This is a genomic window from Methylibium sp. Pch-M (assembly GCF_004136295.1).
GTDB classification, from domain to species: domain Bacteria; phylum Pseudomonadota; class Gammaproteobacteria; order Burkholderiales; family Burkholderiaceae_C; genus Methylibium; species Methylibium petroleiphilum.
The window spans coordinates 3066744-3290419 of sequence record NZ_CP029606.1 but is presented as its reverse complement, the minus strand read 5'-3'; the positions used below and the strand labels follow the sequence as shown (position 1 = coordinate 3290419).

Sequence of the window (223676 nt, the reverse complement as noted above, 5' to 3'; positions counted from 1 at the left end):
TGGCGCACATGCTGGTTGTGGCCGCACTCGAGCTCGGCGACCCAGTGGCCTTCGTCGTCCCGATGAAAGCCGACGATGCGCTGGTCCATCGCTGGCCTGTGCAGGGCGTGCGCGTCGCGGTTCAGCAGGTCAGCGCCGCGGCCGCCGCGGCGGCGGACGCGAGGCAGGCGGCGGTGCGCACGTGGTTCCACCGCAACCACTCGCGCACATAGACCGGCCAGTAGGCCGCGGCCTCCGCCGATCCGCTGTCCAGCCGCGCGAGCCGCTCGTTGCGCGGCACGTTGCAGACGGCGGTGACGCCGAACGAGCCGATCACATAGCAGAGGCCGGCGGCCAGCAACAGCGCCGAGCGCGTGCTTCCCCACGGAAAGAAGCCGGCGAGGATGCAGATGGCGGCCAGCACCGTGGTGCCGATGAAGAGGCCCAGGAAGCCGGGGTTCAGCACGACCCGGTTGATGCGCTGCATGGCAGCCAGGCCGTGCTCCGCGGGCAACTCGGCCAGCGCCTTCATCACGAAGGCGGAGAACGCGAAGAACACGCCGCCGGTCAGGCCGGCGCCGAGGCACACCAGGAAGGGCAGCGTGGTCAGCATGAGGAGGGGCGCGGTCGGCGGTCGTCGGCCGGGGCCGGGATGGTCTTCGCCCGAACTCTACCGGGCCGCAGTGGCGCATGATGGCGCACCATGCCCCGTCGTCGCCGGCTCCTGCTGCTCGTTCCCGCGCTCGCCGTCGGCGCGTGCGCCGGCCTGTCCGGCCGCGATCCACCGCGGGTGTCGGTGGCCGGCCTCGAGGCGCTGCCCGGCGAAGGACTGGAACTGCGCTTCCTGGTCAAGCTGCGCGTGCAGAACCCGAACGATGCGCCGATCGACTACCGCGGTCTCTCGATGGAACTCGAGCTGATGGGCCAGCCCTTCGCCAGCGGCGTCAGCGACGCGGCCGGCAGCGTGCCGCGTTTCGGCGAGGCGGTGATCGGCGTGCCGGCCAGCGTCTCGGCGATCGCCGCGGTGCGCCAGATGCTCGGCCTGCCCTCGCGCGACGTGCGCAGCCTCGACTACCGCCTGCGCGGCAAGCTGGCCGGCGCGGTGGGGACGGCGCTGCGCTTCGAGTCGACAGGGCAGCTCGACATCGCGGCCTTCGGCAGCCCCGCGCCGGGCCGCTGAAGGGGGGCCGTCGGCTGTAGGCCCAGGCCCACACGCAGGGGCGCGGTCGGCTGATCGTCAGGCGGTGCCGGCGAGGCCACGATGGCGGCAACCTCAACAGGAGTTGCCGATGAGCCATCACGAAGTCCCCGAAGCCTACGGCGTGTTCAAGCCGGTCGGTCATGTGGTGATCTCCTTCCCCAGCGATGCCGACCTGCGCTTCGCACAGGCCGCGCTGGTCGAGGCCGGCTTCCACGGGCCCGACACGGTGCGGAGCTACACGCCGGCCGCGATGATCGAGCAGATCGATGGGCAACTGGCCGACGCCAGCCCGCTTGCCTCGCTCGGGCAGGAGCTCAACCTTGTGAAGGCGCACCGTGCGCTGGCCGAGCGGGGCTATCACTGGCTGGTGGTTCGCGCGCCCTCCGACGATCAGGCACGCCGCGTCGCCTCGGTGGCGCGGCGTTTCAACGCCGAGCGCGCGCAGAAGTACGGACGCCTGATCGTCGAGGAACTGATCGAGCACGGCGACGACCTGCCGCAGGTGGCCGAATCGCCGGCGCGCGGGCTCGATGCGCAGACGGTGAGCGGCCGCGAGCGCGATCGCTGACGGCGGCGTACGCGGGTTGCGCTGTCACCTGGGCGACACCCGGCAGCCCTCGATGACCTCCCGCGGCTGACAAGGCGCCGACGCAGGACGCAGCGCGGGCAAGTTGCCCGCTGCGGCATGCGTCGGAGCGGACGGGTCGGACATAGCATCGCAGCGGGTGCCGCGCGCTCTGTGTCTTCCGACGCCGCGCGGCGTTCGCCATTCCGTCCGTCAAGAACTCAGGAGACAACATGACTGCAGCAGGCCACCGTACGTTCGGCATCCTTCTCTCGCTCGCATTCGCGACCGGCGGCGCGCTGGCCGCGGGCAAGACGCTCTCGGTCACGGAGAAGGTCGACGTAGCCGCCACGCCGGCCAAGACCTTCGCCGCCATCAAGGACTTCGACGGCTGGCAGAACTGGCACCCGGCGATCGGCGGCACCGAGATCACCAAGGGCAAGGGCAACACCCAGGGCACGGTGCGCGTGCTGACCACCAAGGACGGCGCGAAGATCACCGAGGAGCTGCTGTCGTACAGCGCTTCGTCGATGACCTACAAGTACCGCATCACCGATTCGCCGCTGCCGGTGACCGGCTATGTCTCGACGCTGAAGGTCGCGAAGGCGAAGGGCGGCGCCACGGTGACCTGGTCGTCCACCTTCAAGGCCAAGGAAGGCGTCTCGGACGATGAGGCGAAGAAGGTGATTTCCGGCGTCTACCGTGCCGGACTCGACAACCTGCCGGCCGTCGTCAAGTAACAGGAAGACGGCTCAGGGCGGCGCGAGCAGGAAGCTGCCGGCGTCGTCCGCGCCCGTCTCGAGTGCCGGCCCGCTGTCGTCCTTCAAGGCCACGCCGGTGAGCTGGCGCGAGCGCGCCTCGCCCAGCAGCCAGGCCAGGCGCGCGGCGGCCTGCGGCAGGGGCAGGCCTTCGGGGCGCACGTTGGAGATGCAGTTGCGCTCGGCGTCGACCCGGCCCGCGCGCGGCGACCAGGTGACGTAGACGCCCATGCTGTCGGGCGAACTGAGCCCGGGCCGCTCGCCGATCAGCACCACCGCGAGCCGGGCGCCGAGCGCCTCGCCGATCGGGTCGCCGATGGCCACCCGCGCCTGCCGCACGATCGCCACCGGCGCCCAGCGCCAGTCGCGCGCCAGCACGCGCCTCAGCTCGGCGATGAAGGGCGCGGCGTGGCGCTCGATGGCCAGCGCCGACAGCCCGTCGGCCACCACCAGCGCGAGATCGGCCTGTTCGTCGGCCGTGCAGGCGGCCAGGCGCGCGGCGGAGGCCTCGTCGAGCCGCCGGCCCAGGTCGGGCCGCTGCAGGTAGACGTGACGGTCGGCGGCGGCGCTGTGCAGCGCCAGCGTCGGCAGGCCGAGCGCGCGCACCGCGGCGTCCACCGCCTCGTGGTCCAGCGGCCGGTGCACGGCGTCGCGCGCCTGCGCATGCGCGAGCTGGAAGTCGAGCTGCGGCGCGGTGGGCTGGCTGATGCCGCTGCGGCCCAGGCCGATGCGCGCCGGCGTGTGGCGGCGCAGCACGCTCCAGGGGTTGGCGATGACGGGGCCGTGGTCCATCAGCGCGGCGGCTCCAGCAGGCGGGCCAGGGCCGGCGGCATCGCCTCGACCAGGCGATCGGGCGCACCCGGCTGGGTGATGTGCATGGCTTCCAGCCAGCGCTCGAATTCCGGCGCCGGCCGCAGCCCCAGCACGCGGCGCGCATAGAGCGCGTCGTGGAAGGAGGTGGTCTGGTAGTTCAGCATCACGTCGTCCGAACCGGGAATGCCCATGATGAAGCTGCAGCCGGCCACGCCCAGTAGCGTGAGCAGCACGTCCATGTCGTTCTGGTCGGCCTCGGCGTGGTTGGTGTAGCAGATGTCGCAGCCCATCGGCAGGCCCAGCAGCTTGGCGCAGAAATGGTCTTCCAGGCCGGCGCGGATGATCTGCTTGCCGTCGTACAGGTACTCAGGGCCGATGAAGCCGACCACGCTGTTCACCAGCAGCGGCTCGAAGCGCCGCGCCACCGCGTAGGCCCGCGCCTCGATGGTCTGCTGGTCGCAGCCGTGGTGGGCCTGGGCCGACAGCGCGCTGCCCTGGCCGGTCTCGAAGTACATGACGTTGCGGCCGCGCTCGCCGTCGTCGGCGAACAGCGCGCCGCGCTGCAGCGACAGCGCCGCGTCGTGCGCCTCGGCGAGCACCGCCAGGTCGATGCCGAAGCTGCGGTTGGTGGCTTCCGTGCCGCCGATCGACTGGAACACCAGGTCCACCGGCGCACCGCGCTCGATGCACTGCAGCGTGTTGGTCACGTGGGTCAGCACGCAGCTCTGCGTAGGAATCTCGTAGCGCTGGATCACCGCGTCCAGCATCTGCAGCAGCCGCGTCACCTGGGCCACGTTGTCGGTGGCCGGGTTGATGCCGATCACCGCGTCGCCGCTGCCGTAGAGCAGGCCGTCGAGCGTGCTGGCGGCGATGCCCGCGGCGTCGTCGGTCGGGTGGTTGGGCTGCAGCCGCGTCGACAGCCGGCCGGGCAGGCCGATGGTGTCGCGAAAGCGCGTGCGCACGCGGCACTTGCGCGCCACGAGGATCAGGTCCTGGTTGCGCATGATCTTGCTGACCGCCGCGGTCATCTCGGGCGTCAGGCCCGGCGCCGCAGCGCGCAGCGTGTCGCCGTCCACCGCGTCGGACAGCAGCCAGTCGCGCAGGTCGCCCACCGTGAGGTGGGCGATCGGGGCAAAGGCGGCGTCGTCGTGGCTGTCGAGGATGAGGCGGGTGACCTCGTCGTCCTCGTAGGGCACCAGCGCGTCGTTCAGGAAGGTCTTGAGCGGCAGTGCCGCCAGCGCCATCTGTGCGGCGGCGCGCTCCTCGCTGCTGCGCGCCGCGACCCCGGCGAGTTCGTCCCCGGAGCGCGCGGGCGAAGCCCGGGCCATCAACGTGCGCAGGTCGTCGAAGCTGTAGCGCCGAGGGCCGATGGAGTGCGCGTAGGCCATGCGTCGATCATGCCGCAGCGAGCGCCGCCCGCTCGCGGCGCTTGTGGGTCAGCAGGAAATAGCCGTAGCCGACGACGCCCAGGCCCACGAACAGCAGCGCGACCAAGGGGTTGAAGTACACCATCGTGGCCAGGCACACCACGGCCGCCGCCAGCGCGAAGGCCGGGAAGAGCGGAAACATGGGCGCGCGGAAGGGCCGTGCCAGGTTCGGCTCGCTGCGGCGCAGCTTGAACAGGCTGGCCATGCTGACGATGTACATCACGATCGCGCCGAACACGCTCATCGTCACGATGTTGGCGGTGAGGGTCTGGCCGCCGAAGGAGATCAGCTCGTCGCTGAAGATCGCCAGGATGCCCACCACGCCGCCGGCCAGCACCGCGATGTGCGGCGTGTGGAAGCGCGGATGCACCTTGCCCAGCAGCTCGGGCAGGTAGCCGGCGCGCGACAGCGCGAAGATCTGCCGCGAGTAGCCGAGGATGATGCCGTGGAAGGAGGCGATCAGGCCGAACAGCCCCAGCCACACCAGCATGTGCAGCCAGCCGCTGGATTCGCCGACGATCGCCTTCATCGCCTGCGGCAGCGGGTCGTTGATGTTGGCCAGCTTGGTCCAGTCGCCCACGCCGCCGGCGAAGATCATCACGCCGGTGGCCAGCAGCAGCAGGGTGACGATGCCGCCGATGTAGGCGATGGGGATGGAGCGCTTTGGGTCCTTGGCCTCCTCGGCCGCCATGGCCACGCCCTCGATCGCCAGGAAGAACCAGATCGCGAACGGGATCGCGGCGAAGATGCCGCCGAGTGAGCCGAGGCTGAAGCTGTCCTCACCGGACCAGCCGCCCTTGACGAAGTTGGCCATCGAGAAGCCCGGCGCCACCACGCCCATGAAGACCAGCAGCTCGAAGATCGCGATCAGCGTCACCGCCAGCTCGAAGGTGGCCGCGATCTGCACGCCCAGGATGTTGAGCGTCATGAAGATCAGGTAGGCACCGACCGCGGCGGTCTTCGGGTCCAGGCCCGGGAACTGCACCGCGAGGTAGGAGCCGATCGCCAGCGAGATGGCCGGCGGCGCGAACACGAACTCGATCAGCGTGGCGTAGCCGGCGATGTAGCCGCCGGTCGGACCGAAGGCGCGGCGACCGTACTCGAACGGGCCGCCCGCGTGCGGGATCGAGGTGGTGAGCTCGGTGAAGCTGAAGATGAAGGTGGTGTACATCAGCGCGATGAAGCCCGCCGTCACCAGGAAGCCCAGCGTGCCGGCGCCGGCCCAGCCGTAGCTCCAGCCGAAATACTCGCCCGAGATCACCAGGCCGACCGCGATGCCCCACAGCTGCAGGGTCGAGAGGGACTTGTTCAGCCCCGGTCCCGTACTTGTACTCATGCGTAATCCCTCCGGATGATGTGAAAGTCCCCGCAGTTGGCGCGGTGTTTGCATCAGCGTAGACAGAGCGCAGAGGGAGCGTTAGCGGAAATCGGCAATGTTGAACGGCACCGCAAGCACGCAGGACGTGCCCGACCACGCCGCACGGCAGGACGCTCCGTGGTGCGCGCGCTCGCACCGCTCGACCGACGTCGACGAGCACGCCTCGCACCTGTCAGGTTGGCGACAGGCATACGACCAGCTCGGCAGCGGCGGCTTCGAGGGCCGGCTCGACGAGGCGGTGAGTGCGGGCGTGCAGCTGTTCCGCGAGCGCACCAGCCAGCGCCTGCGCCAGCGCTGCGAGGTCTGGCAGGGCGCGCTGTGGTGCGGCATCACCGTCGCCGACGACGGCTCGCGGCTGGACGGCCGCCTGGTCGGTGCCGACGGCGTGATGGTCAGCGGCGAGGACGGCGGCTTCGAGCTGGTGAGTCCGGCCGGACACGACATCGTCGGCTTCGTCGTCTCGCGCGAGGCGCTGCAGGCGCACGCGCCCGGGCTGGTGCTGCCGCGGGCCGGCGGTGCCGGCTGGTGGGCGGCCGACCCGGCACGGCGCCATGCGGCGCTGGTGCATGCCCGCGCCATCCTGGTGCTGGCCGGGGCCGGCGTGTCCTGCGACCTGCGCAGCGCGATGCTCGACGTGGTGGCCGGCCTGTTGGGCGCGCGCGGCCCCGAGCGGCGCGAGCGCGGCAACGCCAGCGCGCGGCGGCGCCTGGTGGTGCAGGCGCACGAGTTCGTCGAGCGCCGTCCCGACGCGCCGCCCAGCGTGCCCGAACTCTGCGCCGCGCTGCACGTGAGCCGCCGCACGCTGCAGTACGCCTTCGAGGACGAGGTGGGCGTGAACCCGCTCGCCTACCTGCGCAGCGTGCGCCTCAACGGCGTGCGCCGCATGCTGCGCGAGGCCGGCGAAGGCCTGACGGTGCAGGGCGCCGCCGCCCGCTGGGGCTTCTGGAACCAGAGCGCCTTCGCGGCCGACTACCGGCGCCAGTTCGGTGAGCGGGCGTCGCAGACGCTGGCGAGGGGGCTGCGGCGCGCGGGGTGAGTGGGGTGCGGCTCGCAGCGCGGGGCCTCCGTCGTTCGGCCGGCGCAGCGAGTCGATCGACGCAACGAGGGGAAGCTTCATGCCGGACGCCTGGGACGACATCGACGCACGGCACGCGGCCCGCAACGGCCGAGCCTTGCCCGGCAATTCCTCGACGCAGTACACGCAGACCTATCTGCAGGAACTCGAACGGGTCAAGACCCAAAGGAGCACTGCAGATCCGGCTCCGGTCGCCACGGGCTCCGAAGCGTACGGCGGCGGCGGCACCGACACATCGTCCGGGCCCTTGTCTCTCGGGCAGATGGCCTCCGGCGGTGCCTGGCTGTGCGCCGTCCTTGTCGTCGGCTATGGCTACCTCGGCATGAACCTGGGTCTCGCGCAACTGGCCGTGTATGGCGCCGTTGCCGCGGTGGCCGGTGCGCTGGCCGGCGCGGCGCTCCACATCACCATCCAGCTGCTCGCCATCGCGTTCAAGATCGCCGTGGGCGCGTTGGCGATCGGTGTCTGCCTGCACCTGCTGGGCGCGCTGGATCTTTTCCAGGTGCTGCGACAGTTGAGCCAGGCCCTGGCGGGAGCCTGAGCCAGGCCGCCGCGCCGCGCCGAACGCTAGAATCCGCGCCATACGCGGGTGTAGTTCAATGGTAGAACGGCAGCTTCCCAAGCTTCATACGAGGGTTCGATTCCCTTCACCCGCTCCACATTCCGAGGCCACCCTGGTGGCCTTTTTCGTGCCCGGAGCCGGTGATGGCTGATGACTGCCGCCGCGTGTTGCTGGTCGGCCCGCTGACCGGGGCGCCGGGGCCGGCGGCGCTGGCCGTCGCGGGCTGGGGCCGCTGCACGGTCGAGGCCTGCGCCTCGCCGGAGGAGGCGCGCGAGCGGCTGCGCGCCGCGGCCTGCGACGCGCTGCTGCTGAACCTTCCTGCGGCGGCCGACGTGCAGGCGCTGGCTGCCAGCGTGACGGCGCCGTGGTGGCAGGCCGACGCCGGCGATGCCGCCGTGCTGGTGGCCACCGAGCGGCCGACCGCCGCGCTGGCGCAGGCGCTGCTGGAGCGTGGCGTGCAGGCGCTGCTGCCGTCGGCCGACCTGGCCGCGGCCGAGCGGCTGCTGCCGGCGCTGCACCAGGCCGTGGTCCGCCAGCGCCTGGACCGGCTGGCGCGCCGTGCCTACGCCACCGACCTGGCCACCGGCCTGCCCAATCAGATGCAGCTGCTGGAGCACGTGAACCACCTGCTGGCGCTGCGCGAGCGCGAGCCCGCGCCGATGGCCCTGGTGGTGATCCACCTCGAAGGCCTGGCGACGGCTGCGACGCAGCTCGCGTCGGCGGCCGAGCTGGGCGCGCTGCGGCGCAAGCTGGCGGTGCGGCTGCGCGCCGCGCTGCGCGCCAGCGACGTGGTGGCCTCGGTCGGCGCCGACGCGTTCGCGGTGCTGCTGGCGTGGATCGACACACCGACCGCGGCCGACCGCGTGGCTGCCAAGCTGGTGCGTAGCCTGACGCGGCCGGTGCGCATCGGCACGCACGATCTCGCGGTGGCCGCGCGCGCCGGCATTGCGCGCTATCCCGAGCACGGCAAGGACGCCGGGAGCCTGTGGCGCCAGGCCAGCGCGGCGGCGGAAGGCGCCGCGCCGCTGGGCCGCGCCGGCTTCGCCAACCACATGGAGCGCGGCCCGGTCGAGGCGGCCAACGACGAGCGCGGGGACGACGGCCCGGCGCCGGGCCCGGCGGGATCAGGCGGCGCTCAGTAGAACAGCAGCCACAGCAGGCCGACGATCAGCAGCCACTTGCCGGCGTAGTAGACCTGCCGGTGGCTGGCCTTCAGGGCCTTGGCCTTCAGGCGCAGCTGGTAGGCGAACGCGAAGAAGCGGTTGATGGCGCCCACCGGTTCGTCGCCGGCCTCGTTCTGCGACGACGCGGCGGCCATCACGTGGGTCGCGAAGACGCGGTTGAACCAGCGCACCGGCGCGGTGTGCAGCGGGCGCTCCACGTCGCAGAACAGCACCACGCGCTGCTGCTGGGTTTCGTTGGCGGCGTGGTGGATGAAGGTCTCGTCGAACATCACCACTTCGCCGTCCTTCCAGTGGTAGCGCTGGCCGTCCACCTCGATGAAGCAGCCGGGGTCGTTGGGCGTGGTGAGGCCCAGGTGGTAGCGCAGCGAGCCGGCGTAGGGGTCGCGGTGCCGCACCAGCGTCGCGCCCGGCGGCAGCGACGCGAACATCGCCGCCTTGATGCTGGGGATGCTCTTCAGCAGCGCCACGGTCTGGGGGCACAGCGCGTTGGCGCTGCTCAGTTCCTTGCCGTACCAGGTGAGGTAGAAGCGCTTCCAGCCGGTACGGAAGAAGGAGTTGAAGCCGATGTCGTTGTAGCTCGCGGCGGCGCGGATCTGGCCCTCGTCGTTGAGCTTCAGCGCCTCGTCGCGGATGGTCTGCCAGTTCGCCTGCAGGGGCGCCAGTTCCGGAAACTGCTGCGGGTCGAGGTAGGCCTTGGCCGGCACGCGCGAGAACAGGTACATCAGCGCGTTCACCGGCGCCAGCAGGATGGTGAAGTCGAGCGCCCGCTTCAGCGGGAAGCGCACCTTGCCGCGGAAATGGATGAAGAACGCCGAGGCGAGGAAGACGACGAGCACCCAGTGACGCAGTTCCATGATGGCCGTGGCTCAGCAGGGGGTCATTTCTGGATGTCGCCCAGGCAGAGGTACTTGATCTCCACGTAGTCGTCGATGCCGTGGTGCGAGCCCTCGCGGCCCAGGCCCGACTGCTTGACGCCGCCGAACGGCACCTCGGCGGTCGAGATCAGGCCGGTGTTGATGCCGACCATGCCGTACTCCAGCGCCTCGCCGACGCGGAAGATGCGGCCCACGTCGCGGCTGTAGAAGTAGCTGGCCAGGCCAAACTCGGTGTCGTTGGCGAGCGCCACCACCTCGGCCTCGGTCTCGAAGCGGAACACCGGCGCCACCGGGCCGAAGGTCTCCTCGCGGGCGCAGAGCATCTCGCCCGTGGCCTGGGCCAGCACCGTGGGCGCGTAGAAGCGCTCGCCGATGCGCTGGCCGCCGGTCAGCAGCTTCGCACCCTTGGCCAGCGCGTCGGCCACGTGGGATTCCACCTTCGCCAGCGCCGCCTCGTCGATCAGCGGTCCCTGGGTCACGCCGGCCTCGAAGCCGTTGCCGACCTTGATGGCCTTCACCTTCGCCGCCAGCTTCTCGACGAAGGCGTCGTAGACGCCGGCCTGCACGTAGAGCCGGTTCGCGCACACGCAGGTCTGGCCGGCGTTGCGGTACTTGCTGATCATCGCGCCCTCGACGGCGCTGTCGAGGTCGGCGTCGTCGAAGACGATGAAGGGCGCGTTGCCGCCGAGCTCCAGGCTCAGCTTCTTGATGGTCGGCGCGCACTGCTTCATCAGGATGCGGCCGACCTCGGTGGAGCCGGTGAAGCTCAGGTGGCGCACGGTGTCGCTGGCGCACAGCACGTTGCCGATCTCGATGGAGCGCTCGGCGTCGGCCGTCAGCACGTTCAGCACGCCGGCCGGCATGCCGGCGCGTTGCGCCAGCTCGGCGACGGCCAGCGCCGACAGCGGCGTCTGCTCGGCCGGCTTGATGACCACCGGGCAGCCGGCGGCCAGCGCCGGCGCGACCTTGCGGGTGATCATCGCGATCGGGAAGTTCCACGGCGTGATGGCCGCGCACACGCCCATCGCCTGCTTCAGCACCAGGTAGCGCTTGTTGTTGTCGGTGGTCGGCACCGTCTCGCCGTAGACGCGTTTGGCTTCCTCGGCGAACCACTCGATGAAACTGGCGCCGTAGCCCACCTCGCCCTTGGCCTCGGCCAGCGGCTTGCCCTGCTCGGCGGTCATGATGCGGGCCAGGTCGTCGGCGTGCTGCAGCAGCAGCTGGTACCACTTCATCAGCACCGAAGCGCGTTCCTTGGCGGTCTTGGCGCGCCAGGCCGGCCAGGCGCGCGTGGCGGCGGCGAGGGCGGCCTCGGCATCGGGTGCACCCAGGTTGGCCACCTGCGCCAGGGCCTGGCCGGTGGCCGGGTCGGTGACGGCGAAGCGTTCGCCGCGGTCGACCCATGCGCCATCGATCAGCGCGGCGGTCTTCAGCAGGGTGGGGTCGGCCAGCGTGGCCAGCGGCGAATTCTTCATGTCCATGCGGTGTCTCCGGAACCGGTTTTCGATGATACGCGCCGACCCTGTTCCACGCAGGCCGTCAGGGCTGCAAACCTATAATGAAAAAGTTTGCTGAATCAAGCACTTGCGCCAGCATTCGCGCGTTGCGGACCGCCGCCGCGCACCGCCCGCCGACCCGACCGAGCCCCGCATGAAAGCCTCCGAGATCCGTTCTGCCTTCCTGAAGTTCTTCGAGTCCAAGGGTCACCAGATCGTGGCCTCGAGCCCGGTGGTGCCCGGCGACGACCCGACGCTGCTGTTCACCAATGCGGGGATGAACCAGTTCAAGGACGTGTTCCTCGGCTTCGACAAGCGCCCGTACTCGCGCGCCACCACGGCGCAGAAGTGCATCCGCGCCGGCGGCAAGCACAACGACCTCGAGAACGTGGGCTACACCGCGCGCCACCACACCTTCTTCGAGATGCTGGGCAACTTCAGCTTCGGCGACTACTTCAAGCAGGACGCGATTGCCTACGCCTGGGAGCTGCTGACCGAGGTCTTCAAGCTGCCGAAGGACAAGCTCTGGGTCACCGTCTACGCCGAGGACGACGAGGCCTACGAGATCTGGAACCGGCAGGTCGGCGTGCCGGCCGAGCGCATCGTGCGGATCGGCGACAACAAGGGCGCGCGCTACGCCTCCGACAACTTCTGGATGATGGGCGACACGGGGCCCTGTGGCCCGTGCACCGAGATCTTCTACGACCACGGCCCGGAGATCCCCGGCGGCCCGCCCGGCTCGCCGAACGAGGACGGCGACCGCTACATCGAGATCTGGAACAACGTGTTCATGCAGTTCAACCGCGACGAGGCGGGCGTGATGCACAAGCTGCCCAAGCCGAGCGTGGACACCGGCATGGGTCTGGAGCGCATCACCGCGGTGCTGCAGCACGTGCACAGCAACTACGAGATCGACCTGTTCGTCGCGCTGCTGGCGGCGGCCAAGCGGGCGGTGGACGCGGCCGGTGCGGGCGACAGCGACAAGGACTCGCCTTCGCTGAAGGTCATCGCCGACCACATCCGCGCGTGCTCGTTCACCATCGTCGACGGCGTGATCCCCGGCAACGAGGGCCGCGGCTACGTGCTGCGCCGCATCGCCCGCCGCGGCATCCGCCACGGCTACAAGCTCGGCGCCCGCAAGCCCTTCTTCCACACGCTGGTGGCCGAGCTGGTGCGCCAGATGGGCGAGGCCTACCCGGAGCTGGCGCGCGCCGAGGCGCGCGTGACCGAGGTGCTGAAGCAGGAGGAGGAGCGCTTCTTCCAGACCATCGCCAACGGCATGGAGATCCTGGAATCGGCCCTGGCCGGCAGCGCGAAGACCCTCGACGGTGAAACCGCCTTCAAGCTGCACGACACCTACGGCTTCCCGCTCGACCTGACCGCCGATGTCTGCCGCGAACGCGGCGTGACGGTCGATCAGGCCGGCTTCGACGCCGCGATGAAGCGCCAGCGCGAGCAGGCGCGCGCGGCCGGCAAGTTCAAGATGGCCGCCGGCCTCGAGTACGCCGGTGCGGCCACCACCTTCCACGGCTACGAACACCTGGTGCACGAGGGCGCGAAGGTCACCGCGGTCTACGTCGACGGTTCGGCGGTGCCGAGCGCGAAGGCCGGTGACGACGCGGTGATCGTGCTCGACCACACGCCCTTCTATGCCGAGAGCGGCGGCCAGGTCGGCGACGGCGGCGAGCTGCGCAACGGCACGAGCCGCGTGATCGTCGAGGACACGCAGAAGATCCAGGCCGACGTGTTCGGCCACCACGGCCGCGTGGTCGAGGGCGAAATCCGGGTCGGCGACGTCCTGAACGCGCGGGTCGACGGCGAGCAGCGCGCGAAGACCGTGCGCAACCACAGCGTGACGCACCTGATGCACAAGGCGCTGCGCGAGGTGCTGGGCGACCACGTGCAGCAGAAGGGCTCGCTGGTGAACGCCGACCGCACCCGCTTCGATTTCGCGCACAACGCGCCGGTGACGAGCACGCAGATGAAAGAGGTGGAGGCCAAGGTAAACGCCGAGATTCTTGCGAACGTTCCGACGCAAGCTCGTGTGCTTCCAATGGAAGAAGCTCAGAAGCTCGGCGCAGTGATGCTCTTCGGCGAGAAATATGGTGATGAGGTCCGCGTGCTGGACATTGGAAGCAGCCGTGAGCTTTGCGGCGGCACTCACGTGCAGCGCACCGGTGATATAGGACTGTTCAAGATCGTCTCTGAGACGGGGGTAGCCGCTGGCGTGCGCCGCGTTGAGGCAATTACTGGTGACAACTTGCTGACGTGGATGCAAGCGTTGCAGCTTGAGCATGGTGACGTCGCCGCAATGTTGGGGACTAGCTCGACTGGCCTCTACGAGCGTGCATATCAACTGCGCAAGTTGATTCCTTCGCTAGAGAAGGAGATCGTTGCACTCAAGAGCAAGATTGCCTCCTTACAGGGCGATGAATTGCTTGCTCAGGTGATCGACGTCAAAGGCATGAAAGTGCTGGCCGCAAGGATCGAGGGTGCCGACGCCAAGACCCTGCGTGAAACTCTGGACCAGCTGAAGAACAAGCTCAAGAGCGCGGCGATCGTGCTGGCCACGGTCGAGGGCGGCAAGGTGCAGATCGCGGCCGGCGTGACGGCCGACTCGACCGCACGGGTCAAGGCCGGCGAGCTGGTCAACTTCGTGGCCCAGCAGGTCGGCGGCAAGGGTGGCGGCAAGCCGGACCTCGCGATGGCCGGTGGCACCGAGCCGGCGGGTTTGGCGGCGGCGCTGGCCTCGGTGGCCGGCTGGGTCGGCGAGCGGGCCTGAGCCGCACGGAACTGGATCGCATGAAGCCGCTGCAGCGATGCACGGGCCCCCGCGGCGGGCGGGGGTGGCGGCTCGGGATCGGCGTGGTGCTGGTGGCCGTGCTGCAGTCGGCCGCGGCGCAATCGGCCGGGCCGGAGTTCGTGGCGCCGCCGGGCTCGGCGCGCACCGATGCGGTGGTGCAGGGACCGGTGGTCGATGCGCAGACCCTGGCGCAGGAAGCGGTGGAGCTCTACGGTCGCACCTGCGCCGTCGCCGGCGGCGATGCCGGTGCGCGGGTCGACTTGGCGCTGGCCGCCGGTCTGGCGCCGCTGCAGACCGATGACGCGCAGCGCAGCAGCCTGCTGGGCGGGGCGAGCGGGCAGGTCTATGCCGCACCCGACCGCGAGGCCCTGCTGCAACTGGCGCTCGCGGATGACGGCCGCTGCGTGGTGTGGGCCGAGCATGCCGACGGGCCCAGCGTGCGCGCCGGTTTCCTGCGGGTGATCGACGAGGTCCACGGCCCGGGCACGTCGCTGCAGCCGGTGCGCGAGCGCGTGGTGCAGATCACCGGCGGCTGGCGTCGACAGACCGGTTTCGACCTCGGCGACGAGCCGGCACGGCGGGCCTTCGACGCGATCACGCTGGTCGGCAACCGACCGGGCGTGCAACTGCTGCGGGCGGCGCCGGTCGATCGTTGACGGACGCTCAGGCCGCCCGCGCGGCAACCGGGGGTGACAGTTGCGCCAGCCCGCGCAGCACATCGCCGACGATCAGCACGGCCGGGCTGCCGAGGCCTTCGCGTGCCAGCGTGTCCAGCAGGCCGCCGAGCGTGGTGAGCGCGCTGCGCTGCCGCGCGGTGCTGGCGTGCTGCACGATGGCGAGCGGCGTGCCGGCCGGCAGCGCTTCGAGCAGGCCAGCCTGCAGACGCGCCGCCTGGCTCACGCCCATGTAGATCACCAGCGTGAGGCCCTGCGCGGCCGCGGCGCCGAGCACGCGCCAGTCCAGCGGGGTGGACTCGTCCTTGGCGTGGCCGGTCACGAGCATCACACCGTGGGCATGGTCGCGGTGCGTCAGCGGCGCGCCGATCGAGGTGGCCGCGGCGAGGCCGGCGGTGATGCCGTTGACCACCTCGACGTGCACGCCGTGCGCGCGCAGCGAGGCGGCTTCCTCGCCGCCGCGCCCGAAGATGAACGGGTCGCCGCCCTTGAGCCGCACCACGCGTTCGCCGGCCAGCGCCTCGCGCAGCATCAGTTGCTCGATGAAGGCCTGCGGCGTGCTGCGGCAGCCGCCGCGCTTGCCGACGTGGACGATGCGCGCCGAGCGGCGCGCGTAGCGCAGCACCGCGTCGCCGACCAGATCGTCGACCAGCAGCACCGTGGCAGCGCGGATCGCACGCACCGCCTTCAAGGTCAGCAGCTCCGGGTCGCCGGGGCCGGCGCCGACGAGCCAGACCGTCGGCACGGGAAGTTCAGGCCGAGCGCTCATGGGTTCTTTCCTCGTGTTGTCGCATCGCGGCGTGCGAGCGGACCAGCACCTCGACCTGCTCGACGAGCGGGCCGGGGACCGGCTTCTCGCCGCTGACCACCGCCTGGATGTAGACCGCCGTCGTCGCGGCATCGCTGCTGCGCGGCAGCAGCGGCAGCTCGGCCAGCACGCCCTCGACCGCGGCACGGCCGAGTTCAGGCCGCGGCGTGCCGGCGATGAAGACATCGAGCTTCGGCAGGCGGCGCGCGTCGGCCACGGGCTCGCCCTCCGTGCCGCGCATCAGCAGGGCGTGTGCGCCGGTGTGCTGCAGGAAGCGCGTGTGCGCGGCCGCGTACTCGGGATGCGTGTAGTTGACGACGCGCAGGCAGGCGCGGCCTCGCGGCGTCAGCAGCTTGGCCACGGTGTGTGCCGGGTTGCGCAGGCCCAGCACCCAGCGCAGTTCGAGCAGCGGCACCAGCGCCGGGCACAGCACCGCGGTGGGCACGAACACCGGCTCATGGCGTGCCCAGGCATCGTGCACACCGGCGGCGTCGCGCGCGATCGGCAGCCCCAGGCTCTCGAACAACTCGTAGGTGGTGACGCGCGCCGGATCGTGCAGCGGTCCGTGCACCAGCACCGGCACGCCTTCCTGCGCCAGCAGCAGTGCGAGCAGCGGTGTGAGGTTGGGCAGCTTGCGTGCGCCGTTGTAGGAGGGCAGCAGCACCGGCATGGCATCCGCCTCCAGCACCAGGCTGCGCTCGGCCGCACAGGCGGTGAAACCGGCCAGCTCCTCGGTGCTCTCGCCCTTGATGCGCATCGCGATCGCGAACGCGCCGCGCTCGGCCTCGCTCACTTCGCGGTCGAGCACCTGGTTCATCAGGTCGCGGGCCTGGGCCTCGGTCAGCGAACGTGCGCCTTCCTTGCCGCGGCCGATTTCCTTGAGGTAGTGCGCGATGCCCATCGTGATCCGTGTTCCGCAAGACTCAGGCCAAGCCGGCCGTCTGTGCCGTCGCAGGTGCAACGGCTTGCAAACGAAGGCTAGCCCACGCTCGTCGAATGCGCACTCCCCTGGTGTGCGTCAGGCGGCCTGCACCGAACCGCGAACGAGGGTGCGCAGGGCCGGAATGCAGGAGCCGCAGTTCGTGCCGCACTTCAGCAGGCCTTGCAGTTGATCGAGCCGAGCCTCCGGGGTTCCGCTGCAGCGCGTGAGGGCGTCCAGGATCTCGGGCTCGGTGACGTTGAAGCACGAGCACACCTGCCTGCCGCGCGCCACCACCGCCACCGGCGGCTGGGCGCCCGGCCGCAGCAGCGCGCGACCGTAGGCCTGCGCCGGCAGTTCGTCGGTCAGCAGCGCCTTGATCCAGGCCTCGGCGCGGATGTCGCCGCCGAGCACGAAGGCGTCGAGCCTCGCGTTGCCGCCGTCGCTGGCCACCAGCCGCATCGCACGGCGCTGGCCGCGCTTGGGGTCGGCATAGCGCAGCGCCTGCGGGCCCGCCACGCCGAGCAGGCTTTCGATCTGCGTCATCAACTCGTCGGTCGCCGGCTGCTCGGCCGCGGCGCGGAACAGCACGCCGACCACGCCGCGCGCGTGCGGCTCGCGCCCGAAGGGCACGCAGTGCGCGTAGGTGAACGAGGGCATCAGCTGGCGCAGCCTTTGCTGCGCCAGCAGGGCCTGGTCCTCGGGCAGCCAGGCGGCGGCGAGCAGTTGCCAGGGCATCTCGGCCTTCAGCAGCTTGACCGCCGCGTGCTTGAGCTCGGGCTGCTTCGACTGCGGACAGTAGGCGCTGGGCATCAGCGTGTTGATGCCGGCCAGCCGCACGCCCGACGGCGACAGGCCGGAGACGAATTCCTCGCCCCAGTGCATTGCCACGAAGGCCTGCGCCGGCGCGACCGATTCGCTGGCGCGCACCGGCAGCATCACCGAACCGCGGCGCGAGGTCACGTGCACCAGCGCGCCTTCCTCCCAGCCGCGACGCGCGAGCTCCTGCGGATGGATCTCGACGCCGGGCTCCGCGACATGGCCGAACAGCCGGCCCAGCGTGCCGGTGCGGCTCATGCCGTGCCAGTGGTCGCGCAGCCGGCCGGTGGTCAGCGAGACCGGGTAGCGCGCGTCGCGCGGCTCCGCCACCGGCCGGTAGGCCATCGCCGCGAAGCGGGCTCGGCCGTCGGGAGTGGCGAACACGCCGTCCTCGTAGAGCCGGGCGCGGCCTTCGGCCTGGCCTTGCGGGCAGGGCCACAGCTGCGGGCCCTGGTCGAGGCGGGCGTAGCTGAGGCCGGTGATGTCGAGGTCGCGTCCGCGCGTGCTCTCGCGGTGTTCGTTCCACACCGACTCGGGGCTGGCATACGGGAACAGCGAGCCGCCGTTCGCGGCGCGGCGCGGCAGCTTCGCTTCGAGTCGGCGTGCGAAGTCGACCGCGGCGGCCCAGTCGTGGCGTGTCTCGCCGGGCGCCGCGACGGCCGGGCGCACGCGGCTGATGCGGCGTTCGCTGTTGGTGACGGTGCCGTCCTTCTCGCCCCAGGTCGTGGCCGGCAGCAGCAGGTCGGCATAGGCCGCGGTGGCGGTGGTGGCGAAAGCTTCCTGCAGCACGACGAACTCGCAGCGTTCGAGGGCGCGGCGTACCGTCGTCTGGTCGGGCATCGACTGCGCGGGGTTGGTGCAGCTGATCCACAGCGCCTTGATCTCGCCGTCGGCGGCGGCCTGGAACATCTCCACCGCGCTCTTGCCCGGCACGGCCGGCACGTCGGGCACGCCCCACAGCGCGGCGACCTCGGCGCGGTGCTGCGGATTGGCGAGGTCGCGGTGCGCGCTCAGCAGATTGGCCAGGCCGCCGACCTCGCGGCCGCCCATCGCATTGGGCTGGCCGGTCAGCGAGAACGGTCCGGCGCCGGGCTTGCCGATCAGCCCGGTGGCGAGGTGCAGGTTGATCAGCGCGGCGTTCTTGTCGGTGCCGCTCGAACTCTGGTTCAGGCCCTGGCAGTACAGGCTCAGCGTCGGCGTGTTCTGACCGAACCAGCGCGCCGCCTGCACGATGTCGTCCTCCTTCAGCCCGCAGACCTGGGCCACGTGCTTGGGCGTGAACTCGCGCACCCGGTCGCGCAGCGCCTCGAAGCCGGTGGTGTGGGCGGCGATGTAGGCCGTGTCGGTCAGGCCCTCCCACATCAGCAGGTGCAGCAAGCCGTGGAACAGTGCCACGTCGGTGCCGGGCAGCAGCGGCAGGTGCAGGTCGGCGACCTCGGCGGTCTCGGTGCGGCGCGGGTCGGCGACGATCAGCTTCATCGCCGGGTTGGCGGCGCGTGCATCCTCGAGCCGGCGGAACAGGATGGGGTGGGCCCAGGCGGTGTTGCTGCCGGTGATGAAGATCGTGTTGGCGTGCTTCAGGTCGTCGTAGCAGGCCGGCGGAGCGTCGGCGCCGAGCGTGGCCTTGTAGCCGGCCACCGCGCTGCTCATGCACAGGCGTGAGTTGGTGTCGACGTTGTTGGTGCCGATCAGGCCCTTGGCGATCTTGTTGAAGACGTAGTAGTCCTCGGTCAGCAACTGGCCCGACAGGTAGAAGCCCACCGCGTCGGGACCGTGCTGCGCGATCACCCCCGCAAAGCGCTCGGCGGCCTCGTCGAGCGCGGCGTCCCAGCCCACCGGCTGGGCGGTCTGACCGCGCGCAGCACGCCGCAGCGGCTGCAGCAGGCGCGTCTGCTGCGTGATGGCCGCCGAGGCGGTGAGGTGCAGCGTGCTGCCCTTGGTGCACAGCCGCCCGAAGTTCGCCGGGTGCTCCGGATCGCCGCGCACGCCGGTGATCTGCGCGCCCTGCGACTCGATGATCACGCCGCAGCCGACACCGCAGTAAGGACAGGTCGATCGGGTCTCGCGCATGGGATCGGGCGTGCGGTCGTCAGTCGTCGTCTTCAGGCCGTCGCCTTGCTGCAGGGGCCCGCGACCGGGGCCACGGCGTCGAGCGCCTTGCTCGCCAGTTCCGCGGCATCGAGGAAGACCTCGCCACCCTCGACCTTGCAGGCGAAGGTCGGCGTGCAGCCCTCGTCGGGCGCCTTGGCGCAGCCGTCGGCCAGACCGATGGTCCAGTTGTGCAGCGGGCAGGCCACGCTCTCGCCGAACACGATGCCCTGGCTCAGCGGACCGCCCTTGTGCGGGCAGCGGTCGAGCAGTGCGAACACCTTGTCCTCGCTGTTGCGGAACACCGCCACGGCCACTGCGTTGGCGCGCAGCACGCGGCGCGCCCCCAGCACCGGGATGTCGTCGACACGGCAGATCGTCTTCCAGTCACTCATCATCAGTCTCCTTCGGGCTCAGGCGTTCAGCGCGTCGAACTGGCGCTTGTCGACCTCGGCCTTGTCGAACTCGAACCACGGATCGGGTTCGCCGTCGAGCGCGAACTGCAGTCGCTCCCACAGCGCCTTGCGGCCCTGGGCGTCGTCGAGGATCTTCTTCTTCACGTAGTCGAGCCCGACCCGGTTCACGTAGTGCACCGTGCGCTCGAGGTACCAGCCTTCCTCGCGGTAGAGCTGGCAGAAGGCGCCGGTGTACTCGAGCACCTCCTCCGGCGTCTTCAGCTTGACGAAGAAGTGCGCCACCTCGGTCTTGATGCCGCCGTTGCCAGCCACGTACATCTCCCAGCCGGAATCGACGCCGATGATGCCGACGTCCTTGATGCCGGCCTCGGCGCAGTTGCGCGGGCAGCCCGACACGGCGAACTTCACCTTGTGCGGCGCGTACATGCGCCACATCGCGCGCTCCAGGTCCTTGCCCATCTGCGTGCTGTCCTGGGTACCGAAGCGGCACCACTCGCTGCCCACGCAGGTCTTCACCGTGCGCAGCGCCTTGGCGTAGGCGTGGCCGCTGGGCATGCCGATGTCCTTCCAGACCGCGGGCAGGTCTTCCTTCTTCACGCCCAGCAGGTCGATGCGCTGGCCGCCGGTGACCTTGACGGTCGGGATCTTGTACTTGTCCACGGCGTCGGCAAGCCGGCGCAGCTCGGAGGCCGTGGTCTCGCCGCCCCACATGCGCGGGATCACCGAGTAGGTGCCGTCCTTCTGGATGTTGGCGTGGCTGCGCTCGTTGATGAAGCGCGACTGCGGATCGTCACGCGCCTCCTTCGGCCAGGTGCTGATCAGGTAGTAGTTGACGGCCGGCCGGCAGCTCGAGCAGCCGTTCGGGGTGCGCCAGTTCAGGGCCTTGTAGACGCCGTCGACCGTGAGCAGCTTGCTGCCGTCCGACGGCACGGTGCGGATCGCCTCGCGCACCTCGGCGTGGCTGTAGTCGGTGCAGCCGCACATCGCCTTCTTGGTGGGGGCGGCCGAGTAGTCGCCGCCGGCGGTGAACATCAGCAGCTGCTCGACCAGGCCGGTGCAGGAGCCGCAGCTCGCGCTGGCCTTGGTGTGCTTCTTCACCTCCTCGAGGGTGAACAGGCCCTTCTCCTTGATGGCCTTGCAGATCGTGCCCTTGGTGACGCCGTTGCAGCCGCAGACCTCGTCGCTGTCGGCCATCGCGGCGGCCTTGCTGTGGCCCTCGTGGCCGGTGTCGCCGATGTTGGACTCGCCGAACATCAGCTTGTCGCGGATGTCGGCGATGCTGCGGCCCTCGCGCAGCAGCTTGAAATACCAGGAGCCGTCGACGGTGTCGCCATACAGGCAGGCACCGACCAGCTTGTCGTCCTTGATGACGAGCTTCTTGTAGACGCCGCCGAAGGGATCGCTCATCACGATCTCCTCGGTGTCGCCGCCGCCCATGAACTCGCCGGCCGAGAACAGGTCGATGCCGGTGACCTTGAGCTTGGTGCTGGTCAGGCTGCCGGTGTAGCGGCCGATGCCGAACTGCGCCAGATGCGTCGCGCACACCTTGCCCTGCTCGAACAGCGGCGCGACCAGGCCGTAGGCGATGCCGCGGTGCGCGGCGCATTCGCCGACCGAGTAGATGCGCGGGTCGGTCACCGTCTGCAGGGTGTCGGTGACGACGATGCCGCGGTTGCAGTGCAGGCCGGCCTTTTCGGCGAGCTCGGTGTTGGGGCGGATGCCGGCGGCCATGACCACCAGGTCGGCGGGGATCTCCTTGCCGTCCTTGAAGCGCACGGCCATCACGCGGCCTTGCTTGTCGCCGATCAGTTGCTCGGTCTGCGCACCGATCAGGAACTTCAGGCCGCGGTCCTCCAGCGACTTCTGCAGCAGCCTGCCCGCCACGTCGTCGAGCTGGCGCTCCATCAGCCACGGCATGATGTGGACCACGGTGACCTGCATGCCGCGCAGCATCAGGCCGTTGGCAGCCTCCAGGCCCAGCAGGCCGCCGCCGATCACGACCGCGTGCTGGTACTTGGTGGCGGTCTCGATCATCGTGTTGGTGTCGGCGATGTCGCGGTAGGCGATCACGCCCTGCAGGTCCTTGCCCGGCACCGGCAGGATGAAGGGGTTGGAGCCGGTGGCGACCAGCAGGCGGTCGTATTCGGCCTCGGTGCCGTCGGACGCGCGCACGACGCGCTTCACGCGGTCGATCTCGGTGACCTTCTTGCCCAGGTGCAGCGTGATGCCGTGCTCGGCGTACCAGTCGAGCGGATTGAGGATGATCTCGTCGACCGTCTGCTCGCCCGCCAGCACCGGGCTCAGCAGGATGCGGTTGTAGTTCGGGTGCGGCTCGGCCCCGAACACGGTGATGTCGTAGAGATCGGGCGCGATCTTCAGCAGCTCTTCCAGGGTGCGGACGCCGGCCATGCCGTTGCCCACCATCACGAGTTTCATCTTCTTCATGCGCAGATCTCCTTCGACCACAGCTGAGGTTTAGCAATCGGGGTGCCAACGCGGCGGCGCGCGCGGCGTTCGGCGGCAGAATCGGCGCGCCCCGGCCGCGGCGCACTGCAGCGCGGGGGGAACCTGGATTGCGGCCTTTCATGAGCTTCGACGTCGACATCGGGCATGCCAGCCACAAGGGCCCGCGCGAGCGCAACGAGGACTTCGCCGCGGCGCTGCGGGCAGCGCCGCACGAGGCCGGCCGCGGCCTGATCGCGGCCATCGCCGACGGCGTGTCGGCCGGCGGCCACGGCCTGGTGGCGGCGCAGACCGCGGTGATCTCGCTCGTCAACGATTTCCACGCCGTGCCCGCGACCTGGGAGACCACCGTCGCGCTCGACCGTCTGCTGGGGGCGCACAACGCCTGGCTGGTCGACCACAACCGGCGCCGCAGCGGTGATGCGTCGGGCCTGACCACGCTGACCGCGGTGGTGCTGCGCGGCCACACCTGGACCGTGGCCCACGTCGGTGACACGCGGGCCTGGCTGTTGCGCGGCAGCGAATGCACGCAACTCACCCACGACCACGCCTTCGACCACCCGGACCTGCGCAGCCAGCTCACGCGTGCGATCGGACTCGACGACAGCCTGCGCATCGACTTCCACCAGGGCGAGCTGCAGATCGGCGACACGCTGCTGCTCAGCAGCGACGGTGTGCACCAGGTGCTCAAGCACGCCGCGATGCGCGAGCTGCTCGGCGCCGCCGAGACCGCGCAGCAGGCGAGCGAGCGGCTGGTCGAGGCGGCGCTCGCGGCGGGGGGCCGAGACAACGCCACTGCGCTGGTCGTCCGCGTGCGCGGCCTCGATGCCGGCAGCCTGGACGACGCCCTGCTGCTGGGACGCCAGTTGCCGATTCCGCCGCGCCTCAAGGTGGGCGACACGCTCGATGGCTACGTGATCACCGCGCTGGTGGCCAACACCGGCGTGCACCGGCTGGTGCAGGCGCGCGATGCGGCGACGCGCGAGCTGGTGGCGATCAAGACGCTGCACGAGTCGCGCGCCGGCGATCCCGAGGAGCGCGCGATGCTGGCCCACGAGGCCTGGCTGGGCCGCACGGTCACCGAGCGCGACGGCCAGGGCTTCGTGCGGGTGCGCGAGCCGCGCGATCCGAGCGCCTTCTATGCGGTGTTCGACTGGCATGGCGGCCGCACGCTCGAGCAGCTGCTGGAGGCCGGGCAGGCCTTCAGCGTGGAGGAGATCGTGCAGGGCACGCTGGCCGCGGCGCGCGCGCTGGGCCGGCTGCACCGTCAGCGCGTGGTGCATCGCGACGTCAAGCCGGCCAACCTGCACCTGGGCGACGACGGCCAGTGGCGCCTGCTCGACCTGGGCGTGGCGATCTCCGGTCGCGAGCCGCCGGCGGTGCGCAGCCTGCATGCCGGCACGCCCAGCTACATGAATCCCGAGCAGTGGGAAGCAGGGCATGCCGGCGCGGACGCGGCGAGCGATCTCTACGCGCTGGGCGTCACGCTCTACCGCTGGCTGAGCGGCCGGCTGCCGTACGGCGAGATCGAGCCGTTCCAGATCGCGCGCTACCGTCGCGACCCGGTCGCGCCCTCGCGGCTGCGGCCCGAGCTGCCGATCTGGCTGGACCACGTGGTGCTGAAGGCCGTGGCGCGCGAGCGCCAGCAGCGCTTCGAGACGGCCGAGGAGTTCGTGCTGGCGCTGGAGCGCGGCGCATCGCGCCCGCTCGCCGCACCGCCGGCGACGCCGCTCGTCGCCCGCGACCCGAGCGCGCTGTGGAAGATCGCCTTCGCGATCTCGCTGCTGTTCAACGTGCTGCTCGTGGTGTGGCTGCTGTTCCTGCCGCGCTGAAGCGGGGCAGGCGGCGTCGGGCCGGCGGCGGGTCATGTGGCGGCCCCGGGACTAGCGTTGCGCGGACCGGCCCGCGGCGCCGTAGTCGGTCGGTGCGGCCATCGGGCGCGCCCGCCCGCCCTTTTCGGCCCAGGTGCGGGTCCAGCGGATCTGCACCCGGCGCAGCATCACCAGCATCACGAGGGCCAGCACCGCGAAGGCGACGAAGCCCCACAGATAGGTGCCGGCCAGCTGCTTGGACTGCCCCATCGCATTGGGCAGGAAGCCGCCGCCGAGTGCGCCGACCTCGCCGATCATCGAACCGGCCACCGCGGTGGTCATCGGCCAGCGCAGCGGCACCAGCTGGAACAGTGCGCCGTTGCCGGCGCCGAGTGCCGCGAAGCACAGCATGAAGAGCAGCGTCGTGACCGCCACCGAGTTGCCGGCGAAGCCGCACATCACCAGCGTCACGATCACGATCACCAGCACGCCGCTGAGCGTGTTGATGCCGCCGATGCGGTCGGAGATGTAGCCGCCGAGCACGCGCACCGCCGAGCCCATCAGCGTGGCCAGCATGGTCAGCTGGCCGGCCTCGATCTTGGTGACGTGGAACTGGTCGTAGAAGTAGGTCGGCAGGAAGCTCGCCAGACCGATGAAGCCGCCGAAGGTGATGATGTAGATCAGGCTGAAGGCCCAGCCGTCCTTCTCGAACAGGCAGGCGACGTGCTCGCGCAGCGTCTGGTGCTCGCGGTCCGGCGGCTCCTTGGCGGCGAACCACATCACCAGCATCGGCAGCAGCATGGTGCAGGCCGCCAGGCCGTAGACGGTGGACCAGCCGAACTTGGCCGCCAGCGGCGGCGCGAACAGCACCGCGAGCACCGTGCCCGAGTTGCCGGCGCCGGCGATGCCCATCGCCAGCCCCTTGTGCTGCGGCGGGAACCAGCCCGAGCCCAGCGACAGCGCGACGCCGAAGCTCGCGCCGGCGATGCCGAGCAGCACGCCCATCGCGAGCACGCCGTCGTAGCTGTCCACGTAGCCGTAGCCGTAGCCCAGCGCGGCGACGATCAGGCCCATCTCGACCATCGCCGCGTTCTTGCGGCCGATGTACTGCGACAGCACGCCCAGCGGGAAGCGCATCAGCGCGCCGGCCAGGATCGGCACCGACACCATGAAGCCCTTCTGCGCGGCGGTGAGCTGGAAGCTCTCGCTGATGAAGGGCGCCATCGCGCCGTTCAGCACCCAGATCGCGAAGCAGAAGTCGAAGTAGAGGAAGGACGCGAGCAGCGTGGGCCAGTGGCCCGAGCGCACGAAGGTCTTGAAATCAGCCATGGCGTGACGTGCCTGCGCTCACGCGCGGCAGCGATGCGAGAAGAGGAGGTGGGGTGCCGCCGTGAAGGCGGCCGACGACGGCGAGCTCATGGTGCTTCTCCAGGGAGAACGGTCGCTCGGCCCCGGGGGGCGAGTGACGAAGGCACGAAGCTGGGCACGTCGGTGTGCACAGGACCGGGCGTGCGGAGCGCCGATCCGGGCGCGTCGCTGCGCCCGCGTTGTGCGGAGCAGCATTCGTGCCAGGGGGCGGCTGGCGGCACGCCGGCTGCTCCATACTGGCGCCCCCGGCAGGTCGCGCCCTGCGTCCGCTCCTCTGGAAAGGCCCCGTCGTCGCGTGACTTCCGTTCTCCTTGTGCTCGACCCCGATCACGGTGCGCCACCGCTGGCGGCCGATCTGCGTGCGGCCGGCATTCACGTGCTTGGTGCCTGCCCATGCGACAAGCTGGTGCAGGAGGCACTGCGGCAGGGACCCGATGTGCTGGTGGGGTGGTCTTCGCACCCGGGTGAGCCGTTGTTCCGTGCGCTGGACATCCTGCGCACGACCCAGGCCCTGCCAGTGCTCGTGTTCAGCGGCGACGCCGGCGTCGAGGTCATGGAGCGCGCCCTGCAGTGCGGCGTGCAGGGCTGGGTGGTGCAGGGCTACGCCGCAGCACGGCTGCGGCCGTTGTTGCAGCTCGTGCAGGCGCGCTTCCGCCACGAGCGAGGGTTGCGCGATGCGCTCGAGGACCTGGGGCACCGCTACGAGGAACGCAAGCTGGTCGACCGGGCCAAGGGCATCCTGATGCTGGCGCGCCAGGTCCCGGAAGACGAGGCCTTCAGGCTGCTGCGCCAGAGCGCGATGCAGCAGCAACTGCGCGTCGGTCAGGCAGCCCAGCTGCTCATCGATGCCGCGCAGGATGCTGCCGGGGTCAACCGCTCCGGCCAGCTGCGCATGCTGTCGCAACGACTGGTCAAGCTCTATGCACTGCAGCTGGCCTGCGATGCGACCGAGGCCGGCGCCGTGCGGACCCTGCAGTCGCAGGCGGTCGAGCGCCTGGAGGCCAACCTGGCCCAGCTGGGCCGCCTGCTGTCCAAGCCCACCTTCGGCGACCTGCTGGACGGCGTGCTGAGCGCCTGGAAACCGCTGGACGCGATGCTCGGCGAAGTGCCGCAGGCCGCGCGCCTGCTCAAGCTCGATGCGCTGGCCGAGGCACTGCTGCAGGCCGCCGAGACGCTGACCGCCGCCCTGGAGCAGGCCAGCGGCATGCCGCGCCTGCACGTGATCAACCTCGCGGGCCGGCAGCGCATGCTGAGCCAGCGGCTGGCCAAGGAGGTGCTGCTGGCCACGCTGCTGCCGGGGCCGATGGCCGCGCTGGCGCGCGAGGCGGCCGAGCGCACCGCGCTCGAGGCCGAGCAGGCGCTGGCCGCGTTGCAGGCCGCGCCGCTGTCGACCCCCGAGATCCGCGCGACGCTGGCCGCCGCGGCGCAGGCCTGGCCACGGATGCGCGCCGGCATCGACGCCGCCGGCACGCCGGCCGGTCGGCAGCAACTGGCTGACGCGAGCGACACGCTGCTCGAGCGCTTCGAGCAGCTCACCGGGCAGATCGAGCACAGCATGCAGACGCTGATCGGCTGACGCAGGCCCTAGGGGGTTCGACACCCTCAAGCTGGGGGGGCGCGCCTGCGGTGCAGGGCTATCATGGTTCGAGCACCATGAGCGTTCCCTTCGAGTCCTCCGCCACCGCGTCGGCCCTCACCGAGGCGCTTGAAAAGCTCGGTCTGCCCGTCTACACGAAGGACGCCGCGGGTCGCTACACACACCTCAACGCGGCGGCGGTCGCGGCGCTCGGCGTGCCCGCCGAGGCCTGCGGCCGGACCGACGCCGAACTGCTCACCGCGCCGACCGCCGGCGCGCTGCGCGCCGCCGACCAGGCCGCGCTGGCCCGGCCCGGCGCCAGCGTCAGCGAACACAGCCTCGAGTTCGGCGGCGAGCGGCGCGAGTTCCTCGGTGCGCGCGTGCCGCTCGATGGGGGAGCCCTGCTGGGCGTGTGGGTCGAGCGCAGCGAGCGCACCCGCCTGTCCGGCCAGCTGCAGCAGGCGCTGCACCAGCTCGAGGAGCAGCAGCGCGCCAACGAGGCGCTGCGCAGCGATGCCGAGAACCGCAACGCGTCGGGCGAGCCGGTGCGCAGCATCGGGCGGCGCGAGCAGTTCGATGACCAGTTGCGCCGTGAGATCGACCTGTCGCTGCGCGAGCACCGCGAGTTCGCCGTCGTCTATATCCATGTCGATGCGCCACCCGCCGGCAGCCCGCCCCATGACGACGCCGGTCGCGAGCGCGTCTTCGAGGCGATGGCCCGGCTGCTGCGCAGCAATACGCGCGCGATGGATGCCCCGTGCCGTCTCGAGGGCGAGCGCTTCGCGCTGCTGCTGTCCGGGATGGGCCTGGCGACGGCCCATGCCCGCATGGAGGGAATGCGCCGCCAGTGCGCAACGCAGCTCGTGCCCAAGGGCGGCGCGGCGCTGCGGTTCACGGTGTCGATGGGGCTCGCGAGCTTCCCGCACACCGCGCAGACGCAGGCCGGGCTGCTGCACGCCGCCGAGACTGCGCTGGCGCAGGCCGTGCAGCGTGGCGGCAACCACGTGGCGCTGGCCAGCATCGCCTTCGGCGGGGCCACGGTCGGCTGACCGCAGGGCGCGTGCTCAGCCCTGCAGGGCGCGCCAGAACATGGTGCCGGCGATGGCGTAGAGCAGCAGCGCGAAAACGCGACGCAACTGCTGCACGTCGAGCGCGTGTGCGGCGCGCGCGCCGAGCGGTGCCGTCATCACGCTGGCGGTCGACACCACCAGCAGCGCCGGCAGGTAGAGGAACCCGAGCGTGCCGGGTGGCAGCCCATGCAGGTTCCAGCCCGCGACGATGTAGCCGGCGGTGCCGGCCAGCGCGATCGGCACGCCCAGCGCGGCCGAGGTCGCCACGGCGTTGTGGATCGGCACGTTGCACCAGGTCATGAACGGCACCGACATGAAGGCGCCACCGGCACCGACCAGCGCCGACACGGCGCCGATCACGCCGCCGACGCCGAACAGTCCGGGCGCGGGTGGCAGCTGCCGGGCCGGCGTGGGCTTGCCGCCGCGCAGCATCTGCGTCGCCGAGAAGCCGACGAACAGCGCGAACAGTCCGGCCAGCAGCGACGAGGGCAGCGCCTTCGCGACCTGCGCTCCCAGCAGCGAGCCCAGCACGATCCCCGGTGCGAGGCGGCGCACGATGTCCCAGCGCACTGCGCCACGCGCATGATGGGCTCGCACCGAAGACAGCGAAGTGAAGCAGATCGTCGCGAGCGAGGTCGCGATCGCGACCTTCACGATCAGATCGGACGGAAAGCCTTTCAGCGTCAGCAGCAGCGTGATGAAGGGCACCAGCACCATGCCGCCGCCGACGCCCAGCAGGCCGGCCAGGAAGCCGGCGCCGGCGCCCAGCAGCAGCAGCTCGACGACCAGCGGCCAGGCGAGCAGCATCAGGCCGGCGGCAGCAGCGAGAGCACCGCGCGCCACTCGGCCGTCGTGACGGGCGTGATGGAGAGGCGGTTGCCCCGCTGCAGCACGCGCATCGTCGCGAGCGAGGGCGCCGCGCGCATCGCGGCCAGCGACAGCAGCGGCGTCTTGCGCACCAGCTTCACGTCCACGCCGAACCAGCGCGGTGCCTCGGGCTTCGAGGCCGGGTCGTGGTAGGGGCTCGCCGGGTCGAACTGGGTGGCGTCGGTGTGCGCGGCGGAAGCCACCTCGGCCAGCCCGGCGATGCCCGGCTGCGGGCACGACGAGTGATAGAACAGCACGCCGTCGCCGGGGCGGAAATCGTCTCGCATGAAGTTGCGCGCCTGGTAGTTGCGCACGCCGGTCCACGGCAGCGTGCGGCCCGGCGCGCGCGCCAGGTCGTCGATCGAGCACTCGTCGGGCTCGGACTTCATCAGCCAGTACGCCATGGCGGCAGCAGGTCGGGAAGGGCAACGGGGAAAGGTGTCCGCCGCGAACCGGGAGTCGCATTCCTGAACCCAGGGGAGTTCAGGTGGGCGAGGTCAACGAAGCTTCGGGTTCATCTGACGCGAGACGATCACTCCCGCTTCGCAATGTTCCAAGCCCGGGCTCATATGAGCATCGGTTCAAGGAAATATAAAACTCCCGCGAACGCGACGGACGAGATCAGTGTACGCCGCCGGCGCTGACGAACCGGCGTTTCAGAGCAATTGACCGTCGCGCCCGAGGGTCTCGTCGATGCGCCCGATCAGGGCCTCGATGTCGATGCCGTGTGCAGGGTCCGGCGCGGCCTGCCCGGCGATGCGCGCCGGTGTCGGCACCGCCAGCGGCCGCTCGGCCAGCTGGTAGGCGAGGTTGAGCGCGGCGAGCACCGCGATGCGTTCGCGCGCGCGCACCTTGCCGGCGTCGCGGATCGCGCACATCTCCTGGTCCACGTTGCCCACGGCCTCGAGCAGGGCCCGTTCGCCGCCGTCGGGGCAGCCGAGGATGTAGCTCTGGCCCATGATCGTGACTTCGAGCTGCTTCATTCGGCGGTCTTTCCGGTCTCCGGGCCGGCATCGGCGACCGGTTCGCTGGCCGGCAGGCGATCCAGCAGGGCCTCGACGCGCTGGCGGGCGGCGGCGAGGCGGGAGCGCAGCGAGTCGCGTTCGGCATTGACGCCGGCCAGCTGCTCCAGGGTCAGCGCGTGCGTGCGCTGCAGTTCCTGGTGCCGCAGCAGCAACCGCTCCACGCGTTCGGCCAGTTCTTCGATCGTCGCCATGCCTCTCCTCACTGCACGCGACGATTGTAGGGGGCGGCCCGGGCCGCGCTTACACTGCGGGCTGTTGGTGCTCGTGCCGGCGTTCACGCCGGCGCAGTTAAACGGGAAGCAGAGGAGGGGGACCCACCGGGTGCTCCTTCAGCCTGCGCTGCCCCCGCAACGGTCAGCGGACGAAGCCAGAACGCCTGCGTTCACGCTTCCGCTCTCGCGCACATGCCACTGGAGTCTCCGGCTCTGGGAAGGTCGCGAGGGTCGTTCCGCCAGCCCGGATACCGGCCAACGGGAGGCGTGCTGCGCAAGCGGCGCGTCATGAGGTGGGCGCCCGCGGGGAAGCTGGCGCGCACGATTTCATCGTTGGTCATTCCATGATTGCCACTCCCTTCGAGGCCACTGCGCCTCGCATTCCTGTTCGCCTCGGGGCGCTGCCGCATGCGCCGTTGTTGATGCTGTCGCTGCTGGGCTTCGCCAGCGGCATCGCGAGCGCGCAATCCGCGCCCGTCACCGAGGCGGGCAAGCTGCCTCCGGTGCTGGTCACGGCCAGCCGCTTCGTCGAGGACTCGGCGACGCTGCCGTACGGTGTCAGCGTGCTGACCGCCCAGGACATCGCCGACTCGGGCGTGTCCACGGTGAACGAGGCCGTGATGAAGCTGCTCGGCGTACCCGGTCGGCTCGACCTCTACGGCGGCGGCGACTACGCCCTCGACCTGCGCGGCTTCGGCACCACGTCCGACAACAACCAGGTCGTGATCCTCGACGGCATCCGCATCAACGAGGGCGACCTCGGCGGCACGCGGCTGGCCGGCATCCCGATCAATTCGGTCGAGCGCATCGAGGTGCTGCGCGGCAGCGGCACCGTGCTGTACGGTGAAGGCGCCACGGGCGGCGTGATCATCGTCACCACCAAGGCGGGTCGTGGAACAGCTCGCAGCAACCGGGCCAGCGTGTACGCGGCCGCCGGCAGCGATCGCCTGCGCGACCTGCGCGCCGACGCCACGCTCGAGGCCGGTGGCTTCTCGCTGGATGCGGCCGCCAACCGCCGGACGACCGACAACCACCGCGACAACTTCCGTTCGGAGACGGAGGGCGCATCGCTCACCGGCCAATGGCGCAACGACTGGCTGCGCGTCGGCCTGCGACATGCCTACGACGACCTCGACACCGGGCTGCCCGGCGCGCTGACGGCGGCGCAGTACGCCGCCGACCCGAGCCAGACCAACGCGCCGAACGACCACGCCGACATCCGCAACACGCGCAGTGGCGTGTTCGCCGAGGCCGATCTCGGCAGCGACTGGCAACTCGGCCTCGACGCCGGATGGCGCGACAAGGAGCTGCGCAGCCGCAATGGGGCCTTCGCGTACGACTACGACGTCGACGCGAAGAACTACTCGCTGCGGGTGCGCAACCGCACGCAGTTCGCCTCCGTCGTCAACGCGGTGGTGTTCGGCGTGGATCGCAACGAGTGGGAACGCACCGTGCTGGGCGCCTTCGGTTCGGTGGGCGAGCAGTCCTCGACCGGCTACTACCTGAAGGACGACCTCACGCTGGGCGGCGGCACCCGCCTGAGCGCCGGCGTGCGCACCGAGCGCATCGAGAAGGCGGTCAGCAGCACGGTCGACCGCGTCGACGACCGCCAGCGCGCCTGGGAGCTGGGCGTGCTGCAGCCGCTGTCCGAGAACAGCGCGGTCTACGGCCGGGTCGGCCGCAGCTTCCGCCTCGCCAACGTCGACGAGTTCAGCTTCACCAATCCGGCCGTGCCGCTGCGGCCGCAGACCTCGCGCGACACCGAACTGGGCGTGCGCTGGCGTGCCGCCGGCCGCAGTGCCGAACTGCGCGTCTACCGCAGCTCGCTGAAGAACGAGATCGGCTACGACCCGAACGGCGTCGGGCCGTTCGGACCGTTCGGCGCCAACGTCAACTTCGACCCGACGCGCCGCCAGGGCGTCGAGCTCGAGCTGGCGCAGGCGCTGACCGAGGCTCTGAACCTGCGCGTCAACGGCGCGCTGCGCCGGGCCCGTTTCACCGAAGGTGCCTACGACGGCCAGGACGTGCCGCTGACGCCCGAGCGCACGCTGTCGCTGCGGGCCGACTGGACGCCTGCGCCGGCGCACAAGCTCGATGCGATCGTGAACTACGTGTCCTCGCAGAGCCCGGACTTCGCCAACGTCTGCAGCATCCCGGGTCGCACCACCGCCGACCTGCGCTACGCCTACCGCTGGACGCAGGCGGAGTTCGCGCTCGGCGTGGTCAACTTGACGGACCGCAAGTACTACACCCAGGCCTTCGGGTGCACGGCCGGCGGCGAGACGACCTCGATCTACCCGGAGGCGGGTCGCACCGTCGCGGCATCGGTCAAGGTCAGCTTCTGACGGGAGGGGCATGGGCGAGCGGCGCAGTCATCCGAAGGGCAGCGGGACGGTCGAGTTGATCCTCGGCGGCCAGCGCAGCGGCAAGTCACGCTGCGCCGAGTCGCGCGCGGCCGACTGGCTGGCGCGGCCCGGCCGTTCGGCCGTGCTGCTGGCCACCGCGCTGGCGGGCGACGACGAGATGCGCTCGCGCATTGCCCGCCACCGACACGACCGCGCCGAGCGTGTGCCCGATCTCGCGACCGACGAGGTGCCGCGCGAGCTGGCCGCTGCCGTGAGGCGCCACGGCGAGCCGGATCGGATGGTGCTGGTCGATTGCCTGAGCCTGTGGCTCACCAACCTGCGCATGCCGATGCAGGGCGCGGCCGTGACCGACGCCGAACTCGACCGCCACGTCGCCGACCTGTGCGAGGCGCTGCGATCGGCGCACGGGCCGGTGGTGCTGGTGTCCAACGAGATCGGCCTCGGCCTGGCGCCACTGGGTGCCGAGGCGCGCCGCTTCGTCGACGACCTCGGTCGCCTGCACCAGGCGGTGGCGGCGCAGTGCGCTCGGGTCACGCTGTTGGTCGCCGGCATCGAGCTGCCGGTGAGGCGGGCGGATCCGTGAGCCTGTCTTCGATGCTGCGGTGCTGCGTCCTCTCTCTGCTGGGGGCGCTGGGCCTGCACGTCGCTGCGGCGGCGCCCATCGAGCTGCGCGACGACCGCGGCGTGACGCTGACGCTGGCGGTGCCGCCGCAGCGCATCGTCACGCTGCTGCCCTCGCTGACCGAGAGCGTGTGTGCGCTCGGCGGCTGCGCGCGGCTGGTCGGCACCGACCGCTTTTCCAACTGGCCGACCAGCGTGGGCACGCTGCCCAAGCTGGGCGGGCTGGAAGACGCGCAGATCGAGGCCATCGTCGCGCTGAAGCCCGACGTGGTGCTGCTCGCCCTCTCCGACCGCGTGATCGAGCGGCTGGAGGTGCTGGGCCTCAAGCTGGTGGTGCTGGAGGCGCGCGACCATGCCGGCGTGCAGCGCGCGCTGCACGCCGTGGCGCGGCTGCTCGGCACGCCCACCGCCGCCGGGCCCGTGTGGTCGACCATCGAGCAGCAGCTGGCCGCCGCCGCCGCGCGGGTGCCGGCCACGCTGCGCGGCCGGCGCGTCTATTTCGAGGTCGACGCCACGCCCTATGCCGCGGGCAGCGGCTCCTTCATCGGCGAGACGCTGCTGCGGCTCGGGCTCGGCAACATCGTGCCGCCGGCGCTGGGGCCGTTTCCACGCCTCAACCCGGAGTACGTGCTGCGTGCGCAGCCCGACATCGTGATGGCGCTGCAGCGCAACCTGGCCGAGATGCCCGGACGTCCGGGCTGGGCCGCGTTGCAGGCGCTGCAGCGGCGGCAGACCTGCGGCTTTCCGAGCGCTCCGTACGACGTGCTGGTGCGTCCCGGCCCGCGCATGGGAGAAGCGGCGTTGTTGCTGGCCGACTGCCTGGCCGCTTTGCCGGTGTCGGCCGCAAGTGCGAAGCCGGGCGCGGGGAGCCGATGACGCACGCCGAACTCGTCTCGCGTCGCCGCCATCTTGCGATCGGGCTGGCGGTGCTGAGCGCGCTGCTGTTCGTCGCCGGCCTGATGGCTGGCAGCGAGGGCTGGTCGGTCACGTCGCTGTGGGGCCCGGATGCCGGCCTGATCGTCGGCGAGATCCGCGCACCGCGCACGCTCGGTGCGTGGCTGGTCGGCGCGCTGCTTGGCCTGGCCGGTGCGGTGGCGCAGGGCCTGTTCCGCAATCCGCTGGCTGATCCCTACCTGCTCGGCTCGGCCTCCGGGGCCTCGCTGTGCGTGGTGCTGGTGCTGGCCGGCAGCGCGCTTGCCGGCCACGGCGTCAGCCTCGCGGCGGCCGACCTGCTGGCGCGCGCCGGCCTGGTGCTGGCCGCCTTCGCCGGTGCGCTGGGCGGGGTGCTGCTGACGCTGCTGCTGTCGCGAGGCGCCCAGCACACGGTGCGGCTGCTGTTGGCCGGCGTGGTGGTGGGCGTGGTGCTCGGCGCCTTCGGTGACCTGGCGACGATGGCGGCGCCCGAGGCCCTGCGCGGCAAGCAGGCCTTCATGCTCGGCAGCACCGGCTTCCTGGGCTGGACCAGCGTCGGCCTGCTGGGCGTCGGCCTGGCGCTGACGCTGCCGCTGGCGTGGCGGCTGGCGCGCGTGCTGGACGCGCTGACGCTCGGCGTCGACAGTGCCGTGAGCCTGGGCCTCGCGCTGCCGACGCTGCGCATGGTGCTGGTGACGGTGCTGGCGCTGGCGACCGGACTCGCAGTGTCGCAGGCCGGACTGGTGGCCTTCGTCGGGTTGGTGTCGCCGCACCTGGTGCGGCGATTCGTGCCGGCGACGCAAAGCTTCACGCTGGTCGCCAGCGCCGCCGCGGGCGGCTGCCTGCTGCTCGCGGCCGACGTGCTGGCACGCAGCCTGATCGCGCCGCAGGAGCTGCCGGTCGGCGTGCTGACCGCGGTGCTCGGCGGTGGCTACCTGCTGTGGCTGCTGCACCGCCGGGGGATGGCATGACCGCGCCGGTCGCGCCGCGCGAGGCGGGCGGGTCGGGCCCGACCCTGCGTGCCGACGGCCTGCAGGTCGCGCTGGGCGACCACCCGGTGCTGCACGACCTGTCGCTGAGCCTGGCGCCGGGCTGGACCGCCATCGTCGGGCCCAATGGGGCCGGCAAGTCCACGCTGCTGCGCACGCTGGCCGGGCTGCTGAAGCCGGCGCGCGGCAGCGTGTGGCTGCAGCAGCGGCGGCTGGCCGAATGGCCGGCACGCGAGCGCGCACGGCGCATCGCCTGGCTGGCGCAGCAGGGCGACACCAGCGGCGACCTCACGGTGCGTGAGACGGTGCAACTCGGCCGCCTGCCGCAGCTCGGCCTGTTCGCGCTGCCGGGCCCGGCCGACGAGGCCATCGTCGACGAGGCCATGGCCGCCACCGAATGCACGGCGTGGCAGCACGCGCGCCTGCACGAACTGTCGGGCGGCGAGCGCCAGCGCGTGCTGCTGGCGCGCGCGCTGGCGGTGCGCGCGCCGGTGCTGCTGCTCGACGAGCCGACCACCCACCTCGACCCGCCGCACCAGGTGGCGCTGGTCCGGCTGCTGCGCCGGCTGGCGCGCAGCCGCACGGTGGTCAGCGTGCTGCACGACCTGCCGCTGGCGCTGCAGGCCGACCGGCTGGTGGTGCTGCAGGCCGGGCGCCTGTGCGCAGAGGGCGCGCACGACGATCCGGCGCTGCACCGCGCGCTGGTCCACGTGTTCGACGGCGCGCTGTGCATCGAGCCGCTGCCGAGCCCCGGCGGCGTGCAGCGCTACATCACCGTGCCCCACCTGCCCGCCGACACGGCGCCCTGAGACGATGAACGGACGCACACGATCGACCGCGCGGGCCGTCATGGTGCTCGGCACCACCAGCGGGGCCGGCAAGAGCTGGCTGGCGACGGCGCTGTGCCGCTGGTATGCGCGCCAGGGCCTGAAGGTCGCGCCCTTCAAGGCGCAGAACATGAGCAACAACGCGCGTGTCGTGCCGGGGATCGGTGGCCGGCTCGGCGAGATCGGCAGCGCGCAGTACTTCCAGGCGCTGGCCGCCAGGGTGCAACCCGACGTGCGCATGAACCCGGTGCTGCTGAAGCCCGAGAACGACACCGGCAGCCAGGTCGTCGTGCTCGGCGAGGTGCGCGCCGACCTGGCGGCCGTGCCGTGGCGCGAGCGCAGCGAGCGGCTGTGGCCGTTCGCGCACGACGCTCTGCTGTCGCTGAGAGCCGAGAACGACGTGGTGGTGATCGAGGGCGCCGGCTCGCCGGCCGAGATCAACCTGCACGCCAGCGACTACGTCAACATGCGCACCGCGCAGGCGGCGCAGGCGGCCTGCCTGCTGGTGAGCGACATCGACCGCGGCGGCGCGTTCGCCCACCTCTACGGCACGCACCAGTTGCTGCCGGCCGCGGAGCGCGCGCTGCTGCGGGGCTATGTGCTGAACCGCTTCCGCGGCGACGCGCGGCTGCTCGAGCCGGGGCCGCAGCAGCTGCTGGCGCTGACCGGCGTGCCGACCCTCGCGGTGCTGCCGATGTGGCGCGGCCACGGATTGCCCGAGGAAGATGGCCTGCACGACGAGGGCCCTGGCTGGCAGCGCGGCGCCGGCGAGGCCGCGGCCAGCCTGCGCATCGCCGTCGTGGCCTACCCGCGCATCAGCAATCTCGACGAGTTCCAGCCGCTGCGCCAGCTGCGCGGCGTGCAGCTGCGCTGGGCGCGCAGCGCGGAGGAGCTGGCGGGCGCCGACTGGATCGTGCTGCCCGGCTCCAAGCACACCAGCGGCGACCTGGCCTGGCTGCGCGAGCAGCGCATCGACGCGGCGCTGGCCCGCCATGCCGCCGCGCGCCGCCCGGTGCTGGGGTTGTGCGGCGGCCTGCAGATGCTGGGCGAGGCGCTGGTCGACCCGCACGGCGTGGAGGGCGTGCACGGCGAGGGCAATGCGCCGGGCCTGGGCCTGCTGCCGCTGGTCACGGCCTTCGAGCCCGACAAGCTGCTGCGCCGCACCGAGGCCCGCTTCGACGGCGTGGGCGACGAATGGAGCATGCTGCGCGGCGTGCAGTTCGGCGGCTACGAGATCCGCCACGGCCGCAGCGTGCAGCACCCGGCGCTGCCGGCGGCGGCGGTGGCGCTGCGCAATGCCGAGGGCGAGGCCATCGGCTGGCAGCAGGGCAGCGTGCTGGGCCTCTACGCGCACGGCCTGTTCGAATCGACCGAGGTGCTGCGCGCGCTGTTCGGGGCGCGCGTGCGCGGCCTCGAGGCGGTGTTCGACGGGCTGGCCGAATTCATCGACCGGCATTTCGAGCCGGGCGCGCTGATGCAACTGCTGGCCGAGCCCGAACCCGGGAAGGACTGAGATGGACTGGACACCGCCCGCCGTCGCGCCCCGCGCTGACGCAGCGCTCACCGCTCGCCTGCGGCAGCGCATCGACCACCTGACCAAGCCGCTCGGCGCGCTGGGCCAGCTGGAGGCGCTGATGCTGCAGGCCGGCCTGCTGCAGGGCCGCGTGGACCCTCGGCTCGACGCGCCGCAGGCGCTGGTGTTCGCGGCCGACCACGGCCTCGCGGCGCGCGGCGTGTCGGCCTACCCGAGCGACGTGACCGCGCAGATGGTCGAGAACTTCCTCGCCGGCGGCGCCGCCATCAGCGTGCTGGCGCGCCTGCACGGCCTGCCGCTGACGGTGGTGGACGCCGGCGTGCGCGGCGCGCGGGCGGCGCGGCCGGGGCTGGTCGTGCGACCGGTCGCGCCGGGCGGCACCGCCGATGCGTCGCTGGGCCCGGCGATGAGCGCGGCACAGTGCGTGAAGGCGCTGGAGCTCGGCCGCGACGTCGTGCGTACGGTGCCGGGCAATGCGCTGGTGCTGGGCGAGATGGGCATCGGCAACACCTCGGCCGCGGCGCTGCTGACGGCGCGCTTCACCGGCGCGCCGCTGGCTGCCTGCGTGGGCCGCGGCACCGGTCTCGACGATGCGGGACTGGCCCGCAAGCTGGCGGTGCTGGATCAGGTGGCTCGGCGCCATGCGGGCGCCACTGCGCCGCTCGAAGCCCTGGCGGCTTTCGGCGGCTTCGAGATCGCCGCGCTGGCCGGCGCGATGCTGCAGGCCGCGCACGAGCGGCGGATGATCGTCGTCGACGGCTTCATCGTCACCGCCGCGCTGCTGGTCGCGCACGCGCTGCAGCCCGCGGTGCTGGGTGCCTGCGTGTTCGCGCACTGCTCCGACGAGGCCGGCCACGCCCTTGCGCTGGCGCACCTGGGCGCGCGGCCGTTGCTGGCGCTGGACCTGCGACTCGGCGAAGGCTCGGGCGCGGCGCTGGCCTGGCCGCTGGTGGTCGGTGCACTGGCGCTGCTCAATGGCATGGCGTCGTTCGACAGCGCCGGGGTCAGCGGGCGCGAGGGCTGAGGGGCTTGGCGGACCGACCCTGCCGCGATCCCATGAACCCCGCCAAGCACCTCGCCCACGAACTCCGCCTGCTGCTGCTGGCCCTGCAGTTCTTCACCCGCGTGCCCGTGACCGGCCGGCTCGCGGCGTGGATGGGCTGGGACGCGGCGTGGCTGAACCAGAGTGCGCGCTACTTCCCGCTGGTCGGTGCCTTCGTCGGTGCCATCGCGGCGCTGGTATTCGCCGCGGCGGCGATGCTGTGGCCGATGTCGGTGGCCGTGGGCCTGTCGATGGCCGCGACGATCCTGCTGACCGGCGCCTTCCACGAGGACGGCTTCGCCGACACCTGCGACGGCCTCGGCGGCAGTGCCGAGCGGGCCCGCGCGCTGGAGATCATGAAGGACTCGCGCATCGGTGCCTACGGCGCCATCGGCCTCGTCGTGATGCTGGGGCTGAAGGCGCTGGCGCTGATGTCGCTGCCGCTGGGCTGGGCGCTCGCGGCGCTGTGCGTCGCGCACACGCTGTCGCGTGCGGTCGCGGTGAGCCTGAACTGCTGGTTGCCGTATGCCGGGGACCCGGCGCATGCCAAGGCCAAGCCGCTGGCGCAGCAGGTGTCGGTGGGCAGCTGGGCGGTGGCCTGCGTGTGGCCGCTGGCGTTGATCGCAATGTTCGCCGCAGCACGTCACGGCAGCGATTCCTTCGCGCTGCCGTCACCGCAGGCCTGGGCGGCGGCGCTGGTCGCTGCCGCGGTGACAGGTCTGGCCTGCGCGCGCTGGTTCCGCCAGCGGCTGGGCGGCGTGACCGGCGACACGCTGGGGGCGTCGCAGCAGCTCAGCGAGCTGGCGGTCTATCTGGCGGTGCTGGCGATGCTGGGGCGATGAGCTTCGGTGCTGCGCGTCCGTCGCCGCTGATGCACGCCTGGCGCCACCCGGCGCCGAAGGGTGCCGCGGGCCGCTGCATCGGCGCCCGCACGGACTTGCCGGTCGATCGCCGCAAGGCCAAGCGGCTGGCGCACCGCATCCGCGCGATCGCGCGCCGCGAGGGCCTGCCGCGCGCGGTCGCGACCTCGCCGCTGGCACGCTGCCGCGACGTGGGTCGCTGGCTGCGGCGCTTCGGCTTCCGGCACGTGGTCGATGCGCGGTTGGCCGAACTGGACTTCGGCCGATGGGACGGGCGCCGCTGGGAGGCGATCGACGCAGCCGAGATCGAGGCCTGGTCGGCGGACCTTGTCGGCCATGCGCCGGGTGGCGGCGAGTCCGTGCGGGCGTTGCTGTCCAGGGTGCAGGCGGTCCACGCGCGGGCGCCCGCAGCGCTGCTGGTCACGCACGGTGGCTGGCTCTCCGCCGCCGTCTGGCTGGCGCTCGGCGAGGCGAACGCTCCGACGGCCGCCACGTGGCCAAAGGCGCCGGGCTACGGCCGGCGTGCGGGCCTGCAGCCTTTACAGACCCTGGCGCTCCACCGCTCCTCGGATCGGTGACATCGGCAGGTGCACCCGTCGCACGAGCAGGTCCGACGCGGGCGTACCGGCCGCCAGCCGCGCGAGCCAGTCGTCCGGGTCGAACTCGACCCCCAGCGGATTGGCGGCATAGACCGGCCCGCGCATGAAGGCGTTGGCGTCCTCCTTCGAGGCGAAGGCCTCCACCTGGAACTCCATCTGGTTGCCGTCGGGGTCGGCGTAGTACATCGACACCGTCACGCCGTGGTGGATGCACCAGTAGGGCGTGATGCCCAGCGACTTGAGCTGCGCGTAGTTCTGGAACAGGTCGTGCAGCGAGGCGTAGCCGTAGGCCACGTGATCGATGCCGATCAGGCCGCTCTTCTCGGTCCCGCCCTCGGGTTGCAGCAGCGCCAGGTTGGCGAACGCGAAGCGGTGGTGCTCGTCGTCGTAGGTCAGGAAGGCCAGCGCCGGGCTCTGCTGCTGGACCCGGGCGTCGAAGACGACCCGGTACCACGCCAGCATCTCCTCGAAGCGGCGGGTCCGGTAGAGGACGTGCGCTAGCTTGCCGGGGCGGGCGCGGGTCATGGCGATGAGCCTCCTTGCGGTCTCCGGCCAGGATGGTAGGACGGAATGGAGCCCGTCGCTCAGTCGAGTGCGACCACCCGATCGCCCGGGCCGGGCTCGCAGGCCGCTCCGATGGGCTGCCAGCCACGGCGAACGACGACCTGCCGTTCGTCGTGGCAGAGCTCGATGCGCTCGGCGTCCGGCAGCCGCCGGTGCACGAAGGCCTCGATCGATGCCGGCATGCTGATGTGGAACTGCAGCGCATAGCGGTCCTCGGTGGGATGATCGTCGAGGTGCACCCAGGGCACGAAATGCGCCGCGAACATCAGCAGCTGCGAGCCGACCTGCAGCGGCGCCGGCGCGTAGCCCTGTTCGGCCAGCCAGGCCTGCGCGCGTTCACGCGCGCCGCGCGCGTCGCCGACGTCGCTGCCGAGCGCGCCCCAGGCCGTGGCCAGCAGTTCCATCACCCACTGGTTGCAGTTCTGGTAGCGCAGGCCGTAGGGGTGCGCGTTGGCGCTGTAGCGCGCCGCCAGCAGGCGCAGCGCGAGCGCCTTGTCGAGCGCCGCGCGTTCCAGCGCCGCCGCCTCGGCCAGCGGCGGCAGCACGATGGAGACGTAGCCGGTCGCTGGATCGTCGGTGCCGAACAGGAAGCCGGCGAGCCCCTGGTCGTAGAGCCTGGGCCGCGATTCATCGCAGGCGTAGTAGAGCTGGCGCACCGACCAGGGCCCGTTCTCGCTGGCTTGCAGGCTGATGCCGGCATGCGAGTAACGCACGCCGAAGCGGCTCAGGTCCAGGCCCGACCGCGAGATCAGCGCCACCGTGCGGCCGGAGGCGTCGAGTTCCTGCCGCACCACGGCGGCGAAGCGCAGCAGCCGGTCCTGCTGCCGCGCGGTGAGCGAGGTGGGGCGGTCGCAGAAACGCGAGGCGTCGGACGGTGTCGCCAGTGCACCGCCGGCCGCCGCGCTGGCGCACAGGCCGGCAGCCAGCGCCAGCGCGCGCCGCCGGGCCGTCAAAGCGCCACGGCGTGCGGCGGCAGCTCGCGTTGCCAGTCGTCGCGCAACACCAGGAAGAAGGCCTCGCGCGTCGGCGCGAGCGCGAATTCCAGACCATAGGGGCGGTGGCGTGCGCTCAGCACGTCGCCGCGGCCCAGGCGGTGCTGCGCGAGCGTCTGGCGCGGCACGTCGAGGAAGAAGGCGCGCGCGTCGTCGCGCGGCACGGCCGCCTGCAGGGTCAGGCGCAGCAGGCCGGGGCGTTCGGGCAGTTCGGCGACCTCGAGGATGCGGTAGTCGCCCTCGGCCACTTCCTTGTCGCGCGAGGAGCTGTTGCTCGAGCCGTGCAGCGAGTCGGACACGCTGCCCGACGAGGCGGACCCGGCGCTCGAAGCCGACGAGGCGAAGCTTTCGGCGCGACCGGTGGTCGTGGCGGCGGCCAGGCACAGCAGGGCGAGGCAGGCGCGCAGGGTCGGCGTGAAGGTCATCGGGGGCTCCGGGTGAGGTGGGGCAGGCGCTGCGGCGAGGATAGCCTGCAGACGCGGCCGGTCAGGGCCGGGGGGTCTTGGGCCGGAAGTCGCACACGGCCGCGACTGCGCACTCCCAGCAGCGCGGCTTGCGCGCCTGGCACACGTAGCGGCCGTGCAGGATCAGCCAGTGGTGCGCGTCTTCCAGGTAGGCCGCGGGTACGCGCTGCAGCAGCTTCAGCTCCACCGCCAGCGGCGTCTTGCCCGGCGCGAGGCCGGTGCGGTTGCCGACGCGGAAGATGTGGGTATCGACCGCCAGCGTCGGCTCGCCGAAGGCCACGTTCAGCACCACGTTGGCGGTCTTGCGGCCGACGCCGGGCAGGGCCTCCAGCGCCTCGCGCGAGCGCGGCACGCGGCCGCCGTGCCGTTCGATCAGCAGGCGGCAGGTCTCCAGCAGGTGCTTGGCCTTGCTGCGGAACAGGCCGATGGTCTTGATGTGCTCGATCACGCCGTCGAGGCCGAGCGCCAGCATCTTCTGCGGCGACGGCGCCACCGCGAACAATCGCCGTGTCGCCTTGTTGACGCTCACGTCGGTGGCCTGGGCCGACAGCAGCACCGCGGCCAGCAGCTCGAACACCGAGCTGTAGACCAGCTCGCTCGCCGGCTGCGGGTTGGCCGCCTTCAGGGTGGCGAAGAAGGTCTCGACGTCGGCGGGCTTCATGGGCGCGGATTCTGGCAGGGCGCGGGGCGCGGTACGCCGCGGCCGGGGGCTCGATGCTCGGCCGAGCGCCGGGCCGCCCCAAGCCGGCCGAGACCCCCACGGGGGGTGGCTGCGGTAGGCCGCGGCCGGGGGCCCCAAATCCTCATCGCCGCGCGCGCGCGCGTGCCATCGCGGCTTCGATGACCGCGCGCTTGCGGGCGGTCTCGTCGGCGTCGCCGGGCTTCGTCTCGGTGTCCAGGTGGGCCAGCTTGTGCGCGGCCTTCGCGGCGAGCCGCTCGTCGTGCTCGCGCCGTGCCCGCTCGCGGCGCCGGGTGGTCGCGGTGTAGCGGGCGCGCGCCGCGTCGGCGTCGGCCGGCGACCAGGCGGCCCAGCCGGTGGTCTGCGTGGCGTCCTCGAGCGAGATGCAGTCCACCGGGCACACGGGGATGCACAGCTCGCAGCCGGTGCACTGCGATTCGATGACGGTGTGCATCTGCTTGGCCGCACCGACGATGCAGTCCACCGGGCAGGCCTTGATGCACAGCGTGCAGCCGATGCACCAGGTCTCGTCGATCACGGCGAGCCGGCGCGGGCCCTCGCTGCCGTTGGCAGGGTTGAGCGGCAGCGCCGCGCGGCCGGTCAGCGCCGCGAGCCGGACGATGCCCTCGGCGCCGCCCGGCGGGCACTGGTTGATGTCGGCGCGGCTGGCGGCCACGGCCTCGGCATAGCGCCGGCAGTCGGGCTCGCCGCAGCGGGTGCACTGCGTCTGCGGCAGGGCGGCGTCGATCGCCTCGGCCAGCGCCGCCTGCCGCGCGTCCAGCGCGCCGGCGGGGCGCTGGGGCGCGTTCACTTGTGGTGCTTCGCGATGAAGTCGCGGATCTCGGGGTAGGCGAAGTCGCGCCAGCGGCGGCCGGCGAAGATGCCGTAGTGGCCGGCGCCCTTGAGCTCGTAGTGGCGCTTGCGCGCCTTGGGGATGCCGGCGCACAGGTCCACCGCCGCGGCGGTCTGGCCGGCGCCCGAGATGTCGTCGAGCTCGCCTTCCACCGTCAGCAGCGCGGTGGTCTTGATGTCTTGCGGACGCACCAGTTCGCCCGCGACGCGCCAGGTGCCGTTCACCAGCGCGAAGTCCTGGAATACGGTCTTGATGGTCTCCAGGTAGTAGTCGGCCGGCATGTCGAGCACGGCGTTGTACTCGTCGTAGAACTCGCGGTGGGCGTCGGCGCTGTCGTCGTCGCCGCGCACCAGGTCCAGGAAGTAGTCGTAGTGGGCCGTCATGTGGCGGTCCGGGTTCATCGCGACGAAGCCGCTGTGCTGCAGGAAGCCCGGGTAGACCAGCCGGCCGGCGCCGGGGTAGTTGGGCGGCACGCGGTAGATCACGTTGTGCTCGAACCACTCGATGCTCTTGTTCATCGCCAGGTTGTTCACCGCGGTCGGCGACTTGCGGGCGTCGATCGGGCCGCCCATCATGGTCATGGTGCGCGGTGTCTTCTCGCCGGCGCTCGCCAGCAGCGACACCGCCGCCAGCACCGGCACCGTGGGCTGGCACACCGAGATCACGTTCACCGTCGGGCCGATGTGGCGGATGAACTCCTGCACGTAGTGCACGTAGTCGTCCAGGTGGAACAGGCCGGCCTCGGCCGGCACCATGCGGGCGTCGATCCAGTCGGTGATGTAGACCTTGTGGTCCTTCAGCAGCGTGCGCACGGTGTCGCGCAGCAGCGTGGAGTGGTGGCCCGACAGCGGCGCCACGACCAGCACGCTGGGCTGGTCGCGCATCCGGGTCAGCAGCCGGGCGTCGTCGGTGTAGCGCTTGAAGCGCAGCAGCTTGCAGAAAGGCTTCTCGATCGCCACGTTCTCCTGCACCACCACGTCGATGCCGTCGACCTGGATGCTGGTGATGCCGAACTGCGGCTTCTCGTACTCCTTGGTCAGCCGGTGGATCAGGTCGAAACCGGCCGACAGGCGCTGGGCCCCGGGGCCCTGGGCGAAGGGGGAGAGCGGGTGGCTGTAGAGCTTGGACGAGGCGCTGGCGAACTCTGAGAACGGGCTGAGCAGCGCGCGCTGGGTCTCGTAGAGCTGATAGAGCATGGAATTCCCCGGAGGCGGATCGTTCGGCCCGCGGATGCCACCGAGCGGTCGCCGTTCGGCAGGCCGCAACCGTGCACCGTTGGTGCGCTGCAGCAGTGTAGGAGGAAAGCGCCCGACCGGTGCATGGAGGCCAACCCGGAGCCCAGGGGGGCCGAACTGCACCAAAGCGTGACAGTTTTGCGGTCGTTTCGGGTGCAGGAGCCGCCGATGCCTAGCGCTCGCGTTGGCTCCAGCCCCGCTGCCCTCCTTCGCCGCCGCCGCCGCGGCGCTCACCGCCCCCGGCGCCGCGCTGCTCGTTCACCGATTCGCGCCCGCGTTGCTGCTGTTGTTGGACGGGCTGGCGTGGTTCGCGGGCCTGGGGCATCGGTTGCGGCGGGGGATTGGGCACCACCACCTGCGGACGGGGCAGGGCCTGCGGTGCGGGCACCGGCACCGGTCGCGGGATCGCCTGTGGAGAGGGAGTGACCTGTGGCAGCGAGAGCTGCGGTCGGGGCACGGGCTGCGTGGGCGCCGCCCCCCCCGCGTCGGGTCGCGGGATGCGCTGGCCGTGCGGGCCGCGCTCGGCGCTGCCAGGGCCGGCGTCGCTGCGGCGGCCGCGATCGTCTCGGTCGTCACCGCGCGGTGGGCCGGGTTCGCGCTGGGCCGAACGCGGGCGGTCGGCGGCGTCACGTCCGTCCTGCGTGGACCCGGTCCGTTCACCCGGCACGATCGCCGGCCGAGGTTGCGGGACCACCGGGGTCCGCTGCACATTCGGAGGGCCGGCTGCCGGGATACCGCGGCCCGGGACCGGCATCGTCGCCGTCGGTTCGCCCTCGTCACGGCGACGGTCCTGTCCCACCGGCGGAGGGCGTTGCGCCGAGCCGCCCGGGGCATGGGTCATCGGCGGCGCGTCGTCTCGCGTGCCGTGAAGAACCGGCGCGCGCCGGGGCTCCTGCGGGCGTTGCGCGCGGCCCGGCGTCGGCAGCAGCGCCGGCGGCAGGCCGCCGTTCGCCCCGCTGCCGGGCCGGGCCGCCGGCCCCGGTGCCGTGCCGGCGGGGCGGCCCGGCGGGTTCAGGCTGGCCGCGACCGGCTGCAGCTGGGCCATCTGGCCGGGCGTCAGGTCGAGGCGGTCGCGGCCGATCGGCCGGGCGTTGCGGAACTGCTCCTCGCTGACCATGGTGACCGCGTCCGGGCGCTGTGCATAGCGGTAGTTCGGCCGGTCGACCGGGGTGGGCCGCGTGGCGCGCCGGTCCCCGGGGCCGCGCGGCGGCGGGTTGACGACGTTGATGACGTTGATCTGCTGCACGTACCGCGGCGAGTAGCGGTAGGGCGGGTAGTACCACTCGCGCGGGCCGAGCGGGAACCAGCCGACCGGCGCGCCGCTGCCGAAGCCGATGCTCAGGCTGACATTGCCCGAATGGGCGCCGACGTAGCCCACCAGCGCCGGCGCATACACCGGTCGCGGCACGATGGGGCCGGGCACCCAGCCCCAGCTGCCGCCGATCAGCGCCCAGCGGCCGTAGTGGAAGGGCGCGAAGCCCCAGGGCGCGTCGTCGACCCAGGTCCAGCCCCAGGGCCGCACCCAGGCCCAGTGGCCGTAGCGGTAAGGCGCCCAGCCGTAGGGCAGGCCGCGCGGGTACCAGACGGCGCCGTAGTCCGGCGCGGTGGTCCAGTAGCCGTGCTCGTCGAGCGCCTCGATGCCGGTGGTCTCGGGCGAGACGTAGCGTGCGGAGGCCAGGCGGTCCTGGTCGCGGTCGCGTGCCTCGGCCCAGGCGTCGAATTCGTCGCGCTGGCCCATCGCACGCAGTTGCAACTCGCTCCCGCCGTTCTCGACCAGGCTTTCCTGGCCCGATTCCAGGTTGAAGGCGTTGTTCGGCGTCACCACGCGCAGCCGTCCGGACAGCGCACGCACGGTGTAGGCGCGGCGATCGGGGTCGTAGCCGACGCGGTAATCACCCGGGCCCTGCGCCTCGGCGCGCACGCCGTCGGCCGAGAGGCTGAAGCTGTCGCCGGTGGCCAGGCTGCGCACCCGGGCCCGCACGGTGCCCTGGGCCACGTCGATCGCGATGCCGTGGTCGTCGAGCTGCGAGAACACGGCCTGCGTGTTGCCGTCCAGGCGCACCGAACTGCTGCCGATGCGCACCTCGGCCTGGCTGCCGGGCGGCACCCACAGCGAGGTTTCGCTGGTGATGGGCTGGTTGAGCTTGGCTGGATCCCAGGCTGCGCCCGCCTCGGGCGAGCTGTCGACCGGCCCGCGCAGCGCGCTGATGCTGCCCACACGCGCGGGGGGATCGGCCGGATCGGTCTCGGCCAGCGTGGGTCCGGCCAACAGCAGGCCCGCGCACAGGCCGGCCATCAGGCGGCGGCTGAGGGCGATCAGGGTAGGGTCCATGCGCATCACGTAGTCACCTCGGGCCGCGGCGCGGCGTCTGCTGTCTAACGCATGAGACCGCGGATCGGTGCATCGGTTGCGCCGGTCGGCTTGAAAAGAATTGCAAACGAGCTTGCGCGGCGCACAAAAAAGCCGCGGCAGGCCGCGGCTTTCGGACAGGCAGCGCGCCGGAACGCGCTGCCGGAGCGGGTCGTCTCAGATCACCGCGGCAATCGCCTTGGCCACCGCGTCGAGGTTGTGCTGGTTCAGCGCCGCCACGCAGATGCGGCCCGAGTCGACGCCGTAGATGCCGAACTCGCTGCGCAGGCGCTGCATCTGCGCCGCGTTCAGCCCGGAGTAGCTGAACATGCCCTGCTGCGTGGTGATGTAGCTCAGGTCGCCCTTCACGCCGGCGGCCTGCAGCTTCTCGACCAGCGCCACGCGCATGGCCTTGATGCGCTGGCGCATGCCGGCCAGTTCTTCTTCCCACTGCGCGCGCAGCGCCGGGGTGGTGAGCACCGTCGCGACCACCGAGGCGCCGTGCGTCGGCGGGTTGGAGTAGTTGGTGCGGATCACGATCTTCAGCTGGCTCAGCACGCGCGAGGCCTCTTCCTTGCTCGCGCACACCACGCTCAGCGCGCCGACGCGCTCGCCGTACAGCGAGAAGCTCTTGCTGAAGCTGGTGGAGACGAAGAAGTCCAGGCCCGAGGCCAGGAACTGCTGCACCACCGCACCGTCCTCCGCGATGCCTTGGCCGAAGCCCTGGTAGGCCATGTCGAGGAAGGGCACCAGGCCGCGCGCCTTCACCGCGGCGATCACCTGCTCCCATTGCGCCGGGGAGAGGTCGTAGCCGGTCGGGTTGTGGCAGCAGGCGTGCAGCACGACGATCGTGCCGGTGGCGGCGCCGTTCAACGCGCCAAGCAGGCCGTCGATCGCGATGCCGCGCTTCGTGGCGTCGTAGTAGGGATAGGTGCCGACCGTGAAGCCGGCGTTGGTGAACAGCGCACGGTGGTTCTCCCAGCTCGGGTCGCTGATCAGCACCTGCGCGTTCGGGCTCAGGCGCTTCAGGAAGTCGGCGCCGACCTTCAGGCCGCCGGTGCCGCCGAGGCCCTGCACGGTGGCGATGCGACCGCTGGCGGTGGCGGCGTCGCCGAACACCAGGCCCTGCACCGCCTTGTCGTAGGCCGCGATGCCGTCGATCGGCAGGTAGCCGCGCGCCTTCGGCGCCTCGAGCATCTGGTGTTCGGCCGCGGCCACGCACTTCAGCAGCGGCAGCTTGCCGTTCTCGTCGTAGTACACGCCGACGCCGAGGTTGACCTTGGCCGGGTTCGGGTCGGCGTTGAACTGCTCGTTCAGGCCAAGGATCGGGTCGCGCGGAGCGAGCTCGACGGATGCAAACAGAGACATGGAGAGTTCCAGCGAAGTTGGAGGGACGGGGCCTTCCCAGGGTTAGTGCGGCCCTAGATCAATTTTAGGCGCTGCCTATTCGAGCCCGTCTGGAGCAGGTGATCCGGTCTGGCACAGAACCCGTGAACCCGCGCGAAAGTCGCTGCAAAACGCTCGGGATTTCCACCGAGCCAGATCGGGAGTGTCTCCCGTATCGCCTGCCTGCGCCTCGCTCCTAGCATGCGACGCCTCTCGTTCCAGAGCCCTGTACGCAGGCCGTCTTCCCTCCGTCGCCCCCGCCCGCATGAGCGTCCGATCCCGAGCCCGAAAGCACCGCCTGACGCCACTGAAGCGCGCGGTGCTTTCGTTGGCGACACTGGCCTCGCCGTTGTCGACGCTGGCCCAGCAGGCGCCCGCGGCCGCGGCCTCGGCGCCCGAAGCCGCCCCGTCCGATGCCGCCGTGCGGCTCAACCCCGTGCTGGTACCGGGCAAGCGCGCCACCGACGTCGGGCCGATGCCGGGCCTGGCGGTGACGAAGGACCAGATCCCGGCCAACCTCCAGAGCGCGACGAAGGAGCAGATCAAGGAATCGCGCGCGCTGAACATCGGCGACTACATGAACACCCAGCTGCAGGGGGTGAGCGTCAACGACTACGCCGGCAATCCCTTCCAGATGGACGTGAACTACCGCGGTTTCACGGCCAGCCCGCAGATCGGCACGCCGCAGGGCCTGTCGGTGTTCTTCGACGGCGTGCGGGTGAACGAGCCCTTCGGCGACGTGGTGAACTGGGACCTGATCCCGCTCAACGCGATCGAGCGCTTCGACCTGTTCCCGGGCTCGAACCCGCTGTTCGGGCTGAACACGCTGGGCGGGGCGATCTCGGTGCGCAGCAAGAACGGCTTCACGGCGCCCGGCGTCGAGGGTGAGCTGCTGGCCGGTTCCTGGGGCCGCCGGCAGGTCAAGCTGAGTGCCGGTGGCAATGACGACACGCTGGGCGGCTTCGTGGCCTACACCGGCTTTCGCGAGGACGGCTGGCGCGACAACTCGCCGTCGCGCGTGCACCAGCTGTTCGGCCGCGGCGACCTGCGGCTGGATCGCGGCTCGCTGTTCGCCAGCGCGCTGTTCGCGAGCAACGAGCTGATCGGCAACGGGCTGATCCCTCTGTCGCTGTACGAACAGCGCGCCGAGACCGTGTTCACCTCGCCCGACCGCTCCGACAACCGCGTGCTGCAGCTCGCGCTCGGGGGTCAGTTCGACGTCTCCGAGCGCTTCAACATCACCGGCCAGCTCTACACCCGCAAGAGCCGGCGCGGCGGCCTCAACGGCGACATCTACGAAGGCTTCGACGACATGATCGGCCTGCGCGGCGGCTACTTCGATCCGGACAATCCGGCAGCCGGCGTGCAGCCCCGCAACGGCGCCTACTACAACACGCCCGGCGTCATCACCGGCACGCCGATCGGTCTGCTGACGGACACCGCGCTGGACCAGCGCACGCACGGGGCCTCGCTGCAGTTCAACTGGAACCTGCCGACGCGCAGCGTGATGGTGGGCGCCTCGATCGACCGCAGCCGCTCGACCTACTCGATGTTCCAGCGGCTCGGCCTGATCGACGCCACGCACGGCGTCTATGCGGACCCGGCCGCGCTGCCGGCGTTCATCGCCGCGCAGATGGATATCCCGGGCAACAACTTCGAGGGCACGTCGACCACGAAGAGCCTCTACGCCAGCGACACCTGGACCCTGGCACCGCAGCTCACGCTCACCACCGCCGCGCGCTACAACCACACCACGGTCGACAACCAGCTGCTGACGCGCACCGTCGAAGGCCTGGTCGACCTGCACGAGCTGCCCGCCAACTACGACAACGCGCAGACGCTGACGGCCGAGAAGTTCAGCTACCGCTCCCTCAACCCCTCGGTCGGCCTGAACTGGCTGCCGGCACCGGGCCTCAACACCTTCGCCAACGTGAGCCGCGGCTCCCGCACGCCGTCGGTGGTGGAACTCGGCTGCGCCTTCGACGACACGCCCACGCCGGTCACGCTGCCCGGCGCGACGCCGAACGACCCGCCGGTGGTGATCGGCACCACCGCGCGCAGCCTGCTGGGGCCGGGCTGCAACCTGCCGACCACGCTGTCCGGCGACCCCTACCTGCCGCAGATCCGTTCCACCTCGTTCGAGCTCGGCGCGCGCGGTCTGCTGACGGCGAACTGGGAGTGGAACGCGAGCCTCTTCCGCACCGACCTGAAGGACGACATCTACTACGTCGGCGTGGGGCAGGGCCGCAGCTACTTCGACACCATCGGCAAGACGCGCCGCCAAGGCCTCGAGCTCGGACTGCAGGGCCGCGCCGGCGTGCTGGACGTGAAGGCCAGCTACTCCTACACGTCGGCGACCTTCGAGTCGCCGTTCTACATGACGAGCCCGCACAACAGCAGCGCGGACTTCGACCAGAACTCGCGCACCCAGGCCGACCTGGGCTACCGCGACTACCAGCTGCTGCCGTCGCCCGGCGCGTCGCTGAACGGCGGGCGCGGCACCTACCACCAGATCCTGGTGAAGCCCGGCGCCCGCATGCCGGGCATCCCGGCGCACGCCCTCAATTTCAACCTCGGCTGGCGCGTCACGCCGTCATGGAAGCTCGGCCTGGGCATGCAGCTGCGCTCGATGTCCTACGTGCGCGGCAACGAGAACAACCTGCACCGCCCCGGCGGCACGGACCAGGAGACCGGCCAGTACTACTGCCCGACCAATGCGCAGACGCGCGCCTGCGACCAGAGCGACGGCGGCTACATCCAGACCCCGACCCGGCCCGGGCGCACCTTCACGCAGAAGGGCACGGTGCCGGGCTTCGCGGTCTTCAACCTCGACACCAGCGTCGTCGTCACCAAGGGCTTCACCGTCGTCGCCCAGGTCACCAACCTGTTCGACCGCCGCTACGTCACGGCAGGCAACCTGGGCGTGAACCCGTTCTCGCCGTCGACCGTGGGCGCGATCGGCGTGAGCGGCTGGAACTACAACTCGGCCGAGTGGCAGCCATCGACCTTCGTCGGTCCGGGCGCGCCGCGCGGCATCTTCCTGGGGCTGTCCTATGCGCTCGGCGCGGATTGAGGCGGGCGCCGTGCGCGCCGTCCACGTGGTGCTCGACCTGCTTCGCGGCCGTCGCGGCGCGTCACGGGCCTGCGCATGCGTGTGCGCGGTGCTGGTGTCGGCCTGCGGCGGCGGCACCACCGGCGACACCGACGAACAGCCGCCCGCGGTGCGTGCCGAACTGGCCGGGGTCGTCAGCCCGGGTTTCGACCTGGATGCACAGATTCCCGAGCCCGGCAGCTCGCCGATCACCGGCCGCATCGTCGTCTCGGTCAAGGGCAGCCGCGGGATCATCCGCACCAGCGACAGCTTCGGCGCCGGCCCGGCCGACGAGCACCGCACCAGCCTGGCCGAGCTGGACGCGCCCTACATGCTGCGCTTCGCCCTGGTCGACGGCAGCTTCCTCGTGTCCGTCGCCACCGAGCCGGGGCGCGCCAACGTCACCGCGCTCACCACCCTGCTGGTCGCGCAGCTGCTCGGCGCCGACCCGGCCACGGCCTTCGACAGCTACAGCGCTTCGGCGACCGCCAATATCGCGCGCATCACCGATGCGCGGATCGCCGAGGCGCAGGCCGCGGTGACCGCCTACCTGCAGAACGTGCTGGGCATTCCGGTGCGGTCCGGCAGCGCGAGCTTCACGCAGGCCGCGTTCGCCGCCGCGGACGGCGACCCGATGTACGACACCATGGTGGCGCTCAACGCGAAGCTCGCCGCCGACGGCCTCACGCTGACCGACCTGTCGCAGACCGTGGCGGCGCAGGCGCGCCTGTGTCTCACCGAGTCGATCACGATCAGCCTCGGCGGCTCCACGAGCCGCTTCTGCACGGCGTCGAAGAGCGGCCTGCCGGAGACCGCCGACCCCACGGTGATGGCCTATGTGTTCACCGATCCGGGCGGTGCGACGCTGACGCTGCGCGTGCGCGGCAACGACCTGCTCACCGAACGCTACGTCACGGCCGAAGGCGTGGCCTACGACTGCAGCGCGGCGGGCTGCACCGGCCTCGTGCTCGGCACGCCGGCCGGCGACCTCAGCCGCCCGGCCACCTTCACCAACGGGCGGATCGGCGCCGCGACCTTGAACGGCAGCCTGACGCTGCCGGCGCCGGGCCCGGCGATCCCGGTGCTGCCGTGCGACAACAACCGCTACGCGCTGGTCTACCCTGACTTCAGCTTCGCGGCCGAGTGCGTCGACGCCAGCGACCCGTTCGGCATCGGAGGCATGTTCGGCGGCAATGCCGGCCTGCCACGGACCGGTTTCGGCTTCGGTGGCGCGCTGAGCGTGTACGTGGAGAACGGCGAGCTGCTCAGCATCACCGCCTTGCGGCCGTACACCGACCCGGGCACCGGCCAGCCGGTGGTCTTCAAGTGCGTGGGGGCCGAGTGCGCGGGTGCGGTCCTCGGCGAGCCGGAACTCAACTACGACTACGGACCCGAGCTGACGCTGCGCAGCCTGACGCTCAGCGGCGTGCAGCTGCGCGCGCTGAATGCCGACGGCACGCCGGCCACGCTGACCGAAGCGGCGACGCTGCAGGGTTCGTTCCTGACGATCGAGTACATCGACCCGGCGGAGTTTTCACCGCAACCCAACGACTGCCTGGGTACGACGGACCACTTCTTCGCCCAGGTCAGCTTCGGCGCCCAGGCGGTGACCGACATCTGTCCGGCGCCGGGCGGCAAGACCGCCACCGCCTATGCCGCAGGCGACCTGGACGTCGTCCTGTTCGGCTATGCGCCGGTGGGCGTGAATCCCCGGGTCGACCTGCAGATCCGCGGCGGCGTGGCCACGCGCATCGAAGTGAGCGGCGGGTCGTACAGCGGCGGCAACTTCCTGTGCGATGGCGATTGCAGCAACGTGGTGGTTGGTGCGCCCAACGGTGCCGGTGAACGGAGCGTGACGTTCAACGGTGCCGTCCTGCGCGAGATCGAACCCGCCGGCCTGCCCGGCACCCGAACGATGAGCCTGACCGGCAGCTTCGTCACGCCGCCGCCCTAGCACGCGGCGCGCGACGGTCTGCGCGCAGGAACGAACGACAGAGCAAGGAGCTTCCCGTGCAAGGCGGGAGGGTGGCATCCGCCGGAAGGGCCGGCGGATGCGGTGTTCCAACGGAGAGAGGAGACCGACATGAAGAAGAGAGTGCCGCTGCGGCGGCGAGGCATGGCCATGGTCATCGGCCTGGCGCTGGCCAGTGCGGGCGCGGCGCAGGCCGCGGGGTTCGAGACGCTGAGCGCGAGCGGTGCGAACGTGTTGAAGACCTGCAACCCGACGAACTCGAGCGGCGTGACGACCTGCAAGGTCACCAGCCTGCCGGGCGAGAGCGGCTTCGATCTGGTCGCGTCGCGCTCGGCGCCGATCATCATCAACGGCGTGAGCGTGGGCACCCAGCTCGAGAAGGTGTGGCGGCACTGCACCGACAAGAAGCTCTTCATCTTCGGCGTGCGCGTGCAGATGAACGCGAACCAGTGGGACGAGACGGGCGCCGCCTTCAACGTCAACGACGTGCTGCGCCAGGTGCGCACCGACAAGGGCGTCGAAGTCGCCTATTTCGCGGGCAGCCCGGCGGCGACCAAGCTGCTCAAGGCCGCCGGCCGCACCTTCGCGGGCCTGAACGAGTACGACACCGCGAAGCCGCCGCGCAACAACGCCTGGGTCGATTTCCGCATCGACGCTAACGCCGCCGAGGCGAGCGGCCCGAGCAGCCCGAACTCGCCGTGGCTGCTGACCAAGACGCGCGCTCCCGAAGGCTACAGCCTGCAGGACTTCGCCCTGCGCCTGCTGAACTCGGAGAACGAGGACGTCGACCAGAACAGCATCTACGCGCTGGGCTACCAACCGGTGTGCACCAGCGAAGCGTGCGCGCCCGAAGAAGAGGAAGAGGACGACGACTGACACGTCGCGGACCCTGATCAAACCCACAACAGGAGACCCTCATGAACCTTCGTTTCCACCTGACCGCCCTGACGGCGGTCGCCGCCGTGTTCGGCGTCGCCGTTCCCGCCCACGCTCAATGGGTGTCCTTGCCGACCTCCGGCACCATCCTGCAGACCGTCAACCCGAAGACGGTCGTCTCGCCGACGCCGGCGACCTGCACCAACACCGGCGTGGCGCCGACCGGCGACCAGTTGCCGGTCGAGCAGCAGTCGGCCTCGCTCGCCACCGGCAAGTTCACCGGCCTGCCGGGCAGCGCCGCGATGCCGGGCTATGCGTCGACCCCGGTCGCCGCGACCTCGTACACGCTGCAGACCGGCAGCCCGGCCAAGACCGTGGGCACGCTGTACGACCGCGTCTATTGCGCCGGTTCGGGCACGACCACCTGCAACGCCACCAAGGTGTACGTGTTCGCCACCCGCGCGATCCTGAACACCACGGTCGCCAACCCGCCGAACCTCACCTTCGAGATCAACGACTTCTTCCGTACCGTGCCGTCGACCGCCACCGTCGAGGCCGGGTACTACATGGGCACCAGCGGCACCAGCGTCGACACCGGGCTGTCGACCAAGTATGTCGAGTACGTGGGGCGCACCAACAGCGGTCTCAACCAGACCATCACGCGCGACAACACCAAGGTCGCGTTCCGCACCGACGTCAACGCCAGCGATCCGGAGCGTTGCGAGCCCTACTCGAAGAACAACCCGATCAGCGCCTGGGTCTACCACCGCGTGACCTGCCCGAACGGCGTGGAGACGGCGCCGGCCAACATCACCTTCAAGACGCGTGTGCGCGAGGGCGGCGAGGAGGGGCAGCCCATCATCAGCATCAGCACCAGCGGTTACGTCTGCAAGCCCTGAGGCCTGAAGGCGGGAGCGGGTGAGGGGAGCGAGGCCCTCGACGTTGACATGAGCAGGAACTCCCTCTGGTTCGACGAGCGGCCACGCCATCTGGGGTGGCTGCTCCTGCTTCTGCCGGTGCTGGCGGTGCTGCTGGTGGCCGTCGGCACCAATCTCTGGCGCGATCAGCCCTCGCGGGCGGCGGTGCCGGCGGTGGCCGTGCCGCAGCGGAGCCCGGCCGTAGCGATGCCGGTCGGGCTGCCGATGCCGCCCGGTGTTCGCGTCGACGAGCGGGGCACGGCCGTGCCGGCGAAGCCGTCGCTCATGACCTGCCCCTACCAGCAACTGGATCTCGTGCCGGCGAACGGCACGGTGCAGCGCGCCTGCGTGGCGACCACCCGCATGCTGCAGAGCGGCGACCTGCGCAGCTACGTGCTCGAACCGCAGGGCGTGTCCGACTGGACGTTGCGCATCGACAGCGGCGACGGACGGGTGATGGCGGCCAGCCTGTCGGCGCCCGGTCGCGGCGATTACCGCTGCGAGGAGGACACATGCGCCGGCTTCTCGATCGGCCCGCGCGACGCGCACGGCGGGCGCACGCTGGGGGTGAGCCGGGCCGTGCTCACGGCCGAGGACGGCGCGGCGATGCACCTGAGCGCCAGCCTCAAGGCGCCCGGTGACCAGCAGGATGCCGACCTGGCCTGCAACGAGCCCGGCGTCTCCATCGTCGAGCGCAGCGGCGCGGTGCTCACGCTGTGCCCTTCCGGCGGCGGTGGCGTGGTCCGCCTGGCGCACGAGCGCCGCCTCTACAGCCTGCGTGGCGCGGCCGGCGACACGCTGTTGGTCGGGGTGGACGCCGGCGGCGCGGTCGACTTCGTGCAGATCGGTGCCCTCGAGTGCCAGGGCTTGGCCTGCTCCGGCGTCACGACGCAGCCGGGCGATGACCCGTCCAGCGAGAGCGGCCGGCGGTTCAGTTTTTCCGGCACCACCGTGACCGACGGGCTGCGCGGTGGCGCCGCCGCGGTGCTGAGCGGCAGCGCGGTGCTGCCTCCGTTCTGACGCAGACGATGATCTACCTCCCTCGCTGGCTCGACGACGAGCTCCATGGCCGCGGCTGGGTGCTGGCCGCGGTGATGCTGTCGGCCCTGCTGTTCTCTGGCTGGCTGGTGTGGGAGCGTTGGAGCCAACCGGTGGGTGCCGTCCGTCCGGTCCGGGTGGAAACGGCGGCGCCGCAGCCGGCTCCGCTCGCGCTGCCGGTCGTGGCAGCCGACCCGGCGGCCGTGCCGGCGTCTGCGGCGCCCGCGGCGCTGCCGTCCTGCCCGCATCAGCACGTCGACATCACCGGCGCCGATGGCCAGCTGCAGCGCGGCTGTCTGTCGGCGACGCGCACGCGCCAGAGCGGCAGCGTGCGCAGCTACGGGGCGCAGGCCGAGGGCGTGTCGAACTGGCACCTGACGATCGACGCGGCCGGGGGGCAGGTGATTTCGGTGCGCCTCAGGCAGGGGGCGATCGGCACGTCGCCCGAGCGGCTCTACGTCTGTGACGGTGCGGCCTGCCAGGGCGCTTCGCTGGCCGTCCCCGATGCCCACGGCGCGCGCGCCCTGACCCTGGACGACACCCGGCTGCAGGCCCTGCCGCCCGGCCAGCGTTGGCGACGGCCCCTGCCCGGCGGGAAGCGCAGCCCGCCGGACCCCGCTGCCGGCGCTGCGGCGGGGGAGGCGCGCGCCGTGGTGAGCCTGAAGGCCGTCCTGAGCGCTCCGCCCGATCGCAACGATGCGTCGCTGGCGTGTGCCGGTCGTGGCGTGACGATCGTGAACGGACAGGGTGCCGTGATCGACTTCTGCGCCCTCGGCGGCGCCGGCTTCGAACTGCCCGACGACGGGCCGGTGCGCTATGTTTTCCGTGACCTGGAAGGCCGCGCGCTGGCGGTGGCCGTGGGCTCCGACGGCACGATCGATGGCGTGACGCTGGGCACCATGTCGTGCCGGGACACGCGCTGCGGTGGCGTGTCGATGAGTGTTCGCGGAGACACCGGCAACCCGGCGGCCGAACGGAGCTTCGCGTTCTCCGGCACCACGCTCTACGAGGCCGGCACCGGCCGGCCGGCCGCGACCTTGAATGGCGGCGTGACGATGCCATCCCAGGAGTGAACCGGGTGGCCGAATCGGGGAGGGCGCGGCTGGTGACCCGCGGGTGACCCCGGCATCCCGCTTGCGGTAGGCTGGCGGATTGGCCCGGCCCTGCTCGGGTCGCCGCAACCACCCCGCTCGAACCGGGGCCCACGATGCCTGAGCCTGCCCACGTCCTGCCCGACACCCCCGACGCCCCATCCGCGCTGCCCGAGGGCGAGTTCGTCTCGTTCCCCGATTCGCCGTTCCAGCTGTTCCAGCCCTATCCGCCGGCCGGCGACCAGCCGACCGCGATCGGGCAACTGGTGGACGGCATCAACGACGGCGAGGTGTTCCAGACGCTGCTGGGCGTGACCGGCTCGGGCAAGACCTTCACGATGGCCAACGTGATCGCGCGGTCGGGGCGGCCGGCGATCGTGTTCGCGCCGAACAAGACCCTGGCGGCCCAGCTCTACAGCGAGTTCCGCGATTTTTTCCCCAAGAACGCGGTCGAGTACTTCGTCAGCTACTACGACTACTACCAGCCCGAGGCCTATGTGCCGCAGCGCGACCTGTTCATCGAGAAGGACAGCGCGATCAACGAGCACATCGAGCAGATGCGGCTCTCGGCCACCAAGAGCCTGCTGGAGCGGCGCGACGTGATCATCGTCGCCACCGTGTCGGCCATCTACGGCATCGGCAAGCCCGAGGACTACACGCAGATGCGGCTGATCGTGCGCGCCGGCGGCAAGCTGGGCCAGCGCGACCTGATCGCGCAGCTGATCCGCATGCAGTACAAGCGCAACGAGACCGACTTCGCGCGCGGCACGTTCCGCGTGCGCGGCGACACGGTGGACATCTTCCCGGCCGAGCACTCGGAGCTGGCGATCCGCATCGAGCTGTTCGACGACGAGATCGAGGCGCTGTCGCTGTTCGATCCGCTCACCGGCCAGATCCGCCAGAAGGTGCCGCGCTTCGTGGTCTACCCCTCCAGCCACTACGTCACGCCGCGCGAGCAGGTGCTCGCGGCGATCGAGGGCATCAAGGAGGAGCTGCGCAACCGGCTCGCCGAGTTCGTGGCCGACGGCAAGCTGGTGGAGGCGCAGCGCATCGAGCAGCGCACCCGCTTCGACCTCGAGATGCTGCAGGAGATCGGCCACTGCAAGGGCATCGAGAACTACTCGCGCCACCTGGCGGGCTCGGCGCCGGGCGAGCCGCCGTCGACGCTGGTGGACTACCTGCCCAAGGACGCGCTGATGTTCCTGGACGAGTCGCACGTGCTGATCGGCCAGCTCGGCGGCATGTACAACGGCGACCGCGCGCGCAAGACCACGCTGGTCGAGTACGGCTTCCGGCTGCCGAGCGCGCTGGACAACCGGCCGCTGAAGTTCGAGGAATTCGAGACCAAGATGCGCCAGGTGGTGTTCGTCTCCGCCACGCCGGCCACCTACGAGCAGGAGCACGCCGGCAACGTGGTCGAACAGCTGGTGCGGCCCACCGGGCTGGTGGACCCGGTGGTCGAGGTGCGGCCGGCCACCCGCCAGGTCGACGACGTGCTGCAGGAGATCCGCGACCGCGTCGACGCGAACGAGCGCGTGCTGATCACCACGCTCACCAAGCGCATGGCCGAGCAGCTGACCGACTACCTGGCCGACAACGGCGTGAAGGTGCGCTACCTGCATTCCGACGTGGATACCGTGGAGCGGGTGGAGATCCTGCGCGACCTGCGGCTCGGCAGCTTCGACGTGCTGGTGGGCATCAACCTGCTGCGCGAGGGCCTGGACATCCCCGAGGTCTCGCTGGTGGCCATCCTCGACGCCGACAAGGAAGGCTTCCTGCGCTCCGAGCGCTCGCTGATCCAGACCATCGGCCGCGCGGCGCGCAATCTCAACGGCAAGGCCATCCTCTACGCCGACAAGATCACCGACTCGATGCGGCGCGCCATCGGCGAGACCGAGCGTCGGCGCGAGCGCCAGATCGCCTTCAATGCCGAGCATGGCATCACGCCGCGCAGCATCAACAAGCAGGTCAAGGACCTGATCGACGGCGTGTATTCCGAGAAGAGCCGTGGCGACGACCTGAAGGCCGCGCAGGCGGCGGCCGAGATCGAGTCGATGAGCGAGAAGGACCTCGGCAAGCGCATCAAGCTGCTCGAGAAGCAGATGCTGGAGCACGCCCGCGGCCTGGAGTTCGAGAAGGCGGCACGGGTGCGCGACCAGCTGGCGCTGCTGCGCGAGCAGGCCTTCGGTGGCGCCGGTCACGACAACGTGCTGCCGCTGGTGTCAGGCAAGAGCGGGTCTGCCCGCTGACGGGGCGCGTGCCGCGTCTCCGATAATCCGGGCGGGATGGTCAACGGGGTCGCTCGAGCCCCGCCCGTGCGGCCCGGCCGCGCTCTTGCAGGAGATTTGTCGTGGGCGATCCTCTGTCGCTGCTGAGATTCAGTGCGGCATCCGGGCACATCTGGCTCGACGAGCAGCGCATGCTGCTGCTGCACGCGCGCGCGCTGGCCGCGCTGCGCAAGGAACTGTTCGATTCGCTGGGCGTCGAGCGCGCCCGAGGCCTGCTGGTGCGCATGGGCTTCGCTTCCGGCCGTCACGACGGCGAACTGGCGGTCAAGCAGCGCGGCAGCGGCAAGAGCAACGAGGAGGCCTTCCTGCTCGGGCCGCAGCTGCACGCCCTGGAAGGTGCGGTCAGCGTCGAGAAGGTGGCGCTCGAGATGGACCTTGCCACCGGACACTTCTTCGGCGACTTCCTGTGGACCAACTCCTGGGAGGACGAGGCCAACATCGCCGATTTCGGCTTCGGCGAGGAGCCGGCCTGCTGGACGCAGATCGGCTATGCCTCGGGCTACACCAGCGCCTTCATGGGCCGGCTGGTGGTGTTCAAGGAAATGGAATGCCGCAGCCAGGGCGACAGCCGCTGCCGCATCATCGGCCAGCCGGCCGAGGCCTGGCGCGACGAGGCCTATCTCAGCTACTTCCGCCCGCAGGTGATCGGTCAGCAGCTGATCGACTACAGCATCGGCCTGGAGCAGCTGCGCGCGGTGCAGGCGCGGCGCCAGTACGACCGCAAGCTGATCGGCGTGTCGCCGGGCTTCCGCGCCGCCTTCGAGCTGCTGCGCAGCGCGGCCGACAGCGCGATCACCGTGCTGCTGCTCGGAGAGACGGGCGTGGGCAAGGAGATGTTCGCGCGCTGGCTGCACGAGAACGGCCCGCGCGCCGGCGGCCCATTCATCGCGGTGAACTGCGCTGCCATCCCCCACGAGCTGATCGAGGCCGAGCTGTTCGGCGTGGAGAAGGGCGCCTACACCGGGGCGCAGCTGGCGCGCGCCGGGCGCTTCGAGCGCGCCAGCGGCGGCACGCTGTTCCTCGACGAGGTGGGTGACCTGCCGCTGGCGGCCCAGGTGAAGCTGCTGCGCGCGCTGCAGACGGCCGAGGTGGAGCGGCTCGGCTCCGAGCACGCCACCAAGATCGACGTGCGCATCGTCGCGGCCACCAACGTCGACCTGCAGCAGGCCATGCAGGCCGGCCGCTTCCGCAGCGACCTGTTCTACCGGCTCAACACCTTTCCGATCACGATCCCGCCGCTGCGCGAGCGCACCACCGACATCCCGGCACTGATCGAGCGTTTCCTGGAGAAATACGGGGAGCTCTACAACAAGAAGCTGCGCGGCCTGACCGACAAGGCGATGCGCCAGGTGCTGAGCCACGCCTGGCCCGGCAACATCCGCGAGCTGGAGAACGTGATCGAGCGCGCCGTGCTGCTGGCGCCGGCCAACGGCCCGATCGAGGCCTGTCACCTGTTCGGTGAACCGGCGCTGCGCGCCAGCGAGGGCAGTCTGGATGCGAAGGGCCGCGTGACCGAGGTCCACCCCGACGCCCTCGGCCGCCTGTGCGACGAGGCCTTCGAGCACCACATCGACCTCGAGTCGCTGGAGCGCCGCATGATGCAGGCGGCGATGCAGCGCGCCAAGGGCAACCTGTCGCAGGCCGCGCGCCTGCTCGGCATCACCCGGCCGCAGCTGGCCTACCGGCTCAAGAAGGAAGGCCTGCCGACCGGCTGACCGCGCTCCGCCGGCCCGCGGCTCGAGCCGCCCCGTCGCCTCTCGGCGGCCGGGCGGCTTTTTCATGTGCGCCGGCACTTCACCAAATGATCAAGCTGCGCTGCAGCAACTGATCAGCTCCGTATCCGGGGCAACCCTGGGTTCGCGCCGGCGCTGGCGTCGAGGGCTTGTGAATCAAGCACTTAGCGCAATTGGCACGGCCGTTGCCCTTATCAGTCCGTCCAGGCGGTTCGCCAGGGCCGAAGTGATGGATTGAACAAATGAAGCTCGCGCTCCCCAAGACTGCCCGGTCGTCGTCGGGCTCGGCGGCCCGGATGACCGGCCAGCCCTGCTATGTGCGTGTCACCGGCACGCTGGACGAGCGCTTCGTGGAGTTCGAGTTCGCGATCGGCGACCCGGAACTGTCGGTCGAACTGGTGATGCAGTTCGAGCAGTTCCGCGAGTTCTGCGCGACGCACGAGGTCACCCACCTCAGCGCCGAGGAAGGCGCGCGGCTGGACTTCGAGCGCATGAAGTGGCGCTTCGGCGCCCCCGGCATCACCGACTGATCGAGATCGATCGCCAACCAGACAGCAGACAGAGCATCACAGGAGACAAGGCCGTGCAAGTCGACATCAAGACCACCGACATCCATCCGGTCCGCCAGACCTTCGCGCACGTGGCGCGCCGGCTGGGTGCGGACAAGCCCGCGTCGCGCTACCAGGAGGCGACGCTGGACATGCAGCCGACCACCAACTGGCACTACCGGCCGCTCTGGGACGCCGAGCACCACGTGTTCGACGTGCGGCGCTCCAGCATCGTGATGGCCGACTGGTACGCGTTCAAGGACCCGCGCCACTACTACTACGGCGTGTACACGATGGCGCGAGCCAAGCAGCAGGAGGGCGTGGACAAGCAGTTCGAGTTCGCCGAGAAGCGCAACCTGCTCGGCGCGCTCGACGACGCCACGCGCGACACGCTGTCCCGCGTGCTGGTGCCGCTGCGCCATTACGAATGGGGCGGCAACATGAACAACACCTACTGCTGCGCCTACGGCTACGGCACGGCGGTCACCCAGGCCTGCTCGTACGCGGCGATGGACCGGCTGGGCATCGCGCAGCAGCTCTCGCGCATCGGCCTGCTGCTCGACGGCAGCCAGGGCAGCTCGCTCGACGCCGGCAAGATCGCCTGGCTGTCGGACCCCGCCTGGCAGGGCGTGCGCCGCGTGATGGAGAACCTGTTCGTCACCAAGGACTGGTTCGAGCTGTTCGTGGCACAGAACCTGGTGTTCGACGGCCTGCTGTACCCGCTGGTCTTCCGCCACTACGTGGACGCGGCGAGCCCGCGCACCGGCAACGCGCTGGCGATGCTCACCGAGTTCATCAACGACTGGTACGCGGAGAGCGCGCGCTGGGTCGACGCCACCGTGAAGACGGCGGCCGAGGAGTCGCCGGCCAACGCTGCGCGTCTGGCGGAGTGGGTGGGCATGTGGCGCGACGAGGTGCTGCGCGCCCTCGCGCCGCTGGCCGCGCTGGCGCTCGGCGAGCAGGGCACCGCAGCGCTCGCCGACGTGCGCGCCGAGTTCGATGCCCGCGTCGCGCGCCTGCGCCTCGCGGCCTGATCGCCGCCCCGAACCGTCAACCCGAGGACACGCCATGAGCTCCAACGCTTCCCCCACCGCTCCCGCCGCCGGCGCTTCGCGGCAGCCCGTGTTCATCTCGCTGCAGACCAACGACATCTCTCGCGGCATCGTCGACGCGATCGTGGCCGACAACCCCGAGGCGTCCGTCTCGGAGTACCCGGCGATGGTCAAGATCGACGCGCCCGGGCGCCTGGTGATCCGCCGCGAGTCGGTCGAGGAGCGGCTCGGTCGGCGCTGGGACGTGCAGGAACTGCACCTCAGCCTGATCTCGCTGTCCGGAAACATCGACGAGACCGACGAAGAGTTCACCCTCCAGTGGGGCGCGCGCCGTTGAGCCGCCCGCGCCTCGAAACACCTTCCCTCAGCAGCAGGAGACCCGCATGAGCCAAACCGCCGCCAAGCCCGGCAAGCGACTGGGCATCAAGGAACGCTACGCGATGATGACGCGCGGCCTCGGGTGGGAGACCACCTACCAGGCCATGGACGACGTGTTCCCGTACGACAAGTTCGAGGGCATCAAGATCCACGACTGGGACAAGTGGGAAGACCCGTTCCGCCTGACGATGGACGCCTACTGGAAGTTCCAGGGCGAGAAGGAGAAGAAGCTCTACGCCATCATCGACGCGTTCCAGCAGAACCAGGGCCAGTTCAACATCAGCGACCCGCGCTACCTGAACACCCTGAAGCTGTTCCTGACCGGCGTGAGCCCGCTGGAGTACGCCGCACACCGCGGCTACGCGATGGCCGGCCGCTCGTTCCGCGGCGTCGGCGCGCGCGTGGCGGCGCAGATGCAGTCGATCGACGAGCTGCGCCACGCGCAGACGCAGATCCACACCATCAGCCACTTCAACAAGTACTTCGACGGCCTGCACGACCCGCAGTACATGCACGACCGCGTCTGGTACCTGTCGGTGCCGAAGTCCTACTTCGAGGACGCGATGACGGCCGGACCGTTCGAGTTCGTGACCGCGATCTCGTTCTCGTTCGAGTACGTGCTGACCAATCTGCTGTTCATGCCCTTCATGAGCGGCGCCGCCTTCAACGGTGACATGGCCACGGTGACCTTCGGCTTCTCGGCGCAGAGCGACGAGTCGCGCCACATGACGCTGGGCCTCGAGGTGGTGAAGTTCATGCTCGAGCAGGACCCGGACAACGTGCCGATCATCCAGAAGTGGGTCGACAAGTGGTTCTGGCGCGGCTACCGGCTGCTGACGCTGGTGTCGATGATGATGGACTACATGCTGCCCAAGCGCGTGATGAGCTGGAGCGAGGCGTGGGAGATGTACTTCGAGCAGAACGGCGGCGCGCTGTTCGAGGACCTGGCGCGCTACGGCATCCGGCTGCCCAAGTACCACGAGGTCGCCAAGGCGGAGAAGGGTCACCTCTCGCACATCGCCTGGGCCACCTTCAACAACTACGGCCATGCGGCCGACTTCAACTCCTGGGTGCCGCAGCCTGATGAACTGGACTGGCTGAGCCAGAAGTACCCGGACACCTTCGACGCCGTCTACCGCCCGCGCTTCGAGTGGCTGGCCGCGTACGAGAAGGAGCACGGCAAGATGTGGCGCAACGACACGCTGCCGCTGCTGTGCCAGACCTGCCAGGTGCCGGCGATCTTCACCGAGGTGAGCGATCCCACGCGCATCAGTCTGCGCGAAAGCAGCTACCACGGCATGAAGTACCACTTCTGCTCGGACGGCTGCAAGGACATCTTCGACGACGAGCCCGAGAAGTACGTGCAGGCATGGCTGCCGGTGCACCAGATCTACCAGGGCAACTGCTTCCCCGAGGGCGCCGACCCGACCGCGCCGGGCTTCAACCCGCTGGCCGAGGTGCTGAAGTACTACCACATGACCCCAGGCGCGGACAGCGGCGACTTCAACACCTCGCCCGACCGCCGCAACTGGGAGCGCTGGACCGGCGAGGACCTGACGCCGCCCGCCGCCAAGGCCGCCTGAACGGGGAGGACCGGAACCATGACCACCATCGCCCTCAAGCCCGGCTATTCGGGCCCGGTGCAGGACACCGAGGACAAGTTCCACGGCAACCGCCTGCTCTACGTCTGCTGGGACGAACACCTGCTGTTCTGTGCCCCGGTGGCGCTGCCGCTGCCGCCCTCCATGCCGTTCGGCGCGCTGCTCTCGCAGGTGCTGCCCGGCATCTACGGCAGCCACCCCGACTTCGCCCGCGTCGACTGGTCGAAGGCGGTCTGGACGCACGGCAGCGAAGCCTTCCGGCCCGACCCGGAGAAGTCGCTCGCCGACAACGGCCTGGTGCACAAGTCGGTGATCCGTTTCAGCACGCCGGGGTTGCACGGCATCCAGGGCTCGCGCAGCTGACCGCGGGGCCGACATGAGCTTCCAGATCACGATCGAGCCGCTGGGGCAGGCGGTCGCGGTGCGCGACGGGCAGACTGTGCTCGACGCCTGCCTGCGCGCCGGCGTCTGGCTGCCGCATGCCTGCGGCCACGGCGTGTGCGGCACCTGCAAGGTCCAGGTGCTCGAGGGCGAGTGCGAGCACAACCATTCGTCGAGCTTCGCGCTGATGGACTTCGAGCGCGACGAGGGCAAGATCCTCGCCTGCTGCGCGACGGCCAGCACCGACATCGTCGTCGAGGCCGACATCGACGAGGACCCCGACGCGCAGTTCCTGCCGCTGTAGGACTACCGCGCCGAGCTGGTGGAGGCGCGCATGCTCACGCCCACCATCCGTGGACTGTGGCTGAAGCCCGACCGGCCGGTGTCCTTCCAGGCCGGCCAGTACGTGATGCTGCAGGTGCCGGGCGTCGAGGGCGAGCGCGCGTTCTCGATCGCCAACAGCCCGGCCGAAGCGCTGATCGAGCTGCACATCCGCCGCGTGCCCGAGGGCCGTGCCACCGGCTGGCTGCATGACACGCTGCAGGTCGGCCAGACGCTGCACTTCACCGCGCCGAGCGGGCGCTTCTTCGTGCGCAAGTCGGCCGGCCTGCCGCTGATCTTCGTGGCCGGCGGCTCGGGGCTGTCGAGCCCCAAGTCGATGATCCTCGACCTGCTGGCCGAGGGCAGCACGCTGCCGATCACGCTGGTGCAGGGCGCCCGCAACGAAGGCGAGCTCTACTTCCGCGAGCTGTTCGAGCAGCTGGCGCAGCAGCATCCGAACTTCAGCTACGTGCCGGCGCTGTCGGACCTGCCGGCGGACTCGGGCTGGACGGGTGCTCGCGGCTATGCCCACGAGGCGCTGAAGGCGCGCTTCGACGGCGACTTCCGCGGCCACCAGGCCTACCTGTGCGGGCCGCCGCCGATGATCGAGGGCTGCATCGCCACGCTGATGCAGGGCCGCCTGTTCGAGCGCGACATCTACACCGAGAAGTTCTTCACCGCGGCCGACGCGGCGAACGCGGCGCCGCGCAGTCCGCTGTTCCGCAAGCTCTGAGCGGGGCGACGCGATGCGCTCAGCGGCCCTGCCATTCCCTGGAGAACGCCCGCACCACGTCGACGAAGGTGGCGAGGATGGGCGACGGGTCGTCGCGCCGGTGGATGCAGGCGAGCTCGATGTCCTTCAGGTAGCGGCAGTTGAGCGGCCGGTACACCACACCGGGCAGCTGCAGGCTCGCCGTCGATTCCGTCGCCACGCACAACCCGAAGCCGCCGGCCACCAGCGCCACGCAGGTCAGCACGTCCTCCACCGACTGCGCCACGTTCATGCGCACGCCCTCGCGATGGAAGGCGGCGGCCACCTGCTGGGCCAGGCCCGGCAGCGGCGAGTTGGGGTAGAGGATCAGCGGTTCGGCGTCCATGTCGCGCAGCGTGATCTCGCGCTGCTTGCACAGCCGGTGGCCCTTGTAGAGCCCGACCACCAGGCGCTCGCGCAGCACGGTCTCGACCACCAGATCGGGCTCGCGCGGGAACAGGCGGTTGAAGCCCACCGTGATGCGGCGGTCGCGCAGCGCCTCGATCTGCTGCGCCTTGCTCAGGTGGTGCAGCTCGATCTCGACCGTGGGCCGCTCGGCGTGGAAGCGCGCCAGCAGCCGCGGGATCACGTCGAGCACGCCGGAGCCGAAGATGCCCACGTCGATGCGGCCGATCATGCCCTTGCCGGCCAGCTGGGTGCGCTCCTTGGCGCGGCCGGCCAGCGTCAGCAGGTTGGGCACCTCGTCGAGCAGCACCTGGCCGGCCTCGGTCAGCTCCACGCCCTTGGGCGTGCGCACGAACAGCGCCGTGCCCAGTTCCTCCTCCAGCGCACGGATCTGCCGCGTCAGCGGTGGTTGCGCCATGTGCAGCCGCTCGGCGGCGCGGCGGAAGTTCCGTTCCTCGGCGAGCGCCAGGAATTCGCGCATCTGTCTCAGTTCCATCGGGACGCTCCGTGTCGGTCGGTCAATACTGAATTGGTATCGATTTTGAGAAAAGCAGTATTGGACAGTATCGGGTGCGAACCCTATCGTTTCAACCGTTCGGTCCAGATGCAGCGCGTGCAGAGACACGCGGCACCGACCGCACGGTCAGGAGACAAGGCATGAACGGCGCACCGCGGCGCGAACGGGTCTGAGGCAGGCCATGTCGCACTACGAGGTTCACATCGACAACACCGGCGAGGCCTACCGCTGCGCCGACACGCGCACGCTGCTCGAAGGCATGGAGGCGCTGGCGCGCCGTGGCATCCCGGTCGGCTGCCGCGGCGGCGGCTGCGGCGTCTGCAAGGTGCGCATCGAGACCGGCACCGTGCGCACCGAGAAGATGAGCCGCGCCCACGTCAGCGTCGCCGAGCAGGCCGAGGGCTACGTGCTGGCCTGCCGCGCCTACCCGCAGAGCGACCTGCGCCTGTGCGCCGTCGAGAAGATGGCGCGCTGCATCGAACGCAGCCATGCCCGTTCCTTCCTCGACGCTGCGCGCGCCGCGCAGCGCACGAGTTCCTGACCGCGAACCACCCCCACCCAGAGGAGACACACCATGGCCATGACTGGCGTACTGAGACCCGGACACGTGCAGCTGCGCGTGCTCGACATGAAGGCGGCGATCGAACACTACGGCAACGTGCTGGGACTGTGGGAGAGCGGCCGCGACGCCCAGGGCCGCGTCTACTTCAAGGCCTGGGACGAGCACGACCACCACAGCGTGGTGCTGCGCGAGGCCGATGAGGCCGGCATGGACTTCATGGGCTTCCGCGTCGATTCGCCGGCTACGCTGAAGAAGCTGGCCGCCGACGTGAAGGCCAGCGGCCTGGCGACCAATCTGCAGTGGATCGAGGCCGGCGAGATGCTCAAGACCGGCGAGCGCTTCCGCTTTACCGTGGCGACCGGCCATGTGATCGAGCTGTTCGCCGAGAAGGAGAAGGTCGGCAACGGCATGCCGCTGGAGAACCCGGAGATCTACCCGGACGGCCTCAAGGGCATGTCGCCGACGCGCTTCGATCACTGCCTGCTGTACGGCGACGACCTCGACGGCACCGTCAAGCTCTTCATCGACGTGCTGGGCTTCAGCCTCGCCGAGCAGGTGGTGGCCGGTCCGGACCGGCTGCAGATCGCGGCCTTCCTGACCTGCTCCAACAAGCCGCACGACGTCGCCTTCATCCGCCACCCGGAGAAGAACAAGTTCCACCACGCATCCTTCATCCTGGACAACTGGGGCGAGGTGCTGAAGGCGGCCGACATCATCACGCGCAAGCGCGTCTCGCTCGACATCGGCCCGACGCGCCACGGCATCACGCGCGGCGAAACCATCTACTTCTTCGACCCGAGCGGCAACCGCAACGAGGTGTTCTCCGGCGGCTACATCGCCTACCCGGACCGCCCGCCACTGACCTGGACCGACGACGAACTGGGCCGCGCGATCTTCTATCACGACCGCAAGCTCAACGAGGCCTTCCTGAGCGTCGTGACGTGACCCACCCCGTTGCGGCTGCGCCGCTCCCCCTCGAAGGGGGCGGCGCTGGCGGACCGGCGGAGCCGGATCCGCGGCGCCTGCTGGGGTGGGCCGTGGCGAACTGATCCATCGAGTGCGACCTGACCGACCGATTGACCGAGATGACATCTTCCACCGTTCCCTTGCGCAACCTCTCGTCCGATGCGGCGCACGCCGCGGTCGCGGCGGCGGTGGCGCATGCGCGCGACCTCGGCATCCGCGTCAACGCGGCAGCGGTCGACGCGAGCGGTGTGCTGCTGGCCTTCCTGCGCATGGACGGTGCCTTCCTGCATTCGGGCGGCATCGCGATCGACAAGGCCTACACCGCCGCGAGCTTCGGCTTCCCGACCGAGGGCTGGGGGCCGGTGCTCGAGGGTGACGCGTCGCTGAAGGCCGGCCTGCCGGCGGTGCCGCGCCTGGTGGTGTTCGGTGGCGGCGTGCCGGCCTACGAGGGCGCGCAGCGCGTCGGGGCGCTCGGCGTGTCGGGCGGCACGGCCGAGCAGGACGCAGCCTGTGCGCGGGCCGGGCTGGCGGCCATCGGGCTCGCCGCGCAGGCGTCATGAATTTCGCAGTGATCCAAGAGCAAGCATGAAACAGTTCCTGAACTTCATCGATGGCGAGTTCGTCGCCACCGACAAGACCTTCGCCAACCGTGCGCCGGTCGACAACCGCGTGCTGGGCCTGGTGCACGAGGCCGGCCGCACCGAGGTCGATGCCGCGGTGGCCGCGGCGCGCGCCGCGCTGAAGGGCGAGTGGGGTCGCATGCCCGTCGCCAAGCGCGTCGAGTTGCTGTATGCGGTGGCCGACGAGATCAACCGCCGCTTCGATGACTTCCTGGCGGCCGAGATCGCCGACACCGGCAAGCCGCTGAGCCTGGCCTCGCACATCGACATCCCGCGCGGCGCGGCCAACTTCAAGGTGTTCGCCGACATCATCAAGAACGTGCCCGCCGAGACCTTCGAGATGGCCACGCCCGATGGCGGCCAGGCGTTGAACTACGCGGTGCGCACGCCGGTCGGCGTGGTCGGTGTGGTGTGCCCGTGGAACCTGCCGCTGCTGCTGATGACCTGGAAGGTCGGCCCGGCGCTGGCCTGCGGCAACACCGTGGTGGTCAAGCCCTCCGAGGAGACGCCGGCCACCGCCACGCTGCTCGGCGAGGTGATGCAGAAGGTGGGCATGCCCAAGGGCGTCTACAACGTCGTGCACGGCTTCGGTCCGGACTCGGCCGGCGCCTTCCTCACGCAGCACCCGGACGTCGACGCGATCACCTTCACCGGCGAGACCCGCACCGGGGAGGCCATCATGGCCGCGGCCGCCAAGGGCGTGCGGCCGGTCAGCTTCGAGCTCGGCGGCAAGAACGCCGGCATCGTGTTCGCCGATGCCGACTTCGACAAGGCGGTGGCGGGCATCACCCGCAGCGCCTTCGAGAACTGTGGCCAGGTCTGCCTGGGCACCGAGCGCGTCTACGTGCAGCGGCCGATCTTCGAGAAGTTCGTGCAGGCGCTCAAGGCCAAGGCCGAGGCGCTGAAGATCGGCCCGTCGGAGGAGCCCGGCGTGGGCCTGGGTCCGCTGATCTCGGCCGAGCACCGCGACAAGGTGCTGAGCTACTACCGCAAGGCGGCGGAGCAGGGCGCCACCGTCGTCACCGGCGGCGGCGTGCCGAAGATGAGCGGTGCGCTGGCCGAAGGCCACTGGGTGCAGCCGACGATCTGGACCGGCCTGCCCGAGTCGGCCGCGGTGATCCGCGAGGAGATCTTCGGCCCGTGCTGCCACATCGCGCCGTTCGACACCGAGGAGGAGGCGATCGCGCTGGCCAACGCCACCGATTACGGCCTGGCCACCACGGTGTGGACGCAGAACCTCGGCACCGCGCACCGCGTGGCGCGGCAGGTCGAGGTCGGCATCTGCTGGATCAACAGCTGGTTCCTGCGCGACCTGCGCACCGCCTTCGGCGGCGCCAAGGCCTCGGGCATCGGCCGCGAGGGCGGCGTGCATTCGCTCGAGTTCTACACCGAACTGCGCAATGTGTGCGTGAAGCTGTGAGGACCGGACCATGAGCAGCGCGAATCCCGAGATCGGCAAGAAGGTCCGCACCGGCGGCTTCGACAGCAACGTGCACGACCAGGGCGCCTCGGCGCCCGGGCAGCCGCCGGTGCTGTTCGTCCACGGCTCCGGCCCCGGTGTCAGCGCGTGGGCCAACTGGCGCCTGGTGCTGCCGCGGTTGGCCACGCAGCGCCGCGTCGTCGCACCCGACATGCTGGGCTTCGGCTACACCGACCGGCCGCAGCCGGCCGACCAGTCGGGCGTCTACACGATGGACGCCTGGGTGCAGCAGGCCGTGGACCTGCTGGACGCGCTCGACATTGCGCAGGCCGACCTGGTGGGCAATTCCTTCGGCGGCGCACTGTCGCTCGCGCTGGCGATCCGCCATCCGCAACGGGTGCGCCGGCTGGTGCTGATGGGCAGCGTCGGCGTGCGCTTCCCGATCACGCCGGGGCTCGACGCCGTGTGGGGCTACACCCCGTCGTTCGAGAACATGCGCCGCATCATGGACGTGTTCGCATTCGACCGCGGCCTCGTCAACGACGAGCTCGCGAAGCTGCGCTACGAGGCCAGCATCCGCCCCGGCTTCCAGGAGTCGTTCGGGGCCATGTTCCCGGCGCCGCGCCAGCGCTGGGTCGACGCGCTTGCCAGCCCGGAGGCCGCGATCCGCGCGCTGCCGCACTCCACGCTGGTGATCCACGGCCGCGACGACCAGGTGATCCCGATGAGCACCTCGCTGACGCTCGCGCAGTGGATCCCCGACGCCCAGCTCCATCTGTTCGGCCGTTGCGGCCACTGGACGCAGATCGAGCACACCGAGCGCTTCGTCCGGCTGGTCAGCGACTTCCTCGCGGAAGCCGATGCCGCCGCCTGAATTCCCACCTCCCGACCCAGACCATGGACCTCCAACGCATTCAGGGCTACGGCGACGAGCTCTACCAGGCGCTGCTGAACCGCACGCCGGTGGCACCGCTGACCGAGCGCGAACCCGCGATCACGATCGATGATGCCTACCAGATCCAGCTGCGCATGATCCAGCGCCGGCTCGATGCCGGCGAGACCGTGATCGGCAAGAAGATCGGCGTGACGAGCAAGGTCGTGATGGACATGCTCAAGGTCAACCAGCCCGACTTCGGCCACCTGCTCTCGGGCATGGCCTTCAACGAGGGCGAGCCGATCCGCATGGGCACGCTGATCGCGCCCAAGGCCGAGGCCGAGGTGGCCTTCGTGCTCAAGCGCGATCTGGTCGGCCCCGGCGTCACCGCGGCCGACGTGCTGCGCGCGACCGACTGCGTGATGCCGTGTTTCGAGATCGTCGACTCCCGCATCAAGGACTGGAAGATCAAGATCCAGGACACCGTGGCCGACAACGCCTCCTGCGGCGTGCTGGTGCTCGGCGGCGTGCGCAAGGATCCGCGCCGCCTCGACCTCGCGCTGGCCGGCATGGTGCTCGAGAAGAACGGCGAGATCGTCAGCACCTCCACCGGTGCCTCGGTGCAGGGCTCGCCGGTCAATGCCGTGGCCTGGCTGGCCAACACGCTGGGCCGCCTGGGCATCACGCTGAAGGCCGGCGACGTGATCCTGTCGGGCTCTCAATCGCCACTCGTGCCGGTGGTGGCCGGCGACAGCCTGTACTGCAGCGTCGGGGGCCTCGGCAGCACCTCGGTGCGCTTCGTCGAATGAGCGGAAGAAACGACATGAACCTCGATGCCAAGACCATCGCCCAGCTCGCCGAGCACCTGGAGACCGCCGAGCTGCAGGCGCGCGACGTCACCAAGATCACCGACGACTTCCCCGGCATGGACTGGGACGACGCCTACGCGATCCAGGACGAGATCCGCCGCCGCAAGGAGTCGCGCGGCCACAAGACGGTCGGCCTCAAGGCCGGCCTGACCTCGTTCGCGAAGATGAAGCAGATGGGCGTGACCAGCCCGGTGTTCGGCTTCGTCAGCGACTACATGAGCCGGCCCGACGGCGGCGAGATCCAGACCTCCGAGCTGATCCACCCGAAGGTGGAGGCCGAGATCTGCATCGTCACCAAGGCGCCGCTGAAGGGCCCGGGCTGCCATGTCGGCGCCGTGCTCGCCGCGGTGGACTTCGTGGTGCCGGCCGTGGAAATCATCGACTCGCGCTACCGCGACTTCAAGTTCGACCTGAAGAGCGTGGTGGCCGACAACACCTCGGCCTCGCGCTTCGTCGTCGGCGGTCGCATGCGCGACCTGGCCGATCTGGATCTGCGCACGCTCGGCGTGGTGCTGGAGAAGAACGGCCAGGTCGTCGCGATGGCGGCCGGCGCCGCGGTGCTGGGCCATCCGGCTGCGGCGGTGGCGATGCTGGCCAACCACCTCGGCGCGCGCGGGCAGGAGATCCCGGCCGGCACTTTCATCATGACCGGCGGCGTCACCGAGGCGATCGCGGTCGAGGCGGGCGACACGGTCAACGTGCGCTTCCAGGATCTCGGCAGCGTGTCGATGCGCTTCGTCTGAGACCCGCGCAGAAGAACGAGAGAGACGTGAGACACACCATGAACACCATCAGTCGTGGCCTGAGCGCATTGCTGCTGCTGTGCGGCCTGCAAGGTCTGAGCGGGTGCATGCAGCCGGCGGACTTCAGTGCGGTGAAGGCGCAGAGGGAGAAGGCGGTGCTGGGGTCCGATACCTTCCAGTCGGCGTCGAGCAACGGCCGGGTGCTGGTGGCGGGGACCGCGAGCGGCGCGCTGGTCAGCTCGGCCGATGCCGGGCGCAACTGGAGCCGCCAGCGGCTGGCCTCGCCGGCCTCCGTCATTGCGCTGACCGCGTGCGCCGACGGCAGCTTCATCGGGCTGGACTTCTACCGCAAAGTCTGGATCGGAGATGCCGCCGGCCAGCAATGGAGCGCCCGACCCCTGCCCGGCAAGATCAACCCCATGGCCATCGCCTGCGCCCCCGACGGACGCCTGTGGGTCGCCGGCAGCCACACCACGCTCCTCTCCAGCGCCGACCGCGGCCAGACCTGGGAAGCCAGCGACTTCGACGAAGACGCGCTCCTCACCACCGTCCAGTTCATCGACGAACAGCACGCCGTCGTCACCGGAGAATTCGGCACCGTCCTCACCAGCGCCGACGCCGGCAAGACCTGGGTCAAGCAAGCCCCCATCCCCGGCGACTTCTACCCCTACGCCACCGTCTTCACCGACCGCTCGAACGGCTGGTCCAGCGGCCTGGGCGGCGTCATCTGGCACACCGCCGACGGCGGCAAGACCTGGCGCGCCCAGGACAACCGCGCCGCAGCGCCCATGTACACCCTGCTGCGCCAGGGCGACGAACTCTACGGCCTGGGCGGAGGCGGCCTCATGGTCGTCAAGCGAGGCGACGCCTGGGAACGCTTCGACCACGGCCTCGTGCCGCCCGCCTACCTCGCTGCCGGCGCCGTGCTCGACGCCCGCTCCATGCTCGTGGCCGGCTCCGCCGGTGCCCTGCACGTCGTCACCGCGCCCGGCCAGATCGCCCTGGCGGCCCACCACACCCAAGGAGCCGCCCGATGAACGGCCTGCGCCAACGCATCGTCACCATCCTGCAGCGCGGCGAAGAGTGGCTCTTCGCCAACCCCAAGTACGTCCTCGGCATCATCCTGGCGGTCACGCTGGGCTTCGCCACCCAACTGCCCGCGCTCAAGATCTACACCGACTTCAGCGACCTGCTCCCGCAGAAGCACGCCTACATCCAGACCTACAACCGCATCAAGGAGAACTTCGGCGGCGCCAACATGATCGTCATGGCCATCGAAGTCGAGCAAGGCACCATCTTCAACGACCGCACCCTCGCGCTCATCGACCAGGCCACCCAGGGCATCGACAACCTCCCCAGCGTCAACCACAACCTCGTCGCCAGCCTCACCCACCGCACCGCGCGCAAGGTCTACCTCACCGCCGACGGCAACTTCGCCTCCGAGTCCTACTACGACCCGGCCCAGCCCGCGCGCAGCGCCGAACAGCTCGAACAACTGCGCAAGGACGTCATCGCCAACCCCCGCATCTACGGCCTGCTCGTCTCCCCCGACCTCAAGGCCGCGCTGGTCAAGGCCCAGCTCAACGAAGGCGACATCGACTACGCCAAGACCTTCGCCGCGCTGCAGGACGTGCGCCACAAGCTCGAACAACCCGGCCACAAGGTCTACGTCACCGGCAACCCGGTGCTCACCGGCTACGTCTACACCTACCTCAACCAGATCATCGCGATCATGTTCTCCACGCTGGCCCTGCTGGCGCTGCTGCTGATCGTCTACTTCCGCCGCTTCTACGGCGTCGCGCTCCCGCTGCTGGGCATCGCGCTGAGCTCCATCTGGGGACTGGGCTTCATGGCCTGGCTCGGCTACAACCTCGAGCCCCTGTCCATGCCCATTCCCTTCCTGATCGCCGCGCGGGCCACCTCGCACGGCGTGCAGCTCGTGGCGCGCTACTACGAAGAACTCGCCGTCACCCACAGCGGCAAGCAGGCCGCGCGCAACGCCCTCGACGCCCTGTTCCGGCCCGGCTCGCTCGCCATCGTCGTCGACGCCCTCGGCCTGGCCGTGCTCGTGCTCGGTGCGGCCCCCTTCAACTGGAAGCTCGGCGTCTCCGCCGGCTTCTGGGGCCTGGCCGTCATCTTCACCGTCCACTTCATGGTCCCGCTGGCGCTCACCGTGCTGCCCCAGCCCAGGAAGACCGAGAACAAGAACCAGGGCATGCGCAGCTTCCTGGCCGCCGTCATGGCCCGCACCGGCGGCACCCGAGGCGGCGCCATCGCCATCCTCGCCGTGTCGGCCGTGCTCATGGTCGGCGGCAGCCTCTACGCCGCGCGCGTGCAGATCGGCGAGTCCGAGCCCGGCTCGCCCATCTTGAAGCGCGACCACGACTTCAACCTCTCCACCAAGGCCATCAACGCCCGCTTCCCCGGCTCCGAAGAACTCCACATCGTCGCGCGCACCGCCGAGAAGGGCGGCATCAAGCGCCCCGAAGTGCTCCAGGCCATGGAGGACTTCCAGCAGCACATGCAGGCCGACCCCGCGCTCGGTGGCGTCAAGGCCATCCCCGCGGTCGTGCGCGCCGTCAACCGCCTCACCCACAGCGACGACCCGCGCTGGATGCAGCTGCCCGACAACGCCGCCGAAGTCGGCGGCCTCATGTTCGCCTACATGGCCTCCAGCCCCATCCCCGGCGCGCTCAAGGAGTTCGTCAACGCCGACGAGAACGAAGCCAACATGGTCTTCTTCTACAAGGACCAGCGCGCCGAGACCATCAACCGCGCCGTCGAACTCGCCAAGGAAGGCGCCGCCGAGATCGAGCAGCGCGTGCCCGGCCTCACCATCGAACTCGGTGGCGGCCTGATCGGCGTCACCGCCGCGGCCAACGAAGCCCTGCACGCCGACCACATGCTCATCATCCCCCTGGTGATGGGCATCGCCTTCCTGCTCGTGATGGTCTATTACCAGTCCTTCCATGCCGGCTGGCTGATGGTCCTGCCCATGCTGTTCTCCACCGTCATGACCTACGCCTACATGGGCATCCAGGGCATCGGCATCAGCGTCAACACCGTCCCCGTCATCGCCGTCGGCGTGGGCGTGGGCATCGACTACGCGGTGTACTTCATGGACCGCATCCGCGAAGAGTACGAAGCCACCCACGACATCCGCCAGGCCGCCATCAACGCCTTCAGCACCACCGGCTACGCGGTCAGCTTCACCGCGCTCACCCTGATCGCCGGCGTCGTCATGTGGATCTTCCTCTCCGACCTGCGCTTCCAGTCCGACGCCGCGGTCCTGCTCTCCTTCATGCTCATCGTCAACGCCGTCGCCGCCATGCTCATCGTGCCGGCCTGGTGCGTGGTCTTCAAGCCCCGCTTCGTGACCGCCGAGACCCCGGGCAGCGACGACAAGACCCCCGCGGCGCTCCAGCCCGCCTGAGGCGCCGCCCCGAACCCAGGAGTGAAGACGCGCGGGCAGGGGACTGCCCGCTCCACGAGAAGGTGTGCATTCGATTCCATCCAAGGAACCCACGCAGCGAGGAGACAACGATGAAGAACAGACAAGAGACCGCGCGCCGAACCGGCGCGACCCCCCGCGCGGGCCAGCCCCGCCGCCCGTCCCGGCGCCGCCTCGCGCGCGCGGCGCTGGCCGGCGGCCTGGCCGTGTGCGGCCTGGCCCAGGCGCAGGACGCCGCCGCGCCGGTCGACCCCTGGAAGGTCGACGTCTACTACGAGAACGACACCCGCTTCCGGGGCAAGGACGCGACCGGCGAGCGCGTCGGACTCTCCAAGTTCCGCAACACCCTGCAGGTCGAGGCCGACAAGAAGCTCGAAGGCGGCTGGAAGTTCCGCAGCATCCTGCGCGGCAGCTTCGACGGCGTCTACCGCATGAACGACGACCAGTACGGCCGCAAGGCCGGCGGCGGCGTGCTGCTCGAGTCCCAGGGCGGACCGCCCCCGGTGCCGCACGGCAGCGGCATCGTCAACAAGGGCCTGGTCGACGGCCTCGGGCTGGTCAACAACGTCTTCGGCTTCAACGCCACCAACCCCGGCGCACCCAACTACAACCCCAACGAAGGCCTGCGCCTGCTCGGCGACCGCTGGCACGACTCGCTCAACGGCGGGGTGGAGTTCGCCACCCCCGTGCGCCCCTGCGACACCGACCGGCGCGGCTGCGCCGACTTCGGCGGCTACGGCGACAAGAAGCGCAGCGAGCTCGAACTGCCCGAGTTCAACGAACGCTGGGACGTCATCCGCGAGGCCTTCGTCACCAACACCGTCGGCCTGGCCGACGGCAAGCAGCTCTTCCTCAAGCTCGGCAAGCAGCAGGTGGTGTGGGGCCGCACCGACCTGTTCCGCGTGCTCGACGTGATCAACCCGGTCGACTACTCGCGCAACAACATCTACGACGAACTCCAGGACATCCGCATCCCCATGTGGATCGCCCAGGCCGAGTACCGCATGGGCCCGAGCGAGAGCATGCAGGACCGCAACCTGCAGCTGGTGTGGAACTTCGACAAGTTCCGCCCCAACAACCTCGGCCAGTGCGGCACCGCCAACGTCATCCTCGACGCCGGCTGCTTCTTCCGCGGCATGAAGAACCTGTGGGACAACGGCGGCACGGTGGCCAACTTCGCCAACGTCGGCCCCGGCGTGCTGCTCTCCACCGACTTCGGCCCCGGCCAGATCGGCCTGCGCGACGTGAAGCTGCCCAACTGGAGCCTCAAGAACACCCAGCTCGGGCTGAAGTACGAGGGCGTGAGCCAGGACGGCCTGTCGTTCTCGCTCAACGCCTTGACCTACCGCTCGCAGCTGCCCTCGCTGCACGGCGGCAAGGGCGCGACCAACTCCTTCACCGGCGAGACGCGCACCGACGCGCAGGGCGGCTGGCCCTACCTGATCGCCTTCGACATGCACTTCCCGCGCGTGAACCTGATCGGCGGCTCGATGGACTTCGAGTGGCAGGCGGCCAAGGCGGCGGTGCGGGTCGAGGCGGCCTTCACCAACGGCGAGGAGTTCGCCAACACCCTCAAGCCCCAGCTGTACTCGAAGAACAAGGTGTTCCGCTCCGTGGTCGGCTTCGACCGGCCCACCTTCGTGCCCTTCATCAACCCCAACCGCACCACGCTGTTCTCCGCGCAGCTGTTCTACCAGCACATCTTCGACCACGAGTTCGAGCGCGGCCAGTTCGGCCCGGTGGGCATGCCCGACTGGGAGAACAACGTGATCGCCACGCTGCTGATGAAGGCCTTCCTCGTCAACGACCGCGTCAGCCCGCAGCTGATCACGGCCTACGACGTGCAGGCCCGCGCGCTGGTCACCTCGCCGCAGGTCGACTGGATCGTGACGGACAAGTTCAAGATCAGCTTCGGGGGCAACTTCAAGCTGCGCAACGGCGAGGACCGCTGGAAGTTCGACGACTGCCGCTCTTGCAACCCGTTCCCGCCCTTCACCGCCCCCTTCGGCGACACCGACCCCCTGAGCGCCTACTCGCGCGGCCTCGGCGGCCTCGAGCCCCTCGGGCGCTTCCGTGCCGGCCCCATCGGATCGGCCTGGAAGGAGAACGAGATCTTCCTCACCGCAAGGTATCAGTTCTGACCCTTCCGCCTCCTGCAGGCGCCGCGGCTCCCGGAAGCACGCTCGATCCGATTGCGAGCCGCCGATTCCGCTCGCCTGGTTCCAGCCTTGCCCGCCTAATCGGGCATCGCACCGAATTGACTCCACGGAGACTGACATGCAACTCAAGACGTTCTTCACGATCGGACTTCCCATGATCTTCGTCGCGGGCCAGGCCATCGCCCTGACCGACGCGGAGATCGATGCCTCGTTCAATCCGTATCAGGCCGGTCCGACCACCTCGCTCGGGATCACGCCCGGGATGAAGATCGACAAGTCCAATGCACAGAAATTCCGCGACATCATCGATCCAGCGACGTATGCGCTGATCGAGCAAGGGAAGCTCGAGTTCCCGGTCGAGGAAACACACTCCATCGCACTTCATCCGAACTACATTGCCGCCACGAAGAAGCATTCGTCCCAGGTCAAGCTCGGTAGCGCGACAGGCACGATCGAAGGCTACGTGGCCGGGCGCCCCTTCCCCGGCAAGCCTGACAAGTCGGACCCCCGTGCCGGCGAGAAGCTGGCATTCAACTACAAGTACGCGCAGATCGTCGGAGACAGCGGGCGAATCTATCCGTTCATCTGGCAATACAAGGACGCAAGAAGCGGAAAGGTCGAACGTCAGCTGGAGTTCGATTTCAACTTCCTGAGCTTCAAGCACAGGACCACGCAGTTGCCCACCGCGGACATCGAGCCGAATCCCTCGAAGTTCTATCGAGGGATCTACCTGAAGGTCCTGAGCCCGCAGGACCTGAAGAACACGCAGTTGCTGATCCAGCGCTTCGACGACGACACCAAGCTGGACGACTCGTACCTGTATCTCGGATTCCAGCGGCGTGTCCGTCGGCTGGCAACCGGGCAGACGACCGACTCCTTCCTCGGTTCCGATCTCATGATCGAGGACTTCGAGGGATACAACGGCCGCGTGCTCGACATGGATTGGAAGTACGTCGAGACCAAGGTGATGCTGCTGCCGGTCTATCGACACAGCGAGTGGAAGAAGACGGAACCGCGGGACCCGATGGGCTACGGGCAGGTGCAGTTCGACGGTCAGGCCCAGTGCTTCCAGAACATCCCATGGTCACTGCGCGTCGTGCACGTCATCGAAGGCGTGCCTGTCGAATCTCGCAACCCCATCGGAAAGCGGATTCTCTACATGGATGCCCAGACATCCATCTTCCCGATCATCAACATGTACGACCGAAAGGGAGCGCTCTGGAAGCGCTGGGCCATCGGCTTCTCCGATTCGGCCTACCACGCGCCTGCGAACCAGGCGGCGGGGATCGCGATCTACACGTCGGCCTCCATGCTCGACGTTCAGGCGCAGCATTGCACGACTCTCCAACTGCGGATGATCAGTGATCCTGCGCTGAGTCCCCCCTCCATCTTTTCGGTGCAGAACTTGCGCGGAGGAGATTGACGCTGCGTGTCGTTTCGAGATGGCACGTTTGCGGCGGAGATCGATTCCGCCGCTTTTTTTTGAGGCCGTGAAGGTCTGACGGCGCGGTCGGTCCTCCATTGCATCGAAGCCGGCCCATCCGCCTGTTCCTCCTGCCGCGCGATCCGGCGATCGACGTGACATCCGACACGGACGCCCGGCCGGATGCAAGGCCCGCGTAAGTCTGGCTGATATTTCAGCTTCACTTCACCGCTTCACCGGCCGACAAGCTCGTCGATCATCTTTTGGATCGATCGACTGCTGTCAATAAACATTCCTTATGAGGTGGCCTGTGAATCTGACCCCCATGACCGTCCGCACCAAGCTGAGCCTGACCTTCGGTGGACTCTCGGTGCTCGTGCTGTTCGTTGCCGGACTGGCGATGAAATCCCTCGCCGAGGAGCACGACCAGTTCGTCGACTACGTGCACGGCGTCAATGCCCGGGCGCAGGCGGCGGCCGATGTGCGCGCGTCCGTGGACCGCCGCGCCATCGCGGCGCGCAACCTCGTGCTCGTCCGCAAGGCCGAGGACCTGGCCGCGGAACAGAATTCGGTGGTCGCGGCGCATGAAGCAGTGCAGGCGAACCTCGGGACGCTGAACCAGTTGGTGGCCCAGGCCGCGAACCTGCCGGAGACGGCGCGCAGTCTCGTGGCCGAAATGAACCGCATCGAGGCGGCCTACGGGCCGGTCGCACTGGAGATCGTGAGGCTCGCCGCCGCCGGCCAGCACGACGCGGCCATCGCCCGCATGAATGCCGACTGCCGCCCGCTGCTGGCCGCGCTGGTCAAGGCGTCCGACGACTACCGCGACTACACGCTGAGCCGCGCGGTGCAGCTCACGGAAACGGCCGAGGCCGACTACTTGCTGCACCGCAATCTGCTGATCCTGGGCTGCGTGGTCGCCTTCCTGTCGGCCGCCGTGTCGGGCACGCTGATCACGCGCAGCCTGACCCGCGCGCTGGGGGCCGAACCGGGTCAACTGGGCACGGTGGCGCAACGCGTCGCCCAGGGTGACCTGAGCCGGGTGGACGGCGCGGCGGACGCACCGCGCGGCAGCGTGCTGGCATCGCTGGGCGCCATGCAGGCCAGCCTGGCAGACATCGTAGGCCGGGTACGCAACAGCAGCGACTGCATCGCCACCGGGTCGGCGCAGATCGCCACCGGCAACACCGACCTGAGCCAGCGGACCGAGGAACAGGCGAGCAACCTGCAGCAGACAGCCGCCTCCATGGAGGAGCTGACCGCGACGGTGAAGCAGAACGCCGACACGGCACGCCAGGCCACGCAGCTCGCCGGCTCGGCCTCGGGTGCCGCGGCGCACGGCGGCAGCGTGGTGGCCGAGGTGGTGGCCACCATGGGCGCGATCACCGAATCGAGCCGCAAGATCGCCGACATCATCGGCGTGATCGACGGCATCGCCTTCCAGACCAACATCCTGGCGCTCAATGCGGCGGTGGAGGCCGCCCGCGCCGGCGAGCAGGGGCGCGGCTTCGCGGTGGTGGCCGGCGAGGTGCGCAACCTGGCGCAGCGCAGCGCCCAGGCGGCCAAGGAGATCAAGACCCTGATCGAAGACAGCGTCGAGAAGGTCGGCACCGGCTCGCGGCTGGTGCACGACGCCGGGCAGTCGATGAACGAGATCGTGGCCCAGGTCCAGCGCGTGAACGACCTGATCAGCGAGATCAGCGCCGCCAGCGTCGAGCAGAGCGGCGGCATCAGCCAGATCGGCAATGCGGTCAACCAGCTCGATCAGGTCACGCAGCAGAACGCCGCGCTGGTGGAGGAAAGCGCGGCAGCGGCCGAGAGCCTGAAGCACCAGGCCGCCGCGCTGGCCGACCTGGTCAGCGTGTTCAGGATCGAAGGCTCAATGCGAACCACGTCCTCCTGATCGACCGCCTGGAGGCCCCCGGTCGGGCTCGTCACCCTCCTCCCTCCGCACCACGCAGCCTTCAGGGGCTGCCGCCGCGTCAGACCGGCACCAGGAAGTCGCGGCTGATGCCGATGCCCAGGTCGCCCACGCGGTCGAGGAACTGCGTGAGGAAGGCGTGCAGGCCGGTGGCGAGGATCTCGTCGATGCGACCAAAGCTCAGGTCGGCGCGCAGCCGGCCGGCGCGGCGCAGCGTCTCGCCGCTCTGCTCGTTGGCCACCATCTTCAGGTTGCCGACCACCTCGTCCATGCAGGCGGCCAGCGAGCGCGGCATGTCGGGCCGCAGGATCAGCAGCTCGGCCACCTTCTCGGGGCGGATCACGTTGCGGTAGACCTTGCGGTAGACCTCGAAGCCGGACACCGAACGCAGGATCGCGCTCCAGTAGTAGAAGTCGACCTCGACCGGCTCGCGCTGCTCGCGCACGCCGAAGAACTCGGACTGCGCGCCATGGAACTTCACGTCGAGCAGGCGCGCGGTGTTGTCGGCTCGTTCGAGGAAGGTGCCGATGCGCAGGAAGTGGAAGCTCTCGTCCTGCAGCATCGTGCCCAGCGTCACGCCGCGCGACAGGTGCGAGCGGAACTTCACCCACTCGAAGAAGTCGGCCGGGTCGCGCCGGAAGCTGCCGTTGGCGATCAGGCGCTTGAACTCCAGCCAGGTGGTGTTGGCGGTCTCCCAGACCTCGGTGGTCAGCGTGCCGCGCACCGCGCGGGCGTTCTCGCGCGCCGCGCGCAGGCAGGAGTAGATGCTCGACGGGTTGGACTCGTCGCACACCATGAACTCCATGACCTCGTGCGGATTCAGGCTGTCGTGCAGGCGGTGGTAGTCGTGCGTCAGCTCGCTGATGCTGAGCAGGCCGCGCCAGCCCTGCTCGGTGGCCTCGCTGGACTGCGGCAGCAGCGAGGTCTGGTAGTTCACGTCGAGCATGCGGGCGGTGTTCTCCGCGCGCTCGGTGTAGCGAGCCATCCAGAAGAGGTGGTCTGCGGTTCTTGACAACATGGTCGTGTCTCCTCAGGCCCGGCTCAGGCTTCGAGCATCCAGGTGTCCTTGGTCCCGCCGCCCTGCGACGAGTTGACCACCAGGGACCCTTCCTTCAACGCCACCCGCGTCAGGCCGCCCGGAACCATCTGCACCGTCTTGCCCGAGAGCACGAAGGGCCGCAGGTCGATGTGGCGCGGCGCGATGCCGCTCTCCACGAAGGTGGGGCAGGTCGACAGCGCGAGCGTGGGCTGCGCGATGTAGTTGCTCGGGTTCGCGACCAGCTGCGTGCGGAACTCCTCGATCTCCGCCTTGCTGGCGGCCGGGCCGACCAGCATGCCGTAGCCGCCGGCGCCGTGCACTTCCTTCACGACCAGTTCACCCAGGTGGGCCAGCACGTACTGCAGGTCCTCGCTCTCGCGGCACAGGTAGGTCGGCACGTTGTTCAGGATCGGTTTCTCGCCGAGGTAGAACTCGATCATCTTCGGCACGTAGGGGTAGATCGACTTGTCGTCCGCCACGCCGGTGCCGATGGCGTTGCACAGGTTCACGTTGCCGGCGCGGTAGACCGACAGCAGGCCGGCACAGCCGATCGTCGAGTCGGCGCGGAAGGCCTTGGGGTCGAGGAAGTCGTCGTCGATGCGGCGGTAGATCACGTCGACGCGGCGCGGCCCCTGGGTCGTGCGCATGTACAGGTAGTTGTCCTTGACGAACAGGTCCTGCCCCTCGACCAGCTCCACGCCCATCTGCTGCGCCAGGAAGGCGTGCTCGAAGTAGGCCGAGTTGTACATGCCCGGGGTCATGACCACCACGGTCGGCTCGGCCACGCCGGGCGGCGCCACGGCGCGCAGGGTGTCGAGCAGCAGGTCGGGATAGTGAGCGACCGGCGCCACGCGGTGGCTGCTGAACAGCTCGGGGAACAGCCGCATCATCATCTTGCGGTTCTCGAGCATGTAGCTCACGCCGCTGGGCACGCGCAGGTTGTCCTCGAGCACGTAGTAGTTGCCCGAGCCGTCGGGGTTGGCGGCCCGCACGATGTCGATGCCGGCGATCTGCGAGTAGACGTTGCCCGGTACGTCCACACCCATCATCTCGGGGCGGAACTGCGCGTTCTTGAAGACCTGCTCGCCCGGCACGATGCCGGCCTTGATGATCTCCTGGTCGTGGTAGACGTCGTGGATGAAGCGGTTGAGCGCGTTGACGCGCTGCTTCAGGCCCTTCTCCATCTCGCGCCATTCCTGCGCGGGAATGATGCGCGGGATCAGGTCGAAGGGGATCAGCCGCTCGGTGCCGGAGCCGTCCTCGTCTTTTGCGCCGTAGACCGCGAAGGTGATGCCGACGCGGCGGAAGATCATCTCCGCCTCGTCACGGTGCCCCTTCATGGACTCGAGCGGTTGCTGGGCCAGCCAGCGCTCGTAGCCGGCGTAGTGCTCGCGCACCTTGTCGCCGCTGGCATGCATCTCGTCGTAGAACTTCTTCATCGTGTCTCCCACGCTGAGACTGGAGCTAGCAGAGATTGTGCCAAGCAGCCATCCCGGCCCGTCGCGAACCGATCATGCCGCAGGCACCACGCGCGTCCCCACGCGCACATCGAGCTGGTGGCGGCCGCCACCACGGATCACGCCGCACAGCGGCGTCACGTCGGCATAGTCGCGCCCCAGTGCGAGGCGCACATGGGTCAGACCGGCCTCGCAGTCGTTGGTGGGGTCGAGTTCCAGCCAATCGGCCGAGCCGTCCTCGCGCGGCACCGCCACCGCCACCCAGGCGTGCGAGGCATCGGCCCCCTGCAGTACCGGCTGGCCCGGCGGCGGCTCGGTCAGCAGGTAGCCGCTGACGTAGCGGGCCGACAGGCCCAGCGCCCTCAGACTGCCGATCATCACGTGGGCGAAGTCCTGGCACACGCCACGCCGCTGCTCGAAGGCCTGCAGCACCGGGGTGCCGACCTCGGTGCTGTGCGGCGCATAGGTGAAATCGGCGTGCAACCGGTGCATCAGCTCGGTGGCCGCCTCGTCGATGCCGCGGCCCGGCGGGAAGGACGGCAGGGCCCAGTCGCGCAGCGCCGCGTGGTGCGGCACCAGCGTGGACGGGAAGGTGAACTCGACCGCCGCGTCCAGCGGGCGGCCCGACTCGTAGCGCCAGTGGGCGCGGCAGGCCTCCCAGGGCAGCGCCGCGGCGTCGGAGCGCGCGGTCGCATGGGCACGCACGCGGCTGGTGGCGCAGACCCGCAGGTGCTGGTGAGAGGCCGTCAGCGTGAACACGCGGCGGCTGTTGCCATAGACGTCGCGGTCGTCGTGCTGCTGCGCCGGCGCCGGCTCGATCTCCATCTCGAAGCCCAGCAGCTGTTGTGCCGCGTCGTCACGCGGCCGCAGCACGGCGATGTGCTGCGCCAGCTCGACCGGGCTGGAATAGCGGTACTCGGTGACGTGCACGACCTCCAGCTCGACCGGCCCGTGCAGGGCGTCGGCCGGGCGCGGCAGAGGCGCCGGCGGCTCAGACCGAAAGATGCTGTTCATGCAGGCCGGCGAGTGCGAAATAGCGTCGCCCCACGTCATCGGAGAGTCGCGCGCCGGCATCGGCCAGGCGGTCGGCGAGCGCCACCACCAGCTCGTCGTCGACCACCGCTTCCTGGCCCGGCCCGGCCTTGCGACACAGATCGACCAGCGTCGTGCCGACGCCGAACGGCGGCAGCAGGCCCAGCATCTCCTCCACGGAGCCCGCGCTGCCGGGCAGCTTGGCCAGCTCGGTGCGCAGGCGGCGCAGCACGCAGCCCAGTGCGCGGGGGTTGGCCGGGTCGATGACCAGCAAGTCGAGCAGCGCCAGCGCCTCCTGGCGGCCCGGGTAGCGCGCGCGGTAGGTCAGACTGCTGTCGAACAGGTCGAGCAGCAGGTCGAAGCCATGCGCGCTGTGCACCGCACCGTCCTCGAAGAAGCAGCGCAGCGTGCCGCTCATCGTGATCAGGCGCTCGGCCTGACGGCCGATCGTCAGCAGACGCCAGCCGTCGTCGCGCGTCATGCGGTCGCTCTGAGCGCCGGTGACCGCAGCGAGCTGGCTCGCGAGGTGCTCGAGCGCACCACGCATCGCGTCGGTGGCGAGCCCGGGCACGGCCGGGATCGCCCGCTCGTTCTCGCCTTCGTCGTCGTTGCCGGCAGGTACCGGCGTGAGCGCCCTCGTGACCCGGGCATGGAAGTCCTCGACCATCGAGCGGACCAGGCGCCCGTGCTCGGTCGACAGGCGCTCGCGCAGGGACCCGGCCACGCGGTCGAGCGCCGCCAGGTTGTAGGCGATGCTGTGGTGGTCTTCGGGGTCGGCCAGCGCGGCGACCACCGAGCGCTCGAACACCCGCGGCGACTGCGTCAGTGACGGCACGCCGGTCGGCGCCAGGCCGCTGCGCTGCGTCAGCTCGGAAATGGCGTCGAGCACCGCCGACGGCGTGTCGTCATCGTCCTCGACCAACGCCGCGGTGGCCAGCGCCAGACGCACCAGCTGCTCGGTGCGCTCGGTATAGCGGCCCATCCAGAACAGGTTCTCGGCGGTGCGGCTCGATACCGGCCGCTGGTGCACCGCGATCTCCTCCGGCCGCAGGCGCTGCGGCAGCATCGAGTAGGTATCGACCGCGCCCTCGCGCAGCACCCAGGTGTCGAGGCTGGCACCGCCGTGCTGCATCGACACGACGTGCGGATCGCGCGCGGCGATGCGCGTCATGCCGCCAGGCAGCACGCGGTAGCCACCGCGGCCGTCGGCGATGGCATAGACACGCAGCATCGCCGTGCGTGGCAGGAAGGCACCCGACTCCCACCACGGTGTCTGGGAGAACGGCAGGTAGCGCTGCAGCGTGTAGGCGTCGGGCTCGGCATCGATGCGCGCGCGCCATTGCTCGTGCGCGGCCGGCGGCAGCGTGCCGCCGATCTGCGGCTCGAAGCTGCGGCTTCGCACGCCCTGGTAGGTCGGCCGGATCACGCGCGCCGCCAGCTCGCCGCGGGTGGCTTGCCAGGCGGCGTCCTCGCCGCACCACCAGCTCGCGAGCGCCGGCAGCGCCAGCGGCTCGCCGAGCAGGCGCCGCGAGATCGCCGGCATGAAGCCCAGCACGCCCGGCGACTCGACGAAGCCGGTCCCCAGCGCATTGGCCATCACCAACCGGCCGGCACGCAGCACCTGCAGCAGGCCCGGCACGCCCAGCGCGGAATCGGCGCGCAGCTCCAGCGGATCGCACCAGATGTCGTCCAGCCGCCGCAGCAGGCCATGCACCGGCTCCAGGCCCTGCACGGTCTTCAGGTAGAGGCGGTCGTCGCGCACCGTCAGGTCGCCGCCCTCGACCAGTGGCAGGCCGAGGTAGCGGGCCAGGTAGGCCTGCTCGAAATAGGTCTCGTTGTAGGGCCCCGGCGTCAGCAGCGCGAGCCGCGGCGTGGCGCCGCCGTCGGCCGCGGCGATCACCGAGGCCGGGCCGAGCAGCGAGTCGAGCAGGCTGCGGTAGCTGGAGGCGATGTGCTCGACGCGCAGCTCGCGGAAGGCCTCGGGGAACTGGCGCGACACGATCAGCCGGTTCTCCAGCACATAGCCCAGGCCGGACGGCGCCTGGCTGCGCTGCGACACCACCGACCACTCGCCACCGGGCCCGCGCGCGATGTCGAAGGCCAGCACATGCAGCCTCACATCACCGGCCGGCACGACGCCGTGCAGCGGGCGCAGGTAGCTCGGGTGACCGAGCACCAGCGCCGGCGGCAGCAGGCCCTCGTGCAGCAGGCGCTGCGGGCCATAGCAGTCGGCCAGCATGGCCTCGAGCAGTCGGGCGCGCTGGGCGATGCCGGCCTCGATCACCTGCCAGTCGGCCGGCTCGATCAGCAGCGGCAGCACGCCCAGCGACCAGGGCCGCTTGATGCTCTCACCGCCGACACCGGCCGGCTGATGGACGTTGTAGGTGACGCCGTTGCGGTGGATCTGCTGCGCGATCTGGCCGGCGCGCCGGTCCAGGCCGCTCAGTCCGTCGGCGCCCAGCAGCTCGAAGAATCGCTGCCAGCGGTCGCGCAGCGCCTGCCCGGTGTCCTGCAGCAGCTCGTCGTAGTGGCCCGGGTCGGCCCGCCGCGCGGCGTGCAGCACGCCATGCAGCACCGCATCGGAATGCCAGCCGCCGGAAGCGTCGAATTCGAGCGAAGACTGCTGCACGGCGGCGGGATCGAGACTCAGAGGTGGCGCAGATCGAGGGTGAAGGGAAACTCGCGACTCGGTTGGGCCGGCTGGACCTTCATCCTGCCCGGCGTGTGGCCGAGCTTGAAGAAGCGCGCCAGCCGTCGGCTTTCGGCCTCGTAGGCGTTGACCGGGAAGCTGTCATGGTTGCGACCACCGGGATGCGCCACATGATAGCGGCAGCCCCCGAGCGAACGGCTCATCCAGGTGTCGACGACGTCGAAGGTGAGCGGCGCATGGCCGGGGATGGTGGGGTGCAGCGCGGACGGCGGCGCCCAGGCCTTGTAGCGCACCCCGGCCACGAACTCCCCGACCCGGCCGGTGGGCTGCAGCGGCAGCGACCAGCCGTTGACAGTGACGACGTGGCGGTTGCCGTTGAGGCCGGTGGCCTTGACCTCCACGCGCTCCAGCGACGAATCGACATAGCGCACGGTGCCCCCGGGCGCGCCCTCCTCGCCCATCACGTGCCAGGGCTCGAGCGCGGTCCGCACCGTCAGCTCGATGCCGGCCACCGTGACCTCGCCGATGATCGGGAAGCGGAACTCGAAGTGCGGCGCGAACCAGGCCGGATCGAACGCGAAACCGTCCTGGCGCAGTTCGGCCAGCACGTCGGCGAAATCCATCTGCACGAAGGTCGGCAGCAGGAAGCGATCGTGCAGCTCGGTGCCCCAGCGCGTGAGCCGCGTGGTGGTGCCGCCGGTGTAGGGCGTGTGCCAGAAGCGCGCGATCATCGCGCGCAGCAGCAGCTGCTGCACGAGGCTCATGCGCGCGTGCGGCGGCATCTCGAAGGCGCGCAGCTCCAGCAGCCCGAGGCGGCCGGTGGGGCCGTCCGGCGAGTACATCTTGTCGATGCAGAACTCGGCGCGGTGGGTGTTGCCGGTGACGTCGATCAGGATGTTGCGCAGGGTCCGGTCGATCATCCACGGCGGCACCTGGCCGAAGCGGGAGGTCTGGTTCTCGATTTCCTTCAGCGCGATCTCGAGCTCGAACACCTGGTCGTTGCGCGCCTCGTCGATGCGTGGCGCCTGGCTGGTCGGGCCGATGAACATGCCCGAGAACAGATAGGACAGGCTGGGGTGGTTGTGCCAGTAGGCCAGCAGGCTGGCCAGCAGGTCGGGCCGGCGCAGGAAGGGACTGTCGCCCGGCGTCGCACCGCCCAGCACGAAGTGGTTGCCGCCGCCGGTGCCGGTGTGGCGGCCGTCGAGCATGAACTTCTCGGTCGACAGCCGCGTCTCGTGCGCCGCCTCGTAGAGGAACTCGGTGTGGTCGACCAGCTGCTCCCAGCTGGACGCCGGGTGGATGTTGACCTCGATCACGCCGGGATCGGGCGTCACCTGCAGCATCTTCAGCCGCGCGTCGCGCGGCGGCGGATAGCCTTCCAGCACGAGCTTGATGCCCAGCGCCGCCGCCGTGGCCTCCACCGCGGCCAGCAGGTCGAGGTAATCGTCCAGCAGTTCCAGCGGCGGCATGAAGACGTAGAGGATGCCGCCGCGCACCTCGACGCACATCGCGGTGCGCGTGATCCACGCAGCCGACTCGAAGCGCGCCGGCGCATGCGTCAGACCGCGGCGGGCCGCGGCAGCGCGCGGCGAACCGCTCGCACCCGCGCCGAGGCCGGCACCCCCACCGGCCGGCAGCCCGGCCCCCGCTGCACCGCCCGGGCCGCCGGCATCACTCGCCGCTGTCCCAGACCGCGCCGAAGCGCCGCCGTCGCCTGCGGCGCCGCCGCCGTCCAATCCGGACGCATCGGCGTCGGGCCCACGAAAGGCATGCTCGCCGTACTGCGCCCGCAGCGCGGCCACCGAGCGCAGGCGTGCGGCCGGCGCGAAGGGATCGGCATCGATCAGGTAGGGGTAGTCGCCCTTCGTGACCCAGGGCAGCGAATCGAGCGGCAACCGGTAGCCCATCGGCGAATCCCCCGGCATCAGGTACATGCGTTCGTCACGGAAGAACCACGGGCCGGTGGTCCAGCTCGGTCCGGCCAGCCCGGGCGCGCCCGGTTCGCGCTTGATCGGCAGCATGTAGCCGACGACCTTGGTCAGCCCCTGGTCGAACACCTTGCGCAGGCGGGCACGCTCCAGTTCGTCGTCGAGCCGCGCATCGAAGGGGTCGACATTCACCGGCAGGCGGCGCTCGCGCCACAGGTAGTACCAGGTGTCCTCGTAGCCGGCCTGTATGTAGTCGGTGGCCAGGCCCAGCTTGCGTGCCAGCAGCTCGATGAAGGCCTTGGACTCGACCTCGCTGTAGCCGGTGGGCTGGCGCTCGTCGGCGAACAGCGTCGGGTCGATCCAGCACGGTTCGCCGTCGGCGCGCCAGAAGATGCTGAGCGCCCAGCGCGGCAACTGCTCGCCCGGGTACCACTTGCCCTGGCCGAAATGCAGGAAGCCGCCCTCGCCATAGCGCGCGCGCAGGCGCTGCACCAGCTCGTTGGCAAAGCCGCGTTTCGTCGGGCCGAGCGCGGCGGTGTTCCACTCGGCGCCCTCGCGGTCGTAGACCGACACGAAGGTCGGCTCGCCGCCCTGCGTGAGCCGAACGTCCTGCGCCTTCAGTTGCCGGTCGACCTGCTCGCCGAGCGACAGCACCTCACCCCACTGCGCCTCGGTATACGGCTTGGTCACGCGCGGCGATTCGTGGATGCGGGTGACGCTCATCGAGTGGGTGAACACCACCTCGCTCTCGTCGACGCCGCCCTCGACCGGCGCCGCGCTCGACGGCTCGGGCGTGCAGGCCACCGGGATGTGGCCCTCGCCGGCCATCAGGCCCGATGTGGGGTCGAGGCCGATCCAGCCGGCCCCCGGCAGGTAGACCTCGCACCAGGCGTGCAGGTCGGTGAAGTCGGCCTCGGCGCCGCTGGGGCCATCGAGGGCCTTCACGTCGGGCTTGAGTTGGATCAGGTAGCCCGACACGAAGCGCGCCGCCAGGCCCATGTGGCGCAGCGCCTGCACCATCAGCCACCCGGTGTCGCGGCAGGAGCCGGAGCGGTTCTCCAGCGTCTGCTCGGGCGTCTGCACGCCGGGCTCCATGCGGATCAGGTAGCTGATGTCGCTCTGCAGGCGCTGGTTCAGGCCGACCAGGAAATCGATGGTGCGCTGGGTCTTGCGCGGCACGCTGTCGACGAAGGCCTTGAAGAGCGGCGTCAGTTCGCCGGCCACGAGGTAGGGCGCGAGTTCATGCTTGAGGCCCTCTTCGTAGCTGAAGGGAAAGTTCTCTGCGCTGGGTTCGAGGAAGAAGTCGAAGGGGTTGTAGACCGACATCTCGGCGACGAGATCGACGGTGATCTTGAACTCGGTGGTCTTTTGGGGGAACACCAGGCGCGCGAGGTAGTTCGCGAACGGATCCTGCTGCCAGTTGACGAAATGATCGACGGGCTCCACCCGCAGCGAGTAGCTGAGGATGGGCGTGCGGCAATGCGGCGCCGGGCGCAGGCGGACCACCTGGGGGCCGAGCGCAACGCGCCGGTCGTAGCGGTAGTGCGTGACGTGGTTCAGCGCGACGTGGATCGACAAGAGACTCTCCTTCGGGGCGGGCAGTGCGTGCCGGTGTCAGTCGGTCGATTCCGGCCCGACAGGGTTAGCAACTTCCACGCCATTGTGCGTGCTGTCTGCGTCAGGATGATGCCAATAGCGCCGGACCCGTGGGCGCCAGCAGGCGGCGCCCGCCGGCCCGTAGTGCCAGGCGCCGCAGCGCGGGCTGTCGACCACCGAGATGCCTCGCTCGGCATAGCGTGCCAGCACCTCCGTCGCCGGATGGCCGAAGCGGTTGCGGTAGCCCGCCTGCACGACCGCCACGCGTGGCGCCACGGCGTCGAGGAAGGCGGCGCTGGACGAGGTCTTGCTGCCATGGTGAGGCACCAGCAGCACCTCGCTCGCCAGCGCCCCGCCATGCAGGGCCACCAGGCGCGCCTCCTGCTCGCGCTCCAGGTCGCCGGTGAGCAGCACCGTGTGCGCCCGCCCGCCCCAGCGGCCGCCGATCCGAAGCACGCAGCTCAGGGTGTTGGGTCGGGTCTTCACCTGCTCCGCCGCGGCCAGGGCCTCGGCCGTCGGGTGCAGCAGCTCGAACTGCACGCCCTCCCAGGTCCACTGCCGGCCCGCCACGCACGGCTCGCGGTCGACGCCCAGCGTGCCGGCCAGCGCCAGCAGGCCGTGACTCGCCTCGAGCGAACTCGCCAGGCGCGTCACCGGCAGGCCGCGCAGCACGGCGCCGGCGCCGCCCACGTGGTCGCTGTCGCGGTGGCTCAGCATCAGCAGGTCGAGGCGCTCCTCGCCCAGCGAGCGCAGCAGCGGCAGCAGCACCCGCCCGCCGGCATCGGACTCGCGCGCGTACTGCGGTCCGGTGTCGTAGAGCAGCGTGTGGCGCGCGGTGCGCAACAGCACCGCCGTGCCCTGGCCAACGTCGACCACCGTCATGTCGTAGGCGCCCTCCGCCGGCCGCGGCACGGCGGGCGCGAGCAGGGGCAGCAACAGCGGCAGGCCGAGCGCGCGCAACGTCCAGGGCAGCGGCAGCAAGGCGAGCGCGGCGCCGAGCAGGCCGCAGGCCGCGGCCCACGGTGTGGCGGCCGGCACGGACCACACCGCCCAGTCCGGCGTGGCGAGCCATTGCAGCCCGGCGTTCAACTGCGCCACCGTCCAGGCGGCAGGCCCCCATAGCGGCGGCAGCAGCACGCCCAACAGCGCCATTGGCGTGACGCCGAGCGTGATGACGGGAATGGCGACCAGATTGGCGGCGAAGCCGACCAGCGACAACTGCTGGAAGAACACCAGCGTCAAGGGCGCAAGACCCAGCGTCGCGATGGCCTGCGTGCGCAGGCCGCCCGACAGCAGCCGGGCCAGCCGCGCGGCGGCGCCCCGCCAGCGCAGCCGCGTCGGTGCGGTCGCCAGCCCGCTGCTGGCCGCGACGAGCCCGCGCGCCTCGCCCGAGGCCAGCAGCAGGCCGACGGCCGCGAAGGACAGCCAGAAGCCCGGCTGCAGCAGGGCCCAGGGGTCGATCGCGGTCACGACCACCATGGCCGCCGTCCAGACCAGCGGCCAGCTCCAGCGCAAGCCCGCGGCGCCCAGCACGACGACGCTGGCCAGCATCAGCACCGTGCGCTGCGCCGGCACGCCCCAGCCGGCGAACACCGCATAGGCGCAGGCCGCCGCCAGGCCGCCCCAGCGCGCCGCCAGCGGGGTCGGGCAGGCCGCCATTGCGCGGCGGCTGCGACGCCACAGTGCGCCCACGCCCAGGCCCGCGAGCCACGCGAACATCGTGACGTGCAGTCCGCTGATGGACATGAGATGCGCAACGCCGGTCTGGCGATAGAGCGCCCAGTCGTCGCGCTCGATCGCAGCCTGGTCGCCCACCGCCAATGCGGCCAGCACGCCGGCCGACGACGCATCGGCCACACGCGCAGTGATCGCGTCGCGCACCGATTGCCGCAGGCGATCGACGACATGGCCCTCGCCGTCTCCGAGCAGGCGGTTGGGCATGTCGCGCACCGCGCGCACCGAGCCGGTCGCGCGCACGCCCTGCTCGAAGAGATACAGCTCGTAGTCGAAGCCGTGCGGATTCGACAGGCCATGCGGGCGCTTCAGGCGCAGCGCGAGCTGCCAGCGCTGGCCGGCGCGCAGCGCCGGCAATTCGGGGCCGTCGGGTGAGGCGTACCAGCCGAGCGACAGGCGCGACGGCAGCTCGATCACGCGGTCGCCGATGCGCGCCGAACGCGGCTCGAAGTGGAAGCGCCAGGCCTCCGGGGAGCGCTGCGGCAGCCCGGCGATCACGCCGATCACGGCGAGGTCGCGCCCCTCGAGTTCGGCCGGCAGTTGCTCGGCCAGACGCCAGCCGGCGCGCAGGCCTGTCGCACCGAAACCCACCGCGGTCAGCGCGGTCAGGACGGCCAGCGTCAGCGCCTGGACGCGGCCTCGCAGCGGACCCCGACGATCGAAGCTGAACAGGAGCATCGACACCGCGAGGCCCAGCACCGAGAGTGCGGCGTAGTGGACCGGCAGCCACAGCTGCGCCTGCTGCAGTTGCAGGGACGATCCCAGCACCACGCCGGCACCGGCGGCCAGCAGGCGCAGGCCCGGCAGCGACGGAGACGAGGGCATCGGTCGAGTGTAGGAAGCCGCTGCGCCGATCGGCAGGCCCTCCACGACTGGGGTGACGGGCCGCGCGGTAGGATCGTCGCCCGCGAAAAGGAGCCTCCCCCATGTCGATCCAGCAACGCCTCAAAGACCTCGGCATCGTGCTGCCGCCGGTCGCCGTGCCGGCCGCCGCCTACGTGCCCTTCGTGCGCAGCGGCAACCTGGTGTTCCTGTCCGGCCACATCGCCAAGCGCGACGGCAAGCCGCACGTCGGGCAACTGGGCACCGACATGAGCACCGACGCCGGCAAGGCCGCCGCGAGGGCCGTCGCGATCGACCTGCTGGGCACGCTGAACGCCGCGGTCGGCGGCGACCTGGAGCGCGTGCTGCGCATCGTCAAGCTCATGAGCCTGGTGAACAGCTCGCCCACCTACACCGAGCACCACCTGGTGACCAACGGCGCCTCCGAGCTGATCGGCGAGGTGTTCGGTGCCGACCGCGGCGCCCACGCCCGCAGCGCCTTCGGCGTGGCCCAACTCCCGTTGGGCGCCTGCGTCGAGATCGAACTGATCGCCGAGGTGGCTGCGTGAGCGTTGCGACCGCGCGCCTGCCCCACGCCAGCGTGTTCCACCGGCTGCCGCGCGGCGTGCTCGCGCTGGTGGCGCTGGCCTGCATCACCGCGGTCGGCGGCGCGCTGGTCGCGCAGCACGTGTTCGGCATGCTGCCCTGCCCCTGGTGCATCTTCCAGCGTGTGCTCTACCTCGCGATCGCCGTGGTCGCGTTGATCGGCTGGGCCGCACCGGTGTGTGCGGTGACGGTGGTGACGAGTGGACTGGTCCTCGCGCTGTCGGTCGGTGGCATCGCATCGGCCGTGTTCCAGCACCAGGTCGCGGCCAAGGACAGCAGTTGCGCCTTCACGCTCGCGGATCGCTTCCTGAGCGTGACCGGCCTCGAGACCGCCGTGCCCTGGCTGTTCCAGGTGACGGCCACCTGCGCCGAGGCGGCGTCCGCCCGGTTGCTGGGCCAGCCCTTCGAGGTGTGGAGCGGCCTGCTGTTCGCATCGATCGGGCTCACGGCGGCGCTGCTGCTGTGGCACCGCAGGCTGCGCGCCTGATCCCGGTCAAGACCCGGTCACGCGCGGGGACTATGCTGGTCGCCGAGGCGCAGTGCTGCGCCGTAGGAGATCGGCCATGACCCCCTGGCATCGCTTCTGGTTTCCCGACGGCGACAGCGTGCCGTCGCCCACGCGGGACGCGGCGCTGTGGACGCCGCAGGCACTCGCCGAGTCGCAGCGCGTGCTGTGGCAGCAGGCCGCCGAGGCGACCGAGGCCTGGTGGCGCTACTGGCGCCTCGCCTGGCCTGCCCTGCCGGGCGTGATGCCGGCGCGGCCCGTCGTGCCACCGAGCCCGCTCTCCGCGATGCCGCTGCGCGTGGCGTCGACCCCTGCCACGCCGCATGGCCGCAGCGTGGCGCACAAGCGCCCCGCGACGCCGACCGCCGCCTCTCCCTCAGCCAGACCACGCCGGGCTGCACGCGGCAAGTGAGCGGCGCCGGCAGCCGCCGGCAACCGCTCAGGCGCGCAGCAGCCAGGTCGGCTTGAAGCCGAGGTCGGCCGGCTTGCCCTTGCGCGCCCGCGCACCCTTGTAGACGGCCACCGCCGCCGCGCCGAGCGTCTCGTCCTTGGCCTTGCCGCCACGTCCGCTGCCCAGCACGCGCAGGGTCTTGTCGAACGCGGCCACGCTGACCAGCGCGTCCTTGGTCTCCAGGTCCATCAGCGTCAGCCCGCGGCCGCCCTTGGGCTGCAGCTTCAGATCATCGAGCGCGAACACCAGCAGGCGACCGCCGAGGCTGAGGCAGGCGATCTGCGCCGCGGCATCGGCACGGCTGGGCGGCAACGGCTTCTCGCCCTCGGCCAGCGTGAGGAAGCCCTTGCCGCCGCGCTGGCGCGACTGCAGATCGCCGGCCTTCGCCAGCAGGCCGTAGCCGCCGGTGTTGGCGAGCAGCAGCGTCGCGTCGGCCGGGCCGGCGAAGTAGTGCTGCGGCTGGGTGCCGGATTCGAGCTCGATCATCGACGTGATCGGCTGCCCGTCGCCGCGCGCACCGGGCAGGCCGCTGACGGCGACCGAGTACACGCGCCCGTTCGAGCCGAACACCAGCAGCGTGTCGACGGTGCGGCACTCGAAGGTGCCGTACAGCGTGTCGCCGGCCTTGAAGGCGAAGGCCGCGGCGTCGTGGCCATGGCCCTGGCGCGCGCGCACCCAGCCCTTGCTGCTGATGACCACCGTGACCGGCTCGTCGACCACCTTGACCTCGGCGACCGCCTTCTTCTCGGCCTGGATCAGCGTGCGGCGTTCGTCGCCGTGCGCCTTGGCATCGGCCTCGATCTCCTTCACGACCGTGCGCTTCAGCGCGGCCGGGCTGTTGAGAATCTCCTCGAGCCGCCCCTGCTCCTCGCGCAGGCTCTTCAGCTCCTGCTCGATCTTGATGGCCTCCAGCCGCGCCAGCTGGCGCAGCCGGATCTCGAGGATGTCCTCGGCCTGCCGGTCGCTGAGCCGGAAGCGCTCGATCAGCGCCGGCTTGGGTTCGTCGGCGTTGCGGATGATGCGGATCACCTCGTCGATGTTCAGCAGCACCAGCTGCCGGCCTTCGAGGATGTGGATGCGGTCCAGCACCTTGCCGAGGCGGTGGCGGGTGCGGCGCTGCACCGTCTCGAGCCGGAAGCCGATCCATTCGGACAGCATCTGGCGCATCGACTTCTGCGTCGGCCGGCCGTCGGCCCCCACCATCGTCAGGTTGATCGACGCCGAGGTCTCCAGGCTGGTGTGCGCCAGCAGCACGTTGATCAGCTCCTGCTGCTCGACGGCGCGGCTCTTGGGCTCGAACACCAGGCGCACCGCAGCTTCCTTGCCGGATTCGTCGCGCACCGCGTCCAGCACGGCGAGCACGGTGGTCTTGAGCTGCGTCTGCTCGGCACTCAGCGCCTTCTTGCCGGCCTTGACCTTGGGGTTGGTCAGCTCCTCGATCTCCTCCAGCACCTTCTGCGCGCTGGTGCCGGGCGGCAGTTCGGTGACCACGAGGTTCCACTGGCCGCGCGCCAGGTCCTCGATCTTCCATTTCGCCCGCACCTTCAGCGAACCGCGGCCGCTGCGGTAGGCGTCGCGGATGTCGGCCTCGGCACTGATGATCTGGCCGCCGCCCGGGTAGTCGGGGCCGGGCAGCAAGACGAACAGCTCGTCGTCGGACAGCTTCTCCTGCTTGATCAGCGCCACCGCGGCCGCGGCCACCTCGCGCAGGTTGTGGCTGGGGATCTCGGTCGCCAGGCCCACCGCGATGCCGCTCGCGCCGTTCAGCAGCACGAAGGGCAGGCGCGCGGGCAATTGCTTCGGCTCCTGCGTGGAGCCGTCGTAGTTGGGGATGAAGTCGACCGTGCCCTCGTCGATCTCGTCGAGCAGCAGCCGCGTGATCGGCGCGAGGCGTGCCTCGGTGTAGCGCATCGCCGCCGCGCCGTCGCCGTCGCGCGAGCCGAAGTTGCCCTGGCCGTCGATCAGCGGGTAGCGCTGCGAGAAGTCCTGCGCCATGCGCACCAGCGCGTCGTAGGCCGCGGTGTCGCCGTGCGGGTGGTAGCGGCCCAGCACGTCGCCGACGACGCGCGCGCTCTTCATCGCCTTCGGGCCGCCGGCGGTGGTGAAGGCCAGACCCAGCCGTTCCATCGCATAGAGGATGCGGCGCTGCACCGGCTTCTGGCCATCGCACACGTCGGGCAGCGCCCGGCCCTTGACGACGCTCAGCGCGTACTCGAGGTAGGCGCGCTCGGCATAGTGGGCGAGGGTGATGGCGTCGCCGTTGTCGCCGCCGGCAGCATTCAGTTCCAGTTGATTCATCTCGTTCTCGATCGTGAGCCGTCGTCAGACCCGCAGGGTGCGACCCCTCACACATCCACCTCGACCGCATCGCCGTGCAGTTCCATCAGCTCGCGCCGCGACGCGGCCTCGCCCTTGCCCATCAGCTTGTTGAACGAGCCTTCGGTCTGGCCGAAGTCGAGCAGGCCCCAGCTCACCGGCAGCAGGCGCCGCGTGTCGGGATTGAGCGTGGTGTCCCACAGCTGCTCGGCGTTCATCTCGCCGAGGCCCTTGAAGCGGCTGATGGTCCAGCTCGTCTCGCGAGCGCCTTCCTTGCGCAGCTTGTCGAGGATGGCGGCGAGCTCGCCCTCGTCCAGCGCGTACAGCTTGGCCGCCGGCTTCTTGCCGCGCGCCGGCGCGTCCACACGGAACAGCGGCGGCTTGGCGATGCAGATGTGGCCACGCTCGATCAGCTTGGGGAAGTGCCGGAAGAACAGCGTCAGCAACAGCACCTGGATGTGCGAGCCGTCGACGTCGGCGTCACTCAGGATGCAGATCTTGCCGTAGCGCAGACCCGACAGATCGGGCTCGTCGGCGGCGCCGTGCGGGTCGACGCCGATCGCCACCGAGATGTCGTGGATCTCGTTGTTGGCGAACAGGCGGTCGCGCTCGACCTCCCAGGAGTTGAGCACCTTGCCGCGCAGCGGCAGGATGGCCTGGGTCTCCTTGTCGCGGCCCATCTTGGCGCTGCCGCCGGCCGAGTCGCCTTCGACGAGGAAGAGTTCGTTGAGCGCAACGTCGCGGCTCTCGCAGTCGGTCAGCTTGCCCGGAAGCACGGCCACGCCGGAGCCCTTGCGCTTCTCGACCTTCTGGCCGGCACGCTGGCGTGCCTGCGCCTGGCGGATCACCAGCTCGGCCAGCTTGCGGCCGTGCTCGACGTGCTGGCTCAGCCACAGCTCGAAGGCCGGCTTCACGTAGGTGGACACCAGCCGCAGCGCGTCGCGCGAGTTGAGCCGCTCCTTGGTCTGGCCCTGGAACTGCGGGTCGAGCACCTTGGCGCTCAACACGAAGCTGGCGCGCGAGAACACGTCGTCGGGCATCAGCTTCACGCCTTTCGGCAGCAGCGAATGCAGGTCGATGAAGCCCTTGACGGCCTGGAACAGGCCGTCCTTCAGGCCCGACTCGTGGGTGCCGCCGGCCACCGTGGGGATCAGGTTCACGTAGCTCTCGCGCACCGCCTGACCGTCCTCGGTGAAGGCCACGCACCAGGCCGCGCCCTCACCCTCGGCGAAATTCTCGGTCTCGCCTTCCTCGGCGTAGTGCGCGCCCTCGAACAGCGGAATCACCGGGTCGGCCTGCAGCGTCTGCATCAGGTAGTCGCGCAGCCCGCCTTCGTAGCGCCAGGTCTGCACCTCGCCGCTCTTCTCGTGCGTGAGCGTCACGCTCACGCCCGGCATCAGCACTGCCTTGCTGCGCAGCAGGTGCACCAGTTCGTTCCTCGGCAGCTCGGCGCTCTCGAAGTACTTCGGGTCGGGCCAGACCCGCACGCTGGTGCCCTGCCGGCGGTCGGCGGCGCCGGCCTTGCGCGACGCGACCGGCTCGATCACGTCGCCGCCGGCGAAGGCCAGGGCCGCGACCTTGCCCTCGCGGAACACCTCGACCTGCAGCCGCGTCGACAGCGCATTGGTCACGCTGACGCCCACGCCGTGCAGCCCGCCGGAGAAGCTGTAGGCACCGCCCGCACCCTTGTCGAACTTGCCGCCGGCGTGCAGCCGCGTGAACACGATCTCGACCACCGGCACCTGCTCCTCGGGGTGCAGGCCGAACGGGATGCCGCGACCGTCATCGTCGACGCTGACCGAGCCGTCGGCATGCAGCGTCACCGCGATGCGCTGACCGTGCCCGGCGAGCGCCTCGTCGGCGGCGTTGTCGATCACTTCCTGCACGATGTGCAGCGGGTTGTCGGTGCGGGTGTACATGCCCGGCCGCTGCTTCACCGGCTCCAAGCCCTTGAGCACGCGGATGGACGATTCGCCGTAACGGCCCGGCGAAGAAGGTTTGGTTGCCATGGGCGAAGATTCTAGGGAGCCGTCGCGCGCGTACCGGCGCGCGGGCTTACCACAGTGGCCGGGCGGGCCGGGCGAAGGCGGGCGGCCAGCGTCGAAACTTGAAATTCGTGACAATCGTTCGATGACCTCGACGACCCGCGCACCGCAGACCCTCTCGATGACCCAGGTGCTGCTGTGCGGTGCCGCCATCGTGACGCTGTCGATGGGCATCCGCCACGGCTTCGGGCTGTGGCTGCAGCCGATCACGATGGACCGCGGCTGGTCCCGGGAGACCTTCGGCCTCGCACTGGCGATCCAGAACCTGAGCTGGGGCCTGGTCGGTCCGTTCGCCGGCATGCTGGCCGACCGCTACGGCGCCTTCAAGGTGCTGGTGGCCGGTGCCGTGCTCTACGCCGGCGGGCTGGTGCTGATGGCGCTGGCCACGTCAGGCCTGGCTTTTCACGGCAGTGCCGGGCTGATGATCGGCATGGCCCAGGCCGGCTGCACCTATGCCATCGTCTACGGCGTGATCGGTCGCAACGTCGCCCCCGAGAAGCGCTCGTGGGCGATGGGCATCACGGCTGCGGCCGGCTCGTTCGGCCAGTTCCTGATGGTGCCGGTGGAAAGCGGCTTGATCTCGGCCTTCGGCTGGCAGGAAGCCCTGATCCTGCTGGGTTGCGCGGCACTGGCCATCGTGCCGCTGGCCTTCGGCTTGAAGGAACCGAAACTCGCCGCGCCCACCGGCGCGCAGCAGAGCATCGGCGAGGCCGTGAGCGAGGCCTTCGGCTACCGCAGCTTCCAGTTGCTGATGGCGGGCTACTTCGTCTGCGGCTTCCAGGTGGTCTTCATCGGCGTGCACATGCCGAGCTACCTGAAGGACCACGGCCTGTCGCCTCAGGTGGCGACGACGGCACTGGCGCTGATCGGCCTGTTCAACGTGTTCGGCACCTACGCGGCCGGCGTGCTGGGCCAGCGGCTGGCCAAGCGGCACATCCTGGCGAGCATCTACGCGCTGCGTTCGCTGGCCATCATCGCCTTCCTGGCCCTGCCGCTGACGCCCGCCTCGGTGTACGCGTTCTCGATCGCGATGGGCCTGCTGTGGCTGTCGACGGTGCCCACCACCAATGCGGTGGTCGCGCAGATCTTCGGCATCAAGCATTTCTCGATGCTGGGCGGCTTCGTCTTCCTGGCCCACCAGATCGGCAGCTTCCTCGGCGTGTGGCTGGGCGGCAAGCTCTACGACGCGACCGGCAGCTACGACGTGGTGTGGTGGATCGCGGTCGCGCTCGGCGTGTTCGCCGCGCTGATCAACCTGCCGGTGCGGGAGACCGCGATCACGCGCGGCGGCGTCCCGGCGCCGGCATGACTCGCGGGGTGCCACGGCGATGAAAGCCCTCTCCTGCAAGCGATTCCTGATCTGGGCCGCGTCCGCTGCCGCCCTGAGTGCGGTGTTCCTGGCCTACCTGCAGCCCGACCTGATGGTCGATCTGGCCAACCGCGTATGGAGCTGCTTCTAGCATGGGCTTGACCGCGCTGCACGGGGGGCTGGCGGCGTCGCCCTGGGTGGAACGCTGGACGCGCACGCTCCCGGCCGGCCAGCGCGTGCTCGACCTGGCCTGCGGTTCCGGCCGGCACCTGCGCTGGCTCACGGCCCAAGGGCAGCGCCTCACCGGCGTGGACCGGGACGCGACCGCCCTCGAGGGCCTGGCAGCCGCCTGCCCGCAGGCCGAGCTGATCACCGCCGACATCGAGTCCGGCCCATGGCCGCTGGAGGGCCGCGCCTTCGATGTGGTGATCGTCACCAACTACCTGTGGCGGCCGCTGCTGCCGGCGATCCTCGCCTGCGTGGCCACCAACGGCCGGCTGATCTACGAAACCTTCGCGCTCGGCAACCAGACCGTCGGCAAGCCGTCGAACCCCGACTTCCTGCTGCGCCCGGGCGAGCTGCTCGACGCGGTGCGCGGCGCCGGCGCCGGCTGGCGCGTGCTGGCCTACGAGGACGGCACGCTGGAGTCGCCGCTGCGCTTCGTGCAGCGCATCGCCGCCGTGCGGGAGGCCGAGCCCGGCGCGTCGGCCTCGGACCAGCCACCGCGTTATCCCTTGTAGCCACCGCGTCAGCCTCGTTACTGCGGCTGGCTAAAATCCCGGGATTCAGAGGACTTCCCATGAAACCCATCGTTGGCAGCATCGTCGCGCTCGTCACGCCGATGCACGAGGACGGCAGCGTCGACTATCCCGCGCTGCGTCGCCTGATCGACTGGCACATTGCCGAAGGCACCGACTGCATCGGCGTGGTCGGCACCACCGGCGAATCGCCGACGGTCACGCCCGAGGAGCACTGCGAGATCATCCGCGTGGCGGTCGAGCATGTCGCCGGCCGCGTGCCGGTGATGGCCGGAGCCGGCGCGAACTCCACGCGCGAGGCCATCGAGCTGAGCCGCTACGCAAAGCAGGTCGGCGCCGACTGCACGCTGCAGGTCGTGCCCTACTACAACAAGCCCACGCAGGAAGGCCAGTACCAGCACTTCCGCAGCATCGCCGAAGCGGTGGACATCCCGGTGGTGCTCTACAACGTGCCCGGCCGTACCGTGGCCGACATGTTGCCCGAGACGGTGCTGCGGCTGGCCCAGGTGCCCGGCATCGTCGGCCTGAAGGAGGCCACCGGCAACATCGAGCGCGCGTGCTGGCTGATCAAGCAGGCGCCGAAGGGTTTCTCCATCTACTCCGGCGACGACCCGACCGCGGTGGCGCTGATGCTGCTGGGTGGCCATGGCAACGTCAGTGTGACGGCCAACGTCGCGCCGCGTGCAATGCACGAGCTGTGCGTCGCGGCGATGGCCGGTGATGCGAAGCGAGCCGCCGAGATCCACCTGGCGCTGTTGCCGCTGCACAAGCAGTTGTTCTGCGAACCCAATCCGATTCCGGTGAAGTGGGCGCTGCAGCGCATGGGCCGCTGCGGCGGTGCACTGCGCCTGCCGCTGACGCCGCTGAGTGCGGCGCTGCAGCCGGTGGTCGAGCAGTCGCTGCGCGACGCCGGCCTGCTGTGACGCTTCGGCGCCCGGAACGGTACCGCTGCTTCACCCACAACGCCTTGCGCTCCCCTGCCCCGCCGCACCGGCGGCCTGCCCAGCCCGATCCCCGGAGAAGCCTCCCGTGAGTTTCCAAAGTCGATTCAACGTTCCTGCCCGCCTGCTGCTGATCGCGGTGGCGTCCGGCCTGTCGGCCTGCACGATCAACAATGCGCTGGAAGGCGACAAGGTCGACTACAAGACCAAGGGAGCGAAATCGGTCTCGCTCGAGATCCCGCCCGACCTCACCCAGCTCTCCCCCGACCAGCGCTACCAGACGGCCAGCGGCACGATCAGCGCTTCGACGCTGCAGACGCCTTCGCCCAACAGCTCGGCGCCCACCGCCGCCGGCACGGCCGCGAGCGTCGCGCCCAGCGTGGTCGGCGATGTCCGCCTCGAGCGCGCCGGCAGCCAGCGCTGGCTGGCCACTCGCCAGACACCAGAGCAGCTGTGGCCTCAACTGCAGGCCTTCTGGCAGGAGCGCGGCTTCCAGCTCGATCTCGAACAGCGCGACACCGGGCTGATGGAAACCAACTGGGCCGAGAACCGCGCCAAGCTGCCGCAGGACATCATCCGCGGCACGATCGGCAAGGTGTTCGACTCGGTCTACGACACCGGCGAGCGGGACCGCTTCCGCACCCGTCTGGAGCGCACGCCCGAGGGTGGCACCGAGATCTACATCAGCCACCGCGGCATGGTCGAGGTCTACACCAGCGAGCGCAAGGACTCCACGGTATGGCAGCCCCGCCCGGCCGACCCCGATCTCGAGGCCGTGATGCTGTCTCGCCTGATGCTCAAGCTCGGCGCCAAGGAAGAGCAGGCCAAGGCTGCGGAAGCTGCCGCGGCGGCCGCCTCGGCCGCTCCGGTGCCGCCCGCGGCCCGTGCACGGCTGCTGGCCGGCGCTGGCACCGGACTGCAGGTCGACGAGGGCTTCGATCGCGCCTGGCGGCGTGTCGGCCTCGCATTGGATCGCAGCGGCTTCACGGTCGAGGATCGCGACCGCGCCCAGGGCCTGTACTACGTGCGCTACATCGACCAGGCGCAGGCCGCCAAGGATGAGCCCGGCTTCTTCAGCAAGCTGTTCGGTGGCGGCAAGAAGGACACGGCGGCACAAGGTGGCCTGGCGCGCTACCGCATCGCGGTGAAGAGCCAGGCGGATTCAACGCTGGTGACGGTGCTCAACAACCAGGGCGGCTCCGAGACGGGTGATGCCGCGCAGCGCATCCTGGAACTGCTGGCGACCGACCTGAAGTGACGACGACGGCCTGAACGGCGGAGGCTGCTGTCGCCGCCATGCGCTTTTGCAGCCTCGGCAGCGGCAGTACCGGCAATGCCACGCTGGTGGAGGCCGGCGCGACCCGCCTGCTGATCGACTGCGGCTTCACGCAGAAGGAGCTGTTGCTGCGGCTTGGCCGCCTCGACCTCGACCCGTCCGGCCTCACGGCCCTGTTCATCACCCACGAGCACGGAGACCACGTCGGCTGCGCGCTGAGTCTGGCCCGGCGCCACCGCCTGCCGCTGTGGATGAGCCGCGGCACCTGGCGCGCGATCGGCGCCCCCGAGCTCGACGACGACCTGCTGCACTTCGTGAGCGACGGGGCTCCCGTCGCGGTGGGGGATCTCGAACTGTCGCCCTACACCGTGCCCCACGATGCCGCCGAGCCGTTGCAACTGAGCTGCACCGATGGCCAGCGCCGGCTGGGCGTGCTCACCGATGCCGGCTCGATCACGGCGCACCTTCTGGGTGCATTGCAGGGCTGCGACGCCCTGCTGCTGGAGTGCAATCACGACCGGGACCTGCTGGCGAACTCGAGCTACCCCGCCTCGTTGAAGGCCCGTGTCGGCGGGCGCCTGGGCCATTTGGCGAACGACACCGCCGCCGAGGTGCTGGCAGCCTGCCGGCACGCCAAGCTCCGCCATGTGGTGGCCGCCCATCTGAGCGAACAGAACAACCGTCCGGATCTGGCCTCCGCCGCACTGGCCGGGGCGGTCGGCACCGACGCCGCCGACATCGTGGTAGCCAGCGCGCGCCGGGGTTTCGACTGGCTGGACCTGGCCTGAGCCGCTTCGCGCAGCCGCCGGACGAAAAAAAGCCGCCCCGAGGGGCGGCTTCCTGAAGCGAGGAGCGTCCGGAGCCCGAGCCCCGCCGCCCTCCTACTTGCACTTACTTCTTGGCAGCGTCGATAGCGGCCGAAGCAGCAGCACCGGCAGCCGAAGCCGCGTCCGCAGCGCCCGCGGCGGCACCGGCAGCCGCCGAAGCAGCTGCGTCGGTCGCAGCGGTGGCAGCCGACGCAGCAGCGTCAGCCGCAGCACCCGCCGCAGCCGAAGCCGCGTCGGTGGCCGCCGAGGCGGCCTGCGCGGTCGCCGACGCAGCAGCGTCGACGGCGGTCGCGACTTCTTCCTTCTTGCCGCAAGCGGCGAGGGCGGCAGCAGCGATCAGCGTGGCAAGCAGGAGCGATTTTTTCATCATGAGGTCCTCAAACGAAGGGTTCAAATAACACCGGTGTGGCGGAACCCGCCGAACGACGTCGAGTTCCTGACAAAGACCAGGGCCGCTCGAGCAGCCCCATGCCTAGCCCAAGAGTGTATCCCGAACATGGTGCATACCCTCATAGACCCAAGGTCGTGACAGGGAAGCTGTCGTCGGCTCGTTGCGAAAGCGCCTCAACGAGTTCTCGACAGGACACCAGATCCGCGGTCTCGCGGTAGACCCGGCCCCGGTAGCGCTCGCCATCGTGCAAGCGGACGGCCACGCGTTCCGGTGCGAACAGCAGCGTCGGCAGTTTATCGGCCACTTCTTCGTGGACTGCCAGGCACTGGACGATGTGCGACCACTGCCGACGCCAATGAACCCAGCGCGGGAAACGCTGCGCGAAGCCCTCGTAACCGGCGGCCAGCACGGTCAGCTGGCGTCGCGAACTGGCCCAGCGTGTCAGCGCCTCGATCACCGCCGGCTGCCCGAGCGGCCACCGCGCGAAGTCCCGATCGCACAGCCAGAGATGCCGTGCGCCGGCCTCCGCGCACTCGTCCAGCGCGGACAGCACGGCCTGGCCGAAGCCCTCGCGGGTGTCGATCACCTGGGTGCCGCCGGCGGGCGCCGAAGCGCCCTCCTGCGGTGTATCGGTCGGTTCAGCAGCCATCTTCATCTCCCACGACCTGCAGCCAGCCGTCTTCGGCCCACTGCGTCAGCAACTCCCGTGCAGGCTCGCTGGCCCGCTCCAATTCGCGTGTCGACAACGCACGGCGGTCGGCGAGCCGGCGCATCAGAGCGGCATCACGCCCCGCGGCGCGCCAGGATTCGCCATTCACGAACACATGGCCCGCGTCGTACATCATGCGCGTGCGCGGATCCAGGCGCACGCCTGCATCGATCGACCGCACCTCCGCCGGCGGCGCGAACCAGACGCGCGGCTTCGGCTCGGTGAGCGCCTCGCCGAGCGCCGCCTGCAGTGCCCGCGGATCGCGCAGCGCACGCGACACCGCGTCGACCGCAAAGCGCTGCAGCGCCTCGGGGATGCGCCCCGGCGCGTCGGTCGCCGGCTGGGCCGCGTCGCGGTACAGCACGCGCGGCGCGTCGTCCTCGCGCTCGAGCAGCCGAGCCAGCACCTCGCGCGCCAGTTCGCCGCGCGCCGGGGCCCGGAAGCCGATCGATGCGGTCATGCACTCGCCGTCGGCCACCCCGTCGTGCCCCCAGCCGGGCGGCAGGTAGAGCATGTCGCCGGGTTCGAGCAACCGCTCCTGCTGCGGCTCGAAGTGCGCCAGGATCTTCAGCGGCAGATCCGGCCGCAGCGTGTCGTCGCCCGGTGGCGCGATGCGCCAGCGGCGACGACCCTGCACCTGCAGCAGAAACACGTCGTAGGAGTCGACATGCGGGCCGACACCGCCGCCATCGCTGGCCCACGACAGCATCAGGTCGTCGAGCCGCGCTTCGGGCACGAAACGGAACATCGACAGCAGGTCGCGCGCCGCCGGCACGTGCAGGTCCAGGCCTTGCACCAGCAGCGTCCAGCCGGCCTGCGCAACGGGCGGCAGCGCCCGGCGCGGCAGCGGCCCGGAACGCAAGGTCCAGCGATCGCGCTGCCGCACGATCAGGCGCGACTCGACATCCTCGCTGCCGGCCAGTGCGAACAGCGCGCCGCGGTCCAGCGGAGGGCGCACGCCAGGCAGTGCCTGGCGGATCAGCAGCGGCCGCTTCTGCCAGTGGCGGCGCATGAAACGGCGTGGGCTCAGGGCACCCAGCAAGGGCGTCGGCGCGTCGATGGCGGGCAGCAGGGACATGGCCTCATTGTGCGATCATCCTTTCATGCAAATCACGCCCCCCTGCGTCGTCAGTCTGACCTGGCGGCTCGAAGACGCGCACGGACAACTGATCGACGAACTGGCCGAGCCGGTGGAGTTCTTCGTCGGCGGCGACGATCTGCTCTCCAAGGTGGAGGAATCGATCGTCGGCCAGTCCGAGGGCTTCGAGGCCACGCTGCACCTGGAGCCCGAACACGCCTTCGGCGACTACGACGCCGACCTGGTGTTCTTCGAGGAACGCAGCGTCTTTCCGGAGCACATCGAGGCCGGCATGCAATTCGACGGACCGCCCGAAGGCACGACCACGCGCGACCTGCCGCTCGACACCGTCTACACGGTCACCGAGGTCTACGACAGCCACGTGGTGCTCGACGGCAACCACCCGCTGGCCGGTATCGCGCTGGTCCTTGCGCTGAAGGTGCGCGACGTGCGCGCGGCCAGCGAAGAGGAGATCGAGCACCGCTCGGTCTCGACCTCGGCCCTCTCGGTGCTGAGCGCGGTGCCGCCCTCGCCCCAGCTGCACTGACGCGGCCGCGCGGCGCGCGCGGGCCGGGCCCGGTCAGCGCTGGCCGGTGGAGCCGAAACCGCCCTCGCCGCGCTCCGAGGCACCGAAGTCGTCGACGACCCGGAAGCTCGCCTGCACCACCGGCACGATCACCAGTTGCGCGATGCGTTCGAGCGGCTGCACCGTGAAGGCAGCCGGCCCGCGGTTCCAGCAGCTCACCATCAGCGGGCCCTGGTAATCGGAGTCGATCAGGCCGACCAGGTTGCCGAGCACGATGCCGTGCTTGTGGCCCAGGCCGGAGCGCGGCAGGATCACCGCGGCCAGGCCCGGGTCGCCGATGTGGATGGACAGGCCGGTCGGGATCAGCTGCGTCTGCCCAGGCTCGAGCAACAGCGGCGCGTCGAGGCAGGCGCGCAGGTCGAGGCCGGCACTGCCCGGGGTGGCATAGGCGGGCAGCTGGTCCGCCATGCGCGGGTCCAGCACTTTCACGTCGATCGTCGTCATGGGTTCAGGTGTTCGAGGTGGCGCGGCGCCGCGCGATCTCCGCCACCAGCGCGCGCGCCAGCGTGAGCTTGTCGGCCGTGCCGCCGTCGGCCGGCAGCGGCTGTTCACCGCGCGCGTCGACCAGCAGCAGCGCGTTGTCGTCGCGGCCGAAGGTGGCCGGCCCGAGGTTGCCCACCACCAGCGGCAGCTTCTTGCGCTCGAGCTTGGCCCGCGCGTGCACGGCAAGCTGCTCGCTCTCGGCCGCGAAGCCGACGCAGTACGGCGGCTTCGGCAGCGCCGCCACGGTCGCGAGGATGTCGGCGTTCTCGGTCAGCTCGAAGCTCGGCGCCTGCTTCTTGCCGTCCTTCTTGATCTTGTGCTCGGCCAGCCGCGCCGGTCGCCAGTCGGCGACCGCGGCGGTGGCGACGAAGATGCCGTGCGTCGCCGCCAGCGGCAGCACGGCGGCGAGCATCTGCTCGGCACTCTGCACATCGATGCGCCGCACGCCGCGCGGCGTGGGCAGGTGCACCGGCCCGGCCACCAGCGTGACCTCGGCACCGGCCTCGCGCGCGGCCCGCGCCAGCGCAAAACCCATCTTGCCGCTGGAACGGTTGGTGAGCCCGCGCACCGGGTCGATCGCCTCGAAGGTCGGCCCGGCGGTGATCAGCACGCGCTCGCCAGCCAGCGGCTTGGGCGCGAGCTGCGCCACGATGTCCTCGAACAGTTCAGCGGCCTCGAGCATGCGGCCGTCGCCGACCTCACCACAGGCCTGGTCGCCACTCGCCGGCCCGAGCACCGTCGCGCCATCGGCCCGCAGCTGCGCCAGGTTGCGCTGGGTGGCCGGGTGCGACCACATCTCGCGGTTCATGGCCGGCGCCAGCAGCAGCGGGCAGCGGGCGATGGGCCGCGCCAGGCACAGCAGGCTCAGCAGTTCGTCGGCCCGGCCCTGGGCCAGCTTGGCCATCAGGTCGGCACTGGCCGGCGCGACGATCACCGCGTCGGCATCGCGCGTGAGGTTGATGTGCGCCATGTTGTTCGGCTCGCCGGCGTCCCACTGGCAGGTCAGCACCGGCTGGCCCGACAGTGCCTGCATCGTGACCGGCGTGATGAACTGCTGCGCGGCATCGGTCATCACCACCCGCACGCTGGCGCCGGCCTTGACCAGCAAGCGCAGCAACTCGGCCGCCTTGTAGCAGGCCACGCCCCCGCTCAGTCCCAGCACGAGGCGCCGGTTCGCGAGGTCACCGCCAGGCTCGGGGCGATCGGTCATCGTGAGGCTTTCGTCGTCGAGGCCGCTCGTCGAGCCGCCGGATGGGCGCGATTATCGCGGCCGCCCGGCGCCGCCGCTCCCGCGCGGGCACAGGCTCGCCGCCCCCTTCGGTTCAATCTGAATTTTCAGTAATTACTGAAAATTCAACTAGAATCCGATCACCTTCCATCCCCACTGCATGAGCACGCTCTCCCCTCTCGTCCACAGCTTCGTCTCGCACTTCGGCGAGATGGGCAGTCGCTGGGGCATCAACCGCACGGTGGGACAGATCTACGCGCTGATCTTCGTGTCGCCGACGCCGCTGAATGCGGACGACATCGCCGAGCAACTGGCGTTCTCGCGCTCGAACGTCAGCATGGGGCTGAAGGAACTGCAGGCCTGGCGGCTGGTCCGGCTGCGCCACCTGCCCGGTGACCGGCGTGAGTACTTCGAGGCCCCGACCGACGCCTGGGAGATCTTCCGCACGCTCGCCGAGGAGCGCCGGCGCCGCGAGATCGAACCCACGCTGACGATGCTGCGCAGTGCGCTGCTCGAGACACCCACCAGCGAGGCCGACCGCATCGCGCAGCAGCGCCTGCGCGGCATGCACGAACTCATCGAGCTGATGAGCACCTGGTTCGACGACGTCCAGAAGCTCGATGCGAAAACCCTCTCCCAGCTGATGAAGATGGGCTCTAAAGTTCAGCGGCTGCTGGAGTTCGCCCGCAAGGCGAAGCCCGGCACACCTGCCGCCTGAGCCGCATCGCCCCTGATCTGAAAGGATCGACCGCATGGACCCGCTGATCCTCGCGCGCGCGCAGTTCGCCGCCAACATCACCTTCCACATCCTGTTCCCCACGATCACCATCGCGCTGGGCTGGCTGCTGATGTTCTTCCGCTGGCGCTGGCTGCGCACGCACGACGGCGCCTGGCTCGCCGCCTACCGCTTCTGGACCAAGGTGTTCGCGCTGAGCTTCGCGCTCGGCGTGGTGAGCGGCATCACCATGAGCTTCCAGTTCGGCACCAACTGGCCCGGCTTCATGGAGAAGGCCGGCAACGTGGCCGGCCCGCTGCTCGGCTACGAGGTGCTCACCGCCTTCTTCCTCGAGGCCGGCTTCCTGGGCGTGATGCTATTCGGCCACGGCCGCGTCAGCGAGCGCATCCACATGATGGCCAGCTTCTTCGTCGCCTTCGGCACCACCGTCAGCGCGTTCTGGATCCTCGCGCTGAACTCCTGGATGCAGACGCCCGCGGGCCATGAGGTGATCGACGGCGTGTTCCACGTCAAGAGCTGGGCCGAGGTGCTGTTCAACCCGTCCTTCCCCTACCGCTTCACCCACATGCTGCTGGCCTCGGGCCTGACCTGTGCCTTCCTGATGGCCGGGCTGAGCGCCTGGCAGCTGCTGCGCGGCCAGGCTGAGCGCTCGGCACCCAAGGTGATGCGCGTCGGGCTCACCGTCGCGGCGCTGCTGATCCCGGTGCAGATCTTCGTCGGTGACCTGCACGGCCTCAACACCCTGAAGCACCAGCCGCAGAAGATCGCGGCGATGGAGGGCGTGTGGGAGACCGAGCGCGGCGCGCCGCTGCTGCTGTTCGCGGTGCCCGACGACCAGGCCCGCACCAACCGCTTCGAGATCGCTATCCCCAAGATGGCGAGCCTGATCCTCACCCACGACGCCGACGGCGAGATCAAGGGCCTGAACGACTTCCCCGATGCCCACCCGCCTGCCGCGCCGCTGTTCTTCGCCTTCCGCGTGATGGTCGGCATGGGCGTGCTGATGCTGCTGGTGAGCTGGGTCGGCTGGTGGATGGGCCGCCGCGTCGGCTGGGCGCCGCAGCGCCTGTCGCGCAGGCTGTTGTGGGTGCTGGCGGGCATGAGCTTCTCGGGCTGGGTCGCCACCGTGGCCGGCTGGTACGTGACCGAGATCGGTCGCCAGCCCTTCATCATCCACGGCCTGCTGCGCACCGCCGACGTGGCGGCGACCACCGTGCCGTCCTCGATGATCGCGCTCAGCTTCGCGATGTACGTGACGCTCTACCTTGCGCTGATCGTGGCCTACGTCAGCGTGCTCAAGTACATGGCCGAGAAGCTCGAGGACGTGATCGAGCCCGATGCGCTGGAACGCGCGGAAGGCCGCGCCGCGGCCGCGCTGGCGAAGGGGAGTGCCACATGACGTTCGATCAATCCCTGCCTCTGATCTTCATGGCGCTGATGGGCGTCTCGATGCTCGTCTACGTCATCAGCGATGGCTACGACCTGGGGGTCGGCCTGCTGATGCCGCGCGCCAACGCCACCGAGAAGGACGTGCTGATCGCCTCGATCGGTCCGTTCTGGGACGCCAACGAGACCTGGCTGGTGCTGGGCATCGGCATCCTGCTGATCGCCTTCCCCAAGGCGCACGGCCTGGTCCTCACGCAGCTCTACCTGCCCGTCACGCTGATGCTGATCGGCCTGATGCTGCGCGGCGTGGCCTTCGACTTCCGCGTCAAGGCCAAGGACGTGCACAAGGCCACCTGGGACCGGCTGTTCTTCGCCGGCTCGCTGCTGGCATCGATGTCGCAGGGCTGGATGCTCGGGCGCTACATCAGCGGCTTCGGCTCGGGCTGGAACTACCCGGTGTTCGCCGCCGCGATCGCGCTCGCGCTGCCGGCGGCCTACGTGCTGCTCGGCGCGGCCTGGCTGATCATGAAGACCGAGGGTGAGCTGCAACGCAAGGCCATCCGCTGGGCCAAGCTGGCGTGGTGGCCGGTGGTGGTCGGCATGGTGCTGATCTCGCTGTCCACGCCGTGGATCAGCGCGACGGTGCGCCAGCGCTGGTTCGAACTGCCGGCCATCATCGCGCTGTCGGCCATTCCGCTCACCACCGCCATCGCGTTGGTGGCCGCCCGCCTGGTGCTCGACCGGCCCATCGTCCGCAAGGAACTGTGCTGGCTGCCCTTCGTGCTGCTGATCGCGGTCTTCGTGTTCGGCTTCCTCGGGCTGGCCTACAGCATCTATCCCTTCGTCGTGATCGACCAGCTGACGATCTGGCAGGCCGCCAGCAGCCCGGCGGCGCTGAAGGTCATCCTGATCGGCGTGTGCATCTCGGTGCCGGCGATCGCGGCCTACACCGTGTTCTCCTACCGCGTGTTCTGGGGCAAGGCCACCGAGCTGCGCTACGGCTAGGACGCTTCCGAGAGAAAGCGCAACAGCGCGACCGCGCCGGCGCCCGGTTCGGCATCGACGGCGGTGCACAGCAGCAGCCGGCGCGTCGCCCAGGCATCCACCAGCGGCCGCACCGTGATGCGTGCGCTCGCCAGCCGCGCGGCGGCCACGGCCGGCACCACGGCGATGCCGGCGCCGTCGGCCACCAGCGCGGCCACCGCGTCCAGGCTGCGCACGCGCACGCGGTGGTGCAGCCCGCGCCCCTGGCGCAGCGCCTGAGCCTGCAGGAAGCGGCTCAGCCCGCTCTCGGCGGGCAGTCCGACGAAGGGCCGGTCGATCACGTCGGCGAAACGCAGCGCACGCCGCCCCGCCCTGCCACCCTGCATCGGTTGCAGGACCACCAGGCGATCCTCGCGGAACACGCGCGTGTTCAAGCCTTCGGTGTCGACGTAGTCCGCCACGATGCCGATGTCGGCGTGCTCCTGCCGCATCGTCCGCAGCACGTCCGGACTGCCGAGTTCGCGCAGGTCGACGTCGATGTCCGGATGGGCGACCAGAAAGCGCCCCAGCAGCGCCGGCAGGTACTCGGTCATCGCCGCCGTGTTGCACAGCACGCGCACGCTGCTGCGCACCCCATGGGCGTGGGCCGACATCTCGGCGTGCAGGGCCTCCATGTCGCGCTGCAGCCGCCCGGCATGCCGGCGCAGCGTGCGGCCTGCATCGGTCGGCACCACACCCTGCTTCGACCGCACCAGCAGCGCCGCGCCGAGGGCGTGCTCGAGGTTCTGCAGGCGCGCGCTCGCCGCCGACAGCGACAGGTGCATCTCGCGCGCGCCCGCGGTGATCGAGCCGGCCTCGGCGACCGCGCCGAACAGGCGCAGGTCGAACGGGTCGATGCGGAAGCCGGCAACGCCGCGCGGGCGAGCGAGGGGGCGGGACGGGGGCATCGTCATCCTTCGCGGTTGCCGAAGGATAGCTGCGCCGGTGCGCGATGGACGCCCCGACGCCGCGCCGCGACCATGCCGGCATGGACATCGCCCGGCTCGCCACCCTCGGCACCATCTTCGCGCTGGCGGGCGCGGTCAAGGGCGTGTCGGGCATGGGCCTGCCCACCGTCTCGATGGCGCTGCTGGGGCTGGTGATGCCACCGGCCGCCGCGGCCGCCCTGATGGTGTGGCCCTCGCTTGCCACGAACCTGGCGCAGTGCGCCGGCCCGCGCTGGCGCGCGCTGTGCCGCCGGCTCTGGCCGATGTGGGCGGGCCTGCTGCTCTTCACCGCCTTCAGCCCCCTGCCCAGCCTCGCCGGCGCGGGCCGCGGGCCGCGGCTCGCGCTCGGCGCCGTGCTGCTGCTGTACGGTGCGTGGGGCCTGCTCCGGCCTGCGCTGCCGCGCCCGGCGCCGCGGCACGAGCACTGGCTGGGCGCGCTGGCCGGCGCCGTGTCGGGCCTGCTGACCGCAGCCACCGGCGTGTTCGTGCTGCCGATGGTGCCCTACCTGCAGTCGCTGCGGATGGACCGCGACGAACTGGTCCAGGCGCTGGGCCTCAGCTTCACGCTGGCCACCGTCGCGCTGGCCCTCGTGCTGTGGCAGGCGGCCCCGCAGGCCGCCACGCCGGACGCGGAGGACTGCGGCGTGGCGCTGCTCACCGCGTTCGCCGGCCTGTGGGCCGGCACCCGGCTGCGACGGCGCCTGCCGGCGGCCGCCTTCCAGCGCGCGCTCTACGGCATGTTCGTGCTGCTCGGCGCCGCCCTGCTGGGCCGCACGAACTAGGCCCCGCGATGCCGACGCACGACAGCGAGCGAGCGCGGGCCGAGGCCCTGGAGCAGGCCTACCGGCTGGCGCTCGAACTGCTGGAATTGCTGGACGAGGCGCGTGCCGCGATGGTCCGTCCGCCGCCACGGCCCACGGCTGCCGCGGACCGCGCCGACGACCCGGCCCGTCCCGCAGCACCGGGATGACGCTCGAACTCGCGTCACAAAAACTACCCGCGCGGGTGGCTACGGCGGTTCACGGTTCTTTGAACATCGCGCCCTGGTCATCGGGGCGCGCCGCCGCCTTCCGGTGTTCTTTCTTCCCTTCCTGGAGCAAGCCCGCATGCGCGACTACCTCAAGTTCTACATCGACGGCCACTGGGTCGACCCGGTCAAGGCGAAGAGCCTCGACGTCGTCAACCCGGCCACCGAAGCCTCGGCGGGTCGCATCTCCATGGGCACGGCCGCCGACGTGGACCGCGCCGTGAAGGCCGCGCGCAAGGCCTTCGCGAGCTACTCGCAGACCAGCGTGGCCGAGCGCGCCGCGCTGCTCGAACGCATCATCGTCGAGTACAAGAAGCGCTACGCCGACATGGCCGCCGCCATCACCGAGGAGATGGGTGCGCCGGTCGCGCTGTCGAAGGACGCCCAGGCGGCGATGGGCATCGCCCACCTGCAGATCGCGCTCGACGTGCTGAAGAACTACAAGTTCCAGGAGCTGCGCGACACCACGCTGATGGTCAAGGAGCCGATCGGCGTGTGCGGCTTCATCACGCCATGGAACTGGCCGGTCAACCAGATCGCCTGCAAGGTGGCGCCGGCGCTGGCGGTGGGCTGCACCATGGTGCTCAAGCCGTCCGAGATCGCGCCGTTCTCGGCCTACCTGTGGACCGAGATCCTGCACGCCGCCGGCGTGCCGGCCGGGGTGTTCAACCTGGTCAACGGCGATGGCCCGACGGTGGGCGCGGCACTCTCCAGCCACCCCGACGTCGACATGGTCTCGTTCACCGGCTCCACGCGTGCCGGTGTCGAGGTGGCGCGCAACGCCGCGCCGACCGTGAAGCGCGTGCACCAGGAACTGGGCGGCAAGTCGCCCAACATCATCCTGCCCGACGCCGACTTCAAGCACGCCATCACCGCCGGCGTGCAGGGCGTGATGCTCAACTCGGGCCAGTCGTGCAACGCGCCCACCCGCATGCTGGTGCCGAACGCGCGCCTCGCCGAGGCGCTGGCCATCGCCAAGGAGGCCGCCGAGGCCACCACGGTGGGCGACCCGGCCAGCGGCGCCGCCCTCGGCCCGGTGATCTCGGCCACGCAGTGGGACAAGATCCAGACGCTGATCCAGAAGGGCATCGAGGAAGGCGCCACGGTGGTGGCCGGCGGCCCGGGCAAGCCCAAGGGCCTGGAGACCGGCTACTACGTGAAGCCCACGGTGCTGGGCCACGTGAACAACCAGATGACGGTGGCGCGCGAGGAGATCTTCGGCCCGGTGCTGACCATCCTGGGCTACGACACGGTGGACCAGGCGGTCGAGATCGGCAACGACACACCCTACGGCCTGGCGGCCTACGTGTCGGGCACCGACCCGGAAGCCACGCGCAAGGTGGCCTCGCGCCTGCGCGCCGGGCAGGTGAACATCAACAGCGTGCCGCTGGACTTCAAGGCGCCGTTCGGCGGCTTCAAGCAGTCGGGCAACGGCCGCGAGTGGGGCGATCACGCCTTCGGCGAATTCCTCGAGGTGAAGGCCGTGCTCGGCTACGCACCCAAGGCCGCCTGAAGCGTGCGGCGCGGGCGGCTAGCCGCCGCCGCGCTGCATGAAGAGGTCGAAGTAGCGCATGAAGCGCTGCCGGTCGGCCTCGTCGACGTCGGTGAAGCTGAACTGGACCGCCAGCCGCGGCAGGCGCATCAAAGCGATCTGTCGGTCCGGCAGCGGCGCCCAGCGCAGCTCGAGCCGCCCTGCACCGATGTCCACCCGGGCCTGCCCCAGCGCCGCAAGATCGGCGGCCTGCGCGCCGCAGGCGCCGGGCAGCCAGCCCAGCCATTCGGCCTCGGTGCAGCCCATCTCGCGCTCGAAGCGCGGGGGATAGTGAGCCTGCATCAGCCGCCGGCGATCGGCGGCCAGATCGCCAGCACGTCGCCTTCCTGGAAGGTGCGTGCGGCGCGGTCCTCGGGCGCCACGTAGTGACCGTTGACGAGCACCAGGTGCACCAGCTTCATCGGCAGGCCGTAGGGCGCGATCACGTCCGCGATGGTGGCCGACGGCGCGATGTCGAGTTCCACCCGGTTGCCGCTGCGGGCCTCGGCAGGCAGGTAGTCGGTGAGCGTGGCGTAGAGCTTGAAGCTGATCTTCATGCGGCGATCATCGCCCGGAACCGGCTCACACGTGCGCGCCGGCCTGGGCCCAGCGCGCCTGCGCCTGGCCCTGGGCAATGTAGGCCTCGGTCAGGCGCGTCGGGTCGGCGATCAGCTTCTCCTTCCACTCGCCCAACCGCACGCGACCCTCCACCAGCCCGCGCATCACGCCCACATGTTCGGTCCAGCCGATGCTGTTGCAGCCGACCAGCCGGTCGGCGTCGAACTGCAGGCTGAGCAGCTTGAAGCCCTCGCGGTCGGTGAGCTCCGCCTGCTGGCCGCCGGGCACGCCCTGCCAGTCGCCGAAGCTGGCCGAGATGAGGCCCAGCGTGTCGAGCACGTTGATCTGCGGCACGCGCTTGAGCACCGCGCCGCGTTCGAGCATGTTCATCGCGGCCACGTAGGCCTGGTCGGCGGCGTTGGGCTGGATCGCGCTGATCACGCGCGCCTTCGTCGCCAGGTCGAAGGCCTCGGCGCAGTCGCCGGCGGTGTAGATGCCCGGCACGTTGGTCTGCAGGCGCTCGTCGGCCAGCACGCCCTGGCCGCACTCGATGCCGGAGTCCTTCAGGAAGGCGACGTTGGGCTTCACGCCGGTGGCGCTGATCACCAGGTCGGCCTCCACGGTCTGCCCGTTCGACAGCCGCACGCTCATCGCGCTGCCGCGCGGCGCCGGTGCCGTTTCGCGCCACTCGGGCGCGGGCGGTGCCGGGCTCTTGCCGCCAAGGCCGAGCATCGCCGCGGCGCGGGCGATGAAGCCCCCCTCGGCCGAGGCCGGGGCCGGGGCCGTCGCCGACGGCAAAGCCACGACGGACTGCGCCGCCTCGATCGCCTCGACGCGGGTGCCGGTGAACACGCGCACGCCCTTCTTCTCGCACCAGGCCTTGATCATGTTGCCGGCGGCCGGCCCCATCATGCGCGGCACCATGCGGTCGCCCATCTCCACGACGGTCAGCTCCACGCCGCGCAGCGCCAAAGCCTCCATGATGATGCAGCCGATGAAGCCGGCGCCCATCTGCAGCACCTTGGCGCCCGGCTGCGCCAGCTCGGCGATGTGGCGTGCGTTCTCCAGCGTCCAGCAAGGCTGCACGCCCGGCAGGTCCATGCCGGGAATCGGCGGACGCACCGGCTTGGAGCCGGTGGCGATCAGCAGCTTGTCGAAGCCGAGGATGCTGCCGTTGTCCAGCGTCACCGTGCGCCGGGCGGCGTCGACGTGGGTCGCGCGCTGGCGCAGCACCGTGACATTGAGCTTGCGGAACTGGTCCGCATCGCGCCGCAGGTAGGTGCCGTCCTCGCCCACCTTGCCGATCAGCAGGTAGGGAATCGCCATGCGCGAGTACGGCGGTTCCGGCTCGTCGCCGACGATCGTGATGCTGTCGTACGGCGCGTGCTTGCGCAGCGTCTCGGCCGCGATGACGCCGGCCGGGCCGGCGCCGAGGATCACGTGTCTCATAGGCCCAGGCGTGCGCGTGTCTCGGGCTTGAGCTGGCCGCCGGCGTCCCAGCCGCGCACCTCGTAGTACTGCGGCAGCATCTCCGGCAGCTTGTTCACCAGGCCCTTGGCCGGGCCGGTCTTCGCCGGTTCGGTCAGCAGGCGCTTGGGCAGCGTGTCGTCCTTGGCGGTGAAGCCGGCCTGGTTGTTGAAGTCGCGCTCCATGTTCCACACGCGCTCGCCGATCTCGTTCAGCTTCTCCAGCGTGAACTCCTCGCCGCAGGCGGCCGCGACCTGCGGCTGCACGTCGGCCAGGCCCCAGGCGAAGCTGGTGAAGATGCAGATGCCGGCCGAGTCGAAGGCGGCGGTGGCGTCCTGGAAGGCCTTCACCAGCTCCGGCTTGCCCTCGGCGACCAGCGGGTCGGTCTTGACCGGGATGCCCAGCACTTCCGAGGCGACCGTGTAGCCGCGCAGGTGGCAGGCGCCACGGTTGGAGGTGGCATACGCGAGGCCCATGCCCTGGATGCCGCGGCTGTCGTAGGCCGGGAACTCCTGGCCCTTGACGCTCATCGACAGGTCGGGGTGGCCGTACTTCGCGGTCAGCCGCGCCGAGCCCAGGCCGATCTCCTTGCCGAAGCCCACGCCCTGCGCGGTCATCTCGGCAAAGTGCACCAGGGCGCGCGCCGAGCCGAACGGCGCGTCGGTGCCGAGTTGCTCCTTGGTCAGCACGCCCATCTCGTAGAGCTCCATCACCGCGCCGATGGTGGCGCCGAAGGAGATCGGGTCCATGCCCTGCTCGTTGCACAGCACGTTGGCGTACTGCAGCGCGTCGAGGTCGTTCACGCCGTTGGCGTTGCCCAGCGCCCAGGCCGCCTCGTACTCCAGGCCGCCGGAGGCGCCCCAGTACTGCGGCTTGTTCTCGACCGAGAAGTGGCTCTGGTCGATCTTCTGGATGCGCCCGCAGGCGATGGTGCAGCCGAAGCAGGCCTGGTTGGTGACCAGCGGCTTCTTGCCGTCGGTCTTGCGCGGCGTGGCCATCGCCTCGGCGGAGATGTCCTTGGCGCCCTCGAACTGCACGTCGCGGTGGTTGCGCGTCGGCGAGGCGCCGATCTCGTTGATCACGTTCATCAGCACCTGGGTGCCGTAGGTCGGCAGGCCCTGGCCGGTGACGGCGTTGTCGGCGAGGATCTTCTTCTTCTCGAAGGTCACCTTCATGAATTCCTTCGGGTTCGCGACGTTGCCGACGCCCTGGGTGCCGCGCACCGCGATGGCCTTCAGGTTCTTCGAGCCCATCACCGCGCCCACGCCCGAGCGGCCGGCCGCGCGGTGCAGGTCGTTCACCACCGCCGCGTACAGCACGCCGTTCTCGCCGGCCAGGCCGATGCTGGACACGCGGGTCAGCGGGTCCTGGTGCTGCTTCTTGATGATCTCCTCGGTCTGCCAGACGCTCTTGCCCCACAGGTGGGAAGCGTCACGCAGCTCGGCCTTGTCGTCCTCGATCGACAGGTAGACCGGCTTGGCCGACTTGCCTTCGAAGATCACCATGTCCCAGCCCGAGAACTTGAGCTCGGCGCCCCAGTAGCCGCCCGAGTTGGAGCAGGCGATCGCGCCGGTCAGCGGGCCCTTGGTGACCACGGTGTAGCGGCCGCCGGTCGAGGCCATGGTGCCGGTCAGCGGGCCGGTCGCCCAGATGATCTTGTTCTCGGGCGCGAGCGGATCGACCTTGGGGTCGATCTCGCTGACGAGGTACTTGGTGGCCAGGCCGCGCGAGCCCAGGTAGGCGCGCGCCCATTCCATGTTCAGCGGCTCCGAGGAAACGGTGCCGGCGGTGAGGTTGACGCGAAGGATCTTTCCAGCCCAAGACATAGTGTTCTCCTCAAGCCGCTGCGTTCTGGTTGCCGAGCTTGTCGGCCCAGGCCTGCATCTTGTTCAGGCCGGTCCAGTTCGCGTCGACGTAGGTGATGGCGCCCGTCGGGCAGGCTTCGGCACAGGCCGGCTCGCCGCCGCACAGGTCGCATTTCTGGACCTTGCCAGTCTCCTGCACGTAGTTGATGGTGCCGAACGGGCAGCTGATGGTGCAGACCTTGCAGCCCACGCAGGTGGTCTCATTCACGATCTTGGCGCCGGTGGCGCCGTCGATCGTGATCGCCTCCACCGGGCAGGCATGCAGGCACCACGCCTCGTCGCACTGGGTGCAGGTGTAGGGCACCTTGCGGCCGGTGTGATGGAAGTCGAACACCTTGATACGCGACTTGCTCGGCGCGTAGACGGCGTAGTTCTCGAAGGAACAGGCCATCTCGCACTGCAGACAGCCAGTGCATTTCTCGGGGTCAAGGTGGAGGGTCTTCTGCATGGCTGGCGTCTCCGCTGGCGGTTCGTGATCGGATCGAATTCCCCTGCGCGCGAGCGAGCCTCCGCTCGGCGCTAGGAACAAGTCTGCCTATGTTCTGGATTGAACATCCCGCTTCATATCCGGTGCTTACCCTGATCCGGCGCAGAACAATTGCTCCCCTGCAGCAAGTCGACCGGCAGGTGGGAGCAATCGCTCAGTGCTTCCGGGCGTCGCCGGGTCCGGCCGCCTGACCCGCCGGGTCGCCGCGCGCGCCATCGCCTCGTGCGTCGAAATTGAACACGAGTTCCATATCTTCCACGACGAGCAGGATCACAATGAATGTGAAGTCCCACGCCCGATCTGGCGCTGATCCGTTCTCCGGGCGAGGCGTCGCCGCCCGTCCGGGACACTGGCCGCCGATGGCGGCATGAAAGGAAGGCCTCGATGTCGATCCCCAGCGTGCACCCCACCCCGAGCACGGGCCGCCGCCGCCGCGAAGAGGCGGCCCAGCGACCGATCGCCAGCGCCCTGCCCCTCGACGGCGAGCATGTGCTGTCGATCAACGAATCCCACGAGCGCTGTGCCGCGCTGGGCCTGAGCCGCATCGGCGCGCCCGACTACACGCCGCTCGGCCGCGCCGACTTCACGGTCACCCGCGAGCGCAACCGCCGCCTGTTCGCCCATGCCGCGCCGGTGATGGAACTGCTGTTCGACCAGATCGTGAAGACCCAGAGCATGGTCGTGCTGACCGACGCGCAGGGCACCATCCTCCACTCCATCGGCGACGAAGACTTCCTGGAGAAGGCCGGCAAGGTGGCGCTGGCGCCCGGCGTCAACTGGGCCGAGTGCACCAAGGGCACCAACGGCATGGGCACCGCGCTGGTCGACGAGACCGCGGTGCTGGTGCATGCCGACGAGCACTTCATGCATGCCAACCACTTCCTGACCTGCCAGGCCGCGCCCATCCTCGACCCGCGCGGGAACATCCTGGGCGTGCTCGACGTGTCGGGCGACCGGCGCGGCTACCACCAGCACACCATGGGGCTGGTGAAGATGTCGGCGCGCATGATCGAGAACCACTGGCTGAACGACGACTTCAGCGACGCGCTCCGTCTGCACATCCATCCGCGCATGGAGTTCATCGGCACGCTGCTCGAAGGCATCCTGGCGATCGATCGCGACGGCCGCCTGCTCGGCGCCAACCGCAGCGCGCTCGACCTGCTGGGCATGAGCGGCGCCGCGCTGCGCATGCACACGGTGGCCAGCCTGCTGGGCACGCCGCTCGGTGCCATCGTCGACCGCGGCCGCGCGCTGATGGGCGCGCCGATGCGCATGGCGCTGCCCAATGGCCAGACGGTGCATGTGCAGGCCCGCTGCAACTGGCCGCTGTGGCCCGGCCAGTGGACCGGCACGGGCGGCGGCCTGCGCGACGCGGCGGCCGACGGCACCCCTGCCACGCCGGCAACCGAGGACGTCGGCCCGACGTCGCCTGCCGCGACCGCGCGCGACGCCGCAACCCGCAGCCCCCGGTCGGCCCCGGCAGCCGACGGCGGTGCACCGGCCGAAACGCCCCCGGAACCCGAAGTCACCTTCGCGCGCCTGCAGACCGGCGACCTGCAGATCGAGGCACTGATCTCCAAGCTGCGCCGGGTGCTCGACCGCGACATCCCGGTGCTGATCCTCGGCGAGGCCGGCAGCGGCAAGGAGATGCTGGCACGCGCCATCCACCGCGAATCGCGGCGGGCGCACCGGCCCTTCATCTCGGTCCAGTGCGCCTCCACGCCCGAGGCGCAGCTCGAAGCCGAGCTGCTGGGCTACGCCGAGGGCGTGTTCCCGGGCGCGCGGCGCAAGGGGGCGGTCGGCAAGCTGGTGCAGGCCTCCGGCGGCACGCTGTTCCTCGACGAGATCGGCGGCCTGCCGCTCGGGCTGCAGGCCCGCCTGCTGCGCGTGCTGCAGGAGCGCCAGGTCACGCCGCTGGGCGCGCTGCAGCCGCAGGAGGTCGACCTGGCACTGATCGGCGCCACCGACCGCAACCCGCGCGACCTGATCGACACCCACCGCATCCGCGAGGACCTCTACTACCGGCTCAACGGGCTGGCGGTGAAGCTGCCGCCGCTGCGCGAGCGCTCCGACCTGATGGCCCTGGTGCGACGGCTGCTCGCCGACGAGGCGCCCGGCGCACCGCTGATGCTGGCGCCGGACGTCGAGGCCCTGCTGCAGCGCTACGACTGGCCCGGCAACCTGCGGCAGCTCGCCAACGTGCTGCACACCGCCGCGGTGATGGCCGCCGGCGAGCCGGTGATCACCCGCGAGCACCTGTCGGACGACTTCCTCGAGGAGGCCCAGCTGCGGGCCGCCCCCGGCGCCGCGGCGCCCGGCGGGTCCGCGCCGGGCGTGGTGCGTGCGATGGCGAGCGGCATCGACAGCAGCGGCAAGACCCTCGAGGAGCTGGAGCGCGAGATGATCCGCCACGCGGTGGACGCCGCCGACGGCAACATCTCGGTCGCTTCCAAGCGCCTGGGCATCAGCCGCAACACCATCTACCGCAAGCTGCGCTGGCGCGAGCCGGAATGACGGGCATGCCGAGCCGCTGACGGCCGGCCCTCACCCCGGCCCCTCCCGCGAGCGACAGAGGGAGTGGGCTCAGCACCGCAGCGCCCAGTCGCGGGCGGCGGCCCGCAGGGCCGGCGCCAGCCGCGGGTCGCTCATGCGGTGACCGGCCTCCGGCACCTCCACGGCTTGGGCCCCCGGCAGCGCCACGGCCAGCGCCCGGGCCACGGCCGGGTCGCAGGTCGCGTCGGCCGCGCCCCAGACCAGGCCGACCGGCACACCGCTGTTCAGCGCCGGCACACCGGCCGGCCCGGCCTGCGCCAGCCCCCAGCCCGCGGCGGCGTAGTGGGCGTGCACGCGCCACGACGCCATCATCTGCGGCGTGGCGGCCGGCAAGGCGGCGGCGTCGAAGCGCCCGCCGCTCGCCAGGACCCCGCCCGGCGCCGATTGCGCATCGTCGTAGGCCGACCAGGCGCGGGCCACCCGTTCGTCGCCCTGCAGGGCCTCGGCGGCGCGCAATGCGCCAATGTGGAGCAACCCCGGCTCCGCCTGATACAGCGCGGCCACCGCCGTCGCGGCCGGCTCGCCCAGCCAGGCCCGGCCCTCGGCGCCCAGCCAGGGCAGCCACGGCGCGATGTAGCGCCGCGTCTCGGCGGCCGTGCCGAGGAAGGGGCTGCGCAGCAGCAGCCCGTGCAGCACCTCCGGCCACCGCGCGGCATAGGCCAGCGCCACGCGTGCGCCCCAGGAGCCGCCGGCCACGGCCCAACGCCCCAGGCCCAGGCGGCGGCGCAGGCGCTCCATGTCGTCGAGCAGCGCACCCAGGTCGTTGCCGTCCGTTCGACCGGGCGGCTCGCTGCGCCCGCAGCCGCGCTGGTCGAGCGCGATCCAGCGCACCGGCAGACCGTCGAACCAGCGCGTCGGCTCCAGGCGGCTGGCGCCGCCCGGGCCGCCGTGCACGATCAGCACCGGCAGCCCGGCCGGGTCGCCCCCCTCGCACCACCAGACGCGGTGTCCGTCCACGGGCGCCAGCCAGTCCCCGGCGGGCAAGGCCGCGGGGACGAGGGTTTGCCCCGGATCGCCGCGGCCGCTCACAGGGTCAATGCGGGGTTGCGGCCGCCGTCGGGCCTGCGCGAACCTCCGACCGTCGATGGCGGCAACCATCGAGCACGTCGCCGTAACACGGACGCCCTGCGCGGCACACGCAAGGCCCCATCCGTCGCTCGGAAGAAAATCATGATCGACTGGCGTTGCCTTCGGGGCACGAGTAGCGTTCAGGGATGGGTTCGCAGTGTGCGCGATCCCGCGCTGGACAGAACAAGACGAGGGGACCGATGTTGTTGTTGAGCGAGCGGCGCGACAGACGCCGGAGTGCGCCATGAAGGTGCTGGTCCTGGGCTCCGGCGCAGGCGGCGGTTGCCCGCAGTGGAACTGCAACTGCGCGATGTGCGCCGCCGCGCGCAACGGCTCGCGGCTGATCCGGCCGCGCACGCAGAGTTCCATCGCCATCTCCCCCGACGGCCAGCGCTGGGTGCTGCTGAACGCCTCGCCCGACATCGGCCAGCAGCTGCGCGTGCAACCCGCGCTGCACCCGAAGCACGGCCTGCGCGACTCCCCCATCAAGGCCGTGGTGCTGATGGACGCGCAGATCGACCACGCGACCGGCCTGCTCAGCCTGCGCGAGGGCCCACCCATCGAGCTGTACGTGACGCCCTGCGTGTTCGAGGACCTCACCACCGGCCTGCCCATCCTCACCGTGCTCGACCACTACTGCGGCGTGCACTGGCACATGCTGCCGGTGGCCGGCGAGCAGCGCGTGGCCGAGTTCAGCGTCGACGGCTTCGAGACGCTGCGCTTCCGTGCCGTCGCCATCCCGGGCAAGGCGCCGCCGTATTCGCCACACCGCCACGACCCCAAGGTGGGCGACAACATCGCGCTCGAGGTCACCGACCGCATGAGCGGCAAGCGGCTGTTCTACGCGCCCGGCCTGGCCGACGTGGGCGACGTGGAGCTGCAGTGGATGCGCGACGCCGACTGCCTGCTGGTCGACGGCACCTTCTGGACCGAGGACGAGATGGTGCAGGCCGGCCTGGGCAGCAAGTTCGCCGCCGACATGGGCCACCTGCCGCAGAGCGGCTCGCCGCAGCGCGGCGGCATGATGGACGCGCTCGACCGCACCGGCGCCCACCGCAAGCTGCTGATCCACATCAACAACAGCAACCCCATCCTCGACGACTACGGCGCCGAGCGCGCCGAACTGGCGCGCCGCGGCATCGAGGTGGCGCACGATGGGATGGAGATTGTTCTTTGAGCGCCGACCTGCCCTGGTCTCCCGCCGAGTTCGAGGCGCGCCTGCGCGCCAAGGAGTCCGGGTACCACATCCACCATCCCTTCAACAAGCGGCTCAACAGCGGCGCGCTGCAGCCCTTCCAGGTGCGCGGCTGGGTGGCCAACCGCTTCTACTACCAGCAGGCGATCCCGATGAAGGACGCCGCGGTCATGGCCAACTGCGAGGACCGCGCGACGCGGCGCCGCTGGATCGAGCGCATGCTCGACCACGACGGCCACCTCGATCACGAGGGCCAGTACTCCGAAAAAACGGCCGGCGGCATCGAGACCTGGACGCGCCTGGGCATGGCCGTGGGCCTGAGCCGCGAGGACCTCTGGTCGCACCGCCACGTGCAGCCCGGCGTGCGCTTCGCGGTCGACGCCTACGTGAACTTCGCGCGCCGCGCGCCCTGGCGCGAGGGCGTGATCTCCTCGCTGACCGAGATGTTCGCGCCCAAGATCCACGCCGACCGGCTGGCCGGCTGGCCCAGCATGTACCCCTGGATCGCCGCCGAGGGCCTGGCCTATTTCCGCAGCCGCATCCCGCTCGCGCAGCGCGACGTGGAGCACGGCCTGGAGGTCGCCATCGCGTTCGGCGACACCCGCGCGAAGCAGGAGCGCGCCCTCGAGATCCTGCAGTTCAAGCTCGACGTGCTGTGGTCGCTGCTCGACGCGGTGGAGCGCGCCTACCCCGACGACCTGCCCGAGGAGCGCCGACCATGAGCGGGATCGCCGACACCGCCCACCCGCGCCTCGCGCCGATGTTCCGGCTGCAGTTCGAGCCGGCGCAGGACTGCTGGGTGCTGCTCTACCCCGAGGGCCTGGTCAAGCTCAACGGCCCGGCCAGCGAGATCCTCAAGCGCTGCGACGGCCAGGCGAGCGTGCTCGACATCACCGCCGATCTGGAGCGCAGCTTCAGCACCGAGGGGCTGCGCGGCGACGTCGAGGATTTCCTGCGCCACGCCTACGAACAACACTGGATCGTGTAAGTCAGGCATGAGCAACGCCGCCACTCCCGCCACCCCGCAGCCGCCCGGCGCGCCGATGTGGCTGCTCGCCGAGCTCACCTACAAGTGCCCGCTGCACTGCGTGTTCTGCTCCAACCCCACGAACTACGCCGACCACCTGGGCGAGATCGGCACCGAGGACTGGAAGCGCGTGTTCCGCGAGGCGCGGCAGATGGGCGCGGTGCAGCTCGGCTTCTCGGGCGGCGAGCCGCTGCTGCGCGACGACCTGGAAGAGCTGGTGGCCGAGGCGCGCCAGCTCGGCTACTACACCAACCTCATCACCTCCGGCATCGGCCTCACCGAGAAGCGCGCGCAGGCGCTGAAGAGCGCCGGGCTCGACCACATCCAGCTCAGCTTCCAGGACTCCACCAAGGAGCTGAACGACTTCCTCTCGTCCACCCGCACCTTCGACCACAAGAACAAGGTGGCCGCGATCATCAAGTCGCTCGGCTACCCGATGGTGCTGAACTGCGTGATGCACCGCTACAACCTGCCGCACGTGGGCCGCATCATCGAGATGGCCGAGGCCATGGGTGCCGACTACCTGGAGCTGGCCAACACCCAGTACTACGGCTGGGCCTGGCTCAACCGCGCGGCGCTGATGCCCACGCCCGACGAGCTGCGCGCGGCCGAGGCCATCGTCGACAGCCACCGCGAGCGGCTGGCCGGCCGCACCAAGATCCTGTGGGTGTCGCCCGACTACGTGGACGCCAAGCCCAAGCCCTGCATGGCCGGCTGGGGCGCGGTGTTCATGGTCATCGCGCCCGACGGCACCGCCCTGCCCTGCCACAGCGCGCGCATGCTGCCGGGCTTCGATTTCCCCAAGGTCACCGAGCACAGCATCGCCGGCATCTGGCGCGACAGCGACGCCTTCAACCGCTACCGCGGCACGGCGTGGATGAGCGACACCTGCCTGAACTGCGACCAGCACCCGGTCGACCACGGCGGCTGCCGCTGCCAGGCCTTCCTCGTCACCGGCGACGCGGCGGCCACCGACCCGGTCTGCCCCAAGAGCCCCGACCGCCCGCTGATCGATGCCGCGCTGCAGGCCGCCGTCGAGCAGGCCGTGGCCTCGCCCGCCACGCAGCCGCTGCGCTTCGTGCCGGGCGCAGCGCGCAGCGGCAACCTCTGGTACCGCACCGACGCGAACTCGCGCACGCTGTCCGACGACGGGGCCGGCCCGCAGCACGACACCGCGCCCGCCGCCGCCGAGACCCGCTGATGCGCCGCCCCGGCGCCGCCCGCCGCGAGACCGGCCCACGATGCTGAGCGTCGCCGGCCTCACCCAGCGCTACGGCGAGCGCGCGGCGCTGCAGTCGCTGAGCCTCGCGCTGCGCCCTGGCGAGTTCACCGCGCTGCTCGGCCCCAACGGCGCCGGCAAGTCCACGCTGTTCCAGGTGCTGACCGGCCTGTTCGCGGCCGACGAGGGCGAGGTCGAGGTGGCCGGCCACTCGCTGCGCCATGCCGCGCCGGCCGCGCTGCGCCACATCGGCGTGGTGTTCCAGCAGATCTCGCTCGACCTCGACCTGAGCGTGCGCCGCAACCTGCTGTTCCATGCCGACCTGCATGGCCTGCCGCGCGCGCTGGCCCACCAGCGCATCGCCGCCGACAGCGCGCGCCTCGGCATCGCCGCGGCCGACCTGGACCGCAAGGCGCGCGAACTGTCGGGCGGCAACCGCCGCAAGGTCGAGCTGGTGCGCGCCGGCCTGCACCGCCCGGCCGTGCTGCTGATGGACGAGGCCACCGTGGGCCTGGACCCCAAGTCGCGCCACGACCTGCTGGCCGCGCTGCGCGAGGACGTACGCACCCGCGGCGTCTGCGTGCTGTGGGCCACCCACTGGGTCGAAGAGGCCGAGCCGGCCGACCGCGTGCTGGTGCTGCACCAGGGCCGGCTGCTGGCCGACGGCACGCCGGCCGCGGTGACCGCGGCGCTGGGCGGCGCCACGCTGGAGCAGGGTTTCATCGCCCGCACCAGCGGCCCTGGCGGCGCCGCGCAGCGGGAGGCCGCATGAGCAGCGGGCCGGCCACGGCGCGCCGCGGCGCGGCGCACGCGCTGCAGGCCCTGCGCGCCGTGGTGCTGCGCGAAGTGTTGAAGTTCTCGCAGCAGACCGGCCGGCTGCTGTCGGCGCTGGTGCGTCCGCTGCTGTGGCTGGCGGTGTTCGCGGCCGGCTTCCGCCACGTGGCCGACGCCTCGCTGCAGCAGCCCTACGACGTGTACATCGTGCCCGGCCTGGTGGGCATGGTGCTGCTGTTCAACGGCATGCAGTCCTCGCTGTCGATGGTGTACGACCGCGAGATGGGCCTGATGCGCCTGCTGCTCACCGCGCCGCTGCCGCGGCCCTGGCTGCTGTTCTGCAAGCTGTGCGCCACCGCGCTGCTGTCGGCGCTGCAGGCGCTGGCCTTCGTGGCGCTGGCGCTGCTGATCGGCACCGAGCTGCCGGGCCACTGGGCTCATGGCCTGCATGCGCTGCTCGCGCTGCTGGCCGCGGCGCTGATGCTGGGCGCGCTGGGCCTGCTGCTGTCGGTGCACATCAAGCAGCTGGAGAACTTTGCCGGCACCATGAACTTCGTGATCTTCCCGATGTACTTCCTGTCCACCGCGCTCTACCCGCTGCAGCAGCTGCAGGCCTCGGGCGTGCAGTGGATCCACCAGGCGGCACGGCTCAACCCGTTCACGCACGCGGTGGAGTGGATGCGCCTGGCGCTCTACGGCCAGGACCCGGGCAATGCGCCCTGGGTGGTGCTCGGCTGCCTGGCGCTGTTCTTCACGCTGGCCTGCTGGGGCTACGACCCGCAGCGCGGCTTCGGGCAGCTCGCCAAGCGCGGCGGCGGCTGAGACGGTGCTCCTCCCACGGCGGGCAAACTGCCCTGCACGGGAGCGCGGCGGCTGACTAAGATCGCGGCGAACCGACCCCCCGCTCCGGCCTGCCGCCGGCGGCCGGGCCCCGCCAACGATTCGGAGACTCCCATGCGATCCACGCTCACCCGGACACCGCGGGCCCCCGGCGCATGACGGCCGCCACCAGCGGCAACAAGCGCCGCATCGGCGGCGCGCCGCGCGCCAGCGGCCTGCCCGAACCGATCTGGCTCGAATGGCTGGCGCTGATCGGCCTGCTGGGCTTCGGCACCTGGCTGCTCGGCGTGCGCGGCGTGTGGGGCCTGCTGCTGAACTCCGACCCCACCGGCCTCACGCTGGTGATCATCGTGATCTTCGTCGCCGCGTCGTTCTGGGCCGGGCAGCGCGCCCGCGAGCTGCAGCAGCAGCGCGCCGCGCTGCACCACGCCATCGCCAGCGGCCGGCGCGACGGCGACGGCTGGGCCGCCGCCTACTGGGCCGCGCTGGCGCAGCGCCCCACCGACGCCGACGCGCCGCTCGACATGCTGATGGAGCAGACCCACGGACCGCACGCCACCGCGTGGTGGGTCAACGGCATCCAGCTCAAGCTCGGGCTGCTGGGCAAGGTGATCGGCTTCTCCATCCTGGCGATCCAGATCGGCCACACCGAGAGCTTCGACGCCACGCAGTCGCAGGCACTGCTGAAGAGCCTGACCTCCGGCCTGGGCATCGCGCTGCTGACCACCATGGTGGGCCTGGTGGGCAACATCCTGCTCGGCCTGCAGCTCACCCGCCTGGACCGCTACGCCGACGCGCTGGTGGCCGACACCCAGCGCCACGGCCTGGCCCACGGCGCCGGGCGTGACGAGGCTGCGGCCGAGAAGAACGCATGAGCCGCAGGCGTCGTTCGCGCGAGGTCGAGGTCGACCCGTTCTACGACATGTTGTTCAACATGCTGATCGCCTTCGTGTTCTGCTTCATCATCGCGCTGCTGGCGATGAACCCGAAGGCGCTGAAGGCCGGCGACATACCGGCCAAGGCCGAGTTCATCATCACCGTGAGCTGGCCCGACAACAACCCGAACGACCTGGACACCTGGGTGCAGGACCCGGCCGGTGACCTGGTGTGGTTCCGCGCCCGCGAGGCCGGGCTGATGCACCTGGACCGCGACGACCGCGGGCTGGCCAACGACACCATCGTGGTCAACGGCAAGCAGATCGTGAACCCGCTCAACCAGGAAGTGGTCACGCTGCGCGGCATTGCGCCCGGCGAGTACACGGTGAACATCCAGTACTACGAGACCAAGAACGGCGAGCCGGTGGAGGCCACCGTGTCGCTGGTGAAGGTGAACCCGCGCGCCGAGGTCGTGTACTACGGCACCGCCACGCTCGCCCGCAAGGGCGACGAAGCCACCGCGCTGCGCTTCACCGTGCTGCCCGACGGAAGCGTGAACAACATCAACACCCTGCCCAAGACCCTGGTGCAGCAAATCTGAGCCGGCCCCGCCATGACACTCTCCATTGCCATCACCTATGCCGCGCTGCTGGCGCTGACCGCGCTGGCGCTGCTGTACTCGCGCTGGCCCGCCTGGTTGAAGGGCCTGCTGGTCGCGGGCGTGACGGTGCTCTACTTCCACGGCGCCGCGGTGCTGCAGGCGGTGTGGGGCCTGCCGGCCGACGAGGCGCTGCCACCGCGCTTCATCCTGCTGGCAGCCGTGATCGACGAACCCAGCGCCTCGCACCCCGGCGCGCTGTACGTGTGGGTGAACCGCATCGAGGACGGCAAGCCCGCGCTCGAGCCGCGCGCCTACAAGCTGCCCTACGCCAAGGACCTGCACGCGCTGCTCAACGAAGGCATGAAGAAGGCCCGCCAGGGCGTGAGCCAGCTCGGCACCGCCGAACCCAAGGCCGGCCGCAAGGGCCTGGCCTGGCTGCGGCCCGGGCGCGACGAGCAGAACGTGAAGATCCGCGACCTGCCCAAGCCGCAGCTGCCGGAGAAATAAAAATGAGCACGAGCATGATGCACCGCGCTCTTCTCGCGCCCGGCCTGCTGTGCGCCGTGGCCGCACTGCTGGCGACGGCCGGCTGCGGCCAGCCGCCCGCCGCCACCCAGCTGTTCCCGCTGGAGCCCGGCCGCTCCTGGGTGTACCGCTCCGTGACCGAGCTGGAAGACAACACGCGCGACGAAGAGACCCTCACGCTGCGCACGCTGGCCAAGGACACGCTGACGGTGGAGCAGGCCGCCGAGCCCGGACCGGCCTGGCACCGCCACAGCGACGGCGGCGCCGACTACTGGCTGCGCGCCGACGACACCGGCATCTACCGCGTGGCCAGCAAGAGCGAACTCGACGCCGAGCCGCAGCCCGACGCCACGCGCCGCTACGTGCTGAAGGCGCCCTACACCGTGGGCACGCAGTGGCAGACCGACACCGCGCCCTACCTGCTGATGGAGAACACCAACTTCCCGCGCGAGACCCGCCACCGCCACCCGGCGGTGCCCATGCTGTTCAGCATCACCGCGGTGGACACCGCGGCGGAAGCCGACGGCCGCCGCTACACCGGCTGCACCCAGGTGCAAGGCAACGGCCAGATCCGCATCTTCTCCAGCTCCGTGGGCGGCTGGCGCGACGTGCCCATCGTGGCGCGCGAGTGGTACTGCCCTGGCGTGGGGCTGGTGCGGCTGGAGCGCGAGGAGTTGGTGGGGTCGAGCGGGTTGGTGTTCGGGGGAAAGCTCGTGATGGAGCTAGTGGAGGAGAGCTGAGGACGATCTGCTCCGTGCCGACTCGCGCAAAGTGTCAGCTGTCGCTCCCCGGCACGCGACTCAGCCGGTACTCCGGGAACAGGTGATTACCGGCCACCGCGTGTATGAGCACCCCGTCGGCCATCTCGGTGTAGAAGAGCTCGAACGTGCGCCCAGCCCCTTGCGGATGGTCTCGTAGTAGGCTGTCTGCGCCAGCAATTCCGACCGAGCCTCGCTCGTGAGGCGCGCAAGTCTCACGGGGCGATGCAACGCGCTTCCGCATAGACGTCTTCGGCAGCGTAGGTCTGCACCTCTCCACGCTCGTAGGCGGGCACGCAGCGCTCGATCTCCTTGGCCCAGGCGGCCTCGACCTCGGCCAGAGGCGAGTCGTGAAGCGACTCGACGAGAAGGCCCACAAGGCGCGAGCGTTCCTCGGCAGGAAGGTTGCGGGCTTGTTCAGCTAGGACAGCGACGACATCCGGTATGGTGAGGCTCCTGGCGGCGGGCTGATGATACTCAGCAAGCTGCGCACAGCCGACGGCGCCCGCCTGAGCGCTGCATCCACTTCCATGCACGACGTGATAACGAAGACGCGCTGAACAGGTCAGACCGGCAGCGGGCAAGCTCGACTAATGAAGGTCTGCATAACTCAGGGCTAATCCGCGCAGCGTGATCGGCCCTGAGTTATGCAGACCTTCCCTAGATTCATCTGCGCCCACGGTTGCGAGGCTTGTTCTTCGCAGCAGCGGGTCTCTTTCGCGCAGGCGGCGAAGTTGCATTTCCCTTTTTGAAGCTCTTGCCAATGTCGAGTGCTTTGGCTACCCCTGGATTGATGACAAGTGTTCCGGTGGATTTGACCTTCGGTGCAATGTCAATCAGCGACCGTTCGCGATACGACCAGTGGTAGTAGGTCTCTCGGTCATCTTCTAGAGATTCCGTATAACCAATGATGTTGACATCGTAGAAGAACTGCAGCAACGCTTCCGCATCACGCATGAATCCCCTTGCCTTGAAGTCCTCCCCGTCCGCCCACTTAAGGAACTGGGCATAGGCCGAGCCGAACTGCTCAAAAGTGAATCGTTTTCTTCCGTCTAAGTATTGAAAGAACTTCAGGTAGTTGTGGAAGTCTGCCTGCGTCATATAGAACGCGGCGTAGTTCTTCGTTTCCCCCAAGAGGTACTCCGAAAACTTTCTCGTGAAGGCGGGTTCGCTTAGAAGGTCGGGTGAAAATTTGCTCTCACCGCCTCGGCCTGCATGAATCATCATTTCACGCGTGAGGCGTATGAATGTGAGGATGTCTCTCGGCTTCTGAAAAGTCAGTTTTAGAAGTCGCTTAAAGGTTGCACCATCGTTCTGGTCGTCTTGGTAGTAGTGACGCCAGGCTACTTCCGATGAGGTTCCGTTCCCGTTCTGCATCGAGAAGTATCGACCACTGACTTCAAAGAGATTGGAAGCTCGGTACTCGTTCTCGTTCGTCGCCCAGTCAAGGAAGACTGTGTTGTCCTGAAGCCGTGAGTTGGAGTTGTAGAGATTCAAGGAATGAAATACATCTGGACGAACTAAGAGAACGATCTTGATGCGACCGCGAGAATCTTTAATGGTGTTGAAGAACTCAGTGTTTAGCTGCCAAATGGCTTCTGCAAGCCCTTTCACGCATTCAATGTATTCTGAGTACGGAACCGACTCTGGCCTGTAGTCAATACCGTCGACAAAAAGGATGTGGGAATCCGCAAGTGTCAGAGTTGAGATGGCTTCCTTGAGCGCGTTCTCCGTCTCTAGGAGATGGTGACGAAGTTGCGGGAGGTTCTCCTTCTGTTGGGACTTTGCCTCCGCGGAGGCTTGCGCCTTGTCTTGGGCCCCAACGTTGGCTGCGAACGAAGCACTAGTAATGGCCTCAAACGCACTTTCGATCTCCGGATTGAGTGCATTCTTTGTCCACTTCGCTAGTTCCTTTTCTACCGTCTTGAACTTGCCGGTCAGCTTCTCAAAAAAGCCCTTTGACTTCAAGACGAGCATTCGACCAACTAAAAACAGCAGCATTGATCGCCAGATGTTCGCGTAGTCGCTGTAGTTGAGCTTCCCTTGTCTCTTCAATTCGATGAAGCGCTTGTACTGCGTTTCGGTCATTGTTGTCACTTGGCATCGGTGACTCTCAACGATGTTGTTCTCTAGGAAGACGGCGTATGCGGTCTTTCCGGCACCTTTTTCCCCCATGAGAAAATAGGTCGACGAGGCCAAGCATTTCTTGATCTCCTCTGTCTGTAGGAACAGCTTGTTGAATAGATCCTTCTCTGCGCGCGATCTGTAGTTAAGAGCATCGTTAAATGGCTCTTTGAGGAGGCGAATCGCTTTCCATGACGGTTCGTTCTGCATCGCGAAGACCTACTTTGGTGTTGGACGAATCTAACGTTTGAGCTGACGGGCCGGAGCCGGAATGGCGCTTGGCCCGCGAGGCGGACGATAAGGCAGAGCGCCTCGCGGGCCAAGTGCCATACCGGCGGAGGTCCCGGCCAGAGCAAAGGTTATCCCGCACTTGGCTAGAACGGAATGTCGTCGTCGTTGAACTCGAAATCTCCGGTGTAGCGATAGACCTTTTTTAGAACCGCGGCCACCTTGCCCTTCACTTTTTCGTCCTCGTTGAGCGCCTGAGCGCCAGCATTTCCGAAGGGACCATAAATCTGAATCCGGCTATGCCTATCCGACCAGTAGAAATTGATCTTGTCTGTGTCTGGAGGGGGAAGCTTCTTGTCAATGAGCGCCCATCTGATGTCCCAGCGTACTTCTCTCCGGAAGTCACTCACCAAAATCTCTGCTCGCTTCGAATCCTTCACGATGTCAACGAAGAAGTCGTCGCACTGCTTGTCAAACCAGCGACAGTTCTCACGATGCAATGCAGAGTACTCCGGCAGTAGTGCGGCGAAGGCATCCGCACGCATGAATCGAATCCGAGAGAAGGTCGCCTGCTTCTTGATGATGTAGCGCGCTATGTAGTGCTCTTGTTCCACAGGCTGTGTCTCGATAGAAGCGCCGTCGAAGAACAAGCGCATCAAATCCGAGTCGACGACCGACAGCAGATTAAACTGATAGACGGCAGGCTTCGTTCTGCGCTGAGGAAGAGCGCCGAGTTCGTAGGCTTGGGCCTTCATCAAAGATGTGGTAGCGCCGAAGATCGCCTTATCGTTCTGCGGAGCGCCCGAAGACTTACTCATCTCTTGGAAAGCAAACACATCTACGGCGGGCGTGCGGAGCGCATCCCCAATTTGGGAGGTCGCAACAGACTCGTGATAAAGGCGCGCAGAGTCTGACTTCAACAGTTGGAAAGAAACGGCCTTGTCATTCGACCAAGCATGTAGTGGTTGCCAGTTTGAGTTTGGATCTTTGAGATCGATCTCTCGACAGAGTAGCGCCCAAGCGTTCGCCTCGCTCTTCTTGCAGCTAATCAAGAGGGCCGTGTAGACGTCGAAGTGCTGGACCCGCGAGACCTGATAAGCGACCAGATCAATCTCGCGCACGGACTCTTCCGCGTCGTCAACGTAGTAACGATTGCTGATGACCGTCCATCGAGCAGCCTTTAGTTGCTGCGCAATCGCGTTCTCCAGCACGAAGCCGGTTTTCTGAATCTGCTCGGAGAAGAGATCGGCGGGCATGGTGCGGGCTAACTAGATTTAGGCATGCGCGACCGTACTGGCGCAGTTGATCTAACGCAATCCCTCCCCCCGAGAAAAAGCCTGCTGCTTCTTGAAAAAAAGGCCCGTCCCTTCAATCAAGCGCAAGCGCGTTATGCGCCCCAAATCAGCCGGCCCTTTCCGCGGACTCCAACAGCCCCCTACACCCCCGGCCCCCCCAACCCATGCTCCCGCGCATAGTTCAGCAACTCCACCGCACTCCCCACCCCCAGCGCCTGGCGGATGCGCGTCTGGTAGTTGGCCACGGTCTTGGTGCTCAGGCGCAGGGTCTGCGCGATCTCTTCCACGCCGCGGCCGGCCAGCAGCTGCTGCAGGATGTCGAACTCGCGGCTCGACAGCCGGGTGTGCGGCGGGCCGCCCTCGGTGCGCGCCGCCAGCGCGGCCACGTCGGGTGACAGCGCGATCTCGCCGCGCGCGGCCTGGCGCACCGCCGTCACCAGCACCTCGGGGGCGCTGCTCTTGGTCACGAAGCCGGCGGCGCCGGCGCGCAGGCACTGGTCGAGCATGGCCGCGCTGTCGTGCATGGTGAACACCAGCACCGACAAGTCCGGCCGCCGCTGCGACAGCCGGCGCAGCAGCTCCAGCCCGCTGCGGCCGGGCATGGAGAGGTCCAGCACCAGCAGGTCGATGTCGTCGCCACTGCCGCCACCGGCCAGCGCGCTGTAGGCCGACTCGGCGTCGCCGTACTCGGCCACCACGGCGATGTCGGCCTCCAGTTCCAGCAGGCGGCGGTAGCCTGCGCGCACGACCGCATGGTCGTCGGCCAGCGCCACACGCAAGGGCCCGGGCAATTGGCTCACGGTCACGAAGTTCTCTCCTGTTCAGCGCTCGTCGGCGCGCTGAGGTTGTTGACGTTGCTGCCGTCGTCGATCACGGCAAAGGGCAGCCGTGCATGCAGTTTCAAGCCGGGGCCGCCGGCGCCCGAGGCCGCCGTCGACGCCGGCTGCCATTCCAGGTCGCCGCCGGCCGACCACACGCGGTCCTTCACGCCGGCCAGGCCGTTGCCGCGCTGCCAGGCGCCGGCGTCGTCGAGCCCGCAGCCGTCGTCTTCCACCGCCCAGTCCAGCAGGGCCGTGGTCGCGCCCGGCACGCGCACGATGCGCACGCTCAGCCGCGCCTCGCTCGCCTGCGCGTGGCGGGCCACGTTGGTCAGCGCCTCCTGGCTGATGCGGTAGACGGTGAGCACCAGTTCGCGCGGCAGGCGGTCGTTGTCGCCCAGCCCCACGCTGTCGAAGGCCAGCGTGTAGCGCGTGCTGCGGCCCGGCGACTGCACCCAGGCCTGCACCAGCGTCTCCAGCAGCGCGCGCAGGCGCTCCACGCGCTCGCCACCGTCGGCGTGCGCGCTGTCCGCGGTGCCCAGCGGCCGCAGGCGCGTCAGCAGCGCCCTCACCTCGCTCTGGATGCGCGAGCAGTGCTCGCTCATGCCGGCCACCACCGCCGCGAGCTCGGGCTCGTGGGCCAGCCGGCGCTGCAGCCAGCTGGCGTCAACGCGCAGCGCGGTGAGGTGCTGGCCCAGTTCGTCGTGCAGCTCGCGGGCCAGGTGGTTGCGCTCGTCTTCCTGCAAGGTCAGCACCTGCGCGCCCAGCAGGCGGCGGCGGGCCTCGGCCTCCTCCAGCGCGCCCGCCAGGTGGCGCAGCGCGTGGGCAATCACGTCCAGCTCGCGGATCGGCATGGCCGGCAGCGCGCGCACCTCCCCCAGGTCCTGCCGCTCCACCTGCTCGATGGCCGACAGCAGCGGCGCCAGCGCGCGGAACGAGCGCCGCACGCGCCAGTGCATCACCCCCAGCATCAGCAGGCCGCAGCCGGCCAGCAGGCTCATCATCTCCACCAGCTGCACCAGCGACTCGCGCTGTTCGCTGTCGTGCGACGCGATCCACTGCACCTGCCAGGCCGGCCCGTCCGGCCGCGGCAGCGCGGCGGCCACGGTCTGCGGGCGCGGCGGCGCGAACAGCACGCGGTTCAGCTGCACCAGCAGGCCCAGCACGGCCGACGCCGGCGGCTCGGGCTTCGGTTCCAGCCGCACCTGCCCGGCGCCGTCGACCAGCCGCACGTCGAGGTGGCGCGAGCCGCCGGCGTCGCGCAGCGCGCGCACGGCGGCCACCAGCTCGTCGTCGTCGATGGTGTTCGCGGCGATCAGCAGCGCGCTCATCTCGGCCTGCGCCAGTGCGCCGGAAAGTTCGTCGCGCATGTCCTCGCGCGCCCGCCACAGCCCCACCAGCAGCGCGAGCAGCAGCGCGCCCAGCACCACCACCAGCGCGCCGCGCATCACCAGGCGCGGCAGCTCCAGCGGCGCCGGCGCGGCCGGTACGTCGGGAAGAACTCCCGGCGTGACGGCGGGAGGAAGCACCACAGAATCAGGACGAGTCATCACCAACGCAGCAGCAAGGAGAGAGCGACGATGCAGGCCCGGACGGAGGCCCCACGCCCGGCGAGCGGCGTGCCGAGCGGCCGGCCCGTGATGCGCGCAATGCCGTCCGCCGATGTGCCGACGCAGTGTGCACGAGCGCGCGGCACTTGCATCGGTCGCAAGGTCGCGCCGGGCGCTGGCGGATCGGCAGCGTTCGATCACTTCGTGACGGCGGCCACCGCCGGATCGGCGCTGCCGGCGGGGCGCCGCCGCCACCTCACGCGGGCCGTGCCCCGGCCCCTGCACTGACGCCGTTTTCCCCGTATCCCTCTGGGCAAGCCCGGCGTTGCCGCGCCTGATGGGCTTGCCTCTGCACCCCGCTCGATGCCTGCATCGGGCGGGGTATTTTTTTGCCGCCGTGCTTGCGCACGGGATGCGGGCAATCGGTTGTTTCCCCAGTGCTCAGTCGTTCAACTCGGGAATTTCTCCCGAACCGGGCAGCGGGACACCGTACACACAATCCCGGGTCGTTGTTGTGATGAACCTATAACTATCAGGAGACTTGACGGTGACTCGCCCTCTCGAAAACCGGCCCGCGCGGCCCACGCGCCTGGCACGGCCGGACCGATCCACACCGTCGCCGATCACGCGCGCACTGGCCGCCCTCGGGTGGCTCGGCCTGCCGCTGATCGCCATGCCCGGCACCGCGGCAGCCCAGGCCGCCGCTGCGCAGCTCGATCGCGTGGAAATCATCGGCGTGTCGCCGCTGCCCGGCCAGGGCATCGACCGCAACATCCTTCCGTACTCCACCCAGGTGCTCAAGCGCGACGCCATCGACGGCGCGCAGGCCGTGAACCAGACCGACTACCTGAACCGCCGCGTGGTCGGCGTGCAGGTCAACGAGATCCAGGGCAGCCCCTTCCAGGGCGACCTCACCTACCGCGGCTTCCGCGCCTCGCCGCTGCTCGGCGCCGGCCAGGGCCTGTCGGTCTACGTCGACGGCGTGCGCATCAACGAGCCCTTCGGCGACGTGGTCAACTTCGACCTGATCCCCGAGTTCGCGATCAACACGCTGTCGCTGGTGCCGGGGGCCAACCCGGCCTTCGGCCTCAACTCGCTGGGCGGTGCGCTGGCCTACACCACGCACGACGGCCGCAGCGCGCCGGGCTTCCGCGCCGACCTGTCGGCCGGCAGTTTCGGCCGCAAGCGCGCGGACCTCAGCTACGGCCGCAGCGACGACAGCGGCTGGCACCAGTACGTGGCCGTCACCGGCTTCGACGAGGACGGCTGGCGCGACCACTCCGACGGCAAGCTCGGCCAGTTCTTCGGCAAGCTGGGGCACGACGACGGCACCACGAGCTGGAGCCTCGGCGCGCTCTACTCGCAAAGCAACCTGGTCGGCAACGGCCTGCTGCCGGCCTACACCATCGACGAGGGCGCGCTGGTCAAGGACCTGTACTTCTCGCGCCGCGAGTCGGTCTACACCTACCCCGACCAGACGCGCAACAAGCTCGGCCAGCTCAGCTTCAACGGCCAGCACACCCTCGACGCCAACAGCTCGCTGGCCGCGCTGCTGTACGTGCGCAAGAGCTCGCGCAGCACCATCAACGGCGACGAGGCCGAGGAAGAGCCGGACGATCCGGGCGATCCGAACGCCGCGTTCAACAACACCGCGACCACGCAGACCGGCTACGGCGCGGCGCTGAGCTACTCGCGCGTCAGCGGGGCGCACCAGTGGCAGGTGGGTGCCAGCGTGGACCGCTCGCGCGTGGAGTACAGCCAGTACGAGCAGGAAGGCTTCTTCACCGACAGCCGCGGCGTGATCCCGGCGCCGGGCGAGGACCGCGAACTGTCGGCCAACGTGGAAGGCCGGTCCACCCATTACGGCGTGTATGCCACCGACACCTGGCGGGTCGCGCCGCGCACCCACGTGACGGGCACGGCGCGCTACAACCATTCGACGGTGAGCAACCAGCTCACCACGCGCGACGACGACACCGGCATCATCGAGGACAAGCCCAACGAGCGCTTCAGCTACAACAGCGTGAACCCGGCGCTGGGCATCGCGCACCGCCTCGGCGAGGCCGCCACCACGCCCACGCTGTTCGCCAACGTGGCCCGCAACACGCGCGTGCCCACCGTCATCGAGCTCGGCTGTGCCGACCCCGACGAGCCCTGCCGCCTGCCGGCCGGTCTGCAGGCCGACCCCTACCTGAAGCAGGTGAAGTCGACCACCGTCGAGGCCGGCCTGCGCTGGCCGCTCGCCCCCGGCATGCGCTTCAACCTGGCGGCCTTCCGCACCGACAACAAGGACGACATCCTGTTCCGCAGCACCAGCGTGACCGGGCAGCTCGGCTACTTCGCCAACTTCCCGAAGACGCGCAACCAGGGCGTGGACACGGAGTTCGCGGTGACCCACGGCGCGTTCGACGTCGGCATCGGCTACAGCTTCCTGAAGGCCACCTACGAGGCCAACGGCGTGCTGCGCCAGGGCGAGCGCAACGTGACCATCACGCCGGGCACCCGCATCGCCGGGCTGCCGCGCCACACGCTGAAGCTGGCGGTGGACTGGCGCGTGGGCGACGGTCTCACGGTCGGCAGCGACCTGCAGGCGGTGACGAGCCGCGGCGTGTCGGGCAACGAGGACGGCCTGCTGGAGGACCCGGAGGTCGGCGAGGACCCCGAGTACAAGCGCGTGCGTCTGCCCGGCTACGCCATCGTGAACCTGCGCGCGAGCTGGAAGCCGAGCGCGCAGTGGGAGCTGTACGCGAACGTGAACAACGTCTTCGACCGCCGCCACGAGACCTTCGGCGCGCTGGCCGAGACCATGTTCGACGCCAGCGGCAACTACACCGGCGAGGAAGCCGACGCGCTGTTCGTGGCGCCGGGCACCCCGCGCGCCGTGTTCGTGGGCCTGCGCTACCGCTTCTGACCCCTCCGCGTTGAGCGGGCGCCCGAGCGGACCTCTCGGCGCCCCACCCCGCCCCCGCTGGTGCCTGGCACCGCCGGGGGCTTTTTCATCGGGGAAGCGCGCTCGCCGGCCGGGCCGCAGCGTGACACACTGTCCGCGCTTTGGCACATCACGCGACACTGCGAACGGCCCGCGCCCCGGCGGCCCCGCCGCCAGCCACCGCGGCGGGCCGGGAACAGCGATTGCTCTGAACCCCGGCTCATGCCGAACCCGCCTGCCCCGATCCGATGCTCATGACCGCCCGTTCGACCCTGCGGCCCGCCACCGACAGCGCGGTGGTGGTGCGTGCGCCCGGCCGGCTGCACCTGGGTTTCCTCGACCCGTCGGCCACGCTCGGGCGGCGCTTCGGCAGCCTGGGGCTGGTGATCGACGACTTCGACACCGTGTTGGCGCTGCGCCGCGACGCGCGCAACCACGGCGAGGCCCTGCACGACGGCGCGGCCGCGCAGGAGGCGCTGGCGCGCGCGACGGCGCATGTGGCGACGCTGCAGCGCGCCTTCGGCCTCGACGCCCCGCTGCACCTGCAGTTGCTGCAGCTGCCGCCGGCCCATGCCGGCTTCGGCTCGGGCACCCAGCTCGCGCTGGCGGTGGGGCGCGCCTTCGCGAGCCTGCACGGCCTGTCGCTCGCCACCCCGGAGATCGCGCGCCTGCTCGGCCGTGGCCTGCGTTCGGGCGTGGGCATCGCCGGTTTCGACCAGGGCGGGCTGCTGCTCGACGGCGGCACCGGCGACGACGGCGTGCCGGCACCGTTGCTGGCGCGCCTGGAGCTGCCGTCCGCGTGGCGCGTGCTGCTGGTGCTCGACCCGCAGCGGCAGGGCCTGAGCGGCGCCGACGAGAGGAGCGCGATCGCCACGCTGCCGGCCTTCGCGCAGGCCAGCGCCGCCGCGGTCTGCCACGAGGTGCTGATGCGCGTGCTGCCCGGCGCCGCGAGCGACGACTTCACGCTGTTCGCCCAGGGCGTGAGCGCGGTGCAGCGCCTGGTCGGCGCGCATTTCGCGCCGGCCCAGGGCGGCCAGCTCTATGCGAGCCCGGCGGTCGCGCGGCTGTGCGAATGGATCGCCCGCCACCACGTGGCCGCCACCGGACAGAGCTCGTGGGGCCCGACCGGCTTCGCGATCCTGCCGTCGGCGGCCGAGGCCGACGCCGTGCTGGCCGCCGCGCGCGCGGCCGGCATGGTGGAGGCGGCGCTGCAACTGCGCACCGTGGGCGCCCGCGCGCACGGTGCGTCGATCGAAGTCCGCCCCCCGCTCCGATGAAGCCCGACGTTCTCCCCGACCCCGACGAAGACGACCTGAAAGCGACTGCGATGGACCGCCCCTACATCCTCCACATGATCACGCCGGGCAAGCAGATGAGCCCGTTCGACATCAACATGGCCGCCGACGCCGGCTACCAGCTGCTGCCGACCTACAGCGAGGTCACGCTCGACGGCGTGACCGGCCTGACGCAGGACGCGATCTTCTCGCGCGGCCCCAAGGGCGTGGCGCGCACCGGCCTCTTCATCGGCGGGCGCGACGTGCTGCTGGCCGCCGACATGCTGGACGCGGCGCGCAAGGCGATGGTCAAGCCCTTCGTGGTGTCGGTGATGGCCGACCCGAGCGGCTCCTACACCACCGCCGCCGCGCTGGTGGCCTGCGTGGAAGGCCAGCTGCGCAAGGTGCACGGCACCGACCTCGCCGGCAAGCGCGTGGTCATCCTCGGTGGCGGCGGCACGGTGGGCCGCATCGCCGGCGTGCTGGCGCAGCAGCTCGGCGCCGACGTGCGGCTGTCCAGCCGCGGCGGCGTGGAGGCGGCGCAGCGCGCGGCCGACGAGACCAACGTGCGCTTCGGCAGCGCAATGAGCGGCGTGTCGGGCAAGGGCGTGGACGCCATCCGCGCGTCGATCGCCGACGCCGACGTGGTGCTGGGCACCGCGGCGGCCGGCGTGCAGGTGATCAGCGAGGCCGACCGCGCGGTGGCCACGCGGCTGCTGGTGGCGGCCGACGTGAACGCGGTGCCGCCGGAGGGCATCGCCGGCGTGGGCGTGATGGACAGCGGCAAGCTGCTGCCCGGCAGCCGCGCGGTGGGCATCGGCGCGCTGGCGATCGGCAACGTGAAGTACCAGGTGCAGCACCGCCTGCTGGTGCGCATGCGCGGCGCGGAGAAGCCGGTCTACCTGAGCTTCCCCGAGGCGCTGGCGGTGGCGCGCGAAGTTCTCTCGGAGGCATGACCACCCCCGTTGCGGCTGCGCCGCTCCCCCTCAAGGGGGCGACGCTGGTGGACCGGCGGAGCCGGTCCACGGCGTCTGCGCGCGTGGACCGCGGTGGCGCACGCGCGGGGCGCTGACGTGACTGCTGCTTCGACCGGCCGCGCGACCCTGGTGGTCGCGGGCTTGTCCGCGCGCTGGATGGCGGAGGCGGCGGCGCGTGACGGCTACGACGTGATCGCGCTCGATGCCTTCGGCGATGTCGACACGCGGCGCGCGGCGCTGCGCTGGCGGTCGATCGGGCGCGACGACGGCCCCTTGGGCATCGACCCGCAGCGCACGCTGGAGGCCCTGCGCAAGGCCGCCGCCGACCGGCAGGTGCTGGGCTGGGTGGCGGGCAGCGGCTTCGAAGGCCAGCCCGAGCTGCTGGGCCGCGGCGCGCAGGCGCTGCCGCTGATCGGCACGCCGGCCGAGACGGTGCTGCGCGTGCGCGACCCGGCCGGCTTCTTCGGCATGCTCGACTGGCTGGGCCTGCCGCACCCCGAGGTGCAGTTCGACGCCCCCGATCCGCCGTCGGGCTGGCTGCGCAAGGAGGCGCGCGGGACCGGCGGCTGGCACATCCGGCCGGCCGACGACCCGCACCCGGCCGATCCCGAACAGCAGCCCTACTACCAGCGCGAAGCGCCCGGCACGCCGATGTCGGCGCTGTTCATCGCCAACGGCCGCGAGGCGCGCGTGCTCGGCATCAGCGAATTGATCGTCCGGCCGCTCGGCGCGCACCGTCCGCATGTCTACCGCGGTGCCATCGGTCCGGTGGCGCTGCCGGCGGCGCTGGCGGTGGGGCTGGACACCACGCTGCACACGCTGGTCGCCGCCTTCGGCCTGCGCGGGCTGTGCAGCCTGGACTTCCTGCTCGACGGCGACCGCTGGTCGCTGCTGGAGATCAACCCGCGGCCGTCGGCCAGCGCGGTGCTGTACGGCGACCGGCTGGCGTGGATGCGGGCCCACGTCGATGCCTGCCTGCACGGCACGCTGCCACCGGCCGAGGCCGCAGCGCCGGCGCCGGGCGCGCTGCGCGGCAGCGAGATCGTGTTCGCGCGCCGCGCGGTGCAGCTGACGGCGGCCCAGGCCGAAGCCCTGGCGGCGCGCGACGACTGCCACGACCTGCCCGCCGCCGGCAGCCGCCACGCGCCGGGCGACCCGCTGTGCAGCGTGGACGCCCAGGGGACCCGCGTGACCGAGGTGCGCGAGCGCCTGGCCGAGAAGCGGGCCGCGCTGCGCGCGTCACTGGCGCAGACTTGAGCCCGGCCGAGACATCACAACGACGAACGACCCTGAGAGAGACCACGCCATGAGCAGCACCCCGTCCACGACCGACTCCGCAACGACCCCGCCCTTCGCCGACAGCCCGCTCAGCGTCAACGCGGCCGTGCGCCCGCTGCTGCAGCGCCTGCTCGACCAGGCCGACGAGCTGCGCGTGCAGGTCCGTCAGGACGCGAGCGGCGTGCGCATCGTCGACGCCGGCATCGCCGCGCCCGGCAGCGTGGCCGCGGGCGTGCTGGTCGGCGAGATCTGCATGGGCGGCCTGGGCCGCGTGGCGCTGGCCGCACAGGGTTATGGCGACGCCAGCAGCGGCTGGCCGACCTGGCTGGAGGTCAGCAGCAGCCAGCCGGTGCTGGCCTGCCTGGCGAGCCAGTACGCGGGCTGGAGCCTGTCGGCCAGCAAGGAGGAAGCGGGCGGCAAGAAGTTCTTCTCGCTCGGCTCCGGCCCGGCGCGCGCGCTGGCCGGCAAGGAGGAGCTGTTCAAGGAACTGGGCTACCGCGACCCGATCGCCGCGGCCGAGCGCAGCGGCGTGCTGGTGCTCGAGGTGGACCGCGCACCGCCGCCGGTGGTGGTGGAGAAGGTGCTGCGCGACTGCGGCCTGCGCCCCGAGCAGCTGACGCTGATCCTGACGCCCACGCGCAGCCTGGCCGGCACGACACAGGTGGTGGCGCGCGTGCTCGAGGTGGCGCTGCACAAGGCGCACGAGCTGCACTTTCCGCTCGAGCACATCGTCGACGGCGTGGCGAGCGCGCCGCTGCCCTCGCCCGGCGCCGACGGCCTGGACGCGATGGGCCGCACCAACGACGCCATCCTCTACGGTGGCCGCGTGCAGCTCACGGTGCGCGGCGGCGACGACGCGGCGCGCCTGCTGGCCAAGGAACTGCCGTCGCTGAACTCGCGCGACTACGGGCGCGGCTTCGCCGACATCTTCAAGGCCGCCGAGTACGACTTCTACAAGATCGACGGCGCGCTGTTCGCGCCGGCCGAGGTGTGGGTGTCGAGCCTGGAGTCGGGCAAGACCTGGCATGCCGGCCGCCTGAACCTGGACCTGCTGCGCGGGCAGTGGCTGGACGCGGCCTGAGTCCTCTCCTGCTGCAATGCGTGTTGCGATCTTCACGGACGAGACCGGCTGGCACACCCGCCAGGTGCAGCAGGCGCTGCGCGCGCGTGGCGCCGAGGGCCGCTGCATCGACCTGGCCGACTGCCGCATCGACACCGCGGCCTCCTGGCACGGCCTGGTGATCCCCGGCTACGGCCGCGAGCTGCCCGACGCGGCGCTGGTGCGCGGCATCGCCGGCGGCAGCTTCGAGCAGGTGACGGTGCGGCTGGGCGTGCTGCACGCGCTGCGCGAGCTGGGCGTGCCGGTCTACAACGACGCGCGCGCCATCGAGCGCAGCGTCGACAAGTCCATGACCAGCCTGCTGCTGCACGCGGCCGGCATCGCGATGCCGCCGACCTGGGCGATGGAGTCGCCGGCCCAGGCGCAGCGCCTCGTCACGCGCGAGAGCGCGGCCGGCCGCGCGCTGGTGCTCAAGCCGCTGTTCGGCTCGCAGGGCAAGGGGCTGCGGCGTGTGGGCCGCGTGGACGGCGCGCACGTGCCGCTGCCGTCGCTGAAGGCCTATGGCGGGCTCGCCTACCTGCAGCGCTACGTCGAGTCGCCCGGCTTCGACTGGCGGGTGCTGGTGGTCGGCGGTCGCGCGATCGCGGCGATGCGACGCTGCAGCGCGCACTGGATCCACAACCTCAAGCAGGGTGCGAAGGTCGAGCCGGCCGCGCTGACGCCCGAACTCGCCGCGCTGGCCGAGCGCGCCGCCGCGGCGCTGCAGATGGACTACGCCGGCATCGACCTGCTGCCCGGCGCCGACGGCCCGCAGGTGCTGGAGGTGAACGGCGTGGCCGCGTGGCAGGGGCTGCAGCGCGTCACGCCCTTCCCGATCGCGCGGGCGCTGGTCGACGACCTGCTCGACCGCAAGCTCGCCGCCGCGCGCGCCGCGGCCGGCGGCGCACGCCGCGCATGAGCCCCGCCGCGTCGCCGCACACCGTCTTCCTGCAGGCCTGCCGGCTCGACGTGGCGGTGCGCAAGCCCGGCAACGTGAGCCTTGCCTCGCCCGGCCACGGCATGCAGGCGCGCCAGTTCCTCGACAGCGCCGCGGCGGCCGCGCCCGCGCTGTTCGCGCCGGGCGCGCGGGTCGGCGCGCGCATCGAGGCGGCGATGGCGGCGACGCTGGCCGTGGCGGGCTGCAACACCAACCTGGGCATCGTGCTGCTGTGCGCGCCGCTGGCCGCCGCGCTCGAGCGTTGTGCCGGATCGTGGCACGCGCTCGGCGACGATGCGCGTCCCGCCGCGCTGCGTGCGGCCCTGGCAGACGAGCTGGCTGCACTGGACGTGGAGGACACGCGCGCCGCCTACCGCGCCATCGCGGCGGCGAACCCGGGCGGCCTCGGCCGCGCCGAGGTGCAGGACGTGGCGGCCGGGCCCACCGTGGGCCTGCGCGAGGCCATGCGGCTCGCCGCCGACCGCGACCGCATCGCGCGCCAGTACGCGAGCGACTATGCCGACCTGTTCGACACCGGACTCGCGGCGCTGCGTCGCGCCGCCACGGCATCACCGCGGCTCGACGACGCTGCGGTGCAGGCGCTGTTCCTCGCCTGCCTGGGCCGCTGGCCCGATTCACACATTGTTCGAAAGTTCGGCACCGACGTGGCACAGGCTGTCACCGACGAGGCGGCGCCGTGGCGGCGGCGGGCCGAAGGCGGCGAGCGGGTCGGCGACGACCCGGCCTTCGCGGCCTGGGACGAGGATCTCAAGGCCCGTGGGCTCAATCCCGGCACCAGCGCGGACCTGACGGTGACCACACTGTTCATTGCTGGCGCACTCGGCGTGGCCGACCTCTCGACTTTCCCATGATTGCGGCGCTGGCATGGAACGTGTAAGTTCATGAGGTACTGGCAACGCCCAGTGCTCTTCACATTCACTTCTGCAGAACTTGCTCACGGAGACTCAACATGGCAAAGATTGACCGGATGATGGTCGGCGAATCGCTCGTCGGTGATGGCAACGAAGTGGCTCACATCGACCTGCTGATCGGGCCGCGTGGCAGCGCCGCCGAAACGGCCTTCGCCAACAGCCTGACGAACAACAAGGACGGCTTCACGTCCCTGCTCGCCGTCGTGGCCCCCAACCTGCTCGTGAAGCCGGCGACCGTGATGTTCAACAAGGTCACGATCAAGGGCGCGAAGCAGGCCGTGCAGATGTTCGGCCCGGCCCAGCGCGGCGTGGCCATGGCCGTCGCCGATTGCGTGGAAGACGGCACCATCCCCGCCGACGAAGCCGACAACCTGTTCATCAGCGTCGGTGTCTTCATCCACTGGCTGGCCGAAGACGACAAGAAGATCCAGGACTACAACTACCAGGCCGTCAAGGAGTCGATCAAGCGCGCGGTGTCGGGTTCGCCGACCGCTCGCGAAGTGGTCTCCAAGAAGGGCAGCGCCGCTCACCCGTTCGCGGCCAAGTGATGCACGGGTCGCAGGTCGGCGTGCCGTAGCGCGCCAGCCTGCGGTCGCTGCATGAGAAAAGCCGACCGGTTGCCCGGTCGGCTTTTTTTCGGCTGTCGGGTACGGCCCCTCAGGCGCCGCCCGGCACCATGCCCGCGCCGATCAGCGACAGCACCGGCGCGGCCCGGCCGCTGGCCGGGTCGGTGGCACGGCGGCGTTCGATCGCCACGCCCACCGCTTCCACGTCGTCGAACTTCTTCGGCTTGACCACCACCACGCGCACCCAGTGCGCACCGAACTCGTGGAGCAGGATGTCGGCCACGGTTTCGGCGAACGACTCCAGCAGCGTGAGCTTGTGCTCCTTGAGCAGGCGCTGCAGCCGCTCGCGCACGACGCCGTAGTCGATGGTGTCGGCGATGTGGTCGCTGTCGCAGGCGCGCGGCCGCGGCAGGCCGGCTGTCACGTCGATGCGGATGGTCTGCGGGCGGTGCAGTTCGGAGTCGTGGATGCCGATCACCGTCTGGCCGGTGAATCCTTCGATGAAGATCAGGTCCAGCGGCTCGGCGTCGCGGCCAGCGTCGGTGGCGGTGAACTGCAGCTGCGGGCGGGGGGCGGCGATCAAGGGCGACTCCTGGGCTGAAATACCATCACGGGCCGGTGCAAGTCCCGGACCATGCCAGATTTTGGAACACTCCACCGCCGCTCCCCGGGCTTCCACCCCCTACGAGGGCCCGACCGGACGCGCCAGAATCGGTACGCAATGACCCTGTGAGGGACAAGCTGAACGGTCCCTGGGACCCTGGCCGGCGGCAACCGGCCCGGCGCCCGGATCGCTGGCCCGGTGCCAGCGCCTCGCGCGTTCGGCCACAACACGAAGGAGAGACAGCATGGGCATCGTATCGCTGCGCGAGGCAGGCGAACACGCACACCGCATTCTCGACACCGTGCGCCAGGGGGCACGGGCCACCGACGACGACGAGATGGCGCGCTCCTGGACGCGCTGCCTCGAACAGCACCGCCTGCACCCGGATCGGCCGCACCGCCCGTCGGTGGTCCCGGCGGCCCAGCTCGCGCAGCGCCAGGAGCGGCTGGCCGACGTGATCGACTGCGCCCGCCACGAGATGGCCACGCTCTACCAGCAGCTGGCCGACACCGAGTCGGCCGTGGTGCTGACCGACACCGACGGCGTGATCCTGCACATGGTGTCCTCGCCGGCCTTCGCCGAGGACGTGACGCCGCTGGGTTTCCACGTCGGCGCGGTGTGGAGCGAGGCCGAGGCCGGCACCAACGGCATGGGCACCTGCCTGGTCGCGGCCAGCCCGGTGGCGGTGCGGCGCGAGGACCACTTCTTCACCCGCCTCACGTCGCTCACCTGCTCGGCGGTGCCTGTGTTCGACCCGCAGGGCCAGATGACCGCGGTGCTCGACGTGACCAGCCGCTCGAGCCTGCAGCAGCAGCACTCGCTGGTGCTGCTGGGCATGACTGCGCAGATGATCGAGAACCGCCTGCTCGAGCTGCGCCACCCCGAGGCCCACCTGCTGCACTTCCACAGCCGGCCCGAGTTCGTCTACACGCTGCACGAGGGCAAGCTGGCGCTCGAGGCCGACGGCCGCATCCTCGCCGGCAACCGCAGTGCGCTGTTCCAGCTCGGCCTGCACTCGGTGGCCGAGCTGCGCGAGCGCCGGCTGGAAGACCTGCTCCACACCCGGCTGGCCGAGCTGGTGGAACGCTGCCGGCGCAGCGCCTTCCATCCGGTGGTCAGCTTCGGCGCGCAGGGCGCGAGCCGCTTCTTCGTGGTGGCGCGCCCGCCGGCGTCGGAGACCGGGGCGCACGAGCTGCCGGTGGCCCTGACCGGCCCGAGCACCGGCACGCGCGCCCGCGCGCTGGTGCCGCGCATGGAGCCGCGGCGCGATGCCACCCTGCCCCCGCGCGCCGCGCCGGCCTTCGGCGACCCGCGGTTGAGCGGCCAGCTCGACCAGGCACGCCGCGCGATCGCGCGCGACATCCCGGTGCTGCTGCACGGCGAGACCGGCGCCGGCAAGGAGGTGTTCGCGCGCGCGCTGCATGCGGCCAGCCCCAAGCACGCCGGCAGCTTCGTCGCGGTCAATTGCGCCAGCCTGCCCGAGAGCCTGATCGAGGCCGAGCTGTTCGGCTACCGCGCCGGCGCCTTCACCGGTGCGCAGCGCAGCGGCCGGCGCGGCAAGGTGCTGGAGGCCGACCGCGGCACGCTGTTCCTCGACGAGATCGGCGACATGCCGCTGGCGCTGCAGGCCCGCCTGCTGCGCGTGCTCGACGAGCGCAAGGTCACGCCGCTGGGCGCCGAGGAAACCGTCGACGTGGACTTCCAGCTGGTCAGCGCCAGCCACCGGCCGCTGGCGCAGATGGTGGAGGAAGGCCGCTTCCGCGAGGATCTGTACTACCGGTTGTGCGGCTTCGAGGTCAGCCTGCCCGCGCTGCGCGAACGCAGCGACCGGCGCGCGCTGATCGCCGAGCTGCTGGCGCTGGAGTCCGGCGGCCTGGCCTCGCTGACGCCCGAGGCCCAGACCCTGCTGGAGCAGCACCCCTGGCCCGGCAACGTGCGGCAGCTGCGCCATGCGCTGCGCACCGCGCTCGCGCTGGCCGACGACGACGGCCTGATCGACCTTCCCCACCTCGCCTCGCTGCGCGCGGCCACCGTCCGCTCCGGTGCGCCCTTGACCCTGCCGGCGCCGGCCGCGTCGACGAGCGTCGACAATGACGCTCCAGCGTTGCCGCCGATGAACCCGATCCAGGCCAAGGAGCGCGAGGTGCTGCTGCAGCTGCTGGAAGACCACCGTTGGAACGTGAGCAATGTCGCCAAGGCGCTCGATGTCAGCCGCAACACCCTCTACCGCAAGCTCCACAAGCTGCACATCGCCCTCTCCCACCCCGGCAGCGGACCCGCCGCTGCAGGGTGAGGCGGCGAAGCGCTGGGCCGCGGCACTGGGCGACGACCACGCGCCGGCCACCGACGACCCGCCCGGCTCGCGCTTCGCGTGGTGCGTGACCGGCTCGGGTCACTACCTCGAGGAGTCCATGGCGCTGGCGGCACGGCTGCCCAACGTGGACCTGTTCCTGTCGGGCGCCGCCGACGAGGTGCTGCCGCTGTACGGCATGCGCCTCGAGCTGCTGCGCGAGCGCTACCGCGTGTTCCGCGACAAGAGCGCGAGCTCGGTGCCGGTCGGGCGGCTGTACGCGGAGGCGTACCACACCGTGGTCATCGCGCCGGCCACCAGCAACACGGTGGCCAAGTGCGCCTTCGGGCTGTCGGACACGCTGCCGACCAACATGTTCGCGCAGGCCGGCAAGCTGGGCGTGCCCAGCCTGGTGTTCGCCTGCGACACCGAGCCGGTGGTCATCACCAAGGCGCCGCGCAGCCACGCCACCGAGTGGCTGACGCTGCGCCCGCGCGGCATCGAGCTGGAGAACGTGGAACGGCTCAAGCGGATCGACCACTGCCAGGTGCTCAGCTCGCCGGCCGAGCTGGAGGCCGCGCTCGACGCGCGGCTGAAGGCGCTGAAGCTCGCATGGAACACATCGTCTTCCTGACCGGCCGGCTGGCGCAGCCCAGCCTGGAGCGCGTGCTCGCCGGCATCGAGCCGCCGGCCTTCACCTACGAGGTGCGCGAGATCGGCCTGCAGGTGGCGGCGCTGATGACGACCGACATGGTCCGCCGCCGCATCGCGGCGCCGCTGACCAGCGTGGATGCCGAAGGACGGCCGCGCCGCGTGGACCGCCTCCTCGTGCCGGGCCGCTGCCGCGGCGACGTGGACGCGCTGAGCGCCCACTACGGCGTGCCGGTGCAGCGCGGGCCGGAGGAGCTGAAGGACCTGCCGCGCTTCTTCAACCGCGCGGCGAAGCCCATCGACCTGAGCGAGCACCAGGTGGCGATCTTCGCGGAGATCGTCGACGCGCCGCGGCTCACGGTGGCCGCGATCGTGGAGCGCGCCCGCGCGCTGGTGGCCGATGGCGCCGACGTGATCGACCTCGGCTGCCTGCCGGCCACGCCCTTCGATCACCTGGAGGACAGCGTGAAGGCGCTGAAGGCCGAGGGCTGGAACGTCAGCGTCGACTCGATGAGCGCCGACGAGCTGCTGCGCGGTGGCCGTGCCGGCGCCGACTACCTGCTGAGCCTGAAGCTCGAGACGCTGTGGATCGCCGACGAGGTGGCCTCGGTGCCGGTGCTGATCGCCAGCGACCAGGCCGACATGGCCACGCTGCACGAGGCGATCGAGACGATGGAGCGGCGCGGCAAGGCCTACCTGGCCGACCCCATCCTCGACCCGATCCCGTTCGGCTTCACGGCGTCGATCGTGCGCTACCACGCGCTGCGCCAGCGCTACCCCGAGGCGCCGATCATGATGGGCGTGGGCAACGTCACCGAGCTGACCGAGGCCGACACCAGCGGCATCAACGCACTGCTGTTCGGCCTGTGCGCCGAGCTCGACGTGGCCGCGGTGCTGACCACCCAGGTGAGCCAGCATGCGCGCCGCGCGGTGGCCGAGGCCGACCTGGCGCGCCGCATCATGCACGCCGCGACGCGCCACAACACGCTGCCCAAGGGCATGAGCGACGGGTTGATGACCACGCACGCGCGGCACCCGTTTCCCGACACGCCGGCCGAGATCGCCGCGACCGCGGCCCAGGTGCGCGACCCGAATTTCCGCGTGCAGATCTCGCCCGAGGGCCTGCACGTCTACAACCGCGACGGGGTGCGGCTGGCGCAGGACACCTTCGCGCTGTGGCCGCAGCTCGGCCTCGAGGACGACGCCGCGCACGCGTTCTACATGGGCGTGGAACTTGCACGTGCGGAGACCGCGTGGCGGCTCGGCAAGCGCTACGTGCAGGACCAGCCGCTGGACTGGGGCGTCGCGGTGCCGCGGCGCGCCGACGACCTGGACGCCTGGTGTGCCCCCGGAACGACGATGACCCATGGCGGCAAGAAGCCGCCGCCCGCGACGGAATGAACGACCAGATCTTCGAGACCGTGATCACCACGGTGGCCGCCGACGGCACGCCGCATGTCGCGCCCTTCGGCGTGCGCTACCGCGGCGAGCAGGTGGTGCTGATGCCCTTCAAGCCCAGCGCGACGCTGGACAACCTGCGCAGCACGCGGCACGCGGTGCTCAACCTGACGACCGACACGCGTGTGTTCGCCGGTGCGGTGTGCGCGCGCTGGCTGGGGCCGCGCCAGTGGCCGCTGCTGCCGGCCCAGGCCATCGCCGGCCAGCGGCTCGCCGCGGCGCTGGCGCACAGCGAGCTCGAACTGCAGCACGACGACGACCACGCCGAGCGCCCCACGCTGACGCTGGCGCGCGTGCTCGATGTGAGCCATGCACCCTTCCCCGGCTTCAACCGCGCGCAGGCCGCGGTGATCGAGGGCGCGGTGCTGGTGAGCCGGCTGCACATGCTGGCACCCGACAAGGTCGACACCGAGATGGGCTACCTGCAGATCGCCATCGACAAGACCGCCGGGCCCGAGGAACACGAGGCCTGGGGCTGGCTGCGCGAGGCCGTGGCGCGGCAGCGGGTGCAGGCCGGAGCCGGCGCATGAGGCTGCTGGTGAGCGTGCGCGACGTCGACGAGGCGCTGGCCGCCGCGGCCGCCGGCGTGGATTTCATCGACCTGAAGGAGCCGTCCGCCGGCGCGCTGGGAGCGCTGCCGCCGGCCACGCTCGAAGCCATCGTCGCGGCGCTGAAGCAGCGCGCCCCCGGGCGGCGCCCGATCAGCGCGACGATCGGCGACTGCGCCGGCACGGCCGAGGTGCTGGAGCGCGTGGCCGAGACCGCCGCCTGCGGTGTGGACTACGTGAAGGTCGGCATCGCACCCGGCCAGCATGCGCTGCTGGACGCGCTGGCCATGTGCGGCCACGCGGTGGTGCCGGTGTTCGTGGCCGACCACGGCATCGACGGCGCGCTGCTCGCACGCGCCGGCGCGCTGGCCTTCCCCGCGCTGATGCTCGACACCGAGGACAAGGCGCGTGGCAGCCTGTTCGACATCGCCAGCGAGGGGCAGCTGCAGCGCTTCGTCACGCAGGTGCGGCGCAGCGGCAAGCTGTGCGGCCTGGCCGGTGCGCTGCGCTTCGAGCACCTGGCGCGCCTGCAATCCATCGCACCCGACTTCGCCGGCTTCCGCAGCGCAGTGTGCAGCGGCGCGCGCACCGCGGCGCTCGACGCGCAACGCGTGCGGGCGCTGCGCGAGCAGTTGCAATGCGAGGACGCCGCGCAGGCGGCGTAAGAGAGAACTAGTCCGCGAACGGCCGGCAGCTGAGCGATTCGTCGAGCAGCAGCGCGCGTGCGCGTGCCAGCTCGTCCTTGTGCAGCAGATCGATCGGGAAGGCGGCGTGGCGCGCGCGCTGCGCGAACTCCGCGTCGAGCACACCGCCTTCGCCGAGCTGCGCGAGCGAGCGCCGCGTGTCGAACGCGCACGACTTCACCACCAGCAGGCGCTCGGCATGCAGGCGCTGCGCCAGCCACAGCGCGAGGCTGTCGGCGCTCACGCCCCAGTTCGTGAGTTCGTCGGGCCGGCTGCGCAGCAGGTCGAGCGGCAGCCACAGCGCCGTCTGGCCACCCTTCAGCACGCGGCGCAGCGGCTGCTCGCCGGCGGCGGCCTGCAGCGCCGGGCACAGGCCCTGCAGCATCAGCGCGGTCTGCGCCATGCCGAGCACCGCCATGTTGTGCGCCACCAGGTCGTCGAACTGCCAGTGCGACTGCGCGTCGCGCACCTGGTCGGCGAAGGCGCCCCCACCCGGCACCACGATCACGCGGCCACCGCCCAGCTCGGCCAGCAGGTCCAGCCACTGCGGCAGCGACGCGTCCTGGTTCAGGCTGCCGCCGAGCTTGACGACCCACATCAGACGCTCTCCCGCGCCCGCAGCAGCGCGACCGCCGCGCTGGGGGCGCCCACCTGGGCCCGCCGCTGCAGCGCCGCGTCGGCCTGCGGCCGGTCGCCGAGCAGCAGCGACGCGACGCTGCGGCAGGGCCGCCCGATGCGCCGCGCCAGCGCCTCGGCCAGGAAGTCGCCGCAGCCGGCGGAGACCAGCGGCGCCGAGGTCGCGATCGGCGCTGCGAGGAGCACGCGTTCGAGCTGGCCCTGCAGTTCGTCGAGCTGCAGTTCGCGCCACGCCTTCGCGAAGGCGAGCCAGTCGGACTCGTCGGCATCGCGCGCGTCGAGGCCGATCATGCGCGCCAGCCGACGGCGGGTCGCGGCAGCGTCCTTGCCTGCGCCGTCGGCGGCCGGATGGAGGTCGTGCGCCGGATCGAGCTCGCCGGTGAGCCGGTACACATCGGCCGTGGTCGCGAAGAACTCGTTCATCACGTTCGATGCCCGGCCGCGGAACACGACCCGCGGGGCCAGCGCACACAGCGGCGTGCGCACCACGCCCTGGTAGACCAGTTCGCCACTCTGCAGCCGGGCCGCGTCGCTGCGGCCCTGCGCGCGCACTGCACCGCGCCGCAGCGCGATCAGGTCGGTGGTGGTGCTGCCGATGTCGACCAGCACGCCCTCGCCCAGCGCCTGCGCCGCCAGCGCGGCGGTCGCCCACCAGTTGGCCGAGGCGATGGCCTGCCACTGCGCAGCCACGTCGGCCGGCGCACACCAGCCGCGCTCGCCGGCGTAGAAGCGCAGCGGGCCGCGGAGTGCGGCGCCCAGCGCCGCGGCCAGCGCCACGACGCCGGCCTCGCGGTGCTCGAACAGGTCGACCATCTCGCCGGTCATCGTGATCGCGTGCACGGCACCGCCGGCCTGCGGCCAGCGCGCCTGCACCTCGGCGAGCGCCGCGTGCAGGCGGTCGAGCCCCTGCCACAGCGGGCAGGCCCATTGCGCCACGTCGCGCAGCACGCCGTGCTCGACCAGGCTGGCCTTGACGTGCGCGCCGCCGATGTCCCAGCCGATCACGACACGCTCAGGCATCGACCGGCTCCTCGTGCAGCGCCAGGATCTGGGCCGCCAGCGGGCGCCCGAGCGCGGCGGACAGGCCCACGAAGGCGCAGGTCAGGCGCGGGTTGACCTCGATCACCACCGGCCCGCGCTGCGCGTGCCAGACCAGGTCGATGCCGGCGAAGCCGCGCAGGCCGGGGATCGCCCGCGCCACCGCCTGCGCGGTGCGGACCAGCACCGGTGCGCGCGCGTCGTCGAGCGCCAGCGCGTTGATCAGCACGCCGTCATCGCGCAGCCGGCCATCCTCCGAGATGGCGATGCGCTGGCGGTTGATGCTGAGCAGTTCGGCCGCGCCGTCGCGGCACAGCAGCGACAGGCTCAGCGGCTCGCCGTCGACCCAGGGCTCGAGCGTGGCCGACGCGCCGCGCGCGCGGCGCTGCTGCAGGTCGGCCTGCGCCGCGGCGCGCTGCGCGTGACGCCGGGTGTCCTGCGTGCCGGCGCCGTCGCCCGGCTTCACCACCCACTGCCGCGCGCCGGCATCGAAGGCCAGCGGCGTGGCCAGGCCGCGCGCCGCCAGGTGCGCCAGCGTCGCGCGCTTGCTGCTGCACAGCCGGATCGCGGCGCGGTCGCTGCCGATCCAGCGCGCCGGCTCCACCGCCTCGGCCAACTGCAGCAGCAGGCCGGCGCTCTCGGGGGCCGTGACCCACACGCGGTCGTGCGCCGCTGCCTCGCGCCGCAGGAAACCCAGCGGCGTGTCGCCGGGCCGCGGCCGCCGCGCAGCGCCCGGCGCGCCCGGCAGCGGCGCCACGCCGGCACCGCAGGCATAGCGCACGCCCGGGCCGGCCAGCTCGTCCAGCAGCGCGGCCCGCATGGCCAGGCCGGCGTCCAGCAGCTCGCCGCGCCCGGCGGCGTCGACGTGGCCGGGCACGGCATCGAGGCCACCGCCGCTGAGATACTCGTAGACGAAGAGCGTCTGGGTCATCCTATGCACATCATTCCGGTCATCGACCTGCTGGACGGCCAGGTGGTCCGCGCGGTGCGCGGTGAGCGCCAGCATTACCGGCCGATCGAATCGGCGCTGTGCGGCAGCGCCGATCCGCGGGTCGCGGCCCGGCGGCTATGCGAACACTGTGCCACCGATACGCTGTACCTCGCCGACTTGAACGCCCTGCAGGGCCGGCCGCCCCAGATCGAGTGGCTGCGCACGCTGCTGCAGGACCGGCCGGCCCTGCAGCTCTGGCTCGACGCCGGCTTCAGCGGCCCGGACGACGCCGCCCGCCTGCTGGCCCGGCTGGCGCTGGCGGCGGCGGCGCGCGTCACGCCGGTCTACGGCAGCGAATCGCTGCGCTCGCGCGAGGCGCTGGCCGCCTGCTTCGCGCCACCGTCGCGCGCCCTGCTCTCGCTGGACCATCGCCAGGGCGCTCCGCTCGACCCGGCCGGCGTGTGGGAGCTGCCGGCGCAGTGGCCGCGGCGCCTGATCGTGATGACGCTGTCGCGCGTGGGCAGCGACGGTGGCCCCGACCTCGACACGCTGGCCGCGGTGCGCGCGCGGGCGCCGCAGGCGCAGCTGATCGGCGCCGGCGGTGTGCGCGATGCGGCCGACCTGGCCGCCGCCGCCGCGGCCGGCGCGCGCGCCTGGCTGGTGGCGTCGGCGCTGCACGACGGGCGCCTGCCGGCCGCGACCGGCGCACCGGGCGACGGCACAGACTGTGGCGCTTGTGGCGGCGCCGGCCACACAGTGTCGCGGGCCGGTGTGGATGCGGCCGTGCTGCCGCGCGGCCCCGCCCGTGGCACATGCTTTGCGTGAAAGCGCGCCGATGATGGATCCCGTGAACGCCCCGGCCCCCCGCCCCTGGACCAGCCCGTTTTGTGCGCTGCTGAACGACGACCTGCAACTGGCGCAGCAGGACGGCCGGTTCTCGCTGAGCGGCCCGGGCTGCGAACGCGCGCAGCGCGCGCTGGCGCACTTCCGGCCGGAGCGCTCGACCGCCACGCCGAGCATCGCCGGGCAACCCGCCACGCTGGACGACGCCATCGAGCAGGCCGCGCAGCGGCTGGCCGCCAGCCGCCAGCCGCTGTTCGGCGGGCTCGCGACCGATGTGGACGGCGCGCGTGCGCTCTATCCGCTGGCCTGCACCACCGGCGCCATTTATGACGCCGCCGGCGGCGCCGCCCAGCTGCACACGCTGCGCGCGCTGCAGGACCGCGGAGCCTTCACCACCACGCTGGCCGAGGTGCGCAACCGCGCCGACCTGATCGTCTGCGTCGGCGCGTCGCCGCGCGAGAACTTCCCGGGCCTGTGGCGCCGCGTGGGCATCGGCGAGCCGCTGGTCGCGCAGCGCGAGATCGTCTTCCTCTGCGGCGCCACCGAACCCGCGCTCGACGGCCTGGCCGGCGTCACGCAGCGCAGCGTCGCGCTGAGCGGCGACCTGTTCGACAGCGTGGCGCAGCTCGCCGCGCTGGTGGACGGCCGGCGCGTGCCGCGCGCGGCCCCGGCGCTGGCCGAACTGGCAGCGCAGCTGCACGCCGCGCGCTACGCGGTCGTCGTGTGGGAATCGTCGCAGTTGCCCGAGCACGGGGCGCTGATCGCCGAGGCGCTGAACCGCCTGGTGAGCACGCTCAACCAGCGCTCGCGCGCCGCGCTGCTGCCACTCAGCGGCAAGGACGGCCTGCAGACGGTGAACTACGTCTTCACCTGGCTGTCGGGCCTGCCGCTGCGCAGCCGCGCCGGCCCGCTGGGGCTGGAGCACGAGCCGCTGCGCTTCGATGCGAAGCGCCTGCTGGCCGAGGGCAGCGTCGATGCGCTGCTGTGGGTGTCGGCCTTCGGTCCGGAGCCGGCGGCCCCGAGCGCTCCGATACCGACGGTGGTGCTGGGCCATCCGGCGCAGCGGGCCGGCGCCGGCGGCGATGCGGTGTTCATCCCGGTGTCGACGCCGGGCATGGGCTCGGCAGGCCATCTGTTCCGCTTCGACGGCGGCGTGGCGCTGCCGCTGGAGGCGGTATACGACGACGGGCTGCCGACGGTGGCCCAGGTGCTGCAGCGGCTGAATGCGCGCGTGCGGGCGCTGCGCCACGGGAGCACGGCATGAGCGCCACCCTGCGACTGCGCGGCGGCCGCGTCATCGACCCGGCCAACGGTGTCGACGCGGTGCGCGACATCGGCGTGCGCGACGGCCGCATCGTCGAGCTGCATCCCAAGGAAGCGGTGGGCGAGGACATCGACGCCAGCGGCTGCGTGGTGATGGCCGGCGGCATCGACATGCACACGCACATCGGCGGCGGCAAGGTCAACCTCGCGCGCATGCTGCTGCCGGAGGACCACCGCCTCAACCGCGACCCGATCGCGTTGCCGACCAACCCGCTGGAGCTCGCCTCCTGCGGCCACTGCACGCCCGGCACGCTGGCCACCGGCTACCGCTACGCCGAGATGGGCTACACGGCGGCCTTCGAGCCGGCGATGATGCATTCGAACGCGCGCCATGCGCACATGGAGATGGGCGACACGCCCATCCTCGACCACGGCGCCTACGTGATGCTCGGCAACGACGAGCTGTTCCTGCAGATGCTGGCCGAGGGCCGCGACTTCCAGCAGATCCGCGACTACGCCGGCTGGACCCTCCACGCCGCGAAGGCGATGGGCGTGAAGGTGGTGAACCCGGGCGGCATCTCGGCCTTCAAGTTCAACCAGCGCAAGCTCGACGTCGACGAGGAGCACGCCCACTGGCGCGTGACGCCGCGCACGATCGTGCACACGCTGGCGCGCGCGCTGCACGAGCTGGGCGTGCCGCACCCGCTGCACATCCACGGCAGCAACCTCGGCGTGGCCGGCAACATCGAATCCACGCTCGCGACCATCGATGCGCTGGAAGGCCTGCCGGCGCACCTGACGCACATCCAGTTCCACGCCTACGGCACCGAGGGCCCGAAGAAGTTCTCGTCGGCCGCGCAGCGCCTCGCCGATGCGGTGAATGCGAATCCGAACGTGAGCATCGACGTCGGGCAGATCATGTTCGGCCAGACCGTCACCGCGTCGGGCGACACGATGCGCCAGCACGCCAACGCCGGCTTCGCGAACCCGCGCAAGTGGATCGGCGCCGACATCGAGTGCGACGCCGGCTGCGGCGTGGTGCCGTTCAAGTACCGCGAGCAGAGTTTCGTGAACGCGCTGCAGTGGGCGATCGGGCTGGAGATCTTCCTGCTGGTCAAGGACCCGTGGCGCGTGGTGCTGACCACCGACCACCCGAACGGCGCGCCGTTCACCAGCTACCCGCACCTGATCCGGCTGCTGACGGACAAGAGTTTCCGCGACGAGCAGTTCGCCAAGCTCCACCCCGACGTGGTGGCGCAGTCGGCGCTGGGCTCGATCACGCGCGAGCTGACGCTGAACGAGGTGGCCATCATGACGCGCGCGGGTCCGGCAAAGCTGCTGGGCCTGAAGGACCGCGGCCAGCTCGGCAACGGCGCGGCGGCCGACATCGCCGTCTACCGCGAGCACGCGAACCGCGAGACGATGTTCACCGCGCCGGAGCATGTGTTCAAGGACGGCGTGCGCGTGGCGCGGGCCGGCGTCATCACCGCCACGCCGACCGGCGGCACGCACTTCGTCGAGCCGGCCTTCGACCGCGGCATCGAGAAGCTGCTGGCGCCCTACACCGAGAAGCACCTGAGCGTGAGCCTGCGCAACGCCGTGATCGGCCACGACGAACTGTGCCGGTGCTGCAACGGCGGGCGGCTGCTGCCGACCGCCTGCTTCCCGACGACTGCGAACTGACGCGATGGAACTCAACGGCATCGTCATCGACGACAGCTTCGCCGAAGCCTTTCCGATGAAGGGCACGCGGCTCGTCATCACCGCCCACAACCTCGAGTGGGCGCGCCATGCGGCCGTGGCCACCACCGGCTTCGCCACCTCGGTGATCGCCTGCGGCTGCGAGGCCGGCATCGAGCGCGAGCTGGCGCCCGAGGAGACGCCCGACGGGCGGCCCGGCATCGCGATCCTGATCTTCTCGATGAGCGGTCGCGAGCTGGCCAAGCAGGTCGAGAAGCGCGTCGGCCAGTGCGTGCTGACCTGCCCGACCACCGCGGTCTACGCCGGGCTGTTCGAGGGCGACGCGATCGCGCTGGGCAAGAACCTGCGCTTCTTCGGCGACGGCTGGCAGACCAGCAAGGTGATCGGTGGACAGCGCTACTGGCGCGTGCCGGTGATGGACGGCGAGTTCGTCGCGCAGGAAACCACCTGGGTCACGACGCAGGCGGTCGGCGGCGGCAACCTGCTGCTGCTGGCGACCGACACCGCGGCGGCGCTGGCGGCCGCGGAGGCAGCGGTGGCCGCGATGAAGCGGCTGCCCAACATCGTGATGCCCTTCCCCGGCGGCGTGGTGCGCTCGGGCTCCAAGGTCGGCAGCAAGTACCCGACGCTCGGCGCGTCGACCAACGACGCCTACTGCCCCAGTCTGCGCGAGCTGGCGGCGAAGAGCGAGCTCGGCCCCGACATCGGCAGCGTGATGGAGATCGTGATCGACGGACTGACCGACGCCGACGTGGCGGCTGCGATGCGCACCGGCCTGAAGACCCTGATCGAGCGCGGCGCCGCGTCGGGCCTGAAGCGCATCGGCGCGGGCAACTACGGCGGCAAGCTCGGGCCCTTCCTCTACCACCTGCACAAGCTGGTGCCGGGCGGCGCGGAGGGGCGGTCATGAGCCCGGCGCACGGCCGCCCGAAGCCGGGCGACATCCCCGCGGGGGATCGTGAGCGGCCGGCGGCCGTGAGCGAGGGGCGGTCATGAGCGGCTGGACCCTCACGCTGAAGCAGGTGCCCGCGTTGCGCCTGGACCTGCGCGCGCTGTCGCCCAAGGCCCTGGCCGAACTCTCGGCCGATGCGGTGGCGAAGTTCGGCGTGTGGCATGGCAACGAGTCGATCGCGCTGGGCGAGGTGTTCACGATCGCGCCCCGGCCCGACGCCGAGCTGCACCTCGTCGGCGACCTGGGTCGCGCCGATCGCATCGGCTGGCAGCTCGCCGCCGGCCGCATCCACGTGGACGGCCCGGCCGGCGACTACCTCGGCGCCGGCATGAGCGGTGGCGAGATCGTCACGCGCGGCGCGGCCGGCCTGCTGGCGGCCTGCGAAATGTCGGGCGGCCGGCTGGAGATCGGCGGCAACGTCGGCGACCATGCCGCCAGCGCCCTGCCGGGCAGCCTGGACGGCATGCGCGGCGGCACGCTGCTCGTGCGCGGCTCGGCCGGGGCGCGCTTCGGCGACCGCATGCGGCGCGGCAGCGCGCTGGTGTTCGGCGACGCCGGTGACTTCCTCGCCTCGCGCATGGTGGCCGGGACGATCGCGGTGGCCGGCCGCATCGGCGCGCACGCCGGCTACGGCATGCGCCGCGGCAGCGTGGTCTGCGCCGGCACGGCGCCGGCGATCCCGCCCACCTTCGTGGCCAACGACGCCAACATCGCCGTGTTCTGGCAGCTGCTGGCGCGCGACCTGGCGCGCCATGGTGGCGCCTTCTCTGCCCTGCCGGCACGGCGCGTGCAACGGCATCTCGGCGACCTCGCCGCCGGCGGCAAGGGCGAACTGCTGCTGTGCGACTGAGCGCGCCGCGCGCCGGCCCGCTGCCGCGCCAGTGCTGGCAGACTCGACCGCGGCGTCGCCTGCCGCCTGCCTTCCCGTTCCGCTGTTCCTCTTTCGTTCACCCACTCGAGACCCTGCCATGAGCAAGACCTACACCTTCCACGCCGGCGAAGCCACCGTGCTGGCCGCCGACGGCCAGTTCACCGACGCGATGCCCGAGATCCTGATCGGCCGCACCGACGGCCCGGTGGGCGCCGCGTTCGCCAACATGATGGCGCAGAGCAAGGGCCACACCGCGATGTTCGCGATCCGCGCCTGCAACCAGATGGTCCGCCCGGCGACCATCACGGTGCCGAAGGTCACGTTGAAGGACAGCGCCAACATCGACCTGTTCGGCGGCGTGGTGCAGGCGGCCACCGCCGACGCGGTGATCGACTGCGTGATCGAGGGCATCATCCCCAAGGACGTGGCCAACGAGCTGTGCATCGTGAGCCTGGTGTGGATCGACCCGCGCTGCGCCAAGGACCCGAACCTCGACAAGAAGGACATGTACCGCACCAACTACGAGGCCACCAAGCTGGCCATCCGCCGTGCGCTGAACAACGAGCCGTCGATCGACGAGCTGATCGCGAACCGGCACACAATCAAGCACGACATGGACGACTGGTCGTGAAAATGACCACCCCTGCTGCGGCTGCGCCGCTCCCCCTCGAGGGGGCGACGCTGGCGGGCCGGCGGAGCCGGTCCCGCGGCGTCCGCGCGGTGGGCCGGGGCGTGCCGCGTGCTGCGCGCTTTGGCGGCGTTGTTGAATGAATGAGTGCGCGTGACGCTGACCGAGTGCGGATGAGCGACGACGTGGCCGCCTTTGCGCTGCTGGACGACCGCTCGGCGACGGGCGAGCGGCCGAGCAGCCGGCTCTACACGGGCCATGTGCGCACGCACCGCTGCGAGGACCCGGCCGCGCTCGATGCGGTGTGGCGTGCGGTCGAGGCCGACCAGCGCGCGGGCCTGCACGCGGTGTTGCTGGTCGACTACGAGTGGGGTGCCAAGCTGCTGCAGGCCGGCCGCCGCGCCGGCGACGAGCGCGCCGCGCTGCGCGTGCTCCTGTTCCGTGAGCTGCAGCATCTGTCGGCCGACGAGGCCGGGCGCTGGCTGGCGCGGGTGGAGGGCGTGGCGGAGCCCGGCCCGGCCGGTTCGCTGGACGTGCAGGCGAGCGTCGACCGCGAGGCCTTTCACGCCGCGATCGGCCGCATCCACGAGGCCATCCGCGCCGGCGAGACCTACCAGGTCAACTACACCTACCGGCTGGACTTCCAGGCCCACGGCGCGCCGGTCGCGCTCTACCGCCGGCTGCGTGCGCGCCAGCCGGTGCCCTACGGCGCGTTCATCGCGCTGCCGGCCGACGAGGCGGCGGCGAGCGGCATCACGCACGTGCTGTCGTGCTCGCCGGAACTGTTCGTCCGCCATGCGCAGGGCCGGCTCGTCGCCAAGCCGATGAAGGGCACCGCCCCGCGCCGTGCCGTGCTCGAAGGCGACAGCGAGACCGCCCGGCTGCTGAGCCTGGACACCAAGAACCGCGCCGAGAACCTGATGATCGTCGACCTGCTGCGCAACGACCTCGGTCGCATCGCCCGCACCGGCTCGGTGAAGGTGCCGGAGCTGTTCGAGGTGGAGTCGCACGCCACCGTGTTCCAGATGACCTCGACCGTGCGTGCCGAGCTGGCGGCCGACACCGACCTGCCGGCGGTGCTGCGCGCGGTGTTTCCGTGCGGCTCGATCACCGGCGCACCCAAGCACCACACGATGGCGCTGATCGCCGGGCTGGAGAGCACGCCGCGCGGCCTGTACTGCGGCGCCATCGGCTGGGTGGATGCGCCACCCGCTGCGCCTGCGGCGCCGGGCGCAGCCTGCGGCGACTTCTGCCTGTCGGTGGCGATCCGCACGCTGACGCTCGGCCCCGACCGCGACGGCCTGCGCGCAGGCCGGCTGGGCATCGGCGCCGGCATCGTGCTCGACAGCGAGGCCGAGGACGAATACGGGGAATGCCAGCTGAAGGGGCGTTTCCTGACCGGCCTCGATCCGGGCTTCTCGATCTTCGAGACCCTGCACGCGACGCGCGAGCAGGGCGTGCGCCATCTCGACCGCCACCTCGCGCGCCTGCAGCGCAGTGCCACTGCGCTGGGTTTTCGCTGGGACGAGATCGAGCTGCGCGAGGCGCTGCAGGAGCAGGTCGGCCGGCTGCCGGCCGGCACGCCGAGCCGGCTGCGCATGGCGCTCGACCGCGCCGGCCGCTTCGAATTCGCGGGCGCGCCGCTGGCCGCACTGCCTGCCGGCCCGGTGACGCTGCGCCTCGAGCCCGTGCCGTTGCCCGAGCCGCGTCCGCTGGCCGGCCACAAGACCACGCTGCGCACCGCCTACGACGCCGGCGTGCGGGCCGCCGAGGCCGCCGGCGCGTTCGACAGCCTGTTCTTCACCGCCGACGGCCGGCTGGTCGAGGGTGGTCGCAGCAACGTGTTCCTGCAGCTCGACGGCCGCTGGTGGACGCCGCCGCTCGCCGACGGCGCGCTGCCCGGCGTGATGCGCGGCCTGCTGCTCGAGGACCCGGCCTGGGCTGCCGCGGAGCGCCCGCTGACGCGCGCCGACCTGGCGCGGGCCGAGGCCGTGGTCGTGTGCAACGCGCTGCGCGGCGCCGTGCCGGCGCGGTTGGCGCCATGAAGCTCGCGCTGTTCGATCTCGACCACACACTGCTGCCCTACGACAGCGGCATGGAGTGGACCCGCTTCCTCGTCGCGCGCGGTGTCGTGGAGGCGGAGCAGGAAGCCGACTACCTGGCGCACTGCAAGGCCTATGTCGAGGGCCGGCTCGACATCGCGGCCCTGCATCGTTCGATGTTCGCGCCGCTGAAACGGCTCACGCGCGCCGAGCTGTCGCACTGGCTCGACGAGTTCGAGACCGAGGTGTCGACGCGGCTGCCCTACGCCGCCCGCGTGCTGGTGGCGCGCCACCTGGGCGTGGGCGACCTGTGCTGCGTGGTCACGGCCACGTCGCGGCTCATCGCCGAGCGCTTTGCTCGCGCCTTCCGCATCGAGCACGTGCTCGCCACCGAATCGGCGGTCGACAGCCATGGCGTGCCGACCGGCGAGATCGTCGGGGCGCCCTGCCACGGCACCCACAAGCTCGACAAGGTGAAGGCCTGGCTCGACAGCCAGGGCCGGCCGCTGGCCCGGCTCGAACACAGCTGGTTCTACAGCGACTCGGCCAGCGACCTGCCGCTGCTGCGCGCCGTGCGCTACCCGGTCGCGGTGCGCCCCGACGCCTCGCTGCGGGGGATCGCGCAGTTCGAGGGCTGGCCGATCGAGATGCTGGGGGGCTGAGGGCGGCCGCGGCCGCCGCTCACCGGCGCGTCATTCGCGTTCGATGACGGCGAAGGCCGAGTGGTTGTGGATCGACTCGAAGTTCTCGACCTCGACGCGGTAGCGCCCGATACGGCCGTCGGCGTTGAGCCGCAGCGCCACGTCGCGCACCAGGTCCTCGACGAACTTGGGGTTCTCGTAGGCGCGCTCGGTGATCCACTTCTCGTCGGGGCGCTTGAGCAGGCCCCAGATCTCGCTCGACGCCGAGGCCTCGGCGAAGCGCACCAGGGCTTCGAAGCCGAGCTCGCCGCGGACCTCGGCGCGGATGGTGACGTGCGAGCGCTGGTTGTGCGCGCCGTAGTCGGAGATTTCCTTCGAGCACGGGCACAGGCTCTTGACCGGCACCACCACCTCGCACCACACCGTCGTGCCGACGCCGGCGCGGCGCTCGGCGATCCAGGCGCCCTGGTAGTCGAGCAGGCTGGACACGCCGGACACCGGCGCGTGCTTGCGGATGAAGAACGGGAAGCGTGCCTCGATGCGCCCCTCGACCGCATGCAGCTTGTCGAGCATCACCGCGAGTTCGTCCCGCAGCGCGGTGGCGTCGAGCGGCTTGCCGGAGGCGCTGAGGGCGTCGAGCCAGGCGACGAAGCGCGACATGTGGGTGCCCTTCTGCTCGGCCGGCAGCGCCACGTCGAGGCTCCAGCTCGCCACGGTGGGCGAGAGCTGCTCGCCGACGCGCACGGTGAGCGGATAGCGCACTTCCTTGACGCCGACGCGCTGGATCGCCAGATGGCGTTCGTCGCGCTCGCTCTGCGTGTCGGGGATGTGCTGCGTCAGGCCGAGGGCAGAGGCGTGGGTCATGTCGTTCATGGGCGTCGCGCCGGCCGGCGTGTGCGGCTTGGGGCGTTGAATTCGTTCGCGAGCATGACAGTTTGTATCAGACGCAGCTGTTGCAAGGGCGACAGGGGCCTTGTCGCCTCGATGGCGGCGATAGCCGTCAGCCGTTGATCGCCGGCCGCACCAGCTCGAGCTTGGCGCCGAAGCGCTTGAGGATGCTCTGCTCGATGCCGGCGGCGTCCAGGCCCAGCTGCGCCAGCAGCTTGGCGGGGTCGCCGTGTTCCACGAACTCGTCGGGCAGGCCCAGCGTGAGCACCGGCAGGTTGACGCCGGCGGCCTGCAGCGCCTCGAGCACGGCGCTGCCGGCGCCGCCCTGCAGGCAGCCCTCTTCCACCGTGACCAGGGCCTCGTGGCTGCGCGCCAGGCTCAACACCAGCTCGGTGTCCAGCGGCTTGATGAAGCGCATGTTGGCCACCGTCGCATCGAGCTTCTCAGCCGCGGCCAGCGCCGGATAGAGCAAGGTACCGAAGGCCAGGATCGCGATCCGGCGGCCGCCGCCGCGCGCCTCGCGGCGCAGTTCGCCGCGGCCCCAGGGCAGCGCGGTCAGTTCAGGCTGGAGGGCCACGCCGACGCCCGCGCCGCGCGGATAGCGGACGGCCACCGGGTGTTGCTGCTCGAAGGCCGCGGTCAGCGCCTGGCGGCATTCGTTCTCGTCGGCCGGCGCGATCAGGCTCAGATTGGGCACGCAGCGGACGTAGGCGATGTCATAGGCACCCGCGTGCGTGGCGCCGTCGGCGCCGACGATGCCCGCCCGATCGAGCGCAAAGACGACGGGCAGGTTCTGGATCGCGACGTCGTGGATCAGCTGGTCGTAGCCGCGCTGCAGGAAGGTGGAATAGATCGCCACCACCGGCTTCAGCCCTTCACAGGCCAGGCCGGCGGCGAAGGTCACGGCATGCTGCTCGGCGATGCCGACGTCGAAGTAGCGGTCCGGGAAGCGCTGCTCGAACTCCACCATGCCGGAGCCCTCGCGCATGGCCGGCGTGATGCCCACCAGGCGCGTGTCCTTCGCCGCCATGTCGCACAGCCACTGGCCGAACACCTGGGTGAAGGTGGGCTTGCCGGGAGCCGCCTTCTTCAGGCCTTCGGCCGGGTTGAACTTGCCCGGGCCGTGATAGGCCACCGGGTCGGCCTCGGCCAGCTTGTAGCCGTAGCCCTTCTTCGTGACCACGTGCAGGAACTGCGGGCCCTTGCGGTCGCGCAGGTTCTCCAGCGTCGGGATCAGCGAGTCGAGGTCGTGGCCGTCGATCGGGCCGACGTAGGTGAAGCCGAATTCCTCGAAGATGGTGCTGGGCACGATCATGCCCTTGGCGTGCTCCTCGAAACGGCGCGCCAGCTCGAGCAGTGGCGGCGCGTTCTTCAGCACGCTCTTGGCGCCCTGGCGTGCGGCACTGTAGAAGCGCCCGGACATCAGCCGCGCGAAGTAGCGGTTCAGCGCGCCCACCGGCGGCGAGATCGACATGTCGTTGTCGTTCAGCACCACCAGCATGTTGGCGCCGGACACGCCGGCGTTGTTGAGCGCCTCGAAGGCCATGCCGGCGGTCATGGCGCCGTCGCCGATGATCGCGACCGAACGGCGATCCTCGCCCTTGATCTTGGCCGCCAGCGCCATGCCGAGCGCGGCGGAGATGGAGGTCGACGAGTGCGCCGTGCCGAAGGTGTCGTACTCGCTCTCGTCGCGGCGCGGGAAGCCGCTGATGCCACCGAGCTGGCGCAGGCCGGCCATGCGGTCACGACGGCCGGTCAGGATCTTGTGCGGATAGGTCTGGTGGCCCACATCCCACACCAGCCGGTCCTGCGGCGTGTTGAAGACGTGGTGCAGCGCGATCGTCAGCTCCACCGTGCCGAGGTTGCTCGACAGGTGGCCGCCGGTCTGCGACACGCTGGTCAGCACGTGGTCGCGCAGTTCCTGCGCCAGTTGCTTGAGCTCGGCGCGCGACAGGCCGCGCAGGTCGGCCGGCTGGTCGATGGTGGACAGCAAGGGATAGGACTTCATGGACGGTTCAGCAATCGCGCTCGACGACCTTGTCGGCCAGCACGCTGAGCCAGGCCGCGTCGGGCAGGCCGCTGCGGGCCAGCGCCGCCTGGGCCTGCTCGCGAAGCGTCTCGGCCCGGCGCTTCGCCGCGCCCAGGCCGAGCACGGTCACGTAGGTGGGCTTGTTCTGGTCGGCGTCCTTGCCGGCGGTCTTGCCGAGCGTGGCGGAGGCCTGGGTGACGTCGAGGATGTCGTCGACCACCTGGAAGGCCAGGCCGAGCGCCGCGCCGTACTCGGCCAGCGCCAGCCGGGCCTGCGGGCTCGCATCGCCGCAGGTCGCGCCCATCAGGACGCTGGCCTGCAGCAGCGCGCCGGTCTTGCGGCGGTGCATGTCGCACAGCGCGTGTTCGTCGAGCGGCCGGCCGATGCTGGCCAGGTCGATCGCCTGCCCGCCGGCCATGCCGTCCTGGCCGGCCGCACGGGCCAGCAGTCCGCACAGGCGGGCCTGCAGCGCCAGCGGCACGCTCTCGTCCTCGGGGGTCAGCACCTCGAAGGCCAGGGCCTGCATCGCGTCGCCGGCCAGCATGGCCTGCGCCTGCCCGAACTTCACGTGCACGGTGGGCTTGCCGCGGCGCAGCACGTCGTCGTCCATGCAGGGCATGTCGTCGTGGATCAGCGAGTAGGCGTGGATCAGTTCCACCGAGCAGGCGGCCCGCAGGGCGGCCTCGCTGTCGGTCGCACCGACGGCCTCGGCCGCCGACAGCACCAGCAGCGGACGCAGGCGCTTGCCGCCGTCGAGCACGCCGTAGCGCATGGCGTCGCCCAGGCCGGCCGGCGCCAGCGCCGGCACCCAGCGCTCCAGCGCCGCCTCGACCTGCTCGAGGCGGTCGCGCGACCAGGCGTCGAATTCGTCGCGCTTCATGCCGCCGTGGTCCAGGGCTTGAGTTCGCCGGCCTCGAGCACCTGCACCTGCTGCTCCACCGCTTCGAGGCGTCCGCGGCAGTAGCCGAGCAGGACCGCGCCGCGGCGGTAGCTGTCGAGCAGGCGATCGAGCGGCAACTGGCCGGCCTCCATGGCCGCGACCAGTTGTTCGAGCTCCGCCAGCGCCGCCTCGTAGCTGGCGGGTTCGGCGTCAGGAATCGAGGGGCTGGGCCCGCTGGCGTGTGCTTGCTTGGCCATGTGATCGCGTCAAAACCTGATTGTAGTCAGCCGGGCGTCAAGCCATGCCGGGGTGCGTGAGCATTTGTGAGGCGCCCCCACAGGCTCCACCGCGCAATGGCCCTAGGGATTGCGGCCATCGGACCGCGCCAGGCCCGGCTCCCGGAGCAGAGACCGATAGAATCCCCTCTCCCCCCTGCAGCACGCAGGTGCCCCTGCCGTCGCCGTGACGGCGTGGCGCCCAAGCCGTCACCGACGGCCGGCACCGGATATCGGAGACCCCTCGGATCATGTCCGACCTGAGCATCACCCGCGAAGTCCTCGGGCGCAGCCGCGCGCAGCTGCCCGTGTCGAGCTATTTCGACGAGGATCTGTACCGCCGCGAGGAGGAGCTCATCATCCGACCTGGCCCGCGTTACCTCGGGCATGCGCTCTCGGTGCCCGAGGTCGGCGACCACCATGCGCTGCTGCAGGAAGGCGAAGGCCGGGCGCTGGTGCGCACGCCCCAGGGCATCGAGCTGATCTCCAACGTCTGCCGCCATCGCCAGGCGGTGATGCTGCGCGGACGCGGCAACACGAAGAACCACATCGTCTGCCCGCTGCACCGCTGGACCTACGACCTGTCGGGCCAGCTCGTCGGCGCGCCGCACTTCCCCGACGATCCCTGCCTGCACCTGAACAATTACCCGGTGCAGCAGTGGAACGGGCTGCTGTTCGAGGCGCCGCGGGAGGTGAGCGGCCAGCGGGTCGGTCGCGACGTGCACGCCGACCTGGCCGGCCTCGCGCTGCCACCGGAGTTCGACTTCTCGGGTTATGTGTTCGACCGTGTGCACCTGCACCAGTGTGACTACAACTGGAAGACCTTCATCGAGGTCTACCTCGAGGACTACCACGTCGGCCCCTTCCACCCCGGGCTCGGCAACTTCGTCGCCTGCGACGACCTGCGCTGGCAGATGGGGCCCGAGTACTCGCTGCAGACCGTGGGCGTGGCGCAACATGCCGGCGAGGCACTCGGCAAGCCGGGCTCCGATGTGTATGGCCGCTGGCACCAGGCGCTGCTGAACTACCGCCGCGACGCCCATGACAGCGCGCCGCCGAAGCACGGCGCGATCTGGCTGACCTACCACCCGACGGTGATGCTGGAGTGGTACCCGCATGTGCTGGTGGTCTCGACGCTGGTCCCGCAGGGGCCGCGCAAGACGCTCAACGTGGTCGAGTTCTTCTATCCCGAGGAGATCGCCGCGTTCGAGCGCGAGTTCGTCGAGGCGCAGCAGGCGGCCTACATGGAGACCTGCGTGGAGGACGACGAGATCGCGCTGCGCATGGACGCCGGGCGCGAGGCGCTGTGGCGGCGCGGCGACGACGAGTTCGGCCCCTACCAGAGCCCGATGGAAGACGGCATGCAGCACTTCCACGAGTGGTACCGGCGGCGCATCGCGCTGCCGCGCTGACCGCCGCGCCGCCCCAGGGCCGCCCGGCGCGGCCCGCCTTCCGGTTCCGGACCCGCGCAATGCCTGCCTCCTTGTTGATGATGCTCGCCACGCTGCTGTTCGCGGCGATGAGCGTGTGCGTCAAGTACGCCTCGGCGCACTACGGCACCGGCGAGATCGTGTTCTACCGCGGGCTCATCGGCGCGCTGTCGATGGCGGCGCTGCTGCACCGGCGCGGCGACAGCGTGCGCACGCCGGTGCCGGCGATGCACTTCTGGCGCAGCGCCAGCGGCGTCACTGCACTCAGCCTGTGGTTCTATTCGATCGCCGGCCTGCCGCTGGCGACCGCGATGACGCTGAACTACATGTCCTCGGTGTGGATGGCGCTGTTCCTGATCGGCGGCGCGATCATGCTCGGCGGCGTGCGCACCGACGGCCGGCTGATCGCGACCGTGCTGGTCGGCTTCATCGGCGTGGCATTGATCCTGCGGCCGACGATGGAGCGCGACCAGCTCTGGTACGGCCTGATGGGGCTGCTGTCGGGCCTGCTGTCGGCGGTGGCCTACCTGCAGGTCACCGCGCTCGGCCGGGCCGGCGAACCGGAGCCGCGGGTGGTGTTCTATTTCTCGGTCGGCGGCATGGCCGCCGGCCTGCTGACGGCGCTGCCCACCGGCGGCTTCACCGCCCACACCGATGCCTTCGCCGCGTTGATGCTGCTGGCCGTGGGCGGGTTCGCCACCGCGGCCCAGCTGCTGATGACGCGCGCCTATGCCACCGGGCGGCCGCTGGTGAACGCGAGCCTGCAGTACCTCGGCATCGTCTACTCCTTCGTGTTCGGCGCGCTGCTGTTCGACGACCCGATCACGCCGATGGCGCTGGGCGGCATGGCGCTGGTGGTGGCCGCTGGCATCGCCGCCACGCAGCTGCGCAACCGCGCGGCACCGCGCGATGCAGTGCAATCGACCCTGGAGACGTGAACCACCCCCGTTGCGCCTTCGGCGCTCCCCCTCCAGGGGGGCGAGCCCGGACACACAAGCTCCGGTGGAGCTTGTGTGCCTGGCGAGCGGCCGAGCCACTGGCTCGGCGCGGCCTGCAAGGCACGCTGGCGGCCGCGCGCTGCCCTGAGTCGCTTACAAGGAGAAGTGCGTTGAATGATGCTGCATCTGCCCTACCCCTGCCACTGATCGAGGCCGTGGCGCTGCGCGAGCGGCTCGCCGCCGGCGCGCAGACCGTCGTGGTCGACACCTCGTTCGACCTGGCCGATGCCGCGGCCGGCGAACGCAGCTACCGCGAGGGCCACCTGCCCGGCGCCCACTACCTGCACCTCGACCGCGACCTGGCCGACCACGCGCCGGCCGCCGACGGCCGCTTCCGCGGCCGCCACCCGCTGCCGACGCGCGAGGCCTTCGCCGCGACGCTGACGCGCCTGGGCATCGCCCCGGCCACGCCGGTGGTGGTCTACGACCGGCAGGGCGCGATGTTCGCCGCCCGCGCGTGGTGGATGCTGCGCTGGCTCGGCCACCGCGAGGTCGCCGTGCTGGACGGCGGGCTCGCCGCATGGCGCGCGGTCGGCGGCGCGCTGGAGAGCGAGACGCCGACGGCCGTCGCGGCGCGGCTCCCCTACGTACCCGCGACCTCGCTGGTTCCGACGGTCGATGCCGTCGCGCTGCAGGCCGGACTCGGTCGCGTGCGGCTGATCGACGCGCGGGCGCCGGAGCGCTTTCGCGGCGACGTCGAACCACTGGACCCGGTGGCCGGCCACATCCCCGGGGCGCTGAACCGGCCGTTCAAGGACAACCTCGACGCCGAAGGCCGCTTCCTCGCGCCCGCGGTGCTGCATGCCGCCTTCCTGCCGCTGCTCGCCGGCCGGCCGCCGGCCGAGACGGTGCACCAGTGCGGCTCCGGCGTCACCGCCTGCCACAACCTGCTGGCGATGGAACGGGCCGGGCTGCCCGGCGCCGCGCTCTACCCGGGCTCATGGAGCGAGTGGTGCGCCGATCCGGCGCGCCCGGTGGCGCGCGGCTGAGCGGAAGTCCGCGCCGCGCCCGCGGGCAGGCTCGACGCAAAGCTTGATCCTCGGCAAGATCAGGGGCTGGGCACGGGCGCAAGATGCGCTCGTCCCTTTCCTCAGCCAAGGAGGCCGCCATGTACCAACGCATCCTGGTTCCCACCGACGGCAGCGACGTCACGGGCAAGGCCGTCGCCACCGCGGTGTCGCTCGCCAAGGCCCTGGGTTCGAAGATCGAGGCGCTGAGCGTCAAGGAGCCCTTCCCCTACAGCGCGATCAGCGAGATCCAGCCGGTGGCGCCGCAGGAGTACTTCGACGCGCAGGAGCAGATCGCGCAGCGGCGCGTGCAGCAGGTCGCCGCCGCCTGCCAGGCCGCCGGCCTGGGCTGCGAGACCTACACCATCGAGGCGCTGCACCCCTACGAGGCCATCATCGAGCACGCGAGCCAGCGCGGCTGCGACCTGATCGTGATGGCCTCGCACGGCCGCCGCGGCATGAGCGCGCTGCTGCTGGGCAGCGAGACCCAGAAGCTGCTGACGCACACCGCGATCCCGGTGCTGGTGGTGCGCTGAGCGCAGGCCCGGGCTGCGGCCCGGGCGGAGTTCAGAGCAGCAGTTGCGCGGCGCCGTCGCGCTGCCGCACCACGCCGTTGGCCTCGATCCGCAGGGCCCCCTCGACCGCCCAGCGCACCGCCATCGGATAGAGCCGGTGCTCGCTGGCCAGCACGCGGGCGGCCAGCGTCTGCTCGGTGTCGTCGGGCAGCACCGGCACCGCCGCCTGCGCGACGATCGGGCCATGATCCAGCTCGGCGGTCACGTAGTGCACGGTGGCGCCGGCCAGCTTGCAGCCGGCCTCGATCGCGCGCCGGTGGGTGTGCAGGCCGGTGAAGGCCGGCAGCAGCGACGGGTGGATGTTGAGCAGGCGGCCGGCATAGCGCTGCACGAAGCCCGCCGTCAGGATGCGCATGAAGCCGGCCAGCACCACCACGTCGGGTGCGTGCGCATCGATGGCCTGTGCCAGCGCGGCGTCGAAGCCCTCGCGGTCGGCGTAGGTGCGGTGCTCGACCACCGCCGTCGCAATGCCCCTCGCGGCAGCGTAGTCCAGGCCCGCGGCATCGCCGCGGTTGCTGATCACCGCCGCGATCCGGGCCGGCCAGGACTGCGCGGCGCAGGCCTCGACGATGGCTTCCATGTTGGAGCCCCGGCCGGAGATCAGGATCACGATGCGCTTCATGGGCCGGCAGTGTAGGCGGGTATCGCAAGCCGCCGATAATCAGGGCCCGGCCCACGACGCCTCGGCGACAGGCCCTCCGGGCTGCTCGTTGCAGCATCCCGCGACCCACCCCACGCTCCCACGCCATGAACGCTGTCCCCGGGCGCTCGCTGCCCTCTTCGCTCTCCCTGTCGTCGCACACCTGGGCGCCGATCAGCCGCGCCGAGATCGTCACGGTCGCGCTGCTGGCGGCGATGGTGCTGTGGCTCGTGGCGATCGCGCTGTCGGGCGACCAGGCGATGGTCGACTGGCTCACCTCGGAGGACGGTCCGCTGGAATGGACCAGCGTGTTCGCCTGGCTGCTGCTCGCGGTGGTGGTGCTCGCCACCGGCGGCCTGAACCGCCACACCCTGCTGCTGGCCGCGGTGAGCCTGCTGTTCTGCGCGCGCGAACTCGACCTGCACAAGCAGGCGGTGTTCGGCGGCGTCAGCTTCCTGAAGATCAACTTCTACCGCGGGCACGAGGTCACGACGCTGCAGAAGCTGCTTGGCGGCCTCATCGCGCTCGGCGTGCTCGGCACCGTGCTGGCCGGCCTGGGCTACAACACCCTCGCCTTCCTGCGCCGGCGCCTCTACCGCCAGCCCTGGGGCCGGCTGGTCGTGCTGGCGGGCGGCCTGCTGGTGCTGTCCAAGGTGTTCGACCGCCTGCCCGCCGTGATGGCCGACGAATACCACCGCCCGCTCGGCTGGACGGCCACCGCGCTGTCCCATCTGCACGAGGAAGGCCTGGAGACCTTCGTGCCGCTGCTGCTGATCGCCACCGCCTGGCTGCGCACGCGCATGGACGACTGAGGCGCCGGGGCGCTGCCTAGAATCCGCGACCCGACGAGTTCCTGGAAGAGCCCCTCATGACGCAACGTGTCCTCACCGGCATCACGACCACCGGCACGCCCCACCTGGGCAACTACGTCGGCGCGATCCGGCCGGCCATCGCCGCGAGCCGCGAATCCGGCGTCGAGAGCTTCTTCTTCCTGGCCGACTACCACGCGCTGATCAAGTGCGACGAGCCCGACCGCATCGAGCGCTCGCGGCTGGAGATCGCGGCCACCTGGCTGGCCGCCGGGCTGGACACGCAGCGCGTCACCTTCTACCGCCAGAGCGACATCCCCGAGACCACCGAGCTCACTTGGCTGCTGACCTGCGTGACCGCCAAGGGCCAGATGAACCGCGCCCACGCCTACAAGGCCGCGACCGACGCGAACGAGGCCGCCGGCGAGGACATCGACGCCAACATCTCGATGGGCCTGTACAGCTACCCCATCCTGATGGCGGCCGACATCCTGCTGTTCAACGCCCACCGCGTGCCGGTCGGCCGCGACCAGGTCCAGCACATCGAGATGGCGCGTGACGTGGCGCAACGCTTCAACCACCTGTTCGGCCGTGGCCGCGAGCTGTTCGTGCTGCCGCGCGCCGAGGTCGAGGAGGACGTGGCCACGCTGCCCGGCCTCGACGGCCGCAAGATGTCGAAGAGCTACGACAACACCATCCCGCTGTTCGAGGGCGGCCCGAAGGCGCTGAAGGAAGCGGTGGCGCGCATCGTCACCGACTCGCGGCTGCCTGGCGAGGCCAAGGATCCCGACGGCTCCTCGCTGGTGACCATCCACGACGCCTTCGCCAGCACCGAACAGCGTGCCGCGCTGCGCGCCGATCTGCGCGCCGGACTTGCCTGGGGCGAGGCCAAGGCGCGCAGCGTGGCGCTGATCGAGTCGCACGTGGGCCCGATGCGGGCCCGCTACGAGGAGCTGATGGCCCACCCCGAGCGCGTGGAGGAAGCCCTGCTCGAAGGCGCTCGCAAGGCCCGCGCGGTGGCGCTGCCGCTGATGCGCGAGCTGCGCGACGCGGTCGGCCTGCGCGCGATGGTGGCGGTGAGCCGCCCGGCCGCGAAGCAGGCGCCGGCACGCGCGGCCGGCAAGGCGCTGCCCGAATTCAAGCAGTACCGCGAGAACGGGCTGTTCTTCTTCAAGCTCACGGCGGCCGACGACCGCGTGCTCCTGCAGAGCGCCGGCCTGGCCGAGGGCCGCGAGGCCGGCGGCTGGGTGAAGCGCCTGAAGACCGAGGGCGCGGCGGCGCTGGCCGAGGCGCCGGTGCAGCGCGGCGAAGGTGTCGACGCGGCCGAAGTGGAAGCCGCGCTGAGCGCGCTGGTCGCCGCGCAAGCCTGACCGCACGACACAGGACGCGGCCATGGCCGGCATCCACATCACCGACATCGAGTCGGCCATCAACTGGTGGCGCGAGCGCTCGCCGTCGCCCGACGGCATCACCGCCTGCGCCGAGGTGCGCGCGCTGGCCGAGGTGTATGCGCTGCTCGTCTACTACCGCGAGAGCGAATGCGACGAGGCCACCATGCCGGCGAAGGCCAAGGCCGCCTGGCTCGGGTGGTACGCCAGCACGCCCGACGCGCCGTGCATCGCGATCTGCTCCACCAGCCAGGGCGACGACGTCTGCAAGGGCTGTGGCCGCACCTTCGACGAGGTGCAGCACTGGCCGGCGCTGAGCCCGGCCGCGAAGCGGGCCACCTGGCGGCGCATCACGATGGAGGCCACGGCCTGGCGATTCAACCGCTATGCCGAACGTGCGCACGAGGTCGATGCGACAGCCGCGCGGGCCGCGAGCCCGGCCGCTGAAGTTCCGGGCGCCAGGCCGCCGCCGGCGGCGGCCTGAGCCGCTCGCCGCCGAGGCGCCTCAGGGCGCGATCGGCAGGCGGAGAACGAAACGGCTGCCGCCGCCCGCGCGCGGCTCGCAATGCACGTCGCCGCCGTGATGCTGGGCGATCTGCCGGACCAGGCTGAGTCCCAGCCCCACGCCGCCGGCCTGCTCGGCATGCCCCGGCAGGCGGTAGAACGGTTCGAAGATGCGCTCGCGCTGCGATGCGGGCACACCCGGACCGCGGTCGCTGACGCTCAGTTCCAGCCACTCGCCGACGCGGCGCAGCTGCAGTTCCGGCGCCCCGGCGCCGCCGTAGCGGCGGGCGTTCTCCAGCAGGTTGCGCAGCGCCCGGCGCAGCAGGCGCTCGTCGCCGAGCAGCGTGGCGGGCACTGCCGCGGCGCGGTCGGCCTCGTCCGGCAGCTCGAGCACCGCGTCGACGCGCGCCGCTTCCTCGGCGGCGAGCGCGATCACGTCGACCGGATCGCGCACCCGCTCGTCGACACCGTCGCGCGAGCGCGGGTGGCGGGCATCGAGCCGGCTGGCGAGCAGCACCTCCTCCACCAGCGCGTCGAGTTCGCGGATGTTGCGCTCGATCTCGTCCTTCAGCGCACCGCGGCGCTCGGCCGGCGTGGTGTCGAGCATGGCCAAGGCCATCTTCAGCCGTGCCAACGGCGAGCGCAGCTCGTGGCTGGCGTTGGCCAGCAGCGACTGGTTGGCCTGCACCAGCGACTCGATGCGCGTGGCGGCCGCATTGAAGCTCGTCGCCAGCGCGGCGATCTCGTCGCGGCCGGTGGCGTCCACGCGGTGGTGCAGTTCACCGGCGCCGAAGGTCTCGACGCCGCGCTTCAGGGTCTCGAGCCGGCGTGTCAGGCGCCGCACCACCGGATAGGCCCCGCCGGCCACGGCCACGAACAGCACGCCGAGCGTCAGCAGCAGGCCGACGCCGCGCATGAAGAACGGCGGCTCGGGCACCAGCAGCCGGCCGTCGGGGCCGCGCCCGCCCGGACGCAGCATGCTCGGTCTCACCACCCACAGCGTGCGGCCGTCGCTGAGCGCCACGCGCTGCGGCGGGCGGCGCTCGACGAGGTCGGGCAGGCGGTCGTCGGGGCGCGGGCGGCGCGCCTCGCGCGGGCGGCCGGGCGGCGCCGGTTCCACGCCCTCGGGCGGCGGCGGGCGCAGCTCGTCGGGCGGAACCGGCCCGTCCGGCCCGACGCCGCCGTCGATCCAGCGGGCGAAGGCCTGCGAGGTGGCGATGCGCCGGCCCTGTGCGTCATCCAGCGCCAGCGGCATGCGCAAGCGCGACGACCATTCGAGCAAGGCCTGGCTCTGCTCGTCACGCGGTGCGTCGACCGCCGGCAGCGCGTTCTGCAGCAGCTCGCCCCAGGCGATCAGGCGCTCGTTGCCGCTCGCCTCGACCCGGATGCGCTCATGCTCGATGTTGCGCTGGAGCAGCCAGCCCGACACCAGCGCGAACAGCAGCAGCACCGCCACGACGGTGAGGTAGATGCGCAGGTAGAGCGTCTTCACCGGCCGGCCCGTCCTGCTGCGCGGGCGCGACGCCGGTCAGGCCGCCTCGGCATCCTGCTTCTTCGCGAACACGTAGCCCGCGCCGCGCACCGTGAGGATGCGGCGCGGCGTCTTGGGATCGTCTTCGATGGCGGCACGGATGCGCGAGATGTGCACGTCGATCGAACGGTCGAAGGCCTCGAGCGCGTGGCCCTTCAGCGCGTCCATGATCTGGTCGCGCGACAGCACGCGGCCGGGCGCGTTGGCCAGCACCTGGAGCAGGTCGAACTGGTAGCTGGTCAGGTCGCAGGGCTTGCCGTCGAGGCGGGCCTGGCGACCGCCGGCGTCGACCTCGAGGCGGCCGAAGCGCAGCACGTCGCCGTCGCCCCCGCTCGGCGCGGCGCGGCGCAACAGGGCCTTGACGCGCGCCAGCAGCTCGCGCGGCTCGAAGGGCTTGGGCAGGTAGTCGTCGGCACCGAGCTCGAGGCCGACGATGCGGTCCATCGGCTCGCCGCGCGCGGTGAGCATCAGCAGCGGCAGCGCGCGCGTGCGCGGCGCGGCGCGCAGCTCGCGGCACAGGTCGAGGCCGTCGCCGTCGGGCAGCATCAGGTCGAGCACCAGCGCATCGAACAGCTCGCGCTCCAGCCGCGTGCGGCCGGAGTCCAGCGTCGGCGCCACCTCGACCTCGTAGCCGGCCTGGCGCAGGTAGTCGCCCACCATCGCGGTGAGGCGGGAGTCGTCGTCGATCAGCAGCAGTCGAGCACTCATGGTCTTGCGAGGCGAGGGAGCCCAGGCTCCGGAGGATAGAACAGCGGGACCGACCCGGCAGGCCGGGCCGGTCCCGCCGGCCGCCGCGTCAGCCCTTGGGTTCGGGCGGCGGCGCGCGGTGGTGGCGCTCCATGCGTTCGTGGCGCGCCTTCATGCGCTCGGCGAGCTGGACGCGCTGTTCCACCGTCAGCACGCGGCTGGCGTCGAGCAGGGCCTGGCTCATGCGCCGGCTGGCCTGGTCATGCTGCGCCACCATCTGCTGGCGCAGTGCCTCGACGGCCTGCGCATCGACGGTCGGCTGCGTGAACAGGCGGGCCTGCTGCTCGCGCAGGTCCCTGCCAGCCTCGCGCTGCGCCTTCAGGTCGGCGGCCGCGGCCTGCGCGATCTGCCGGATCTGGCTGCGCTGCGCGTCGGTCGCCTTCACGCTGTCGAGCAGGCGCTCGAGCTGGCGTGGCGAGGCGCCCCAGACCAAGCCCGGTCCGCCGTGCGGACCGCCGTGCGCGGCCGGGCGGGCCGGCGCGCCCTCGGGCACGGCCCAGGCCGTCAGGCTCGCGCCACCGGCCAGCGCGATCGCCGTCCCGAGAATCACGCCGCGCAGACCGCGGGGAATGAGAGAGTCGCTGTTCATCGTGCGTCCTTTCCATGCAAACCCCTCAGGGGGTGCATGCATGGTCGGACGCGGGGGTGAAGCGCGCTTGCGCAGGCGGTAAAGATCTGTGTAGCGCCGGGGGCCCTAGCTTGAAGCGCCGGTCGAGCCGTTCTCCTACAGACCGCCGCACGCAGGCGCACTACATTGAGCGTACGGAGCCGTCTCTCCTCCCGTCTCCCCTCCTCCCGCTGACGGCTTCCTTGCGGTGGACAGCGCCGTGCGCTGTCCACCTTTTTCATGGGCGGCCGAACTGCCCGCTCTGGTAGTCGAGGAAGGCCTGCCGGATCTCGGCGGGCGTGTTCATCACGAACGGTCCCTGCCCGACGACCGGCTCGTTCAGCGGCTCGCCGCCGAGCAGCAGCAAGGTCGCATCCGCCACGGCCTCGATCTGCAGCGTGTCGCCCTCGCGCTCCAGCACGGCGAGCTCCGCCTCGCCGACCACGGTGTCACTGCCGTCCACCCGCAGCGCGCCCTTCAGCACGAACAGCGCCGTGGTGTGTCCGGCCGGGACGCTCAGCCGCACCGGCCGGCCCGCCACGAGTCGCAGGTCCCACAGGTTGATCGGGCTGAAGCTGCGCGCCGGCCCCACCACGCCTTGCAGTTCACCGGCGATCACGCGCACCGTGCCCGCAGCGTCCGGCAGTTCCACGTGCGGGATCTGCGCCGCCGTGATCCCCTGGTAAGCGGGCGCCACGCGCTTGTCCTTCGCGGGCAGGTTGACCCACAGCTGCAGCATCTCGAACGGGCCACCGCGACGCGCGTAGTCGCGGCCGTGGAATTCCTCGTGGACGATGCCGCGGCCGGCGGTCATCCATTGCACGTCACCGGGGCCGATGGATCCGCCGGCCCCGGTCGAGTCGCGGTGCTCCACCTCGCCGGCGTAGACGATGGTCACGGTCTCGAAGCCGCGGTGCGGATGCCGGCCCACACCGAGCCGCCGGGTGGTGGGCTCGAATTCCACCGGGCCCGCATGATCGAGCAGCAGGAAAGGCGACATCGGCTCCGCGAGGTCGTTGTACGAAAAGATGCTGCGCACCGGAAAACCGTCGCCGACCCAATGGCGCCCCGGGCTGCGCCGAACGAACGAAAGCTGCTTCATGGTGGATCTCCTTGAAGCAGGAGTTTGGGGCGGCCCGGCCTGCCTGCAACGCATCGAATCTGCACGCAGGGTTCAAGCGGCTTCAATGACCGGAGGGAACCGGCGCCGGACCCGTTTCAAGCCCCGGTTGACGGACTCGCCACAACCCCAGGCCGCCGGCGAACTGCCGCCTGTGACACAGTGAGGCCGACCGGCCGTCGCCGTTGCAGCGCCCTGCCATCCCCTTCACCCCGAACCTCCGCGAGGACACGATGCCACTCGTTCGAATCGACATTTCGCATGACGCCCCACCGACGCTGGGACGCGACATCGGTCAGCTGATCTACGCTGCCATGACCGACCTGATCAACGTGCCCGCTGACGACAAGTTCCAGATCATCGCCCGACACGGTCAGGGCGAACTGGTGTTCCCGGCCAGCTATCTGGGTGTCGAGTATTCGCCGGGCATCGTGTTTATCCAGATCACGCTGAACCAGGGCCGGTCCATCGAGCTGAAGAAGGCGTTCTACAAGCGCATTGCCGACGACCTGCACGCCAGGCTGGGGGTGCGCCGACAGGATGTCTTCATCAACCTGATCGAGGTCGCCAAGGAGAACTGGTCCTTCGGCAACGGCGAGATGCAGTACGCGCCTGCGCCCGGCTGAGCGATGCCCGGCAGGCTGGGCCCGAACACCCCAGCTTCTCCCCCTCTAGCGGGATGGCCCCTGCCCTGGACGGCCCCTAGGCTAGACGCCATGAGTTACACCCACCTCCAATCCTTCAACAACCGCGCCGCCCTGGCGCGATCCGCCATCGCCGGCTGCTATTCGTGCCTGGGTAGCTTCAAGCCCGAGGACGTGGTGGCCTGGGTCCACGACGACACCACGGCCGTGTGCCCGATCTGCAGCGCCGACACCGTGCTGCCGGGGGTCGGGGACGTGCGGGCCCTGCACGCCGCGCGAGCGGCCCAGTTCGACAGCGCCGAGACGGTGCCTGCCGTGCTGTCCCTCCTGCCCGAGCGCAACTGAGGCACGGCACATGCATTTCGACGAGCGCGACTGCGGCGACTTCAGGATCTACGGCGGGGCACTCGACGCCCCCGGCGGCGGTTACCTGGCCGCGGTCGTCGTCATGCGGGTGCGCGGGCTGAGCGGCGAGCCGGTGGCGGTGTTCCGCGACGAGCGCCTTGCCGGCGGCCACCGCTTCAAGGATGCGCGCTCCGCGCTCCATTTCGCCATGGATGCAGGCCGCCGTGCGGCCCAGGAGAGCGCAGAGTCCGTCGGCAGTTGAAGGCGGCACTCGCAGGCGATTCCCCCTTTTAACACCATCCTAACACCATCCAAGTGGATGGTGTTAGGATGGTGGAATGCCCGCACGACGCCAACTCTCCTCCGCGACCAAGCCACTCGACGAGAAGGTCACCGTCAACATCGGTTATGTGGACCTCGGTCACATCGACCTGCTCGTCCAGGACGGCTTCTACGCCAACCGCACCGACCTGATCCGCACCGCGGTCCGCAACCAGCTCGCCGGCCATGCCGACGTGCTGAAGCAGGCCGTGGCCCGCAAGACACTGGTGCTGGGCATCCAGCAGTTCACTGCCAGCGACCTGCGCGCCGTGCAGGCGGCGGGCCAGACGCTGCAGATCCGCGTGCTCGGCCTCGCATCGTTCACCGCCGACGTGACACCGGAGCTCGCGCTGGCCACCGTCGAGTCGGTGGTGGTGCTGGGTGCGCTGCACGCCAGCCCGGCCGTCAAGGCCGCGCTCGCCCCGCGCATCCGCTGATGCGTGCGAACCATCGAGACCCAGGAAGCCCATGCACCCCGATTTCCAGCGCCTGATGACCGAGGCCGCCCGCCTCACGCGGGCCGGCGAGTTGCGGCGCGCCACCGCTTCGATTCGCGCCGCGCTCGGCAAGGGTTCGGCGACCGCCGCCGAGGCGCCGACCGCATCCGACGACGATGATCTGGTGATCGACGTCGAGGCGCGCCGGGTCGAACCCGAACCGCCGATGCAGCCGCCGGTGTCGGCCAGCGTGCCCGGCGGTCGGTTCATCGCCGGCAGCCACACCGACGCGAACGGTACGCACGAGTACCGGCTCTTCGTGCCACCGATCTGGCAAGGACAGACGCTGCCGCTGGTGGTGATGCTGCACGGCTGCACGCAGAACCCCGACGACTTCGCGGCCGGCACCGGCATGAACGACGCGGCCCGCGAGCACGGCGTCTTCGTGCTCTATCCCGCGCAGACGCAGCGCGCCAATGCGTCGCGCTGCTGGAATTGGTTCAAGCACAACCACCAGCAGCGCGATCGCGGTGAGCCCGCGATGCTGGCTGCGATGACGCGCGAGGTGATGGGGCGCTACGGCATCGACCCCCAGCGCGTCTACGTGGCCGGCCTGTCGGCGGGCGGCGCGATGGCGGCCATCCTCGGTGACGCCTACCCCGACCTGTTCGCTGCGGTCGGAGTGCATTCGGGTCTGCCGGCCGGCGCAGCGACCGACCTGCCTTCGGCGCTCGCGGCGATGAAGAGCGGCACCGGCAGCATCGCCAGGAGCACCGCCGTGCCGACCATCGTGTTCCACGGCGATGCCGATGCCACCGTGCATCCGTTCAACGGCGAGCGCGCGGTCGCCGCCCGCGCCGGCCGCGGCACGCCTGAGAGCCAGCGTGCGCGCAGTGCCAACGGCCGCGAGTACACGCAGCGCCGCTACCGCGATGCCGACGGTCGCGTGATCGCCGAGCACTGGGTCGTGCACGGCGCCGGCCACGCCTGGGCCGGCGGCTCGACGCAGGGCTCGTACACCGACGCCCAGGGCCCGGATGCGAGCGCGGAGATGCTGCGCTTCTTCCGCACCCATACGCTGCCGCCGCCGGCGCGCTAAGGGCTCGCCGTCTGCTGCGGCCTCAGGCGTCGCGCGTGCGCCGCCGCTGCGTCTGCGACGGCAGCTCGCTGAACATCAGCTTGTAGTGGCGCGTGAAATGGCTTGCGCTGCTGAAGCCCATGGCGCACGCCAGCAGCGTGATGGGCTGATCGCCCGCTTGCTTCAGGCGACGCCGCGCCTCGTTCAGGCGCAGCGCGCGCAGGTAGGCCTGCGGCGTGGTGTGCAGGAACTCCTCGAAGCAGTACTGCAGGCTGCGCCGGCTGGCGCAGGCGGCCGCGCAGATCTCGGGGATGCCGATGTCCTCCTGCAGGTTGGCGCGGATGAATTCGATGGCGCGCTTCACCACCCGCAGCCGCGAATCGGCACGCCGCGGGATGCCGACCGCGCCGCGGTCGGCGCCGCCGCCCGACATCGCCAGCGCCACCGTGTGCGCGAGCGTGGCGCCGATCAGCGCCGGCTCGTTCTCGAGGTCGATCACCGCACCGGGCGCGCAGCGGCCGGCGGCCGAGCACACGGCGAGCAGCTGGCTGCGCACCGCGCCGGCGGTGTCGGGGGTCAGCGCCCAGCGCCGCTGGCGTTCGGCCCGCGCCAGCCACTCGATCTCCTCGGGCGCCAGCATGCCGCCGAGCCGCCGTCGTTCGACCGACAGCGCCAGCAGGTCCAGTTCACCGGCCGCCACCAGCTCGTACTCTTCGTGGCCTGAGATGACCATCAATGCATCGGCGTCCAGCGGCCGGCCGGCAAACACCGAACCGGGCGCGACCGACAGCGGGATGGCCAGCACCAGGCAGTCGGAGGGCGGCCGGATCTGCTCGCGCAACTGGCGGTTGGTGGACTCGCGCAGCACCGTGCCGCCGGCCATCACCACCTGCCGCGCCGAACCCCGGAAGCGGCCGCGGCCGAGTTGCTCGTAGCGCTGCTGCCAACCGCTCAGCGCCTGCGCCTGGTCGTCGACGTCGGCCGATTGGTGATCCAGCACGAGAGCCATCTGCTCTTGTAGCACGGCGCCGCGCGACTGTGTGTCGCCTCGGTGCGCGGCGCGCCTCAGTCGAGCGGCACGCCGAGCCTGCGGGCCTCTTCGAGCAGCCCGGCGCGCGCCGCCGCCACGTCCACCAGCGGATCGCTGCGCGCCCGCTGCACCTCGGCCGCGTCGTAGGGCACGTGGTCGGCGGGCAGCGAGGCCGCCGCCAGCGTGGACAGCACCCAGTTGGTCACGTCGGCCACCTGCCGGTCGTTCAGGCCCGAGCCCATCACCCCGGGCACGCGGATCACGAACTCGCGCCCGCCCGGCAGGCGCAGGAAATGGCCCAGCTGCCGCATGTCGGGCACGTTGCCGATGCGCGACCCCGCGCCGTCCAGCCCGTGGCAGCCGGCGCAATGCACGACGTACTGGCTGCGCACGCTGGTGGTCACGGCCACCGATTCGGCCTGCGCGCGAGGCACGGCCTGGCGACCCAGCGACTGCGCCTGCAGCACGGACGCGCCGCCCGCCAGGAGCAGCGCCAGTGCGAACCCACGCAGCCGCATCACCGGAGCCGGGGCGCGGTGCCCGTCGTCACGCCACGCCGGCGATGATGGCCGTCGTGCAATGGAACATCGGGCTGGTGTTGGCCATGCACCAGTTGATGTCGTTGTGCACGCCGAGCCGGTAGCCCGGGCGCTCACGCTCGTTGTTGTTGCACAGGCATTCGCCGCACGAGCCCTTGCCGCAGCAGTCGTTGTAGGACACCAGGTACTGGCGGCCGTCCTGCGGGTTCAGGCAGGTGCCGATCCAGCTGACCTTGGAGGCCTCGGTGCCCGGCGGGCACTGCGTCAGCGACCCGCCGCAACAGGTGCACAGGTAGCCGTCGAAGGCGCAGTAACGCCAGTACTCGCACTGCAGCGGGTCCTCGCGCGGATCGGGCTTGACGGCCTTCTTGCGTGGCGATGGTTCCGCGGCATGGGCGGCCCCGGACGGCTGTCCGCTGCGGTCGAACGGCAGCATCGGCAGCACGGCGCCCCCGACCAGCGCCACGCCCAGGCGCGCGAGCAGGCTGCGCCGCCCGTGCCGGTGCGCGACCTGGCGCACACCACGCTCGGCGTGGCGGTCGATCAGCTTGAAGAGCCAGCGCATGAAACGTCCTCCGTGGATGGCGACGACGGGAATGCCGCGCAGCTCAGGCCGCCGCCGACGTGCCGCTCAGGTACTGCTGGATCGTCGGGACGCCCATCTCGTGGGCGTTGAGCAGGCTGTCGAACTGCTCGCGCGAGTTGACCAGGCCCTTCGCCGCCACCACGCCCTGCGCGTCCAGCAGCACCGCATAGGGCAGCCGCGAGACGCGATAGCTCATGCCCAGCTCGGTCGACAGCACGTAGGGCATCGCATCCAGTCCGTATTCGCGCACGAATCTCTGGTGTGCCGGCGCCTCGCCGTCGCTGGCCAGCACGATGCGCAGTCGGCGGCCTTCGTCGCGCAGCAGCGCCTTGAGCACCGGGATCAGCTTCTTGCACACCGGACAGGTCGGCGAGAGGAAGAACAGCAGCGTCGGCCCGCCCTGGACACCGCCGACGGAGACCGGCTCGGATTGCAGGCTGGTCAACGCGAAGCTCGGCGACGGCGCGCCGACCGGCGGACCGGCGTCGGTGACCAGCGCCCCCATCGGCGCCACCCGCTCGTAGAGGATGCCCACCTGGCGCGACAGCGCCCAGAGCATCACGCCGAGCGCCAGCACGGCGGCCCACAACAGGACAACGGAGACCGTCAAGGCATTCATGAGGAAGAGCTCCCGAACAGAGATCGAACACCGCGCCTGCCGGCCCGGTGGCGCAGCAGCTGATTCATCGCCGCATACAGCAGGGCGGCCAGCGCCGTGGCGGCAACGACCACCGCCATGTCGACGCCGGCCATCGGCCGCGCGCCCAGGCCCGAGGCGGCGAACAGCGCCAGCGTGGCCAGCCCGAGGTTGCGCAGCACCAGCGCCCACGACACCGGCAGCGGCTCGCCGCCGCAACCGCAATCGAGCACCTGTCCGCGCCAGCGGTGGTAACCCATCGCGCCGGCGTAGAGCAGCAGCAGCCCGGCCGCGAGCCCCGCGCCGAGCGGTCGCCACGGACCGGCCATCAGCAGCAGCGCCGTCGACAGTTCGAGCAGCGGCAGCAGCCGGGCCAGCGCGGGCAGCCCGCCGGCCGGCACCCCATAGACCGAGAGCTGCTGCTCGAACAGCGCGAGGTCGGCCCACTTGGCGAGGGCCGCATGCGCGAACAGCACGGCCAGCGCCGCGGCGGCAATCCACACCGGCAGCGGATCGAAGGACAGCGGCGGAAACGGCATGGTGCAGCGGCCCGGGCTCAGTCGTGCGATTCGAGGTGGATCGCCGCCTCGCCGGCCCGGGCCACGGTGCTGATCGGCGTCAGCTTGCCGCGCTCGCCCCAGCCCCAGACGCGCAGGGCGCCCTTCTCGCCGTCCAGCGCCTGCAACCGCTCGCCGTTGCGCGAGAAGGTCAGCGACACGCTGCCGTGTCCCGGTGCGCTGGCCACGCGCGTGCCGGCCGCCATGTCGAACATCCACAGCCGTCGCGCCGGACGCTTGTGAGAGCCCTCGCTGCCCTTGTCGTGCATCGCCACCACCAGCCAGCGGCCGGACGGGTCGATGGCGAACGGCTGGTAGCCGCCGGGCCGCCAGCCGGCGCGCTGGCCGGCGGCGCCGACCAGCGGCCGCGCGGACTTGACCACGGCCACCGCGCCACCCAGGTCCACCTCGGTCAGCACGCCCTTGAAGGACACGAACCAGTAGTGGTCGCCCCGCTGCTCGGCGTGGTGGAACCAGGGGTCGGCGTCGGCATCGAAGACGGCCTCGCCGATCTGGCGGTCGCTGACCTGGCCGCTGTCGTCGAGCGTGACGGTGGCCAGCTTGCCGTCGCCGCACAGCATCGAGAAGCGGCTGCCGTGGCTGGCCGCTGGCAGGATGCCCCAGCAGCCCGGTGTCGGCACCTCGGACACCACCTTGCGTTGCTGCAGGTCGACCACCGTGATCGACGTCGCCGGGGTGGCGTTCTGCACCAGCACGAAGCGGCCGTTGCCGCTGGCCCGCACCAGGCCTCGATAATTCAGCGCCTGCGCTCGCTTGGCCGGCAGCGCGATCTCGTACTTGAACGCCAGGCTCTCGGTGTCGTGCACCTCCAGCACGTCCACGCGCTCGCCGCGCGAGCCGCGGCTCAGGTAAGTGGTGGCGACGTACAGCTCGTCGGCGTTCGCGCTGAGCGTGAAGTTGCCGACGTAGCCGGTCGACACCATGCCCAGGAAGCGGCCGTGCCGCGCGTCGAACACCCGGATGCGGCCATCGGAGATGTGGCTCACGGCGACATCGGCCACGTACACGCGTTCCGTCGCCGATGCAGCGATCGGCCCGGTCGACAGCGTCTCGACCGGCAGCTCGGCCGGCCGCGGGCGGGCCGGGGACACCGGCGCCGCGGTCGCCTGGACGCCGAGCGCCAGCCCGGCCGCGCAGGCCGCGACCCGCGCGCATGCACCGACCTGCCGGTGAATCCTCCGCATCCTGGGCCTCCCGTCCGCCCTCTCTTCCGGCTCGCCGGCGTCGCCTATCGACACCGCGACCCTGTGTCGAGCGTTCGGCGGCAGTCTCCATCGCGCCGGGGCCTCGAACTATCACGCTTCGGCAAGAACGCGGCGGCGTGACCGCCGGCTCGGGAAAACCCTCCGCGGCGACGGCGCGCTTGACGCTCGAATCCAGCTTTCGGCCCAGCGCATCGCCGCGCACGCACCGACGGGCCGCCACGCAAAGGACCTCCGCTCATGCCCCTGCCCACCGCCTTCTTCCACGACGAACGCTGCCTCTGGCACAGCACCATGGGCGGCTTCGCCCTGATCGCGCCGGTGGGCGGCTGGGTGCAGCCGCCGGCCGGCGCGGGGCTGGCCGAATCGCCCGAATCGAAGCGGCGCATGGTGTCGCTGATGCAGGTCTCCGGGCTCGCGGACAAGGTCCACCTGCGCAGTGCGCCGATGGCCACCGAAGAGGACCTGCAGCGCGTCCATCCGACGGCCTACCTGGAGCGCTTCAAGGCACTGTCCGACCAGGGCGGCGGCGAGATCGGCCTCTACGCACCCTTCGGACCGGGCAGCTACGAGATCGCCAGGCAGTCGGCCGGCCTCGCGCTGCATGCGGTCGACGCGGTGCTCTCGGGCGCCCACCGCAACGCCTATTCGATGTCGCGCCCGCCCGGCCACCACTGCCTCGCCGACATGCCGATGGGCTTCTGCCTGCTCGCCAACATCCCGATCGCGATCGAGGCCGCGCGCGCGCGCCACGGCGTGAAGCGCATCGCGGTGCTGGACTGGGACGTGCACCACGGCAACGGCACGCAGTCGATCTTCTACGAGCGCGACGACGTGCTGACCGTGTCGCTGCACCAGGAAGGCTGCTTCCCGGTCGGCTACAGCGGTGCGCCCGACCGCGGCCAGGGCCGCGGCCTCGGCTACAACGTCAACGTGCCGCTGCTGCCGGGCGGCGGGCACGACGCCTACCTCTACGCGATGGAGCGCATCGTGACGCCGGCGATCGACCGCTACCGGCCCGAACTCATCATCGTGGCCAGCGGCTTCGACGCGAACGGCGTCGATCCGCTGGCGCGCATGCTGCTGCACAGCGAGTCCTATCGCCAGCTGGCCGAGCGGGTGATGGCGCTGGCCGACCGCCACTGCGGCGGCCGGCTGGTGGTGGTGCACGAGGGCGGCTACTCGGAGGCCTGTGTCCCGTTCTGCGGCCACGCGGTGGTGGAAACGCTGGCCGGCGAACGCCTGGGCGTCGAGGACCCGTTCCTGCCCTTCACCGGCGGCCAGCAGCCCAACGAACGCTACGCCGCCTTCCAGCGCGGCCTGATCGACGAGATGGCAGCCGAGTTCGGCTTCTGACCGCCCGCAGGGCCGGCAGCAGCGCTGCCGCGCCCGGCCGCGGCGTCAGGCGGCGGCGATCGTCTCGGTGCGGGCCGAGCCGTCGCGCGCCGGCAGCGGGCAGCTGTCGTCGACCAGCTGCGCCACCTTGAGGATGCGCCCCAGGCCCAGCGCCATCGCGCTCCACAGCAGCAACTCGGTGATCTGCTCGTCGCTGAAGTGGCGCTGCAAGTCCTCGAAATGCTCGGCCGTGACCTGGTGATGGTCGTTGCCGAAGTGCGTGGCAAAGCGCACCACCGCGCGCTCCGCCGGCGTCAGCGTGCTGGCGTCGATGCCGGGAAGCGCGGCGACGTCGGCCTCGCCGACCTCGGCGGTGTAGCGCACCGCCAGGCACAGCTGGCACTGCGTGCCGTTGGCGATCGCGAGCCGCGCGAGCTCGGTGATGCGGGGGCCCAGCTTGTTGTCGAACCAGATGCCGAAGTAGTACGGAAAGAAGCGCTCCGCATGCTCGGGCGCATTGCCCAGCAGCCCCATGTAGCGCTCGAAATGCGGCATGAACAGCGGGTCGACGCGCGGGTACAGGTCGTCCGCGATCTTGCGCATGTAGGGCGAGAGCGCTTCCTTCTCGACGGTGCTGATCAACATGGGCGGGCCTCCGGTGGGCCGCACCGGACAGTCGGTGCGGCATGCGCGGCCATGCTAGCCAGCACGGCGGCCGCCGCCTTGGCCGCACATGACCCGCCACTTGGCCAGGGCTGACATCACCGGCGCTGCGGGGCACTGCGGATTGCGGCGCGCGGCGCGGCGCTCCTATGATGGTCCGCACCCACCCCGGCCGTCGGCCGCCGTGAGCAGGAGACTCGAAGTGGACAGGCAGATCTCATCGCTGGTCGATCGCTGGGAGGACCCCGCCGTCTGGTCGACGGAGCGCGTGGCCCCGAGCAAGCAGTTCGACTGCTGGCGCGACTTCGTCATCGACGCCCACCTGCACTGGTCGATCCGGCCGATCCGCTGCGAGCGCTTCCCGGCCTTCATCCGCCAGGGCCGCTTCGACGGCTTTCGCGTCACGCACCTCACCTCCGCCCAGGGCGGCATCGTCGGCACGCGCGGTGCGCGCGAGATGGCGCAGGACAGCGAGGCGCTCTACAACCTGATCTACATCGCCGAGGGGTCGATCTGCCTGGCGATCGATGGCGAGGAACTCACGCTGAACCCGGGCAGCTTCGCGCTCTGGGACAGCGCACGCCCGATGACCTTCATCACCGGCGCGGGCCTGCGGCAGATCACCCTCGCGGTGCCGCAGCGCGAACTGCAGCTCGCGCTGCCGCGCGCCGGCGAGTTCGTCGGCCGCCGCTTCGCGGCCACCAGCGGCCTCAGCCGGCTGTTCGTCGACCACCTCATCTCGCTCGACGCGCGCTTCGGCGAGCTGCCGCGCGGCAACGCGGGCCACGTGCTGCATGCCAGCGTGGAATTGCTGGCCTCCACGCTGAGCGCGCAGGCCGAGCCCTGCGCCGGACGCAGCGGGAAGATCGTGTTGCAAGGGGTGATGGCCTACATCGACCGCCACCTCGACGATCCGGAACTCGACACACGCCGCGTCGCGAGCGACTGCGGCATCACCGAGCGGCATCTGCACCGACTGTTCGAACGCGCCGACACCACGGCGGCAGCCTGGATACGGCGACAGCGGCTGGACCGCTGCCGCCAGGACCTGCGCGCGGCCGAGACCGCGCACCTCAGCATCACGCAGATCGCCTACCGCTGGGGTTTCGGCGACTCCAGCAGCTTCAGCAAGATCTTCAAGCGCGAGTTCGCCAGCAGCCCGAAGGACTACCGCGCCGCCGGCGGCTTCTCCAGCCAGGCCCGTCGTGCCTCCAGCGGCTGGGCCACGTAGGCGCGCATCGCGCTCACGCTGCCATCGGACAGCATGGTCTCGAGGAAGCGTTCGCCCTCGAGCTTCAGGCCGGCCGCCAAACTGGTGTCCGAACCCTCGTAGACCGCGCGCTTGGCCATCGCCATCGCGAACGGCGGCGTGAGCGCCATCTCGTGGGCGATCTGCTGCGCGCGCCGCAGGGCGTCGTCGGCGAGTTCGTGCACCAGCCCCATCTCCAGCGCCACCGCGGGCTCCACGATGCGCCCGCGCAGGATGAACTCGATGGCGCGGCCGGCACCGATCAGCCGCGACAGGCGCTGCGTGCCACTGCCGCCCGGCAGGATGCCGAGCTTGACCTCGGGCAGGCCGTAGCGGAAATCGCCGCGCTGGGCGATGCGCAGGTCGCAGGCCAGGCACAGCTCGAAGCCGCCGCCCATCGCGTCGCCGTTCATCGCCACGATGACCGGCTTGGGCAGGTCGCGCAGCCCCAGCAGCAGCGCGTGGTAGCCGTCGTTCAACGCCGTGCCGGCCTGCCGCATGGCCGCGCGGTCTTCGGCATAGGACAGCAGCTCCTCGACGCTGTAGTGCGTGATGAAGCGGCCGGCCATGCCGCCCGACAGCACCACCGCCTTGACGGCGGGGTCGCGCCAGGATTCGACCAGCGCGCCGAGTTCGGCCGCGCCCTCGGCGCAGAAGTAGTTCATCGGCGGGTTGCGGTAGATCGCGGTGACGACGCCGTCGTCCAGGGTGCAGGTCCAGAGGGACATCGGAGGACTCCTTCTACGAACAGAGGCCGGCATGCGCCGGGTCGGACACGGGCGCGCGGGCGCGCCTCAGAACGCCACCTTGGCCACGCCCTTGAGCTGCAGGATCTCGCGTGCCTCGGCCGGCGTGGCGATCTCCAGACCCAGGCCTTCGAGGATGCCGCGCACGCGGCGCACCTGGTCGGCGTTCGAGCGTGCGAGCTGGCCCTTGCCGATCCACAGGCTGTCTTCCAGGCCGACACGCACGTTGCCGCCCATCGCCGCGGCCATGGCGGCGATCTTCATCTGGCTGGCGCCCGCGCCCAGCACCGACCAGCGGTAGTCGTCGCCGAACAGCCGGTCCGCCGTGCGCTTCATGTGCATCACGTCGTCCGGGTGCGTGCCGATGCCGCCCAGGATGCCGAACACGGTCTGCACGAAGAACGGCGCCTTCACCAGGCCGCGCTCGACGAAGTGCGCGAGGTTGTAGAGGTGCGCGGTGTCGTAGCACTCGAACTCATAGCGCGTCTCGTTGGCCGAGAGCTCGGTCAGCACGGTCTCCAGGTCGCCGTAGGTGTTGCGGAAGATCAGGTCCTTGCTGCCCTCGAGATAGGGCCGCTCCCAGTCGTGCTTGAACTCCTTGAAGCGCTTGAGCATCGGGAACAGGCCGAAGTTCATCGTGCCCATGTTCATCGAGGCCACCTCGGGCTTGAGCACCTTGGCCGGCTGCATGCGCTCCTGCACCGTCATGTAGGGCGACCCGCCGGTGGTGAGGTTGACGACCGCGTCGCAGCGCGCCTTGATCGTCTTCAGGAAGGGCGTGAAGGCCTCGGGCCGCTGGTCGGGCTTGCCGGTCGCGGGGTCGCGCGCGTGCAGGTGGATGATGGCGGCGCCGGCCTCGGCGGCGGCGATCGACGACTCGGCGATCTCCTCGGCCGTGACCGGCAGGTAGGGCGACATCGACGGCGTGTGGACCGCGCCGGTGACGGCGCAGCTGATGATGACCTTCTTCTGCTGGAACATGGACCTCTCCTGCGGGACGCGATGCGCCGCGCCCGGTCGAGCGCGTCGACCGACTCTCGCACAGCGAGCGGGAGGCAGGCTTCTAGGGAACTACCCTGCACCGCGGCGAGCCAACTCGCGCGGCGCGACGGCCCCCCGGCGCAGGCTCAGCCGTAGGTCGACGGGCGCGGGGCCGCGCCGCGTCGTGCGCGTTTCTCGTGGGCTCCGGAGGCCCCGCCCCTGCGATCCCGGCGCGTCCTGCGGGCACCGAAGTACACGGCCGCAGCGGCCACCGCGATGGCGATCAGGCCGATCAGCTCCAGCATCGCCTCGCCGGCCGGCGGTCGATCGTCGGCGACCCGCTGGCTCGTCTCCGCGTGCTGCCTGGAGGCGCCTGCGACGGGCGGGCCGGGGTGGGCTTGAGGGGCACTGTTCTGCATGACGCGCAGTGTAGGAAGCGCGCCGGCCCGCTTCGGGCGGCGTTACACCGGAGCGTCGGCGGGTGCGGAATTTTCCCGCGCCGGCGCGACGCTTCGGCACACCAGCAGCACTTCGTCGACACCGGCCGTCGGGATCATGCCGGGCACGAAGTGCAGTTCGTTCTGGAAGCGCAGGCCGAGCGGCATCAGCACTTTGTTGTACCACCACAGGGCCCGCTCGCGATGGTGAGCGAGCCACCACATGCCCAGTTCGACCAGCCGCGACGACGGTGGCTGCATGCCGAACACCGCGCTGCGCTCCACCTGCAGATGGTGCTGCGCCAGCTTGGCCAGCAGACGGTCGGGCTCGTAGCGCCGCTTGTGGCCCACGAAATCGTCGAACGGGGTCCATTGCTCGGGATGCAGCGGCGTCGAGATCAGCACCGCCGCACCGGGCTTCGCGACCCGTGACAGCTCCGACAGCGCGCCATCCTCGTCGTCCACGTGCTCGATGATGTCGAGGGCGCATACCAGGTCGAAGGTGGCCGCCGCGAACGGCAGGGCCGTCACCTCGCCGAACGCGACCTGCGCGCCGCGATCGCGCAGCTTGCCGAGTGCCGGGCCGCTGATGTCGACGAACTGCGTGCCCTCGATCGGCAGGCGCGGCCGCAATCCGGGCGCCACCTCGAGCCGTCGCTCCGCCGAAGGCCCCAGCGATTGCACGAGCGGCCAGGTGTTGAAGCGTCGCGGCTCGACCAGCCGGGCGCCGGACCAGAGCGAGTCGTAGAAGCGGCGATTGAGGTCGACGAGTTCGCGGTCGCCGGGTGCCTGCGCAGGCGGGGTCTGCATCGTCGCACCAATGTAGCAGCCGCGTTCCGCGCCTCGATGGCCGGCGCGTCCCGAAGCAAAAGAGAAGCCGGCGGTGGCACCTCGGTGCCACCGCCGGCTGGCGTGCTGATCGCGTGAGCTCAGATCAGATCAGAGCGCCGCGTCCTTGAGCTTCTTCAGCGCACGGGTCTTGATCTTGACCGTGGCGGGCTTGGCCGCGAACACGCGTTCCTGCTTGGTGAAGGGGTCGATGCCGGTGCGCTTCTTCTTGGCCGCCACGTTGATCACGTTGACCTTCAGGAGACCGGGCAAGGTGAACGAACCCAGGCCCTTCTTGTGCACCGAGGCCAGGATGGTGGCTTCGAGCGAGGCGATCACGGCCTTCACGGCCTTGGCATCGACCGCAGCGGCTTGTGCCAGGTGGGCGATCAGGCCGGTCTTGTTGAGCGCCGTCTTGATGGGCTTCAGCGGGCCAGCCGCAGCCTTCGCCGGAGCGGCGGCCTTGACGGCCTTCTTCGCGGGAGCAGCCTTCTTGGCCGCAGCGGTCTTCTTGATCGGGGTCTTGGTCGCGGTCTTCTTAGCAGTTGCCATGGGGTCTTCGGATACCGGGAGTTGAGAAATCATGCGCCCGCGACGCGGGCCGGCGGATTCTAGGGGCCTGCATCGATGTCCGGCCTCTCGTGCCCGCAGACAAGGAGGCCGCCCCGAACCGCGCCGATCCCTCAGGTCGCCAGCTTGAAGACGCTCACCACCGACGCCAGCTTCGAAGCCTGCTGCTTCAGGCTGTCGGCGGCGGCGGCGCTCTCTTCCACCAGGGCCGCGTTCTGCTGGGTGGCCTGGTCGAGTTGCGACACTGCGGTGCTGACCTGCCCGATGCCGGTGGTCTGCTCGATGGTGGCCGCGCCGATCTCCGAGATGAGGTCGGACACGCGCTTCACCTGGACCACGATGTCGTCCATCGAGGTCCGCGCATCGCCGACCAGGCGGGTGCCCGCCTCGACCTTCTCGACGCTGGCCCCGATGAGCTCCTTGATCTCCTTGGCGGCGCTGGCGCTGCGCTGCGCCAGGTTGCGCACCTCGCTCGCCACCACCGCGAAGCCGCGGCCCTGCTCGCCGGCGCGGGCCGCTTCCACCGCGGCGTTCAGCGCCAGGATGTTGGTCTGGAAGGCGATGCCGTCGATCACGCCGATGATGTCGGCGATCTGCCGCGAGCTGGCGGTGATGTCGTCCATCGTCGACACCACCTGGCCGACCACCTGGCCGCCCTTCTCCGCCGCGCCGCTGGCGGAGCCGGCGAGCTGGATGGCCTGGCGCGCGGTGTCGGCATTGGCCTTCACCGTCGCGTTCATCTGTTCCATCGAGGCCGCGGTCTCCTGCAGGCTGGCGGCCTGCTGTTCGGTGCGGTGCGACAGGTCGGCATTGCCGGTGGCGATCTGGGCGCTGCCGGTGGCGATGCTGTCGCTGCTGGTGCGGACGCTGCCGACGATGTTCACCAGGCTGTCGTTCATCGACTTGAGCGCGGCCAGCAGCTTGCCGGTCTCGTCACGCGCACTGTCGTCGATGGTGGAGCGCAGGTCGCCGGCCGCGACGGTCTGGGCCACTTCCATCGCCCGGTTGATGGGCGTCACGATGGCGCGGGTGATGACCCAGGCCAGCACGGCCGCCAGCGCCGCCGCCGCCACGCAGGCGGCCAGCATCATGTTGCGGTTGGCGGCCGACGCAGCGTCGGCGCGCGCCACGTCGCGCTTGGCCACGTCCACGCTGAGATCGATGAACTGGTTGGCCGACTTCACCAGCGCCGACAGCAGCGGGCGGCAGTCGGCGTTCATCTTCGTCACCGCCTCGTCACGCCGGCCCTGCAGCGCGAGCCCGACGATGTCGAGCGCCACCGGGCCGTAGCGCGACTCCACACCGTCGAGCGTGGCGAACATCTTGCGTTCCTCCTCGCTCACGCCGGTCATCGAAGCGAGCGCCGTCCGCAGACGGGTCATCGATTCGCCGACCTTCTTGTGCGCCGCCGTCACGGCCGCCTTCTCGATCTCGCGGTCCGCCGGCGCGCTGACCAGCACCAGGTTGCGCGCGCTGATGGCGCGGGCGTTCGCCGCGTCGAGCACGTCGTTGGCCATCGTGATGCGGACGGCGGTCTGGTCCACGTAGTGGGTGAACGACTGGTGCTCGCTGGCCAGGGCTCGGATGGCCACGCCCGACACCACGAGCACCACGGCCGTGAGGAGGGCGAAGGCGGTTGCCAGCTTGTGCTTGACGGAAAGGTTTCTGAAGGACATGGGGCTCTCCGCAACGGGGGTGACTAACGATACGGCTGTGGTGGCATGGCGATGGGCAGAGGTGGCGGGTGTCGAACCGTCATCTTTGAACGACTCTCTCATCCTGAAATGTCCCGACGGGAATGGCTCTCGTTCAGCCGCACAGGGCACCAAGCGAGTGCCGCCCCACGACTTTTCACACGGTCACGCCGGCGACCGGCGCCTCGCGTTCGGCCAGCCAGGCCTCGAAGGCGGGCACCGGCATCGGCCGCCCGAACAGGTAGCCCTGCAGTTCGTCGCAGCGCGCCTCGCGCAGCAGCGCCGCCGCACGCGGCTCCTCCACGCCCTCGGCCACCACCTGCAGGCCGAGCGCATGGCCCAGGCCGATGATGGCCATCGTGATGGCCCGATCCGTCGGATCGGCCAGCATGTCATGCACGAACGAGCGGTCGATCTTCAGCTTGTCGATCGGGAATCGGTTCAGGTAGGCGAGGCTCGAGTAGCCGGTGCCGAAGTCATCGATCGCGAGCCCGACGCCCAGGTCGCGCAGCGTGTGCATCTGGCGCAGGTTGCGCTCGGCGTCGTCCATCACCATCGATTCGGTGAGTTCGAGCTCCAGCACACCGGGCGGCACACCGTGCCGCAGCAGGCTGGCGCGCACCAGGTCGGTCAGGCCGTCGTCTCGCAGCTGGCGGGCCGACAGGTTGATCGACACGCCGAACGACGGCAGGCCTTGCGCGCGCCACGCGGCCACCTGCCGGCAGGCCTCTTCGATGACCCAGGCACCGATCGGCACGATCAGCCCGGTCTCCTCCGCCAGCGGGATGAAGTGCGCCGGAGAGACCAGGCCGCGCTGCGGGTGCTGCCAGCGCAGCAGGCCTTCCACGCCCAGCAGCACGCCGCCGGCCGCGCTCACGCGCGGCTGCCAGTGCAGCTCGAACTGGCCGAGCTCGAGCGCGCGCCGTAGGTCGGCGTCGAGCTGCATGCGCGACTCCGCGCGCTGCGTCATCTCGGCGGTGAAGAACTCGGCGGCGTCCTTGCCGCCGGCCTTGGCCTGGTACATCGCCGTGTCGGCATGCTTCATCAGCTCGTCGATGTCGGTCGCGTCGTCCGGGAAGACGGCGATGCCCACGCTGCACGAGACATGCAGCTCGGCGCCCTCCACCAGGTGCGGCTGGCGGATCAGCGGGATCAGCCGCTGGTCGACGATGTGCGTGACCTCGTCGATGTGCTGCACGCCGTTGAGCACGATCACGAACTCGTCGCCGCCCAGCCGGCTGACGGTGTCGCCGGCGCGCACCGCTTCCACCAGGCGCCGCGCCACCGAGCGCAGCAGCCCGTCGCCGATGTGGTGGCCGAGCGAGTCGTTGATGTCCTTGAACCGGTCGAGGTCGATGAACATCACCGCCACCTGCTGCCCGCTGCGCTGTGCCTGCTGCACGGCCATGCGCAGCCGCTCGGTGCACAGCGAGCGGTTCGGCAGCTCGGTGAGCACGTCGTGGTCGGCCAGGAAGCGGATGCGCTGCTCGCTCTTCTTGCGGTCGCTGATGTCGATCGACGTGAAGATGTAGTGCGAGATGTCGCCCTGCGACTGCCGCACGGCGTTCACCATCAGCCAGGCCGGGTACTCGCTGCCGTTGCGGCGGCGCACCTGCAGCTCGCCCTGCCAGGTGCCGCGGTTCGACACGCTCTGCCAGAACGCGGCGCTCTGTTCGTCGGTCTGCTCCACGGCCAGCATCAGCGACGGCTTCTCGCCCACCACCTCCTGCAGCTCGTAGCCGGTGTGGCGCGAGAACGCCTGGTTGGCGGTCAGGATGCGGCGCTGCGCATCGACGATCAGGATGCCTTCGCTGGAGGCCTCGAACACCTTGGCCCACAGCTCGAGCCGCCGCTCCATCAGCTTGAGGTGGTTGATCGGGGCAAAGGCGGTCAGCACCGCGTCCTGGCCCTGGTAGCGCACGCGCCGGGCCGACAGCACCGCCCAGGCCGGCTCGGTCCCGGCGCCCCAGCGAACCTCGAATTCGTCGACTGCGCCGCGATCGGCCAGCTGCTGGAAGAAGCGCGCCCGCACCGACGAATCGAGACCGTGCTTCCACGGATCGGCGCGATGACCAGCCAGCCAGGCCTCGGCGGGTGGGTTGGCGTGCAGCACCTCGTGCCCCGGCACCGAGGTCACGACCAGCGGGATCGGCGTGGCCTCCACCAGCGCGCGCTGGGCCTCCGCGGCGCGGGCGCTCGCGGCCAGTTCCTTCTGCGTCTCGCGTTCCTGATCGAGCTGCGCGAGCATGCCGTTGAAGCCCACGACCAGGCGGCCGATCTCGTCGCTGCTGCTCCACTGCGCGCGCAGGCTGTGGTCGCCGGTGCGCCGCACGGTGTCGGTCACCTCGGCCAGATGCCGCAGCGGCATGGCGATCTGCCGGGCCACGAAGTAGACGATCGCGAGGATCGCGCACAGCAGGGCCAGCGCGGTGCCGAGGTGGATCCACATGCGGTGGTAGAGGCTCGCGACACGCGCGTCGAGCAACCCGTCCATCGCGCCACCGGCCACCGCCCAGGCGACCTGCAGCTCGCGCACCAGTCCGGCTTGCGCCACGTGCACGCCGGCCAGCGACTGCGGCGTGGCGCCGCTGTCGAACAGCAGGCGCGCGCTGCGCCGGTAGGCCTCCAGTGCGGCCTGCAGCTTCGACTGGGCCGGCTGGAGCTGGGCCTTCAGCGCCGGTCCGCCGGCGGCGTAGGCCTCGCTGTGGTCGGTGTCGATGCCCTGGCGGGTCGCGTCGAGCTTGCCTTCGAGGATGAGGTACTGCGTGCGGGCCTCGGCCAGGCCGGCCCCCGCGCTGACCTGGGCCGCCAGCTGCGCGCCGATGCCGTCGATGGTCTCGAGCAGCTCCGGGTAGCGCAGGACGATCAGCGACATCGTGTAGTAGCTGTCGAGGTCGGGGTCCAGGATCAGGTTGGACTGGTTGCCGACCCGCGTGATCAGGTCGCGCCCGCGCGCCAGCACGTCCGACTGCGCCTTGCCGCGGTCGCCCGGTCCGGCCGTGGCCAGCACACCGTAGGCGGTGGCCAGCGCGAGGCTCGGCTCCTCGCTCTGCATGCCCGCACCGTGCTGCCGCTCGGCGAGCGCCAGCGCCGCCCGGTGGTCCGTGCGTGCCGCCGCCCCGCTCGCGTCCGGCCCCAGGGCGGCCTCGATCAGGCCATCGCGCATGCCCGCGATGTAGGCGTTGCCGGCGATCTCCTTGCGTGCGAAGTCGATCGCGATGAACTTCTCGTTGATCAGGATGCTGCTGACGAAGATCACCGCCGTGAGGTCCAGCAGGTAGATCAGCATCAGCTTGCGGCCGACGCTCAGACGGGCCAGCAGGCGACTGAAGGGATGGGAGATCGTCATGGGCAAGGGTCGGGAAGGCGGTCCGGTGCGCCCGCTCCAGTGGCACCGGTAGCGCACTCGGGTCTCTTCGGCAGAAGCCGGATCAACTTGACCCGCTCAGGCCCTCCGCGACGCGGCCGCGTGGCCGCCGTCCTTCACCGGCCCAGCTGGGCGTGCGCCTTCTCGATGAGGACCCGGGCCTCGTCGCGGCGCCCGGCATCGGCGATCTGCCGGCCGGCCCGAGCAGGGGCCTGCATGGCCCGCTCCAGGTAGACCAGCGCGTCGGCCGGTCGCTTCTGCTCGAGCAGGAACTCGCCATAGAAGAAGTTCGGGTCGATGCCCTGGGGGTTGAGCTTCAGCGCGGACTGCATCAGCTCGTCGGCCTTCTTCTTGTCGCCGAAGCCGATCGGCCAGCCCGGCACCTTGTAGTAGAGGACGCCGAGGCTGTTGTAGGCCGAGCCGTCGAGGGCCTCCGGGTTGATCTTGATCGCCTGCTCGTACAGGCCCTTGGCCTGCTTGACGAGACCGAGCGCGCCCAGGCCGCCCTTCTCGCCGGCCAGCGAACTCACGACGATGCCCTCCCAGACCAGCGGTTCGCTGCGCCCCGGGTGGGCCTCGCTGAACTGGTGCGCCTTCGCGACCAGGGCCTCGTAGCGCTTCTCGCGCTCCTTCGGCGGCGTCTGGTAGCGCGTCACCTCCCACTCGTGCTGGACCTCGCTGACGGCGTCCTCCACGGGGCCGGCGCGCAGCAGCGGCGCATGGAGGGCGAGCACGAGGCCGGCCATCAGGAACAGGGGGGAGCGAGCAAGCATCTGGGTTCTCCTTGGATCTTCAGGGTTCAGGCGCCCGACAGCGCCAGTCGGTGCGGCTTGAAGGCGCCGTCGAGCGCCGCCGGCGCCAGGCCGTTCACGCACACCGCCAGCTTCTCGGGCAACCCGAGGAAGCGCTCGGCCGCGCCGTCGCGCAGCAGTTGCAGCAGCGCGGCCGCCACGTCGTCCGGGTGGTCGACCGTCGCGCCGGTCTTGCGGTTGTAGGCCTCGACCTCCGGCGCATTGAAGCCGGTCTCGGTGACGCGGGGCCCGAGGTACTGCACCCGCACCGGCGTGCCGGTCAGCTCGCGCCGCAGCGCCTCGCTGAAGCCCCGCAGGCCGAACTTGGTGGCGCTGTAGACCGAGAAGCCCGGCAGCGCCAGCCGCCCGAGCACCGAACCCACGTTGAGCACCGCCGCGCTGCGCTGCGCCAGCAGCCCCGGCAACAGGGCGCGCGTCAGCAGCATCGGTGCCACCAGGTTGGTCGTCACCGCCTGCAGGATGTGCGCATCGTCCAGCGCGTCCAGGCGCCCGAAGCTCGCCACACCGGCGTTATTGACGAGCACGTTCGCGCGACGCGCCAGCGCCACGCGCCGCACCGCCTCGACGCCGGCGCTGGTGGTGAGGTCCGCGGCCAGCACCTCGACGCGCCGCGGCGCGTCGGGGTGGGTCTCGAGCGTGCGCGCCAGGGCTGCCAGCCGGCCGGCATCGCGGCCGACGAGCAGCAGCCGCGCACCGGCTCCGGACAGGGCGCGCGCCACGGCCGCGCCGATGCCGCCCGAGGCGCCAGTGAGCACCACGCTGCAGCCCTTGAGTTCGAGGCCCATCACGCGGCCCGGGCCGTGGCTGGGACCGCGGCGGCTGTGACGCGCGGCAGCGGCAGGCTGCGGAACACGTCGCCGTAGAGGCGGTAGAAGGCGCGGGCGGCGTGCACGATGGCGTCCTGGTCGGCGCGGTCCTCCAGCCGGTCCATCAGCAGCTCGAAATGCGCGGTGTGCTCCTGGTCGAGCGTGCCGTGCGAACGCAGGTAGCTGAAGGCGGCATCGGGCAGGCGCAGGTTGGCCTGGATGCGATCGGCCGCCATCAGCGCCAGCGAGACGCTGGTGCCCTCGAGCACGTGCACCATGCCGAAGAAGCCGAGCGGGTTGCCGCGCGCGATGGTGTCGTAGGCATAGGCCACCATCACCTCGGTCGCGTGGCCCGGCGTGCCGTGGCGCACGGCCTCCTTGTCGCCGCCGCAGGCCGCGATGTCGTCGAGGATCCATTCGTCGTGACCGCGCTCTTCCTCGACGTACTCGTCCAGCGCGTCGGTCAGCCACGCCGGCCGCGATGAGCCCACGCGCTCGCGGCAGGCCTGCAGCAGCGGCACGGTGTGGCGCACGTGGTGGTAGGCCTGGGTCAGGAAGGCCAGGTAGCTGTCGCGCGAGACCTCGCCGCGCAGGCAGCCCTGGATGATGGGAATGGCGACCAGCCCGTCGCGTTCGGCGGCGGTGTCGCGCAGGAGTCGGGCGTGAAAGCTCATGGAGAGATCGGTTCCGTGATGAAGGTCGAAGGGAGCGGATCGGCCACCAGCGCATCGCAGTGCAATTGCTCGATGGCGGCACGCTGCGGCCGGCCGTTCGCGGTGGCGAGTCCGGAGTCGGTGTCGAAGGCCGCGCGGGCGCGGACCCAGCGGCGCACCCGCGCGTAGTCGGGCAGCCCGGCGTTGGCCGCGTCGATGGCCGCCTGCAGCACGGCATCGGGCAGGTCCGCGCGCAACGGCCACAGCACCGCCGACAGCGCCGGCCGGCCGTCGCCGAACACCACCGCCTGGGCGATCGGCGGCAGGCCGCCCACCGCAGCGCTCTGCAGCGCCGTCTCGACCCATTCGGGCGAGACGTTGCGGCCATAAGCCGTGATCAGCACCTGCTTCTTGCGGCCCTGCACGTGCAGGAAGCCGTCGGCGTCGATCGTGCCGAGGTCGCCGCTCGGCCACCAGTCCGGCGGTGGCGCCTCGCTGCCGAGGTAGCCGAGGAAGGCGCTCCCCGTCACCTCGATCTCGCCGTCGGCGGCGATGCGCAGGCGCGCGTGCGGCAGCGGTCGGCCGGCACTGCCCGGGCGATCGGCACCGGGCAGGTTCAGCGTCTGCACCGACGCCCCTTCCGACAGGCCATAGCCTTCGCAGGCCGGAATGCCGAGCTCGCGTGCCGACTGCAGCAGCGGCGCACCGACCGCGGCACCGCCCACGGCCACCAGCCGCAACGATGCCGGTGCCCGGCGACCGGTGGCCCGCAGCCACATCGTCCACGCCCGCAGCATCTGCGGCAGCAGGATCAGGCTGTGCGGCTGCCAGGACTCGACCGCGGCCTGCAGCTGCGCCGGATCGAAGCGCGACGAGCCGTGCAGGCCGACGCTGGCCAGCGGCACCGCGATGCAGGTGGCCTGGCGCCGGCGCGGCGCCAGCACGCCGGCGATGTTCTCCAGCAGCACCGCGAACGGCAGCACGCTGAGATGGCGGGTGATGTCCAGCGCGGCCGTGGCCTCGCCGATCGCCTGCGCCACCCGGTCCATCGCGGCCTGCCCCAGGCACACGCCCTTCGGTGTGCCGGTGGTGCCGGAGGTGAAGGTGACCTTGGCGGTCCCGGCCGGCATCGCGACCGGCACCGTCGGGAGGCGCAGCGCGGCGATCGGCTCGGCTCCCGGGTCGAAGCGGAGCGGCTCGGACGGCGCACCGGGAAAGCCGGCGGCAGCCGCCGGACGCGTCCACAGGGTATCGACGCCGGCCGCGGCCAGCGCATGCTGCAGCTGACCGCGCGTGAAGAAGCCGGGCAAGGGCACATGCACCACCCCGGCCCTCGCCGCGCCCGCATCGGCCACGAGCCAGGCGATGCCGTTGTCGAACAGCGTCGCCAGCACGCGCGTGCCGCCGGCCCGCAGGGCCTCGGCGGCACGGTCGACGGCCGCCTCGAAGCGCACGGCCGGCCAGGCGTCGGGCTGCCCCGACGCCAGCGTTTCCACGAGATTCATCGGTCGGCGCCCCGCGCCCGCTCGGCCAGTCGACGCATGGCGAGCGGCAGGTGGCCGGCCAGCACGACCGGGTGGTGCTCGTAGTAGCGCCCCCAGTCGTGGGCGGCGTCGCCGAGACGGGCCGGGTCGGCCGGTCCGAGCGCCCTCGGCACCACGCCCATGCGCGTGAACAGGTGGCGCAGCTCCTCGGTGAGGGTGCTGACGACCCATTCGACCTGCAGCCCCGCCAGGTGCTGTGCCAGCCGGAGGATCAGGCGGCGGCCCTCGCCGGCCCGGACGGCGGCCAGGTGACCCACCTCGACGATGCGTTCGCGCGGCGGCTGCGCAGCGCCCACGGCCAGGGCGTGCTCGATCGGTACGTCCAGGTAATGCTCGAGGAACAGCGGCTGCGTCGCGACCCGGTAGCCGGCCGCGGCCAGCACCGGGGCATCGGGATCTGCGCCGTCGCGCAGGCTCACCAGCACCGGGGCGAACTGGCGCACCCGCGCACCGTAGCGCTCGCCGTAGACGCGGCGGATGAACTCCTCGACGCGGGCGCGTCCGGGGTCCCCGACGCCATGCCAGGCGAAATGGGGCACCGGGGCGGCGGTCTCGACGTCCTGCGAGCGGGGACCGGCGGCGAACTGGGCGATGCGCATGAACACTCCTTTGAGGCCCGGATGCTCGCGGCGCCAACTTAAGCCAGCGTTAAGTGGAAGCCGGCCTTACACCTGGTCACCGGCGCTTGCCACATCCGTCACGGCGAACGCCGGGCCGGCCGCGGGCCGATGACCCTGCCATGCCTCCAAGCGGCGCCGGGCTCGCTACACTGCCGCCCGTGCACCGCCTCCTCGCCATCGTCCTGCTCGCCTTGCTGCCCCTCCAGTTCAGCTGGGCGGCGGTGGCGTCCTATTGCGAGCGCGAAGCAGGCGTGGACGCCGCGCACGTGTGCCATCACGAGCACCTGCACCCCGCGAACGCGGTCGCGGACGATGGCTGCCCGGAAGGCGCGGCCACCGGCGCGGGTGATGTCGATTGCGGCCACTGCCACGGCCACTGCACCGGCCTGCTGGGCTTGCCGGAGAGTTTGTCCGGCGACCTGTCGACGGCAACACCCCGCACTTCTGCCGACGAAGCGGGCAGCGCCCATGCGCCGGCCCGACCCGAACGCCCTCAGTGGGCGCCCCTTGCCTGATCGGCAAGGCGGGTCTCTCTTCCTTTTCCTGAAGCCCGTCGACGCCTGAGCGCGTGCCGCTGTCGCGGCCGCCTCCGGCGTGCGGCGTCCGCTGGGTCACCGCTTGCCGATCTCCCGTGGGTTGATTCCTTCAACACTGGAGCATCGGATGGACCGAAGTTCACGAACGAATACCGCCTGGCGCCGGCACGCCGCCGCCGCGCTCGCGGCGCTGCTGGCGGCCGCACCGGCACAGGCCGCGCCGCCCGCCGCCGACCCCCTGGACCTGCGACGGGCCTTCGAGGCGGCCTGGGCACGGCAGCCCGAGTCGCTGTCGCTGCCGTCGCGGCGCGACGCCGCCCGGGCGCAACAGGGCGCCGCGCGGTCCTGGACGCCCGAGCCGGCCGCGCTGGCGCTGTCGAACAAGACCGACCGCCTGAACCGCAATCGGGGTGCACGCGAGCTGGAGGTCGGCGTCGCGGTGCCGCTGTGGCTGCCGGGCGAACGCCGCCGCAGCGGCGCGCTGGCCGACGCCGAGGAGGCGGCCGTCGAGAGCCACACCCTGGCCGCGCAACTGGCCGTGGCGGCCCGCGTGCGCGAGGCCTGGTGGGACTGGCAGCGGGCCCGCCTCGACGCCGACATCGCGGACGGCCAGCTGGCCAGCGCCCGGCGCATCGCCGCCGACGTCGCCCGGCGCACCCAGGCCGGCGATCTGGCGCGGGCCGACCAGCACCAGGCGGACGGCGCCGTCGCCGGCGCCGAATCGGCGCTGGCGCAGGCCCGGGCGGCGCTGGCGGCGGCCCGGCAGCAGCTCAAGGCCGGCACCGGCCTGATGCCGCCGGCCGAGTCGGCCGCCGCGGCCCCGCTGGCCGAACCGGAGCCCGAGTCCGGCCCGACCGCCGAGCCCGAGGCCCATGCCGCGCTGCGCGAGCTGCAGGACCGCACCACGGTGGCCGAGCGCACGGCGCAGCTCGCGGCCACGCAGTCGCGTGCCAATCCGGAGCTGACGCTGGCCGGCACGCGCGAGCGCGGCGCCGATGGCGAGGCCAGCCAGCCGTCGATCACGCTCGGCCTGCGCATCCCCTTCGGCGGCGGCGCGCGCCACGACAGCCGCGTGGCCCGCGCCCGCGCCGAGGCCCTGGAGCTGCAGGCCCGGCTCGCACTGGAGCGCGAGCGGCTGCAGGCCGAGCAGGAGGCGGCTCGCGTGCGCGTCGACGCGGCGCGCAGCCAGCTCGCCGCGACGGAGCGGCGCGCCCGGCTGGCGCGCGAGTCGCGCGGCTACTTCGACCAGTCCTTCCAGCTCGGCGAGACCGACCTGCCGACCCGCCTGCGCATCGAGGCCGAGGCGGCCGACGCCGAACGCCAGGCGGCCCGCACACGCATCGAACTCGCCGCCGCCCTGTCGGCCTGGCGCCAGGCCCTGGGGCTGCTGCCCCGGTGACGCCGCGCCCCCCAACGAACTCCCAGAGGAACCCCATTCCATGACCTCCACCTCCCTGTGGGCCGCGCTCGCCGTCGCGGCCCTCCTCGCCACCGGCGAGGCCGCCCATGCCGGCGAAGGCCACGACCACGGCAGCGAAGCCCCGGCCCCAGCCGGCGCGGCGCTACCCCGTTTCGCGGCCGTCTCCGAGACCTTCGAACTCGTCGGTGTGCTCAACGGCCGCCAGCTCACGCTCTACCTCGACCGCACGGCCGACAACAGCCCTGTGCGCGACGCCGAGATCGCGCTCGAGATCGGCGGCCAGCCCTTCAAGGCCGAGGCGCACGGTGACGCCGAGTACGAGGTCGTGCTGGCCGAGGCGCCCGCGCCGGGCGTCCTGCCGATCACCGCGACGGTGAGCGCCGGCGACGAGCTGGACCTGCTGGCCGGTGAACTCGACCTCCACGCGCCCGCGCACGCCGAGGCTGCGACCGCACACGCCGCCACCGCCTACACCGCCTGGTTCGTCGGCGCCATCGCCGTGCTGGCCCTGCTCGGCTGGGGCATCCAGCGGGTGCTGGGCGGGCGCCGTGTCCGCACCGGAGCGGCCGCATGAAGCGCCCCGCCCTGACGGCCGCATACGCGGCCCTGCTGATCGCCCTGACGGCGTGGGTCTCGATGGCCCGTGCCGGCGAAGGCCACGACCACGGCGACGCGCCCGCGGCGCCCAACGCCAACGGCCCGCAACGACAACCCGATGGCAGCGTGTTCCTGCCCAAGCCGGCGCAGCGCCAGCTGGGCGTGCGGACCGTCGTGAGCGCGGCGGCCGAGCTGCCGCGCACGGTGGAGCTGGGCGGCCGGGTGCTGATGGACCCGAATGCCGGCGGCCGGGTGCAGGCGCTGCACCCCGGCCGCATCGAGCCCGGCCCGCGCGGCCTGCCCCACCCCGGGCAGGCGGTGCGCCGCGGCGAGGTGCTGGCCCATGTGCTGCCGTCGGCCGCACCGATCGAGCGTTCCAACCAGGCCGCGCAGCTGGCCGAGCTGCGCGCCGCCCGGGCCCTGGCCGACAAGCGCGTCGCGCGCCTGCAGGCACTGGCCGACACGGTGCCGCGCAAGGAGATCGAGGCCGCCGAGAGCGAGGCCGCCAGCCTGGCGGCCCGCATCGCGGCGGTGGGCGGCGGCCTGGCGCTGCGCGAGGCGCTGACGGCGCCGGTGGCGGGCGTGATCGCCTCGGCGCATGTGGTGGCCGGCCAGGTGGTCGATGCCCGCGAGCTGGTGTTCGAGATCGTCGACCCGACGCGCCTGCGCATCGAGGCGCTGGCCTTCGATGCCGCCCTCGCCGCGAACATCGGCAGCGCGACGATGGCCGTCGGCGAGCGGCGCGTGCCGCTGGTCTTCGTCGGCGCCGCGCGCAGCCTGCGCGAGCAGGCGCTGCCGCTGGCCTTCCGTGCCGAGGGCGCGGCGCTGGAGGCGCTGGCCGTCGGCCAGCCGGTGCGGGTGTTCGTGCAGACGCGCGACACGGTGCAGGGCATCGCCGTGCCCGTGGCCGCGCTGATGAAGAACGCCGCCAACCAGACCATCGTCTGGGTCAAGACGGCCCCGGAGCGCTTCGAGCCCCGGGCCGTGACCACCGAAGCGCTGGACGGCGTGCACGCCGCGGTGACCTCGGGTCTGAAGCCCGGTGATCGGGTCGCGACGCAAGGCGCGACCCTGATCAACCAGGTCCGCTGAGGGAGCCCGCGATGTTCAAGTGGCTCCTCGACAACAGCCTGAGCAACCGGCTGCTGGTGATCATGGCCAGCGTGGTGCTGATGGCCTACGGCGCGTTCACGCTCTCGCGCACCCCGGTGGACGTGTTCCCCGACCTCAACAAGCCCACCGTCACGGTCATGACCGAGGCCGGCGGCATGGCCGCCGAGGAGGTGGAGCAGCTCATCACCTTCCCGCTCGAGACCACGATGAACGGGCTGCCCGGCGTGGAGTCGGTGCGCTCCACCTCGTCGGCCGGCCTGTCCTTCCTCTACGTCACCTTCGACTGGCGCACCGACATCTTCCGCGCCCGGCAACTGGTGTCGGAGCGCCTGTCGGCGATGGAGGAAGGCCTGGCCGAGGGCGTGCTGCCGCGCATGGGGCCGGTCAGCTCGATCATGGGCGAGATCCTGCAGATCGCGATCCCGGTCGACGCGGCGAAGATCTCGCCGATGGCGGTGCGCGAGTACGCCGACTGGGTGCTGCGCCCGCGGCTGCTGGCGGTGCCGGGCGTGGCGCAGGTGATCCCGATCGGCGGTGAAGTGCGGCAGTTCCAGGTGCAGCCGGACACGCAGCGCATGGCCGAGCTGGGCGTCACGCACGAGCAGCTGGAGGCCGCGCTGCGCGGCTACTCCAGCAACACCTCGGGCGGCTTCCTGGAACTCAACGGCCGCGAGGTGCTGATCCGCAACCTGGGCCGCACCTCCCGGCTCGAGGACCTGAAGGACCTGGCGCTCACCGCCCGTGACGGCCAGCCGCTGCTGCTGCGCCAGATCGCCGAGGTGAGCTTCGCCGCCGCGCTCAAGCGCGGCGACGCCGGCTTCGAGGGCAAGCCGGCCGTGATCCTGGGCATCCAGAAGCAGCCGACCGCCGACACCATCGCGCTGACGCGCGCGCTCGAGGAGGCCCTGCTCGGCCTGAAGTCCTCGCTGCCGCCGGGCATGGAGGCGCCGCAGGTCACGTTCCGCCAGGCGAGCTTCATCGAGGCCTCGATCACCACGCTGCAGGGCAAGCTGATCGGCGCTTCGGTGTTCGTCGCGGTGATCCTGTTCTTCTTCCTCGGCACGCTGCGCCCGACGCTGATCGCGCTGACCGCGATCCCGGTCTCGATCTTCATCACCGCGCTGGTGTTCCGCTACTTCGGGCTGTCGATCAACACCATGACGCTGGGCGGCCTGGCGATCGCGATCGGCGGGCTGGTCGACGACGCGGTGGTGGGCGTGGAGAACGTGCTGCGGCGCCTGAAGGAAGACCGCGCGAAGCACCCCGACAAGCGCCTGCACCCGATCGAGATCGTGGGCCGCGCCACGATGGAGGTGCGCTCGGCCATCCTGTACGCCACGGTGATCATCGTGCTGGTGTTCATTCCGCTGTTCGCGCTGCCGGGGCTGGAGGGCCGGCTGTTCGTGCCGCTCGGCATCGCCTTCATCGTCTCGACGCTGGCCTCGCTGGTGGTCTCGGTGACCGTCACGCCGGTCCTGGGCTTCTACCTGCTGCCGCGGATGAAGAACATCGACCACGGCGACACCCGGGTGCTGGCCTGGCTGAAGGCCGGCTACCGCCGCAGCCTGCAGCGGGTGCTCGACCGCCCGCGCGCCGCGCTGGCCGCCGCCGCCGCGGCGGTGCTGGTGGCCGCCGTGGCGGTGCCCTTCTTCCCCACCACCTTCCTGCCGCCGTTCAACGAGGGCACGCTGCTGATCGGGCTGCGCCTGAACCCGGGCGTGACCCTGACCGAGACCTCGGCCGTCGCACGCCAGGCCGAGGTGCTGGTGAAGCAGGTGCCGGAGGTGACGCACGTCGGGCGCCGCAGCGGCCGGGCCGAGCTGGACGAGCATGCCGAGGGCGTGCACGTCAGCGAGCTCGACGTGGGCCTGCGCCCCACCGCCGAACTCACGCGCAGCATGGACGAGATCAAGGCCGACATCCGCGCGCGCCTGGTCAACCTGCCGGCCGCGCTGGAGATCGGCCAGCCCATCTCGCACCGCATCGACCACATGCTGTCCGGCGTGCGCTCGCAGATCGCGATCAAGATCTTCGGCGAGGACCTCGACGCGCTGCGCGGCCAGGCCGACGCGCTGCGCGCGCGGCTGGCCACGATCCCCGGCGTCGCCGACCTGCAGATCGAGAAGCAGGTGCTGGCGCCGCAGATCAAGGTGCGCATCGACCCCGCCGCCGCCGCGCAGTACGGCGTGCCCGCGCCGCAGGTGCTGTCGGCGCTGCAGGCGCTGGTGGAGGGCGAGAAGATCACCCAGATCGTCGAGGGCAGCCGGCGCTTCGCGCTGGTGGTGAAGCTGCCGGAATCGGCACGCTCGCTGGAGGGGCTGGGCCGGATCCTGATCGAGACGCCCAGCGGCCGCGTCCCGCTGTCCCGGCTCGCGAGCATCGAGGAAGGCGACGGCCCGAACCAGATCAGCCGCGACGACGGCAAGCGGCGCATCGTGCTGTCGGCCAATGCCTCGGGGCGGGCGCTGTCGGAGATCGTCGCCGACATCCGCCGCATCGTGGCCGAGACCCCACTGCCGGAGGGCTACTTCATCACCCTGGGCGGCCAGTTCCAGGCGCAGGAGGAGGCCTCGCGCCTGGTCGGGCTGCTGTCGATCGTGTCGCTCACGCTGATGTTCGTGGTGCTCTACAGCCGCTACCGCTCGGCGGCGCTGTCGGCGCTGATCATGGTGAACATTCCGCTGGCCCTGGTGGGCGCGGTGCTCGGGCTGTGGCTGTCGGGCCAGCCGCTGTCGGTGGCCGCGCTGGTGGGCTTCATCACGCTGGCCGGCATCTCGGTGCGCAACGGCATCCTGAAGGTCAGCCACTACATCAACCTGATGCGCTTCGAGGGCGAGAACTTCGACCAGCGGATGATCGTCCGCGGTTCGCTCGAGCGCCTGAGCCCGGTGCTGATGACGGCGCTGGTCACCGCCTTCGCGCTGGCGCCGCTGCTGTTCGAGGCCGAACAGCCCGGCACCGAGGTGCTGCACCCGGTGGCCGTGGTGATCTTCTCCGGCCTGATCAGCTCGACCCTGCTCGACACCTTCCTCACACCCGCGATGTTCTGGCTGTTCGGCCGCCGCTCGGCCGAAGCGCTGATGGACGACAAGGACGCCGAGGCGCTCTGAATCCCCTGCTCCCCCCCTCACACAAAAGGACGCTCCATGAAGCCGCAACACCTGCTCGCCGCCGCAACCCTGATCCTGGCCACCACGGCCTTCGCCGCCGGCGACCCGCACGACCACGCCCACGCGCACACGCCGCTGCACGGCGGCGTGGTGGTCGAGGTCAAGGACATCGACTACGAGCTGGTCGCCCAGCCCAGCGTGATCCAGCTGCACCTGCGCGACCACGGCAAGCCGGCCGACGTGTCGAACGCGAGCGCCCGGCTCACGCTGCTGACCGGCACCGAGAAGCAGGAGGTGGTGCTGAAGCCGGCCGGCGACAAGCTCGAGGCCACCGGCAGCTTCAAGGTCGCCCCCGGCAGCAAGGCGGTGGCCGTGGTGACCGTCGCGGGCAAGCCCTCGACGGTGCGCTTCGTCTTGAAGTGAGCCCGCGCCCGGAACGCCAGCGCTAGCCCCGGCCCTCGGCCGACGCCATGGCGTCGTAGCCGGGGCTGCGGAGCAGCGCGTGCAGCTGGCGCCGGCGCACCCCCAGGTTGCCGCCGTCGTAGAGCGGGAAGCAGAGCGCGTCCTGCATCAAGCCCGCGAGCGGGAACATGTCGGTGTAGCTGTCCACCCCCACCACGCGCATCGCGTCGTAGACCCCCTGCACGCAGAGTTCGGAGGCGTAGACCTTGGCCGTGGTCGGCAGCTCGCGGCTGCGCCCTTCGGTGAGGTCGAACTGATGGCAGGCCTTCCACGTCAGGTAGCGGGCCGCCTCGATGCGCATCTTGATGTCCGCCAGCAGGTAGCCCACGCTCTGGTGCTCGATCACCGGCACGGTCCCGGAGCGCTTGTCGGTCTTAGCGAACTGCAGCGCCGTGTCGAAGGCCGCCCGCATCACGCCGACGCAGGCGGCGCCGATCAGCGCGGCGGTCCACGCGAAGGCGGTCTCCACGATCTCGATGCCGTCGCCGGGCGCGCCGAGGAGGTTGCCCACGGGAACGCGCACATCGTCGAAGTGGATGCGCGGCGAGATCGTCGCGCGGTGACCGACGGTGTCGAGGATGCCCGCCACCTGGATGCCGGGCAGACCGCCCGGCACCACGATGACGGCCAGCGATTCCCGCGGCCCCAGCGCGGGGTCGGTGCGGCAGACCACGGTGAACAGGTGCGGCCCCCGGCCGTCCCATCCGGTGCCGTTGGTGGTGTAGTGCTTGCGCCCGCTGATCACCCATTCGTCGCCCTCGCGGCGCGCGAAGGTCTGGACGCCGGCGCTCGGGTCCGGGCAGTCGTAGTTGGCGCCGCCGGTGACCTCGGTGAACGCGATGCCGGCCAGGCGGGCGCCGTCCTCGACGAAATCCGGCAGGAAGCGCCGCTTCTGCTCGGCGTTGCCGAAGCGCAGCAGCGGCTGCAGGCCCAGGCCGGTGGACAGCAGCGCCGAGGGCACGTTCACGTCGACGGCGGCCAGTTCCTCGGCCGCCAGCGCGAAGTCGAGCGTCGACAGTGCGGTGCCGCCGAACTCCTTCGGGATCAGGGCCTTGACGAAGCCCGCCGCGACCATGGCGTCGTAGTAGGGCCGCGTCGCGTAGAAGCGCTCCTCGGGCCGCGCCAGCGGCCGGATCGTCGCGGCCACCTCGCTCAGGACGCGCGCGGCAAAGCCGCGCGCATCGGCCTGCAGGGCGCGCTGGAACTCGCTGAGCGTGAAGTCGATCGCCATGGCAGCTCCTGGTTCGTGAGGGGTTCGGGCCGAAATGGCCGCGAAGCCCATGCTAGGCCGGCGCCCGGGCGCCGTCTTGGCGGTTCGTGCGGAGCGACTTGACGATTCGTGCAAGCCGACTTGCCATCGACTGATCCGCCGGGTAGAAATCAAAGAAAGCCCACCGAGAGGCGTCACTCGCGCCGCCAGCGTCCGGGCGAGGCCGAACCGCAGCTTGTCGAGGTTTTCGATGCGCATCTGGACCACCGAGAGTCAGCCGCAGCACCTGCAGTTCAGCTACTGGCGAGAGGTGCTCTGCGAGGCCTTCGTCTCGCTCGACCCCGTGCGTCAGCGCATGGGCCCTGGCTTCACCGGCGAGGTCTGCTCGAGCCCGCTGGGCCGCACGATGCAAACCCGCGTTGCATCGGGCGCGCAGTTCCTCAATCGGCGCACCGAGGAGATCCGTCGCAACCCGGTGGAATTCATCTTCGTCAACTTCCAGCTCGAAGGCTCCTGCGTCGTCCGTCAGGATGGGCGTGAATCCCTGGTGCAGAGCGGCGATTTCTCGATCGTCGATACGACACGCCCCTACTTCCTCGACTTCCGCGACGATTGGCGCGTGCTGTCGTTCCGGGTCCCGATAACGCAGTTCCTGGCCAAGCTGGCCGCACCTCGCGACGCCACGGCACGTTGCCTCAGCGGAGCGCATGGCGCCGGACTGGTGGCCACTCGATTCGCGCACTCGCTTCAGGATCTGGATGACGACCTGAGCGAGATCTCCCAGGAAAGCCTGGGCGCTGCATTGAACTGTGTCGTCACGGCCACCCTGGGATCGATGCCCGAGACGAGGGAACAGGATCGATCGTCACTGCGGCTTGCCACGAGAAGCGCGGTGGAGGGCTACATCGCAGACCATCTGGCCGATCCCTCGCTGAGTCCTCACACGATCGCTGCGCGATTCAGGATGTCGCGCCGCTCGCTGTACTCGCTGTTCGAGGCGTCACCCCTCTCCGTCAGCGGGATGATCCGCACCCTGCGCCTGGAACGGAGCGCGCAGGATCTGCTTCGGCCGAACCGGCCGTCGATCCTGGACGTCGCGCTCCGGTGGGGATTCAACGACCTCTCGCACTATTCTCGAATCTTCAGGCGCAGGTTCGGTGCCTCGCCCAGGGAGTTCATTGCCGCGTCGAGGAAGCCGGGCTCCTGACCTGCCGGACGGCCGCCATGGCGAGTCCTGGGGCGCGCCGCCGCCGGGATGTCAGGGGGCGAGGTGGGCATTGAGCGAACGCAGGTCGTCCTCCTGCAAGGCCCCGACGGAGGCGGCCAGGCGGATGCGGCCGAGCAGGTAGTCATTGCGCGATTGGGCGAGGTCGAGCTGCGCGGTGTAGAGGCGCTGTTGCGCGTCGAGCACGTCGAGCTCGGTGCGCGTCCCCAGGTCGCGGCCCAGCGTGGTGGCCTCGAGCGCCGTCTGTGCCGAACGCACTGCCTGTTCGAGCGAGCCGACGCGAGACACGCCGGTCGTCACGGCCAGGTAGGCGTCGTGCGCCTGCAGCCGGGCATCGCGTCTGGCCGCACCGACTTCCTGCTCGGCCTGGTCGCGCTTGGCGATCGCCTCCCGCTCGCGCGAACGGATGGCGCCGCCCGCGTAGAGCGGCACGTTGAACTGCAGGCCGACGACGGCCGTGGTCCGTCCGTCGGGCATGCTGAGCGCCGACAAGCCACCGGACTGGCCCTTGCGGCCGAGGCTGGCAACGAGATCCAGGGTCGGCCGACCGGACAGCTTGTACTTCTCGATCTCGATCCCGGCGATCGCGAGCTCGTGCTGCCGCGCGAGGACGCGCGTGTTGCCGATCACCGCCTGCGATTGCCACGCACCGGCGCTGTCGGGCTGAGGCGCCTGCGGCGCGAAGCCGGAGCGAAGGACGGCGAGCCCGTCGGCAGGCGCACCGGTCAGCGCCTCGAACTGCGCCCGCCGCAGCGTCAGGCTGCTCGCGGCCGAGACCTCGCGCGTCACGACGTTGTCGTAGCGCGCCTCGGCTTCCTGCAGGTCGGTGATGCGTCCACGACCCACGTCGAAGCGCGCCTGCGCGCGATCGCGCTGCAACGCGACGGCTGCCTTTTCGGCCTGGGCGACGCGCAGGCCCTCGGCGGCGAGAAGCACCTGGAAATAGGCCTCGGCAACGCGCTGGATCAGCTCCTGCCGCGCGTCGCGGTGACGCAGCTCGGCCAACGCGGTCTGCTGTTCGAGCTGCCGCTTGTCGGCGTGCGACTTGGCGTCGACGATCGGCTGCTTCATCTCCAGCGCCATCTCATGGACGCGGCCCGATCCGCTGGACCCGACAGCGTCCGCCAGCGGTGGTGGCAGGTCGCCGCTCGACGAGCGATCCGACATCTGCGTCAGGCTGGCGGTGAGCTGCACCTGCGGCAACAGCAAGGCACGACCCTGCACCGCCTTCTCGCGGCCGGCGCGCAGCGCCTCGTGCGCACCGGCGATGGTCGGGTCGTGGGAGGCCGCCAGGGCGTAGGCGTCCATCAGGTCGATCGCATGGGAGGGCCAGGCCAGCAGCGTGCAGGCAGCGACCACCGCGGCCTTGAGCAGGGATGCGTTCATCGAAGACTCCATCAGACCGCCGCTTGCGGTCGGGTCGCGCCATACCAGCTGGCATAGAGCGCAGGCAGGAAGACGAGGGTGAGCAGGGTCGCGATGAACAGCCCGCCCATGATGGCCCAGGCCATCGGGCTCCAGAACACCGAATGGGTGAGCGGAATCATCGCCAGGATGGCCGCCAGCGCCGTCAGGAGGATCGGCCGCATGCGGCGCACGGTCGACTCGACGATCGCGTGCCACAGGGAGGCACCCGCCTGGATGTCGTGGTCGATCTGCACCATCAGGATCACCGAGTTGCGAATGATCATCCCCGCCAGCGCGATCACCCCCAGCATCGCAACGAAGCCGAACGGGATCCGGAAGGCCGCGAGCGTTGCCGCGACGCCGATCAACCCGAGCGGCGCCGTCAGCAGCACCAGCGCCATCTTCTTCATGTCCTGCAACTGCAGCATCAGCAGCAGCAGGACGGCGACGGCCATCAGGGGCATCACCGCGAAGATCGAGGCCTGGGCCTTGGCGCTGGATTCCTGGGTGCCGCCGACCTCGATGCCGTAGCCGAGCGGCAGGTCGCGGGCGATCGCATCCACCTTCGGCTGCAGCGCCTTCGTCACATCGGGTGCCTCGGCACCGGCGACGTCGGCGCGCAAGGTCAGCGTCGGCACGCGGTTGCGGCGCCACAGCACGCTGTCCTCGCTGTCCAGTGACAGCCGTGCGAGCTGCGACACCGGCACGAAGCGGCCATCGCGCAGGTAGATCTTGGCGTCCTTCAGGTTGTTGAGGTCCGTCCGCTCGGGAGCGACCAGGCGTGCCACCACGTCCAGCCCCTCGTCGCCCTCGCGGTACTGTGTCACGGTGTTGCCCGACAGCGAGCCCTGCAGCGCGAACTGGATCTCGCGCGAGGTAATGCCGAGCTGGCGCGCGCGGTCCTGGTCGACGTCGACGACGACGCGCTTGATGCGCTCGCCCCAGTCCTGGTTGACGCGGCGCACGTGCGGATCGGCGCGCAGCACCGTGGCCAGCTCACCGGCGATGCGCAGGACCTGATCGTTCTCGGGACCGAACACGCGGTACTGCAGCGGGTAGCCGACCGGCGGACCGTTCTCCAGCCGGTTGACGCGGCCACGCACCAGCGGAAAGTCCTCGTCGAACAGGCGATGGAGCCTGGCGAGCACGCGCTCGCGCGCCTCGCCGCCCTTCGTCATCACCATCATCTCCCCGAGGTTCAGGTTCGGCGTCTGCACATCCAGCGGCAGGTAGAAGCGCGGGCTGCCGTTGCCGACGTAGCTGGTGACGGCGACCACGTCCGGATCCCCCTCCAGCTTCGCTTCGAGCGCGCGCACCTCGCGCTGGCTGGCTTCGAAGGTGGCCGCCTCGGGCAACCACAGGTCGACCATCAGTTCAGGCCGATCCGACGCGGGAAAGAACTGCTGCGGCACGGTCCCGAACAGCGCGATCGACCCGGCGAACGCTGCCGCCGTGGTGCCGATCACCCAGCGCCGCCGGTGGAGACAGGCCTCGACGAGGCGGCGAAAGTGCGCGTAGACGCCACGGCGGTAGACCGCGTCCTCGTCCTGCGGCGCATGCGCCTCCTCCTTCAGCAACCGGAATCCGAGGTAGGGCGTGAACAGCACCGCGACGAGCCACGACAGCATCAGCGAGATGCCGACCACCTGGAACAGCGAGAACACGTACTCGCCCGAGCCCGACTTGGCGAGGCCGATCGGCAGGAAGCCGGCCGCGGTGATCAGCGTGCCCGTCAGCATCGGGAACGCGGTCGCGGTGTAGGCATGCGTCGCGGCGCGGAAGCGATCCCAGCCCTGCTCGAGCTTCAGCGCCATCATCTCGACGGCGATGATCGCGTCGTCGACCAGCAGGCCGAGCGCGATGATCAGCGCGCCCAGCGAAATGCGCTGCAGCTCGATGCCGAGGAAGTACATGACCAGGAAGGTCAGCGCCAGCACCAGCGGGATCGACAGCGCCACCACCAGCCCGGTGCGCCAGCCCAGCGAGAAGAAGCTGACGACCAGCACGATCGCGACAGCCTCCGCGAGGCTCTTCTTGAACTCGTGCACGGACTCCTGCACCACGCGCGGCTGATCCGACACGGCGTGGACCTGCACGCCCACCGGCAGCTCGGCCTGCACGCGCGCCACCGTCGCGCCGAGCTGCCGTCCCAGCCGGATCACATCGCCGCCCTGGCGCATGCTGACCGCCAGGCCGACCGCCGGTTCGCCGTTGAAGCGCATGCGCGACGTTGCGGGGTCGACGACGCCGCGCCGGACGTCGGCGATGTCACCGAGGCGGAACATGCGCTCGCCGGCGCGGATGCCGATGCCGGCGATGCGTTCCACCGAATCGAACTCGCCGCTGACCGTCAGGCGCAGCTGCTCGGTGCTCGTCAGCACGGTGCCGGCGGCCCCGACATGGTTGGTCGATGCGAGCGTGGTCGAGATGATCGAAGGGTCGATGCCCAGCGAGGCCAGCTTCGCGTTGCTCGCCTCGACATAGATCTTCTCGTCCTGCGCCCCGACCAGCTCGACCTTGTTGACGTCGGACACGCGCAGGAACTCGCTGCGCGCCGCGTCGGCGAAGTCGCGCAGCTGCGCGTCGGAGAACCCGTCGCCGGTGATCGCATAGAGGTTGCCGAACGTGTCGCCGAACTCGTCGTTGAAGAACGGGCCCTGCACGCCCTGCGGCAGCGTGTGCGCCATGTCGCCCAGCTTCTTGCGCACGCGGTACCAGACGTCGGGCACGGCCGAAGGCGGCGTCGCCTCGCGCAGGTTCACCTTGATCTGCGTGCTGCCGGGCCTGGCGTAGCTGCTGGTGTAGTCGATCTCGGCGACCTCCTGCAGCGTCTTCTCGAGCTTGTCGGTCACCTGCTCGGCCATCTGGCGTGCCGAGCTGCCGGGCCAGGAGGCCTGAACCACCATCGTCTTGACGGTGAACTCGGGGTCCTCCTTCTGACCCAGCTGGCCGTAGGCGAGCACGCCGGCGATCGACATCAGCGCCAGCAGGAAGACGATCATCTGCGGGTGCTTCAGCGCCCATTCGGAGAGGTTGAGGCCCTTCACGGCTGCACCGCCTTCCGTTCGCCCTGCGCGACGGCGACCGGCGCAGCCGGCATGCGCACCGCCTGGCCGGCGACGAGCATGTGCACGCCGGCCGTGACGACGGTCTCGCCGCCGCTGAGGCCGGCCGCGACCAGCACCTGGTCCCCCTGGGCGCTGCCCAGCCGCACCTCGCGCGGTGCGACACGGGCCGTCTGCGGATCGACGACCCAGACCTCGGCACGGTCGCTGCGGTGGACCACCGCGGACAGCGGCAGCCGGATCGCGCGGCGGCCCTCCACGTCGGGTGCGAACACCGAGGCCGTCATGCCCAGGCGCAACGCCGCGTCGGCGTCGACGATGGCGATGCGCGCCGAGTAGGTGCGCGTCACGCTGTCGGTGTCGGGCGCCAACTCGCGCAGCGTCCCGCGGTACGTCCTGCCGGGCTGCGCCCAGACCGAGACCTGCAGGGCTCTGGCTTCGCGCAGCTCGTCGACGCGAGATTCGGGCACGCTGACCACGACCTCGCGTTCGCCGGCCGCCGCCAGCGTCACCACGGGCTGCCCGGCCGAGACGACCTGGCCGGCCTCGGCATCGATCGCGCTGATCACGCCGGCGCGGTCGGCCAACAGCTCGGTGTAGCCACGCTGGTTGACCTTGATCTGGTGCTGTGCGAGCGCCGACTTGAGCTGCGCCTCGGCCTGGTCGAGCGCGAGGCGCTGCTGGTCGACCTCCGCCTGGGAGGCGAAGCGGCGTGCCAGCAGCTGTTCGGTGCGCTCGAGGTCGGTGCGGTTCTGCGCGACGCGCGCTCGCGCCGCCTCGACGTCGGCACCCGCGGCGACGAGGTGCAGCGTTTCCTGCGCCGGGTCCAGCCGCAGCAGAGGCTGGCCGCGCCGGACCTCGCTGCCCACGTCGACCAGCCGCGCGACGACGCGGCCCGAGGCCTGGAAGCCGAGGCGGCTCTCGTAGCGCGCGTGCACGACGCCCGAGTAGGTGGCGCCGACCGAGCCCTCGCTCGCGCCTGCCACGGTGCTGTGCACGGGGCGGATGTCTTCCTGCACGGGTTCGGTTCCCGGGCTGCATGCGCCCAGCAGGCCGAGGCCGATCAGTGCCCCGATCGATGCGATGTTCATGGGGTGCTCCTGGTGCTACTTGACGACGTAGCCGCGTGCTTCCATGCAGGCACCGAAGCCGCGGTCGTAGGTGCTGCGCTGCTGCAATCTCGCGGCCTGCTGCTGGGCGACGCGCTGCTGTTCGGCGCTCAGCGTCTGCTGCTGTTGCGCCCGCTGGCGCAATGCCGAGCCCAGCAGTCCGGTGGCCGCCCCCTTGCCGGCGTCGCGGTCGGCCAGCTCGGCCACTGCGGCGCCGCCGGCCGCGCCGCGGACCATGGCGCCGCCCGGCTGGGCGCTGCCGGAGGGCGTCGATGCGGCCGGCGGGGGCGCCTGCGTCGGATCGAAGCCGGACTGCTCGCGCGCCCAGTCGTGGCACTCGTAGCGATCCTGGTCCGCCTGCTTGGCGCTCTGGCCCTTGGCCGGGTAGACGACCTGCCCGGTGGGGCTGCGGGCCATCGACTGCAGGGGCAGCGCGCCGCCCGCCAGCACGAAGGTGGCCAGGAGAAGTGCGTTTCTCATCAGCGTCTCCCGGGGCTTCAGCGCGCCGACCCGCAGGTCACCGTGGCGCCGGAGGCATCGACGCAGCTCGCGCTGCGCGAGAAGCCCGAGCCCTTGGTGTAGGAGGTCGAGCCTTCGTAGGTGACGCCCGTCTCGGCGCGGGTCGCCGTCGTGCTGCGCTGGCCGGACGCCTCGCCGTCGGCGCTGCGCTCGAAGCTGCGGCTGCCTTCGGCACTGCCCTTGTCGCCGCTGACGCTGCCATTGCGGCTGGCGTCCACGCTGCCGTCATCGCTGCGCCGGTACTGTGTCGAGCGCTGCCCCTGCGTGCCGTCGGCCGTGGTGAAGGCCCCCCCGCGCCGGGCCGCGGCATTGCCCTGCCCGTCCGAGACCGCGTTGCCCCGGCGCACGACGTCGAGCTGGCTGCCGTTGAACTGGGTGGTGCCGCGCGCCGCCAGCGAGCCGTCGACGCCCTGCCGCGTGCTGCGGCTGACGTCGACCGCCGGTTGCGCCTGGGCGGCGAGGGTCGCAGCGACGAGGACGGTGAAGGAAAGAAAACGTTGCATGGTGGGTGCTCCTGGAGGGGGGTGGGTTCGTTGAGGTCATGGGGCCGGGATCGCACAGCCTTCGCGTCGGGCCTCGGCGTCGAGAACGGCGAGGCGCTTCTCGGCCTGACCGGCCTCGGCCTTGCCCGTGGCCTTGCGGGCGATCACGGCGAAGGGCAGCACGGCCCGCCAGGCGGTCTCGCCCTTGTCGATCGCATCGAGCCGGAGCTGCCCGGCGCGGTCGGTCTCCGCGGCGATGCGCCGGCAGGTGTCCGTCGGTGACGACGGCTCGGCCCGGGCCAGGACAGGCCAGGCGCAGGCGCTCGCCAGCGCGATGGCAAGAACGACCAGCGTGAACAGGTCGTCGAGGGAGGGGTGTCGGTTCATCTTGGGCTCCTGACGGGGGGCGAAGCGTCCTGCTCGCCTGGCGTCATTGAGCCCGTCGCGCGTTGCAGCCCGGTTGCAGTTCCGGGCCCGTCGATGACAGATGTAGTCGTTGCCGGCGCGCGGCAGCGGCCGGTGTCAGAGCACCGGCTCGACCTCGGCGTCGAACAGGTAGCCCGCGCCGCGCTGCGTGGTGATGAAGCGCGGGTTCGACGGATCGGCCTCGATCTTGCGGCGCAGCCGCAGGATCTGCACGTCGATGGAACGGTCGTAGACCTCGGCGTTGTGCAGACGCGAGAGGTCGAGCAGCTGGTCGCGCGCCAGCACCCGCCGCGGCGCGCACAGGAACGCGGCGAGCAGGCTGAACTCGCCGTTGGTCAGCGTGATCGCGCGCCCCTCGGGGTCCTTCAGGCGCCGAAGGCCGACATTGAGCTCCCAACCACCGAAGCGGTAGGCCCTGACCTTGGCCACCGCATCGGCCACCGTCGCCTGGGCCTGGGCACGCCGCAGCAAGGCACGCACGCGCGCCAGCAGCTCGCGGGTGCCGAAGGGCTTGGTCAGGTAGTCGTCCGCCCCGAGTTCGAGGCCCATCACCCGGTCGGCCTCTTCGGCGCGACCGGTCAGCATCAGGATCGGGATGGCCGATCGCTCGCGCAGCCGGCGCGCGATCTGCATGCCGTCCTCGCCGGGCAGGCGCACGTCGAGGATGACGAGATCGACGGTCTCGCGGGAGAGCACGATCTCCAGCTCGGCACCACTCGCGACCGCCGTGACACGCAGCTCGTTGTCGCCCAGGTAATCCGTCAGCAGTGCGCGCAGCGCCGGATCGTCGTCGACGGCGAGCACGTGCGGGCAGGCGGAGACCGGAGACGCCATGCCGCTAGCTTCCGTCACATTCCGCGCGCCCGCAACCCGGGCGGCCGCGCTGCAGCGCCGACGCCAGGCCACGGGCGATGTCGCGCGCCACCAGCGGCTTGTTCAGCACCTCGGCGACGCCGGCCTCGCGCGCACGCGCCGCGAGCGCCGGCGTGACGTAGCCGCTCATCAGCACGATCGGCAGCGCGGGCCGCAGGCGGCGGATCTCGGCCACCAGCTCCGAGCCCGTCATGCCGGGCATGGCCTCGTCGGTCAGCAGCACCTGGAAGCGGTCGGGCGCGGCACGGAAGGCCTCGAGCGCGGCACCGCTCGACGCGAAGCCGACGGCCTCGTAGCCCAGTTCGGCGAGCTGCTCCTCGCCCAGACGAACCAGCGCCTCCTCGTCGTCCACCAGCAGCACGGTCTCGCCGTTGCCGGGGGCGACCGGCTCGTCGGCTGCGACCGGTCTCGCGGCTGCGCCGTGCCAGGGCAGGTAGGCGGTGAAGCGGCTGCCCGCCCCGACGCGGCTTTCGACATCGATGCCGCCGCCGAGCTCGGTGAC

205 protein-coding genes, 1 tRNA gene, 1 other RNA gene, 2 pseudogenes and 1 riboswitch (2 of these 210 cut by a window edge) are annotated in these 223676 nt (G+C 70.8%); of the genes and pseudogenes, 116 read left to right on the top strand and 93 right to left on the bottom strand.

The window, feature by feature from the left end; genetic code table 11:
• Both C1M51_RS15835 and C1M51_RS15830 read right to left on the bottom strand, forming a co-directional pair.
• Nucleotides 1-89, bottom strand: partial view of a DUF3565 domain-containing protein gene (locus C1M51_RS15835; protein ID WP_129451302.1) — the 5' portion only. 121 nt of this gene lie to the left of the window's left edge; the window shows 89 of its 210 coding nt (coding positions 1-89); its start codon is at nucleotides 87-89; the stop codon falls past the left edge of the window.
• A 32-nt stretch (nucleotides 90-121) separates the two neighbouring features.
• The gene (locus tag C1M51_RS15830) at nucleotides 122-592 is read right to left on the bottom strand and encodes a DUF1772 domain-containing protein (RefSeq protein ID WP_011830010.1); all 471 of its coding nucleotides are present in this window, start codon (nucleotides 590-592) and stop codon (nucleotides 122-124) included.
• Nucleotides 593-682: 90 nt separating this feature from the next.
• Here C1M51_RS15830 and C1M51_RS15825 point away from each other — a divergent pair, with 90 nt between their 5' ends.
• The 3 genes from C1M51_RS15825 (at nucleotide 683) to C1M51_RS15815 (ending at nucleotide 2485) form a co-directional block, all read left to right on the top strand.
• Complete coding sequence (locus C1M51_RS15825) at nucleotides 683-1159, top strand: LEA type 2 family protein (RefSeq protein WP_129451300.1); 477 nt, start codon at nucleotides 683-685, stop codon at nucleotides 1157-1159.
• A gap of 109 nt (nucleotides 1160-1268) precedes the next feature.
• Nucleotides 1269-1748 (top strand): hypothetical protein, encoded by a 480-nt coding sequence (locus C1M51_RS15820; RefSeq protein ID WP_129451298.1) that lies wholly within the window; start codon nucleotides 1269-1271, stop codon nucleotides 1746-1748.
• Nucleotides 1749-1978: 230 nt separating this feature from the next.
• The gene (locus C1M51_RS15815; protein WP_129451296.1) at nucleotides 1979-2485 is read left to right on the top strand and encodes an SRPBCC family protein; all 507 of its coding nucleotides are present in this window, start codon (nucleotides 1979-1981) and stop codon (nucleotides 2483-2485) included.
• 12 nt (nucleotides 2486-2497) lie between these two features.
• Here the strand turns inward: C1M51_RS15815 and eutC are convergent, their stop codons facing one another.
• The 3 genes and pseudogenes from eutC to eat all read right to left on the bottom strand — a co-directional run.
• Nucleotides 2498-3295 (bottom strand): ethanolamine ammonia-lyase subunit EutC, encoded by a 798-nt coding sequence (gene eutC, locus C1M51_RS15810; RefSeq protein ID WP_129451294.1) that lies wholly within the window; start codon nucleotides 3293-3295, stop codon nucleotides 2498-2500.
• Entirely contained in the window at nucleotides 3295-4704 is a 1410-nt protein-coding gene (locus C1M51_RS15805; protein ID WP_129451292.1) for an ethanolamine ammonia-lyase subunit EutB, read from the bottom strand. The genes eutC and C1M51_RS15805 overlap by 1 nt, the downstream gene beginning before the upstream one ends.
• Before the next feature lie 7 nt (nucleotides 4705-4711).
• Nucleotides 4712-6043 (bottom strand): annotated as a pseudogene (gene eat / locus C1M51_RS15800) (ethanolamine permease); the annotation flags it as partial.
• 133 nt (nucleotides 6044-6176) lie between these two features.
• Here eat and C1M51_RS15795 point away from each other — a divergent pair.
• From C1M51_RS15795 to C1M51_RS15780, 4 genes are all read left to right on the top strand, one after another.
• Nucleotides 6177-7157 carry a helix-turn-helix domain-containing protein gene (locus C1M51_RS15795; RefSeq protein ID WP_129451288.1) on the top strand — a complete coding sequence of 327 codons (981 nt, stop codon included), beginning with the start codon at nucleotides 6177-6179 and terminating at the stop codon, nucleotides 7155-7157.
• 79 nt (nucleotides 7158-7236) lie between these two features.
• The gene (locus tag C1M51_RS15790; RefSeq protein ID WP_129451286.1) at nucleotides 7237-7737 is read left to right on the top strand and encodes a hypothetical protein; all 501 of its coding nucleotides are present in this window, start codon (nucleotides 7237-7239) and stop codon (nucleotides 7735-7737) included.
• A gap of 44 nt (nucleotides 7738-7781) precedes the next feature.
• A tRNA-Gly gene (locus C1M51_RS15785) sits at nucleotides 7782-7855 on the top strand.
• Nucleotides 7856-7901: 46 nt separating this feature from the next.
• Nucleotides 7902-8900: a diguanylate cyclase domain-containing protein gene (locus tag C1M51_RS15780; protein ID WP_129451284.1), complete on the top strand. Its 999-nt coding sequence runs from the start codon at nucleotides 7902-7904 to the stop codon at nucleotides 8898-8900.
• On the opposite strand, the gene C1M51_RS15775 is transcribed toward C1M51_RS15780, so the two are convergent.
• Together C1M51_RS15775 and C1M51_RS15770 are read right to left on the bottom strand one after the other, a co-directional pair.
• Nucleotides 8894-9790, bottom strand: coding sequence for an aspartyl/asparaginyl beta-hydroxylase domain-containing protein (locus tag C1M51_RS15775; RefSeq protein ID WP_129452230.1), 897 nt, complete (start codon nucleotides 9788-9790; stop codon nucleotides 8894-8896). The two genes, C1M51_RS15780 and C1M51_RS15775, sit on opposite strands and share 7 nt — an antisense overlap.
• Nucleotides 9791-9819: 29 nt before the next feature.
• Nucleotides 9820-11298, bottom strand: coding sequence for an NAD-dependent succinate-semialdehyde dehydrogenase (locus C1M51_RS15770; protein ID WP_129451282.1), 1479 nt, complete (start codon nucleotides 11296-11298; stop codon nucleotides 9820-9822).
• A gap of 169 nt (nucleotides 11299-11467) precedes the next feature.
• On the opposite strand from C1M51_RS15770, the gene alaS reads away from it, so the two are divergent.
• Together alaS and C1M51_RS15760 are read left to right on the top strand one after the other, a co-directional pair.
• The gene (alaS, locus tag C1M51_RS15765; RefSeq protein ID WP_129451280.1) at nucleotides 11468-14095 is read left to right on the top strand and encodes an alanine--tRNA ligase; all 2628 of its coding nucleotides are present in this window, start codon (nucleotides 11468-11470) and stop codon (nucleotides 14093-14095) included.
• A 20-nt stretch (nucleotides 14096-14115) separates the two neighbouring features.
• Nucleotides 14116-14772 (top strand): NMCC_0638 family (lipo)protein, encoded by a 657-nt coding sequence (locus C1M51_RS15760; RefSeq protein ID WP_129451278.1) that lies wholly within the window; start codon nucleotides 14116-14118, stop codon nucleotides 14770-14772.
• Between the two features lie 7 nt (nucleotides 14773-14779).
• Here the strand turns inward: C1M51_RS15760 and cobA are convergent, their stop codons facing one another.
• The 5 genes from cobA to nirB all read right to left on the bottom strand — a co-directional run bounded on the left by cobA (nucleotide 14780) and on the right by nirB (nucleotide 22285).
• Nucleotides 14780-15559 carry a uroporphyrinogen-III C-methyltransferase gene (cobA, locus tag C1M51_RS15755; RefSeq protein ID WP_129451276.1) on the bottom strand — a complete coding sequence of 260 codons (780 nt, stop codon included), beginning with the start codon at nucleotides 15557-15559 and terminating at the stop codon, nucleotides 14780-14782.
• Nucleotides 15543-16499, bottom strand: coding sequence for a DNA-binding protein YbiB (ybiB, locus tag C1M51_RS15750; protein WP_129451274.1), 957 nt, complete (start codon nucleotides 16497-16499; stop codon nucleotides 15543-15545). Before ybiB ends, cobA begins: the two co-directional genes overlap by 17 nt.
• 117 nt (nucleotides 16500-16616) lie before the next feature.
• Nucleotides 16617-19406, bottom strand: a complete 2790-nt coding sequence (locus C1M51_RS15745; protein WP_129451272.1) for a nitrate reductase — start codon at nucleotides 19404-19406, stop codon at nucleotides 16617-16619.
• 32 nt (nucleotides 19407-19438) lie between these two features.
• Nucleotides 19439-19819, bottom strand: a complete 381-nt coding sequence (gene nirD, locus C1M51_RS15740) for a nitrite reductase small subunit NirD (protein WP_129451271.1) — start codon at nucleotides 19817-19819, stop codon at nucleotides 19439-19441.
• 18 nt (nucleotides 19820-19837) lie between these two features.
• Entirely contained in the window at nucleotides 19838-22285 is a 2448-nt protein-coding gene (nirB, locus tag C1M51_RS15735) for a nitrite reductase large subunit NirB (protein ID WP_129451269.1), read from the bottom strand.
• Nucleotides 22286-22425: 140 nt separating this feature from the next.
• Between nirB and C1M51_RS15730 the strand changes: the two genes are divergently transcribed.
• Entirely contained in the window at nucleotides 22426-24135 is a 1710-nt protein-coding gene (locus C1M51_RS15730) for a bifunctional protein-serine/threonine kinase/phosphatase (RefSeq protein WP_129451267.1), read from the top strand.
• 51 nt (nucleotides 24136-24186) lie between these two features.
• On the opposite strand, the gene C1M51_RS15725 is transcribed toward C1M51_RS15730, so the two are convergent.
• Entirely contained in the window at nucleotides 24187-25443 is a 1257-nt protein-coding gene (locus C1M51_RS15725) for a nitrate/nitrite transporter (RefSeq protein WP_129451265.1), read from the bottom strand.
• 334 nt (nucleotides 25444-25777) lie between these two features.
• Between C1M51_RS15725 and C1M51_RS15720 the strand changes: the two genes are divergently transcribed.
• Together C1M51_RS15720 and C1M51_RS15715 are read left to right on the top strand one after the other, a co-directional pair.
• Complete coding sequence (locus C1M51_RS15720) at nucleotides 25778-27058, top strand: type IV pili methyl-accepting chemotaxis transducer N-terminal domain-containing protein (protein ID WP_129451263.1); 1281 nt, start codon at nucleotides 25778-25780, stop codon at nucleotides 27056-27058.
• Between the two features lie 77 nt (nucleotides 27059-27135).
• The gene (locus C1M51_RS15715; protein WP_129451261.1) at nucleotides 27136-28107 is read left to right on the top strand and encodes a sensor domain-containing diguanylate cyclase; all 972 of its coding nucleotides are present in this window, start codon (nucleotides 27136-27138) and stop codon (nucleotides 28105-28107) included.
• 15 nt (nucleotides 28108-28122) lie between these two features.
• Here the strand turns inward: C1M51_RS15715 and C1M51_RS15710 are convergent, their stop codons facing one another.
• The 5 genes from C1M51_RS15710 to C1M51_RS15690 form a co-directional block, all read right to left on the bottom strand.
• Nucleotides 28123-28935, bottom strand: coding sequence for a sulfite exporter TauE/SafE family protein (locus C1M51_RS15710; RefSeq protein ID WP_129451259.1), 813 nt, complete (start codon nucleotides 28933-28935; stop codon nucleotides 28123-28125).
• Entirely contained in the window at nucleotides 28935-29399 is a 465-nt protein-coding gene (locus C1M51_RS15705) for an EVE domain-containing protein (protein ID WP_129451257.1), read from the bottom strand. The genes C1M51_RS15710 and C1M51_RS15705 overlap by 1 nt, the downstream gene beginning before the upstream one ends.
• 33 nt (nucleotides 29400-29432) lie before the next feature.
• Nucleotides 29433-29614, bottom strand: a non-coding RNA gene (gene ssrS, locus C1M51_RS15700) — 6S RNA.
• A 37-nt stretch (nucleotides 29615-29651) separates the two neighbouring features.
• Nucleotides 29652-29978, bottom strand: coding sequence for a cell division protein ZapA (locus C1M51_RS15695; protein WP_129451255.1), 327 nt, complete (start codon nucleotides 29976-29978; stop codon nucleotides 29652-29654).
• A complete protein-coding gene (locus C1M51_RS15690) occupies nucleotides 29975-30211 on the bottom strand; it encodes a DUF904 domain-containing protein (RefSeq protein WP_129451253.1) in 237 nt (78 codons plus the stop codon). The genes C1M51_RS15695 and C1M51_RS15690 overlap by 4 nt, the downstream gene beginning before the upstream one ends.
• 48 nt (nucleotides 30212-30259) lie before the next feature.
• A riboswitch (cobalamin riboswitch) is annotated at nucleotides 30260-30507 on the top strand.
• 69 nt (nucleotides 30508-30576) lie between these two features.
• Between C1M51_RS15690 and C1M51_RS15685 the strand changes: the two genes are divergently transcribed.
• The 9 genes from C1M51_RS15685 to C1M51_RS15645 are packed head-to-tail and all read left to right on the top strand — an operon-like array spanning nucleotide 30577 to nucleotide 39961.
• Nucleotides 30577-32577 carry a TonB-dependent receptor gene (locus C1M51_RS15685; protein WP_129451251.1) on the top strand — a complete coding sequence of 667 codons (2001 nt, stop codon included), beginning with the start codon at nucleotides 30577-30579 and terminating at the stop codon, nucleotides 32575-32577.
• A gap of 10 nt (nucleotides 32578-32587) precedes the next feature.
• On the top strand, nucleotides 32588-33181 hold the full coding sequence (locus tag C1M51_RS15680; RefSeq protein WP_129451249.1) for a bifunctional adenosylcobinamide kinase/adenosylcobinamide-phosphate guanylyltransferase: 594 nt from the start codon (nucleotides 32588-32590) through the stop codon (nucleotides 33179-33181).
• Nucleotides 33182-33192: 11 nt separating this feature from the next.
• Nucleotides 33193-34095, top strand: coding sequence for an ABC transporter substrate-binding protein (locus tag C1M51_RS15675; protein WP_129452229.1), 903 nt, complete (start codon nucleotides 33193-33195; stop codon nucleotides 34093-34095).
• A complete protein-coding gene (locus C1M51_RS15670) occupies nucleotides 34092-35102 on the top strand; it encodes an iron ABC transporter permease (RefSeq protein ID WP_129451247.1) in 1011 nt (336 codons plus the stop codon). The genes C1M51_RS15675 and C1M51_RS15670 overlap by 4 nt, the downstream gene beginning before the upstream one ends.
• Nucleotides 35099-35929: an ABC transporter ATP-binding protein gene (locus C1M51_RS15665; RefSeq protein ID WP_129451245.1), complete on the top strand. Its 831-nt coding sequence runs from the start codon at nucleotides 35099-35101 to the stop codon at nucleotides 35927-35929. Before C1M51_RS15670 ends, C1M51_RS15665 begins: the two co-directional genes overlap by 4 nt.
• Before the next feature lie 4 nt (nucleotides 35930-35933).
• Entirely contained in the window at nucleotides 35934-37460 is a 1527-nt protein-coding gene (locus C1M51_RS15660; RefSeq protein ID WP_129451243.1) for a cobyric acid synthase, read from the top strand.
• Between the two features lies 1 nt (nucleotide 37461).
• Complete coding sequence (gene cobT / locus C1M51_RS15655; RefSeq protein WP_129451241.1) at nucleotides 37462-38505, top strand: nicotinate-nucleotide--dimethylbenzimidazole phosphoribosyltransferase; 1044 nt, start codon at nucleotides 37462-37464, stop codon at nucleotides 38503-38505.
• Between the two features lie 32 nt (nucleotides 38506-38537).
• Nucleotides 38538-39365, top strand: a complete 828-nt coding sequence (locus tag C1M51_RS15650; RefSeq protein ID WP_129451239.1) for an adenosylcobinamide-GDP ribazoletransferase — start codon at nucleotides 38538-38540, stop codon at nucleotides 39363-39365.
• The gene (locus tag C1M51_RS15645; RefSeq protein ID WP_129451237.1) at nucleotides 39362-39961 is read left to right on the top strand and encodes a histidine phosphatase family protein; all 600 of its coding nucleotides are present in this window, start codon (nucleotides 39362-39364) and stop codon (nucleotides 39959-39961) included. The genes C1M51_RS15650 and C1M51_RS15645 overlap by 4 nt, the downstream gene beginning before the upstream one ends.
• Here C1M51_RS15645 and C1M51_RS15640 read toward each other — a convergent pair.
• The 8 genes from C1M51_RS15640 to C1M51_RS15605 all read right to left on the bottom strand — a co-directional run bounded on the left by C1M51_RS15640 (nucleotide 39923) and on the right by C1M51_RS15605 (nucleotide 48487).
• Nucleotides 39923-40507, bottom strand: a complete 585-nt coding sequence (locus C1M51_RS15640) for a VOC family protein (protein ID WP_129451236.1) — start codon at nucleotides 40505-40507, stop codon at nucleotides 39923-39925. The two genes, C1M51_RS15645 and C1M51_RS15640, sit on opposite strands and share 39 nt — an antisense overlap.
• 59 nt (nucleotides 40508-40566) lie before the next feature.
• Nucleotides 40567-41499 (bottom strand): DUF2145 domain-containing protein, encoded by a 933-nt coding sequence (locus tag C1M51_RS15635; protein ID WP_129451234.1) that lies wholly within the window; start codon nucleotides 41497-41499, stop codon nucleotides 40567-40569.
• A complete protein-coding gene (locus tag C1M51_RS15630) occupies nucleotides 41496-41963 on the bottom strand; it encodes a hypothetical protein (RefSeq protein ID WP_129451232.1) in 468 nt (155 codons plus the stop codon). Before C1M51_RS15630 ends, C1M51_RS15635 begins: the two co-directional genes overlap by 4 nt.
• A 61-nt stretch (nucleotides 41964-42024) precedes the next feature.
• Nucleotides 42025-42663, bottom strand: a complete 639-nt coding sequence (gene nth / locus C1M51_RS15625; RefSeq protein WP_129451230.1) for an endonuclease III — start codon at nucleotides 42661-42663, stop codon at nucleotides 42025-42027.
• A gap of 142 nt (nucleotides 42664-42805) precedes the next feature.
• Entirely contained in the window at nucleotides 42806-43492 is a 687-nt protein-coding gene (gene rsxB, locus C1M51_RS15620; protein ID WP_129451228.1) for an electron transport complex subunit RsxB, read from the bottom strand.
• Nucleotides 43489-44730: a polyhydroxyalkanoate depolymerase gene (locus tag C1M51_RS15615; RefSeq protein ID WP_129451226.1), complete on the bottom strand. Its 1242-nt coding sequence runs from the start codon at nucleotides 44728-44730 to the stop codon at nucleotides 43489-43491. The genes rsxB and C1M51_RS15615 overlap by 4 nt, the downstream gene beginning before the upstream one ends.
• A gap of 211 nt (nucleotides 44731-44941) precedes the next feature.
• Nucleotides 44942-47101 (bottom strand): DUF6600 domain-containing protein, encoded by a 2160-nt coding sequence (locus C1M51_RS15610; protein ID WP_129451224.1) that lies wholly within the window; start codon nucleotides 47099-47101, stop codon nucleotides 44942-44944.
• A gap of 195 nt (nucleotides 47102-47296) precedes the next feature.
• Nucleotides 47297-48487 (bottom strand): amino acid aminotransferase, encoded by a 1191-nt coding sequence (locus tag C1M51_RS15605; RefSeq protein ID WP_129451222.1) that lies wholly within the window; start codon nucleotides 48485-48487, stop codon nucleotides 47297-47299.
• A 337-nt stretch (nucleotides 48488-48824) separates the two neighbouring features.
• Here C1M51_RS15605 and C1M51_RS15600 point away from each other — a divergent pair, with 337 nt between their 5' ends.
• From C1M51_RS15600 to C1M51_RS15535, 14 genes and pseudogenes are all read left to right on the top strand, one after another.
• On the top strand, nucleotides 48825-51578 hold the full coding sequence (locus tag C1M51_RS15600; RefSeq protein WP_242499795.1) for a TonB-dependent receptor: 2754 nt from the start codon (nucleotides 48825-48827) through the stop codon (nucleotides 51576-51578).
• Nucleotides 51579-51588: 10 nt separating this feature from the next.
• The gene (locus C1M51_RS15595) at nucleotides 51589-53550 is read left to right on the top strand and encodes a hypothetical protein (protein ID WP_129451220.1); all 1962 of its coding nucleotides are present in this window, start codon (nucleotides 51589-51591) and stop codon (nucleotides 53548-53550) included.
• A gap of 129 nt (nucleotides 53551-53679) precedes the next feature.
• On the top strand, nucleotides 53680-54444 hold the full coding sequence (locus C1M51_RS15590) for a hypothetical protein (RefSeq protein ID WP_129451218.1): 765 nt from the start codon (nucleotides 53680-53682) through the stop codon (nucleotides 54442-54444).
• A 41-nt stretch (nucleotides 54445-54485) separates the two neighbouring features.
• A complete protein-coding gene (locus C1M51_RS15585; RefSeq protein ID WP_129451216.1) occupies nucleotides 54486-55343 on the top strand; it encodes a hypothetical protein in 858 nt (285 codons plus the stop codon).
• Between the two features lie 48 nt (nucleotides 55344-55391).
• A complete protein-coding gene (locus C1M51_RS15580; RefSeq protein ID WP_129451214.1) occupies nucleotides 55392-56381 on the top strand; it encodes a hypothetical protein in 990 nt (329 codons plus the stop codon).
• 8 nt (nucleotides 56382-56389) lie between these two features.
• The gene (locus C1M51_RS15575; RefSeq protein WP_129451212.1) at nucleotides 56390-57472 is read left to right on the top strand and encodes a hypothetical protein; all 1083 of its coding nucleotides are present in this window, start codon (nucleotides 56390-56392) and stop codon (nucleotides 57470-57472) included.
• Nucleotides 57473-57606: 134 nt separating this feature from the next.
• Nucleotides 57607-59739, top strand: a complete 2133-nt coding sequence (uvrB, locus tag C1M51_RS15570; protein ID WP_129451210.1) for an excinuclease ABC subunit UvrB — start codon at nucleotides 57607-57609, stop codon at nucleotides 59737-59739.
• Nucleotides 59740-59840: 101 nt separating this feature from the next.
• A complete protein-coding gene (locus C1M51_RS15565; RefSeq protein WP_129451208.1) occupies nucleotides 59841-61493 on the top strand; it encodes a sigma-54-dependent Fis family transcriptional regulator in 1653 nt (550 codons plus the stop codon).
• A gap of 260 nt (nucleotides 61494-61753) precedes the next feature.
• The gene (locus C1M51_RS15560; RefSeq protein ID WP_011829878.1) at nucleotides 61754-62041 is read left to right on the top strand and encodes a phenol hydroxylase subunit; all 288 of its coding nucleotides are present in this window, start codon (nucleotides 61754-61756) and stop codon (nucleotides 62039-62041) included.
• Between the two features lie 53 nt (nucleotides 62042-62094).
• A complete protein-coding gene (locus C1M51_RS15555) occupies nucleotides 62095-63093 on the top strand; it encodes an aromatic/alkene monooxygenase hydroxylase subunit beta (protein ID WP_129451206.1) in 999 nt (332 codons plus the stop codon).
• A 34-nt stretch (nucleotides 63094-63127) separates the two neighbouring features.
• Nucleotides 63128-63448, top strand: coding sequence for an MmoB/DmpM family protein (locus C1M51_RS15550; RefSeq protein ID WP_129451205.1), 321 nt, complete (start codon nucleotides 63128-63130; stop codon nucleotides 63446-63448).
• Between the two features lie 46 nt (nucleotides 63449-63494).
• On the top strand, nucleotides 63495-65072 hold the full coding sequence (locus tag C1M51_RS15545; RefSeq protein ID WP_129451203.1) for an aromatic/alkene/methane monooxygenase hydroxylase/oxygenase subunit alpha: 1578 nt from the start codon (nucleotides 63495-63497) through the stop codon (nucleotides 65070-65072).
• Between the two features lie 18 nt (nucleotides 65073-65090).
• Nucleotides 65091-65453, top strand: coding sequence for a phenol hydroxylase subunit P4 (locus C1M51_RS15540; protein WP_129451201.1), 363 nt, complete (start codon nucleotides 65091-65093; stop codon nucleotides 65451-65453).
• 13 nt (nucleotides 65454-65466) lie between these two features.
• Nucleotides 65467-66525, top strand: a pseudogene (locus C1M51_RS15535) (NADH:ubiquinone reductase (Na(+)-transporting) subunit F).
• A gap of 19 nt (nucleotides 66526-66544) precedes the next feature.
• Here C1M51_RS15535 and C1M51_RS15530 read toward each other — a convergent pair.
• The gene (locus tag C1M51_RS15530) at nucleotides 66545-67444 is read right to left on the bottom strand and encodes a LysR substrate-binding domain-containing protein (RefSeq protein WP_129451199.1); all 900 of its coding nucleotides are present in this window, start codon (nucleotides 67442-67444) and stop codon (nucleotides 66545-66547) included.
• A 202-nt stretch (nucleotides 67445-67646) separates the two neighbouring features.
• Here C1M51_RS15530 and C1M51_RS15525 point away from each other — a divergent pair, with 202 nt between their 5' ends.
• The 12 genes from C1M51_RS15525 to C1M51_RS15470 all read left to right on the top strand — a co-directional run bounded on the left by C1M51_RS15525 (nucleotide 67647) and on the right by C1M51_RS15470 (nucleotide 82455).
• Nucleotides 67647-68006: a 2Fe-2S iron-sulfur cluster-binding protein gene (locus C1M51_RS15525; RefSeq protein ID WP_129451197.1), complete on the top strand. Its 360-nt coding sequence runs from the start codon at nucleotides 67647-67649 to the stop codon at nucleotides 68004-68006.
• A 33-nt stretch (nucleotides 68007-68039) separates the two neighbouring features.
• Nucleotides 68040-68972, top strand: coding sequence for a catechol 2,3-dioxygenase (locus C1M51_RS15520; RefSeq protein ID WP_129451195.1), 933 nt, complete (start codon nucleotides 68040-68042; stop codon nucleotides 68970-68972).
• 140 nt (nucleotides 68973-69112) lie between these two features.
• Nucleotides 69113-69553 (top strand): heme-binding protein, encoded by a 441-nt coding sequence (locus tag C1M51_RS15515; RefSeq protein ID WP_129451193.1) that lies wholly within the window; start codon nucleotides 69113-69115, stop codon nucleotides 69551-69553.
• A gap of 25 nt (nucleotides 69554-69578) precedes the next feature.
• Nucleotides 69579-71033, top strand: coding sequence for a 2-hydroxymuconic semialdehyde dehydrogenase (locus tag C1M51_RS15510; protein WP_129451191.1), 1455 nt, complete (start codon nucleotides 69579-69581; stop codon nucleotides 71031-71033).
• A gap of 10 nt (nucleotides 71034-71043) precedes the next feature.
• The gene (locus C1M51_RS15505) at nucleotides 71044-71907 is read left to right on the top strand and encodes an alpha/beta fold hydrolase (protein WP_129451190.1); all 864 of its coding nucleotides are present in this window, start codon (nucleotides 71044-71046) and stop codon (nucleotides 71905-71907) included.
• A gap of 23 nt (nucleotides 71908-71930) precedes the next feature.
• On the top strand, nucleotides 71931-72716 hold the full coding sequence (gene dmpE / locus C1M51_RS15500) for a 2-oxopent-4-enoate hydratase (protein WP_129451188.1): 786 nt from the start codon (nucleotides 71931-71933) through the stop codon (nucleotides 72714-72716).
• 14 nt (nucleotides 72717-72730) lie between these two features.
• On the top strand, nucleotides 72731-73519 hold the full coding sequence (dmpH, locus tag C1M51_RS15495) for a 2-oxo-3-hexenedioate decarboxylase (RefSeq protein WP_129451186.1): 789 nt from the start codon (nucleotides 72731-72733) through the stop codon (nucleotides 73517-73519).
• A 38-nt stretch (nucleotides 73520-73557) separates the two neighbouring features.
• Nucleotides 73558-74556, top strand: coding sequence for a YCF48-related protein (locus C1M51_RS15490; RefSeq protein ID WP_242499794.1), 999 nt, complete (start codon nucleotides 73558-73560; stop codon nucleotides 74554-74556).
• Nucleotides 74553-76952, top strand: a complete 2400-nt coding sequence (locus tag C1M51_RS15485; protein WP_129448717.1) for an RND family transporter — start codon at nucleotides 74553-74555, stop codon at nucleotides 76950-76952. The genes C1M51_RS15490 and C1M51_RS15485 overlap by 4 nt, the downstream gene beginning before the upstream one ends.
• A gap of 110 nt (nucleotides 76953-77062) precedes the next feature.
• Complete coding sequence (locus C1M51_RS15480) at nucleotides 77063-79111, top strand: DUF1302 family protein (protein WP_129448716.1); 2049 nt, start codon at nucleotides 77063-77065, stop codon at nucleotides 79109-79111.
• A 136-nt stretch (nucleotides 79112-79247) separates the two neighbouring features.
• Complete coding sequence (locus C1M51_RS15475) at nucleotides 79248-80552, top strand: DUF1329 domain-containing protein (RefSeq protein WP_129451184.1); 1305 nt, start codon at nucleotides 79248-79250, stop codon at nucleotides 80550-80552.
• 325 nt (nucleotides 80553-80877) lie between these two features.
• Nucleotides 80878-82455: a methyl-accepting chemotaxis protein gene (locus C1M51_RS15470; protein ID WP_129451182.1), complete on the top strand. Its 1578-nt coding sequence runs from the start codon at nucleotides 80878-80880 to the stop codon at nucleotides 82453-82455.
• A 79-nt stretch (nucleotides 82456-82534) separates the two neighbouring features.
• On the opposite strand, the gene C1M51_RS15465 is transcribed toward C1M51_RS15470, so the two are convergent.
• From C1M51_RS15465 to C1M51_RS15440, 6 genes are all read right to left on the bottom strand, one after another.
• Nucleotides 82535-83491: an alpha-E domain-containing protein gene (locus tag C1M51_RS15465; RefSeq protein WP_129451180.1), complete on the bottom strand. Its 957-nt coding sequence runs from the start codon at nucleotides 83489-83491 to the stop codon at nucleotides 82535-82537.
• 23 nt (nucleotides 83492-83514) lie between these two features.
• Complete coding sequence (locus C1M51_RS15460) at nucleotides 83515-84951, bottom strand: circularly permuted type 2 ATP-grasp protein (RefSeq protein WP_129451178.1); 1437 nt, start codon at nucleotides 84949-84951, stop codon at nucleotides 83515-83517.
• Nucleotides 84952-85023: 72 nt separating this feature from the next.
• A complete protein-coding gene (locus C1M51_RS15455; RefSeq protein WP_129451176.1) occupies nucleotides 85024-85983 on the bottom strand; it encodes a transglutaminase family protein in 960 nt (319 codons plus the stop codon).
• Complete coding sequence (locus C1M51_RS15450; protein ID WP_129451174.1) at nucleotides 85961-88630, bottom strand: circularly permuted type 2 ATP-grasp protein; 2670 nt, start codon at nucleotides 88628-88630, stop codon at nucleotides 85961-85963. Before C1M51_RS15450 ends, C1M51_RS15455 begins: the two co-directional genes overlap by 23 nt.
• Before the next feature lie 17 nt (nucleotides 88631-88647).
• A complete protein-coding gene (locus C1M51_RS15445; RefSeq protein ID WP_129451172.1) occupies nucleotides 88648-92157 on the bottom strand; it encodes a DUF2126 domain-containing protein in 3510 nt (1169 codons plus the stop codon).
• Nucleotides 92158-92193: 36 nt separating this feature from the next.
• The gene (locus tag C1M51_RS15440) at nucleotides 92194-94734 is read right to left on the bottom strand and encodes a DNA internalization-related competence protein ComEC/Rec2 (RefSeq protein WP_129451170.1); all 2541 of its coding nucleotides are present in this window, start codon (nucleotides 94732-94734) and stop codon (nucleotides 92194-92196) included.
• Between the two features lie 101 nt (nucleotides 94735-94835).
• On the opposite strand from C1M51_RS15440, the gene C1M51_RS15435 reads away from it, so the two are divergent.
• From C1M51_RS15435 to C1M51_RS15425, 3 genes are all read left to right on the top strand, one after another.
• The gene (locus C1M51_RS15435) at nucleotides 94836-95300 is read left to right on the top strand and encodes a RidA family protein (protein WP_129451168.1); all 465 of its coding nucleotides are present in this window, start codon (nucleotides 94836-94838) and stop codon (nucleotides 95298-95300) included.
• Nucleotides 95297-95824, top strand: a complete 528-nt coding sequence (locus C1M51_RS15430; protein WP_129451166.1) for a disulfide bond formation protein B — start codon at nucleotides 95297-95299, stop codon at nucleotides 95822-95824. Before C1M51_RS15435 ends, C1M51_RS15430 begins: the two co-directional genes overlap by 4 nt.
• Nucleotides 95825-95900: 76 nt before the next feature.
• A complete protein-coding gene (locus C1M51_RS15425) occupies nucleotides 95901-96254 on the top strand; it encodes a hypothetical protein (RefSeq protein ID WP_129451164.1) in 354 nt (117 codons plus the stop codon).
• A 27-nt stretch (nucleotides 96255-96281) separates the two neighbouring features.
• Here the strand turns inward: C1M51_RS15425 and parC are convergent, their stop codons facing one another.
• Together parC and C1M51_RS15415 are read right to left on the bottom strand one after the other, a co-directional pair.
• Entirely contained in the window at nucleotides 96282-98591 is a 2310-nt protein-coding gene (parC, locus tag C1M51_RS15420; protein ID WP_129451162.1) for a DNA topoisomerase IV subunit A, read from the bottom strand.
• A 47-nt stretch (nucleotides 98592-98638) separates the two neighbouring features.
• The gene (locus C1M51_RS15415; protein ID WP_129451160.1) at nucleotides 98639-100618 is read right to left on the bottom strand and encodes a DNA topoisomerase IV subunit B; all 1980 of its coding nucleotides are present in this window, start codon (nucleotides 100616-100618) and stop codon (nucleotides 98639-98641) included.
• Between the two features lie 121 nt (nucleotides 100619-100739).
• Between C1M51_RS15415 and C1M51_RS15410 the strand changes: the two genes are divergently transcribed.
• The 6 genes from C1M51_RS15410 to C1M51_RS15390 all read left to right on the top strand — a co-directional run bounded on the left by C1M51_RS15410 (nucleotide 100740) and on the right by C1M51_RS15390 (nucleotide 105726).
• A complete protein-coding gene (locus tag C1M51_RS15410) occupies nucleotides 100740-101963 on the top strand; it encodes an MFS transporter (protein WP_129451158.1) in 1224 nt (407 codons plus the stop codon).
• Nucleotides 101964-101982: 19 nt separating this feature from the next.
• Nucleotides 101983-102114, top strand: a complete 132-nt coding sequence (locus C1M51_RS19340) for a hypothetical protein (RefSeq protein ID WP_256360032.1) — start codon at nucleotides 101983-101985, stop codon at nucleotides 102112-102114.
• A 1-nt stretch (nucleotide 102115) separates the two neighbouring features.
• Nucleotides 102116-102703 carry a bifunctional 2-polyprenyl-6-hydroxyphenol methylase/3-demethylubiquinol 3-O-methyltransferase UbiG gene (locus tag C1M51_RS15405; protein ID WP_129451156.1) on the top strand — a complete coding sequence of 196 codons (588 nt, stop codon included), beginning with the start codon at nucleotides 102116-102118 and terminating at the stop codon, nucleotides 102701-102703.
• A gap of 59 nt (nucleotides 102704-102762) precedes the next feature.
• On the top strand, nucleotides 102763-103644 hold the full coding sequence (gene dapA, locus C1M51_RS15400) for a 4-hydroxy-tetrahydrodipicolinate synthase (RefSeq protein WP_129451154.1): 882 nt from the start codon (nucleotides 102763-102765) through the stop codon (nucleotides 103642-103644).
• Nucleotides 103645-103750: 106 nt separating this feature from the next.
• Nucleotides 103751-104920 carry an outer membrane protein assembly factor BamC gene (gene bamC / locus C1M51_RS15395; RefSeq protein ID WP_129451152.1) on the top strand — a complete coding sequence of 390 codons (1170 nt, stop codon included), beginning with the start codon at nucleotides 103751-103753 and terminating at the stop codon, nucleotides 104918-104920.
• 38 nt (nucleotides 104921-104958) lie between these two features.
• On the top strand, nucleotides 104959-105726 hold the full coding sequence (locus C1M51_RS15390) for an MBL fold metallo-hydrolase (protein ID WP_129451150.1): 768 nt from the start codon (nucleotides 104959-104961) through the stop codon (nucleotides 105724-105726).
• Between the two features lie 103 nt (nucleotides 105727-105829).
• Here C1M51_RS15390 and C1M51_RS15385 read toward each other — a convergent pair whose 3' ends face one another.
• The 3 genes from C1M51_RS15385 to C1M51_RS15375 all read right to left on the bottom strand — a co-directional run bounded on the left by C1M51_RS15385 (nucleotide 105830) and on the right by C1M51_RS15375 (nucleotide 107943).
• Complete coding sequence (locus tag C1M51_RS15385; protein WP_165349706.1) at nucleotides 105830-106132, bottom strand: hypothetical protein; 303 nt, start codon at nucleotides 106130-106132, stop codon at nucleotides 105830-105832.
• Between the two features lie 142 nt (nucleotides 106133-106274).
• The gene (locus C1M51_RS15380) at nucleotides 106275-106805 is read right to left on the bottom strand and encodes a hypothetical protein (RefSeq protein ID WP_129451146.1); all 531 of its coding nucleotides are present in this window, start codon (nucleotides 106803-106805) and stop codon (nucleotides 106275-106277) included.
• The gene (locus C1M51_RS15375) at nucleotides 106795-107943 is read right to left on the bottom strand and encodes a JmjC domain-containing protein (protein ID WP_129451144.1); all 1149 of its coding nucleotides are present in this window, start codon (nucleotides 107941-107943) and stop codon (nucleotides 106795-106797) included. The genes C1M51_RS15380 and C1M51_RS15375 overlap by 11 nt, the downstream gene beginning before the upstream one ends.
• 25 nt (nucleotides 107944-107968) lie before the next feature.
• Between C1M51_RS15375 and C1M51_RS15370 the strand changes: the two genes are divergently transcribed.
• Nucleotides 107969-108490 carry a peptidylprolyl isomerase gene (locus tag C1M51_RS15370; protein WP_129451142.1) on the top strand — a complete coding sequence of 174 codons (522 nt, stop codon included), beginning with the start codon at nucleotides 107969-107971 and terminating at the stop codon, nucleotides 108488-108490.
• Nucleotides 108491-108523: 33 nt separating this feature from the next.
• Here C1M51_RS15370 and dut read toward each other — a convergent pair whose 3' ends face one another.
• Nucleotides 108524-108973, bottom strand: coding sequence for a dUTP diphosphatase (gene dut / locus C1M51_RS15365; RefSeq protein WP_036234828.1), 450 nt, complete (start codon nucleotides 108971-108973; stop codon nucleotides 108524-108526).
• A 4-nt stretch (nucleotides 108974-108977) separates the two neighbouring features.
• Nucleotides 108978-110222: a bifunctional phosphopantothenoylcysteine decarboxylase/phosphopantothenate--cysteine ligase CoaBC gene (coaBC, locus tag C1M51_RS15360; RefSeq protein ID WP_129451140.1), complete on the bottom strand. Its 1245-nt coding sequence runs from the start codon at nucleotides 110220-110222 to the stop codon at nucleotides 108978-108980.
• A 178-nt stretch (nucleotides 110223-110400) separates the two neighbouring features.
• Between coaBC and C1M51_RS15355 the strand changes: the two genes are divergently transcribed.
• Genes C1M51_RS15355 through C1M51_RS15345 form a run of 3 tightly spaced genes read left to right on the top strand, consistent with a single transcriptional unit; the run spans nucleotide 110401 to nucleotide 113367 of the window.
• The gene (locus tag C1M51_RS15355) at nucleotides 110401-110958 is read left to right on the top strand and encodes a GbsR/MarR family transcriptional regulator (RefSeq protein WP_129451138.1); all 558 of its coding nucleotides are present in this window, start codon (nucleotides 110401-110403) and stop codon (nucleotides 110956-110958) included.
• A gap of 34 nt (nucleotides 110959-110992) precedes the next feature.
• On the top strand, nucleotides 110993-112375 hold the full coding sequence (locus C1M51_RS15350; protein WP_129451136.1) for a cytochrome ubiquinol oxidase subunit I: 1383 nt from the start codon (nucleotides 110993-110995) through the stop codon (nucleotides 112373-112375).
• Nucleotides 112372-113367, top strand: coding sequence for a cytochrome d ubiquinol oxidase subunit II (locus C1M51_RS15345; RefSeq protein WP_129451134.1), 996 nt, complete (start codon nucleotides 112372-112374; stop codon nucleotides 113365-113367). The genes C1M51_RS15350 and C1M51_RS15345 overlap by 4 nt, the downstream gene beginning before the upstream one ends.
• On the opposite strand, the gene C1M51_RS15340 is transcribed toward C1M51_RS15345, so the two are convergent.
• Complete coding sequence (locus tag C1M51_RS15340) at nucleotides 113364-114293, bottom strand: LysR family transcriptional regulator (RefSeq protein ID WP_129451132.1); 930 nt, start codon at nucleotides 114291-114293, stop codon at nucleotides 113364-113366. The two genes, C1M51_RS15345 and C1M51_RS15340, sit on opposite strands and share 4 nt — an antisense overlap.
• Nucleotides 114294-114337: 44 nt before the next feature.
• Between C1M51_RS15340 and C1M51_RS15335 the strand changes: the two genes are divergently transcribed.
• From C1M51_RS15335 to C1M51_RS15325, 3 genes are all read left to right on the top strand, one after another.
• On the top strand, nucleotides 114338-115114 hold the full coding sequence (locus tag C1M51_RS15335; RefSeq protein WP_129451130.1) for a sulfite exporter TauE/SafE family protein: 777 nt from the start codon (nucleotides 114338-114340) through the stop codon (nucleotides 115112-115114).
• An 8-nt stretch (nucleotides 115115-115122) separates the two neighbouring features.
• Nucleotides 115123-115302 carry a hypothetical protein gene (locus tag C1M51_RS15330; protein ID WP_129451128.1) on the top strand — a complete coding sequence of 60 codons (180 nt, stop codon included), beginning with the start codon at nucleotides 115123-115125 and terminating at the stop codon, nucleotides 115300-115302.
• A gap of 136 nt (nucleotides 115303-115438) precedes the next feature.
• Nucleotides 115439-116872 (top strand): aldehyde dehydrogenase family protein, encoded by a 1434-nt coding sequence (locus tag C1M51_RS15325; RefSeq protein ID WP_129451126.1) that lies wholly within the window; start codon nucleotides 115439-115441, stop codon nucleotides 116870-116872.
• An 18-nt stretch (nucleotides 116873-116890) separates the two neighbouring features.
• On the opposite strand, the gene C1M51_RS15320 is transcribed toward C1M51_RS15325, so the two are convergent.
• Genes C1M51_RS15320 through C1M51_RS15300 form a run of 5 tightly spaced genes read right to left on the bottom strand, consistent with a single transcriptional unit; the run spans nucleotide 116891 to nucleotide 121228 of the window.
• Nucleotides 116891-117193: a hypothetical protein gene (locus C1M51_RS15320; RefSeq protein ID WP_129451124.1), complete on the bottom strand. Its 303-nt coding sequence runs from the start codon at nucleotides 117191-117193 to the stop codon at nucleotides 116891-116893.
• Complete coding sequence (locus C1M51_RS15315; RefSeq protein WP_011830164.1) at nucleotides 117193-117447, bottom strand: MoaD/ThiS family protein; 255 nt, start codon at nucleotides 117445-117447, stop codon at nucleotides 117193-117195. Before C1M51_RS15315 ends, C1M51_RS15320 begins: the two co-directional genes overlap by 1 nt.
• A gap of 25 nt (nucleotides 117448-117472) precedes the next feature.
• Nucleotides 117473-118897: an NAD(P)/FAD-dependent oxidoreductase gene (locus C1M51_RS15310; RefSeq protein ID WP_129451122.1), complete on the bottom strand. Its 1425-nt coding sequence runs from the start codon at nucleotides 118895-118897 to the stop codon at nucleotides 117473-117475.
• On the bottom strand, nucleotides 118894-120741 hold the full coding sequence (locus tag C1M51_RS15305) for an aldehyde ferredoxin oxidoreductase family protein (protein ID WP_129451121.1): 1848 nt from the start codon (nucleotides 120739-120741) through the stop codon (nucleotides 118894-118896). Before C1M51_RS15305 ends, C1M51_RS15310 begins: the two co-directional genes overlap by 4 nt.
• A gap of 10 nt (nucleotides 120742-120751) precedes the next feature.
• On the bottom strand, nucleotides 120752-121228 hold the full coding sequence (locus tag C1M51_RS15300) for a 4Fe-4S dicluster domain-containing protein (RefSeq protein ID WP_011830167.1): 477 nt from the start codon (nucleotides 121226-121228) through the stop codon (nucleotides 120752-120754).
• A 423-nt stretch (nucleotides 121229-121651) separates the two neighbouring features.
• Here C1M51_RS15300 and C1M51_RS15295 point away from each other — a divergent pair, with 423 nt between their 5' ends.
• Entirely contained in the window at nucleotides 121652-123781 is a 2130-nt protein-coding gene (locus C1M51_RS15295) for a sigma-54-dependent Fis family transcriptional regulator (RefSeq protein ID WP_129451119.1), read from the top strand.
• Between the two features lie 69 nt (nucleotides 123782-123850).
• Here C1M51_RS15295 and C1M51_RS15290 read toward each other — a convergent pair whose 3' ends face one another.
• Nucleotides 123851-124777, bottom strand: a complete 927-nt coding sequence (locus tag C1M51_RS15290; RefSeq protein WP_165349705.1) for an alpha/beta fold hydrolase — start codon at nucleotides 124775-124777, stop codon at nucleotides 123851-123853.
• Between the two features lie 355 nt (nucleotides 124778-125132).
• Between C1M51_RS15290 and pqqB the strand changes: the two genes are divergently transcribed.
• The 10 genes from pqqB (at nucleotide 125133) to C1M51_RS15240 (ending at nucleotide 132685) form a co-directional block, all read left to right on the top strand.
• Nucleotides 125133-126065, top strand: coding sequence for a pyrroloquinoline quinone biosynthesis protein PqqB (gene pqqB / locus C1M51_RS15285; RefSeq protein ID WP_129451115.1), 933 nt, complete (start codon nucleotides 125133-125135; stop codon nucleotides 126063-126065).
• On the top strand, nucleotides 126062-126805 hold the full coding sequence (pqqC, locus tag C1M51_RS15280; RefSeq protein ID WP_129451113.1) for a pyrroloquinoline-quinone synthase PqqC: 744 nt from the start codon (nucleotides 126062-126064) through the stop codon (nucleotides 126803-126805). The genes pqqB and pqqC overlap by 4 nt, the downstream gene beginning before the upstream one ends.
• Nucleotides 126802-127071, top strand: a complete 270-nt coding sequence (gene pqqD / locus C1M51_RS15275) for a pyrroloquinoline quinone biosynthesis peptide chaperone PqqD (RefSeq protein WP_129451111.1) — start codon at nucleotides 126802-126804, stop codon at nucleotides 127069-127071. Before pqqC ends, pqqD begins: the two co-directional genes overlap by 4 nt.
• A gap of 7 nt (nucleotides 127072-127078) precedes the next feature.
• Nucleotides 127079-128311: a pyrroloquinoline quinone biosynthesis protein PqqE gene (gene pqqE / locus C1M51_RS15270; RefSeq protein WP_129451109.1), complete on the top strand. Its 1233-nt coding sequence runs from the start codon at nucleotides 127079-127081 to the stop codon at nucleotides 128309-128311.
• 40 nt (nucleotides 128312-128351) lie between these two features.
• Nucleotides 128352-129101: an ABC transporter ATP-binding protein gene (locus C1M51_RS15265; protein WP_129451107.1), complete on the top strand. Its 750-nt coding sequence runs from the start codon at nucleotides 128352-128354 to the stop codon at nucleotides 129099-129101.
• Nucleotides 129098-129925 (top strand): ABC transporter permease, encoded by an 828-nt coding sequence (locus C1M51_RS15260; protein ID WP_129451105.1) that lies wholly within the window; start codon nucleotides 129098-129100, stop codon nucleotides 129923-129925. Before C1M51_RS15265 ends, C1M51_RS15260 begins: the two co-directional genes overlap by 4 nt.
• 173 nt (nucleotides 129926-130098) lie before the next feature.
• The gene (locus C1M51_RS15255; protein WP_129451103.1) at nucleotides 130099-130818 is read left to right on the top strand and encodes a hypothetical protein; all 720 of its coding nucleotides are present in this window, start codon (nucleotides 130099-130101) and stop codon (nucleotides 130816-130818) included.
• On the top strand, nucleotides 130815-131420 hold the full coding sequence (locus C1M51_RS15250; protein ID WP_129451101.1) for a hypothetical protein: 606 nt from the start codon (nucleotides 130815-130817) through the stop codon (nucleotides 131418-131420). The genes C1M51_RS15255 and C1M51_RS15250 overlap by 4 nt, the downstream gene beginning before the upstream one ends.
• Before the next feature lie 12 nt (nucleotides 131421-131432).
• Entirely contained in the window at nucleotides 131433-131927 is a 495-nt protein-coding gene (locus C1M51_RS15245; RefSeq protein ID WP_011830179.1) for a hypothetical protein, read from the top strand.
• Between the two features lie 2 nt (nucleotides 131928-131929).
• Nucleotides 131930-132685, top strand: coding sequence for a hypothetical protein (locus tag C1M51_RS15240; RefSeq protein WP_129451099.1), 756 nt, complete (start codon nucleotides 131930-131932; stop codon nucleotides 132683-132685).
• A 233-nt stretch (nucleotides 132686-132918) separates the two neighbouring features.
• On the opposite strand, the gene C1M51_RS15235 is transcribed toward C1M51_RS15240, so the two are convergent.
• From C1M51_RS15235 to C1M51_RS15215, 5 genes are all read right to left on the bottom strand, one after another.
• Nucleotides 132919-133080 carry an addiction module protein gene (locus C1M51_RS15235; RefSeq protein ID WP_242499793.1) on the bottom strand — a complete coding sequence of 54 codons (162 nt, stop codon included), beginning with the start codon at nucleotides 133078-133080 and terminating at the stop codon, nucleotides 132919-132921.
• Nucleotides 133081-133369: 289 nt separating this feature from the next.
• Nucleotides 133370-135037 (bottom strand): P-loop ATPase, Sll1717 family, encoded by a 1668-nt coding sequence (locus tag C1M51_RS15230; protein ID WP_129451097.1) that lies wholly within the window; start codon nucleotides 135035-135037, stop codon nucleotides 133370-133372.
• A gap of 164 nt (nucleotides 135038-135201) precedes the next feature.
• Nucleotides 135202-136311, bottom strand: coding sequence for a hypothetical protein (locus tag C1M51_RS15225; RefSeq protein WP_129451095.1), 1110 nt, complete (start codon nucleotides 136309-136311; stop codon nucleotides 135202-135204).
• A 179-nt stretch (nucleotides 136312-136490) separates the two neighbouring features.
• Nucleotides 136491-137156 (bottom strand): response regulator transcription factor, encoded by a 666-nt coding sequence (locus C1M51_RS15220; protein WP_129451093.1) that lies wholly within the window; start codon nucleotides 137154-137156, stop codon nucleotides 136491-136493.
• Nucleotides 137153-138697: a histidine kinase gene (locus C1M51_RS15215; RefSeq protein WP_165349704.1), complete on the bottom strand. Its 1545-nt coding sequence runs from the start codon at nucleotides 138695-138697 to the stop codon at nucleotides 137153-137155. The genes C1M51_RS15220 and C1M51_RS15215 overlap by 4 nt, the downstream gene beginning before the upstream one ends.
• Before the next feature lie 568 nt (nucleotides 138698-139265).
• Between C1M51_RS15215 and C1M51_RS15210 the strand changes: the two genes are divergently transcribed.
• The 8 genes from C1M51_RS15210 (at nucleotide 139266) to fae (C1M51_RS15175) (ending at nucleotide 148692) form a co-directional block, all read left to right on the top strand.
• Complete coding sequence (locus C1M51_RS15210; RefSeq protein WP_242499792.1) at nucleotides 139266-141629, top strand: TonB-dependent receptor; 2364 nt, start codon at nucleotides 139266-139268, stop codon at nucleotides 141627-141629.
• A 266-nt stretch (nucleotides 141630-141895) separates the two neighbouring features.
• Nucleotides 141896-142924, top strand: a complete 1029-nt coding sequence (locus tag C1M51_RS15205) for a beta-ribofuranosylaminobenzene 5'-phosphate synthase family protein (protein WP_129451088.1) — start codon at nucleotides 141896-141898, stop codon at nucleotides 142922-142924.
• 50 nt (nucleotides 142925-142974) lie between these two features.
• Entirely contained in the window at nucleotides 142975-143877 is a 903-nt protein-coding gene (locus C1M51_RS15200) for an NAD(P)-dependent methylenetetrahydromethanopterin dehydrogenase (RefSeq protein WP_129452225.1), read from the top strand.
• A gap of 117 nt (nucleotides 143878-143994) precedes the next feature.
• Nucleotides 143995-145155 carry an ATP-grasp domain-containing protein gene (locus tag C1M51_RS15195; protein ID WP_242499791.1) on the top strand — a complete coding sequence of 387 codons (1161 nt, stop codon included), beginning with the start codon at nucleotides 143995-143997 and terminating at the stop codon, nucleotides 145153-145155.
• 49 nt (nucleotides 145156-145204) lie between these two features.
• A complete protein-coding gene (gene mch, locus C1M51_RS15190) occupies nucleotides 145205-146257 on the top strand; it encodes a methenyltetrahydromethanopterin cyclohydrolase (protein ID WP_129451085.1) in 1053 nt (350 codons plus the stop codon).
• 16 nt (nucleotides 146258-146273) lie between these two features.
• Entirely contained in the window at nucleotides 146274-147194 is a 921-nt protein-coding gene (locus C1M51_RS15185) for a RimK family alpha-L-glutamate ligase (RefSeq protein WP_129451082.1), read from the top strand.
• A complete protein-coding gene (locus tag C1M51_RS15180) occupies nucleotides 147191-148084 on the top strand; it encodes a triphosphoribosyl-dephospho-CoA synthase (RefSeq protein WP_129451079.1) in 894 nt (297 codons plus the stop codon). Before C1M51_RS15185 ends, C1M51_RS15180 begins: the two co-directional genes overlap by 4 nt.
• A 98-nt stretch (nucleotides 148085-148182) precedes the next feature.
• The gene (fae, locus tag C1M51_RS15175; RefSeq protein ID WP_011830196.1) at nucleotides 148183-148692 is read left to right on the top strand and encodes a formaldehyde-activating enzyme; all 510 of its coding nucleotides are present in this window, start codon (nucleotides 148183-148185) and stop codon (nucleotides 148690-148692) included.
• Nucleotides 148693-148801: 109 nt separating this feature from the next.
• Here the strand turns inward: fae (C1M51_RS15175) and C1M51_RS15170 are convergent, their stop codons facing one another.
• Nucleotides 148802-149293, bottom strand: a complete 492-nt coding sequence (locus C1M51_RS15170) for a dihydroneopterin aldolase (RefSeq protein WP_231497827.1) — start codon at nucleotides 149291-149293, stop codon at nucleotides 148802-148804.
• A gap of 265 nt (nucleotides 149294-149558) precedes the next feature.
• On the opposite strand from C1M51_RS15170, the gene C1M51_RS15165 reads away from it, so the two are divergent.
• From C1M51_RS15165 to C1M51_RS15145, 5 genes are read left to right on the top strand one after another with little or no spacing between them, the layout of a single operon-like run.
• Nucleotides 149559-151607: a sigma-54-dependent Fis family transcriptional regulator gene (locus tag C1M51_RS15165; RefSeq protein ID WP_129451077.1), complete on the top strand. Its 2049-nt coding sequence runs from the start codon at nucleotides 149559-149561 to the stop codon at nucleotides 151605-151607.
• Nucleotides 151519-152238: a flavoprotein gene (locus tag C1M51_RS15160; RefSeq protein ID WP_081771427.1), complete on the top strand. Its 720-nt coding sequence runs from the start codon at nucleotides 151519-151521 to the stop codon at nucleotides 152236-152238. The genes C1M51_RS15165 and C1M51_RS15160 overlap by 89 nt, the downstream gene beginning before the upstream one ends.
• A complete protein-coding gene (locus tag C1M51_RS15155) occupies nucleotides 152217-153656 on the top strand; it encodes a DUF6513 domain-containing protein (protein ID WP_129451074.1) in 1440 nt (479 codons plus the stop codon). Before C1M51_RS15160 ends, C1M51_RS15155 begins: the two co-directional genes overlap by 22 nt.
• Entirely contained in the window at nucleotides 153653-154243 is a 591-nt protein-coding gene (locus tag C1M51_RS15150; protein ID WP_129451071.1) for a DUF447 domain-containing protein, read from the top strand. The genes C1M51_RS15155 and C1M51_RS15150 overlap by 4 nt, the downstream gene beginning before the upstream one ends.
• The gene (locus C1M51_RS15145; protein ID WP_129451068.1) at nucleotides 154240-154926 is read left to right on the top strand and encodes a (5-formylfuran-3-yl)methyl phosphate synthase; all 687 of its coding nucleotides are present in this window, start codon (nucleotides 154240-154242) and stop codon (nucleotides 154924-154926) included. Before C1M51_RS15150 ends, C1M51_RS15145 begins: the two co-directional genes overlap by 4 nt.
• Nucleotides 154927-154933: 7 nt before the next feature.
• On the opposite strand, the gene C1M51_RS15140 is transcribed toward C1M51_RS15145, so the two are convergent.
• From C1M51_RS15140 to C1M51_RS15130, 3 genes are read right to left on the bottom strand one after another with little or no spacing between them, the layout of a single operon-like run.
• Nucleotides 154934-155542: an aspartate kinase gene (locus tag C1M51_RS15140; RefSeq protein WP_129451065.1), complete on the bottom strand. Its 609-nt coding sequence runs from the start codon at nucleotides 155540-155542 to the stop codon at nucleotides 154934-154936.
• The gene (locus C1M51_RS15135) at nucleotides 155542-156600 is read right to left on the bottom strand and encodes a hydantoinase/oxoprolinase family protein (protein WP_129451062.1); all 1059 of its coding nucleotides are present in this window, start codon (nucleotides 156598-156600) and stop codon (nucleotides 155542-155544) included. The genes C1M51_RS15140 and C1M51_RS15135 overlap by 1 nt, the downstream gene beginning before the upstream one ends.
• Nucleotides 156593-157549, bottom strand: a complete 957-nt coding sequence (locus C1M51_RS15130; protein WP_129451059.1) for an ATP-grasp domain-containing protein — start codon at nucleotides 157547-157549, stop codon at nucleotides 156593-156595. Before C1M51_RS15130 ends, C1M51_RS15135 begins: the two co-directional genes overlap by 8 nt.
• A gap of 3 nt (nucleotides 157550-157552) precedes the next feature.
• Between C1M51_RS15130 and C1M51_RS15125 the strand changes: the two genes are divergently transcribed.
• From C1M51_RS15125 to C1M51_RS15090, 8 genes are all read left to right on the top strand, one after another.
• Nucleotides 157553-158374: a HisA/HisF-related TIM barrel protein gene (locus tag C1M51_RS15125; RefSeq protein WP_129451056.1), complete on the top strand. Its 822-nt coding sequence runs from the start codon at nucleotides 157553-157555 to the stop codon at nucleotides 158372-158374.
• Nucleotides 158375-158387: 13 nt separating this feature from the next.
• Nucleotides 158388-159656 (top strand): formylmethanofuran dehydrogenase, encoded by a 1269-nt coding sequence (locus C1M51_RS15120; protein ID WP_242500055.1) that lies wholly within the window; start codon nucleotides 158388-158390, stop codon nucleotides 159654-159656.
• A complete protein-coding gene (locus C1M51_RS15115; RefSeq protein WP_129451051.1) occupies nucleotides 159653-161338 on the top strand; it encodes a formylmethanofuran dehydrogenase subunit A in 1686 nt (561 codons plus the stop codon). The genes C1M51_RS15120 and C1M51_RS15115 overlap by 4 nt, the downstream gene beginning before the upstream one ends.
• A gap of 4 nt (nucleotides 161339-161342) precedes the next feature.
• The gene (gene fhcD, locus C1M51_RS15110; protein ID WP_129451048.1) at nucleotides 161343-162266 is read left to right on the top strand and encodes a formylmethanofuran--tetrahydromethanopterin N-formyltransferase; all 924 of its coding nucleotides are present in this window, start codon (nucleotides 161343-161345) and stop codon (nucleotides 162264-162266) included.
• Nucleotides 162267-162348: 82 nt separating this feature from the next.
• Complete coding sequence (locus tag C1M51_RS15105) at nucleotides 162349-163158, top strand: formylmethanofuran dehydrogenase subunit C (RefSeq protein ID WP_129451045.1); 810 nt, start codon at nucleotides 162349-162351, stop codon at nucleotides 163156-163158.
• Between the two features lie 118 nt (nucleotides 163159-163276).
• Nucleotides 163277-163810: a formaldehyde-activating enzyme gene (gene fae / locus C1M51_RS15100; protein ID WP_129451043.1), complete on the top strand. Its 534-nt coding sequence runs from the start codon at nucleotides 163277-163279 to the stop codon at nucleotides 163808-163810.
• Nucleotides 163811-163980: 170 nt separating this feature from the next.
• Nucleotides 163981-165852 carry a chorismate-binding protein gene (locus C1M51_RS15095; protein WP_207207760.1) on the top strand — a complete coding sequence of 624 codons (1872 nt, stop codon included), beginning with the start codon at nucleotides 163981-163983 and terminating at the stop codon, nucleotides 165850-165852.
• Nucleotides 165849-166511 (top strand): HAD family phosphatase, encoded by a 663-nt coding sequence (locus C1M51_RS15090; RefSeq protein ID WP_129451040.1) that lies wholly within the window; start codon nucleotides 165849-165851, stop codon nucleotides 166509-166511. The genes C1M51_RS15095 and C1M51_RS15090 overlap by 4 nt, the downstream gene beginning before the upstream one ends.
• 30 nt (nucleotides 166512-166541) lie before the next feature.
• Here C1M51_RS15090 and folE2 read toward each other — a convergent pair whose 3' ends face one another.
• From folE2 to C1M51_RS15070, 4 genes are all read right to left on the bottom strand, one after another.
• Nucleotides 166542-167363 carry a GTP cyclohydrolase FolE2 gene (folE2, locus tag C1M51_RS15085; protein ID WP_129451037.1) on the bottom strand — a complete coding sequence of 274 codons (822 nt, stop codon included), beginning with the start codon at nucleotides 167361-167363 and terminating at the stop codon, nucleotides 166542-166544.
• A 127-nt stretch (nucleotides 167364-167490) separates the two neighbouring features.
• A complete protein-coding gene (gene dxs / locus C1M51_RS15080) occupies nucleotides 167491-169386 on the bottom strand; it encodes a 1-deoxy-D-xylulose-5-phosphate synthase (RefSeq protein WP_129451035.1) in 1896 nt (631 codons plus the stop codon).
• Nucleotides 169387-169393: 7 nt separating this feature from the next.
• Complete coding sequence (locus tag C1M51_RS15075) at nucleotides 169394-170287, bottom strand: polyprenyl synthetase family protein (RefSeq protein WP_129451032.1); 894 nt, start codon at nucleotides 170285-170287, stop codon at nucleotides 169394-169396.
• A complete protein-coding gene (locus C1M51_RS15070; protein ID WP_129451030.1) occupies nucleotides 170284-170544 on the bottom strand; it encodes an exodeoxyribonuclease VII small subunit in 261 nt (86 codons plus the stop codon). The genes C1M51_RS15075 and C1M51_RS15070 overlap by 4 nt, the downstream gene beginning before the upstream one ends.
• Before the next feature lie 269 nt (nucleotides 170545-170813).
• Here C1M51_RS15070 and C1M51_RS15065 point away from each other — a divergent pair, with 269 nt between their 5' ends.
• From C1M51_RS15065 to C1M51_RS15050, 4 genes are all read left to right on the top strand, one after another.
• Entirely contained in the window at nucleotides 170814-171974 is a 1161-nt protein-coding gene (locus C1M51_RS15065; RefSeq protein ID WP_129451027.1) for an aromatic ring-hydroxylating dioxygenase subunit alpha, read from the top strand.
• A gap of 59 nt (nucleotides 171975-172033) precedes the next feature.
• Nucleotides 172034-172930, top strand: a complete 897-nt coding sequence (locus C1M51_RS15060; protein WP_129451025.1) for a DMT family transporter — start codon at nucleotides 172034-172036, stop codon at nucleotides 172928-172930.
• Between the two features lie 170 nt (nucleotides 172931-173100).
• Nucleotides 173101-173979, top strand: a complete 879-nt coding sequence (locus C1M51_RS15055) for a sulfurtransferase (protein WP_207207759.1) — start codon at nucleotides 173101-173103, stop codon at nucleotides 173977-173979.
• Nucleotides 173980-174098: 119 nt separating this feature from the next.
• Nucleotides 174099-174533, top strand: coding sequence for a universal stress protein (locus C1M51_RS15050; protein WP_011830221.1), 435 nt, complete (start codon nucleotides 174099-174101; stop codon nucleotides 174531-174533).
• Nucleotides 174534-174564: 31 nt separating this feature from the next.
• Here the strand turns inward: C1M51_RS15050 and purN are convergent, their stop codons facing one another.
• Nucleotides 174565-175194 carry a phosphoribosylglycinamide formyltransferase gene (gene purN, locus C1M51_RS15045; RefSeq protein ID WP_129451022.1) on the bottom strand — a complete coding sequence of 210 codons (630 nt, stop codon included), beginning with the start codon at nucleotides 175192-175194 and terminating at the stop codon, nucleotides 174565-174567.
• A 125-nt stretch (nucleotides 175195-175319) separates the two neighbouring features.
• Between purN and C1M51_RS15040 the strand changes: the two genes are divergently transcribed.
• Genes C1M51_RS15040 through C1M51_RS15030 form a run of 3 tightly spaced genes read left to right on the top strand, consistent with a single transcriptional unit; the run spans nucleotide 175320 to nucleotide 177893 of the window.
• Entirely contained in the window at nucleotides 175320-176024 is a 705-nt protein-coding gene (locus tag C1M51_RS15040) for a hypothetical protein (protein WP_129451019.1), read from the top strand.
• Between the two features lie 56 nt (nucleotides 176025-176080).
• Nucleotides 176081-177391 carry a tryptophan--tRNA ligase gene (locus C1M51_RS15035; RefSeq protein ID WP_129451018.1) on the top strand — a complete coding sequence of 437 codons (1311 nt, stop codon included), beginning with the start codon at nucleotides 176081-176083 and terminating at the stop codon, nucleotides 177389-177391.
• 22 nt (nucleotides 177392-177413) lie between these two features.
• Nucleotides 177414-177893 carry a DUF3717 domain-containing protein gene (locus C1M51_RS15030; protein WP_129451015.1) on the top strand — a complete coding sequence of 160 codons (480 nt, stop codon included), beginning with the start codon at nucleotides 177414-177416 and terminating at the stop codon, nucleotides 177891-177893.
• Between the two features lie 21 nt (nucleotides 177894-177914).
• On the opposite strand, the gene C1M51_RS15025 is transcribed toward C1M51_RS15030, so the two are convergent.
• From C1M51_RS15025 to C1M51_RS15010, 4 genes are all read right to left on the bottom strand, one after another.
• A complete protein-coding gene (locus C1M51_RS15025; RefSeq protein WP_129451012.1) occupies nucleotides 177915-179405 on the bottom strand; it encodes a HAMP domain-containing sensor histidine kinase in 1491 nt (496 codons plus the stop codon).
• Between the two features lie 36 nt (nucleotides 179406-179441).
• The gene (locus tag C1M51_RS15020) at nucleotides 179442-180152 is read right to left on the bottom strand and encodes a response regulator (RefSeq protein WP_129451009.1); all 711 of its coding nucleotides are present in this window, start codon (nucleotides 180150-180152) and stop codon (nucleotides 179442-179444) included.
• 88 nt (nucleotides 180153-180240) lie between these two features.
• Nucleotides 180241-180780, bottom strand: a complete 540-nt coding sequence (locus tag C1M51_RS15015) for a Spy/CpxP family protein refolding chaperone (protein ID WP_129451006.1) — start codon at nucleotides 180778-180780, stop codon at nucleotides 180241-180243.
• Between the two features lie 256 nt (nucleotides 180781-181036).
• On the bottom strand, nucleotides 181037-181900 hold the full coding sequence (locus C1M51_RS15010) for a pirin family protein (protein ID WP_129451004.1): 864 nt from the start codon (nucleotides 181898-181900) through the stop codon (nucleotides 181037-181039).
• Nucleotides 181901-182151: 251 nt separating this feature from the next.
• On the opposite strand from C1M51_RS15010, the gene C1M51_RS15005 reads away from it, so the two are divergent.
• The 5 genes from C1M51_RS15005 (at nucleotide 182152) to C1M51_RS14985 (ending at nucleotide 184764) form a co-directional block, all read left to right on the top strand.
• Nucleotides 182152-182544 carry a tautomerase family protein gene (locus C1M51_RS15005; protein WP_129451001.1) on the top strand — a complete coding sequence of 131 codons (393 nt, stop codon included), beginning with the start codon at nucleotides 182152-182154 and terminating at the stop codon, nucleotides 182542-182544.
• Between the two features lie 90 nt (nucleotides 182545-182634).
• Nucleotides 182635-182907 carry a hypothetical protein gene (locus tag C1M51_RS15000; protein WP_242499790.1) on the top strand — a complete coding sequence of 91 codons (273 nt, stop codon included), beginning with the start codon at nucleotides 182635-182637 and terminating at the stop codon, nucleotides 182905-182907.
• Nucleotides 182908-182917: 10 nt separating this feature from the next.
• On the top strand, nucleotides 182918-183169 hold the full coding sequence (locus C1M51_RS14995; protein ID WP_011830232.1) for a hypothetical protein: 252 nt from the start codon (nucleotides 182918-182920) through the stop codon (nucleotides 183167-183169).
• 76 nt (nucleotides 183170-183245) lie between these two features.
• The gene (locus tag C1M51_RS14990) at nucleotides 183246-183665 is read left to right on the top strand and encodes a CopG family transcriptional regulator (protein ID WP_129450997.1); all 420 of its coding nucleotides are present in this window, start codon (nucleotides 183246-183248) and stop codon (nucleotides 183663-183665) included.
• Between the two features lie 31 nt (nucleotides 183666-183696).
• The gene (locus tag C1M51_RS14985; protein WP_129450994.1) at nucleotides 183697-184764 is read left to right on the top strand and encodes a PHB depolymerase family esterase; all 1068 of its coding nucleotides are present in this window, start codon (nucleotides 183697-183699) and stop codon (nucleotides 184762-184764) included.
• 22 nt (nucleotides 184765-184786) lie between these two features.
• Here C1M51_RS14985 and C1M51_RS14980 read toward each other — a convergent pair whose 3' ends face one another.
• Genes C1M51_RS14980 through C1M51_RS14955 form a run of 6 tightly spaced genes read right to left on the bottom strand, consistent with a single transcriptional unit; the run spans nucleotide 184787 to nucleotide 189297 of the window.
• Complete coding sequence (locus tag C1M51_RS14980) at nucleotides 184787-185752, bottom strand: helix-turn-helix domain-containing protein (protein WP_242499789.1); 966 nt, start codon at nucleotides 185750-185752, stop codon at nucleotides 184787-184789.
• A 56-nt stretch (nucleotides 185753-185808) separates the two neighbouring features.
• Complete coding sequence (locus tag C1M51_RS14975) at nucleotides 185809-186291, bottom strand: cytochrome c (protein WP_242499788.1); 483 nt, start codon at nucleotides 186289-186291, stop codon at nucleotides 185809-185811.
• A 28-nt stretch (nucleotides 186292-186319) separates the two neighbouring features.
• A complete protein-coding gene (locus C1M51_RS14970; RefSeq protein WP_129450989.1) occupies nucleotides 186320-186877 on the bottom strand; it encodes a methylamine dehydrogenase light chain in 558 nt (185 codons plus the stop codon).
• Between the two features lie 43 nt (nucleotides 186878-186920).
• Nucleotides 186921-187517 carry a methylamine dehydrogenase accessory protein MauD gene (gene mauD / locus C1M51_RS14965; protein WP_129450987.1) on the bottom strand — a complete coding sequence of 199 codons (597 nt, stop codon included), beginning with the start codon at nucleotides 187515-187517 and terminating at the stop codon, nucleotides 186921-186923.
• Nucleotides 187514-188074 carry a MauE/DoxX family redox-associated membrane protein gene (locus tag C1M51_RS14960; protein WP_129450985.1) on the bottom strand — a complete coding sequence of 187 codons (561 nt, stop codon included), beginning with the start codon at nucleotides 188072-188074 and terminating at the stop codon, nucleotides 187514-187516. The genes mauD and C1M51_RS14960 overlap by 4 nt, the downstream gene beginning before the upstream one ends.
• Nucleotides 188075-188091: 17 nt before the next feature.
• Nucleotides 188092-189297, bottom strand: a complete 1206-nt coding sequence (locus C1M51_RS14955) for an amine dehydrogenase large subunit (RefSeq protein ID WP_129450983.1) — start codon at nucleotides 189295-189297, stop codon at nucleotides 188092-188094.
• Between the two features lie 258 nt (nucleotides 189298-189555).
• Here C1M51_RS14955 and C1M51_RS14950 point away from each other — a divergent pair, with 258 nt between their 5' ends.
• Nucleotides 189556-190671: a class II histone deacetylase gene (locus C1M51_RS14950; RefSeq protein ID WP_129450980.1), complete on the top strand. Its 1116-nt coding sequence runs from the start codon at nucleotides 189556-189558 to the stop codon at nucleotides 190669-190671.
• A 45-nt stretch (nucleotides 190672-190716) separates the two neighbouring features.
• Here the strand turns inward: C1M51_RS14950 and C1M51_RS14945 are convergent, their stop codons facing one another.
• Nucleotides 190717-191295, bottom strand: coding sequence for a carboxymuconolactone decarboxylase family protein (locus C1M51_RS14945; protein ID WP_129450978.1), 579 nt, complete (start codon nucleotides 191293-191295; stop codon nucleotides 190717-190719).
• Nucleotides 191296-191515: 220 nt separating this feature from the next.
• Here C1M51_RS14945 and C1M51_RS14940 point away from each other — a divergent pair, with 220 nt between their 5' ends.
• On the top strand, nucleotides 191516-192544 hold the full coding sequence (locus C1M51_RS14940) for a helix-turn-helix domain-containing protein (protein WP_165349703.1): 1029 nt from the start codon (nucleotides 191516-191518) through the stop codon (nucleotides 192542-192544).
• Here the strand turns inward: C1M51_RS14940 and C1M51_RS14935 are convergent.
• From C1M51_RS14935 to C1M51_RS14880, 12 genes are all read right to left on the bottom strand, one after another.
• Nucleotides 192481-193290, bottom strand: a complete 810-nt coding sequence (locus C1M51_RS14935; RefSeq protein ID WP_165349702.1) for an enoyl-CoA hydratase/isomerase family protein — start codon at nucleotides 193288-193290, stop codon at nucleotides 192481-192483. The genes C1M51_RS14940 and C1M51_RS14935 overlap by 64 nt on opposite strands.
• 66 nt (nucleotides 193291-193356) lie before the next feature.
• Nucleotides 193357-194289 (bottom strand): 3-keto-5-aminohexanoate cleavage protein, encoded by a 933-nt coding sequence (locus tag C1M51_RS14930; protein ID WP_129450970.1) that lies wholly within the window; start codon nucleotides 194287-194289, stop codon nucleotides 193357-193359.
• Between the two features lie 146 nt (nucleotides 194290-194435).
• Nucleotides 194436-194708, bottom strand: a complete 273-nt coding sequence (locus tag C1M51_RS14925; protein WP_129450967.1) for a hypothetical protein — start codon at nucleotides 194706-194708, stop codon at nucleotides 194436-194438.
• Between the two features lie 42 nt (nucleotides 194709-194750).
• Nucleotides 194751-195536: a class I SAM-dependent methyltransferase gene (locus tag C1M51_RS14920; RefSeq protein WP_129450964.1), complete on the bottom strand. Its 786-nt coding sequence runs from the start codon at nucleotides 195534-195536 to the stop codon at nucleotides 194751-194753.
• 129 nt (nucleotides 195537-195665) lie between these two features.
• Entirely contained in the window at nucleotides 195666-196106 is a 441-nt protein-coding gene (locus tag C1M51_RS14915; RefSeq protein WP_036233274.1) for an HU family DNA-binding protein, read from the bottom strand.
• A 131-nt stretch (nucleotides 196107-196237) separates the two neighbouring features.
• Nucleotides 196238-197800: a methyl-accepting chemotaxis protein gene (locus C1M51_RS14910; RefSeq protein ID WP_129450961.1), complete on the bottom strand. Its 1563-nt coding sequence runs from the start codon at nucleotides 197798-197800 to the stop codon at nucleotides 196238-196240.
• A 175-nt stretch (nucleotides 197801-197975) separates the two neighbouring features.
• Nucleotides 197976-201167 (bottom strand): EAL domain-containing protein, encoded by a 3192-nt coding sequence (locus tag C1M51_RS14905; protein ID WP_129450959.1) that lies wholly within the window; start codon nucleotides 201165-201167, stop codon nucleotides 197976-197978.
• A 134-nt stretch (nucleotides 201168-201301) separates the two neighbouring features.
• Nucleotides 201302-201958, bottom strand: coding sequence for a hypothetical protein (locus C1M51_RS14900; protein ID WP_193373370.1), 657 nt, complete (start codon nucleotides 201956-201958; stop codon nucleotides 201302-201304).
• A 26-nt stretch (nucleotides 201959-201984) separates the two neighbouring features.
• Nucleotides 201985-202782 (bottom strand): SDR family oxidoreductase, encoded by a 798-nt coding sequence (locus C1M51_RS14895; RefSeq protein ID WP_129450957.1) that lies wholly within the window; start codon nucleotides 202780-202782, stop codon nucleotides 201985-201987.
• A complete protein-coding gene (locus tag C1M51_RS14890) occupies nucleotides 202782-203477 on the bottom strand; it encodes a TenA family transcriptional regulator (protein WP_129450954.1) in 696 nt (231 codons plus the stop codon). The genes C1M51_RS14895 and C1M51_RS14890 overlap by 1 nt, the downstream gene beginning before the upstream one ends.
• Nucleotides 203474-204961 carry an AMP-binding protein gene (locus C1M51_RS14885; RefSeq protein ID WP_129450951.1) on the bottom strand — a complete coding sequence of 496 codons (1488 nt, stop codon included), beginning with the start codon at nucleotides 204959-204961 and terminating at the stop codon, nucleotides 203474-203476. The genes C1M51_RS14890 and C1M51_RS14885 overlap by 4 nt, the downstream gene beginning before the upstream one ends.
• Nucleotides 204958-205599 carry a thermostable hemolysin gene (locus tag C1M51_RS14880; RefSeq protein ID WP_129450949.1) on the bottom strand — a complete coding sequence of 214 codons (642 nt, stop codon included), beginning with the start codon at nucleotides 205597-205599 and terminating at the stop codon, nucleotides 204958-204960. The genes C1M51_RS14885 and C1M51_RS14880 overlap by 4 nt, the downstream gene beginning before the upstream one ends.
• Nucleotides 205600-205778: 179 nt before the next feature.
• Between C1M51_RS14880 and C1M51_RS14875 the strand changes: the two genes are divergently transcribed.
• The 6 genes from C1M51_RS14875 to C1M51_RS14850 all read left to right on the top strand — a co-directional run bounded on the left by C1M51_RS14875 (nucleotide 205779) and on the right by C1M51_RS14850 (nucleotide 212819).
• The gene (locus tag C1M51_RS14875; RefSeq protein WP_129450946.1) at nucleotides 205779-206135 is read left to right on the top strand and encodes a hypothetical protein; all 357 of its coding nucleotides are present in this window, start codon (nucleotides 205779-205781) and stop codon (nucleotides 206133-206135) included.
• A gap of 148 nt (nucleotides 206136-206283) precedes the next feature.
• Nucleotides 206284-207555: a TolC family protein gene (locus tag C1M51_RS14870; protein WP_129450945.1), complete on the top strand. Its 1272-nt coding sequence runs from the start codon at nucleotides 206284-206286 to the stop codon at nucleotides 207553-207555.
• Nucleotides 207556-207595: 40 nt separating this feature from the next.
• Nucleotides 207596-208150 (top strand): hypothetical protein, encoded by a 555-nt coding sequence (locus C1M51_RS14865; RefSeq protein WP_129450942.1) that lies wholly within the window; start codon nucleotides 207596-207598, stop codon nucleotides 208148-208150.
• The gene (locus C1M51_RS14860) at nucleotides 208147-209265 is read left to right on the top strand and encodes an efflux RND transporter periplasmic adaptor subunit (RefSeq protein ID WP_129450941.1); all 1119 of its coding nucleotides are present in this window, start codon (nucleotides 208147-208149) and stop codon (nucleotides 209263-209265) included. The genes C1M51_RS14865 and C1M51_RS14860 overlap by 4 nt, the downstream gene beginning before the upstream one ends.
• A gap of 11 nt (nucleotides 209266-209276) precedes the next feature.
• Nucleotides 209277-212396 (top strand): efflux RND transporter permease subunit, encoded by a 3120-nt coding sequence (locus C1M51_RS14855; RefSeq protein WP_129450938.1) that lies wholly within the window; start codon nucleotides 209277-209279, stop codon nucleotides 212394-212396.
• A gap of 36 nt (nucleotides 212397-212432) precedes the next feature.
• Nucleotides 212433-212819: a hypothetical protein gene (locus C1M51_RS14850; protein WP_129450936.1), complete on the top strand. Its 387-nt coding sequence runs from the start codon at nucleotides 212433-212435 to the stop codon at nucleotides 212817-212819.
• Nucleotides 212820-212841: 22 nt separating this feature from the next.
• On the opposite strand, the gene C1M51_RS14845 is transcribed toward C1M51_RS14850, so the two are convergent.
• On the bottom strand, nucleotides 212842-214089 hold the full coding sequence (locus C1M51_RS14845; protein WP_129450934.1) for an acyl-CoA dehydrogenase family protein: 1248 nt from the start codon (nucleotides 214087-214089) through the stop codon (nucleotides 212842-212844).
• Nucleotides 214090-214318: 229 nt separating this feature from the next.
• Between C1M51_RS14845 and C1M51_RS14840 the strand changes: the two genes are divergently transcribed.
• On the top strand, nucleotides 214319-215275 hold the full coding sequence (locus C1M51_RS14840; protein WP_129450931.1) for a helix-turn-helix domain-containing protein: 957 nt from the start codon (nucleotides 214319-214321) through the stop codon (nucleotides 215273-215275).
• 51 nt (nucleotides 215276-215326) lie between these two features.
• On the opposite strand, the gene C1M51_RS14835 is transcribed toward C1M51_RS14840, so the two are convergent.
• From C1M51_RS14835 to C1M51_RS14800, 8 genes are all read right to left on the bottom strand, one after another.
• Nucleotides 215327-216679: a TolC family outer membrane protein gene (locus C1M51_RS14835; RefSeq protein ID WP_165349701.1), complete on the bottom strand. Its 1353-nt coding sequence runs from the start codon at nucleotides 216677-216679 to the stop codon at nucleotides 215327-215329.
• A gap of 11 nt (nucleotides 216680-216690) precedes the next feature.
• Nucleotides 216691-219747 carry an efflux RND transporter permease subunit gene (locus C1M51_RS14830; protein ID WP_129450926.1) on the bottom strand — a complete coding sequence of 1019 codons (3057 nt, stop codon included), beginning with the start codon at nucleotides 219745-219747 and terminating at the stop codon, nucleotides 216691-216693.
• Nucleotides 219744-220856: an efflux RND transporter periplasmic adaptor subunit gene (locus tag C1M51_RS14825; protein ID WP_129450923.1), complete on the bottom strand. Its 1113-nt coding sequence runs from the start codon at nucleotides 220854-220856 to the stop codon at nucleotides 219744-219746. The genes C1M51_RS14830 and C1M51_RS14825 overlap by 4 nt, the downstream gene beginning before the upstream one ends.
• 15 nt (nucleotides 220857-220871) lie before the next feature.
• Nucleotides 220872-221354: a hypothetical protein gene (locus C1M51_RS14820; RefSeq protein ID WP_129450920.1), complete on the bottom strand. Its 483-nt coding sequence runs from the start codon at nucleotides 221352-221354 to the stop codon at nucleotides 220872-220874.
• A 17-nt stretch (nucleotides 221355-221371) separates the two neighbouring features.
• Entirely contained in the window at nucleotides 221372-221896 is a 525-nt protein-coding gene (locus C1M51_RS14815) for a hypothetical protein (protein WP_129450918.1), read from the bottom strand.
• A 36-nt stretch (nucleotides 221897-221932) separates the two neighbouring features.
• A complete protein-coding gene (locus C1M51_RS19020; RefSeq protein WP_165349700.1) occupies nucleotides 221933-222262 on the bottom strand; it encodes a hypothetical protein in 330 nt (109 codons plus the stop codon).
• A gap of 135 nt (nucleotides 222263-222397) precedes the next feature.
• The gene (locus C1M51_RS14805) at nucleotides 222398-223135 is read right to left on the bottom strand and encodes a response regulator (RefSeq protein ID WP_129450916.1); all 738 of its coding nucleotides are present in this window, start codon (nucleotides 223133-223135) and stop codon (nucleotides 222398-222400) included.
• Between the two features lie 4 nt (nucleotides 223136-223139).
• On the bottom strand, nucleotides 223140-223676 hold the 3' end of the coding sequence (locus C1M51_RS14800; RefSeq protein WP_129450913.1) for an ATP-binding protein. The gene runs 2340 nt beyond the window's last position; the window shows 537 of its 2877 coding nt (coding positions 2341-2877); the start codon falls outside the window, past its right edge — the gene reads right to left on this strand; the stop codon is at nucleotides 223140-223142.

What these genes read in the sequence shown, in the direction of transcription:
- C1M51_RS15295 (WP_129451119.1), top strand. Translation starts at nt 121,652, where the DNA reads ATGTCGATCCCCAGCGTGCACCCCACCCCGAGCACGGGCCGCCGCCGC.
- C1M51_RS15330 (WP_129451128.1), top strand. Translation starts at nt 115,123, where the DNA reads ATGCCGACGCACGACAGCGAGCGAGCGCGGGCCGAGGCCCTGGAGCAG.
- C1M51_RS15780 (WP_129451284.1), top strand. Translation starts at nt 7,902, where the DNA reads ATGGCTGATGACTGCCGCCGCGTGTTGCTGGTCGGCCCGCTGACCGGG.
- fae (WP_129451043.1), top strand. Translation starts at nt 163,277, where the DNA reads ATGAGCAAGACCTACACCTTCCACGCCGGCGAAGCCACCGTGCTGGCC.
- C1M51_RS15640 (WP_129451236.1), bottom strand. Translation starts at nt 40,507, where the DNA reads ATGACCCGCGCCCGCCCCGGCAAGCTAGCGCACGTCCTCTACCGGACC.
- C1M51_RS15135 (WP_129451062.1), bottom strand. Translation starts at nt 156,600, where the DNA reads ATGCCTGAGCGTGTCGTGATCGGCTGGGACATCGGCGGCGCGCACGTC.
- C1M51_RS15385 (WP_165349706.1), bottom strand. Translation starts at nt 106,132, where the DNA reads ATGAAAAAATCGCTCCTGCTTGCCACGCTGATCGCTGCTGCCGCCCTC.
- C1M51_RS15645 (WP_129451237.1), top strand. Translation starts at nt 39,362, where the DNA reads ATGAGCTTCGGTGCTGCGCGTCCGTCGCCGCTGATGCACGCCTGGCGC.
- C1M51_RS14935 (WP_165349702.1), bottom strand. Translation starts at nt 193,290, where the DNA reads ATGTCCCTCTGGACCTGCACCCTGGACGACGGCGTCGTCACCGCGATC.
- C1M51_RS14840 (WP_129450931.1), top strand. Translation starts at nt 214,319, where the DNA reads ATGCGCATCTGGACCACCGAGAGTCAGCCGCAGCACCTGCAGTTCAGC.
- C1M51_RS15770 (WP_129451282.1), bottom strand. Translation starts at nt 11,298, where the DNA reads ATGGACATGAAGAATTCGCCGCTGGCCACGCTGGCCGACCCCACCCTG.
- pqqE (WP_129451109.1), top strand. Translation starts at nt 127,079, where the DNA reads ATGAGCAACGCCGCCACTCCCGCCACCCCGCAGCCGCCCGGCGCGCCG.
- C1M51_RS15020 (WP_129451009.1), bottom strand. Translation starts at nt 180,152, where the DNA reads ATGAGTGCTCGACTGCTGCTGATCGACGACGACTCCCGCCTCACCGCG.
- C1M51_RS15125 (WP_129451056.1), top strand. Translation starts at nt 157,553, where the DNA reads ATGCACATCATTCCGGTCATCGACCTGCTGGACGGCCAGGTGGTCCGC.
- C1M51_RS15435 (WP_129451168.1), top strand. Translation starts at nt 94,836, where the DNA reads ATGTCGATCCAGCAACGCCTCAAAGACCTCGGCATCGTGCTGCCGCCG.
- folE2 (WP_129451037.1), bottom strand. Translation starts at nt 167,363, where the DNA reads ATGAACGACATGACCCACGCCTCTGCCCTCGGCCTGACGCAGCACATC.
- C1M51_RS15745 (WP_129451272.1), bottom strand. Translation starts at nt 19,406, where the DNA reads ATGCGCGAGACCCGATCGACCTGTCCTTACTGCGGTGTCGGCTGCGGC.
- C1M51_RS15320 (WP_129451124.1), bottom strand. Translation starts at nt 117,193, where the DNA reads ATGCAGGCTCACTATCCCCCGCGCTTCGAGCGCGAGATGGGCTGCACC.
- C1M51_RS15795 (WP_129451288.1), top strand. Translation starts at nt 6,177, where the DNA reads ATGTTGAACGGCACCGCAAGCACGCAGGACGTGCCCGACCACGCCGCA.
- C1M51_RS14915 (WP_036233274.1), bottom strand. Translation starts at nt 196,106, where the DNA reads ATGGCAACTGCTAAGAAGACCGCGACCAAGACCCCGATCAAGAAGACC.
- C1M51_RS15250 (WP_129451101.1), top strand. Translation starts at nt 130,815, where the DNA reads ATGAGCCGCAGGCGTCGTTCGCGCGAGGTCGAGGTCGACCCGTTCTAC.
- nirD (WP_129451271.1), bottom strand. Translation starts at nt 19,819, where the DNA reads ATGAGTGACTGGAAGACGATCTGCCGTGTCGACGACATCCCGGTGCTG.
- C1M51_RS15510 (WP_129451191.1), top strand. Translation starts at nt 69,579, where the DNA reads ATGAAACAGTTCCTGAACTTCATCGATGGCGAGTTCGTCGCCACCGAC.
- C1M51_RS15405 (WP_129451156.1), top strand. Translation starts at nt 102,116, where the DNA reads ATGGGCTTGACCGCGCTGCACGGGGGGCTGGCGGCGTCGCCCTGGGTG.
- C1M51_RS15325 (WP_129451126.1), top strand. Translation starts at nt 115,439, where the DNA reads ATGCGCGACTACCTCAAGTTCTACATCGACGGCCACTGGGTCGACCCG.
- C1M51_RS15690 (WP_129451253.1), bottom strand. Translation starts at nt 30,211, where the DNA reads ATGGCGACGATCGAAGAACTGGCCGAACGCGTGGAGCGGTTGCTGCTG.
- C1M51_RS14990 (WP_129450997.1), top strand. Translation starts at nt 183,246, where the DNA reads ATGCCCGCACGACGCCAACTCTCCTCCGCGACCAAGCCACTCGACGAG.
- cobA (WP_129451276.1), bottom strand. Translation starts at nt 15,559, where the DNA reads ATGAGCGCTCGGCCTGAACTTCCCGTGCCGACGGTCTGGCTCGTCGGC.
- C1M51_RS15165 (WP_129451077.1), top strand. Translation starts at nt 149,559, where the DNA reads ATGGGCATCGTATCGCTGCGCGAGGCAGGCGAACACGCACACCGCATT.
- C1M51_RS14960 (WP_129450985.1), bottom strand. Translation starts at nt 188,074, where the DNA reads ATGCCGTTTCCGCCGCTGTCCTTCGATCCGCTGCCGGTGTGGATTGCC.
- C1M51_RS14870 (WP_129450945.1), top strand. Translation starts at nt 206,284, where the DNA reads ATGGACCGAAGTTCACGAACGAATACCGCCTGGCGCCGGCACGCCGCC.
- C1M51_RS14820 (WP_129450920.1), bottom strand. Translation starts at nt 221,354, where the DNA reads ATGAGAAACGCACTTCTCCTGGCCACCTTCGTGCTGGCGGGCGGCGCG.
- C1M51_RS15805 (WP_129451292.1), bottom strand. Translation starts at nt 4,704, where the DNA reads ATGGCCTACGCGCACTCCATCGGCCCTCGGCGCTACAGCTTCGACGAC.
- C1M51_RS15370 (WP_129451142.1), top strand. Translation starts at nt 107,969, where the DNA reads ATGCAAATCACGCCCCCCTGCGTCGTCAGTCTGACCTGGCGGCTCGAA.
- C1M51_RS14860 (WP_129450941.1), top strand. Translation starts at nt 208,147, where the DNA reads ATGAAGCGCCCCGCCCTGACGGCCGCATACGCGGCCCTGCTGATCGCC.
- C1M51_RS15255 (WP_129451103.1), top strand. Translation starts at nt 130,099, where the DNA reads ATGACGGCCGCCACCAGCGGCAACAAGCGCCGCATCGGCGGCGCGCCG.
- C1M51_RS15350 (WP_129451136.1), top strand. Translation starts at nt 110,993, where the DNA reads ATGGACCCGCTGATCCTCGCGCGCGCGCAGTTCGCCGCCAACATCACC.
- C1M51_RS15245 (WP_011830179.1), top strand. Translation starts at nt 131,433, where the DNA reads ATGACACTCTCCATTGCCATCACCTATGCCGCGCTGCTGGCGCTGACC.
- ybiB (WP_129451274.1), bottom strand. Translation starts at nt 16,499, where the DNA reads ATGGGCATCGCGCACTACCTCAAGGAAATCGGCCGCGGCAAGGAAGGC.
- C1M51_RS15185 (WP_129451082.1), top strand. Translation starts at nt 146,274, where the DNA reads ATGCGTGTTGCGATCTTCACGGACGAGACCGGCTGGCACACCCGCCAG.
- C1M51_RS14835 (WP_165349701.1), bottom strand. Translation starts at nt 216,679, where the DNA reads ATGAACGCATCCCTGCTCAAGGCCGCGGTGGTCGCTGCCTGCACGCTG.
- C1M51_RS15820 (WP_129451298.1), top strand. Translation starts at nt 1,269, where the DNA reads ATGAGCCATCACGAAGTCCCCGAAGCCTACGGCGTGTTCAAGCCGGTC.
- C1M51_RS15725 (WP_129451265.1), bottom strand. Translation starts at nt 25,443, where the DNA reads ATGGCTGATTTCAAGACCTTCGTGCGCTCGGGCCACTGGCCCACGCTG.
- C1M51_RS15180 (WP_129451079.1), top strand. Translation starts at nt 147,191, where the DNA reads ATGAGCCCCGCCGCGTCGCCGCACACCGTCTTCCTGCAGGCCTGCCGG.
- C1M51_RS14815 (WP_129450918.1), bottom strand. Translation starts at nt 221,896, where the DNA reads ATGCAACGTTTTCTTTCCTTCACCGTCCTCGTCGCTGCGACCCTCGCC.
- dmpE (WP_129451188.1), top strand. Translation starts at nt 71,931, where the DNA reads ATGGACCTCCAACGCATTCAGGGCTACGGCGACGAGCTCTACCAGGCG.
- C1M51_RS15010 (WP_129451004.1), bottom strand. Translation starts at nt 181,900, where the DNA reads ATGAAGCAGCTTTCGTTCGTTCGGCGCAGCCCGGGGCGCCATTGGGTC.
- dmpH (WP_129451186.1), top strand. Translation starts at nt 72,731, where the DNA reads ATGAACCTCGATGCCAAGACCATCGCCCAGCTCGCCGAGCACCTGGAG.
- C1M51_RS15605 (WP_129451222.1), bottom strand. Translation starts at nt 48,487, where the DNA reads ATGTCTCTGTTTGCATCCGTCGAGCTCGCTCCGCGCGACCCGATCCTT.
- C1M51_RS15585 (WP_129451216.1), top strand. Translation starts at nt 54,486, where the DNA reads ATGAACCTTCGTTTCCACCTGACCGCCCTGACGGCGGTCGCCGCCGTG.
- pqqD (WP_129451111.1), top strand. Translation starts at nt 126,802, where the DNA reads ATGAGCGGGATCGCCGACACCGCCCACCCGCGCCTCGCGCCGATGTTC.
- C1M51_RS14825 (WP_129450923.1), bottom strand. Translation starts at nt 220,856, where the DNA reads ATGAACATCGCATCGATCGGGGCACTGATCGGCCTCGGCCTGCTGGGC.
- C1M51_RS15090 (WP_129451040.1), top strand. Translation starts at nt 165,849, where the DNA reads ATGAAGCTCGCGCTGTTCGATCTCGACCACACACTGCTGCCCTACGAC.
- C1M51_RS15140 (WP_129451065.1), bottom strand. Translation starts at nt 155,542, where the DNA reads ATGTGGGTCGTCAAGCTCGGCGGCAGCCTGAACCAGGACGCGTCGCTG.
- C1M51_RS14985 (WP_129450994.1), top strand. Translation starts at nt 183,697, where the DNA reads ATGCACCCCGATTTCCAGCGCCTGATGACCGAGGCCGCCCGCCTCACG.
- eutC (WP_129451294.1), bottom strand. Translation starts at nt 3,295, where the DNA reads ATGGACCACGGCCCCGTCATCGCCAACCCCTGGAGCGTGCTGCGCCGC.
- nth (WP_129451230.1), bottom strand. Translation starts at nt 42,663, where the DNA reads ATGAAGCCCGCCGACGTCGAGACCTTCTTCGCCACCCTGAAGGCGGCC.
- C1M51_RS14895 (WP_129450957.1), bottom strand. Translation starts at nt 202,782, where the DNA reads ATGGGCCTCGAACTCAAGGGCTGCAGCGTGGTGCTCACTGGCGCCTCG.
- C1M51_RS15070 (WP_129451030.1), bottom strand. Translation starts at nt 170,544, where the DNA reads ATGGCCAAGCAAGCACACGCCAGCGGGCCCAGCCCCTCGATTCCTGAC.
- C1M51_RS15335 (WP_129451130.1), top strand. Translation starts at nt 114,338, where the DNA reads ATGGACGCCCCGACGCCGCGCCGCGACCATGCCGGCATGGACATCGCC.
- C1M51_RS15460 (WP_129451178.1), bottom strand. Translation starts at nt 84,951, where the DNA reads ATGAAGAAGTTCTACGACGAGATGCATGCCAGCGGCGACAAGGTGCGC.
- C1M51_RS15315 (WP_011830164.1), bottom strand. Translation starts at nt 117,447, where the DNA reads ATGAAGATCAGCTTCAAGCTCTACGCCACGCTCACCGACTACCTGCCT.
- C1M51_RS15115 (WP_129451051.1), top strand. Translation starts at nt 159,653, where the DNA reads ATGAGCGCCACCCTGCGACTGCGCGGCGGCCGCGTCATCGACCCGGCC.
- C1M51_RS15145 (WP_129451068.1), top strand. Translation starts at nt 154,240, where the DNA reads ATGAGGCTGCTGGTGAGCGTGCGCGACGTCGACGAGGCGCTGGCCGCC.
- C1M51_RS15575 (WP_129451212.1), top strand. Translation starts at nt 56,390, where the DNA reads ATGATCTACCTCCCTCGCTGGCTCGACGACGAGCTCCATGGCCGCGGC.
- C1M51_RS15615 (WP_129451226.1), bottom strand. Translation starts at nt 44,730, where the DNA reads ATGCTCTATCAGCTCTACGAGACCCAGCGCGCGCTGCTCAGCCCGTTC.
- C1M51_RS14905 (WP_129450959.1), bottom strand. Translation starts at nt 201,167, where the DNA reads ATGACGATCTCCCATCCCTTCAGTCGCCTGCTGGCCCGTCTGAGCGTC.
- C1M51_RS15050 (WP_011830221.1), top strand. Translation starts at nt 174,099, where the DNA reads ATGTACCAACGCATCCTGGTTCCCACCGACGGCAGCGACGTCACGGGC.
- C1M51_RS15660 (WP_129451243.1), top strand. Translation starts at nt 35,934, where the DNA reads ATGAACGGACGCACACGATCGACCGCGCGGGCCGTCATGGTGCTCGGC.
- dapA (WP_129451154.1), top strand. Translation starts at nt 102,763, where the DNA reads ATGAAACCCATCGTTGGCAGCATCGTCGCGCTCGTCACGCCGATGCAC.
- C1M51_RS14855 (WP_129450938.1), top strand. Translation starts at nt 209,277, where the DNA reads ATGTTCAAGTGGCTCCTCGACAACAGCCTGAGCAACCGGCTGCTGGTG.
- C1M51_RS14920 (WP_129450964.1), bottom strand. Translation starts at nt 195,536, where the DNA reads ATGCAGACCCCGCCTGCGCAGGCACCCGGCGACCGCGAACTCGTCGAC.
- C1M51_RS15520 (WP_129451195.1), top strand. Translation starts at nt 68,040, where the DNA reads ATGGCCATGACTGGCGTACTGAGACCCGGACACGTGCAGCTGCGCGTG.
- C1M51_RS15580 (WP_129451214.1), top strand. Translation starts at nt 55,392, where the DNA reads ATGAGCAGGAACTCCCTCTGGTTCGACGAGCGGCCACGCCATCTGGGG.
- C1M51_RS15545 (WP_129451203.1), top strand. Translation starts at nt 63,495, where the DNA reads ATGAGCCAAACCGCCGCCAAGCCCGGCAAGCGACTGGGCATCAAGGAA.
- C1M51_RS14930 (WP_129450970.1), bottom strand. Translation starts at nt 194,289, where the DNA reads ATGTTCCAGCAGAAGAAGGTCATCATCAGCTGCGCCGTCACCGGCGCG.
- C1M51_RS15155 (WP_129451074.1), top strand. Translation starts at nt 152,217, where the DNA reads ATGGAACACATCGTCTTCCTGACCGGCCGGCTGGCGCAGCCCAGCCTG.
- C1M51_RS15305 (WP_129451121.1), bottom strand. Translation starts at nt 120,741, where the DNA reads ATGTCTTGGGCTGGAAAGATCCTTCGCGTCAACCTCACCGCCGGCACC.
- nirB (WP_129451269.1), bottom strand. Translation starts at nt 22,285, where the DNA reads ATGAAGAAGATGAAACTCGTGATGGTGGGCAACGGCATGGCCGGCGTC.
- C1M51_RS15310 (WP_129451122.1), bottom strand. Translation starts at nt 118,897, where the DNA reads ATGAGACACGTGATCCTCGGCGCCGGCCCGGCCGGCGTCATCGCGGCC.
- C1M51_RS14945 (WP_129450978.1), bottom strand. Translation starts at nt 191,295, where the DNA reads ATGTTGATCAGCACCGTCGAGAAGGAAGCGCTCTCGCCCTACATGCGC.
- C1M51_RS15475 (WP_129451184.1), top strand. Translation starts at nt 79,248, where the DNA reads ATGCAACTCAAGACGTTCTTCACGATCGGACTTCCCATGATCTTCGTC.
- C1M51_RS15830 (WP_011830010.1), bottom strand. Translation starts at nt 592, where the DNA reads ATGCTGACCACGCTGCCCTTCCTGGTGTGCCTCGGCGCCGGCCTGACC.
- purN (WP_129451022.1), bottom strand. Translation starts at nt 175,194, where the DNA reads ATGAAGCGCATCGTGATCCTGATCTCCGGCCGGGGCTCCAACATGGAA.
- C1M51_RS15465 (WP_129451180.1), bottom strand. Translation starts at nt 83,491, where the DNA reads ATGTTGTCAAGAACCGCAGACCACCTCTTCTGGATGGCTCGCTACACC.
- dxs (WP_129451035.1), bottom strand. Translation starts at nt 169,386, where the DNA reads ATGAAGTCCTATCCCTTGCTGTCCACCATCGACCAGCCGGCCGACCTG.
- C1M51_RS15415 (WP_129451160.1), bottom strand. Translation starts at nt 100,618, where the DNA reads ATGGCAACCAAACCTTCTTCGCCGGGCCGTTACGGCGAATCGTCCATC.
- C1M51_RS14950 (WP_129450980.1), top strand. Translation starts at nt 189,556, where the DNA reads ATGCCCCTGCCCACCGCCTTCTTCCACGACGAACGCTGCCTCTGGCAC.
- C1M51_RS14880 (WP_129450949.1), bottom strand. Translation starts at nt 205,599, where the DNA reads ATGCGCATCGCCCAGTTCGCCGCCGGTCCCCGCTCGCAGGACGTCGAG.
- C1M51_RS15540 (WP_129451201.1), top strand. Translation starts at nt 65,091, where the DNA reads ATGACCACCATCGCCCTCAAGCCCGGCTATTCGGGCCCGGTGCAGGAC.
- C1M51_RS15060 (WP_129451025.1), top strand. Translation starts at nt 172,034, where the DNA reads ATGCCTGCCTCCTTGTTGATGATGCTCGCCACGCTGCTGTTCGCGGCG.
- C1M51_RS15000 (WP_242499790.1), top strand. Translation starts at nt 182,635, where the DNA reads ATGAGTTACACCCACCTCCAATCCTTCAACAACCGCGCCGCCCTGGCG.
- C1M51_RS14970 (WP_129450989.1), bottom strand. Translation starts at nt 186,877, where the DNA reads ATGCGCTGGCTCTTCAAGCTGATCGACCGCCACGCCGAGCGTGGTGTG.
- uvrB (WP_129451210.1), top strand. Translation starts at nt 57,607, where the DNA reads ATGCCTGAGCCTGCCCACGTCCTGCCCGACACCCCCGACGCCCCATCC.
- C1M51_RS15260 (WP_129451105.1), top strand. Translation starts at nt 129,098, where the DNA reads ATGAGCAGCGGGCCGGCCACGGCGCGCCGCGGCGCGGCGCACGCGCTG.
- C1M51_RS15300 (WP_011830167.1), bottom strand. Translation starts at nt 121,228, where the DNA reads ATGCAGAAGACCCTCCACCTTGACCCCGAGAAATGCACTGGCTGTCTG.
- C1M51_RS14980 (WP_242499789.1), bottom strand. Translation starts at nt 185,752, where the DNA reads ATGGCTCTCGTGCTGGATCACCAATCGGCCGACGTCGACGACCAGGCG.
- C1M51_RS15015 (WP_129451006.1), bottom strand. Translation starts at nt 180,780, where the DNA reads ATGAACAGCGACTCTCTCATTCCCCGCGGTCTGCGCGGCGTGATTCTC.
- C1M51_RS15670 (WP_129451247.1), top strand. Translation starts at nt 34,092, where the DNA reads ATGACGCACGCCGAACTCGTCTCGCGTCGCCGCCATCTTGCGATCGGG.
- fae (WP_011830196.1), top strand. Translation starts at nt 148,183, where the DNA reads ATGGCAAAGATTGACCGGATGATGGTCGGCGAATCGCTCGTCGGTGAT.
- C1M51_RS14955 (WP_129450983.1), bottom strand. Translation starts at nt 189,297, where the DNA reads ATGCGGAGGATTCACCGGCAGGTCGGTGCATGCGCGCGGGTCGCGGCC.
- C1M51_RS15355 (WP_129451138.1), top strand. Translation starts at nt 110,401, where the DNA reads ATGAGCACGCTCTCCCCTCTCGTCCACAGCTTCGTCTCGCACTTCGGC.
- C1M51_RS15455 (WP_129451176.1), bottom strand. Translation starts at nt 85,983, where the DNA reads ATGAACAGCATCTTTCGGTCTGAGCCGCCGGCGCCTCTGCCGCGCCCG.
- C1M51_RS14845 (WP_129450934.1), bottom strand. Translation starts at nt 214,089, where the DNA reads ATGGCGATCGACTTCACGCTCAGCGAGTTCCAGCGCGCCCTGCAGGCC.
- C1M51_RS14850 (WP_129450936.1), top strand. Translation starts at nt 212,433, where the DNA reads ATGAAGCCGCAACACCTGCTCGCCGCCGCAACCCTGATCCTGGCCACC.
- C1M51_RS14925 (WP_129450967.1), bottom strand. Translation starts at nt 194,708, where the DNA reads ATGCAGAACAGTGCCCCTCAAGCCCACCCCGGCCCGCCCGTCGCAGGC.
- C1M51_RS15485 (WP_129448717.1), top strand. Translation starts at nt 74,553, where the DNA reads ATGAACGGCCTGCGCCAACGCATCGTCACCATCCTGCAGCGCGGCGAA.
- C1M51_RS15205 (WP_129451088.1), top strand. Translation starts at nt 141,896, where the DNA reads ATGCTCATGACCGCCCGTTCGACCCTGCGGCCCGCCACCGACAGCGCG.
- dut (WP_036234828.1), bottom strand. Translation starts at nt 108,973, where the DNA reads ATGACGACGATCGACGTGAAAGTGCTGGACCCGCGCATGGCGGACCAG.
- C1M51_RS15130 (WP_129451059.1), bottom strand. Translation starts at nt 157,549, where the DNA reads ATGACCCAGACGCTCTTCGTCTACGAGTATCTCAGCGGCGGTGGCCTC.
- pqqB (WP_129451115.1), top strand. Translation starts at nt 125,133, where the DNA reads ATGAAGGTGCTGGTCCTGGGCTCCGGCGCAGGCGGCGGTTGCCCGCAG.
- C1M51_RS15345 (WP_129451134.1), top strand. Translation starts at nt 112,372, where the DNA reads ATGACGTTCGATCAATCCCTGCCTCTGATCTTCATGGCGCTGATGGGC.
- C1M51_RS14890 (WP_129450954.1), bottom strand. Translation starts at nt 203,477, where the DNA reads ATGAGCTTTCACGCCCGACTCCTGCGCGACACCGCCGCCGAACGCGAC.
- C1M51_RS15610 (WP_129451224.1), bottom strand. Translation starts at nt 47,101, where the DNA reads ATGGACCCTACCCTGATCGCCCTCAGCCGCCGCCTGATGGCCGGCCTG.
- C1M51_RS15705 (WP_129451257.1), bottom strand. Translation starts at nt 29,399, where the DNA reads ATGGCGTACTGGCTGATGAAGTCCGAGCCCGACGAGTGCTCGATCGAC.
- C1M51_RS15790 (WP_129451286.1), top strand. Translation starts at nt 7,237, where the DNA reads ATGCCGGACGCCTGGGACGACATCGACGCACGGCACGCGGCCCGCAAC.
- C1M51_RS15440 (WP_129451170.1), bottom strand. Translation starts at nt 94,734, where the DNA reads ATGCCCTCGTCTCCGTCGCTGCCGGGCCTGCGCCTGCTGGCCGCCGGT.
- C1M51_RS15035 (WP_129451018.1), top strand. Translation starts at nt 176,081, where the DNA reads ATGACGCAACGTGTCCTCACCGGCATCACGACCACCGGCACGCCCCAC.
- C1M51_RS15530 (WP_129451199.1), bottom strand. Translation starts at nt 67,444, where the DNA reads ATGGAACTGAGACAGATGCGCGAATTCCTGGCGCTCGCCGAGGAACGG.
- C1M51_RS15685 (WP_129451251.1), top strand. Translation starts at nt 30,577, where the DNA reads ATGATTGCCACTCCCTTCGAGGCCACTGCGCCTCGCATTCCTGTTCGC.
- C1M51_RS15410 (WP_129451158.1), top strand. Translation starts at nt 100,740, where the DNA reads ATGACCTCGACGACCCGCGCACCGCAGACCCTCTCGATGACCCAGGTG.
- C1M51_RS15225 (WP_129451095.1), bottom strand. Translation starts at nt 136,311, where the DNA reads ATGCCCGCCGATCTCTTCTCCGAGCAGATTCAGAAAACCGGCTTCGTG.
- C1M51_RS14805 (WP_129450916.1), bottom strand. Translation starts at nt 223,135, where the DNA reads ATGGCGTCTCCGGTCTCCGCCTGCCCGCACGTGCTCGCCGTCGACGAC.
- C1M51_RS15590 (WP_129451218.1), top strand. Translation starts at nt 53,680, where the DNA reads ATGAAGAAGAGAGTGCCGCTGCGGCGGCGAGGCATGGCCATGGTCATC.
- C1M51_RS15005 (WP_129451001.1), top strand. Translation starts at nt 182,152, where the DNA reads ATGCCACTCGTTCGAATCGACATTTCGCATGACGCCCCACCGACGCTG.
- mch (WP_129451085.1), top strand. Translation starts at nt 145,205, where the DNA reads ATGAGCAGCACCCCGTCCACGACCGACTCCGCAACGACCCCGCCCTTC.
- C1M51_RS15715 (WP_129451261.1), top strand. Translation starts at nt 27,136, where the DNA reads ATGAGCGTTCCCTTCGAGTCCTCCGCCACCGCGTCGGCCCTCACCGAG.
- C1M51_RS19340 (WP_256360032.1), top strand. Translation starts at nt 101,983, where the DNA reads ATGAAAGCCCTCTCCTGCAAGCGATTCCTGATCTGGGCCGCGTCCGCT.
- C1M51_RS15480 (WP_129448716.1), top strand. Translation starts at nt 77,063, where the DNA reads ATGAAGAACAGACAAGAGACCGCGCGCCGAACCGGCGCGACCCCCCGC.
- C1M51_RS15340 (WP_129451132.1), bottom strand. Translation starts at nt 114,293, where the DNA reads ATGCCCCCGTCCCGCCCCCTCGCTCGCCCGCGCGGCGTTGCCGGCTTC.
- alaS (WP_129451280.1), top strand. Translation starts at nt 11,468, where the DNA reads ATGAAAGCCTCCGAGATCCGTTCTGCCTTCCTGAAGTTCTTCGAGTCC.
- parC (WP_129451162.1), bottom strand. Translation starts at nt 98,591, where the DNA reads ATGAATCAACTGGAACTGAATGCTGCCGGCGGCGACAACGGCGACGCC.
- C1M51_RS15665 (WP_129451245.1), top strand. Translation starts at nt 35,099, where the DNA reads ATGACCGCGCCGGTCGCGCCGCGCGAGGCGGGCGGGTCGGGCCCGACC.
- C1M51_RS15675 (WP_129452229.1), top strand. Translation starts at nt 33,193, where the DNA reads ATGCTGCGGTGCTGCGTCCTCTCTCTGCTGGGGGCGCTGGGCCTGCAC.
- C1M51_RS14910 (WP_129450961.1), bottom strand. Translation starts at nt 197,800, where the DNA reads ATGTCCTTCAGAAACCTTTCCGTCAAGCACAAGCTGGCAACCGCCTTC.
- C1M51_RS15560 (WP_011829878.1), top strand. Translation starts at nt 61,754, where the DNA reads ATGAAGCTCGCGCTCCCCAAGACTGCCCGGTCGTCGTCGGGCTCGGCG.
- C1M51_RS15650 (WP_129451239.1), top strand. Translation starts at nt 38,538, where the DNA reads ATGAACCCCGCCAAGCACCTCGCCCACGAACTCCGCCTGCTGCTGCTG.
- C1M51_RS14885 (WP_129450951.1), bottom strand. Translation starts at nt 204,961, where the DNA reads ATGAATCTCGTGGAAACGCTGGCGTCGGGGCAGCCCGACGCCTGGCCG.
- C1M51_RS15075 (WP_129451032.1), bottom strand. Translation starts at nt 170,287, where the DNA reads ATGAAGCGCGACGAATTCGACGCCTGGTCGCGCGACCGCCTCGAGCAG.
- C1M51_RS15710 (WP_129451259.1), bottom strand. Translation starts at nt 28,935, where the DNA reads ATGCTGCTCGCCTGGCCGCTGGTCGTCGAGCTGCTGCTGCTGGGCGCC.
- C1M51_RS15230 (WP_129451097.1), bottom strand. Translation starts at nt 135,037, where the DNA reads ATGCAGAACGAACCGTCATGGAAAGCGATTCGCCTCCTCAAAGAGCCA.
- C1M51_RS15265 (WP_129451107.1), top strand. Translation starts at nt 128,352, where the DNA reads ATGCTGAGCGTCGCCGGCCTCACCCAGCGCTACGGCGAGCGCGCGGCG.
- C1M51_RS15490 (WP_242499794.1), top strand. Translation starts at nt 73,558, where the DNA reads ATGAACACCATCAGTCGTGGCCTGAGCGCATTGCTGCTGCTGTGCGGC.
- C1M51_RS19020 (WP_165349700.1), bottom strand. Translation starts at nt 222,262, where the DNA reads ATGAACCGACACCCCTCCCTCGACGACCTGTTCACGCTGGTCGTTCTT.
- C1M51_RS14975 (WP_242499788.1), bottom strand. Translation starts at nt 186,291, where the DNA reads ATGCGGCTGCGTGGGTTCGCACTGGCGCTGCTCCTGGCGGGCGGCGCG.
- fhcD (WP_129451048.1), top strand. Translation starts at nt 161,343, where the DNA reads ATGGAACTCAACGGCATCGTCATCGACGACAGCTTCGCCGAAGCCTTT.
- C1M51_RS15470 (WP_129451182.1), top strand. Translation starts at nt 80,878, where the DNA reads ATGACCGTCCGCACCAAGCTGAGCCTGACCTTCGGTGGACTCTCGGTG.
- C1M51_RS15825 (WP_129451300.1), top strand. Translation starts at nt 683, where the DNA reads ATGCCCCGTCGTCGCCGGCTCCTGCTGCTCGTTCCCGCGCTCGCCGTC.
- C1M51_RS15065 (WP_129451027.1), top strand. Translation starts at nt 170,814, where the DNA reads ATGTCCGACCTGAGCATCACCCGCGAAGTCCTCGGGCGCAGCCGCGCG.
- C1M51_RS15525 (WP_129451197.1), top strand. Translation starts at nt 67,647, where the DNA reads ATGTCGCACTACGAGGTTCACATCGACAACACCGGCGAGGCCTACCGC.
- coaBC (WP_129451140.1), bottom strand. Translation starts at nt 110,222, where the DNA reads ATGACCGATCGCCCCGAGCCTGGCGGTGACCTCGCGAACCGGCGCCTC.
- C1M51_RS15515 (WP_129451193.1), top strand. Translation starts at nt 69,113, where the DNA reads ATGACATCTTCCACCGTTCCCTTGCGCAACCTCTCGTCCGATGCGGCG.
- cobT (WP_129451241.1), top strand. Translation starts at nt 37,462, where the DNA reads ATGGACTGGACACCGCCCGCCGTCGCGCCCCGCGCTGACGCAGCGCTC.
- C1M51_RS15150 (WP_129451071.1), top strand. Translation starts at nt 153,653, where the DNA reads ATGAACGACCAGATCTTCGAGACCGTGATCACCACGGTGGCCGCCGAC.
- C1M51_RS15105 (WP_129451045.1), top strand. Translation starts at nt 162,349, where the DNA reads ATGAGCGGCTGGACCCTCACGCTGAAGCAGGTGCCCGCGTTGCGCCTG.
- C1M51_RS15815 (WP_129451296.1), top strand. Translation starts at nt 1,979, where the DNA reads ATGACTGCAGCAGGCCACCGTACGTTCGGCATCCTTCTCTCGCTCGCA.
- C1M51_RS14995 (WP_011830232.1), top strand. Translation starts at nt 182,918, where the DNA reads ATGCATTTCGACGAGCGCGACTGCGGCGACTTCAGGATCTACGGCGGG.
- C1M51_RS15375 (WP_129451144.1), bottom strand. Translation starts at nt 107,943, where the DNA reads ATGTCCCTGCTGCCCGCCATCGACGCGCCGACGCCCTTGCTGGGTGCC.
- C1M51_RS15505 (WP_129451190.1), top strand. Translation starts at nt 71,044, where the DNA reads ATGAGCAGCGCGAATCCCGAGATCGGCAAGAAGGTCCGCACCGGCGGC.
- C1M51_RS15030 (WP_129451015.1), top strand. Translation starts at nt 177,414, where the DNA reads ATGGCCGGCATCCACATCACCGACATCGAGTCGGCCATCAACTGGTGG.
- C1M51_RS15695 (WP_129451255.1), bottom strand. Translation starts at nt 29,978, where the DNA reads ATGAAGCAGCTCGAAGTCACGATCATGGGCCAGAGCTACATCCTCGGC.
- C1M51_RS14900 (WP_193373370.1), bottom strand. Translation starts at nt 201,958, where the DNA reads ATGCTTGCTCGCTCCCCCCTGTTCCTGATGGCCGGCCTCGTGCTCGCC.
- C1M51_RS15760 (WP_129451278.1), top strand. Translation starts at nt 14,116, where the DNA reads ATGAAGCCGCTGCAGCGATGCACGGGCCCCCGCGGCGGGCGGGGGTGG.
- C1M51_RS15200 (WP_129452225.1), top strand. Translation starts at nt 142,975, where the DNA reads ATGGACCGCCCCTACATCCTCCACATGATCACGCCGGGCAAGCAGATG.
- mauD (WP_129450987.1), bottom strand. Translation starts at nt 187,517, where the DNA reads ATGAATGCCTTGACGGTCTCCGTTGTCCTGTTGTGGGCCGCCGTGCTG.
- C1M51_RS15425 (WP_129451164.1), top strand. Translation starts at nt 95,901, where the DNA reads ATGACCCCCTGGCATCGCTTCTGGTTTCCCGACGGCGACAGCGTGCCG.
- C1M51_RS15120 (WP_242500055.1), top strand. Translation starts at nt 158,388, where the DNA reads ATGGATCCCGTGAACGCCCCGGCCCCCCGCCCCTGGACCAGCCCGTTT.
- C1M51_RS14865 (WP_129450942.1), top strand. Translation starts at nt 207,596, where the DNA reads ATGACCTCCACCTCCCTGTGGGCCGCGCTCGCCGTCGCGGCCCTCCTC.
- C1M51_RS15680 (WP_129451249.1), top strand. Translation starts at nt 32,588, where the DNA reads ATGGGCGAGCGGCGCAGTCATCCGAAGGGCAGCGGGACGGTCGAGTTG.
- C1M51_RS15390 (WP_129451150.1), top strand. Translation starts at nt 104,959, where the DNA reads ATGCGCTTTTGCAGCCTCGGCAGCGGCAGTACCGGCAATGCCACGCTG.
- C1M51_RS15380 (WP_129451146.1), bottom strand. Translation starts at nt 106,805, where the DNA reads ATGGCTGCTGAACCGACCGATACACCGCAGGAGGGCGCTTCGGCGCCC.
- C1M51_RS15095 (WP_207207760.1), top strand. Translation starts at nt 163,981, where the DNA reads ATGAGCGACGACGTGGCCGCCTTTGCGCTGCTGGACGACCGCTCGGCG.
- C1M51_RS15160 (WP_081771427.1), top strand. Translation starts at nt 151,519, where the DNA reads ATGTCAGCCGCAACACCCTCTACCGCAAGCTCCACAAGCTGCACATCG.
- C1M51_RS15550 (WP_129451205.1), top strand. Translation starts at nt 63,128, where the DNA reads ATGAGCTCCAACGCTTCCCCCACCGCTCCCGCCGCCGGCGCTTCGCGG.
- C1M51_RS15730 (WP_129451267.1), top strand. Translation starts at nt 22,426, where the DNA reads ATGAGCTTCGACGTCGACATCGGGCATGCCAGCCACAAGGGCCCGCGC.
- C1M51_RS15240 (WP_129451099.1), top strand. Translation starts at nt 131,930, where the DNA reads ATGAGCACGAGCATGATGCACCGCGCTCTTCTCGCGCCCGGCCTGCTG.
- C1M51_RS15040 (WP_129451019.1), top strand. Translation starts at nt 175,320, where the DNA reads ATGAACGCTGTCCCCGGGCGCTCGCTGCCCTCTTCGCTCTCCCTGTCG.
- C1M51_RS15630 (WP_129451232.1), bottom strand. Translation starts at nt 41,963, where the DNA reads ATGACCTTCACGCCGACCCTGCGCGCCTGCCTCGCCCTGCTGTGCCTG.